Annotated in this window: 200 protein-coding genes and 2 pseudogenes (2 of these 202 running past the window's edge); 94 read left to right on the top strand and 108 right to left on the bottom strand. The window is 67.9% G+C overall.

Annotated features, from left to right (window positions below; all coding sequences use genetic code 11):
- Nucleotides 1–179 carry the 5' end (the start) of a DUF4129 domain-containing protein gene (locus tag VYJ16_RS17780; RefSeq protein ID WP_336351654.1) on the bottom strand. The gene continues 958 nt to the left of window position 1, outside the view, so 179 of the gene's 1137 nt are visible here — the first part of the coding sequence; it begins with the start codon at nt 177–179; the stop codon falls past the left edge of the window.
- 131 nt (nt 180–310) lie between these two features.
- On the opposite strand from VYJ16_RS17780, the gene VYJ16_RS17775 reads away from it, so the two are divergent.
- Both VYJ16_RS17775 and VYJ16_RS17770 read left to right on the top strand, forming a co-directional pair.
- Nucleotides 311–1363: a M48 family metalloprotease gene (locus tag VYJ16_RS17775; protein WP_336351653.1), complete on the top strand. Its 1053-nt coding sequence runs from the start codon at nt 311–313 to the stop codon at nt 1361–1363.
- Nucleotides 1364–1438: 75 nt separating this feature from the next.
- The gene (locus VYJ16_RS17770) at nt 1439–3148 is read left to right on the top strand and encodes a M61 metallopeptidase family protein (protein WP_336351652.1); all 1710 of its coding nucleotides are present in this window, start codon (nt 1439–1441) and stop codon (nt 3146–3148) included.
- Nucleotides 3149–3326: 178 nt separating this feature from the next.
- Here the strand turns inward: VYJ16_RS17770 and VYJ16_RS17765 are convergent, their stop codons facing one another.
- Nucleotides 3327–4112, bottom strand: a complete 786-nt coding sequence (locus tag VYJ16_RS17765; RefSeq protein ID WP_336351651.1) for an SDR family NAD(P)-dependent oxidoreductase — start codon at nt 4110–4112, stop codon at nt 3327–3329.
- 525 nt (nt 4113–4637) lie between these two features.
- Between VYJ16_RS17765 and VYJ16_RS17760 the strand changes: the two genes are divergently transcribed.
- Complete coding sequence (locus VYJ16_RS17760; protein ID WP_379762722.1) at nt 4638–5126, top strand: NUDIX hydrolase; 489 nt, start codon at nt 4638–4640, stop codon at nt 5124–5126.
- A 64-nt stretch (nt 5127–5190) separates the two neighbouring features.
- Here the strand turns inward: VYJ16_RS17760 and VYJ16_RS17755 are convergent, their stop codons facing one another.
- The 7 genes from VYJ16_RS17755 to VYJ16_RS17725 form a co-directional block, all read right to left on the bottom strand.
- The gene (locus tag VYJ16_RS17755) at nt 5191–6027 is read right to left on the bottom strand and encodes an ABC transporter permease subunit (RefSeq protein ID WP_336351649.1); all 837 of its coding nucleotides are present in this window, start codon (nt 6025–6027) and stop codon (nt 5191–5193) included.
- A gap of 72 nt (nt 6028–6099) precedes the next feature.
- Nucleotides 6100–7035 (bottom strand): ABC transporter ATP-binding protein, encoded by a 936-nt coding sequence (locus VYJ16_RS17750; protein WP_336351648.1) that lies wholly within the window; start codon nt 7033–7035, stop codon nt 6100–6102.
- Between the two features lie 216 nt (nt 7036–7251).
- Nucleotides 7252–8142 (bottom strand): ArsR/SmtB family transcription factor, encoded by an 891-nt coding sequence (locus VYJ16_RS17745; protein WP_336351647.1) that lies wholly within the window; start codon nt 8140–8142, stop codon nt 7252–7254.
- Between the two features lie 31 nt (nt 8143–8173).
- Entirely contained in the window at nt 8174–10420 is a 2247-nt protein-coding gene (locus tag VYJ16_RS17740) for an ATP-binding domain-containing protein (RefSeq protein WP_336351646.1), read from the bottom strand.
- 143 nt (nt 10421–10563) lie between these two features.
- A complete protein-coding gene (locus VYJ16_RS17735; protein WP_336351645.1) occupies nt 10564–11520 on the bottom strand; it encodes a phosphotransferase family protein in 957 nt (318 codons plus the stop codon).
- On the bottom strand, nt 11517–12194 hold the full coding sequence (locus tag VYJ16_RS17730; RefSeq protein WP_336351644.1) for an HAD family hydrolase: 678 nt from the start codon (nt 12192–12194) through the stop codon (nt 11517–11519). Before VYJ16_RS17730 ends, VYJ16_RS17735 begins: the two co-directional genes overlap by 4 nt.
- Before the next feature lie 67 nt (nt 12195–12261).
- On the bottom strand, nt 12262–12510 hold the full coding sequence (locus tag VYJ16_RS17725) for a hypothetical protein (RefSeq protein ID WP_336351643.1): 249 nt from the start codon (nt 12508–12510) through the stop codon (nt 12262–12264).
- Nucleotides 12511–12701: 191 nt separating this feature from the next.
- Here VYJ16_RS17725 and VYJ16_RS17720 point away from each other — a divergent pair, with 191 nt between their 5' ends.
- Together VYJ16_RS17720 and VYJ16_RS17715 are read left to right on the top strand one after the other, a co-directional pair.
- Nucleotides 12702–13799, top strand: a complete 1098-nt coding sequence (locus VYJ16_RS17720; protein ID WP_336351642.1) for an A24 family peptidase — start codon at nt 12702–12704, stop codon at nt 13797–13799.
- A 60-nt stretch (nt 13800–13859) separates the two neighbouring features.
- Entirely contained in the window at nt 13860–14564 is a 705-nt protein-coding gene (locus tag VYJ16_RS17715; protein WP_336351641.1) for a 5-formyltetrahydrofolate cyclo-ligase, read from the top strand.
- Nucleotides 14565–14606: 42 nt separating this feature from the next.
- On the opposite strand, the gene VYJ16_RS17710 is transcribed toward VYJ16_RS17715, so the two are convergent.
- Entirely contained in the window at nt 14607–15668 is a 1062-nt protein-coding gene (locus tag VYJ16_RS17710) for a zinc-dependent alcohol dehydrogenase family protein (protein WP_336351640.1), read from the bottom strand.
- A 132-nt stretch (nt 15669–15800) separates the two neighbouring features.
- Between VYJ16_RS17710 and VYJ16_RS17705 the strand changes: the two genes are divergently transcribed.
- The 4 genes from VYJ16_RS17705 to VYJ16_RS17690 all read left to right on the top strand — a co-directional run bounded on the left by VYJ16_RS17705 (nt 15801) and on the right by VYJ16_RS17690 (nt 19789).
- Nucleotides 15801–16463, top strand: coding sequence for an HAD family hydrolase (locus VYJ16_RS17705; RefSeq protein WP_336351639.1), 663 nt, complete (start codon nt 15801–15803; stop codon nt 16461–16463).
- Nucleotides 16464–16626: 163 nt separating this feature from the next.
- Nucleotides 16627–16773, top strand: a complete 147-nt coding sequence (locus tag VYJ16_RS17700) for a hypothetical protein (protein WP_336351638.1) — start codon at nt 16627–16629, stop codon at nt 16771–16773.
- 129 nt (nt 16774–16902) lie between these two features.
- On the top strand, nt 16903–17442 hold the full coding sequence (locus VYJ16_RS17695) for an LUD domain-containing protein (protein ID WP_336351637.1): 540 nt from the start codon (nt 16903–16905) through the stop codon (nt 17440–17442).
- A gap of 160 nt (nt 17443–17602) precedes the next feature.
- Nucleotides 17603–19789, top strand: coding sequence for an LUD domain-containing protein (locus tag VYJ16_RS17690; RefSeq protein ID WP_336351636.1), 2187 nt, complete (start codon nt 17603–17605; stop codon nt 19787–19789).
- A gap of 59 nt (nt 19790–19848) precedes the next feature.
- Here VYJ16_RS17690 and VYJ16_RS17685 read toward each other — a convergent pair whose 3' ends face one another.
- The 5 genes from VYJ16_RS17685 to VYJ16_RS17665 all read right to left on the bottom strand — a co-directional run bounded on the left by VYJ16_RS17685 (nt 19849) and on the right by VYJ16_RS17665 (nt 24667).
- Nucleotides 19849–20556 carry an ABC transporter ATP-binding protein gene (locus VYJ16_RS17685; RefSeq protein ID WP_336351635.1) on the bottom strand — a complete coding sequence of 236 codons (708 nt, stop codon included), beginning with the start codon at nt 20554–20556 and terminating at the stop codon, nt 19849–19851.
- Complete coding sequence (locus VYJ16_RS17680; RefSeq protein WP_336351634.1) at nt 20556–21320, bottom strand: ABC transporter ATP-binding protein; 765 nt, start codon at nt 21318–21320, stop codon at nt 20556–20558. Before VYJ16_RS17680 ends, VYJ16_RS17685 begins: the two co-directional genes overlap by 1 nt.
- A complete protein-coding gene (locus VYJ16_RS17675; RefSeq protein WP_336351633.1) occupies nt 21317–22180 on the bottom strand; it encodes a branched-chain amino acid ABC transporter permease in 864 nt (287 codons plus the stop codon). Before VYJ16_RS17675 ends, VYJ16_RS17680 begins: the two co-directional genes overlap by 4 nt.
- Entirely contained in the window at nt 22180–23151 is a 972-nt protein-coding gene (locus VYJ16_RS17670; protein ID WP_336351632.1) for a branched-chain amino acid ABC transporter permease, read from the bottom strand. The genes VYJ16_RS17675 and VYJ16_RS17670 overlap by 1 nt, the downstream gene beginning before the upstream one ends.
- A 184-nt stretch (nt 23152–23335) precedes the next feature.
- Complete coding sequence (locus tag VYJ16_RS17665; protein WP_336351631.1) at nt 23336–24667, bottom strand: ABC transporter substrate-binding protein; 1332 nt, start codon at nt 24665–24667, stop codon at nt 23336–23338.
- Nucleotides 24668–25146: 479 nt separating this feature from the next.
- Between VYJ16_RS17665 and VYJ16_RS17660 the strand changes: the two genes are divergently transcribed.
- From VYJ16_RS17660 to VYJ16_RS17645, 4 genes are all read left to right on the top strand, one after another.
- The gene (locus tag VYJ16_RS17660) at nt 25147–25698 is read left to right on the top strand and encodes a winged helix-turn-helix domain-containing protein (RefSeq protein WP_336351630.1); all 552 of its coding nucleotides are present in this window, start codon (nt 25147–25149) and stop codon (nt 25696–25698) included.
- A gap of 75 nt (nt 25699–25773) precedes the next feature.
- A complete protein-coding gene (locus VYJ16_RS17655; RefSeq protein WP_336351629.1) occupies nt 25774–27507 on the top strand; it encodes an Nramp family divalent metal transporter in 1734 nt (577 codons plus the stop codon).
- A gap of 1 nt (nt 27508) precedes the next feature.
- A complete protein-coding gene (locus VYJ16_RS17650; protein ID WP_336351628.1) occupies nt 27509–27850 on the top strand; it encodes a hypothetical protein in 342 nt (113 codons plus the stop codon).
- Entirely contained in the window at nt 27847–28338 is a 492-nt protein-coding gene (locus tag VYJ16_RS17645) for a hypothetical protein (RefSeq protein ID WP_336351627.1), read from the top strand. Before VYJ16_RS17650 ends, VYJ16_RS17645 begins: the two co-directional genes overlap by 4 nt.
- A gap of 1 nt (nt 28339) precedes the next feature.
- On the opposite strand, the gene VYJ16_RS17640 is transcribed toward VYJ16_RS17645, so the two are convergent.
- Nucleotides 28340–31357, bottom strand: coding sequence for an FAD-binding and (Fe-S)-binding domain-containing protein (locus tag VYJ16_RS17640; protein ID WP_336351626.1), 3018 nt, complete (start codon nt 31355–31357; stop codon nt 28340–28342).
- Between the two features lie 458 nt (nt 31358–31815).
- On the opposite strand from VYJ16_RS17640, the gene VYJ16_RS17635 reads away from it, so the two are divergent.
- A complete protein-coding gene (locus VYJ16_RS17635; RefSeq protein ID WP_336351625.1) occupies nt 31816–31962 on the top strand; it encodes a hypothetical protein in 147 nt (48 codons plus the stop codon).
- 36 nt (nt 31963–31998) lie between these two features.
- On the opposite strand, the gene hutH is transcribed toward VYJ16_RS17635, so the two are convergent.
- On the bottom strand, nt 31999–33594 hold the full coding sequence (gene hutH / locus VYJ16_RS17630; RefSeq protein WP_336351624.1) for a histidine ammonia-lyase: 1596 nt from the start codon (nt 33592–33594) through the stop codon (nt 31999–32001).
- A 213-nt stretch (nt 33595–33807) separates the two neighbouring features.
- On the opposite strand from hutH, the gene VYJ16_RS17625 reads away from it, so the two are divergent.
- Nucleotides 33808–34365 carry a zinc ribbon domain-containing protein gene (locus VYJ16_RS17625; RefSeq protein ID WP_336351623.1) on the top strand — a complete coding sequence of 186 codons (558 nt, stop codon included), beginning with the start codon at nt 33808–33810 and terminating at the stop codon, nt 34363–34365.
- 5 nt (nt 34366–34370) lie between these two features.
- Here VYJ16_RS17625 and VYJ16_RS17620 read toward each other — a convergent pair whose 3' ends face one another.
- Nucleotides 34371–34667, bottom strand: a complete 297-nt coding sequence (locus VYJ16_RS17620) for a DUF8152 family protein (protein WP_227133177.1) — start codon at nt 34665–34667, stop codon at nt 34371–34373.
- Between the two features lie 123 nt (nt 34668–34790).
- Between VYJ16_RS17620 and VYJ16_RS17615 the strand changes: the two genes are divergently transcribed.
- The 3 genes from VYJ16_RS17615 (at nt 34791) to VYJ16_RS17605 (ending at nt 38350) form a co-directional block, all read left to right on the top strand.
- The gene (locus tag VYJ16_RS17615) at nt 34791–36770 is read left to right on the top strand and encodes a hypothetical protein (RefSeq protein ID WP_336351622.1); all 1980 of its coding nucleotides are present in this window, start codon (nt 34791–34793) and stop codon (nt 36768–36770) included.
- A gap of 45 nt (nt 36771–36815) precedes the next feature.
- On the top strand, nt 36816–37250 hold the full coding sequence (locus tag VYJ16_RS17610; protein ID WP_336351621.1) for an Ig-like domain-containing protein: 435 nt from the start codon (nt 36816–36818) through the stop codon (nt 37248–37250).
- A 101-nt stretch (nt 37251–37351) separates the two neighbouring features.
- A complete protein-coding gene (locus VYJ16_RS17605; protein WP_336351620.1) occupies nt 37352–38350 on the top strand; it encodes an aldo/keto reductase in 999 nt (332 codons plus the stop codon).
- 15 nt (nt 38351–38365) lie between these two features.
- On the opposite strand, the gene VYJ16_RS17600 is transcribed toward VYJ16_RS17605, so the two are convergent.
- From VYJ16_RS17600 to VYJ16_RS17530, 15 genes are all read right to left on the bottom strand, one after another.
- Complete coding sequence (locus VYJ16_RS17600) at nt 38366–38971, bottom strand: class I SAM-dependent methyltransferase (protein ID WP_336351619.1); 606 nt, start codon at nt 38969–38971, stop codon at nt 38366–38368.
- Between the two features lie 121 nt (nt 38972–39092).
- Entirely contained in the window at nt 39093–39797 is a 705-nt protein-coding gene (locus tag VYJ16_RS17595; RefSeq protein WP_336351618.1) for an energy-coupling factor transporter transmembrane component T family protein, read from the bottom strand.
- Nucleotides 39798–39803: 6 nt separating this feature from the next.
- Nucleotides 39804–40502, bottom strand: coding sequence for an energy-coupling factor ABC transporter ATP-binding protein (locus VYJ16_RS17590; protein WP_336351617.1), 699 nt, complete (start codon nt 40500–40502; stop codon nt 39804–39806).
- 28 nt (nt 40503–40530) lie between these two features.
- Nucleotides 40531–41112 (bottom strand): biotin transporter BioY, encoded by a 582-nt coding sequence (locus tag VYJ16_RS17585; RefSeq protein ID WP_336351616.1) that lies wholly within the window; start codon nt 41110–41112, stop codon nt 40531–40533.
- Between the two features lie 146 nt (nt 41113–41258).
- Nucleotides 41259–41732 (bottom strand): Lrp/AsnC family transcriptional regulator, encoded by a 474-nt coding sequence (locus VYJ16_RS17580; RefSeq protein WP_336351615.1) that lies wholly within the window; start codon nt 41730–41732, stop codon nt 41259–41261.
- A complete protein-coding gene (locus VYJ16_RS17575; RefSeq protein ID WP_336351614.1) occupies nt 41729–42148 on the bottom strand; it encodes a DUF7522 family protein in 420 nt (139 codons plus the stop codon). Before VYJ16_RS17575 ends, VYJ16_RS17580 begins: the two co-directional genes overlap by 4 nt.
- A 32-nt stretch (nt 42149–42180) precedes the next feature.
- Nucleotides 42181–43890 (bottom strand): proton-conducting transporter transmembrane domain-containing protein, encoded by a 1710-nt coding sequence (locus VYJ16_RS17570; protein WP_336351613.1) that lies wholly within the window; start codon nt 43888–43890, stop codon nt 42181–42183.
- Entirely contained in the window at nt 43890–45545 is a 1656-nt protein-coding gene (locus VYJ16_RS17565; RefSeq protein ID WP_336351612.1) for a proton-conducting transporter transmembrane domain-containing protein, read from the bottom strand. Before VYJ16_RS17565 ends, VYJ16_RS17570 begins: the two co-directional genes overlap by 1 nt.
- Entirely contained in the window at nt 45542–47038 is a 1497-nt protein-coding gene (locus VYJ16_RS17560) for a proton-conducting transporter transmembrane domain-containing protein (protein WP_336351611.1), read from the bottom strand. Before VYJ16_RS17560 ends, VYJ16_RS17565 begins: the two co-directional genes overlap by 4 nt.
- Nucleotides 47035–47442, bottom strand: coding sequence for a cation:proton antiporter subunit C (locus VYJ16_RS17555; protein ID WP_336351610.1), 408 nt, complete (start codon nt 47440–47442; stop codon nt 47035–47037). Before VYJ16_RS17555 ends, VYJ16_RS17560 begins: the two co-directional genes overlap by 4 nt.
- The gene (locus VYJ16_RS17550) at nt 47435–47989 is read right to left on the bottom strand and encodes an MnhB domain-containing protein (RefSeq protein ID WP_336351609.1); all 555 of its coding nucleotides are present in this window, start codon (nt 47987–47989) and stop codon (nt 47435–47437) included. The genes VYJ16_RS17555 and VYJ16_RS17550 overlap by 8 nt, the downstream gene beginning before the upstream one ends.
- Nucleotides 47986–48576 carry a DUF4040 domain-containing protein gene (locus tag VYJ16_RS17545; protein WP_336351608.1) on the bottom strand — a complete coding sequence of 197 codons (591 nt, stop codon included), beginning with the start codon at nt 48574–48576 and terminating at the stop codon, nt 47986–47988. The genes VYJ16_RS17550 and VYJ16_RS17545 overlap by 4 nt, the downstream gene beginning before the upstream one ends.
- Entirely contained in the window at nt 48573–48956 is a 384-nt protein-coding gene (mnhG, locus tag VYJ16_RS17540) for a monovalent cation/H(+) antiporter subunit G (RefSeq protein WP_336351607.1), read from the bottom strand. The genes VYJ16_RS17545 and mnhG overlap by 4 nt, the downstream gene beginning before the upstream one ends.
- The gene (locus tag VYJ16_RS17535; RefSeq protein ID WP_336351606.1) at nt 48956–49237 is read right to left on the bottom strand and encodes a monovalent cation/H+ antiporter complex subunit F; all 282 of its coding nucleotides are present in this window, start codon (nt 49235–49237) and stop codon (nt 48956–48958) included. Before VYJ16_RS17535 ends, mnhG begins: the two co-directional genes overlap by 1 nt.
- A complete protein-coding gene (locus VYJ16_RS17530) occupies nt 49234–50232 on the bottom strand; it encodes a Na+/H+ antiporter subunit E (protein ID WP_336351605.1) in 999 nt (332 codons plus the stop codon). Before VYJ16_RS17530 ends, VYJ16_RS17535 begins: the two co-directional genes overlap by 4 nt.
- A 153-nt stretch (nt 50233–50385) precedes the next feature.
- Between VYJ16_RS17530 and VYJ16_RS17525 the strand changes: the two genes are divergently transcribed.
- On the top strand, nt 50386–50865 hold the full coding sequence (locus VYJ16_RS17525; protein WP_336351604.1) for an NAD-binding protein: 480 nt from the start codon (nt 50386–50388) through the stop codon (nt 50863–50865).
- Nucleotides 50866–50890: 25 nt separating this feature from the next.
- On the opposite strand, the gene VYJ16_RS17520 is transcribed toward VYJ16_RS17525, so the two are convergent.
- Nucleotides 50891–52216 carry an MFS transporter gene (locus tag VYJ16_RS17520; RefSeq protein WP_336351603.1) on the bottom strand — a complete coding sequence of 442 codons (1326 nt, stop codon included), beginning with the start codon at nt 52214–52216 and terminating at the stop codon, nt 50891–50893.
- Between the two features lie 180 nt (nt 52217–52396).
- On the opposite strand from VYJ16_RS17520, the gene VYJ16_RS17515 reads away from it, so the two are divergent.
- On the top strand, nt 52397–53179 hold the full coding sequence (locus VYJ16_RS17515) for a response regulator (protein ID WP_336351602.1): 783 nt from the start codon (nt 52397–52399) through the stop codon (nt 53177–53179).
- Nucleotides 53180–53242: 63 nt separating this feature from the next.
- Here the strand turns inward: VYJ16_RS17515 and VYJ16_RS17510 are convergent, their stop codons facing one another.
- Nucleotides 53243–54247: a ZIP family metal transporter gene (locus VYJ16_RS17510; protein ID WP_336351601.1), complete on the bottom strand. Its 1005-nt coding sequence runs from the start codon at nt 54245–54247 to the stop codon at nt 53243–53245.
- A gap of 263 nt (nt 54248–54510) precedes the next feature.
- Nucleotides 54511–54807 (bottom strand): hypothetical protein, encoded by a 297-nt coding sequence (locus tag VYJ16_RS17505; RefSeq protein WP_336351600.1) that lies wholly within the window; start codon nt 54805–54807, stop codon nt 54511–54513.
- Between the two features lie 160 nt (nt 54808–54967).
- Here VYJ16_RS17505 and VYJ16_RS17500 point away from each other — a divergent pair, with 160 nt between their 5' ends.
- Nucleotides 54968–56092, top strand: coding sequence for a hypothetical protein (locus tag VYJ16_RS17500; RefSeq protein WP_336351599.1), 1125 nt, complete (start codon nt 54968–54970; stop codon nt 56090–56092).
- Nucleotides 56093–56119: 27 nt separating this feature from the next.
- On the opposite strand, the gene VYJ16_RS17495 is transcribed toward VYJ16_RS17500, so the two are convergent.
- Nucleotides 56120–57763, bottom strand: a complete 1644-nt coding sequence (locus VYJ16_RS17495) for an ArnT family glycosyltransferase (RefSeq protein ID WP_336351598.1) — start codon at nt 57761–57763, stop codon at nt 56120–56122.
- Nucleotides 57760–59145 (bottom strand): arylsulfotransferase (asst), encoded by a 1386-nt coding sequence (locus VYJ16_RS17490; protein ID WP_336351597.1) that lies wholly within the window; start codon nt 59143–59145, stop codon nt 57760–57762. Before VYJ16_RS17490 ends, VYJ16_RS17495 begins: the two co-directional genes overlap by 4 nt.
- A gap of 228 nt (nt 59146–59373) precedes the next feature.
- Here VYJ16_RS17490 and VYJ16_RS17485 point away from each other — a divergent pair, with 228 nt between their 5' ends.
- Together VYJ16_RS17485 and VYJ16_RS17480 are read left to right on the top strand one after the other, a co-directional pair.
- Nucleotides 59374–61173, top strand: a complete 1800-nt coding sequence (locus VYJ16_RS17485; RefSeq protein ID WP_336351596.1) for an ABC transporter substrate-binding protein — start codon at nt 59374–59376, stop codon at nt 61171–61173.
- The gene (locus VYJ16_RS17480; RefSeq protein ID WP_336351595.1) at nt 61173–61985 is read left to right on the top strand and encodes a phosphatase PAP2 family protein; all 813 of its coding nucleotides are present in this window, start codon (nt 61173–61175) and stop codon (nt 61983–61985) included. Before VYJ16_RS17485 ends, VYJ16_RS17480 begins: the two co-directional genes overlap by 1 nt.
- A 154-nt stretch (nt 61986–62139) precedes the next feature.
- On the opposite strand, the gene VYJ16_RS17475 is transcribed toward VYJ16_RS17480, so the two are convergent.
- Together VYJ16_RS17475 and VYJ16_RS17470 are read right to left on the bottom strand one after the other, a co-directional pair.
- On the bottom strand, nt 62140–62901 hold the full coding sequence (locus tag VYJ16_RS17475) for a DNA-directed RNA polymerase subunit epsilon (RefSeq protein ID WP_336351594.1): 762 nt from the start codon (nt 62899–62901) through the stop codon (nt 62140–62142).
- A 178-nt stretch (nt 62902–63079) separates the two neighbouring features.
- Nucleotides 63080–63859 carry a hypothetical protein gene (locus VYJ16_RS17470; RefSeq protein ID WP_336351593.1) on the bottom strand — a complete coding sequence of 260 codons (780 nt, stop codon included), beginning with the start codon at nt 63857–63859 and terminating at the stop codon, nt 63080–63082.
- Nucleotides 63860–64010: 151 nt separating this feature from the next.
- Here VYJ16_RS17470 and VYJ16_RS17465 point away from each other — a divergent pair, with 151 nt between their 5' ends.
- The 3 genes from VYJ16_RS17465 to VYJ16_RS17455 all read left to right on the top strand — a co-directional run bounded on the left by VYJ16_RS17465 (nt 64011) and on the right by VYJ16_RS17455 (nt 69836).
- The gene (locus VYJ16_RS17465; RefSeq protein ID WP_336351592.1) at nt 64011–64352 is read left to right on the top strand and encodes a hypothetical protein; all 342 of its coding nucleotides are present in this window, start codon (nt 64011–64013) and stop codon (nt 64350–64352) included.
- Between the two features lie 103 nt (nt 64353–64455).
- Complete coding sequence (locus VYJ16_RS17460; RefSeq protein WP_336351591.1) at nt 64456–65907, top strand: MATE family efflux transporter; 1452 nt, start codon at nt 64456–64458, stop codon at nt 65905–65907.
- A 398-nt stretch (nt 65908–66305) separates the two neighbouring features.
- The gene (locus VYJ16_RS17455; RefSeq protein WP_336351590.1) at nt 66306–69836 is read left to right on the top strand and encodes a tetratricopeptide repeat protein; all 3531 of its coding nucleotides are present in this window, start codon (nt 66306–66308) and stop codon (nt 69834–69836) included.
- Between the two features lie 53 nt (nt 69837–69889).
- On the opposite strand, the gene VYJ16_RS17450 is transcribed toward VYJ16_RS17455, so the two are convergent.
- The 3 genes from VYJ16_RS17450 to VYJ16_RS17440 all read right to left on the bottom strand — a co-directional run bounded on the left by VYJ16_RS17450 (nt 69890) and on the right by VYJ16_RS17440 (nt 73126).
- Nucleotides 69890–70312: a PaaI family thioesterase gene (locus VYJ16_RS17450; protein ID WP_336351589.1), complete on the bottom strand. Its 423-nt coding sequence runs from the start codon at nt 70310–70312 to the stop codon at nt 69890–69892.
- A gap of 114 nt (nt 70313–70426) precedes the next feature.
- Nucleotides 70427–71359 (bottom strand): formimidoylglutamase, encoded by a 933-nt coding sequence (gene hutG, locus VYJ16_RS17445; protein WP_336351588.1) that lies wholly within the window; start codon nt 71357–71359, stop codon nt 70427–70429.
- A 120-nt stretch (nt 71360–71479) separates the two neighbouring features.
- Entirely contained in the window at nt 71480–73126 is a 1647-nt protein-coding gene (locus tag VYJ16_RS17440; RefSeq protein ID WP_336351587.1) for an outer membrane protein assembly factor BamB family protein, read from the bottom strand.
- Nucleotides 73127–73323: 197 nt separating this feature from the next.
- Between VYJ16_RS17440 and VYJ16_RS17435 the strand changes: the two genes are divergently transcribed.
- The 3 genes from VYJ16_RS17435 to VYJ16_RS17425 all read left to right on the top strand — a co-directional run bounded on the left by VYJ16_RS17435 (nt 73324) and on the right by VYJ16_RS17425 (nt 75213).
- Nucleotides 73324–73863 carry a DUF6735 family protein gene (locus tag VYJ16_RS17435; RefSeq protein WP_336351586.1) on the top strand — a complete coding sequence of 180 codons (540 nt, stop codon included), beginning with the start codon at nt 73324–73326 and terminating at the stop codon, nt 73861–73863.
- A gap of 25 nt (nt 73864–73888) precedes the next feature.
- A complete protein-coding gene (gene nucS, locus VYJ16_RS17430; protein ID WP_336351585.1) occupies nt 73889–74626 on the top strand; it encodes an endonuclease NucS in 738 nt (245 codons plus the stop codon).
- Nucleotides 74627–74748: 122 nt separating this feature from the next.
- Complete coding sequence (locus tag VYJ16_RS17425; protein ID WP_336351584.1) at nt 74749–75213, top strand: cupin domain-containing protein; 465 nt, start codon at nt 74749–74751, stop codon at nt 75211–75213.
- A 24-nt stretch (nt 75214–75237) separates the two neighbouring features.
- Here VYJ16_RS17425 and VYJ16_RS17420 read toward each other — a convergent pair whose 3' ends face one another.
- From VYJ16_RS17420 to VYJ16_RS17405, 4 genes are all read right to left on the bottom strand, one after another.
- Nucleotides 75238–76065: a TrmB family transcriptional regulator gene (locus tag VYJ16_RS17420; protein ID WP_336351583.1), complete on the bottom strand. Its 828-nt coding sequence runs from the start codon at nt 76063–76065 to the stop codon at nt 75238–75240.
- Nucleotides 76066–76208: 143 nt separating this feature from the next.
- The gene (locus VYJ16_RS17415; protein ID WP_336351582.1) at nt 76209–77231 is read right to left on the bottom strand and encodes a transcription initiation factor IIB; all 1023 of its coding nucleotides are present in this window, start codon (nt 77229–77231) and stop codon (nt 76209–76211) included.
- A gap of 295 nt (nt 77232–77526) precedes the next feature.
- Entirely contained in the window at nt 77527–80196 is a 2670-nt protein-coding gene (gene mutS, locus VYJ16_RS17410; protein ID WP_336351581.1) for a DNA mismatch repair protein MutS, read from the bottom strand.
- An 87-nt stretch (nt 80197–80283) separates the two neighbouring features.
- Nucleotides 80284–80859, bottom strand: a complete 576-nt coding sequence (locus VYJ16_RS17405) for an SRPBCC family protein (protein WP_336351580.1) — start codon at nt 80857–80859, stop codon at nt 80284–80286.
- A gap of 140 nt (nt 80860–80999) precedes the next feature.
- On the opposite strand from VYJ16_RS17405, the gene VYJ16_RS17400 reads away from it, so the two are divergent.
- Nucleotides 81000–81404 carry a CBS domain-containing protein gene (locus VYJ16_RS17400; protein ID WP_336351579.1) on the top strand — a complete coding sequence of 135 codons (405 nt, stop codon included), beginning with the start codon at nt 81000–81002 and terminating at the stop codon, nt 81402–81404.
- A 72-nt stretch (nt 81405–81476) separates the two neighbouring features.
- Nucleotides 81477–83012 carry a hypothetical protein gene (locus VYJ16_RS17395; protein ID WP_336351578.1) on the top strand — a complete coding sequence of 512 codons (1536 nt, stop codon included), beginning with the start codon at nt 81477–81479 and terminating at the stop codon, nt 83010–83012.
- An 84-nt stretch (nt 83013–83096) separates the two neighbouring features.
- Here VYJ16_RS17395 and VYJ16_RS17390 read toward each other — a convergent pair whose 3' ends face one another.
- From VYJ16_RS17390 to VYJ16_RS17380, 3 genes are all read right to left on the bottom strand, one after another.
- On the bottom strand, nt 83097–84104 hold the full coding sequence (locus VYJ16_RS17390) for a hypothetical protein (protein ID WP_336351577.1): 1008 nt from the start codon (nt 84102–84104) through the stop codon (nt 83097–83099).
- Complete coding sequence (locus tag VYJ16_RS17385; protein WP_336351576.1) at nt 84104–84337, bottom strand: hypothetical protein; 234 nt, start codon at nt 84335–84337, stop codon at nt 84104–84106. Before VYJ16_RS17385 ends, VYJ16_RS17390 begins: the two co-directional genes overlap by 1 nt.
- Nucleotides 84338–84445: 108 nt before the next feature.
- A complete protein-coding gene (locus VYJ16_RS17380) occupies nt 84446–84730 on the bottom strand; it encodes a DUF7967 family protein (protein ID WP_336351575.1) in 285 nt (94 codons plus the stop codon).
- A gap of 340 nt (nt 84731–85070) precedes the next feature.
- Between VYJ16_RS17380 and VYJ16_RS17375 the strand changes: the two genes are divergently transcribed.
- From VYJ16_RS17375 to VYJ16_RS17360, 4 genes are all read left to right on the top strand, one after another.
- Nucleotides 85071–86270: a sugar phosphate nucleotidyltransferase gene (locus VYJ16_RS17375; RefSeq protein WP_336351574.1), complete on the top strand. Its 1200-nt coding sequence runs from the start codon at nt 85071–85073 to the stop codon at nt 86268–86270.
- A 174-nt stretch (nt 86271–86444) separates the two neighbouring features.
- The gene (locus tag VYJ16_RS17370; protein ID WP_336351573.1) at nt 86445–88808 is read left to right on the top strand and encodes an AAA family ATPase; all 2364 of its coding nucleotides are present in this window, start codon (nt 86445–86447) and stop codon (nt 88806–88808) included.
- 262 nt (nt 88809–89070) lie between these two features.
- The gene (locus VYJ16_RS17365; protein ID WP_336351572.1) at nt 89071–89559 is read left to right on the top strand and encodes an HTH domain-containing protein; all 489 of its coding nucleotides are present in this window, start codon (nt 89071–89073) and stop codon (nt 89557–89559) included.
- A gap of 237 nt (nt 89560–89796) precedes the next feature.
- Nucleotides 89797–90087 (top strand): HalOD1 output domain-containing protein, encoded by a 291-nt coding sequence (locus VYJ16_RS17360; protein WP_336351571.1) that lies wholly within the window; start codon nt 89797–89799, stop codon nt 90085–90087.
- 55 nt (nt 90088–90142) lie between these two features.
- Here VYJ16_RS17360 and VYJ16_RS17355 read toward each other — a convergent pair whose 3' ends face one another.
- Nucleotides 90143–91159: a DHH family phosphoesterase gene (locus VYJ16_RS17355; RefSeq protein ID WP_336351570.1), complete on the bottom strand. Its 1017-nt coding sequence runs from the start codon at nt 91157–91159 to the stop codon at nt 90143–90145.
- Between the two features lie 117 nt (nt 91160–91276).
- On the opposite strand from VYJ16_RS17355, the gene VYJ16_RS17350 reads away from it, so the two are divergent.
- A complete protein-coding gene (locus VYJ16_RS17350) occupies nt 91277–92410 on the top strand; it encodes a site-2 protease family protein (RefSeq protein WP_336351569.1) in 1134 nt (377 codons plus the stop codon).
- Nucleotides 92411–92713: 303 nt separating this feature from the next.
- Here VYJ16_RS17350 and VYJ16_RS17345 read toward each other — a convergent pair whose 3' ends face one another.
- The 3 genes from VYJ16_RS17345 to VYJ16_RS17335 form a co-directional block, all read right to left on the bottom strand.
- Entirely contained in the window at nt 92714–93862 is a 1149-nt protein-coding gene (locus VYJ16_RS17345) for a hypothetical protein (protein WP_336351568.1), read from the bottom strand.
- Nucleotides 93862–94686 carry a hypothetical protein gene (locus VYJ16_RS17340; protein WP_336351567.1) on the bottom strand — a complete coding sequence of 275 codons (825 nt, stop codon included), beginning with the start codon at nt 94684–94686 and terminating at the stop codon, nt 93862–93864. Before VYJ16_RS17340 ends, VYJ16_RS17345 begins: the two co-directional genes overlap by 1 nt.
- Nucleotides 94687–95374: 688 nt before the next feature.
- Nucleotides 95375–96535, bottom strand: coding sequence for an AI-2E family transporter (locus VYJ16_RS17335; RefSeq protein ID WP_336351566.1), 1161 nt, complete (start codon nt 96533–96535; stop codon nt 95375–95377).
- Between the two features lie 127 nt (nt 96536–96662).
- Here VYJ16_RS17335 and VYJ16_RS17330 point away from each other — a divergent pair, with 127 nt between their 5' ends.
- Nucleotides 96663–98993, top strand: a complete 2331-nt coding sequence (locus tag VYJ16_RS17330) for a DEAD/DEAH box helicase (RefSeq protein ID WP_336351665.1) — start codon at nt 96663–96665, stop codon at nt 98991–98993.
- 65 nt (nt 98994–99058) lie between these two features.
- A complete protein-coding gene (locus VYJ16_RS17325) occupies nt 99059–99256 on the top strand; it encodes a hypothetical protein (RefSeq protein ID WP_336351565.1) in 198 nt (65 codons plus the stop codon).
- A gap of 56 nt (nt 99257–99312) precedes the next feature.
- Here VYJ16_RS17325 and VYJ16_RS17320 read toward each other — a convergent pair whose 3' ends face one another.
- Nucleotides 99313–102687: a PKD domain-containing protein gene (locus VYJ16_RS17320; RefSeq protein ID WP_336351564.1), complete on the bottom strand. Its 3375-nt coding sequence runs from the start codon at nt 102685–102687 to the stop codon at nt 99313–99315.
- 251 nt (nt 102688–102938) lie between these two features.
- On the opposite strand from VYJ16_RS17320, the gene VYJ16_RS17315 reads away from it, so the two are divergent.
- From VYJ16_RS17315 to VYJ16_RS17300, 4 genes are all read left to right on the top strand, one after another.
- The gene (locus tag VYJ16_RS17315; protein ID WP_336351563.1) at nt 102939–103712 is read left to right on the top strand and encodes a helix-turn-helix transcriptional regulator; all 774 of its coding nucleotides are present in this window, start codon (nt 102939–102941) and stop codon (nt 103710–103712) included.
- Nucleotides 103713–103793: 81 nt separating this feature from the next.
- Nucleotides 103794–104285, top strand: a complete 492-nt coding sequence (locus VYJ16_RS17310) for a hypothetical protein (RefSeq protein ID WP_336351562.1) — start codon at nt 103794–103796, stop codon at nt 104283–104285.
- A gap of 97 nt (nt 104286–104382) precedes the next feature.
- Complete coding sequence (locus tag VYJ16_RS17305; protein WP_336351561.1) at nt 104383–104676, top strand: DUF211 domain-containing protein; 294 nt, start codon at nt 104383–104385, stop codon at nt 104674–104676.
- A gap of 4 nt (nt 104677–104680) precedes the next feature.
- Nucleotides 104681–105259, top strand: a complete 579-nt coding sequence (locus tag VYJ16_RS17300; RefSeq protein WP_336351560.1) for a VIT1/CCC1 transporter family protein — start codon at nt 104681–104683, stop codon at nt 105257–105259.
- 138 nt (nt 105260–105397) lie between these two features.
- Here the strand turns inward: VYJ16_RS17300 and VYJ16_RS17295 are convergent, their stop codons facing one another.
- From VYJ16_RS17295 to VYJ16_RS17285, 3 genes are all read right to left on the bottom strand, one after another.
- Nucleotides 105398–105595 (bottom strand): hypothetical protein, encoded by a 198-nt coding sequence (locus VYJ16_RS17295; RefSeq protein ID WP_336351559.1) that lies wholly within the window; start codon nt 105593–105595, stop codon nt 105398–105400.
- Nucleotides 105596–105703: 108 nt separating this feature from the next.
- A complete protein-coding gene (locus VYJ16_RS17290) occupies nt 105704–106726 on the bottom strand; it encodes a calcium/sodium antiporter (RefSeq protein ID WP_336351558.1) in 1023 nt (340 codons plus the stop codon).
- A 3-nt stretch (nt 106727–106729) separates the two neighbouring features.
- Nucleotides 106730–107989 carry a tyrosine-type recombinase/integrase gene (locus VYJ16_RS17285; protein WP_336351557.1) on the bottom strand — a complete coding sequence of 420 codons (1260 nt, stop codon included), beginning with the start codon at nt 107987–107989 and terminating at the stop codon, nt 106730–106732.
- A gap of 196 nt (nt 107990–108185) precedes the next feature.
- Here VYJ16_RS17285 and VYJ16_RS17280 point away from each other — a divergent pair, with 196 nt between their 5' ends.
- The 3 genes from VYJ16_RS17280 to VYJ16_RS17270 all read left to right on the top strand — a co-directional run bounded on the left by VYJ16_RS17280 (nt 108186) and on the right by VYJ16_RS17270 (nt 110668).
- Nucleotides 108186–108422 (top strand): hypothetical protein, encoded by a 237-nt coding sequence (locus VYJ16_RS17280; RefSeq protein ID WP_336351556.1) that lies wholly within the window; start codon nt 108186–108188, stop codon nt 108420–108422.
- An 87-nt stretch (nt 108423–108509) separates the two neighbouring features.
- Nucleotides 108510–109520: an NADP-dependent oxidoreductase gene (locus VYJ16_RS17275; protein ID WP_336351555.1), complete on the top strand. Its 1011-nt coding sequence runs from the start codon at nt 108510–108512 to the stop codon at nt 109518–109520.
- A gap of 116 nt (nt 109521–109636) precedes the next feature.
- Nucleotides 109637–110668 carry a histidine kinase N-terminal 7TM domain-containing protein gene (locus VYJ16_RS17270; protein WP_336351554.1) on the top strand — a complete coding sequence of 344 codons (1032 nt, stop codon included), beginning with the start codon at nt 109637–109639 and terminating at the stop codon, nt 110666–110668.
- 57 nt (nt 110669–110725) lie between these two features.
- Here VYJ16_RS17270 and VYJ16_RS17265 read toward each other — a convergent pair whose 3' ends face one another.
- From VYJ16_RS17265 to VYJ16_RS17235, 7 genes and pseudogenes are all read right to left on the bottom strand, one after another.
- The gene (locus VYJ16_RS17265) at nt 110726–111067 is read right to left on the bottom strand and encodes a glutaredoxin family protein (protein ID WP_336351553.1); all 342 of its coding nucleotides are present in this window, start codon (nt 111065–111067) and stop codon (nt 110726–110728) included.
- Nucleotides 111068–111160: 93 nt separating this feature from the next.
- Nucleotides 111161–111406, bottom strand: a complete 246-nt coding sequence (locus VYJ16_RS17260) for a BolA family protein (protein WP_336351552.1) — start codon at nt 111404–111406, stop codon at nt 111161–111163.
- A 504-nt stretch (nt 111407–111910) separates the two neighbouring features.
- Nucleotides 111911–113587: pseudogene (locus VYJ16_RS17255) on the bottom strand (transposase).
- 97 nt (nt 113588–113684) lie between these two features.
- Complete coding sequence (locus VYJ16_RS17250; protein ID WP_227133032.1) at nt 113685–114113, bottom strand: DUF8036 family membrane protein; 429 nt, start codon at nt 114111–114113, stop codon at nt 113685–113687.
- The gene (locus VYJ16_RS17245) at nt 114100–114390 is read right to left on the bottom strand and encodes an ArsR/SmtB family transcription factor (protein WP_227133031.1); all 291 of its coding nucleotides are present in this window, start codon (nt 114388–114390) and stop codon (nt 114100–114102) included. Before VYJ16_RS17245 ends, VYJ16_RS17250 begins: the two co-directional genes overlap by 14 nt.
- A gap of 68 nt (nt 114391–114458) precedes the next feature.
- On the bottom strand, nt 114459–114821 hold the full coding sequence (locus VYJ16_RS17240; RefSeq protein ID WP_227133030.1) for an alpha/beta hydrolase family protein: 363 nt from the start codon (nt 114819–114821) through the stop codon (nt 114459–114461).
- Nucleotides 114822–115886: 1065 nt separating this feature from the next.
- Complete coding sequence (locus VYJ16_RS17235) at nt 115887–116687, bottom strand: TrmB family transcriptional regulator (RefSeq protein WP_379762720.1); 801 nt, start codon at nt 116685–116687, stop codon at nt 115887–115889.
- Nucleotides 116688–117078: 391 nt separating this feature from the next.
- Between VYJ16_RS17235 and VYJ16_RS17230 the strand changes: the two genes are divergently transcribed.
- On the top strand, nt 117079–117885 hold the full coding sequence (locus VYJ16_RS17230) for a TrmB family transcriptional regulator (protein ID WP_336351550.1): 807 nt from the start codon (nt 117079–117081) through the stop codon (nt 117883–117885).
- A gap of 118 nt (nt 117886–118003) precedes the next feature.
- On the opposite strand, the gene VYJ16_RS17225 is transcribed toward VYJ16_RS17230, so the two are convergent.
- On the bottom strand, nt 118004–118333 hold the full coding sequence (locus VYJ16_RS17225) for a hypothetical protein (protein ID WP_336351549.1): 330 nt from the start codon (nt 118331–118333) through the stop codon (nt 118004–118006).
- 484 nt (nt 118334–118817) lie between these two features.
- Here VYJ16_RS17225 and VYJ16_RS17220 point away from each other — a divergent pair, with 484 nt between their 5' ends.
- Nucleotides 118818–119207, top strand: coding sequence for a DUF7344 domain-containing protein (locus VYJ16_RS17220; protein ID WP_336351548.1), 390 nt, complete (start codon nt 118818–118820; stop codon nt 119205–119207).
- 5 nt (nt 119208–119212) lie between these two features.
- The gene (locus tag VYJ16_RS17215) at nt 119213–119932 is read left to right on the top strand and encodes a DICT sensory domain-containing protein (protein ID WP_336351547.1); all 720 of its coding nucleotides are present in this window, start codon (nt 119213–119215) and stop codon (nt 119930–119932) included.
- 54 nt (nt 119933–119986) lie between these two features.
- Here VYJ16_RS17215 and VYJ16_RS17210 read toward each other — a convergent pair whose 3' ends face one another.
- Nucleotides 119987–122449, bottom strand: coding sequence for a DUF2309 domain-containing protein (locus VYJ16_RS17210; protein ID WP_336351546.1), 2463 nt, complete (start codon nt 122447–122449; stop codon nt 119987–119989).
- Entirely contained in the window at nt 122439–123926 is a 1488-nt protein-coding gene (locus VYJ16_RS17205; RefSeq protein WP_336351545.1) for a proton-conducting transporter transmembrane domain-containing protein, read from the bottom strand. Before VYJ16_RS17205 ends, VYJ16_RS17210 begins: the two co-directional genes overlap by 11 nt.
- Nucleotides 123927–124275: 349 nt before the next feature.
- On the opposite strand from VYJ16_RS17205, the gene VYJ16_RS17200 reads away from it, so the two are divergent.
- Nucleotides 124276–125292, top strand: a complete 1017-nt coding sequence (locus VYJ16_RS17200) for an amidohydrolase family protein (protein WP_336351544.1) — start codon at nt 124276–124278, stop codon at nt 125290–125292.
- Between the two features lie 14 nt (nt 125293–125306).
- Here the strand turns inward: VYJ16_RS17200 and VYJ16_RS17195 are convergent, their stop codons facing one another.
- From VYJ16_RS17195 to VYJ16_RS17185, 3 genes are all read right to left on the bottom strand, one after another.
- Nucleotides 125307–125789 carry an Lrp/AsnC family transcriptional regulator gene (locus VYJ16_RS17195; RefSeq protein WP_336351543.1) on the bottom strand — a complete coding sequence of 161 codons (483 nt, stop codon included), beginning with the start codon at nt 125787–125789 and terminating at the stop codon, nt 125307–125309.
- 101 nt (nt 125790–125890) lie between these two features.
- Nucleotides 125891–126862 carry a transcription initiation factor IIB gene (locus tag VYJ16_RS17190; protein WP_336351542.1) on the bottom strand — a complete coding sequence of 324 codons (972 nt, stop codon included), beginning with the start codon at nt 126860–126862 and terminating at the stop codon, nt 125891–125893.
- A 167-nt stretch (nt 126863–127029) separates the two neighbouring features.
- Entirely contained in the window at nt 127030–127533 is a 504-nt protein-coding gene (locus tag VYJ16_RS17185; protein ID WP_336351541.1) for a metal-dependent hydrolase, read from the bottom strand.
- 314 nt (nt 127534–127847) lie between these two features.
- On the opposite strand from VYJ16_RS17185, the gene VYJ16_RS17180 reads away from it, so the two are divergent.
- The 5 genes from VYJ16_RS17180 to VYJ16_RS17160 are packed head-to-tail and all read left to right on the top strand — an operon-like array spanning nt 127848 to nt 134841.
- Nucleotides 127848–128123 (top strand): DUF8044 family membrane protein, encoded by a 276-nt coding sequence (locus VYJ16_RS17180; protein WP_336351540.1) that lies wholly within the window; start codon nt 127848–127850, stop codon nt 128121–128123.
- Nucleotides 128124–129215, top strand: coding sequence for a DUF4350 domain-containing protein (locus tag VYJ16_RS17175; RefSeq protein ID WP_336351539.1), 1092 nt, complete (start codon nt 128124–128126; stop codon nt 129213–129215). It abuts the gene before it with no gap.
- Nucleotides 129212–130180, top strand: a complete 969-nt coding sequence (locus VYJ16_RS17170) for an AAA family ATPase (protein ID WP_336351538.1) — start codon at nt 129212–129214, stop codon at nt 130178–130180. The genes VYJ16_RS17175 and VYJ16_RS17170 overlap by 4 nt, the downstream gene beginning before the upstream one ends.
- Before the next feature lie 9 nt (nt 130181–130189).
- Entirely contained in the window at nt 130190–133159 is a 2970-nt protein-coding gene (locus VYJ16_RS17165) for an FtsX-like permease family protein (protein ID WP_336351537.1), read from the top strand.
- On the top strand, nt 133159–134841 hold the full coding sequence (locus tag VYJ16_RS17160; RefSeq protein WP_336351536.1) for a hypothetical protein: 1683 nt from the start codon (nt 133159–133161) through the stop codon (nt 134839–134841). The genes VYJ16_RS17165 and VYJ16_RS17160 overlap by 1 nt, the downstream gene beginning before the upstream one ends.
- Nucleotides 134842–135080: 239 nt before the next feature.
- On the opposite strand, the gene VYJ16_RS17155 is transcribed toward VYJ16_RS17160, so the two are convergent.
- The 3 genes from VYJ16_RS17155 to VYJ16_RS17145 form a co-directional block, all read right to left on the bottom strand.
- Nucleotides 135081–136325: a glycosyltransferase family 2 protein gene (locus VYJ16_RS17155; protein WP_336351535.1), complete on the bottom strand. Its 1245-nt coding sequence runs from the start codon at nt 136323–136325 to the stop codon at nt 135081–135083.
- 330 nt (nt 136326–136655) lie between these two features.
- A complete protein-coding gene (locus VYJ16_RS17150) occupies nt 136656–137867 on the bottom strand; it encodes a DUF1616 domain-containing protein (RefSeq protein ID WP_336351534.1) in 1212 nt (403 codons plus the stop codon).
- A gap of 93 nt (nt 137868–137960) precedes the next feature.
- Nucleotides 137961–140282 (bottom strand): DUF4129 domain-containing protein, encoded by a 2322-nt coding sequence (locus tag VYJ16_RS17145; RefSeq protein WP_336351533.1) that lies wholly within the window; start codon nt 140280–140282, stop codon nt 137961–137963.
- A 94-nt stretch (nt 140283–140376) separates the two neighbouring features.
- Between VYJ16_RS17145 and VYJ16_RS17140 the strand changes: the two genes are divergently transcribed.
- The 7 genes from VYJ16_RS17140 (at nt 140377) to VYJ16_RS17110 (ending at nt 145202) form a co-directional block, all read left to right on the top strand.
- Nucleotides 140377–141861, top strand: coding sequence for a DUF58 domain-containing protein (locus VYJ16_RS17140; protein WP_336351532.1), 1485 nt, complete (start codon nt 140377–140379; stop codon nt 141859–141861).
- Nucleotides 141858–142313 (top strand): DUF8163 family membrane protein, encoded by a 456-nt coding sequence (locus VYJ16_RS17135; protein WP_336351531.1) that lies wholly within the window; start codon nt 141858–141860, stop codon nt 142311–142313. The genes VYJ16_RS17140 and VYJ16_RS17135 overlap by 4 nt, the downstream gene beginning before the upstream one ends.
- Entirely contained in the window at nt 142310–143179 is an 870-nt protein-coding gene (locus VYJ16_RS17130; RefSeq protein ID WP_336351530.1) for a DUF7982 domain-containing protein, read from the top strand. Before VYJ16_RS17135 ends, VYJ16_RS17130 begins: the two co-directional genes overlap by 4 nt.
- A 244-nt stretch (nt 143180–143423) precedes the next feature.
- A complete protein-coding gene (locus tag VYJ16_RS17125) occupies nt 143424–143723 on the top strand; it encodes a HalOD1 output domain-containing protein (protein ID WP_336351529.1) in 300 nt (99 codons plus the stop codon).
- A 94-nt stretch (nt 143724–143817) separates the two neighbouring features.
- Nucleotides 143818–144207, top strand: a complete 390-nt coding sequence (locus VYJ16_RS17120) for a DUF7344 domain-containing protein (RefSeq protein ID WP_336351528.1) — start codon at nt 143818–143820, stop codon at nt 144205–144207.
- 80 nt (nt 144208–144287) lie between these two features.
- Nucleotides 144288–144437 (top strand): DUF7557 family protein, encoded by a 150-nt coding sequence (locus VYJ16_RS17115; RefSeq protein ID WP_227133084.1) that lies wholly within the window; start codon nt 144288–144290, stop codon nt 144435–144437.
- Between the two features lie 159 nt (nt 144438–144596).
- Nucleotides 144597–145202, top strand: coding sequence for a hypothetical protein (locus VYJ16_RS17110; protein ID WP_336351527.1), 606 nt, complete (start codon nt 144597–144599; stop codon nt 145200–145202).
- 138 nt (nt 145203–145340) lie between these two features.
- Here the strand turns inward: VYJ16_RS17110 and VYJ16_RS17105 are convergent, their stop codons facing one another.
- From VYJ16_RS17105 to VYJ16_RS17095, 3 genes are all read right to left on the bottom strand, one after another.
- A complete protein-coding gene (locus VYJ16_RS17105; RefSeq protein ID WP_336351526.1) occupies nt 145341–145787 on the bottom strand; it encodes a universal stress protein in 447 nt (148 codons plus the stop codon).
- 95 nt (nt 145788–145882) lie between these two features.
- Nucleotides 145883–146314 carry a universal stress protein gene (locus VYJ16_RS17100; protein ID WP_336351525.1) on the bottom strand — a complete coding sequence of 144 codons (432 nt, stop codon included), beginning with the start codon at nt 146312–146314 and terminating at the stop codon, nt 145883–145885.
- 253 nt (nt 146315–146567) lie between these two features.
- Nucleotides 146568–146915: a DUF7344 domain-containing protein gene (locus VYJ16_RS17095; RefSeq protein ID WP_336351524.1), complete on the bottom strand. Its 348-nt coding sequence runs from the start codon at nt 146913–146915 to the stop codon at nt 146568–146570.
- Between the two features lie 224 nt (nt 146916–147139).
- On the opposite strand from VYJ16_RS17095, the gene VYJ16_RS17090 reads away from it, so the two are divergent.
- Nucleotides 147140–150163 carry a bacterio-opsin activator domain-containing protein gene (locus VYJ16_RS17090; RefSeq protein ID WP_336351523.1) on the top strand — a complete coding sequence of 1008 codons (3024 nt, stop codon included), beginning with the start codon at nt 147140–147142 and terminating at the stop codon, nt 150161–150163.
- Between the two features lie 189 nt (nt 150164–150352).
- Nucleotides 150353–150544 carry a hypothetical protein gene (locus tag VYJ16_RS17085; RefSeq protein WP_336351522.1) on the top strand — a complete coding sequence of 64 codons (192 nt, stop codon included), beginning with the start codon at nt 150353–150355 and terminating at the stop codon, nt 150542–150544.
- A gap of 386 nt (nt 150545–150930) precedes the next feature.
- On the opposite strand, the gene VYJ16_RS17080 is transcribed toward VYJ16_RS17085, so the two are convergent.
- Nucleotides 150931–151209 (bottom strand): helix-turn-helix domain-containing protein, encoded by a 279-nt coding sequence (locus VYJ16_RS17080; RefSeq protein WP_227133077.1) that lies wholly within the window; start codon nt 151207–151209, stop codon nt 150931–150933.
- A gap of 61 nt (nt 151210–151270) precedes the next feature.
- On the opposite strand from VYJ16_RS17080, the gene VYJ16_RS17075 reads away from it, so the two are divergent.
- Nucleotides 151271–151450: a DUF7563 family protein gene (locus VYJ16_RS17075; protein WP_227133076.1), complete on the top strand. Its 180-nt coding sequence runs from the start codon at nt 151271–151273 to the stop codon at nt 151448–151450.
- Nucleotides 151451–151489: 39 nt separating this feature from the next.
- On the opposite strand, the gene VYJ16_RS17070 is transcribed toward VYJ16_RS17075, so the two are convergent.
- The 4 genes from VYJ16_RS17070 to VYJ16_RS17055 form a co-directional block, all read right to left on the bottom strand.
- Nucleotides 151490–152041: a DUF7344 domain-containing protein gene (locus VYJ16_RS17070; RefSeq protein WP_418934298.1), complete on the bottom strand. Its 552-nt coding sequence runs from the start codon at nt 152039–152041 to the stop codon at nt 151490–151492.
- 742 nt (nt 152042–152783) lie between these two features.
- Nucleotides 152784–153401 carry a DUF7344 domain-containing protein gene (locus tag VYJ16_RS17065; protein ID WP_336351520.1) on the bottom strand — a complete coding sequence of 206 codons (618 nt, stop codon included), beginning with the start codon at nt 153399–153401 and terminating at the stop codon, nt 152784–152786.
- A 240-nt stretch (nt 153402–153641) separates the two neighbouring features.
- Nucleotides 153642–153956, bottom strand: a complete 315-nt coding sequence (locus tag VYJ16_RS17060) for a HalOD1 output domain-containing protein (protein WP_336351519.1) — start codon at nt 153954–153956, stop codon at nt 153642–153644.
- Between the two features lie 688 nt (nt 153957–154644).
- The gene (locus VYJ16_RS17055; protein ID WP_336351518.1) at nt 154645–155592 is read right to left on the bottom strand and encodes an NAD-dependent epimerase/dehydratase family protein; all 948 of its coding nucleotides are present in this window, start codon (nt 155590–155592) and stop codon (nt 154645–154647) included.
- 477 nt (nt 155593–156069) lie between these two features.
- Here VYJ16_RS17055 and VYJ16_RS17050 point away from each other — a divergent pair, with 477 nt between their 5' ends.
- The 11 genes from VYJ16_RS17050 to VYJ16_RS17000 all read left to right on the top strand — a co-directional run bounded on the left by VYJ16_RS17050 (nt 156070) and on the right by VYJ16_RS17000 (nt 167112).
- The gene (locus VYJ16_RS17050; RefSeq protein ID WP_336351517.1) at nt 156070–156285 is read left to right on the top strand and encodes a hypothetical protein; all 216 of its coding nucleotides are present in this window, start codon (nt 156070–156072) and stop codon (nt 156283–156285) included.
- A 488-nt stretch (nt 156286–156773) separates the two neighbouring features.
- Nucleotides 156774–157436 (top strand): DUF7344 domain-containing protein, encoded by a 663-nt coding sequence (locus VYJ16_RS17045; protein WP_336351516.1) that lies wholly within the window; start codon nt 156774–156776, stop codon nt 157434–157436.
- Nucleotides 157437–157802: 366 nt separating this feature from the next.
- A complete protein-coding gene (locus VYJ16_RS17040; protein WP_336351515.1) occupies nt 157803–158387 on the top strand; it encodes an acyltransferase in 585 nt (194 codons plus the stop codon).
- Nucleotides 158384–159475 carry a DegT/DnrJ/EryC1/StrS family aminotransferase gene (locus VYJ16_RS17035; protein ID WP_336351514.1) on the top strand — a complete coding sequence of 364 codons (1092 nt, stop codon included), beginning with the start codon at nt 158384–158386 and terminating at the stop codon, nt 159473–159475. The genes VYJ16_RS17040 and VYJ16_RS17035 overlap by 4 nt, the downstream gene beginning before the upstream one ends.
- Before the next feature lie 5 nt (nt 159476–159480).
- The gene (locus VYJ16_RS17030) at nt 159481–160071 is read left to right on the top strand and encodes a metal-dependent hydrolase (protein ID WP_336351513.1); all 591 of its coding nucleotides are present in this window, start codon (nt 159481–159483) and stop codon (nt 160069–160071) included.
- Between the two features lie 216 nt (nt 160072–160287).
- The gene (locus VYJ16_RS17025) at nt 160288–161019 is read left to right on the top strand and encodes a polysaccharide deacetylase family protein (RefSeq protein ID WP_336351512.1); all 732 of its coding nucleotides are present in this window, start codon (nt 160288–160290) and stop codon (nt 161017–161019) included.
- Nucleotides 161019–162146 carry a glycosyltransferase family 2 protein gene (locus VYJ16_RS17020; protein ID WP_336351511.1) on the top strand — a complete coding sequence of 376 codons (1128 nt, stop codon included), beginning with the start codon at nt 161019–161021 and terminating at the stop codon, nt 162144–162146. The genes VYJ16_RS17025 and VYJ16_RS17020 overlap by 1 nt, the downstream gene beginning before the upstream one ends.
- Nucleotides 162143–163267, top strand: a complete 1125-nt coding sequence (locus VYJ16_RS17015) for an ATP-grasp domain-containing protein (protein WP_336351510.1) — start codon at nt 162143–162145, stop codon at nt 163265–163267. Before VYJ16_RS17020 ends, VYJ16_RS17015 begins: the two co-directional genes overlap by 4 nt.
- Nucleotides 163268–163301: 34 nt before the next feature.
- A complete protein-coding gene (locus VYJ16_RS17010) occupies nt 163302–163985 on the top strand; it encodes an HAD family hydrolase (protein WP_336351509.1) in 684 nt (227 codons plus the stop codon).
- Nucleotides 163986–164622: 637 nt separating this feature from the next.
- Entirely contained in the window at nt 164623–164985 is a 363-nt protein-coding gene (locus tag VYJ16_RS17005) for an SHOCT domain-containing protein (RefSeq protein ID WP_336351508.1), read from the top strand.
- Nucleotides 164986–165120: 135 nt separating this feature from the next.
- Nucleotides 165121–167112, top strand: coding sequence for a copper-translocating P-type ATPase (locus VYJ16_RS17000; RefSeq protein WP_336351507.1), 1992 nt, complete (start codon nt 165121–165123; stop codon nt 167110–167112).
- A gap of 191 nt (nt 167113–167303) precedes the next feature.
- Here VYJ16_RS17000 and VYJ16_RS16995 read toward each other — a convergent pair whose 3' ends face one another.
- Nucleotides 167304–169352, bottom strand: coding sequence for a VWA domain-containing protein (locus tag VYJ16_RS16995; RefSeq protein WP_336351506.1), 2049 nt, complete (start codon nt 169350–169352; stop codon nt 167304–167306).
- A gap of 430 nt (nt 169353–169782) precedes the next feature.
- Here VYJ16_RS16995 and VYJ16_RS16990 point away from each other — a divergent pair, with 430 nt between their 5' ends.
- Nucleotides 169783–171306 (top strand): lipopolysaccharide biosynthesis protein, encoded by a 1524-nt coding sequence (locus tag VYJ16_RS16990; protein WP_336351505.1) that lies wholly within the window; start codon nt 169783–169785, stop codon nt 171304–171306.
- Nucleotides 171307–171402: 96 nt separating this feature from the next.
- Nucleotides 171403–172497, top strand: a complete 1095-nt coding sequence (locus VYJ16_RS16985; RefSeq protein WP_336351504.1) for a GNAT family N-acetyltransferase — start codon at nt 171403–171405, stop codon at nt 172495–172497.
- 133 nt (nt 172498–172630) lie between these two features.
- Here the strand turns inward: VYJ16_RS16985 and VYJ16_RS16980 are convergent, their stop codons facing one another.
- From VYJ16_RS16980 to VYJ16_RS16970, 3 genes are all read right to left on the bottom strand, one after another.
- Entirely contained in the window at nt 172631–173662 is a 1032-nt protein-coding gene (locus VYJ16_RS16980) for a glycosyltransferase family 2 protein (protein ID WP_336351503.1), read from the bottom strand.
- Nucleotides 173659–175038, bottom strand: a complete 1380-nt coding sequence (locus tag VYJ16_RS16975; protein ID WP_336351502.1) for a right-handed parallel beta-helix repeat-containing protein — start codon at nt 175036–175038, stop codon at nt 173659–173661. The genes VYJ16_RS16980 and VYJ16_RS16975 overlap by 4 nt, the downstream gene beginning before the upstream one ends.
- 385 nt (nt 175039–175423) lie before the next feature.
- A complete protein-coding gene (locus VYJ16_RS16970; RefSeq protein ID WP_336351501.1) occupies nt 175424–177775 on the bottom strand; it encodes a hypothetical protein in 2352 nt (783 codons plus the stop codon).
- Between the two features lie 490 nt (nt 177776–178265).
- On the opposite strand from VYJ16_RS16970, the gene VYJ16_RS16965 reads away from it, so the two are divergent.
- Together VYJ16_RS16965 and VYJ16_RS16960 are read left to right on the top strand one after the other, a co-directional pair.
- Entirely contained in the window at nt 178266–179555 is a 1290-nt protein-coding gene (locus VYJ16_RS16965) for a DegT/DnrJ/EryC1/StrS family aminotransferase (RefSeq protein WP_336351500.1), read from the top strand.
- 88 nt (nt 179556–179643) lie between these two features.
- On the top strand, nt 179644–181071 hold the full coding sequence (locus VYJ16_RS16960; protein WP_336351499.1) for a carboxylate--amine ligase: 1428 nt from the start codon (nt 179644–179646) through the stop codon (nt 181069–181071).
- A gap of 204 nt (nt 181072–181275) precedes the next feature.
- Here VYJ16_RS16960 and VYJ16_RS16955 read toward each other — a convergent pair whose 3' ends face one another.
- Nucleotides 181276–181902: a hypothetical protein gene (locus VYJ16_RS16955; protein WP_336351498.1), complete on the bottom strand. Its 627-nt coding sequence runs from the start codon at nt 181900–181902 to the stop codon at nt 181276–181278.
- Nucleotides 181903–182093: 191 nt separating this feature from the next.
- On the bottom strand, nt 182094–183014 hold the full coding sequence (locus tag VYJ16_RS16950) for a polysaccharide deacetylase family protein (protein WP_336351497.1): 921 nt from the start codon (nt 183012–183014) through the stop codon (nt 182094–182096).
- Nucleotides 183015–183399: 385 nt separating this feature from the next.
- Here VYJ16_RS16950 and VYJ16_RS16945 point away from each other — a divergent pair, with 385 nt between their 5' ends.
- From VYJ16_RS16945 to VYJ16_RS16930, 4 genes are read left to right on the top strand one after another with little or no spacing between them, the layout of a single operon-like run.
- Nucleotides 183400–184377, top strand: coding sequence for a Gfo/Idh/MocA family protein (locus VYJ16_RS16945; protein ID WP_336351496.1), 978 nt, complete (start codon nt 183400–183402; stop codon nt 184375–184377).
- On the top strand, nt 184374–185759 hold the full coding sequence (locus tag VYJ16_RS16940; protein ID WP_336351495.1) for a nucleotide sugar dehydrogenase: 1386 nt from the start codon (nt 184374–184376) through the stop codon (nt 185757–185759). The genes VYJ16_RS16945 and VYJ16_RS16940 overlap by 4 nt, the downstream gene beginning before the upstream one ends.
- Nucleotides 185756–187093, top strand: coding sequence for a DUF354 domain-containing protein (locus VYJ16_RS16935; RefSeq protein WP_336351494.1), 1338 nt, complete (start codon nt 185756–185758; stop codon nt 187091–187093). The genes VYJ16_RS16940 and VYJ16_RS16935 overlap by 4 nt, the downstream gene beginning before the upstream one ends.
- Nucleotides 187086–187334 carry a hypothetical protein gene (locus tag VYJ16_RS16930; protein ID WP_336351493.1) on the top strand — a complete coding sequence of 83 codons (249 nt, stop codon included), beginning with the start codon at nt 187086–187088 and terminating at the stop codon, nt 187332–187334. Before VYJ16_RS16935 ends, VYJ16_RS16930 begins: the two co-directional genes overlap by 8 nt.
- Before the next feature lie 480 nt (nt 187335–187814).
- On the opposite strand, the gene VYJ16_RS16925 is transcribed toward VYJ16_RS16930, so the two are convergent.
- Both VYJ16_RS16925 and VYJ16_RS16920 read right to left on the bottom strand, forming a co-directional pair.
- The gene (locus VYJ16_RS16925; RefSeq protein WP_227133045.1) at nt 187815–188021 is read right to left on the bottom strand and encodes a cold-shock protein; all 207 of its coding nucleotides are present in this window, start codon (nt 188019–188021) and stop codon (nt 187815–187817) included.
- 200 nt (nt 188022–188221) lie between these two features.
- Nucleotides 188222–189529, bottom strand: coding sequence for a sulfatase (locus VYJ16_RS16920; protein ID WP_336351492.1), 1308 nt, complete (start codon nt 189527–189529; stop codon nt 188222–188224).
- A gap of 251 nt (nt 189530–189780) precedes the next feature.
- Between VYJ16_RS16920 and VYJ16_RS16915 the strand changes: the two genes are divergently transcribed.
- The 3 genes from VYJ16_RS16915 to VYJ16_RS16905 all read left to right on the top strand — a co-directional run bounded on the left by VYJ16_RS16915 (nt 189781) and on the right by VYJ16_RS16905 (nt 194067).
- Nucleotides 189781–190833, top strand: a complete 1053-nt coding sequence (locus VYJ16_RS16915) for a glycosyltransferase (RefSeq protein ID WP_336351491.1) — start codon at nt 189781–189783, stop codon at nt 190831–190833.
- 238 nt (nt 190834–191071) lie between these two features.
- Nucleotides 191072–193051 carry a hypothetical protein gene (locus tag VYJ16_RS16910; protein WP_336351490.1) on the top strand — a complete coding sequence of 660 codons (1980 nt, stop codon included), beginning with the start codon at nt 191072–191074 and terminating at the stop codon, nt 193049–193051.
- Complete coding sequence (locus VYJ16_RS16905) at nt 193048–194067, top strand: DUF1616 domain-containing protein (RefSeq protein ID WP_336351489.1); 1020 nt, start codon at nt 193048–193050, stop codon at nt 194065–194067. The genes VYJ16_RS16910 and VYJ16_RS16905 overlap by 4 nt, the downstream gene beginning before the upstream one ends.
- A 140-nt stretch (nt 194068–194207) precedes the next feature.
- On the opposite strand, the gene VYJ16_RS16900 is transcribed toward VYJ16_RS16905, so the two are convergent.
- From VYJ16_RS16900 to VYJ16_RS16880, 5 genes are all read right to left on the bottom strand, one after another.
- Nucleotides 194208–194603: a RidA family protein gene (locus VYJ16_RS16900; protein WP_336351488.1), complete on the bottom strand. Its 396-nt coding sequence runs from the start codon at nt 194601–194603 to the stop codon at nt 194208–194210.
- Nucleotides 194604–194750: 147 nt separating this feature from the next.
- A complete protein-coding gene (locus tag VYJ16_RS16895) occupies nt 194751–196028 on the bottom strand; it encodes an outer membrane protein assembly factor BamB family protein (protein WP_336351487.1) in 1278 nt (425 codons plus the stop codon).
- A gap of 148 nt (nt 196029–196176) precedes the next feature.
- Nucleotides 196177–197988: a glutamine--fructose-6-phosphate transaminase (isomerizing) gene (gene glmS, locus VYJ16_RS16890; protein WP_336351486.1), complete on the bottom strand. Its 1812-nt coding sequence runs from the start codon at nt 197986–197988 to the stop codon at nt 196177–196179.
- 400 nt (nt 197989–198388) lie between these two features.
- The gene (locus VYJ16_RS16885) at nt 198389–198598 is read right to left on the bottom strand and encodes a hypothetical protein (protein ID WP_227133037.1); all 210 of its coding nucleotides are present in this window, start codon (nt 198596–198598) and stop codon (nt 198389–198391) included.
- Between the two features lie 466 nt (nt 198599–199064).
- Nucleotides 199065–199475, bottom strand: coding sequence for a DUF5658 family protein (locus VYJ16_RS16880; RefSeq protein ID WP_336351485.1), 411 nt, complete (start codon nt 199473–199475; stop codon nt 199065–199067).
- Nucleotides 199476–199618: 143 nt separating this feature from the next.
- Between VYJ16_RS16880 and VYJ16_RS16875 the strand changes: the two genes are divergently transcribed.
- A complete protein-coding gene (locus VYJ16_RS16875) occupies nt 199619–201211 on the top strand; it encodes a cobyric acid synthase (RefSeq protein ID WP_336351664.1) in 1593 nt (530 codons plus the stop codon).
- Between the two features lie 112 nt (nt 201212–201323).
- The gene (locus VYJ16_RS16870) at nt 201324–202118 is read left to right on the top strand and encodes a cytochrome b (protein WP_336351484.1); all 795 of its coding nucleotides are present in this window, start codon (nt 201324–201326) and stop codon (nt 202116–202118) included.
- A gap of 38 nt (nt 202119–202156) precedes the next feature.
- Here the strand turns inward: VYJ16_RS16870 and VYJ16_RS16865 are convergent, their stop codons facing one another.
- The 5 genes from VYJ16_RS16865 to VYJ16_RS16845 form a co-directional block, all read right to left on the bottom strand.
- Nucleotides 202157–202684 carry a DUF7970 domain-containing protein gene (locus VYJ16_RS16865; protein ID WP_336351483.1) on the bottom strand — a complete coding sequence of 176 codons (528 nt, stop codon included), beginning with the start codon at nt 202682–202684 and terminating at the stop codon, nt 202157–202159.
- Complete coding sequence (locus VYJ16_RS16860) at nt 202681–203553, bottom strand: ParA family protein (RefSeq protein ID WP_336351482.1); 873 nt, start codon at nt 203551–203553, stop codon at nt 202681–202683. The genes VYJ16_RS16865 and VYJ16_RS16860 overlap by 4 nt, the downstream gene beginning before the upstream one ends.
- A 1022-nt stretch (nt 203554–204575) precedes the next feature.
- The gene (locus VYJ16_RS16855) at nt 204576–204902 is read right to left on the bottom strand and encodes a HalOD1 output domain-containing protein (protein WP_336351481.1); all 327 of its coding nucleotides are present in this window, start codon (nt 204900–204902) and stop codon (nt 204576–204578) included.
- Entirely contained in the window at nt 204892–205359 is a 468-nt protein-coding gene (locus VYJ16_RS16850; protein WP_336351480.1) for a hypothetical protein, read from the bottom strand. The genes VYJ16_RS16855 and VYJ16_RS16850 overlap by 11 nt, the downstream gene beginning before the upstream one ends.
- A gap of 42 nt (nt 205360–205401) precedes the next feature.
- A complete protein-coding gene (locus tag VYJ16_RS16845; RefSeq protein ID WP_336351479.1) occupies nt 205402–205926 on the bottom strand; it encodes a phosphopantetheine adenylyltransferase in 525 nt (174 codons plus the stop codon).
- 179 nt (nt 205927–206105) lie between these two features.
- Between VYJ16_RS16845 and VYJ16_RS16840 the strand changes: the two genes are divergently transcribed.
- Nucleotides 206106–207179 (top strand): sodium:phosphate symporter, encoded by a 1074-nt coding sequence (locus tag VYJ16_RS16840; RefSeq protein WP_336351478.1) that lies wholly within the window; start codon nt 206106–206108, stop codon nt 207177–207179.
- A gap of 87 nt (nt 207180–207266) precedes the next feature.
- Here the strand turns inward: VYJ16_RS16840 and VYJ16_RS16835 are convergent, their stop codons facing one another.
- The 3 genes from VYJ16_RS16835 to VYJ16_RS16825 all read right to left on the bottom strand — a co-directional run bounded on the left by VYJ16_RS16835 (nt 207267) and on the right by VYJ16_RS16825 (nt 212277).
- Nucleotides 207267–210056: a cation-translocating P-type ATPase gene (locus VYJ16_RS16835; protein WP_336351477.1), complete on the bottom strand. Its 2790-nt coding sequence runs from the start codon at nt 210054–210056 to the stop codon at nt 207267–207269.
- 148 nt (nt 210057–210204) lie between these two features.
- The gene (locus tag VYJ16_RS16830) at nt 210205–211422 is read right to left on the bottom strand and encodes a CBS domain-containing protein (RefSeq protein WP_336351476.1); all 1218 of its coding nucleotides are present in this window, start codon (nt 211420–211422) and stop codon (nt 210205–210207) included.
- A 210-nt stretch (nt 211423–211632) separates the two neighbouring features.
- Nucleotides 211633–212277 (bottom strand): phosphoribosyltransferase, encoded by a 645-nt coding sequence (locus VYJ16_RS16825; protein ID WP_336351475.1) that lies wholly within the window; start codon nt 212275–212277, stop codon nt 211633–211635.
- A 230-nt stretch (nt 212278–212507) separates the two neighbouring features.
- Here VYJ16_RS16825 and budC point away from each other — a divergent pair, with 230 nt between their 5' ends.
- The 3 genes and pseudogenes from budC (at nt 212508) to VYJ16_RS16810 (ending at nt 214395) form a co-directional block, all read left to right on the top strand.
- On the top strand, nt 212508–213239 hold the full coding sequence (budC, locus tag VYJ16_RS16820; RefSeq protein WP_336351474.1) for a meso-2,3-butanediol dehydrogenase: 732 nt from the start codon (nt 212508–212510) through the stop codon (nt 213237–213239).
- Between the two features lie 199 nt (nt 213240–213438).
- A pseudogene (locus VYJ16_RS16815) lies at nt 213439–213877 on the top strand (DUF2267 domain-containing protein).
- A 92-nt stretch (nt 213878–213969) separates the two neighbouring features.
- Complete coding sequence (locus VYJ16_RS16810) at nt 213970–214395, top strand: universal stress protein (RefSeq protein WP_336351472.1); 426 nt, start codon at nt 213970–213972, stop codon at nt 214393–214395.
- 57 nt (nt 214396–214452) lie between these two features.
- On the opposite strand, the gene VYJ16_RS16805 is transcribed toward VYJ16_RS16810, so the two are convergent.
- The 5 genes from VYJ16_RS16805 to VYJ16_RS16785 form a co-directional block, all read right to left on the bottom strand.
- Nucleotides 214453–215424: an AAA family ATPase gene (locus tag VYJ16_RS16805; RefSeq protein WP_336351471.1), complete on the bottom strand. Its 972-nt coding sequence runs from the start codon at nt 215422–215424 to the stop codon at nt 214453–214455.
- A 109-nt stretch (nt 215425–215533) separates the two neighbouring features.
- Nucleotides 215534–221464: a S8 family serine peptidase gene (locus VYJ16_RS16800; protein ID WP_336351470.1), complete on the bottom strand. Its 5931-nt coding sequence runs from the start codon at nt 221462–221464 to the stop codon at nt 215534–215536.
- A 194-nt stretch (nt 221465–221658) separates the two neighbouring features.
- The gene (locus tag VYJ16_RS16795; protein ID WP_336351469.1) at nt 221659–227568 is read right to left on the bottom strand and encodes a S8 family serine peptidase; all 5910 of its coding nucleotides are present in this window, start codon (nt 227566–227568) and stop codon (nt 221659–221661) included.
- 199 nt (nt 227569–227767) lie between these two features.
- Nucleotides 227768–228637: a universal stress protein gene (locus VYJ16_RS16790; RefSeq protein WP_336351468.1), complete on the bottom strand. Its 870-nt coding sequence runs from the start codon at nt 228635–228637 to the stop codon at nt 227768–227770.
- Nucleotides 228638–228774: 137 nt separating this feature from the next.
- The gene (locus VYJ16_RS16785) at nt 228775–229584 is read right to left on the bottom strand and encodes a cytochrome b family protein (RefSeq protein ID WP_336351467.1); all 810 of its coding nucleotides are present in this window, start codon (nt 229582–229584) and stop codon (nt 228775–228777) included.
- 205 nt (nt 229585–229789) lie between these two features.
- Here VYJ16_RS16785 and VYJ16_RS16780 point away from each other — a divergent pair, with 205 nt between their 5' ends.
- Nucleotides 229790–230224, top strand: a complete 435-nt coding sequence (locus tag VYJ16_RS16780; protein ID WP_336351466.1) for a hypothetical protein — start codon at nt 229790–229792, stop codon at nt 230222–230224.
- A gap of 62 nt (nt 230225–230286) precedes the next feature.
- On the top strand, nt 230287–230686 hold the 5' end (the start) of the coding sequence (locus VYJ16_RS16775; RefSeq protein ID WP_336351465.1) for a hypothetical protein. Its footprint extends 809 nt past the window's final position; only the first 400 of its 1209 coding nucleotides appear in the window; its start codon is at nt 230287–230289; its stop codon lies off the right edge, out of view.

Here is a 230686-nt window from a genome sequence, read left to right as displayed (position 1 = left end):
GCGGTCCCCTGGTCGCTGGGGCCACCGCCGCCGCCGGAGCCGGGCGCGCTCCCGTTGGCGATGCCGCCGGCGGGCACGGGGTTCGTGCCGAAGCCGGTGGCGGGGAACAGGCTGGCTCCGAGGACGACGGCGAACACGCACGCGATGGCGAGTGCCGCTCGGTACAGGTCGTGGTCCACATCTTGGCCTACACACGAACGGTTAAATATATTACCTTTGATACGTGTTCGGAGGGAACGAAAGCACGGCCGGATGGCGTGTCAGGACGGAAACCCTTTTGGTGCGCAACTTCATTTCCACGACGTACGGCATGGAACGCGACAGGAACCTCATGCGGGACATCCTCCTCACGCTCGCCCTGATACTCGCCATCGACGCCGTCGTCGTCGGCGTGTTCGCACTCCTCGCGTACCCCTGGCTGACGTTCGTCCACGCCCCCATCGCCGCCGTGGTCGGCACGACCGCCGCACCCGTCGCCCGATGGCTCGTCGTCTTCCTCCCCGTCCTCGCACTCTTCGTGTGGGCGCAACTCCGATTCACGCGCCAGGAACTCCTCGCCGACGTCCCGGCCGGCGACGCGACGCGCGACACCCACCCGGACCTCCACGCGCGATTCGTGCGCCTCTGCAAGCAAGCTGACATGCAACCGCCCGACCTCGCGGTCGTCGACAGAGACGTCCCGAACAGTTTCGCCGTCGGCGGCGTCACGAACGCCACCGTCGTCGTCTCCGAAGGCCTCCGAGACGCGCTCTCGGACGACGAACTCGACGCAGTCCTCGCCCACGAACTCGCGCACGTCAAGAACCGCGACGCGACCGTCATGACGCTCGCGAGCTTCCTTCCCGCGCTCGTCAGCGACGACCGCAAGATACTGAACGTCGACGGCGGCGCGAACCTCCTCGTCTGGTTCGTCCTCACGTTCGTCCTCTACCTGCTCGCGTCCCCCTCGCTCCCCGGCGCGCTCTTCTCGGTGTCCTCCGTCGTCGGATTCGTCACGCTCGTCGCCATCAGCGTCCTCGGCGGCGGCATCATCCTCGGCGTCCTCACCGCACCGGTCGTCCTGCTCTCCCGGCGGCTCTCAGAGAGCCGCGAGTTCGTCGCGGACCGCGCCGGCGCCGTCCTCGTCGGCGATCCGAGCGCGCTCGTCACCGCGCTCGAGAAGCTCAGCGACCGCGGGTTCGAACTCCCCGACACGGACGCTCGAACGCACTACACGGGCGTCGACGGCCTCTGCTTCCTTCCCTACGGCCTCGACGACACCGACGCCAGCACGGACGAGGACACGTTCACCGTCGAGACGCGGTCGCATCCGCCGACCCACGAACGCGTCGCGAACCTCCGCGCGCTCGTCGACGAACTCTGAGACCGCGTTCCTGCCGGAACGCCTCGCGGAACACCAGCCAGCATCGTTAACTCGCCCGCCGAGCTAGCCTCGTCCGTGCGAAGCATCCTCGTCCTCCTCGCTGCCCTCCTCGTCGTCCTCCCGGCCGCGAGCGCCACCGGTGGGGCCGCGTCGACACCAGCCTCCGGGGTCACGACGGCGACCGCCGATTCGCTGTCTCGCGTCGACGCCGCGAGCGACCGCGGTGACTCGCTCGCGGCCGCGGGCAACGCCAGCGACGACCCGGTTATCGTCGAACGCATCACGGTGAACCGGACGCCCGACAGAGCCGGGTCCGTCCGCGTCGACGTCGCGTACGACCTCCCCGAGAACGTCGTCTCTTTTACCGTGGAGTCCACCCGCCTCCAGCGTGACGCGGTGTCCCTCGCCGCCGCGACCGGGTTCGACCGTCGATCCGACGGGTCGTTCGCGTGGGACGAACGCACGGCCGCACCGACGCTCTCGTTCACGTACGACGTCGCCGAGACGTACTCGCGGACCGTACTCGGCGTCGAGGGCGACGACTGGGCGTTCGTCTCCCTCCCGAACCCGTACGTCTCCTGGCGGTATCGCGGCACCGCGCCGACGTTCGAGACCGAACGCCGAACCGCCGGCACCGGTCACGCGAGCGGCTCGTACGCGCTCGACGGCGCGGACTCGACGACGTCGCGGACGGTCGGCGACGTGAACCTCACCGTGGTGGTCGCGCCGACCGCACGCCCCGAAGCGACCGCGGACGCGTACGCCGCGCTGTACAGGGTTGGACTCCGCGAACTCGACGCCGGGTTCGAGTACGACGCGAGCGGGCTGTTCGTGCTCCCGACGGCTAGCGTCAGCGACGACGTCGCGCTCGGGACGTCGACGCGCTACAGCTTCTGGGTGCAGGACGAGTACTCGTCGGTCGCCGGCGTCGAGAACACGCCCGCTCACGAGTTCGTTCACACGCGGATGGGGTCGTTCGGGGCCGGGTCCTCGCGCTGGTTGACGGAGGCGACCGCGGAGTACTACGGGCACGTGCTCGCGACGAACACCGGGGCCGGGTCCTGGAGCGAGTTCCGCGACGCGGTGACCGTCGAGCGCGAGGCGTTCCGGGACGCGACGCTCGCGGACGCGTCGACGTGGCGCGACGAACTCGTCCCCTACGAGAAGGGCGCGCTCGTCCTCGCCGCGCTCGACGCCGAGATCGCCGCGCGCACCGGCGGCGTCCGCTCGCTCGAGGACGTCCTCGCGTACCGGTTCAGCGACGACGACCCGTACGGCGACCTGGAGACGTACGAGAACTTCTCGGCGGCGGTGGTCGCGACGACGAACGACGAGTCGATGCGCGAGTGGCTCGACCGGTACGTCGCCGGCGGTGAGACGCCATCGGTTCCGTCGGACCCGGACGCGTTCGTCCTGAACGACTCGATGGATTCCGACGACGACGGCGTGCCGAACGGCGACGAGGTGCGGACGAACCCGTTCGACGCGGACACCGACGACGACGGGTTCGACGACGCTGCGGACCCGTACCCCACCGACGACACGCGTCCGGCGGATACGACGACGTCGACCACGACCGACGGTTCGTCATCCATGGGGGCGGAGACGACGACGGAGTCCTCGACGTCCACGACGCGCGCGCCGACCGCGACGTCGACCGCATCGGGCGACGCCGGCTCCACGACGGAGCAGGGTTCGGTCGTGGATTCGATTCCCGGGTTCGGACCGGCGCTCGCCGGGTTCGCGGTCCTGGCCGTCGCGCTCGCGGTCGCGCGCCGGGAGTGACCGCGGTCCCGAGCCCCGCCCAATCGAGTTCTCCACACCACGACGTCCGCTGTAATCTTGCTCGAAAGCCACTCAGGATACGGTTTCGTCCACCAACGCGACGACGTTCGACCCCACCGTGTCCGGAGTAACCGGCAGTGCTTGCCGACGCACGTGCCGGGACAGCCCCGAGTCGCGTTCAGTACGAGAAGAGGTCCGCACCACCGGTGACGCCGATGACCTGCCCGGTCACGTACCGCGCCTGCTCGCTCGCCAGGTAGCACACGAGCGGCGCGACGTCGTCCTCGCGACCGAGCTCCTTCATCGGCGTCGCCTGCCGGATGCGCTCGAACTGCGGGTTGAACGCCTCCAGTTGCTCGGGTTCCATCTCCGCGAGGTCCTCGATGACGATGTTCGGCGTCAGCACGTTCGACGTCACGCCGTACTTCGCGCCCTCCAACGCCAGCGTCTTCCCGAACCCGATGAGGCCCGACTTCGTCGTCGAGTACGAGATCTGCGCGAAGCTCCCGCGCCACCCCGCGATGCTCGCCATCGTCACGATACGTCCCCACCCGCGCTCCTTCATCCCCGGATACACCGCCTTGGTGACGTTGTACGCACCGGTGAGGTTCAGTTCGACGTCGCGGTCCCAGAGCGCGTCGTCGAAGTCCTCGAGCTTCGCGACCGCGTCCACGAACCCCGCGTTGTTCACGAGGACGTCGATACCGCCGGTCTCCTCCTCGACCGCCTCGATGGTCGCGGCGACGTCCTCGCGGTCCGTGAGGTCGCATTCGACCGCCATCCCCTCGCCGGACGCCTCGGGGTCGTCCGCGATCTCCTCGACGACGCGCTCCGCGCCGTCGCGGTCGACGTCCAGCACGACGACGTCCGCGCCCTCTCGGGCGAGGTGCTTGCAGTCTTCGCTCCCGAGTCGACCCGCACCACCCGTGACGAGGGCGGTCCTGTCGTCCAGTCCGAAGTCCATGCTAGCAGGCCACGAACCCGCCGTTCATAGTTGTTGGCGTCGCGGCACGGAGGTGGACGGGCTCTCGTCGCCGCAACAGGCTGGCGGGCCCGGCCCGTTCCCCTCACGTATCACGAGAGGTGGACGAGGCCGTGTGTGCGAGTGTACTGAACACCGATTCCACGCTCAGTTGAACGCATGTTTCGAGTCACACGCATATGGCAGGCGTACGTGCACTCTATACGCTCCCTACTCGACGGTATGTGGAAGGAATACTAGGAGTAATGGGTGATATGGGCATCAATACTAAGTAAGAGTCCGTGGTCTCCCGTGACATACCTCGGTCCGGTCGACGACGCCCCCGCTCGGACCGCGGCGCTCGAACCGGCCGTCGGGAACCACGACCCGCGACGTCGAGTCGAGGCCCCGACCACGCGCCGCGGACCGACACCACCAGCGACCGCCGACGTTACACGAACCACCCTCATGTCACAGCGCAACCATCCGCTCCCGTCCACCGATGCCGTCTCGCTCGACGACCCACCGCTGGCCGCCTCCACGGTCACGCCGCGACCGACGGTCCCGGCGAGCACACCGACTGTCAACCCCGAGGCGACGACGTCCTCGCGGAAGGTCTGTGCGTACGTGACGCGGAACGACTCCGAGCTCCTCGTCTTCGAGGGCCCCGGTCACGAGGGACTCCAGATACCGAAGGGTACCGTCGAGGGCTCGGAACGGCTCGACAGCGCGCTCCTCAGGGAAGTCCACGAGGAGAGTGGCCTCCACCCTCGTGGAGCGCCCACGCGGCTGGCGAGCGACGTCTGGATGCGCCGGAACCACCCGCCCCGGTACTACGTCCGACACTTCTACCACGTCTCGGTCGACGAACCACGCGACGCGTGGACCCACACCGTCACCGGCACCGGCGAAGAGGCCGGCGTCGAGTTCACGTACTCGTGGGTCCCCATCGACGCCGCGGCCGACTTCGCGCTCGATCTCGACGACTACGTCCCGCTCCTCCGGGATCGCCTCTGAAACGAGCGCCGTCGACCGCTACTCGCACCAGGTCGACGGAGCGGTCAGATTCGATTCCTTCGAGTCATCCGAGGTCGCTCCGCGCGAACGTCGCGTACCCACCGAGGAGCGGGAGTGCCGTCCAGAGCGCGAGCACGACGACGAACACCGCCCAGTGGAGGTACGCCGGGGTCGGGCCGGCGACCGCACCCGCGATTCCGGGGAACGACGGTTCGGTCGCGTGGACGACCGCCTGAACGAGTGCGCTGTAGGCTCCGGACGGACTCAGGCCCTGCAGGAGGACGAACCACCCGGGGACGGTCCCGGCCGGTGCGGCACCTTCGACGACGAGGTGCGCGCCCTGCGGGACGAGGTCCCAGAGGAGTGCGAGCGCGAGGTACGCGCCGATGCCGAGCGTCATCGCTCGCCCGCGCGTCGCGGCCGCCGCGGACACGCCGACCGCGAGCCCGACGAACGCGACGCCGAGCGCGCACGTCAGCACGACGATACCAGCGAACGCGACGACGGGGAGGCCGCCGTACGCGACCGCCGTCGGGACCGCAGCGAGCGCGAACCCCGCGGTGAGGCCGACGACGACGACGGCCGCACGGCCGAGGAACTTCCCGAGGACGACGGTGCCGCGTCGCGGCTCGAGGCCGAGGAGCACGCGGATGCTCCCGGACTCGCGCTCCCCGGCGATGGCGAGGTACGCCGCGACGAGCGCGACCACCGGAACGAGCATCGCGGCGAACTCGGTCGCCGCCCCGAGCCCCGAGAGCACGTTCGCCTCGAACTGCGGGATGGCGAGGGGCACGAGGGACGTGACCGCGACCATCACGGCGACGAGCGCGACGACGGCCCAGACGACGCGTGACTGCACGGCGTCGCGGTACTCGCGTCGCGCGATGACGCGCCAGCTCATGCCGTCACCTCGCGACCGCGGCCCGCCACCTGGTTCATGCTTCCACCTCGCGACCGCGGCCCGCCACCTGGTTCATGCTTCCACCTCGCGTCGCGTCTCTCCGACGTCGCGGTGCGTGTACGCGGCGAAGAGTTCCTCGAGCGACGGGTCGTCGATCCCGATGTCGAGGACGGTGCAGCCGGCGTCGCGGACGCGGTCGACGAACGCCAGTTTCGCCGTCGGTTCGACGCACGTCCCGACGACGGCGTCGTCGGTGACTGTGACGTCGACGAGTCCCGGGACGTCGTCGACGGTCAGGTCGCGTGGCGGGTGGTCGACGGTGACGGTGACCGTCGCGCCCGTCCCGACGGCGTCGCGGAGGCCGTCGATGGTGTCGACGGTGACGAGCCGGCCGTCGTCGAGGATGGCGACGCGGTCGCAGACGGCTTCGACCTGCGAGAGGACGTGACTGGAGAAGAAGACGGTGCCGCCGTCGGCGGCGTGGTCGCGAGCGATGGCTCGGAGGTCCCGGATGCCCTCCGGGTCGAGGCCGCTGGACGGTTCGTCGAGCACGAGGACGTCGGGGTCGCCGACGAGCGCCATCGCGAGTGCGAGCCGCTGGGTCATGCCCTTCGAGTACCCGCCGGCCGTGCGGTCGGCGGCGTCGAGGATGCCGACGCGGTCGAGGAGCGCCTCGGGATCGTCGTCGGCTCCCTTGAGGTCGTTCGCGAACTCGACGTGCTCGCGTCCGGTGAGGCGGTCGTAGAGGCTGTAGCCGTCGGGGAGGATGCCGACGCGGTCGTGGACCTCGGACGCGGAATCCTGGGCGTCGTACCCGAGGACGCTCGCGCTCCCGGCGGTCGGCCGCACGTAGTCCATGAGGACGTCGATGGTCGTGGACTTCCCCGCGCCGTTCGGCCCGAGGAACCCGAACACCTCGCCCTCTCGTACCTGGAAGGAGACGTCGTCGACGGCGTAGACGTCGTCGCCGTAGCGCTTGGTGAGGTTCTGGACGTCGATGGCCGTCATCGTCGTCCCCGACTCCGGGGTCGGTTGTCCTGGCTTGCTGGTGGTCGTTCCATACTGGGACGTGGTCACCGACCGGTGAAATAACTTGTTGAATAAGTGATAACTTGTCGGTCTGATAACTCAAACATTCTTGAGAACCGAACGACACCGCCGACCCACCACGACCACGCCATTCGACGCCGCCACGACACACGACGCAGTCAGCGACGTCACCACCTACTCCGCGCCAGTCGACGCGACGACCGCCACCGACAGGTCAGCATCCATCGACAACGCGAGCGACTCGCCAGCGTACCTGACCGTCACCGACACCGACGGCTCCCCCGACTCCAACCCCGTCACCTCGACGTCCCACGCGTCCAGATACCGACCGATGTCCCAGAACGGAATCGCCGTCGAATCCACGCCGTGACGCCAGTAGAACGCGACCACAGCCGGATGGAACAGCACGTGCGCCGCCACCGGCGCGAACACCCTGTTGTTGCAGCGCTCGCAGTGCGCCACCGCATAGGCATCCGTCCGCCCCCGGGACTCGCGCTCCTCCACCCGGACGGCCGCCACCCCACCGCACTTCGCGCACGTCCCACCGACCGCCACCGCGTACTCGTGTCGAACGCGGCTATCGCAGGCCTCCAGCACCTGTCGCTCGCTCCGCCCGACGACCGCCGCCGGCGGCAGGTCGTACGTCACGATCCGCATCTCGCAATCGACGCACCGTACCGTCAACAACCCATCCTCGTACGTCGCCTCGAACGCCGTCCCCGGACACCCCGGGCACTCCCCGGACAGCGAGAGCGGCTCGAACGTCGGCGTCTCCGTGAACGACCCCGCCAGTACCGCCCGCATCACGTCCTCCCCAGCCCGATTCAGCGCGTACCCCTCCTCGGAGCGCCGCAGGAACACGCCCTCCAGGTGGTCGAGGTGATACGAGAGCTGGGACGTGCTGTCCAGTTCGAGCGCGTCGTATATCTCGGTGAACGAGAGCGTCCGGTCGCCGTCGCGCTCGGCGTCCGCGAACGCCCGCAGCACGGCGACGCGATGCTCGCTCGCGAGCGCCCCGAACGCGTCCGCTGGCTCCACGGGTGACTCGCCGCCGACGTCGGTCATAGCACGCCGTTCACGTCCGTCCGGGAAGTGCCTACTGCTCCACCCACTCGAACTCGTCGAGCGTCGCGTTCTCGCCGGCGTCTCCGTACCGGCCCTCGTCACCGCCAGATGCGTCGTCGCCGAGGTGCCTATCGAGCGCGTCCGGCGTCGGCGCGGGGAACTCGAGCGCCGGGAACGGACCCGTAGCCTGCTCGCGAACGCGCTCGACCTCGTCGAATATCGGGTCGTCGACGCCGGAGAGCGACGCCCACGCCTGCGTTCGCGTGAGTGCGACGAACAGCTCGTTCCGTCGCGTGACGAGGTCCGCACGCCGACCGTCGTCGGCGACGCGGTCGACGCCGGCGACGTGCACGGACGCGGCCTCGTTCCCCTTCGCGCGATTGATGCGCGAGACCGTGACCGCGCCGTCCTCGCGGAACGTGTCCACGTCGCCCTCCCAGACGAGGTTCGCGTCGACGCCGCGGTCCGCGAGCGCGTCCCGGACGCGCTCACCGAACCCGCGCGATTTCCCGAACCCACCGAGCGGCACGACGAGGACGTCCGCCGGCGCCAGGCCCTCCACGTCGACGTCCCGTTCGACGGCGTCGGCGACGTGCTGGACCTCGCCGGCGCGACTGTGCGCTCGCGACAGCGACAGGAACGGCCGCGCGGCCTCGCGGTCCCGGAGCGGATGCGGCGAGTGCTCGTCCGGCCGCACCACCTCCACCGGCTCCCCGTGTCGTCGGAAGTCACCTTTTTCGACCTCGTACCCGAGGGACTCCCAGCCGCGCTGGGTCGTCAACGCCTGCACGGCGCCGTCCTCGCGGAGGAGGCCCATCCCGAGCGCGTGCGCCGTCAACAGCACCGGACGGGGCGTCCGGTACGCCTTCCGCATCACGACGGACTTCCGGACGCCACCCTCGTACTGCCCGCGGAGGTTCACGACCGGGTCGCCGGCGTCGTCGGTCCCGAACACCGTCGTCGGACTCGGTGCTGAAAGCGTCTGCAACGACTGCGCCTCGTCGTACGCCCACACCAGTCGCTTGGGCGGTTTCAGGACCGCGTGACAGAGCCGCAGGAACCCAGGGTCGAAGTCCTGCGCCTCGTCCACGAGTATGGCGTCGTAGCGCTCTTGTGGTTGGCCGTCCTCCAGAACCTCCTCGCAGCAGTTCGCGAGGAGGCCACCGTCGGCGTCCCCGAACGCCGTCTTCGCGTCCGAGAGCGTCCGCGGCGCGACGCCCGCCGCCTGCGCCGCGTCGTAGTACAGGCCGCGACTCGTCTTCCCGCCCCACGCGTGCAGCACCTGGAGCCGCGACCAGTCCACGTCGTCGTCCGCGAAGTACGCGTAGTACCGCTCGACCGCGTCGCGCGCCGCGTCGTAGAGCGCTCGCGTCTGGAACGTCAACACGATCCGCCACTCCGGGTGCCGGGCGTGCATCTGCGCGGCCTTCTGCGCGAGCACGATGGACTTCCCCGACCCAGCGATACCCCGCACCTGCTGCGGGCCGTCCGGAACCTGCAACGCGAACCGCTCCTGGGCCTCGTCCAACCGCTTCAGCCCGGACTCGACCTCGGCGAACAGCTCCGAACGGGTCGGCCCGACCGGTTCGTCGCCGCCTGCGTCACCGGCGTCGTCCGCCGCTGGCGAACCTACGCTCTCGTCGCTCGCGTTCGCGCCCGGGAACCGCTCGCCGCTGATGGGTTGCCCGCCCGAGAGCACGGCTCTCGCGTCCGCGTACTCGCTCGCCGACAGGCGCTCGGTGTCCGGAAGCGCGTCGAAGCGCTCGCGGAGCGCGGCGGGCGTCAACTCGTCGCCGAGGACGACCCGCGGCGCTGCGGGGAGGTCGTCGAACCCGCGCGCCACCCACTCCTCGCGCGTCACGTTCGGGAGGACGACGACGGGGTGCATCGCGACGACGCAGTTCGCTCGCCGGTCCATCAGCGACGGCTCCTTCGTGAAGTGGCTCAGCAACCGGAACCCCTGCTCGCGGACCTGCGTGTACGGCGCCGCAGCGTCCTGACTGGTCCCCGAGAGCGCCCAGCGCTCGCCGTCGATGCGAGCGATCTGCTCGTTCGTGAATCCCTTCACCTCGAGGACCACGAGGCCGTGGTCGCGCGACAACACGAGCACGTCCAGCTCGCGGTCGAACCGTCCGTCGGCCTCGTCGACGACCGGATACCGACGGAACGCCACGCCCTCCGCGTCAGTTCCGAACGCGCCCTTCAGTGACTCCCACACCTCGTCCTCCGCGTCGACGCCAGCGTGCGTCGCCGCCACCCCGGACGCGACGAACTCCATACCCAGACGGAATCGTCCGCGTTCTGATAAACCCTCCGCCTGCACGCGATGTCCGAGGGCGACCGTGCCCACGAGCGTGCCCGTTCGGTCCCGAAGCGGGTGCGTGCCCGTCGGCGGCGAATCGGTGGTCTACTCGCTGTCGGTTACAGGCAGTCGGCGAGCGCCCTTCGGTGGAACGCCACCGCGGCGTCGCGCTCGCGCTCGGGGTACCCGGGGTTGGTGACGGTCCCGCGGGAGTCGACGGCGCTGTCGGCGATGGCGGCGATGCGGTGGGCGGCCCGGACGGTCGGGTACGGACGGATCCGTTCGTAGCCCGCGACGAACGCCTCGCGGAGCGGTTCGGGGTCGGCGACGTACCAGTCCGCGACGAGGTACGACGCCTTCGCCACCGAGAGCGCCGGGGCGGCGGCCAGCGGCGCCTCCCAATCGAGTACGGCGGCGAGGTCGCCGTCGGCGACGAGCGCGTTCCCCGGCCGGAAGTCCCACGGGAACAATCGAGCCGTCGGGGACCGGTCGGTCGCGCGCTCGCCGAGCACGGCGTCGAGTCGGTCGCGGAGGCCGTCGAACTCGGCTGGCAGTCGCCCGACGGCTCGGCGACCGTACGCGACGAACCAGTCGTGCCAGTCCGTCTCCCGGGCTTGGAGCGCGCCGTCCTCGACCGCGAGTTCCCCGTATCCCTCGAAGGAGAACGCCGCGTGGAGCGCGCCGAGGGACGCCCCGAACGCGCCCGCGACCGCTCGCTGGCGCGGTCTCGAGAGGTCGACGAACCGCTCGTGGAGGTCCGCTCCGGGGACGTACGCCGTCACGAGGAACGCGACCCCGTCCGTCTCGCCCGCGGCGAGCACCCGCGGAACGGGGACGTCGGTCCGCTCGCGGATCTCGCCCAGCAGGACCGACTCCGTCTCCAGCCAGCGTGGCTCCGGGCAGACCTGGACCACCACGGGGTCGCGCTCCTCGAACCGGGCGAGCGCCGTCCGCTTGCGGTTCCCGCGACCCAGCGAGTCGACGGTGCGCGGCCGCTCACTCGTCGCCGCCGCGAGCGCCGTTTCGCCGGCACGGCGGAACGCTGCCTCGGGGAACACGTCGTCGAACGCAGTCACGGGTCGCCCTCGAGGACGCCTCGGAGGTCGCCGAGCGCTTCGAGGACGTACTCCGGATCGTACCCGTTCAGGTCCCCGACGTCCGACCGGAGCCAGGCCGCCGCGAGCCCGGCGTTGTGTGCACCGGCGACGTCGTACGACAACGAGTCGCCGACGTACAGCGCCCGCTCGGGCAGGACGTCGAGCGCGTCGAGCGCGCGCTCGAACGGATCCGCGTGGGGCTTGCGCCGCGGGAGGTCGAACGCGTACACGTGCACGTCGAAGCGGTCGGTGATGCCGAGCGCGTCCAACTTCGGTCGCTGGCGGCGCTCCGGGCCGTTCGTCACCAACCCCACCGACCCGTTCGCGCGCGCAGCGGTGAGTGCCGCGTCAGCGCCGTCTGTCAGCGCCACCTGTCGGTCGTCGACGAGGTCCGTCAGGGCGGCGGCGAGCGCGAGCGGGTCGACCTCGGAGCGACCGTGGCGAGCGGCGAGCCTGGCGAACCCGGCACCGACGTAGCCGACCTGGTCGTCGTGGTCCGGTGGGCCGCGAAGCGACGCCCAGAGCTCGTCGGGTTCGCCGAACGGCACGACCCCGGCGTCTTCGAACGCTCCGCGATAGAGCGCGTCGGTGTCCTGCGTGCGCTCGCAGAGCGTTCCGTCGAGGTCGAACAGCACCGCGTCGAACGGCTTCACGACCGTACGTGGGCTGACGCGGACAAAAGTCCCCGCATCGCGGCGGTGCCGGGATGCGTTCGACGGGTCATTCGGCCGCGAACAGGCGCGTGAGGACCTCGTCCCCGAGGAGGACGAACGCCATCCAGCACGCGGCGAACGCCAGCCAGCCGAGCATGAACGTGTTCCCGACGACACCCCGGTAGAATGCGGCGACGGACGCGAACGACCCGACGACGAGCACGACGGCACCCGTCGTGCTGAGGAGCACCGCGATGGCGGTCGCTCGTTCCCGCGGGCTCCCGGACCGGACGAGGTGGAGTAGGTGGCCGAACACGGCTGTGTCTCGCCGTACACTCCCGCCCCCGTCGACTTAAACCGCCGGGTCGGCTCGACGCTCGAAGCCCGCGGGGTCGATTTCGGCTCGGTGCTGAGGGCGCACGAGCTCGCCACGGAACCGACCGCGGGCTCGACGCCCGAGTCGATGCGGAGGTTTTTATCCTTGCTCGCGGTACGACCGCCAGAGACGTGACTTCCGCGTACGCGAACTCCGTCCTCGACCTGCTACGACTCCTCGTCGTCCCCGTCTTCGCGTGGGCCGCCTACACCGACGTTCGCACCCGACGCATCCCGAACAAGGTGTGGCCGCCGCTGTTCCTCGGTGGCCTCGTCCTGTTCGCGCTCACCGTACAGCGCGCGCTCGAACCCGGGGTTCCGTTCGCGTCGAACGCCCTGCCCGCGGCCGTCGTGAGCCTCGGCGTGGTCGCGCCCGTCGCGTACCTCTTCTGGCTGTTCGGCGGGTTCGGCGGCGCGGACGCCAAGGCTCTGCTCGTGCTCTCGCTCCTCTTCCCCATCTACCCCGTCTACGAGGTCGCCGGCGTCGTCCTGCCGCTCCCCGGGAACGAGAACCCCCTGGGAAGTTTCGCGTTCACCATCCTGACGAACACGGTCCTCGCGGGCGTCCTCTACCCGCTCGCGTTGTCCGTGCGGAACGCCGTCAATGGCGAGTTCGCGCTCCCGATGTTCCTCGGGAAGCGCGTGGACGCCGCCAGTGTCGACGACCGGTACGGGACGCTCATGGGCCGCAACGACGGGATGACGGCGGGGAGTCTCGACCTGGACGCACTCCGGATGTACCTGCGCTGGCGAGGGGAATCCCTCGACGCGGTCCGCTCGCGCGCCGACGAGTTGCGCGACCCGGGGACGCTCCCAGCGAACCCGAACGACCCCACCGACGGGAACCTCGACGCTGTCGCTGGCACGGACGACCCCGATGGCGGCGATTCGACGGACGGCGCTGGAACGACCGACGACGAAACCGCCGACACGGCCGAGGCAGACGCTCCGGTTGCCGACGGCGAATCCGCCGCCGAGACGGCGGTGAACGGGACCGACGGCGACGACGCGTTCGAGGACGCCTGGGGGGCCGAGGCGTTCCTCGAGGACATCGACGGCGACGCGTACGGCACCTCGCCCGAGTCGCTACGCGACGGGTTGGACGTGCTCGCGGCGTCCGAGCGGGTCTGGGTGTCTCCGGGCATCCCGTTCGTCGTCCCGATGTTCGTCGGCCTCGTGCTCGCGCTCACCGTCGGCGACCTCGTCACCGCCGGCATCTCGCTGCTCTGACCCGCCGTCGCGCGGTCGCGCACTGCAAGCGTTATGTCGGTTCCCGCCCGCGATGTCGGTATGGACAAGGACGACCTCCGCGAGGCGGTGTGGGACGACCTGGAGGCGTCGGGCGTCGCTCGGTTCCCGTTCCCGCCGCACGGCCGCATCCCGAACTTCGCCGGCGCGGACGCGGCAGGTGACCGGCTCGCGGCGACGGACGCGTGGCGGGACGCCGACGTCGTGAAGGCGAACCCGGACGCCCCGCAGTTGTCGGTCCGTCGACGCGCGCTCCGCGAGGGGAAGACGGTGTACATGGCGGTGCCGCGGCTCGCGACCGAGGAGCCGTTCTACGAGCTCGACCCGGAGCGGCTCGACGCCGAGGACTACGACGCCGCGGCGACGGTGTCGAAGGTCGAGCGGTACGCCGACACCGTCGGCGTGGACGCGCTCGGGCACGTCGACCTCGTGCTCTCCGGGAGCGTCGCCGTCTCAGAGGCGGGCGCTCGCGTGGGTAAGGGCGAGGGGTACAGCGACCTCGAATGGGCGGTGCTGTCGGCGGCCGGCCTCGTCGACGACGCGACGACGGTCGCGACCACCGTCCACGAACGCCAGGTCCGGGAGACGCCACAGCCGGCCGCGCACGACGTCCCAATGGACCTCGTCTGTACGCCCGAGCGCCTCGTCGGGACCGACACCCAGTACGCTCGACCGGTCGGCGTCGACGCGTCGCTCCTCGACGACGACCGCGTCGACGAGATCCCCGTCCTCCAGGAGTACGTCTGACCGCGTTCGGATGCGACCGGCTGGGACGTAACGTCGGCTCGGTCAGAACTCGGTGACGACCTCGATACCGCTCGTCTCGTACTCGGTCATGGCGGCGAGGCGGTCGGAGACGTCCTCGAGCGCGACGCGGTTCGAGACGAGCGCACCCGGGTCGAGTCGGCCCGCGTCCAGCATCCGGAGGAGTTCGTCGTACCGCGTCGGCGGCATCCCGCGCGACCCGTGGAAGGAGACGTCCCAGCGCGTCATCGCGTCGACGGGCAGGGACACCTCGCCGCGTTCCGCCTCGGTCGTGAGTCCGAGCTGGACGTGCTCGCCGCGCGACCGCAGGCAGTCGACGCTGTTCCGGCACGTCTCCGCGCGACCGAGCGCGTCGATGGAGACGTGCGCGCCACCGTCGGTCAGGGCTTCGATAGCGCCCGGGACGTCGTCGGTGTCGCTCGCGTCCACCGTCTCGGTCGCGCCGACGTCGGCGGCGAACGCCAGTGGCGGTTCGCGGACGTCCACGGCGACGACGCCCGCGCCGAGCGCCGACGCCACCTGGACCGCCGCGAGCCCGAGCCCACCGCAGCCGTGGACGGCGACCCAGTCCCCGGCGTCCAGGTCGACGCGATGCGCGAGCGCGTGGAACGCCGTGACGTACCGGCAACCGAGCGCCGCCATCTCCTCGAAGGCGACGTCGTCAGGGAGCGAGACCGCGTTGTAGTCCGCGTGCGGGACGTGCACGGCCTCCGCGAACGCGCCCGGGGCCGCCTCCTCGAATCCGAGCGCGTACCCGTCCTCGCAGACGTTCCCGTGGCCGCTCACGCACTGCGAGCACGACCCGTCGCCGAGGTTGAACGGAACTGCGACGCGGTCCCCGACCGCGAGCGATTCGACGCGCTCGCCGACGTCGGCGACGACGCCGGCCGGTTCGTGCCCGAGCACCTGCCCGATGGGAACCTGGTCGTCCGCCCACTCGCCGTGGCCCATCCACGAGTGCCAGTCGCTCCGGCACACCCCGCACGCCTCGACGTCGACGACGACGCCGTGCGGGTCGGGGTCGGGGCGCGGAATCGACTCGATACGTAACGGTTCGCCGTAGGCTTCGAGAACAGCAGCGCGCATACCGGCCGAACGACCCGCGTCGTGATAGGGGTACGGCTCTCAACGGCCCCGTCGAAACCGGGGTCCCAGTCGACCAGGCGCGTTCCCCGGTGAGCGGAAGGCGTTTCACGTGACGGCGAGAACGCACGACCGATGGAGGCGTGTTGTTTCGACATGGACGGCGTCGTCGTCGACTCGGAACGCCACTGGGTCCCATTGGAGAACGAGCGCATCCTCCCCGACGTGGTCGACGCCCCAGAAGGTGAGGGCCCCGTCGCGAGCGAGATAACGGGGATGAACGTCCGGGACGCGTACGCGTACCTCGACCGCGAGTACGGGACGACCGTCGACGTCGACGGCTTCCTCGCGACCTACGACGACGCGGCCGCGGAGCTGTACGACGAGCGCGTCGCCCTCATGCCCGGATTCCGCTCGCTCGTCGACGACCTCCGCGACGCCGGGGTCGCGGTCGCGCTCGTCTCGTCGTCCCCGCACCGATGGATCGACCGCGTCCTCGACCGGTTCGACGTCCGCGGCGCGTTCGACGCCGTCGTCAGTGCCGACGACGTCGACGGCCCCGGGAAGCCCGCGCCAGACGTCTACGAGGCGGCCGCGGCGCGCCTCGACGTCGACCCGACCGCGTCCGTGGCCGTCGAGGACTCCGCGCACGGGCTCGCTGCCGCTCGAGCGGCCCGGATGACGGCCGTCGCGTACCGGACGACGGCGAACGCCGACTCGACGTTCGACGACGCCGACGTCGTCGCGGACGGCCCCGACGACCTCCGGGCCATCCTCGAAGCACGACGACGTCCGTGACCGTCGACGTCCGACTCCGCCACCGACGCTCGACGCGTCACACGCGACCCTGATCCTGCAAGCCCCGGCCGCGGTAATGGCGTCCATCGGCGCTACTGCATCCGGTTTCCACTTTCATCGTACGTGGTCACTACTTATCCCCAAGCCGTGAGTGAGGTGGCGTATGTTCGACCGCCTCCGCCGAGCGTTCGCGGGCACGACCCCCGAGTCCTCGTTCGTCGAGTGTCGCCGCTGTGGAACGCGACTCGGGAGCGGCGAGGGCGCCTGTGGCTGTTGCGGCTCGACGGACGTCGCGCACTACGACCTCTGAAGCGACGGGCCCAGGCGCGAGTGAGTCCACGCGCTCGCGGTACTCATCAGGGGTGCCAGTCGCTCCGGGGCCCGCAAACGTCGACGACAATATCGCGTGGAGGCGAACCTAATTAGACGGTGACTGTGTATGGCACTCACACGCATGAGCGATGCCTTCGGGGACTTCGTGGACGCGGCCGACGCCGTGGAGGTGGACGTCCACCGCGTCGACGCCGCGGAGTTCCAGGAATACCTGACTGAACTGCTCGAGACGCCTGCCGTCGGCGTCTCGCTCGACGACGCCTTCGACGCGGACGGCGTCGAACTGGCGGAGACGCCGGTCGCGGTCGACCCGACCCCGGCAGCGCTCGAGGCGGCGACGACTGGCGTCACGCCCGCCGCGCTCGGCGTCGCCGACTACGGGTCCGTCGTCCTCCGGACGTCCGCTGCAGGGAGCGAACTCGTGAGCCTGTTCGTGGAGCACCACGTCGCCGTGGTTCGCGCGACCGACATCCAGCCGTCGATGCGCGACGCACTGTCGGCGCTCGACGACGAGTTCGCGGAGACGCGTGGGAGTGCAATCGTCGCCACGGGCCCGAGTGCCACCGCGGACATGGGTGCGCTCGTCCGCGGCGCACACGGCCCACGAGACGTGGACGTCATCGTCGTCGAGGGGGAGTCAGCATGAGCGACGCCAACGTCATCGTCGTCGAGGGGGAGTCAGCATGAGCGACGCCAACGTCCTCGTCGTCGAGGGGGAGTCAGCATGAGCGACGCCAACGTCCTCGTCGTCGAGGGGGAGTCAGCATGAGCGACGCCAACGTCCTCGTCGTCGAGGGGGAGTCAGCATGAGCGACGCCGACGAGATCCGGACGCTCATGCGGACGGAGGGCGCTGCAGTCGCGGAGAACACGCAGGGATTCAACCACGGCCGCTACGAGTCGGTCGCGGACCTCGAGGACTACGAGGGCCTCAAGGAGCGCGCTCGAGCCATCAAGGCCGACGCCATCGACCGGCTCCCGACGCTCATCGAGGAACTGACCGAGAGCGTCGAAGCGAACGGCGGCACCGTGTACGTCGCGGACGACGCCGCTGACGCCAACGAGTACATCCGGACCGTCGTCGACGACCGCGAGGCCGACCGAGTCGTCAAGAGCAAGTCGATGACGAGCGAGGAGATCGAGGTCAACGACGCGCTCGCCGCGGACGACGTCGACGTCGTCGAGACGGACCTCGGCGAGTGGGTGCTCCAGCTCGCCGACGAAGCGCCGTCGCACATCGTCGCGCCCGCCATCCACAAGTCCCGCGACGACATCGCGAGGCTGTTCAACGAGCTGTTCGACCCGGACACGGACCTGGAGACGGCCGCGGAACTCACGCAGTTCGCACGGGAGACGCTCCACGACCAGATCCTGGACGCGGAGGTCGCTATCACGGGCGCGAACTTCCTCACGGCGGACACGGGAACGATGGCGCTCGTCACGAGCGAAGGGAACGCCCGCAAGAGCGTCGCGGCGACGGACACCCACGTCGCAGTCAGTGGCGTCGAGAAAGTCATTCCCTCCGTCGACGACCTCCAGCCGTTCGTCGAACTCATCGGTCGCTCCGGGACCGGCCAGGACATCACGTCGTACGTCTCGCTACTCACCCCACCCGTCGACACGCCAGTCGTCGACTTCGCGGACGACTCCCAGCCGATCTCCGCGTTCGAGAACGACCGCGAGTTCCACCTCGTCCTCATCGACAACGGCCGGCTCGACATGCGCGAGGACGACCAGCTCCGCGAGACGCTGTACTGCATCCGGTGCTCGGCGTGCTCGAACTCGTGTGCGAACTTCCAGAGCGTCGGCGGCCACGCCTTCGGCGGGGAGACGTACTCGGGCGGCATCGCCACCGGGTGGGAAGCCGGCGTCGAAGGGCTCGATACCGCAGCCGAGTTCAACGACCTCTGCACGGGCTGCACGCGCTGCGTCGACGCCTGCCCGGTCGGTATCGACATCCCGTGGATCAACACGGTCGTCCGCGACCGAATCAACCGCGAGGGCGACACCGAACTCGACTGGCTCGTGGACGGACTGATGCCCGACGAGGAGACCGGCGGCACGCCGCTCCAGAAGCGGTTCTTCGGGAACTTCGAGACCGTTGCGAAACTCGCGAGTGCGACCGCCCCGGTCTCGAACTGGCTCGCCGGAACGACGGTCTCGAAACGGCTCGCGTCGCGTACCCTCGGTATCGACGCGCGCCGCGACCTGCCGGCGTTCGAGCGCGAGACCCTCGTCGACTGGGTCGCCGACCGCGACGTCACCGTCGAGAACCCAACAAGGCGCGTCGTCCTCTACCCGGACCTGTACACGAATCACGTGCAGACCGACCGCGGGAAGGCAGCCGTGAGACTCCTCGAAGCGTTAGACGTGGACGTCGTCGTCCCGGACGTCGCCTCCAGCGGCCGCGCCCCGCTCTCGCAGGGCATGATCGCGACGGCCACCGACCACGCCGAACGCGTCGCGCGGGGCCTCGACCCCTACCTCGACGACGGCCGCGACGTGGTCGTCATCGAACCGAGCGACGTCGCGATGTTCCAGCGCGCGTACGACAGACTCCTCGACGAGGACACCGCCGCGCGCCTCGACGCGAACAGCTACGAGGTCCTCGAGTACGTCTACGGCCTCCTGGAGAACGGCGGGGACGCCGCGACGCTGTCGGGCGCGACTATCGACGGCGAGGCGCTCGCGTACCACAGTCACTGCCAGCAGCGCACGCTCCACCTGGAAGCGCACACGGTCGAGGTCCTGGAACGAGCCGGCTACGACGTCACGACGACCGACGTGGAGTGCTGTGGGATGGCCGGGAGCTTCGGGTACAAGGAGGACTACTACGAACTCAGTATGGACGTCGGCGAGCGACTGCGGACGCAACTCGAGAGCGACGCGGTCGCGGAGGCGCCGGTCGTCGCGAGCGGGACGTCCTGTCTGGAGCAGATCGACGCGCTCCTGGAACGCAAACCACGGCATCCGGTCCAGTTGCTCGCACCGTAGGTCGACGAGCATCGCGTCGCCAGAAGAACGGATGGCCGCCTGGCGCAGGAACCCCCGCGTCAGGTCCCGAGGTAGAGTTCCGCGACCTCCTCCGATTCGAGGAGCTCCGCGCCGGTCCCCTGCATGCGGGACTCGCCCATGTCGAGGACGATCCCGCGGTCGGATTCGGCGAGCGCACGCCGCGCGTTCTGCTCGACCATCAGGATCGAGGTTCCCTTGTCGTTGATCTCGGTGATCTTCTCGAACATCTCGTCGACGAGGTCCGGCGCCAGGCCGGCCGACGGCTCGTCGAGTATCAGGAGGTCCGGGTCGAGCATGAGGCCAGCTCCCATCGCGACCATCTGCTGTTGGCCCCCGCTGAGGTTCCCGGCGAGCGTCTCCGTTCGATCCTCGAGTTCGGGGAAGCGCTCGTAGACTTGCGAGACGCGCTCCTCGAAGACGGCCTCGTCGTCGAGCGACCAGGCACCCATGCGGAGGTTCTCCATGACGGTGAGGTTCGGGAAGATGTTGTCGACCTGCGGGACGAAACAGAGGCCGTGGTCGATGGCGTCGTCCGCGGCGACGTCCGTGATGTCCTCGCCCTTGAAGCTGACGTGGCCGTCGCGGACCCGGAGCAGGCCGACGATCGTCTTCAGGAACGTCGACTTCCCCGCGCCGTTCGGGCCGATGATTGTCACCATCTCGCCTTCGGTCATCGAGAGGCTCGCGCCGTTGACGATGATGGCGTCCCCGTACCCGCTCACGAGGTCCTCCGCTTCGAGGAACATCAGACCTCACCTCCGAAGTACGCTTCCAGCAGCTCGTCGTCGTCCTGTACGACCGACGGCGGGCCGCTCGTCAGGACGCGACCCTGGTGCATCCCGATGACCTTGTCGCTGATGTTCATTATCATGTCGACGTCGTGTTCGACGATGAGGAACGTGATGCCGCGGTCGCTGAGGTCGTGGATCTTCTCGATGATGTCGTCGGTGAGGCTCGGATTGACGCCGGCCATCGGTTCGTCGAGCAGGAGGAGGTCCGGTTCGGCCATGAGGACGCGACCGAGCTCGAGGAGCTTGCGCTGACCGCCCGAGAGGTTCCCCGCGTACTCGTCGCGGAGCTCCCAGAGCTCGAGTTCCTTGAGCAGTTCCTCGGCGCGCTCGCCGATCTCGGCTTCGCGGTCGCTCGCGCTCCCGGCGAGTGCGTGGACCACCTTCTCTCCGTCGTGTGACTGTCCACCCAACCGCATGTTCTGGCCGACCTTCATGCCGGTGAGTTCGCGCGTTATCTGGAACGTCCGCACCATCCCGCGTTGTGCGCGTTCCTCCGGCGGTTCGTCGACGACCTCCTCACCGCGGAAGCGCACGGAGCCGTCGTCGGCGTCGTAGAACCCCGTGATGAGGTTGAACGTCGTCGACTTCCCGGCGCCGTTCGGCCCGATGAGGCCAACGACGCTGCCCTTCTCGACCTGGAAGGACGCACCGTCGACCGCGACGAGACCGCCGAAGGTCTTCTGCAGGTCCTCGACGGCGAGCAGCGGTTCGGTGCTCATCGCGTCGCCTCCCCGAACACGCCGTCCGGACGAACGAGCAGGCCGACGACGAGTAACGCCAGCCCGACGAGAGGCTTGTACTCGGTCGGGATCACGATCACGCTGACCTCCTGGAGGAGTCCGATCGCGTACCCGCCGACGACCGCGCCGACGGGGTCACCGATGCCGCCGAGGATGACGGCGGCGAAGATCGGGATGAGCGCGAGGAACCCCATCGTCGGCCGGAGCTGTCCGTCGAGCCCGAGCATCACGCCCGCGAGCCCGGCGATGATGCCGCCGACGAGCCAGACGTACGTGACGAGTCGTTCCGTGTCCACACCGCGGAGTTGCGCCAGGTCCGTGTCGTCGGACGCGGCCCGCATCGCCACCCCGATGTCGGTGCGTCGGAGCAACAGGAACGTCACGCCGAGTGCGACCAGACTCAGGGCGACGATGGCGACCTGGTCGGCGAGTATCTGCACGCCGAAGTACGTCGGTGCCGCCTCGATCGGGACGTCGAAGCGCTTGCTCCCGCTCCCCCAGATGACGCGGATGAGGTTCCGGAGGATGAACGCGAGTCCGATGGAGACGACGAGCAGGACGATCGACGAACGGTCGCGGAAGTGCTGGAAGACGAGTTTGTCCATCGCGACGGCGAGCGGTCCGGTCGCGAACAGGCCGACGACGGCGACGGCGTAGATCGGGAGTTCCGTGCTCGTGTTCAACCCGTACGCGATGAACGCGCCGAGCGCCATGTACTCGCCGTACGCGATGTTGATGAAGTCGAGGATACCGAAGATCAGCGTCAGACCGAGCGCGCCGAGCGCGATGAGGCTCCCGGAGACGAGCCCGAACCAGATGAATTGGGTTATCGCCGCCATCATTCGCCCTCCAGGCTCTGGCCGGCAGCCATGCGTTCTTCGTCACCGAGCAGTCCCTGCGGCCGATAGTAGAGGACGAGGATGAGCGCCGCCCCGATGAGCATCAGTCGGATGAACGGGAGCTCGGCGCTCAGTGGGATGTCGCTCGGCAGGAACCGCGTCACCTGTCGGATTCCGACGATGAAGACCGTGCCGAGGATGGCGCCGACGTAACTGCCTGCGCCGCCGATGATGACCGCCGCCCACACGCTGAACGTGAGCGACGGCAGGAACATCGTCGGCGTGATCGCGAAGAAGAAGTGCGCCCAGAGCGCACCCGCGAGGCCGGCGATACCGGCGCCGAGCCCGAACGACTTCAGTTTGAACAGTGGCGTTCGCTTCCCGAGCGCACGCGGCACGGCTTCGTCCTCGCGGATGGCGTGCAGGACGCGACCGAACGGACTCGCGGAGAGTCGTTCGAAGAACGCGTAACTCCCGCCGACGAGACCGAGGACGAGCACGAGGTAGAACAGGTCGTACCCGGCGACGAAGGCGCCGAGGTCGAGCGGGAACGCCCCGGACGCGGGACGCGGGATGTTCTTGATGCCCTGTGCGCCGCTCGTGAGCCACGACTCGTTCGTGATGAGGAGTCGAACGATCTCCGCGGCGCTCAGGGTCACCATCGCGAGGTAGTCCCCTTCGAGGCGGATGCTCGTCAGCGCGATGACCACGCCGACGACCGCGGCGAGTACGGTCGCCACGACGATGCCAGCGACGATCGGGAGGTCGAACCCGATGGTGCGTTCCGCGAGGAGCCCGTCCGCGGCGGGCGTCGTCAGTATCGTCGTCGTGTACGCACCGACGGCGAAGAACCCCGCGTGCGCGAAGTTCAACAGACCGGTGTCGCCCCAGTGCATGTTCATCCCGATCGCCAGCAGGGCGTAGATGCCGGCGATGATGCCGACGGTAACGAGCAGCGTCGCGTAACTCACGGCGACCCCTCTGGCGGAACGGCCTCTGTCTGTAGCCCCTCTGGTGGAACGGCCTCTGTCTGTAGCCCCTCTGGTGGAACGGCCTCTGTCTGTAGCCCGATGCATCTGTGTCGGAGCGTGTGTCGTAGCATAGTGGATGACGTCGTGGGTCGCGGGGACCGGACGCTGCCGGCTCGATTCGTGTTCAGTCCTGCGCGAGTTCTTCGGCGGAGTACGTCAGCACCTTCTCCCAGGAGCCGTCCTTGGCGCGGAGCGCCGAGAACGGTCCGAGCGGGTCGCCCTCCTCGTCGAAGTTCTGCGGGTTCCCCGCACCGACGTAGTTGATCTCTTCGCCGTTCTCGAGCGCCTTCTTGCCCTCGGCGAACGACGAGACCTTCTTCCCGGGTGCGTTCCCGATGGTGCCGAGCTGATTCGGGACCGCCTCCCGGGTTGCTTCACCTTCTGCGACGAACGCGAGCCCGATGAGGGTCATCGCGTCGTACGCGGACGCGGCGAACGGCCCGGGTTCCTTGTCGTGGACGGCGTTGTGTTTCTCGCGGAACTGGTCGTACGCCGGGCCCGGCGCCGGCGCCTGCCCGACCATGCCCTCCATGACGTCCGCGCCCATCTCCTCGATGAAGTCCGGCGTCAGGACGTCGTTCCCGAGCGTCAACTGGTAGTCCTCCTTCGCACCAGCCTCGACGTAGTTCTTGATGAAGAGACCGGCAACCTCGGTGCCGGCGGTCATGGAGACGACCTCCGCGTCCGTGTCCTGGAGCTTCTGGACTGCACTCCGGTAGGAGCTCGCGCCGGGGTCGAGTGCGACCTCGGTGACGACCTCTCCGCCGAGGAACTTGAAGTGCTCTCCGGACGCCTTCGAGAAGCTCTGCGAGCCCTTGTCGTTCTTGTACGCGAGCGCCATCTTCCGGTACCCGAGTTCCTCGTACGCGAACTTCGCCTGGGCGCGAGCACCGATGCTGTCGGACGGAACCGTCCGCCAGATGTACTCCCCGCCGGTGTCGTTGAGCTGGATCGTGCCCGTCATCGGCGACACGATAGAGAGACCGGCGTTCTGTGCCGGGTCGACGAGACTCGGCATGACCGTACTCGACGGGCCGACCATCGTCACGACGCCCTGGCTGTCGAGCGTCTTGAAGCCGCTGATGGCGGGCTGGGGCTTCGTCTCGCTGTCCTGTTCGACGATCTCGACAGTGTTGTCGAGAACGCCTTCGGTGTTCACGCCGCCCTCCCCTTCGAGTGCGGTCGTGACCGCGCGCCGCGAGTTCGGTCCTATCCAGCCGAGTCCGCCGCTGAACGGCGAGAGGTTCCCGACCTTGATGGCCTGGGAACCGCCGTCGCCGCCGTCGCCACTGCCTTCGTCGCCGCCGTCGCTGCCGTCGCCGCCGCTGCCTGCGTCGGTATCGCTATCGCTGTCACCGGTGCACCCGGCGAGTCCGGCCAAGGCTGCAACGCTTCCGGCCTTGATGTACGTTCGGCGTCCCATGCTACCACGGTCGTCTTCGGCACCTCGTGGCATGACACCAAGGTACAACTGGCATCACTTATAATTTGGGTCAACGATGAATACATTCACTGTGAGTTTAGCTCCTTTCCGTGGCGAAAACTAACGTCTCACGCTGTGCACCGGTTTTATCTGGTCGCACTGTGATTGGGCGAAACACAGCGATGGGTATTCACACGACTGCAGCACCCTGGGGTGGCTGCGCGCGGAGCGTAGGTCGCTCACCGGGGGCTATTCAGCCACGTAGTCCGCCATCACACGCCCACAGTGGGGCTTCTGGGTCATCATGACCGCATCGGTCTCGAACCTGTCGTTCCGTCCCACGACGCGATCTGGGGATTGTACACGAGTGCAAGTGCGGTTCACTCGTGTGCAGGGGTGGGCCTGCACACGTGTGTACGGGGCTGACGTTCGTGGACGACCGAACGAGCGCTCCGAGCTCGCACGAAGGAACGGTGACAAGTCTTATCCCGCTCCCACCGCAGGATTGAGACATGGTGCCGCCGCGAGAGCGGAACGACGATGCCGGAAACTCCGGTCGCGTTCCGCTGGACGCGATTCTCGACGTCTTCCATCAGCGCCACGACCAGGCACGGCCGCTGACGGCGTCCGACATCATGGAGAACGTGAACTGCTCCCGCCGAACCGCACACAACAAACTGAACGAACTCGTGGAGCAGGGCGTCCTCGAGACGCGGAAGGTCGGGTCGCGAAGTCGCGTCTGGTGGAAACCGATGCCGAAGACCGACGACGTCGACCAGGACTCGTCGTCCTCGATCGAAGGACTCGTCGAACAGACCGACCTTCCCGGAACCGGGAAGACCCTGAAGACGCGACAGGAGGCCCTCATCGCGGCGTACGAGTACCTCCAAGAGCACCCGGAGGCGAAGAAGTCGGACTTCCTCCAGGACGTGTTCCCCGAGAACCCAGCAGAGTACCAGACAGCCGAAGGCTGGTGGAACGCCATCCAGCCGGCTCTCGCGGAACTCCCGGGCGTCAACCCTCCCGAAGAACGCGGTCACATCTGGCACTTCCTCGGGGGGTGACCGGAACAGGTTCGATGCATCCTGCCGACGGCCCTCCACCGACGACCCAGCACGCCAACACCGGAGGGGCCGCGCATGTCTGAGGACGACCCCGCGGACCTGGAAGGCACGGTCTACATGTCCGACGAGGAGGGCCGCGAGTACCACGGGTCGTCGTACATGCCGACCGCGTACGACAACCTCGACATCGCTCCCGAGACCGACGAGTTCCCGGATCGAGGCCGCAGCGGCGGGTATCGGTTACTCGACCTGCCGCGAGTCCCGAAGCTCTCGCACGTCCTCGGGCCGAGCGCCATCATGCTCGGTGCCTCGCTCGGCAGCGGCGAGACGCTCTTCTGGCCGGTCCTCATCGCGCAGCACGGCTGGTCGCTGTACTGGGCGTTCTTCGTCGGCGTGCTCCTCCAGTTCTTCATCAACACGGAGATCCAGCGGTGGACGCTCGCCACCGGCGAATCCATCTTCCGTGCGTTCGAGCGCTTGCATACGTTCTGGCCGGCGTTCTTCCTGCTACTTGGATTCATCAGCCTCGGCTGGCCGGGGTGGGCGGCAAGCGCCGCGAAGGTCGGCGCGATCGGCGTCGGGTTCGAAGAGTTACGGTTGTCGATACTGGGCGTCGAACTCGTCGCCTGGCGGCTGTTCGGCATCGCTCTGATGATCCTCATCTGGCTGACCTACCAGCTGACGCCCCTGATGTACAACGTCGTCGAACGCATCCAGATGGTGCTCGTCACCATCGCCTCGCTGGTCGCAGTTGCCCTGTTCGTCGCGCTCGGCTCCGTGAACGAACTCGCGAACGTTCCCGGAGGTATCGCGAGCATCGGCGCTATCCCGCCCGGTGGTGACCTCGCGATATTCCTCGGCGGGCTCGCGTACGCCGGCGCTGGCGGGTACCTCAACCTCTCACAGAGCCTCTGGGTGCGCGAGAAAGGGTACGCGATGGGGCGCTACCAGGGCCGAATCAAGAACCCGGTCGTCGGGGACGAACCCGAACCCGTGCACAAGGACGGGTTCACGTTCCCGCCGACGGTGCGGAACATCCGTCGGTGGCAGGGCTGGTGGCGGCTCGCGCAACTGGAACACCTCCTGACCTTCGTCGTCGGCCTCATCGTCGTCGCGACGATGATGATGGCGATCGCCGCGGAGTACGCGTCGGGCGCCGCGACTGACGGCGTCGTGATGTGGGCCGATACCATCGTCCCGCAGGTCGGTGCCGTCGGTGGCGGCCTCATCTTCACGACGCTGTTCGTCTCGCTCCTCACCACCGAGTACGCCATCGTCGAATCGTTCGTCCGGAACAGCGCCGACGTCGTCTACGAACTGTACGGGCGCTCGGCGGGCTGGAGCCTTCCCCGGATATTCTGGACGCTCCTGACCGTGTTCGTCGCCTGGGGTATCGCGATCCTCGCGTCACCCATCCCGATCGACCAACCGTTCGGACTGCTCGTCGTCGCCGCTGCCATGTCCGGTATCATGATGTGGCCGTACACCGCGCTCGTTCTCGTCCTCAACGTGCGGGAACTCCCCGAGCACACCCAACCGGGGTGGGCGCGGACGATCACGCTCTTGCTGGGGACGGGCTTCTTCGGGTACTTCAGCGTCCTGCTCGTCGGCGAGATCCTCTCCTCGACCGTCGGGCTCCCGGTCTTCCAGACCGACCCGGCCGTGCTCGGGAGCGGGTACGGCGGGCTTCTCCTCTACGGCGTGTTCGGGCTCGTTCAAGCGACGACGGTGTTCCTGTCCATCAGAGCGAAACGCGACAAGCGCGGCACGATCGGTGATGTCGGGCAGGAAGGAGGGTACTTCGACTAGGATGCGCGTGCACGACTCCGCGGAACTGCTGGCTCGGTACCGCCTGTGGGTGTACGTGACCGCGCTCGCGTTCATCCTTGCTCTGCGAGCCGTCGTCGGTCCTTCGACGGCGCGGTCGGTCGTCGTCGCGGTCGTCGTCCTCGGGATGGTCGCGGCGTACACCGCGCACCGGTACAGCGAAGCACCTGACCCGAACCCGAGCGTGCTCATCCTGGCCGGTGCTGGTGTCGGAGTCGTCACCGGGCTTGCACTCGCGCTCACGGGGACTCGGACCGGGCTGTTGTTCGTCGGCGGTGGATTGCTGCTGGTGAACCGCGGCGTGAACGGAGTGGTGACTGGATGACGGGGTCGGAGCACGAGGCGGTCCACGTGCACGTTCACCTGGTGATGGCGGGCGCGTTCCCGCTCCGGATGGCGGACCTGCTCTTCACCGATAGCGAACTGGTGATACCGGAGTACCACTACCTCACGCCGCTGTTCGGGATTGCGCGTCGCGAAACCCATCGGGTCGCCGAGCGCGCCGTCGAACGGTACGCGGACGCCGGCGTCGACGGGCTCGTCGGGATGGCCAAGCGAACGCACCGCATCGAGTACGAGGACGTCGAACGCGTCCGCATCTACGAGGGCGGTGCGTTCGGGCGACCGAAGGTCGCGGTCGACGTCGCCGACGGTCCGGCGTACGCGTACCGCGTGCACGCTCCCATCGACGTCCCGTCGTTCGCGAGCGCAGTGAACTCGCTCGGCGAGCGACGCGGGTTCCGAGTCGACCGTCGTGGCGCACTCGGATTCAGGCCGCTGGAGAGCGTCCTCCGGTTCGTCGCCGACCGGTGATTCAGGGTCTCGCGGCGTCGAGCTTCTCGATCGGATGCGGTGGTTCCTCGCCACCGCGTCCGTCGCGGTCGCCGAGTTGGGTGCGGCAGGACGCCCCCGGGGCCACGACCGTCTCGCCGTCGCTGTCGTCGACCTGCTCGAAGAGGATGTCCGCGATGGCGGTGCTCATCGAGTAGTGCTCGGCCTCGTACCCGAAGCTGCCAGCCATCCCACAGCACCCCGAATCGAGCGGGTCGACCGCGTAGCCCGCTCGACGCAGCACGCCGACCGCGTGGTGGTCCTTCCCCGTGGCCTTCTGGTGACAGTGCCCGTGATAGGTCAGTGACTCCGCGGGGGCGCTCCAGTCGACGGCCTCGTCCAGACGGAACCGGTCGAGGTACTCGAGGACGCCGTACGTGTTCGCGGCGAGCGTCGCCGCGTCCGCGTCGTCGCTCCCGAGGAGGTCGAGGTAGTCCGACTGGAACATCACTGCGTCACTCGGTTCGACGAGGACGACGTCCCAGCCGTCGTCGACGCGCGGCGCGAGCGCGTTCACGTTCTCGCGAGCGGTCTCTCGTGACCGGTCCAGGAAGCCCTTCGAGTGCGCGGGGCGACCGCTGTCGGTCCGGTCCGCGAGCTGAACGTGGACGCCCGCCGCCTCCAGGACTCGCACCGCGGCCTTCCCGACCTCGGGGTGACTGTAGTTCGTGTACGTGTCCGGGAACAGGAGGGCGCGGCGGTCGGCGTCCGCTTCCGGTACCCTGGGGCCGCGGGCGTCGAACCAGTCCGTGAGGCTCTCCCGTTTGAACGTCGGGAGCGACCGCTCGCGAGCGATCCCGATCGTCTTCTCCATGAGGACGCGAGCGCCCGGGACTCGGGACGCGAGGTTCGAGAGTGGCGCGAGTGCGCTCCCGACGCGACTCAGCGCGTCGACGTTCTTGAACGCCTTGTCCCGCAGACTCGACCCGTGTTCCTCGTGATGGGCGTGCGTGACCTCTGCCTTGAGTTTCGCCATGTCCACCTCGCTCGGACAGTCCTTCGCACAGCCCTTGCAGCCGATGCAGAGGTCCATGACCTCCGTGACGAACTCGTCGTCGGTCGGGTCGTCGGGCAGGTCGCCGCTCATCGCCTGCCGGAGCATGTTCGCACGCCCACGGGTCGCCGTGATCTCCTCGTCGGCCGCGCGGAACGTCGGACACATCACGCCACCCGTCGTCTCCTGTGGGCCACGGCACCCGCCGCAGCCGTGACAGAGTTCGACCATGCCCTGCATGCCGTTGTCGTTCTCCCAGGCGAGCGCGGGCTCGAACCCGGCGTCGTACTCGTAGTCGGGCCCCATCCGCACGTGCTCGGTCATCGACACGTCACCGCAGACCTGCCCGGGGTTGAGGATGGACTGCGGGTCGAACGCCGCCTTCAGGTCGCGGAACGTCTCCCAGAGGGACTCGCCGTAGAGCTTCTCGTTCCACTGCGTGCGAGCGCGGCCGTCGCCGTGCTCGCCACTCACCGACCCGCCGTACTTCACGACGAGGTCCGTCACCTCGTCCGCGAGCGTCTCCATCTCCGCGAGGCCCTCGACGGTCTTCGAGTTCACGAGCGGTCGGATGTGGAGGACGCCCGGGCCGGCGTGCGCGTAGAAGGACGCCATCGTGTCGTGTTCCTCGAGGAGGGCCTGGAAGTCGGCGACGTACTCGGGGAGTCGCTCGGGCGGAATCGCGGTGTCCTCGATGAACGCGAGGTGCTTCTCGTCGGTCGTCCGCGACAGGAGGATCGGGAGGCCCGATTTTCTTAGTTTCCAGAACGACTTCCGTCGCGCCTCGTCGTGCGCTTCCAGCGCATCGAACGCCCGGATGGGCGCGTCCGTCCGGAGATGGCCTTCCGACGGGGATGCGACGGTGCTCACGCCGTCGGTTCGGTCCGCGAGCAGGTCCGCGACCGCCTGCTTGCCTTCGTCGTCGGTGTCGGCGTAGAACTCGACGAGGAGGACCGCGCTCGCGCCGTCGGGGACGAGGTCGACGACGTCCGCGAACTCCGCGGTCTCCCGTGCGAGGTCGATGAGGACGTCGTCGAGCACCTCCACGGCCGCAGGGTCGTGCTCGAGGATGTCGGAGACGTCAGCCATCGCCTCGACGAGGTCGTCGTACGCGAGCAGCGCCATCGACTTCGTCTCCGGTATCGGCTCCAGGGACACCTCGGCTTCGGTGACCACCGCGAGCGTGCCCTCGCTGCCAGCGAGCAGTGCGGCGAGGTCGACGGTTCCACGCTCCCGTTCGCGTTCGACGACCCAGTCGAGATTGTAGCCGGAGACGTTCCGCTTGAGGTCCGGATACCGCGCGTCGATCTCGTCCGTCTCCTCCGCGAGGATGCGCTCCACTTCGGCGTAGATGCGTGCCTCGAGGTCGCCGTCGGGGTCCGCGCGAGCGCGGAGGTCCGCCCGCGACACCTCGCCGAACGTCGTCACGGTTCCGTCGGCGAGCACGACTTCGCACTCCTCGACGTACGCGTCGGTCTTCCCGTACTGGAGCGAGTGCGCGCCCGTGGAGTTGTTCCCGATAGCTCCGCCGAGCGCGCTCTTGTCGCCCCACGCCGGGTCCGGTGCGAACTTCAGGCCGTCTGCGGCGAGCGTCGCGTTCAGGTCGCCGAGCGTGATTCCCGGCTGTGCGCGTGCTCGACGGTCCTCCGGGTTCGCATCGACCAGCTCGTCCATGTGACGCGTGAAGTCCAGGACGACCGCTTCGTTGACCGTCTGGCCGGCGAGACTCGTTCCGCCACCGCGGGGTAGCACTGGTATCTCGCGCTCGGCGCAGTACTCGACGACTGCGGCGACGTCGGCGGTGGACGTCGGGAAGACGACGCCGATGGGCGTGACCTCGTAGATGCTCGCGTCGGTCGCGTAGAGCTGGCGTGAGTAGTCGTCGAACCTGACGTCGCCGTCGACGAGCGATTCCAGGTCCGAGACGAGACCTGGGCGGTCGACGCGGTCGCTCCGGTAGTCGTACGCCGATTCGTCGTCGTCGCGTGGGTCTGGCTGGATGGCCATGGTGTGGTGCTGGGGTCGGTCACGTTGCCTCCTCGGACTGGGAGCCGGTCACGTCGCTCCCCGGGACCGGGAGTGTCACACGTTACCGCATTCGTGCGTGTGTAATGGGAAGCGGATGAAAGTTCTTCGGGTTCGGACAGCATCCCCGTCGCCGCTAGCGTGACGAAGTTACTCCCGTGACCCAGTTCGTCGTGGTACCGAACGAAGGTTTCGAAGTCGCGGTTGCACACGACTGCATCTCTTCACGGCGACGCGGGACTGCCAGGGTTGGGCTTTCTGGCGGACGACGCGCCCCGAGTTCGGAGTGGCTTCGAACGAGCACCGATATCGACCTTGCCAGCAATTCAGACGAACCCTCCGTTGGGACCGTAATCGCGTCCATCGGCGCTACTGCATCCGGTTTCCACTTTCACCGTACGTGGTCACTACTTATCCCCAAGCCGTGAGTGAGGTGGCGTATGTTCGACCGCCTCCGCCGAGCGTTCGCGGGCACGACCCCCGAGTCCTCGTTCGTCGAGTGTCGCCGCTGCGGGACCCGTCTCCGCGACGACACCGGCACGTGTGGCTGTTGCGGGTCGACGGACGTCGCGCACTACGACCTCTGAAGCGGTCGTCGGGGACGCGACGAGGGAGCCGGTGACTCAGGCGAGTTCGCCGTCGACGGCATCGCGGACGCTCTCCGCCAGGAGCCCGGCCCGCACCAGCGTGCCGGCGTCGTCCATCTCGGGGGACAACTGGCGGTCCTCGTCCAGCGCGGGCGCGACCTCGCGGACGGCGTCGACGGCGGCGCCGGTGCCGGCGCCGGGCGACAGGTCGTCGTCGACGTACTCCAGGGCCTGCGCGCCACAGAGCAGTTCGACGCCGACGACCGTCGCCGCGTTCTCTACCGCCGTCTGGGCGTGCATCGCCGCGCCGGCGCTCATCGACACGTGGTCCTCCTGCCCGCCGGAGACGGGCGTGTTGTCCGTCGCTGCTCGTCCGAGACTCCGGCATTCGTTCACGAGTGCCGCGCTCGTGTACTGCCCGATCATGTATCCGGATTCGAGGCCGGGGTCGGCGGCGAGGTACGCGGGCAGGTGGTCCTCCTGGAGTTTCGGGTTCAGGAGCCGGTCCGTGCGGCGTTCGCTGATAGCTGCGAGGTCCGTCATCGCGGCGGTGAGGTAGTCGAGGCGGTGCGCGAGCGGCGCGCCGTGGAAGTTCCCACCGGAGAGGACGGCGGCGTGCTCGGTGCCGCTCGCGCGGGGGTCCGTCGCGTCCGCGGCGAACACCAGCGGGTTGTCGGTCGCGCTGTTCAACTCGGTCTCCACGCCCTCGCGGACGTGCGCGACGGCGTCGCGGACCGCGCCGTGGACCTGCGGGAGGCAACGGATGGCGTACGCGTCCTGCACGCGGTCGCAGTTCCGGTGCGATTCGACGATCTCGCTTCCCTCGGTCGCGGCGCGGACGTTCCGCGCACTCGTGGCCTGTCCCTCGTGCGGGCGAACCGACTGGAGGGCGTCGTCGCAGGACGCGGTCGTTCCCATCGTCACCTCGGTCGTCAGCCCGCCGGCGACGTCCGCGGCGGTGAGGATGCGTTCGGCGTCGACGACGGCCATCGCGGCGATACCGACGGTCAGCTGGGTGCCGTTGATGAGCGCGAGGCCCTCCTTCGGCGCGAGCGAGACGGGGTCGACGCCGGCCGCGTCGAGCGCGCTCGCACCGTCCACGCGCTCGCGCTCGCTCGCCGGCCCACCGTCTGGCGGTTCGACGTGCGCCTCGCCCTCCCCGAGGAGGACGAGCGCGAGGTGCGCGAGGGGCGCGAGGTCACCGCTCGCACCGAGACTTCCCCGCGAGCGCACGACCGGGTGAACGCCCTCGTTGAGGAACGCGACGAGGTTCTCGACGACGCGCTCGCGAATCCCCGAGTAGCCCTTCGCGAGGGCGTTCACTCGCGTGACGAGCATCGCCCGAACCTCCTCGCGGGTGCACTCGCGCCCGGCGCCGGCCGCGTGACTCCGGAGGAGGTTCGTCTGGAGCGTCTCGACGTCCTCGCGCGGGATGCGTTCGGTGACGAGGTCGCCGAACCCCGTGTTGAGGCCGTAGACCGCCTCGCCGGAGTCGACGACGTCCTCGACGCGTTCGCGGGACTCGCGGATGCGCTCCCGTGCCGCGTCGGGGAGTGCGACGCGCTCGCCGTCGCGCGCGACGGCGACGACGTCCTCGGGCGCGAGGGTCTCGCCATCGAGTTCGACGGTCACGGCCGGCACCTCGCGTCGTCGGCGACGGGCGTCGCCGGTGGCTGGTATCTCGACATGGTCCGGGAATCGAACGCCCGACGCCTTCGACCTTTCGTCACGAGCACTCCGGGGACCGGACACGAAGCGACGGTGGTGAACGGTTCCGTCCCCTGATGCACGGTCCTCGACGGTGCCACGGGTACTTCTTTCCGCTGACGGCTCCACCTCCCGACCATGACCGACGACGCCCCGACAGCGTACGAGGCGCACTACTGTCCTCGCTGTGGAACCGAGACCGACGAGAAGCACGTCGACGGGCGGCCGCGGTGCTGGTGTCCCGAGTGCGACGTCGTCCACTGGCGGGCCGCCGTCCCCGTCGTCGGCGTCGCCGTCGTCGACCCGGTAGCGGGGAGCGTCCTGGCGTTCAAGCACGACCGCACCGGGAAGTTCGACCTCCCGAGCGGCCACCAGGAACTCCCCGAGGCGGCCGCCGAGACCGCAGCGAGGGAACTCCGCGAGGAGACGAACCTCGCGGTTGACCCGGCCGCTCTCGACCTGTTCGACGTCACCGTCAAGGAGCATCCGCTCGGGCGATACAACTTCTCGACGACGTTCGTCGTCCCCCGGAGCGAGGCGACGGGCGAGGTCGAACCGGAGACCGACGCGGACGTCGTCGAGTGGATGACGCCGAGCGACGCGAGCGCTCGCGAGGACGAGTTCGTCCCGGGAGTCCTCGACGTCATCGACGCCGCCGTCGACGTGGTGGACGCGGCGCGCGACCCCGCCCCGTAACCGCCTCAGGCCGCTTCCTCGAGCGCGCCGTCGAGGCGGTCGAGACAGCGACGGGCGGCCGCGACGTGCTCGTCCGCGTCCGGACTTCCCGTGTCCTCGACCTCCGCGAGGAGGCGTTCGACCTTCGACGCGCGCTCGCGGACCGTCGACGGCGCCAGGTCGTCGGCGTACCGGAGGTCCGCCGCGATGGCCTCGGCTTCGCCGAGCCACCGGCTCTCCTTCGGCGCGACCGGCTGCTCGCCGGTCGCTTCGAGATGGGAGTGCAGCGTCGCGACGAGGTCTGTCACGTCGTCGGTTGGCATACCGGACACACGCACCCTCGGACGTTAACAGTTGTCCCGGTCGTCGTGCACCGGGCGACCGAGAACGGATCACTATTGGTGATTTCCGTTAATTATTAGTACTGGTGATTTCCACTGCTGCGTATGGGTCTTGACGATCCAAGCCGCCGACGATTGCTACAGGTCCTCGCTGCAACCGGTCTCTCCACGACGACGCTGCTCGGGTCCACCGCGGGCGCGAGCCGTGCGTCGAGTACGACCAGCAGCGTCACGATGAACGACCTCGAGTACCAGCTCGACTACGACATCGACCGGTTCGACGGCCAGAACGTCTCGAACTCCGGGAGCGTCCGGTACGAACAGAAGAAGTACGCCGCCGACTCCTCGTTCTTCACGTGGCAATCCGGGACGTGGGTGAACGCCGGCGACGACGCGCGGAAGAGCACGTGGACGGGGAACATCTACGCCCCCGGCGCGAAGCACAGCCGCGTCCTCATCGAGAAAGACTCCACGGAGACCGACCTCTACTTCGCGAACTCGTACGTCTACACCGACGACGAGCAGGACGACGACATGCCACAGGCCGCGTGGGTCGACTACGCGTTCGACGTCGCCTGGAAGGCCATCGACGAGGCGACGCCGTTCTTCGTCCCGCCACGTCCCCCGAGCGTCGGCGAAGACACGAACGAGACCGGGAAGACCACCGGTCCCGACGGCGCCGAGTTCACGTTCTACGACCCGACGCCGACGACATCCGAGGAGCCGTACACGGCGACGCACTCCGCGGACTGGCGGTGGGATGCGAGCGGCGCCGTCGACCCCGGCTGGAACTACACGAACGCGAACCGGAAGGTCGACGTCGGCGAGTGGCTCTGGGACGTCGACGCTGGCTGGACGTTCGGCGCCGAGCGCGAGCACCAGCTCGCGTTGAGCACCGCGTTCTGCATCTACCAGGAGGACGAGACCGTCTGCGAGACAGACACCTGCAGCGGCGACCTCTGCATTCAGAGCACTGACACGACCACCAGCGCCGACGACGACGGCTTCCAGGTGGACGACTGCTGTACGCTCGACACCGTCGACCGACCCATCCCCGTGACCGACGACCACCTCACTGCGGCACGCGATCGCGCCCGAAGCGTCTCGCACATCCCCGGAGATCAGCCGCGGACGCGATTCGAGGTGCAGGCAGCCCGCGGGCTCGCCGAGGGCCCCGAGTTCGACGGGGACTTCCGAGAACTCGTCGCATACCGGAGTGCTGCGGCGCACGCACGCGGCGCCGGTGCACGTCGCGGCGTCCTCGACGGCGTCGTGAACGCGCAGAACGCGTCCCAGCGCGCGAGCCAGCTCGACAACGAGGTCGCGAGCACGCACCGGCAGGTCCGGTACACCGGCGAGCGCCTGGACGCCGTCGCCGCCGAAGCAGGCCAGGTCGAGAAGACGCTGCTGTCCGCGCGAACGTGGGCTGACAGCGCCGACGCGGCGTTCGACGTCGACCACCTCGGCGACGGCGAACGCGTGAAGTACGCAGAGTCCGCCATCGCGTTCGCCGAAGGGAACCTCGACGACGCACGCCGGTACCTCGACGCCACCGACACCGCGAACCCGCAGGCCACGGACCAGAAAGCTGCCCTCCGCGACCTCGCGGACGCCCTCGAGACCGACGTCAGCGACGCCCTCGCGTCGCCGCGGGACGCCGTCGACGACCACGTCCGGTACGCGCTCCGTGAGACGCGCTCCTACCTCGACCGCGCCCGGTCCCGGCGCGACGACGGGTTCCTCGCCGCCGCGGTCGTCGACCTCGTCTTCGCCACGGGGTACGTGCGCGCGGCGAGCGACCTCGCCGAAACCGACTTCGCGACGGTCGACGAGGCGACGTTGGACGTCGAGGCGGAACTCGTCGCGGACCACTACAATCGACGGGCCGCCGACGTTACCGGCGCGCTCGAACGACTCGTGCTTCGACTCGGGAGCCTGGAGTACAACTCTGGCATCGAAGCGCACGGTACCGCGGTGGAGATGGCCGACCCCACCGAGGCGGCCACGGCGCTCCGACACTACGTCGCGACCGAGTCCCTGCTCGACGCCGCGACGAGCGTGTACGAGACGCACGACCTCGCATGACTGAGCCGGGCCGCTCAAACGTCCCCGAGGCGTAGGGGAGGATAGATGAGCCGACGCACTGCATCCCACGAAGCGACGCGTCGCGGCGTGCTCGCGGCCGCAGTCGGCGGACTGGCCGCCATCGCCGGCTGCAACACGCTCTCCAACGGCGACCGCGACGACGACGCGGTCCGCGTCCCCGCTCTCGAGGTCGAGAACCAGGACGACGATGCCCACGACATCGAACTGGCGCTCTCGCGCGAGGACGGCTCGCAAGCGTTCGCGTCCACGGCGTCGGTCGCCGCCGGCGATGCGACGGTCTTCGACGCGCCCGTCGACGGATCAGCCGCGTACACGCTCGTCGTCTCGCTCGACGACGACCGCGTCGAACGCGAACTCGCGGCCTACGTCGAGGGCGACCAGCGCTGCGTCCGTCCGGTGGTCCGGGTCACGGCCGATTCAGCGCTGAAACTGACGGCGCAGACGTACGACGACTGCTGACGCGACCCCCGGCGCTCTCGGCGTGGGACCGACGCCCCAGAAGCCGGAAACGCCCGCGGGCATCGAACGCTTTTAAGCCGCGCCGTGGCGACGGTTCGACCATGGACGTGACAATCGACGACGTCGCACTGGGCTCGACGGGACTGACAGTCAGCGAGCTGCCGTTCGGCACGTGGCGGTTCGGTCGCGAGGCCGCCGACGGCTCCGTGGAGATCGACCGCGACGCCGCGCTCGACCTCCTCGACGCGTACGACGACGCGGGCGGGTACTTCATCGACACCGCCGACGTCTACGGCGGCGGCGACAGCGAGGAGTGGATCGGCGACTGGCTCGCCGACCGCGACCGCGCGGACTACGTCATCGCCTCCAAGATATACTGGCCGACCCGCGACGGCCCGAACGGCCGCGGCCTCAACCGCAAGCACATCCGACGGAGCATCGACGAGATGCTCGACCGCCTCGGCGTCGACGCCATCGACCTCCTCTACGTGCACCGCATCGACGACGACACGCCGGTCCGCGAGTTCATGCGGACGCTGAACGGGCTCGTCGAGGACGGGAAGGTCCACTACCTCGGCGCGAGTTCGTTCAGGCCGGACGCCTGGAAGATCGCGAAGGCGAACGAGATCGCCGAGCAGGAGGGCTGGGAGCCGTTCTCGGTCACGCAACCGCGGTACAACCTCGTCGACCGCGAGATCGAGGCCGGGTACAAGGAGATGTGCGAGTCGTACGGGATGGGTATCGTCCCGTGGAGTCCGCTCGGCCAGGGGTTCCTCACCGGGAAGTACTCGCGCGACGACCGGGACCCCGAGGATACGAAGGCGGGGCTCGGTGAGCGGTTCCGCGAGAACTACCTGACCGAGGAGAACTTCGACGTGCTCGACGAACTCGAGGCGGTCGCCGACGAGGTGGGCGCGACGATAGCGCAGACGGCGCTCGCGTGGCTCCTGCACCGCGACGGCGTCACGGCGCCCATCGTGGGTGCGCGGACCGTCGAACAGCTCGAGGAGAACCTCCGCGCCGCGGAGGTCGAGCTCACGCAAGAGCACGTCGACCGGCTCGCGGACGCGAAGGGCGACCCGTTCTCGCACCTCCGCTAGACCGAGTCCGGGCAGTCAGGCGCGCGTTTCTTTCTCGAAGCGGACGGCGTAGTGGTACGGTGGGAGCTCCACGGTCTCGACCGATTGGAACGCGGCCGCGTCGGTGACGATGCGTTCGGTCGCGTCGGGCGACAGCCGGAGGTCGGTGGGTGGGCCGCGGGCGGCGCCGTGAATGCGGGTGTCCTCGCGCGCGGCGTCGTGCCAGTTCACGACGACGAACTCGCCGTCGGGTGCGAGCGCGTCGTACGCGCTCGTGACGAAGGCGGCGACGTCGTCGACGCCGTGGAACGTGTTCGCGTTCAGGACGACGTCGACGGGTTCCGGGAGGACGTCCGCCATGTCGCGCGCGTCGGCGTGGTACGTCTCGAGGTTCTCGATGCGGTGGAGTGCGGCGAGTTCGTCGAGTTCGTCGAGGAGGGCGCGGTCGAGGTCGACGGCGTGAACGGTGGCGGGGTCGACGACGCGGGCCGCGGGGAGCGCGAAGTAGCCGTTGCCACAGCCGACCTCAGCGAGCGCGTCGCCGCGGTCGATGCCGAGCGCACGGAGCGTCGCGCCGGGGGTCGGCCAGAGTCGCGACCACCAGTCCCAGTCCGGTTGGTTCGTGTTCTGGAAGGGTTCCATGCGGGCCGATACTCGACGCGCACAGAAATGTGTTTTCTACACAAGACCGCTGGGTGGGTGGCGTTCGACGCCCCCACTCTCGACGCTGGCGCCTCGACGAACCCCTGTTCCACGCACAGCCTCACACCGCGAGCGCGACGACGACGAGTGCGAGCGACGCAACCGTCACGACCCAGTCCCCTCGGCCGTACGACAGCGGCGGGAGCGTCGGGTTGTACGCGAAACACCGCGCCTGGAGCGCGACCGCCAGAGCGTCGGCGCGGGCGAACGCGCGGTTCAGGCCACTAGTCGCGACGAGACGCATCCGGTCGCGTAGCGGCCGCTCCGACCCGAGGCGCGCCCGCATCGCGGCGCGCGACCGCCTGACGTCGTCGAGGAGCACCGGGACGAACCGGAACACGAGCGCAACGCCCATCCCGAGGAGTTGCCCGACCCGCCCCGGGACCAGCCACTGGACCGCCGCCCGGGACTGGCGCGTCCGCGTGGTGTGGACGTACGCGGCGCTGACGAGGAGCACGAGGAACACGCGGTACGCCGCGAGCGCCGGGAACCGCGCCGCGGCGACGTCGAACCACGGCGCGCCGAGACGCGCGCCCTCGACGAGCGGCGCCAGCACGAGGAAAGGAAGGACGACGCGCAGGTCGGAGACGACGGCGACCGGGGAGAGTCGAGCGGCAGCGAGAACGCCGAGCGCGAGGGCCGTAAGCGCGCCGAGTCCGCGCGGCGTTGTGTGCGCGAACGCGGCGACCGCGAACGCCACCTGGACCGCGAGCTTCGACCGCGGGTCGAGCGCGTGCAGCACCGAATCACCCGGTTCGTAGCGCATCGACGGTCACCAGGCCGCGACCGCGTGCTCGTCCAGTTCCCCCCGGAGGTCGGTCGGCGACCCCTCGCGGACGACGCGTCCGTCGGCGAGCACGACGACGCGGTCCGCGAGGTCCGCGATCGCGCCGACGTCGTGGGTCACGACGACGACGCTCGTCCCGTCCGCGTGGAGATCCGCGAGGTGCTCGCGGACCGCCTCCCGAGAGGGCGCGTCGAGACTCGCGAACGGCTCGTCGAGGACGAGGTGGTCGGGGGTCATCGCGAGCGCCCCCGCGATGGCGACCCGGGACTGTTCGCCGCCCGAGAGCTCGTCGAGTCGTTCCTCGCCACGACCCGTCATGCCGACCGCGGCGAGCGCGTCCTCGACGCGCGTCGACACCGCCTCCCGCGAGACCCCGAGGTTCTCCGGGCCGAACGCGACGTCCGCGTCGACCGTCGCGGCGACGAACTGGTCGCGGGGGTCCTGGAACACCATCCCGACCGCCGACCGCGCCGCGACGAGGTCCGCCTCGACGGGCGTCCCGTTCACGAGGACCTCGCCCGTGTCGGGTTCGAGGAGCCCGTTGAACTGGCGGACGAGCGTCGTCTTCCCCGCGCCGTTCGCGCCGGCGAGCACGACGAACTCGCCGTCTTCGATCGACAGCGAGACGTCGTCGAGGACGCGGGTGTCGCCGTGCGCGTACGAGACGTCGTCGACGACGATCATGTCGTGCGAGCCCTCTCGCGAATCGGCGTCATTCGACGCGGAGGGCGTCGCTCCGGACGATGCCGACCGCCGCGGCGACCTTCACGGCTTCCGCGGGGAGGAACGCGGCTGCGCCGACCCCGAACGCCTTCCCGAGACCGTACCCGAGGACGACCATCAGGCCGGCGACGCCGAGCGCGTAGATGACGACGGTCCCGGCGACCATCGCGGCGACGAGGCGCCACACGGCGAGGTCCTCGAGCGAGCGCGTCTCGACGCCGCCGTGCGCGAGGAACCCGACGAGCGCGGCCGCGATCGGGTACGACCAGAGGTAGCCCGCGGTCGAGCCGAACAGATGCCCGATGCCGGCCGCCCCGCCGTTGAAGATCGGGGCGCCGAGCGCGCCAGCGACGAGGTAGAGGCCGAGCGACGCGCCACCCCACAGCGGCCCGAGGAGGATGCCGGCGAGGAACACGCCGAGCACCTGAAGGGTCACGTCGACTGGCGACACCGGGTTCGGGAACTTCACGTACGCGAACGCGCCGACGAGCGCGGCCAGCAACGCCGCTCGGGCGAGATTCCCGACGACCTCGCCGGGAACCAGGTCGACGTTCTCGGTCCGTGTACTCATCGCGACCACCCGTTGGCTGCGTCGGAACGACTCATGTTCGCGGAATCTCCGTCAACCCGCAAGAATACTTTGGTTTACGGCGTGCGGTCGGGTGCTCGAACGTCCCGCCAGCCACGCGCCGTCGTCCTGCTCGAATCCCGCGCCTCCTACACGCCGCCGTCCTGTTCGAACCCGTCGTACGGCGTGCCCTCCTCCCGGCGAATCAGTTGCTCGTCGCTCACCGCGAGTCCGAGGTCCGAGAGCTCGCGCGCGATCCGGTTCAGGTCGTCGTTGTCCTCCGCGACCACGCGAACCACCACGTTCCCCTCACCGGTCGCGATCTCGCGGACGCCGACGACACCTGAAACCTCCAGGGCGCCGTCGGTCAGTTCGTCTCGCTCCGGGATGGGCGCGGTACAGATGATCTGTAACTGGAGGTCGAACCCAGCGTTCGCGTAGTCCACGTCCGCGCGGTACGAGTTGATGACGCCTTCGCGCTCGAGGCGGTCGATGCGCTTGCGGACCGTGCTCGGTGACACGCCCATCCGCTCGGCTATCTGGTTCGACGACGACTCCCGGGCGTCCTGCTGGAGGACGAACAGGATGTGTCTGTCGAGGTCGTCGAGTCCGTTTAACGTCACTCTCCACCTCCGTAGAGGACGTCGAGCCACGCGTCGACGTCGTCGGGGAGGGTGACCGGAACGCCCGAGCGGAGTTTCACGACGAACCCGTCCATGTCCGAGAGGTAGACGTGCACGGCCGTCGCCTTCTCGTGCTGGAGGACGAGCGCGCAGGCGTCCCCGAGGTGCGTGTACACCTCCTCGACGTACGCACGATCGAACAACCCCATCGTGCGGTGGATGATGATGTCCAGTTGCCGCGTGGAGAGTTCGGTCTTGAGGTCGTCGCGGATGTACCGCACGTCGTACGTGTACGAGGGCGTGTGGAAGTCCGCGACCCATCGGAGGTCGTCGCCGTGGCGGTCTTCGAGCCACGCGGCGAGCGCGTCGTAGTCGGGGGTCTGCGCATCGAATCTGGAATCTCTGTCGAGCGTCATATGTCTGGTGTTGGTGTGTCGGTGGTGTGTTCTCAGGCGATACCGGCGACGAGGAGCGCGAGCGCGAGCGTCGCGGCGACGACGGCGAGCGTCCGCCCGACGGGGCCGCCGAGGACGTCGCTGGGGTCCTCCGGGTCGACCGCGGCGACGGTCGCTCGCCACGCGCGGTAGACGGTGCGGTCGGCGCGAGCGCCGAGGCCGTCGAGCGCCCGTGCCGTGGTGTTCGCGACGCGGTTCCCGGCGGGGTAGAGGACGCGGTCGACGTCCACCACCGGAAGCCGCGAGATTGGCCCGCGGAGTGCGAGGAATCCGAGGACACCGACCGCGGTAGTGGCGGCGGCCTTCCCGAGTTCGCTCGCAGCGTAGGGCTCGAACCCGGCGGTGTCACCGGGGAGAGCGCCGTAGAGCACGTCGGGGAGCACGCCGAAGGCGACGTTCGGGACGGCGGCGACGGCGAGCACGACCGCCAGCCAGCGCGGCGCCGGGCGGACCGGGAGGTCCTCGGGGGCGTCGCGGACGAACGCGTAGTAACCGAACTTCGCGAACGACAGCACGGTGCCGACGCCGCCGAGCACGAGCGCCCACCAGAGGACGTTCGCGTCCACTGGCAGCCCGGCGAGCTCGGGGCCGGCCGTGTCGACGGCTTTCACGACGAGGCCCTTGCTGACGAACCCGCTGAACCCGGGGACGCCGCTGATGGCGAGCGCCGCGACGAGGAACGCCCCGAACGTCAGGGGCATCCGCCGGCCGAGGCCGCCGAGTCGCTTCAGCGACCCGGTGCCGACGCGGTAGACGATCGCGCCGGCGACCATGAACAGCAGGCCCTTGTAGAGGACGTGCGTCGCGAGGTGCCCGACCGCGCCGGCGGTGCCGACGGCGGTGCCGACGCCGACGGCCGCGACCATGTACCCGACCTGGGAGACGATGTGGTACGAGAGCAGGCGTCGCACGTCGGTCTGGAGGATGGCCTGGTAGACCGCGTACAGCACCATCGCGCCGCCCATCCACGCGACGAGGACGTTCCCGTCGGGCGCGAACAACGCGAGGGCGTACACGGCGACCTTCGTCGTGAACCCGGCGAGGATGACGCTGGAGGCGACGTGCGGGGCGGGGTAGGCGTCGGGCACCCAGTGGTGGACGCCGACGAACCCGAGGTTCACGCCGACGCCGAGGATGGCGAGCGCGGTCGGGAGCCCCGCGGTGAACCCGGCGTCGTACGCGAACGTGCCGGCCGCGGTGTAGTGGAGCGCGACGGCGGCGACGAGGAGCGTCCCGCCGACGAGGTGGTAGAGCGCGTATCGGAACGCCGGTCGAACGGCGCTGCCGCCGTGATGCCAGACGAGCACGGTCGCGGTGACCGCCATGACCTCCCACGCGAGCAGGAGCGTCAGCCAGTCGCCGGCGAGGACGGCGGCGACGCTGGCGCCCATGTACGCGAGCGCGATGGCGTTCGTCCGGGCGTCGGCGTCGGTCGCGTACGCGTACGCGACGCCGAGCGCGGCGACGAACCCGAACACGGCCGCGACGGGGCGCGCGAGCGCGTCGACGCGGAGGAGCGTCTGCTCGAACCCGAGCGGGGCGACGACGAGCGCGCTCCCGTCGGGCGAGGCGAGTATCCACGGGACGGTCGCGAGCGTCGCGAGGACGCCTACGAGGTAGCCGACCTTCCGGGGCGCGACGAACGCGACCAGGGCGGCGACGAGGAACGCGACCCACGGCGGCACCGCGAGCAGGATGTCCATCAGTTGAAAACCTCCGCGACCGCGGTCTCGGCGAGCTCCCAGAACGGGAGCGCGGTCGGCACGACGCCGAGCACGACCGCCATCCCGACCGTGAAGAGGACGGGGACGAGGAGCGCGGGCGACGTCTCCAGGCCCGCGACGGGCGCGAAGCGCCCGGAGACGCCGTCGCGCGCGCTCGCGACGCCGTCGTCGGCCTCAGCGGTGGCGACGGTCTCCTGGCCGCCGTCGGTCGCCGCCGGGACGCTCGTACCCGTGCCGCCACCGTCGTCGCCGCCGTCGGTCGTCGGCTCGTGGTGCGAGGGCGCGAACGGGTGGTCGCCGGCGTCGGTGCCGTCGTCGCGGCCGCCGTAGAACGCCGTGTAGACGACCGGCCAGAAGTACATGAGCTTCAGGAGGCCGGCGGCGAGGAACGCGGCGACGAACCACGGGTTCGCGCTGTCGGCGGCGCCGAGCACGAGGTGGAACTTCGAGACGAACCCGGCGACGAGCGGGAACCCGACGAGGCCCGCGGCCGCGATGGCGAACGCCGTCATCGCGACTGGGAGCCGGCGCCCGACGCCCGCGAGGTCGCTGACGTACTTCTCGCCGGTCTCGACGTACGCGAGCCCGGCGACGAAGAACAGCGTGATCTTCATGAACGCGTGGGCGACGACGTGCAGGAGCGCGCCGAACGCGGCCAGGGGCGTCAGGAGCGCGACGCCGAGGACGATGTACGATAGCTGGCTGATGGTGGAGAACGCCAGCCCGCGCTTGAGGTTGTCCTGGCGGACGCCGACGACGCCCGCGAGTATCATCGTCGCGGCGGCGAAGACGGCGAGCGCGGTCGCCAGGCCGAGGTCGCTCGCGGTCTCGGGCCCGAAGACGTAGAGGACCGCGCGCGTGACGCCGAACGCGCCGCTCTTGACGACGGCGACGGCGTGCAGGAGCCCGGAGACGGGCGTCGGCGCGACCATCGCGGCCGGGAGCCACGCGTGCAGCGGGACGACCGCGGCCTTCACGCCGAACCCGGCGACGAGCAGCGCGAACGCGGCGCGCGCGAGGTTCGGGTCGGCGGTCGCGAGGCCGGCGATGCCGCCGGCGGCGAGCGTGACGGTGCCGGCGAGCGCGCCGACGAGCACGAGCCCGCCGAAGACGAGCACGCCGCCGCCGAGCGTGTACGCGAGGTACCGGCGGCCGGCGGCCTTCGAAGCGGCGTCGCCCGCGTGGACGACGAGCGGGTACGTCGCGAGCGTCAGCAGCTCGTAGAACACGAACAGCGAGAGCAGGTCGGCGGCGAGCGCGACGCCCATCGTGGCCGAGATGGACGCGGCGAACGCGGCGAAGTACCGCGTCTGGTCGCCCTCGTCGAGCCCGCGCATGTAGCCGACGCTGTAGAGGCTCGTGGCGAGCCAGAGCGTGCTCGCCAGCAGCGCGAACAGGAGGCCGGCGGCGTCCGCGCGGAGCGCGAGTTCGACGCCGAGGTACGACCCGAGCGTCGTCACCGGCGTGTCCGGTGACTGCACCATCGCGAGCACGACCGCGAACGTGCCGACGCCGGCGAGCGCCGTCCAGCCTTCGCGGACGTTCGGCCGCGACCCGGACGCGAGTATCAGCGGGATGGCGAGCGCGGGCAGGAGGACCGCGAGCAGCGGCAGCACGCTGGCGACGTCGGTCATAGCCATCCCTCCACGACCGGTGCGAGCCAGTCCGCGAGCGCGCCGGCGCCCACGCCGAGCGCGAGCACGACGACCGCGGCCGCGACGGCGACCGCGAGCGCGGTCGTCGTCCGGGAATCCTCGGCGTCGGAACCGACGACGACGGCGGTGCCGCCGTCGGTCGCGACCGCGTCATCGGCCGGCTCTGGCGCGAGGTACGCGCGCTCGACGAGGCGACCGGCGTACCCGAGGCTGAGGAGGGTGCTCGCGACGACGACCGCCGCGGCGACCCACGCGCCCGCCTCGACGGCACCGAGTGCGAGGTACCACTTCCCGGCGAACCCGACGGTCGGCGGGAGGCCGACGAGGCTCGCCGCGAGGACCGCGACGACGGCCGCGGCCAGCGGCAGGCTGGCGGCGAGGCGCGCGTACTCGGAGACGGTTCGCGCACCGGTCCGCGCTTCGACCGCGACCGCCGCGGCGAACAGGCCGCCCTTCGCGACCGCGTGCCCGACGAGCGCGACGAGCGCGCCCGTCAGCGCGACGGGGTGCGCGAGTGCGATACCGACGGCGAACAGGCCGAACTGGGAGACCGACGAGTACGCGAGCAGCCGCCGGACGTCGGTCGCGCGGAGCGCGAGGACGCCACCGGCGGCGACGCTCACCGCGCCTGCGGCGACCATGAGGGACTGGACCGCGGGGACGGCCGCGAGGAAGTCCGCGGTGAACACGCCGTACGTGATGCGGACGAGCGCGTACCCGGCGACGGTCGACCCGAGCGCGCCGAGCGCCACGGCGACCGCACCGGGTGCGGCCGCGTACGCGTCGGGCTTCCACGCGTGCAGCGGGAAGAGCGCGAGCTTCACGCCGAGACCGACCGCGACGAGCGCGTACGCGGTGACGACGAGCGTCGAGTCGTACCCCGCGGCGGCGAGCGCCGGCGCGAGGTCGGCCATCGAGAGCGTGCCGGTCGCGACGAACGCGTACCCGACGCCGAGCAGGTACAGGGTCGCGCCGACGGTCCCGACGAGGAGGTACTTGAACGCGGCGACCGCGGCGTCGACGCCCCGGCCGCTGGCGACGAGCGCGTACGCGGCGAGCCCGGAGATCTCCAGGAACACGTAGAGGTTGAACACGTCAGCGGTGACTGCGACGCCCGTGAACCCGGCGACGAGCAGGAGCCAGAGGCTCCCCTCGGGGCCGGTCGTGTCGGCGTCGGCGAGCGCGAACGCGGCGACGCCGACGACGGCGACGAGGACGACGACGACCGCGCTGAGTTCGTCGACGGCGAGCCCGATGCCGAACGCGGCCGGGATGTCGCCGACGACGGTCGCGAGCGGGCCGTCGGTCGCGACGACCGCCGCGACGGCGATCGCGAGCGCGACCTGCGCGAGGAGCGCGGCGAGCGTCACCGCTCGCGCGAGGCCGTCGCGGACGCGCGCGACCAACAGCGGGAGGACCGCGGCGAGCAGCGGGAGTGCGACCAGGAGCGCGAGGAGGTCCGCGGGCGTCACCGCGACCCCTCCTCGGCCGTCTCGGCCGCAGCGGACGCGCGTTCGGCGGCGCGGACCTCGCGGATGACGTCCTCGCGGAGCGTCCCGTACTCGCCGTAGATGCGGACGACGAGCGCGAGCGCGACCGCCGTCACCGCGACGCCGACGACGATGGCCGTCAGGATGAGGACGTGCGGGAGCGGGTTCACGTACGGCCCGGGGCCCGTGACCAGTGGTGCCTTCCCGTCGGCGCGGTACGCGCTCGTGACGAAGAACAGGAAGACGCCGGTCTGGAAGATGTTCAGACCGACGACCTTCTTCACGAGGTTGTCGTCGTCGACGAGCACGAACAGCCCGACGCCGACGAGGACCGCGAACACGGCGTGCGCGAACCACGCGCCGACGCCGAACAGCGGGTCAGTCATCGCTCGAACCTCCGGCCCCACTCGAGGGCGCGACGTCCCCGGGTGCCTCCAGGTCCGCTGGGGTCTCCACGTCTGGTTCGCGGTAGCCGTCCGCGATGCGGAGGAAGAGCACGACGATGACGGCCGAGACCGTCGCCCCGATACCGATCTCGATGGCTTCCGTGGCGTACACGGTCGCCTTCGGGATGGGGAGCACGTCCAACTGGAGGAACGCGCCGCCCGACGCGAGACCTGCGAGCGCGACGACGCCGAAGACGATTGGGCCGGCGACGACGAGGGCGACGAGCGCGCGCTCGTCGAGCCACTCCGCGGTCCGGCGGATGCCGAACGCGAACGCGACCGTGATGATCATCGCGCCGCCGACGACGCCGCCCTGGAAGCCGCCGCCGACGCTCGCGGTCCCGTGGAAGAGCGTGAACAGCCCGTACGTGAGGACGAACGGCGCGAACAGGCGCACGGTCGTCGTGACGACGGGGCTGTCCGTGAACTCGATGCGCGTCCGCGTCGTCGCCTCGTCCGCGTCCTCCCGGCGGGGGCGCTCGCTCATGCGAGGGCCTCCCGACCGAGCGCGGCCAGTACGGCGACGGCGGCGGCGAACACGACCGCGATCTCGCCGAACGTGTCGAACCCGCGGTAGACGACGAGCACGGCCGTGACGGCGTTGTCGACGCCGCGGTCCGCGGCGTCGGCGAGGTAGAAGTCACTCACCGGCCCGAACGCGGGCGTGTCCGCCGCACCGACCGGCGGGAGCGCCGGGACCGTCAGCAGGAGGCCGACGGTGACGCCGAGCGCCACCACGACCGACGTGGGCTTGACCGTCTTCGGGTCGACGAGCGTCCGGCCGCCCGCCGGTCGGACGGTCCGACTGATGGCGAGCAGGAAGAGCGCGGTCGTCACGCCGGCGCCGACCGCGGCCTCGGTGAGGGCGACGTCGGGCGCGTGGAACAGCACCCAGAGGATGGCGAGCCCGAGGCTGTACGCCGCGAACACGACCACGGCCGTCAGGACGTCCCGGACGACAGCGGTGAGGACGGCGACGACGACGACGAACGACAGCAGCGCGACGGACACCGCGACCTCGAGCGTCGGCGCGACGACCTGAAGGGTCGGGACGGCGACGTCGAGTGTCGTCATCGCGAGACCCTCGCGTCGCCGTCGTTCCGGTCGTCGTCGCGCGTCCACGGGTCGGTGCCGGCGTCGTACGCGGACCGAACGATGGCGTGTGCCGCGGTCGGCCCCGTGACGAGTACGAGCAGCGCGAGCAAGGCGATCTTGAAGACCTCGCCGGTGGTGCCGACGACGACGCCGGCGGCGGTGAGGCCGAGGAGCGCGCCGAGGGTCTCGCTCTTCGAGGCGGCGTGCGCGCGAGCGTACACGTCCGGGAGCCGGTAGAAGCCGACGACGGCGACGAGCGAGAAGAACGCACTCGCTGCGACGAGCGCCGCGACCGCGATCGCCGTCGGCGTCCACGCGAGCTGGGCGGGGACTGCGACGGGAAGGGCCGCGAGGGACATCAGAGCACCCCGCCGCGTTCGATTGTGAACTTCGCGAGCCCGAGCGAGAGCAGGAAGTTCAGGAGGCCGTACACGATGGCGACCTCGAGGAACCCGGGTTCGTCGAGCGCGGCGCTCAGGAGCGCGATGACGACGACCGCGGTGGTGCCGACGACGTTGACGGCGACGACGCGGTCCGGCGTCGTCGGCCCGCGGACGACGCGCCCGAGGACGAGCACGGCGAGCGCGACGAGCGCCGTCGCGCCGGCGAGCAGCACGCCCGCGACGAGCGGCGACGTCACCGCCGGTCACCTCGCGGGGTCTCGGCCGCCATACGAGCGGTTCCGGGCGTCGTGCGGTACTCGCCGCGGCCGTGGACGACGAAGTCGACGGCGCGCGAGAGCGAGCCCTCCTCGAGGCTGTCCCGAGTGGCTGCGGTGAGCGCGTGCACGACGAGTTCGTCGTCGGTGACGTCGACCGTGAGCGTGCCCGGCGTGAGCGTGATGCTGTTCGCGAGCAGGGCGCGCGCGATGCGGCCCTCGGGCGCCGGAATCCGGACCACGCTCGGTTCGATGGGGAGGCGCGGCGAGAGGACGACCGCGGCCATCGAGAGGTTCGCGCGGACGACCGCCCAGAGGAGGTAGGGAAGGAAGACGAGCGCGCGGAGCACGCGGCCGACGCCGGCGAGCGAGGGTTCGGTCTCGAACGTGACGCGGCCGAGGACGAGCGTGACGACGCCCGCGCTGACCGCGCCGGTCGCCAGGTCGAAGGGCTCGGTCGGGTCGCCGAGCGATAGGTAGAACGCGTACGCGAGGCCGAACGTCGCAACCAGCCGTGCGGTGGTGCTGGTGACCGCGACGGGCGACCGCACGATGCGTCGGTCGACGGGTGCGCGTTCGACGGCGACGCCGGAACGGCCGGCGGCCGCGAGCGCGTCCGCGAGCGTGGCGGCGGTGAACTCGGTGAATCCGGGCATCAGGACGAGGTCGGTGGCGGTCGCTGGGATGGCCTCGACGAGCGCGCGGACGCGGTCGTCGGCGGTCGACCGGCCGACCGGTACGGTTGCGACCTCGACGTCGAGCGAACCGTAGGGGCTGTCTGCGACGAGTTCGGTGATGCGTTCGGCGAGGGTCTCGCCGGTGGCCGACGGGACCGCGTCGCCCGTTCTCCCGACGGGGATGCTGAAACGCACGGTCGTCTCCGTTGCGTCGTCGGCGTCCCGTGCCTCCCGTAGCGCGTACGAGACGACGTCTCTGACGCGGCCGCGGTCGGTGAGTACTGCGACGAGGTCCGTCATGACCGCTCACCGACGCGTCGGTCGGAGGGCGGACCGCATGTAACCGTCTGAAGCCGATACATTGTTTACCAATCTGATAAAGAATGCCCATCATATTTACCGTTCCGGTAAAATCTAGGCAATATTTATGTATTCTGTTCTCCTACGTGGTGTATGGAGTCGCAACTCCCGGGCACGGACCCGCGGCAGTCCGACCGACCCGCAGCACCGGTCGAACCGAACGTCGACGACCGATACCTCGTCGTCGGCGGCGGCCGACGCGGTCGCGCACTCGCCGACAGCCTCGCCAGTCACCACACCGTCGTCCACGTCGACACCGACCCCGACGCCGTCGCAGACGTCGCCAACTACGACGCCGCGCACGTCCCCGACGAGGCAGCGCTCGTCGCACAGGTCGTCGCGCACGCCGCCCCCACCGACCCGCTCGTCGTCCTCGCCCCGACGGACGCCCGAACGCTCCTGCTCGTCCAACGCCTCCGAACGACCGGCGCGTTCGAGCGGATCTACGCGGCGCTGCAGGACCCACGGAACGCAGCCGCGTTCGCGATACCCGACGTCGAGGTCGTCTGTCCGGGCGACGCCATCGCCGCCGCCATCGCCACCGGTCGGACGAACGTCCACCGCGACGACTGACCGCGAGTCCCGCGACTGACCGCGGTCAGTCCGCGGACGGCCGGCCAGCGTCCTCGGCGAGGAACGCCGTCTCGTACACCTGCGAGTACGTCAAGAGGAACGCGAGCGCCGCGAGCACGGCGACGAACGCGAACGGGACCGCGAACCCGAACCGGATGAGGTACCCGGCCGCGAGCGGCCCGAGCGCGACACCGAACCCGAACGCGGTCGTCAGGACCGACAGCGTCGTGCCGGACTGCCCGCGCCGCGCCAGGTCACCGGCGAGCGCGAGCCCCGGCGCGAACACCATCGCGACCGAGATACCCTGGAGGAGTCGGAGGAGTATCATCAGGAGCGCGGCGGCGTTCACGCCGAGAATCGTCGCGGGCAGCACGCTCTGGGCCGCCGGCACGTACCCCTGCGCGAGCACGCTCGGGACGAGGAGCGCGAACCCGGCGACGAGGAACGGCCGCCGCCCGTACCTGTCGCTCGCCCGCCCGATGGGGACCTGGAAGAGGACGTTCGCGATGACGACCGCCGCGAACTGCACGCTGAACAGGAACGGTCCCTGGCCGAGCGCCTGATTAACGACCTCCTGGAGCGTCGCGTAGATCGCGATACCCGTCGCCATGAAGAACGTCCCGACGCCGACGACGAACACGGGGTCGAACAGCTGGTCGCGACCGAAGATAGCCACGGAGAGGTCGTCCGTGGCGGCGGCATCACCGGTCTCCGGGTCGTCGACGAGCCACGACACGAGCGCGAACGAGACGATTGCTCCAGCGACGGCGACCATGAACGCCGCGTCGAACCCCGAGATGGCCGCGCCCGCGATCTGGTACGTGACGACCTCGTTCGACGCGAACCCGCCCGTGATGAGGACGCCAGCGATGATGGGCCCGAACCCGAACCCGATGAGGCGGAACGTGTTGAACACGCCGAAGTTCCCGCCGCGCTGGCTCGCGTCCGTCGAGTACTCGTTCACGAGCGCGATCGTGACCGGTACGGTCAACGCCGCGCCGATGCCCTGGAACGCGCGCAGGCCGACGATACCCCAGTACGAGGACGCGAACGGGTAGAGCGCGCTCGCGACGCCGAACACGACGAGGCCGCCGAGGATGAACACCTTCCGCTTCCCGGAGCGGTCGCTGGCTCGACCCGCGAACTGCTGGAGCGAACTGTTCAGCAGTCCGAACAACGACAGTACGACGCCGATGAGTAACTCGGTCGAGAACCCTTCCAGGCCCGCGAGCGACACCTCGCCGCTCGCGATGTACAGCGGAAGGACGATGACGAGGAAGGAGTTCCCGAGCGAATCCGCGAGTCGCGCCATCGCGAGCGCGAACACGCGATTGTCCGTCCCAAGTACCATCCTGGAGAGCGTTACCCCTGCAGTCGCTTCAAGGACGTGGAATCGCTGTCGCCTTGCCGCCGCCGCTCGCTCGACGACCCAGTTCGCTGATGCGGGCCGACGGGTGAGGGCCGACGGGACGGACTACGTGCCTGGTACCAAAGCACAATCACCTTGCCGCTGGAACGCGATACGGTACCTATGGCACCCCACCGGGTGGTGTGCGTCGACGACGAACCAGCGTTCGCTGACCTGACGGCGACGCAACTGGAGCGTCACGGTGACGTCACCGCCACAGGTTTCACGGACCCGAACGAGGCGCTCACCGAGCTCGAGAACGCCGATTGCGTCGTCAGCGACTACGACATGCCGGGGATGACCGGGCTCGAGTTCCTGGAGACCGTCCGCGAACGCCACCCTGACCTCCCGTTCGTGCTCTTCACGGGGAAGGGGAGCGAGGAGGTGGCGAGCGACGCCATCTCGAAGGGCGTCACGGAGTACCTCCAGAAGTCGACGGACGCCAGCCAGTACGAGGTGCTCGCGAACCGCGTTCTGAACGCCGTCGACAGGTATCACGCCGAGAAGGAACTCGACCGCGAGCGGACGCTCGTCGACCGCATCGTCGAGATGACGCCCGTCGCCATCGTCGTCCACGACCAGGACGGGGACGTGGTGGTGGCGAACCGGCGCGCTCGCGACCTCCTCCGGATGCCGACGGCGTCGCTGCACGTTCGAGCGTACGATACGAGCGACTGGACGCTCTGCGCGCCGGACGGAACGCGCCTGGACGCGGCGGACCTCCCCGTAGCGCGCGTCCTCGAAACCGGCGAGGAACTCAGGGGCGAGCGGTACGTCATCGAGGTCGAGGACGCGCGCGAGGAGATCGTCCTGAACGCCGAACCACTCGTCGGCGACGACGGCACCGTCGAGCGCGTCGTCGTGGTGTTCGCGACGAGCGAGGAGATCGCCACGTACGTCGACTGACCGCGGCGCCACCACCCGCCGAGTTCTCGTCTGCTCTCACCGGGAGCTACGAGTCGCCATCGCTCAGGCGACGTACAGGAGCGGGACCATCACCGTGAACCCACCGAGTAGTCCGCCCGCGAGTTCGCGGTAGCCCTTCCCGTCGAGGTCTTTGCCTGCCTCGAGCGCCTCGGGGACGAACTCGGTGAGGACGAGGTACACCATCGCGCCGGCGGCGAACCCGAACCCGAACGGGAGGAACTCCTCGGCGGCGCGAACGAACAGGAACGCGATGACCGCACCGATGGGTTGTGGGAGACTGGAGAAGATGGCGGCGCCGACCATCCGCCACTCGCTGACGTCCATCGCGCGCAGCGGGATGGAGATCGCGAGCCCCTCGGGGATGTTGTGGATGCTGATCGCGATCGTCATGAATATCGCGAGCACGGGGACGACGAGGCCGAACATCGGGACGCCGCCCTCGAAGCCGAGTTCCGCGAAGGAGACGCCGATGGCGACGCCTTCGGGGAACGAGTGCACGGTGAGCACGCCGAGGATGAGCACGAGCTTCTTCAGGTCGGCCTCCGCGAACGCGGCCGGGTCGAACCCGTGGTCGTGGCCGTCGTGGCCGTGACTGTCGTGGTCGTGACCGTCGTGGCCGTGTTCATCGTGGTCGTGGCCGTCGTGGCCGTGTTCGTCCGCGTCGTGGTCGGTGTGGTGATGGTCGTCGGTGTCGTCGTGGTGGTCGACCTCGGCGACGGGTTCGCCGCCGTCCGGTGCGGGTTCGCTGCCGCCGACGTGGACGCCTTCGAGGACGCGGTTCGCGACGACGACGAGCGCGACGCCCGCGAGGAGGCCGAGGACGAGGAGCCACGGGACGCCGGTTCCCGCGGACGCGGCGAGCCCTTCGTTGACGAGGCCGAAGAGGGACGCGGAGAGCATGATACCGGACGCAACGCCCCAGAGGGCGACGTTCCAGCGGTCGCTGACGTCGTCGAACAGGAAGAACGGGATCGCGCCGAGGCCGGTCGCGATCGCCGTGATCAGTCCGGCGACGAAGACGAACGCTAGTGCGGCGAACTCGACCATATCGAATGTCGGCGCGGCACCTCAATAAGACCTTTCATCTATGTGGTACGTTTTCGGTCGGCCTAGGTGCTAGGCCGACCAAAGACCCCGGTGAGCGACCCGACTGTCAGGCGCGGGACTCCAATCCGGCGTCTCCGTGCACGGGTCGCACACGAACGCCCTCCAGGCCGCCAAGGAGCTCTCGCAGACTGGGGACGGCCTCGAACCCGACGGCTACGAGGTCACCACGTACTGACGTCGCGGAAAACGCTGCAAGGACCGCTCTAGCGCGCGACGACGTCGACGAGTCGTTCGCCAGCGACCACCATCCCGACCGCCTGCGCGTAGTGGATCGCGCCGATGGCGAGCGCCGTCGCCCCGACCCAGAGTACCGCCGGAAGGAGGTCGAAGACGCCGACGGCGGCGAGTGCTTCCCACGCGGCCGGGGCGGCGATCTGGATGGGATACGTGCCGAGGAACGTCGTCCAGTACTGCAGCGACCCGTCGACGGGGCCGGCGCCGGCGACGAACATAACCGCCTGAAGGGCGAGGGCGGCGAAGACGTGGATGCGTCGGACCATACGATCGACAACCACCGTTTGACTGATAAGTCTGTTCCTGTATCTGTCCGTCGAACTGGTATCTATCCGTCGAACTGGACACTCCGGGCGCGTGACGTCCGGCCCGAGTCCATCGTTTCGAGGGACAAATCCCTTGTACCCCGTTGCCGTGTCGTGACGTGTGCGCCGTATTGCCATGCTCGTCCTGGCGTGGTTCGTGGTCGTCGGACTCGTCGCGACCAGCGGCTTCACGGGCGCCACCCCGCCGGCGGCCGAGGAGCCCCCGGACGCTCGCCTCGTCGACCCCATCGGCACGGGCAGTCACCTCTGGCCCTACACCAGCAAGGACACCAGCACCCAGGGACGAACGCTCGCCATCAACGTCGTCGTCATCGGCGACCCAGCGACCGTCAGGCGAGCGCTCGTCGACCGCTCCGACGTCAACTGGACTCGCGCACCACGCGACAAGGAACTCGAGGTCGGCGACGGCGGCACCCCGTGGCAGAACGCCAGCGGCGCGAAGCGCTACACGTACGTCCGCCCGGCCGGCAGCGACGCGGGTCGCTGGGTCGCCTCGTCGTACCAGCTCAGTACCGGTCGCTACCTCGGGAGTCGCGTTCACGTGCGAGCCTACCAGTCCCCGAACGCGAACTGGACGGGCATCCAAGCGCACGAGGAGTACTGGGACTGGTACCGCCTCCGACACACGGTGACGGGCGTCCCCGAGGCCGGACGGTTCGTCGAACGCGACCTCCGCGATGAACCGTTCGTCGACGAGATCGACCGCCAGTACCACGGCCAGGGCGGTGGCGGTGGTCACGGCTGGCTGACGGTCGTCCAGTTCGCGAGCGTCGTCGTCGTCGGGTCCGCGTTCGCGAACGAACGAAACGTCGAACCCGAGGACGTCGCGATGCCGGCCGCAGTCGTCGCGACCGTCGTCGGGGTTCGCGGCGCCGGCCTCCTCATGGAGTCCCACCTCGGTGGCGTCTCACCGAAGGTCATCGCGGGCGTCCTCTACCCGATCCTCGTGTTCGCGCCGGTCGCCGCACTGTTCCTGACGCGAGACCGGCCAGCGACCCGGACCGCGCTCCTCGCAGCCGCCGCGCTCGGGTTCGCTATCCTCCACGACATGAGCACGATCGGCGTCCGCCAGGTCCCCGTACGGCTCGCACTCCACCGCGTCGTCCTCGTCACGTCGTTCGGCGTGCTCGCGTACGCGATCGCGGAGGACGACCGCCGACTGAAGGCGTTCGGTGCGATCTCGTACCTCCTCGTCCTCGTCGCACCGCTCGTCAAGTTCGTGTAGTCACGGGGAACGGCGCACGCTCGCCGGTCACCGAGCGCCGACGTGGTCGACCGGACGCGAGTCGAGAGCGACGTCGGTGTCGGTCTCGACCGCGTGGAAGACGACGACGCCGTCGTTCTCGTACGCACGCTCCCAGTCCGCGGACGCCTCGAACGAGCGATCGAGGACGCCGAACTGCTTCGCTGGATGGCCGCGCACGGTGTACGACCCCTTCGGGACGACGACGTACTCCGGGACGCGAGAGACGTTCGTCGACGCCGCCTCGACGCAGCGAGCGGTCTGACAGCGCGAAGACGTTTCGTACGCCCGGATGTGGTCGTAGAAGAGGTCCGGGTTCCGCCACTCGACCCCCCACGGCCCGACGACGATCGTGCGGTCAGCGAGCAGCGGGAACCACTCCGCGGCGTCACCGAGGACGACGAACGTCGCGTCCTCGTCGGTCTCGCGCTCCGCCCACTCCATCGCTTCGACGGACTCGTCGTCGAGGAACTCGGGCGTCGTCGGGTCGCTCTCGAGCGTCATCTCGTGCGCGAGGTACGCGCCGCCGACCGCGGTCGACAGGACGAGGCAGACAGCGGCGACCGCACCGATGGTCGCGTGCTCGTCGACGCTGAGCGACCGTGCGACGTCCGACGCGACCCCGACGACGTTCGTTCGGTCGACGACGTCCACGACCGTCGCCGCGATCGCGAACGCACCGACTGCGTACGAGAACCGCGGTTGCTTGAACGCCAGTTCGGCGAACGCGAGCCAGAGCGGGACGAAGACTCGACGACGGAACAGGAGGTACGCGCCGGCGGCGAGTGGGACGAGTACGGCCAACGACGCGTACCCGATGATGGCGTTCGCGCCACCGCCGACGCCGCCGTGCGTGCCCGCGGCGGACGTGAACTGGTCGACGCCGAACGTCGCGATCGCCCACGCGATCCAGGGGGACGCGATGACGGCCCCGCCGAGCCCGATGACGAGCCCGCGTCCGAACCCGGCGACGGTCCGGGACTCGGCGAGGTAACAGATGAGAATCGAGCCCGCGGCGAACACGGTGTACGTCGGGTGCGAGAGGACCGTGCACCCGAACGCGACAGTCGCGACCACGACCGGTCGCAGCCGCTCGGTGGTGAACGCGCGGTACGCGGCGGAGATCGCGACGAGCGCGTACAGGAACGCAAACCCGCGGACCACGCCGCCAGCGGAGACGTGCCACTGGAGTACCTGCGGGTTCAGGCTGAGTGCGACCGCGACGGCAGCGCCCGCGGGCCGCGAGTCAGTGAGGTCGCGGCCGAGGACGTACGCGGGGATCGTCGCGAGGACGACCGCGAGCCCGGGGAGGACGCGCGCGATCGTCACCGGTTCAGCGCCGAGTTCGAGGAGGACCGCGACGACGTAGAACTGGAGGGGCGGATAGGAGAACGGGACGCCGTCGCTCGTGTAGTGCTCGACGTTCGTCGGTGGCACGAACCCGTTCGCCGCGATCTGCTCGGCGAACTCGACGTACAGTCCCGCGCCGAACGCGGGGTACGCGTTCGTCGACAGGTAGATGCTGACGGCGACGAGCGCCGGGAGCATCGAGAGCGCGATCCACCCGCGGTCGCGGGACGTGACCGGGGTGACTCGTTCCAGTCGACCGAAGGCGCGCTCCGACCGCACCCGGATCCAGGACGACACGCTCATGAATCACGTCGGAAGGTGACGGGCAGCCGGAGGCCGAGACTGAAGCTCGCCCAGTGGTACTCGAGGACCACCCACGCGGGAACCACGAGGCCGACGAGGACCGCGGCGATAGCGTGCGGCGTCTCCACCCAACGCGGGAAGACGTACGCGATCGCGTTCCGGAGACTCTGCGGGAGCAACGAGCCCCCGCCACTGCCGCCACCAGCCGTTGCGGTGTGGTTCGCGAGGTCGGCGGACGCGGCGCTCGGCCCGCCCGCGCTCTCGTCGCCCGTCCCGAGTCGCTCGGCTTCGTACGGGAACCCGATGGAGGCCGTCCAGACGACCTCGCCCTCGGGGTTCACCTCGAACACGCGGTCACCGTGCGAGTCCGTGATGAGCGTGTTCCCGTTCGGGAGACGGTCGGCGTCCCGCGGCCACGTCATCCGGGCGTCCGACCACGTCCACGAGCGCTTCCACTTGCCGTCCTCTCGCTGGTACTCGACGACGCGACCGTTCTCGGAGTCGGCGACGAGGATCGCTGGGCCGCCCTCCTCCTCGGGGATGAAGTCGGGGTTGTGCTGCTCGTAGAGCGTGCTGTGGTTGCCGTCCGCCCCGAGCGTCCAGTCCTCCATCAAACCGTCCTCGAAACTGATGAAGACGACCTGGTCCTGGTTCCGGAGGTCCGCCATGACGGCCGCCTCGCCGTCCACCTCGACGTACTCGACGTCGTTCAGGTGCGTCCAGTCCTCGGGGTACGGGCCGCCGGATTCGACGTCGAAGTCCGACTGAGCGTCCCACTCCCACGTGACGAGGTCCGTGGTCGTATTCACGACGTACACGCGGTCCTGCGAGATGTCGGCGACGAGCAGTCGGTGCTCGTCGATGCGGTCGACGTCGTGCCAGCGCGTCGAATGTTTTCCTGGAGTGATACGACTGTAGACGGTGGTGCGGTTCCCGGTCGTGAGATTCACCCGGACGACGCCGTTCTCCGTACACGGCCCGTCGCCGTTGCAGGACTCCCGATCGAGGTGGTCAGCATACACGAACTCGACGGTGTTTTTCGTCCCCTTCACGGGGTCGACGTCCCAGTATCGCGTGTGGCGGTTCTCGTAGTAGTAGATGCTGCCGTCCGGCGCGAAGGCGGCGAGTTCCGCCATCGCGCGCGGGGCGTCGTTGTCGTCGCTGACGAAGGCGTTCGAGTCGGTCCCGACGACCGTCACGTCGTCGCGTTCGCCGACGACGGGGGACGTGTTCCCGGAGCGGAACGCCTGTTCGACGGCCGGGTCGCCAGTGACAGCGTCGCTGGTTCGTTGCGCATCCACGTAGCCGACGACGAGGACCCCGGTGGCCAGGAGAACGAGGAGGGCGAAGAGACCGCGAAGCGACTGCCGACGCGTGACCATACGTAGAGCATTCAGGACGCCATCTTGAAACATCCACCTAATCCGACGGAACCGATAATAAATCGCGTGACACGTTACGCGTCCTCTACGTTCGGTTAGGTACCCAAGTGATTTGACGCAGACTCATCTAGACTCAGGTGAATGGACCCGCTACAGTCTCCCCGACCGACCCGACGCCAGGTCCTCGGGGCCACCGCCACCGTCGGTCTGGCGGGCGCGAGCGGCTGCATGCGGCGGCTCAGGTCGATCACCGGCTGGCAGTCGCGGTCGCGGGTATCGCTCGAGATCAAGACCGCGCCCGCAGACAGCGACCCGTACGCCCTCCGCATCGCGCGCCAGCTCGCGTCCTGGTACGACGCGGTCGGGATCGACGCATCGGTCGTCCCCCTCGCCGAGGAGGAACTCTACCGAAAGCTCCTCCTCGACCACGACTTCGACGTGTTCGTCGGCCGACTCACCCCGGGTATCCGGCGACCGGACGACCTCTACGCCCTCCTGCACTCGCAGTACGCGAACGCGCCAGGCTGGCAGAACCCGTTCGGGTACGCGAACCTCGGCGTCGACGAGCGACTGGTCCGCCAGCGACAGACGACCACCACGAGGCGACAGCGGACGGTCGCACGACTCCAGCGCTCGATCGCGCGAACGCAGCCGTTCACGACGCTGGTCGCACCCGACGACGTCCGCGCAGTCAGGACGTCGCGATTCGACGGCTGGACGACGGGGGCGCTCGACGCACCGACCGGCTTCCTCGCGCTCCAGCCAGCCCCAGGCGCGTCGTCGTACGAGACGGAGACGCTCCGCGTCGTCGTCACCGACGACCGCGTGACGGAGAACCTGAATCCGCTCGCGGTCGAGTACCGGCGCGGCGGGTTCGTGATGGACCTCCTCTACGACTCGCTCGGGTACGCGACCGCCGACGGTACCGTCGAGCCGTGGCTCGCGGCGTCGTGGGACGTGACGACGAACGACCCTGCGCCGACGGCGACCGTCACGCTGCGCGAGGACCTGACGTGGCACGACGGCGAGCCGTTGACGGCCGGTGACGTCGCGTTCACGTTCCGGTTCCTCGCCGATACGACGCTCGACGACGGATCCAGTGGCGGGACGTCGACGGGCACGACAACGACGACCGTTCGAACGGACGCGAGTGGCGGGACGACGCCCACGGCCACGACGAACACCGACACTCGTACGCTCCCCGCCCCGCGGTTCCAGGGGCGTGCCGGCCTCGTCCGGGACGCGAGGGTTCTCGACGAACAGACCGTCGAGATGCAGTTCGTGAACTGCGAGCCGCACGTCGCGAAGCACGCGTTCACCGTGCCGCTGCTCCCCGAGCACGTCTGGGTGGAGCGAACCGGGAAGGCGTCGATCAGCGGAATCGAGTTCGGGGCCGCAACCGAGGCGCTCGTCACCGACAACGTCCCACCGGTCGGGAGCGGCGCGTTCGAGTACGCGTCGCACGCGCCACGCGAGTCGCTCGAACTCGAGCGGTTCGACGAGTACTTCCTGGAACGCGATACCGCCCCGAACGTCGGCCGGCATCTCGGGGACGGCCCTGCGTTCGACCGGCTCTCCGTGCAGACGGTCGGGTCCGACTCGACGGCCGTCGAGATGGTCGCGGACGACGAGGCCGACGTGACCGGGACGCCCGTCGGAGCGAGCACCGTCCCACGTATCGGGCGGTCGAACGACCTCGACCTCCTCGTCGCTCCGTCCGACCAACCGTACGTCGTCGGGTACAACGCGGAACGCGAACCGCTCACCAATCCGCGATTCCGGAACACGCTCGCTCGCCTCGTCGACCAGTCGTCCATCGCAAACGACACGTTCACGAGGTACGCCACGCCGGTCGCGAGTCCGCTCGCGGGCACGCGCTGGCTCCCCGACGACCTCGCGTACGACGAAACCCACCCCGTCACGCCGTTCCTGGGCGAGGACGGAGAACTGAACGTCCGGAAGGCCCGTCGCGTCTTCCAGGAGGCCGGCTTCGAGTTCGCGGACGGCCACATGGTGCGTACCGACTGATGACGCTCCTCGAGACCCTCACGTCGATCGGCGTCGTCGTGCTATCGCTGCACTGCGTCGGTGCAGTGACGATAGTCGGCCGTCACCGCCTCCGAGCGTGGCGACCGCGACTCCGCTCAAACCTCGAGCGATCCTGGCGGATCGCTGTCGCGCTCGTCGTCGTCCTCGCGTTGAACAAGGTCGTTCGCGACGTCGGCGTGGAACTGTCGTGGTTGATCGGTGCGAAGATCACGGGCACCATCTACGCGCTCGAGGGCGGTCTCGTCGCGACGATACAGTCGTTCGCGACACCACCGTTGACGACGTACTTCGGATTCATGTACGTGTACGGGTACACGTTCCTGCTGACGTTCCCACTCCTTGCGTACGGCCTGCATCGGGACTGGCGACAGCTGCGGGTTCTCCTGGTCGCGTACGCGCTGAACTACGCCGTCGGGCTCGTGTTCTACGTCGCGTTCGTCGCGTACGGCCCCCGGAACTTCATGCCCGAGCAAGTGCAGTCGCTCCTGTACGTGCAGTGGCCGGACGTCCAGCTCGTGACGAGTCGCGTGAACCGGAACACGAACGTCTTCCCGAGCCTCCACGCGTCGCTGTCGGCGACGGTCGCTCTCGTCGCGTACCGGTTCCGCGAGTCGTACCCGGCCTGGACACCGATCGCGACCGCGTTCGCGGCGTCGATCGCGCTGGCAACGATGTACCTCGGCATCCACTGGTTCACCGACGTCGTCGTCGGGATCGCGCTCGCCGTTGCGAGCGTCGCGGTCGGCACCCGGTTCGTGCCACTCGTGGACGACGCATCGTCGGTACGGTAGAGCGACGTGAACGAGAGCGTCGACCGCGGCGACTGACGCGTCGGCGGAACGCCGAAGGCCTCCAACGAAGCGAGGTGACCGAACGCGGTCGAGGTCACTCATCGGCGAACGAACCCGTAGTCGCGAGTATCGAGGGCCGCCCCTCGGACTACTGTCAGTACTCTCCGGGGTCGGGGTCGTTCGTCGACGTCTCGGCTGGCGGTTGTTTCTCCGAACCGAACGCGGGCATGGCGGGGTCTCGGTACGGCGACCGACCGAGGACGGCGCCCTCGAGGTCCTGTTCGACGAGTTGCTCGCGGAGCGTGCGCTCCATCCGGTTGAGTTTCGTCACGTCGAGGTCGAGACCGTCGAGGAGGTCGCGGAAGTCCGACTCGTCGGACAGCGAGTCGTAGCGGTCGTACAGCGACGCCATCTCGTCGGGGTTCAGGCTGGCGACGAACTCCTGGTCCTGGAGGCCGAGTTGCTTCTCGCGTTCGTCGTCCACGACGTACTTCAGGACGACGAGCGCGACCTTCTCGATGGCGCGCTGACTCCCGAACACGGTGAGGTCGAGGTCCACCATGATCCCCATCGCGCGGTCGCGCTCCCACGGCGTCACGTCGAGCGCCGAGCAGTACGCGTGCGTGATACGGGCTTTCTCGAGGCGATGCATGCGTGCGCTGTGACCGGCCATCGCCGGGTGCTGTTCGTCGTGGAGGCGCCGGAGGTTCTCGCTGACGTCGCCGTGGGGGGAGTCCGGGCGGCCGATGATGGTCGCCGCGGGCGTCGCCACGTCCCACCGCCGGAACCGCTCGTCCTTCACGGCGTCCACGCGCGACAGCGACCCGTCTCCCGGGCCCGCACTCACGTCTCGGCGCTCGAACCCGTCGTCCACGTCCCTCGGGTCGTCGACGGACGCGGCAGACCGCTCGGTCATACGCAGACGCTACGACCCCGCCGGTACTTAAACCGTGGGACGACAGACGGCAGAAAGGACCTCGCGCGACGCCGAAAGACGGCGTCAACCTCCTCACCACGACCCATTGCGACCAGAATGACTTAAAGGATGTACTGGTGGTCGGTCTGCGAGGGAAGACCTCCAGCTCGCCGTCGGGTCAGACGCCACCCGTCGAGATTGAGTGCCCGACGAACCGCGCATCACCCGTCTCGTAGGAGACGAGTTCTATCGACATCCGCACGCCGCCATCTCCGTCGGTCTTCGCCCACTGCACGGGGATCTCGAGTTCGGGCGACAGGCAACCGGTCTCCGCGAGCTCGTCGCCGAAGTAGAACTCGTAGGTCAGGCACTCGACGCCACCGATGGTGTCGCGGCCGGTGACGGTGATGTTCCCGACCGCGTTCTCGAACTCGGCGCCGACCTCGAAGGGAACGTCGTTCTGGACGAAAATCCCGGATGCGTCCTGTGATTGGGCGACGAAGACGACGCCGCCCTCGTTCATGTTCTCGGACAGCACGTCGACGACGCTCTCGGGGTCGTTCGCCGACGCCGCGAACGTGTTCGTCGTGTCGCGAGCGTCGGACGTGTGCGAGATGGTCAACTCGGCGTCGTCGCCGTCGACGACCACGTCGACGACGGTGGTCGCGTTCTCGCCGTACGCGTACGTCCGGTACTCGTAGCGTTCGCTCCGGTCGAACTCGAGCATCGCTATCTCGGGGCGGTCAGCGACCGCCTCGCTTCCGTCGTCGTCGCCAGCACCGCCGCCGTCGCCGTCCGACGAGGCGTCGCCAGTATCGCCGCCCCCGCTGCCGTCACCGGCCGGTGCGTCGTCTCCCGACGGGTCGCTGGTCGTGGCGTCGGCGTCGCCGGCGCCGCCGCTGCAGCCCGCGAGCGCGACCATCGCGACCACACAGAGCAAGAGCAGGGTTCGTGTCATGACCTCGAGACGGTAACTGGTCATATCAACGTTACTGTGAGTCCCTCCTCGGTCGCCCCCTCACCGTCCTCAGAGCGGTCTCACCGCCGAGCTCGAGGGTGGACCGACACGCGTGCGAACGTTTTTCATCGACGGAACCGACGTCGTGGACGTGCCAGTGCTCCGACCCGTCGGCGTCGGCGTTCTCGCCTTCCCCGTCCTCGCCGGCGTGGCGTTGGCGACGTATCCGACCACAGTACTCGTCGTCGGCGTGCCCGTCGGCGTCGTCGTCGGCTTCGCGAGCGACGGGTGGCTGGCCGCCATCCTGAACGGCGTCCTCGCCGGGGTCGCCATCGGCGCACTCTTCTTCACCGCTGGCTACCTCCTCGTGACCAGTCAACCGCGGTTGGCTCCCGGCGCCGGCATCTCCCTGATGCTCATGGCTCTGGTCGCCGTCGCCTTCGTCGTCCAGAGCACGGTCTCCGCGCCGCTTGGAAACGTCCTCAAGCGATGACCGCACGCGACCGCGGACCGTGCGAGCACACCCCGAACGAGCCCTTCTCGCGGCGTTCCGCGAAGGAAACCCCTATGTTTTCGAATCGAAATACTCTCTCGTAGTGGTCCGGTACCAGAATCCAGTCCGCTTGCTGCTGCTCGCCGTCGGCATCCTCCTCGCCCGCCTGGGGTTGGTGCGCCGCGAGCACGTGGTGCGGACGACGGACCTCTCCTGGCCGCGCATCGTCACCGGCCTGGCGCGGATGTCGAAGAACGCCGTCGACGTGGCGATGGTCGGCATCGCGGTCGGCGAGGTCGCCATCGCGGGCGTCGGGTTCGCCGGGCCGTTCTGGGGGATCGCGTTCTCGCTCGGCGGCGGGTTCGCCGCCGGCACCATCGCACTCGTCTCTCAGGGATTCGGCGCGAACGCGCACGACGAGATCGGGCAAGCGATACGGTCGAGCGCCGTCATCGTTCTCGCGCTCACCCTCCCCGTCGCCGCCGTGTTCGCGTCCATCCCCCACGACCTCGTCGCGCTCATCGCGAACGACGAGGCGACCACGCGCGCCGGCGCCGACTACCTCCGCGTCGTCGCGTTCGGCGTCCCGTTCGCCGGCCTGAACCTCGTCGGAAGTCGCGTCTTCATCGGGGCGGACGACGCGTGGACGCCGATGCTCGTCCGCGGCGGCGGCGCCATCGTGAACATCCTCGCGAACGCCGTCTTCATCTTCGTCCTCGACATGGGCGTCACGGGCGCCGCGCTCGGGACGGTTCTCGCGAACGTCCTCGTCACCGCGACGTTCGTCGTCGCACTCCTCGCGGGCCGCATCCCCGGCGTCGGCGACCTCCCCGTCACGGTCGACCCGTTCGGAACCTACCTCCACTGGGACACCATCACGGACGTCTTCGAGATCGGGTTACCCGTCGTCGGTCGGAACTCGGTGTGGACGATAGCGAAGTTCCCGATGCTCGCCATCGTCGCGCTGTTCGGGCCGAGCGTCGTCGCCGCGTACGTCATCGTCCGCCGCATCATGGGCCTCATGAACACGCCCGGGTGGGGGTTCGCGCTCGCCGCGTCCAGCCTCGTCGGCCAGGAGCTCGGCGAGGGCGACGAGGCGGACGCGGAAGCGTACGCGAACGACATCCTCGTGTTCTCGCTCGCGACGTACGCCGTGTTCGCGGTGGTCGTCGCCGCGTTCGCCCAACCCATCGTCGAACTGTTCGTCGGCGCGGACGCGGACCCGAACACGGTCCCGACCGCTGTCGGACTGACGTACGCGGCGTGCGTCGCCGTGCTCGCCCAGAGCGTCAAGGGCACGGCCGCGGGGCCGCTCGACGCGTCGGGCGACACGAACGTCACGTTCTACAGTCAGGCCGTCGGCATGGTCGGGTTCGCCATCCCGCTCGCGTACGTCGGCGCGGTCGTCCCCGCGGTCGGTATCGCCGGCCTCTACCTGTCGTTCCTCGGCGAAGCACTCGTGCCGGCCGTCATCAACTTCTGGCGGTACCGCTCCGGGAAGTGGAAGGCCATCAGTCAGGAGTACAGGCCGGATTCGCCAGTTGCTGACGACTGATAGACGGGTGCACGAGACGGACGGTTCGTCGAGGCGGTGTACGTCGAAGCCCCCCCGGGTCTCCGATGCGAGTCGGTGGCACCGCGACAGACGGCGGTCGAGTCGAGCGGCCCACTGGTTCTATCAACCATTTCAACCCCCAGTGGGCCGCTCAAGCACTCCCTCTTGGATTCTCCGGGACCACTCTCGGAGTCGTCCGGAGTCACTCTTGGGTTCGGAAGCGGGCAACTTCCGTCCCACCCGAACGGAGCCGATGCGGACGGATTTACTCACTGCCTGACGCGGCTTCTCACCGGTCGAGAAGGTACGCACGCTGGCAGGTCCTGGACGGGGAGGGGATCCGCCTAAAGACATTAGTGTAACTGCCTCTTGAGGACTGTATCAAGAGTCGTCATCAGATGCTCGGCCCCGACTCCCTCTCGCTCGTCGTCAAACGCGCGGACTTCATCAGCGCACTCGCCGACCAACCGCTCGAGAAACGCGAGCTGACCGCGGAGCTGGATTACTCGCGAGCCACCGTGAACCGTGCAGTCGGCGAACTGGAGGACGCCGGCCTCGTCAGGGACGCGGCCGCCGGCCACGAACCGACGCTCGCGGCGACGCTCGCCGTCGAGACGTACCACGAGTTCGTCGCCACGGGGACCGACGTGCTCGACGCGAGGTCGCTGCTCGCCGGTCTCGACCACGACGCGGCCGTCGGGCCCGAACTCCTCGAAGCCGCAGACCTGTCCTCGGCCGACGACGCCGGGACGTACGCGAACTTCGAACGCGTCCGCGACTCCATCGACGATGCCGACGCCGTCCAGGTCGTCGTCTCGAGCGAACGTGCGCTCCCGGCGCTCGACCACTGGCAGAACGCGCTCGTCGCCGCGCCGGACGCGACCGTCGTCCTCGACGAGTCGCTCTACGAGTCGGTTCGCCGCGAGCACCGGTCGCTCTCCTGGCTCGCCGAACAGGGCGTCGACGTGCTCGCGGGTGACGCGCCGTCGTTCACGCTGGTTCTGGCCAGGGGCGACGGTGTCGAGGCCGTACACGTGTTGCTGTACGACGAGGACGCTGGCGGGTTCGGACTGGTCCGGAACGACTCGACGGCGGCGATGGAGTGGGCGAACGCACTCGTCGAGTCGGGCCGGGAGACCGCGGAAGCCGTCGGCGAGACGTTCGAGTCGACGTCGACGAGTGACGCGGCGTCGAGACGGCACGGCTGTCGTTCCACGTCACTCCCCCGGGTACTCGAAGCGGAAGGGTTCGTGTCGCTCTCGGAGTCGTACTTCGAGACCCATCGGTCGCGAGACCTGGCGACCGCGCTCCGAACGGGATTGACGCTCGCGGACGTCAGGGACGGACTCGCCATCGAGCGGCGCGTGCCCGACGAGTCCGCGTCGGAGTCGCTCACCGAGTCGCTCCTCGACCGCCTGGACGCGGGCGAGGACGTCGCGGTCGTCGGGCAGCCGGGTGCCGGGAAGAGCACGGTCTGCAAGGCCGTCGCCTGCGAGTGGGAGGACAGCGGACGCGGAACCGTCCTCTACCGGGCGTCCGGGCACCGACAGCCCGTCGAGTCGGTGGCGAGCCTCAGGGGATTCGTGCGCGAACGAACCGAAGACGTCCTCGTCGTCGTCGAGGACGCGGTCCGCCCGGAGGCGAACGCGGTCCTCGAGGTCGCCGCCGAGTACGCGTCCACCGACGACGTCCAGTTCCTCCTCGACGCCCGCGACTCGGACTGGAGCGAGACGCGACTCCTCCCCGTCGACGCGACCGTCCGCGAGTACAAGAACGACGGGGTCGCCGTCACGAGAGTGTCACCGCCGGACGCCGCCGAGTGTACGAGACTCCTCGAACGGTACGAGGCCGCGACCGAGACGACGCTCGACGTGACCGGCGAGGAACTCCTCGACGGCGTCGACGACGCGACGTCCGTGTCCGGCGGGATGTTCCTGCTCGCACACCACATCTGTCTCCGCGCCGACCCGCTCTCGGCGGCCGACGACGTCACGCCGACCCCGCTCGTCGAGGACGTCCAGCAGCGCATCAGGCCACTCCAGCGGGACGCCTCGGACGTCACGATAGCGACGGCGCTCCTGACGCAGTTCCTGACGGTCGCGGAGCTCCCGGTCCACGAGGAGTTCGTCCAGGCCCAGACCGTCGACGCGGACGTCACGACGGACGCCGTGCTGTCCGCACTGACCGAGCGACAGCTCGTCGTCGACGACGCGAGCGGCCTCAGAACGCCGCACAACCAGTGGGCGCACGTGTTCCTGACGGAGGCACTCGAGGTCCTCGTGGACGCACCCGAGCGACTCGGGGACGCGCTCGGGAACGTCCTCGACCTGACGGACGCGGACGCCCGGGCGGCGCTCGACGTCCGTACGCTGAACTCGCCGGTCCTCCAGCGTATCGCGTCGAACCCGACGGCGTGGGCGGACGACCTCGCGGACCAGCTGTTCGCGGCGACCGCGGGCTCGCTAGAGTTGGCGCCGTACTACGGGACGTTCGAGAACCCGACGTTCGACCTTCGCGACGCGTGCTCCGAGTCCACCGTCTTCGAGTGTGGGCACCGGCGCGCCGAACGGCTCTCTGACGCGGGCCACCTCGACGCTGCCGCTGCAGCGTTCCGCTCCGTCCTCGACGCCATCGACGCGCACGACGAGTCGTCGCGGTTCGACCGGCAGCGAGCGAACAGCCTGCTCGTCCTCGGGTCGGTCCTGGGGCGAGAGGGCGACCTCGACGCCTACGAGGACCACGTCGAACGCGCGCTCGAAATCCACCGCGAGAACGACCACGAGCACGGCATCGCTCGCTGTCACCTGGGGCTCAGCCAGATAGCGTTCCGGCGAGGGAACTACGACCGTGCGTCGGAACACGGGAAGACCGGGGCGTCGATGTTCGACGACCTCGGGGACCTGAGACGGAAGGCCAGGTGCCTTGAGTCCATCGCGGTCGACGAGTTCTCCACGGGCGACTACGATTCGGCTGAGACGTACGCGCGACGAGCGCTCGACATCCGGCACGAGGACGGGTCGAACTACGGGCTCACCAGCTGTTACGGGACGCTCGGTCGCATCGCGGAGCGACGCGGACGGCACGAGGACGCGATGACGTACCACCGGCGGTCGCTGACCGCGGCCGAGACCACGGGGAGCGACAAGTGGCGCGTGCAAGCCCTGAGCAACATGGGGAACGTCGCCATGCAGCTGGGACGGCTCGACGAGGCCGAAACGTACTTCGACAGGGCGGCCGGTCGAAACGAGTCCGTCGGCGAACCGAAGTTCGACGCCATCAGGAACGAGACGCTCGCGGAGGTCGCGCGGCGCCGCGGCGACCTCGGTTCGGCCGAGTCCCACGCCGACAGGGCGCTCGAGCAGGCGCGGGCTGCCGGTATCGAGCGCATCGAAGCGACGGTACGCACGCGCTTCGGGCAGCTCGCGTTGGCGCGCGATAACCACGAGACGGCTCGCGAGGAGCTCGCGGCCGCCCTGGAGACGTTCCGCGACCTCGGGGACGACCCCTGGCGGCTGAAGGCACGCATCAATCTCGCTCGCGTGGAACTCGCGGCGGGCGCGCTCGAGGCGGCCGCCGAGCACGCGTCGACGGCCGAGGAGTTGCTGGACGTGGAAGGGAGCGTCGCGCCGAACGCGCTGCTGTCGTGCGTCCGCGGCCGCATCAGCGAGCGACGAGGCGACAGCGAGCGAACGCGGGAGTGCTTCGCCGCCGCGGAATCGCTCGTCGACGAAGTCGTCGACCCGTACGTGCGGGCGGTCATCCATCAGCGAGTGGCGGCGTTCGCGAGGCGCGCCGGCAACGAGTCGAGCGCTATCGAGCACACCCGAACCGCGCTGGACCTCGCCGAGGCGGTCGGTGCCGAGCGAGTCGCGGCCGACGTTCGAGCGACGCTCGAGAGCGACACGTCACCGCCGCCCGCGGAGGACTGACGGCGTCCGCCGCCGGAGGACAAGCCGGGGCCGCCCGTGCAGGACGGACCGATTCAGTCCGAGTCCACGAACGGGTTCTTCCCGTCCACCATGTTGGTCTTGTAGACGCCGCGGGTCTTCGCGATGGTGTTCCCGTCGTCGTCGTGGAGTTCCGCTTCGACGACGCCGGTCTCGCTCCCGTACCGGTCGACGACGGCTTCCCCGTGGACGTCCCCGGTTGCGGGCCGCAGGTAGTCGATGCGGACGTCCAGCGTCGGGCCGGGATTCCCTTCGACGCTCGCCAGCGCGGCGGCCGAGAGCGAGTCGGCGAGCGCGAACGGGACGGCGCCGTGGGCAAGCCGCGTCGACTCGGAGAGCGAGTGATGGTCGTCGAGCTCGATCTTTCCGCGCGCCACGCCGTCCTCGGCGTCGGTGATCTCGATGCCGAGGTGCTGGCCGAACGGGTACCGGTCGTTGAAACGTTCGATGACGTCCATGCCCGAGCCACGCTCATCAGATACTTGAACGTTACCCAGGCTCGACACGACCGGGTCGAGTACTCAGCTTCGGATTGCGACCGGTTCGGCGCTCGCGTTCCTCTCGCGGCCGGGTCAGATACCGTGTCCGGCGAGGAAGTGCGCGACCGTCCGCGCGGCCGCGTCGACCGTTCGCCCTGACTCCTCGAGCGGCGGCGCGGTCTCGACGACCTCGAACCCGGCGACGCGGTCGTCGCTCGCGGCGAGCCGCACCATCCGGAACAGCTCCCGCGCCGTGATACCGCCCGGCGTCGGCGCGCTCGACCCCTGATAGGTCGCGTCGAGGACGTCGATATCGACGCTGACGTACACCTGGTCGACGTCCCCCAGTGCGTCGAGCGCCCGGTCGATGGCGTCGACGTCGTCGTCGCCGACCTCCTCGGCGGTCACGATCTCGTAGTCGTTGTCGCGAACGAAGTCGTGGTAGCCAGTCGACGTCTCGAAGTGTCGGGCGCCGACGACCGCGAGCGCGTCCAGACCGTCGTCGTGCAGCTGGCGGTACGGCGACCCGCTCGTCGGGTCACCGCGGACCTGTCGACAGTCCAGGTGCGCGTCGAAGCTGACGACGCCGAGCGAGTCCGAGTCCGCGCCGACGTCCGCGTCGAGCAAGGGGCTGGCGTTCGCGTACGTCGTCGAATTGTCGCCGCCGAGGAACACGGGCGTCGCGTCGACGTCGTGCACGTCGCGGGTCGTGTCCGCGATCGCGGACTGTACCATCGCCGTCGGGCCCTGCGGGACGCCGACGTCCCCGAGGTCGCCGACGGAATCGACGGGGCCCGCGTCGAAGTGATGCGTCTTCGTGCTCGCGAGCGACCCACGGATCGCGCTCGGCCCCTCGCTCGCGCCCTGTCGCGAGATGACGGCACCGTCGTACGGTACGCCGACGAGTACCGCGTCGAACGCGTCCGCGTCGTCGAGCGTCGTCCCCTCGACGAGGTGCCCGAACTGGTCGTCGACCGGGTCCTCGCTCGTCGGTCGCCACGCCGGCGGGTCCGTGAATACGGCCATAGCTCCCGGTTCGCCCCAATCGCTCTTCAAGGCCTGGCTTTCGGTCGACGACCAAGCAGTCCCAGTCGAACCGGGGTCGTCGACGCACCACTCCGATTCAGTCCCGCCGTCGACGACGCGTCACTCGGTATCGTCCTCGCGTCGCGCACGCCGCAGGGCGACGCCAGCGGCCGCGGCGAGCGCGCTCGCCCCGGCAGCGAGCCCGAACCCGGGCGACCCACCGCTCCCGGACGTCGTCGTCTCGCCCGCGTCCGACTCGTCCTCGGTGGCCGTCGCCGTCGGCGCCACCGTCGACGCCTCCGTCGGTTCCGCCGTCTCCGTGGTCGTCGTCGGCGTCGTCGTCGCCTCCTTCGCCTCGCACACCGGCCCGATCGAGAACGACTCGGTGTCGCCCGTCAACCGCTGCACGTCCTTGTTCGACGTCACGAACAGGTCGCCGTCGACCGCACGCGGCGTCGTCGACGCCCGCCCTCCGATCTCGTACTCGAAGCGCTTCCCGCCGCCCTGCACCGCGAACCCGTACAGCCATCCCTGCTCGTCGACCGCGTACACCGTCCCGTTCGCCACCATCACGGGCATCTCGACCGGCGCGCGCGTATCCGACCGCCACGCCCACTCGCCGGTCTCCACGTCCATCGCCGTCACGTGCCCGCCCTGAGAGCCGACGAACACCCGACAGTCGGCGACCGCCGGCCCGTTCCAGGGCGCGAACTCGAAGTCCTGTTTCCGCCAGACGAGGTTCCGGCCGCTATCCATGTCGTACGCCTCCATCCGGCCGCGCGCCGCGTTCGGGACGAACAGGTACTCCTCGCCGACCGCCGGTGGCGCCGCGCCACCGATGCCGAACCCGAGCGATTGCTTCCACACCTCGTCGCCGTCGTCCGCGTCCAACCCGTAGACGAACGACGGCTCTCCCTCCGGCCCCCACGTACTCACGTACACGACGCCGTCGCGTACCGCCGGACTGCCGTACATCCGAAGCCCGCTCGCGTCGTCGCTCACGTCGAACTCCCACTGACTGAACCCCTCCTCGGGGTCGAGCGCGTAGAACGTATCGTCGTCGCACCCGACGTACACGCTCCCGTCGTGGTACTTCGGCGAGGACCGAACGATGTCGCCAGTCCCCCACTTCCACTGTTCCTTCCCCGTCTCCAGGTCGATGCCGACGACGAACGACGCGTTCCCCGCTGCGAACACGCGCCCCTCGCCGACGGCCGGCGCGGTGTTCATCTCCGGCATCGGCTTCCGCCAGACGTGCTCGCCGGAGTCCTTGTCGATAGCGTGCAGGTAGTTCCGGTCCGACCGCAGCGACCCGTCACCGACGAGGACCTTCCCGTCGGCGATGATCGGTGGCGCGTACTCGACGCGCCCGTTCTTGTACGTTCCACCGTTCACGTGGTCGACGCTGACGTCGAACGACCAGAGTTCCTCGATGGTCCCCGTCGGCGCGGTCGTGTTCCGCGGGAACCGCGTGTTCCGGAGGTCGAACCCGTTCATCAGCCATTCCGTCGGCGTTTCCACACCCTCGTCCGTCGAAGACCGCTGCACGCTCACCGCCCCCGCACGTGCGGTCGCAGTCGCACTCCCGAGACCGAGCGCGCCGACCGCGCCCGACGTCGCCGCGAGCACCGCGCGTCGCGTCGGCTCGGCGCGCTCGACGCCCCCACGGCCGCCCGTAGTCGCTTCGTCGGTCGTTCCGTCCGTCGGTTCCTCGGCGTCAGTCCCCTTCGCGGACTCCCTCGACGCCACCCCGTCGTCCACGGTCATCTCGCTGGACATACCCGTTCGATGCCACCCAGGCAGCGGACACACAAATACGTTACAGCCTCGCGTCGACTGAACGATGGGGACGCGACGGCGGGACCTCGCGTGGACTCCCGACGCCGACCCGACCGACCGTCCGGGCGCGCGTTCAAGTACGAGGACGCGGCCAGGGCCGCCATGCACGCTCGGAGGGACCGATAGTGGGGCATCGAGCGCTCGTCGCGTACGAACGACCGACCGGCGGCTTCACCGTCAGGTATTCGCAGTGGGGGGCGTGCGGCTACCGGTTGCTGGAAGCGATCACCGAATCGACGCCGCTCGGCGGCGTCCGCGGCGACGACGGGCCGTCCCGGGTCAGACCAGGGCCGCTCGGCGTGGCGGACGACCTCGGCGCGCTTGCCGGCGAGTACGTCGACCCCATCGCGCACGAGGCGGTGTTCGTCGTCAGCGACGCGTACTGCGTTCGCGCGTTCGAACCGCTCGCGTTCTGGAGCGACGCGCCGACGGCCGCGTACGGCGGTGCGCTGGTGTCGCTCCGACGGGAACGCGACCCGAGCGTCGACGCCCGGGAGCTGCGAGCGTGGCGGCGTGGCGCGACCGCGACCGGCCGCCCGAGCGCGGACGCGACCGTCGACGACGTCGAGCGAGAGCGAACGCATCGGCGTCTCTACGACGCGCTCGTCGCGGACGTGGACGGGCGACGCGTGGAGCGGATACCGCCGCGGACGCGAGAGGCTTAACCATCGCCCCCGACAACCATCGGCCGTGTCAGACGAGGCCGTCCGGACGCTCCGGAATCCCAGCGCGTCGAGAGCGAAGGCGTTCCTCGAGGACGCCCTCGAAGCGGGACGGTACGTCACGCTCGTCGGCGCGTGCACCGTCGCGTCGACCACCCGGACCAGCCGCGAGCATCCGCGGGCGCGGCGACACGCCACCTGCAAGCCCGACGGAACCGTCCTCGTGCACGGTCCCAGTGGTCATCGGCCACTTCACCCGCAACCCGACGGCGACCGCATCGACGTGGCCGTCGACGGCGACGCGAACGCGCTCGTCCTCACCGCCGGCCCGACCGCGGGCGCCGAACAGTTCGCCGCGACGTTCGACTCGGTCGACCTCGCGACCGCGTTCCACGTCGACGAGCACGCGACCGACGCGCCGAGCGGGACCGAAGCCGACCTCAAGGACCACGTCCTCGAGCACCCGGAACGCGTCGAACCCGGACTCCGGCCGCTCGCGACGGAACGCGACACGCCCGCCGGTCCCGTCGACGTGTACGCCGAAGCCGCCGACGGACAACCGGTGGTGCTCGAACTCAAACGCGACCGAGCGGGACCGGCCGCCGTCTCCCAGCTCGCTCGCTACGTGGACGCGCTCGCGGCCGACCTTCACGGCGACGCCACGCCCCGCGGCATCCTCGTCGCGCCCGGACTCACGCCGCGTGCGAGACGCCTCCTCGACGACCACGACCTGGCCTTCGCCACCGTGGAGCCACCGCGCGAGTGACGAAGCGCGGAACCAGCGGTCGCGACGACGCTCCGGAACCGGAAGGCGATGCGGTCGCCCGGAACCGGAAGGCAGTGCAGTGGACCGGAAACGATTCACGGGAGAGTCCAGTAGCCGACGCCATGGAGCACGTCGACATCGAGGACGTCGAACCGCGGTTCTTCGCCGGCGAGGACGTCGACCGGCGCGCACTCACCGACGCACTGAACGCGACCGACCTCGCGATCAACTACTATCGACTCGAACCCGAGCAATCGCTCTCCGGCGGGATGCACGCGCACATGGACCAGGAAGAGGTTTTCTACGTCGTCGACGGCACGGTGACGTTCCAGACGCCCGACGGCGAACACGCGGTCGGTCCGGACGAAGCCATCCGGTTCGCACCGGGCGAGTACCAGACGAGCGAGAACCAGAGCGACGACGACGCCGTCGTGCTCGCGCTCGGCGCTCCGAAAGGCAGCACGGACGTTCGCGTCCCCATGGAGTGCCGCGAGTGCGGGGACGCCGACTCGCTCCAGTTCGTGATGACGAGCGACGGCCAGCACCTCGAGTGCCCCGAGTGCGGGAACGTCGTCGAGATGGACTGAGAGTCGCGGCCCGGACCGCGCCGGTCAGACGGGCGACGGTTCGCCCGTCGTCTGCGCCTCCCCGCGAACCGCTCGTTCCAGGAGCGGACGAAGCAACCCGACCAACGGCGTGTTCGCGCCGTCCGTCCACACCGCGCGATGCCCCTCGCGGCCCGGCAGCGACCCCGGGTCGTCGCTACTGACGAGGAGCGCGCGCCCGTCCACGAGCAGGACGCTCGAGACCGCCCCCGGTCGGATGGGGAACGACTTCCACCACGTCCACGTCTCCAGTACCGTCGCGTCCGGGACCGCCTCGACCACTCGGTCGCGTATCGGTTCCCCCGGGGAGCCGACCGTCACGGACACCCCGCGTTCGTCCGCCGCGACGAGCGCGGCGAGCAATTCCTCCGAGAGCAGTCCCTCCGCACCGATAGCGACGACGACGGACTCGTCGGCGTCCTCGATCAACGTCACCATCCGTTCGGCGACGTCCGCACCGCCCTCGATCACCCAGACGTCGTCGTCCTCGGACTCGCGCGCCGTCGCGTGCAACTCCGGTAACAGCTCGTTCAACCGATCGAACCGCGTCTCGAACGCTCGCTGGAGCGTCGCGACCGCGGTCTCCGGTCGCACCGCACGATACTTCTTCGGGTTCGCCTCCTGCACGTCCACGAGCCCGCGCTCGGCGAGCGAATCCATGCAGTCGTAGACGCGAGCGCGCGGGACGTCCGCGACCTCGCTCACCTCCTTGGCGGTACCAGTGCCGACGCGCGTCGCCGCCACGAAGCACTTCGCCTCGTACTCCGTGAACCCGAGCGCTTCCAGGAGTTCCTCGGTCTCGGGGACGGCGTCGACGCTACCGTACTCGGTCATGGTGGGCCTCTCGTTCGGTCCATTGCTTTCTCGGTGGTTACAATCGCGTACTGAAAGTCGTTACTCGACGGCCGCCCGCGCCAAGGCCCCCGCCTGAGGGAGTCGGCCCGAGGGGCCGCGACAGCGGAATGTCGCGGGGTCGGTCAGTCGGCGGTCGCGTAGTGCTGGTCGTCCGCAGCACGGAGGAGTTCGCGGTAGCGGCTCCGGATGGTGACGGCGCTGACGTCCGCGACCTCCGCGACCTCCTCCTGCGTGAACTCCTGGTCGAGGAGGCGACTCGCCGCGTAGATGGCGGCCGCGGCGAGCCCGGACGGGCTCTTCCCGCTGTGGACGTGCGCGCGCTTCCCGGCGGACAGGAGGTCGGTGGCGCGACGCTTCAGTTCCTCGCTCGCCCCGAGCTCGGAGCAGAACCGCGGGAGGAAGTCGTCGGGGTTCGTCGGCTCCATCGCGAGTTCGAGTTCGCGGGCGACGTACCGGTACGCGCGAGCGAACTCGCGGCGGTCGACGCGACTCACGGGCTCGAACTCGTCGAGACTCCGCGGGACGTCGCTCTGGCGCGCGGCCGCGTACACGGACGCGGTTGCGACCGCCTCGATGGAGCGCCCGGGGAGGAGGTCCTCCTCGAGCGCGCGCCGGTAGATGACGCCAGCGGTCTCCGCGACGGTGTCGGGCAGGTCCAGCGCCGAGGACATCCGCTCTATCTCGCCGAGCGCTTGCTTGAGGTTGCGGTCCTTCGCGCTCTTCGCACGGAAGCGTTCGTCCCACGTGCGGAGGCGCTGCATCTGCTGGCGTTTGCGCGCCGACAGCTGTCCGCCGTAGGCGTCCTTGTTCTGCCAGTCGATGACCGACGACAGGCCCTTGTCGTGCATGAGGTTCGTCGTGGGGGCGCCGACGCGGGACTTCTCGTTCTTCTCCTGGCTGTCGAACGCGCGCCACTCGGGGCCGCGGTCGACCTCGTTCTCGTCCACGACGAGCCCGCAGTCGCGGCACGCCGTCTCCCCATGAGTCTCGTCGGCCTGGAGCTCGCCACTGCACTCCGGGCAGGTCTCCTCGTCGACGGCCTCGTCGGTGGTCTCGCGGTGGGTTACCTCCTCGTTTCGCCGGGTGGCACCCTCGCGCTCGGTACGACCCCGCTCGGTCAGCGTCGTGAACGTCGTTTCTGTCATCGGTATAGCTCCGGGCGGCCGAGCCCGTTCTGTACCACCACGTAGAACCTCTACTACTATAATAGTATCGCTCGAGTACTACTACAATAGTAACAAGCTCAGTTTGCCATGTGCTGGACTCGTTGCTCCTGATTCCGGCCGAGGTGGGCACTCCGACCGTCCGGAGAGTCGCCCGTCGACTGCCCCGTGTCACCGGTCGGCCGGAGCGTGCATCGCTGCCCCGGTGAGGTGATGCAACTACGACTACAGCGCCATCGGAAAAGTCGCCTGTACCCAACCAGTTCGGTAGACGCGCTCAGTCGTCGAGTTCGCGCTTGAACTCGTCGAGTAACGCAAGCGCCTCCATCGGCGTCGTGTCGGCGACGTTCACCTCGCGAAGCCGCCGCGCCACCGCCTCCGAGCCCGCAGACACCGACGCGAACTCGTCGAGCGTCGCGTGCTCGCCGTCCGACGCCGGCGCCGACCCTTCCACGTCCGGACCGACGGCAGGCACCTCGCCCTCGTCGACGGACTCGCTCGCCGCGAGCAACTCGCGCGACCGTTCCAGGACCGACTCCGGCACGCCTGCCGCCTGCGCCACCTCGACGCCGTACGACGCCGTCGCCGCGCCCCGCGACACGGAGTGGTCGAACCGGACCTCGTCGCTCGTCTCCGTCGCCGCGAAGTGCAGGTTGAACGCGCCCGGAAGGTCGTCCGCGACCGCAGTCAACTCGTGGTGGTGCGTCGCGAACAACGTCACCGCCTGCACCTCGTCGTGGACGTACTCCGTCGCCGCCTGCGCGATAGCGAGCCCGTCCGTCGTACTCGTCCCACGACCCACCTCGTCGAGGAGCACGAGCGACTCGGGCGTCGCCTCCGAGAGGATGTCCGCGAGCTCGGTCATCTCCACCATGAACGTCGACTGGCCGCCCGCGATGTCGTCGCTCGCGCCCACACGCGTGAACACGCGGTCGAACACGCGAAGGTCCGCGGACGCCGCCGGCACGAAACTCCCCGCCTGCGCCATGATACAGATACAGGCTACCTGCCGCATGTACGTCGACTTCCCGCTCATGTTCGGGCCCGTGACGACCGCGAGATACTCCTCGCGGTCGAAGTGCACGTCGTTCGGCACGAACGACTCCTGCGTTCGCTCCACGACCGGATGCCGGCCCGCCTCGACGTCGACCCCCGTCTTCGAGAACTCGGGGCGACAGTAGTCGTAGCGCGCCGCGACGTCCGCGAACGACACAAGGACGTCCAGTCGCGCCACGCGGTCCGCGACCCCCTGCACGCGCTCGGTCTCCTCGCCGACTGACGCCCGAACCTCGCGGAACAGCTCGTACTCGAGGGCGTCCGCGCGCTCGGCCGCCGACAGGATCTCGTCCTCCCGTTCCTTCAACGCCGGCGTGTAGAACCGCTCGGAGTTCTTCAGCGTCTGCCGTCGCTGGTAGTCCTCCGGGACCGAATCGAGGTTCGGGTTCGTCACCTCGATGTAGTACCCGTGCACCTGATTGCGTCCGACCTTCAGCGAGTCGATGCCGGTTCGCTCGCGTTCCCTGGCTTCCAGGTCGTCGATCCACTGCTTGCCGTCGCGCTCGGTCGCCCGCAACTCGTCGAGGGCCGCGTCGTACCCTTCGCGAATGACGCCGCCCTCCGTCACCTCGATTGGTGGTTCCTCGCGGATGGCGCTCCCGACGAGGTCGCGGACGTCTTCGAGCACGTCGAGTCCCTCGCGGACGTCGACGAGGAGGTCGCTCTCGGCGTCGGCGAGCGTCGACTTCAACTCGGGGACGACGTCGAGCGTGTCCTTCAGCGACCGGAGGTCGCGCGCGTTCGCTCGCCCCCGCGACACTCGCGAGATGAGCCGTTCGAGGTCGTAGACGTCCCGGAGCGCGTCGTGGAGGGCTTCGCGCGTGACGACGTCGTGCTTGAGTTCGGCGACGGCGTCGTGCCGGCGCTCGATGTGCTCGCGGTCCAGGAGTGGACGACGCAGCCACTCGGTGAGTCGACGGCGACCGAGCGCGTTCGCGGTCTCGTCGAGGACGCCCGCGAGCGTCGCGCCCTCGACGCCGCGGACGCTCCGGCGCTCGAAGAGTTCGAGGGATTCGAGCGCGGTCGGGTCGAGCACGACGTACTCGCGGGGGTCGTAGTGCGTCAGGTGATTCAGGTACCCGAGGCGCTCGCGTTCGTCCGCCTCGCTCGGGTCTTCGGGTATCTCGCCGGTCGCCGCGGCGCCACCGCCGCGCGTGTACTCCGCGTAGGACAGGAGCGCGCCGCAGGCGCGGACCTCGGCGTCGGTGAGGCCGTACGTATCCGGGTCGCCGAAGTACTCGCGGACGCGCTCCGCGGCGGCGTCGCGCTCGAACGCCGTCTCGTCGTACGGCGACACCATGCAGTCCGCGTCGAACGCGTCCGCCGACACCTCGGGCCCGACGATCGCCTCCGCGGGCCCGAACCGCCCGATCTCGTCCGCGACCGCGGCGGGCGACGTCGGGTTCGTCGCGTAGAAGTCGCCCGTCGACACGTCCAGCACCGCGAGCCCGTACCCGGAGGCGAGCGCGGCGACGAAGTTGTTGTCCGCACCCCCGAGGAGTTCGTCCTCCGTGAGCGTCCCCGGCGTCACCACCCTGGTAACGGCGCGGTCGACGACCCCAGTGGTCTCCTCGGGATCCTGCACCTGGTCCGCGACCGCCACCCGATACCCGGCGTCGAGCAGGCGCTCGATGTAGCTCTCGGCGTTGTCGATGGGGATGCCAGCCATCGCGTACCGGCCCGTGTTGTCCTCGCGCTTCGTCAGCGTCACCTCGCACGTCCGCGAGACCGCGCGCGCCGCATCGCAGAACGCCTCGTAGAAGTCACCGACCTGGAACAAGACGAGCGCGTCGTCGTACCGGTCGGTCAGCTCGAAGTACTGACTCATCATCGGCGTCAACTCCTCGGCTATCTCCGCCATCTCCGCGGGCGGCCCCAGCGCCGATTCCATGCACGCGACTCCGGTACCGGACGGGAAGAACCTCACGGAACCCCGTCAGCAATCCACCGGAAGCGAACCAGGAGAGCGTGTTCACCGTCAGTACACGTCGACGTCGAGCGTGACCCGCCGGCGTTCCCCTTCGAGGTCGGCGATGGCGTGCTCGAAGACCTTCGTGGCCTCTCGACGCACCACCGGTTTCAGTCGGTTGAGGACGTCGTCGACGGACACGAGGGGTGGGAGGCGGGGGAGTCGCGACCGCGAGCGGTCGTACTCGGCGCGGAGCGTCACGCGCGTCGACGTCGCGGCCGCGTCGTCGGGAGCGGGTTCGTCGGTCGTCGCCGCGCCGCCGTCCGTCTCGGAGTCGACGGGGTCGAACTGCCAGTCGCCGCGCGCGTGCAGGCCGTTCGGGGTGCGCCACCCGATGCGGTTCGGTTCGTCGAGGTCGGTGACCTGCGTCGGGAACGTGTAGGAGAGCTTCCACCACGAGAGTTCGATGTCGAACCGCGTGCCGACGCCGCCGTCGCCGCGGCGGCGGACGTCCCTGACGAACTCGCTGTAGTCCGCGTGCCCCTCGAAGTCGAGCACGAACGCGTACGCCGCCGCTGGCGGGACGTCGACCGTCGTGGACACCTCGATGACCGTCACGAGCGGACGCAAGGACGGCGCTGACATGAACCTTACTCGCAACCACGTCGGCACCGCACGCGCGACGGCGTGCCGCCGCCCGGCCTCGCGACGTCGACGGCCGCGACGCCCCGCGACGCCGCGGCGGTTCCGCACGGTTTTTCAGCGGGTACCGAGTAACGTCGGGTATGGACGACGTTTTCGTCGCGCAACTCATGACGTCAGACCCGAAGACCGTCTCGCCGGACACGCTCGTCGAGGACGCCGCGAACATGATGCTCGAAGCGGGCATCGGGAGCGTGCTCGTCGTCGACGACGACGACAGCCTCGAGGGCATCCTCACGACGACCGACTTCGTGAAGATCGTCGCCGAACGCAAGCCGAAGGACCAGACGCCCGTCTCCGAGTACATGAGTACGGACGTCCTGACGACGGACGCGCAGGAACCCATCGAGCAGGTCGCCGACCGCCTCATCGAAGCCGGCATCCATCACCTGCCGGTCGTCGGCGACGACGGCGTCCCGATGGGTATCATCACGACGACGGACCTCGCCGCGTACGTCTCCTCGGTGCGGAACCCGAGTCCGGCCTGAGTTCGGCCGCTGGCTGCAATCGCGTTTTGAACCTACGGAAAGCCCTTACCGACGGGGCTTGACGCGTCGCGTGTGAGACGCCGCGCCCTCCTCGCAGCCCTGGCCACGACCACGGTCGCGGGCTGTGCATCCACGACCGACGACGCGACGACCGACGCGACCACGACCGACGGGACAACCGCTGACGGTACCGTCACGGACGGAGCGTCGTCCGTCGACGGGACGACGACCGACGACGACGGCGGCGGTCCGGAACCACCCGAATCGATGGAGGCGTTCGTCGAGCTCGACGTCGCGCCCGAGACGTGGTGCCTGACGCACCACTGGACGCGGACGGACGACGGCGGGCGGTTCTCCGTCTCGTTCGCGGGGACTGCGACGGCGTCGTCGCCCGCGACCCTGCGCGCGTGGCTCGTGAACGACAGCGACTACGAGCAGCCGTTCGACCTCGCTACGTTCCCCGCGTTCGGGCGCACCGAGAGCGACGTCCCACACGAGCTCGGTCGGCCGCGCGAGCGCCTCGGGTCGAACTGGGAGCGACGCCGGTTCCTGGTGCCGACGACGAACCATCCCGCGTTCGAGGACCCGCCGAGCGTCGAGCGTGCGGACGACGGCCGGTGGACGGCGACGCGGATGGACGACTGGCGCCTGGGCGTCCGGCGACTGGAGCCCGGCGAGTTCGCGTTCGGCGAGTACCACGTCGTCGGGCACCCCGACCGTACGGAGGCGTTCCCACGACGCGGCGTGTACGAGTTCGACGGGCACGACTTCGGGTTCGCGCTCGCGACGTGGGAGACCGGGCGTCCGGGCCGCGTCGAGCCGTCCGCGTTCGAGGGTCGGTCGGTGCCGGCGATGCCCGGGGACGGGACGCCGACGTGGTACCACGAGGCGGACGCGACGACGCCCGTCGTCGTGGAGCCGGACGTCGAGCAGGGACGGCTCCCGGTCCAGGTGCGGTTCGTCGCCGCGAACCGGTCGCGGGAGACCGCCCAGTGCGGGCACTGGAACCTCTTCAAGCTCGACGGCGGCGAGTGGTTCCACGTCGCGCCGCTCTACCACACCGCGGACTGCCGCGCCCTCGCGCCCGGGACCGGGAAGCAGTACGTACTGAACGCGTACCACGGCGAGGCGCTACCGGACCCGGAGTACTACGGGCCGGGCGGGAGCGTCGGCTGGCTCGGCGGCGGCACGTACGGCTTGGTCGCGGGCTACGGGCCTGACGGCGGCGACGGCGCGGCGCTCGTCGAACTCGTCGGCCCGGACCGAACCGTCGTCCCGACGGACGACGCGAGCGCGACCGTCGACGGCGACGTCGTCCGCGTGTCGACGGAGCCGCCGGACGCCGACTTCGAGCGGAGCGAGCGCGTGACCGCCACCCTGGAGCGCGTCGACGCCGCGTCCGACGGCACCCGATACCTCCCCGAGCAGGTGATGCGTCGCTACTATCGCGCCCTCCGGAACACGCTCGCGTTCGTCGACGACGCCGACCGGGTCGTGCTCGACACCACCGACCGGTGGCCCGAGCGCGTCACGGGCTACGAGGCGACCGCTACGACGTTCCGGTTCGAGGGCGACGCGTACGAGTTCACGTGGCAGAAGCAGACGTAGCGGCGGGACGCGAGGTAGCGGTTGGATTCGCCTGGCGACGGCGGTCGCCGGGGTTCGGGGGAAGAAGCGACGTTCGTTCGACGGTCAGGAGCCGACGACGCGCGGACTCCGGCGGGCGTCGCGTCCCTGGACCTCGGTGGCCTGGAGTCGGGTGGTCGCGCGGACGGCGTCCGCGGGGACGAACACGTCCGCGTCGACGGTTCGACTGGCGCCGGGTGCGACGTAGCCGGCGTCGCACGTTCGGCTGGCGACGACCGAGCCGGACGCGTCCCGGAACTCGACGACTGCGACCGCGTCGACTCCTTCGCCCTCGTTCGCGACGACGATTTCGACGCGACCGAGGCCGCCCGCGAGCGCCGCGACGTCGGTCTCCGCGCCGTCGTCGTCGCGGAAGGTCACTCGGTCGACGGTCGCGAGTTCGCGATCCGCGTCGATGTACCTGAAGAGCCGTTCGGAGATGTCCTCGTAGAGCCGGTCGCCCGCTGTGCCGGGTCCGAACAGCGTCCCGATGGGGTTCAGGTCGGCGCGGAGGTCGCTCGCGATGCTCGGCCGGTTCCGCGTGTTCGTCTTCAGGCGTCGGTAGTCCTCGACGAACGGGTCGAACGCCGCCGGAAGGTCGCCGTCGAACATGTCGTCGTACGCGCGGAGTTCGGCGTCGAAGTTCAACAGCGGCGGGAGCGGTTTCGCGGGGCTGGTCGCTGGCACCCACGGTCTGGCGTCGCGAGCCCGCGCACGCCGAGCGTCCGCGGGGGGCGCCGCGACGGGGTCGAAGTACCCGAAGGCGTCGAGGAGGAACGCGAACAGCGCGCTGATGACGGTGACGAACAGGACGCCGGCGGTGAGGAGGTACGCGACGGTCGTCGGGAGCGTCAGCTGGAAGAGCGCGATGAACACGATGCTCACCATGCCGACGACGAGGAGGAACGACCCGAGGTTCGGGTTCGGGCCCGTGAGGAACTCGACGTTCGTCAGGAACCCACCGGTGGGTTCGTCCCGCGATGTCGTCGCGTCTCGGGGCTCGCTCGCATCGTCCGTGGGTTCGTGCTCGGTACCGGTGTCGCGGTCCGCTGTCGTCTCTTCAGGGACGGCCATCAGGCTCTCACCTGGGTCGCGGTCGCGCGTTCGTCGACGGCGCGCCGGAGCACCTGCAGGAGGTGCGATACCCAGAGGCCGGCGGTGAACCCGAACAGCGTCCCGACGGTCGCGATGCGGATGGTCTCTCCGAGCGGGGCGAACGCGGCGAGTATGCAGAGTCCACCGAACAGCATCATGAGCGCGTACTGCGCTCGCGTGTCGCGGTTCGCACGGCGTATCTCGGCTATCATATGTGTATTGATACGTCCCGGGTGGGCTTAAGCACGATACCACCGGTAGCGACCCGATAGGGACGCTTGAACACGGCTGCACGAACGGCCCACGTCGCTCGCGACCGCCTAGAGGACGTCGTCGACGTCGTGTTCGGCCGCCATCCGCGTCGCCTCGCTGCGATACCACTCGACGGTATCGGGGTCGTCCACGTCCCCGAGGTTCCCGGGGTCGGCGGCGACCGAGACCGGCGTCTCCGGCGCGTCGGTGAACGACGTCAGTGCGCGCTCCTTCCGATAGTACCGCTTCCCGTCCGGCGTGGCGTACGTGAGGATGACGAGGTTCAGTTCGTCGTCCGAGTACGTGCGCTCGACGAGCCAGGTGCGGACGGTGTCGGGCTCTGCGGTAGACATGACTCCAACTAGGTGCGCCTGACATTTCAACTCGTCGCGCACCAGCGACGAGTCCACTCACGGCGACAGCGCGGCACGCCAGGCGCCGCGAACCGAGCAGCAGGCGGCTCCTACTCCTCGCCGCAAGCGTCGGCTTTCACCCGCTCCGGGTCGCGCTCGCGGCACCGGCGGCGGCGCGCGTGCAACGGTCGTGAACTGCCCGACGGTCGTGGTCAACCCCTGGAACGCTTGATGCAGGGAATCTGAGGGGTCGGGGAGCACCGACGCGGCCGATACAGTAACTGGTTGGTATGGATTAGTCGACGCATAGCAAAGCCTTCGTAGTCGAAAAGAGGCACCCATGCAGACAGTATTGCTCGCCGCAGGTGACGGGGAACGGCTAGAACCGCTGTCCGCGAGCGTCCCGAAACCGCTTCTCCCCGTCGGCGGCGACCCCCTCCTCGTTCACGTCGCGCGTCGCGCGGTCGCCGCTGGCGCGACGGACCTCGTCGTGGTCGTCCCACCGTACTATCAGCCGTTCGCGAAGGCACTCGGTGACGCCGTGGACGGCGTTCCCGTGACGTACGCCTTCCAGCCGCGACCGATGGGGACCGCGAACGCGCTCGTCGTCGCCCGCAATCACCTCGACGGCGACTTCGTGGTGCTCCCCGGTGACGCGCTCTACGACGACGCGGCACTCGGGTCGCTGTACGCGAACGTTCCGACAGTCGGCGTTCGAGCGCGCGACGAACCCGCGACCGACCCCGTCGTCGTCGGCGACGGCGGCCCGCTCGACGTCGAACGCCTCGCCGACGACGAAAGCGGCGCGTACGTCGACGCCGGTGCGGCGTCGCTTCCCGCGGAAGCGAAGCACTGGACGCGTCCGCCCACGAACGACTCCGGGGAGCGCGACCTCGCCGCGGTCGTCGAACGGACCGCAGCCGGACACGACCTTCGGCCCGTCGTCGTCGACGACCACGTGGACGTGGATTCCCCCGCCGACCTGCTCGCCGCGAACCGACGCGCGTTCGACGAGTGGGCCGAACGGTCGCCCGGACAGACCGTCGACGGCTCCGTCGACGAGATGGCGCGCCTCCACGGCCCAGTGCGCGTCGAACCGGGCGCATCCGTCGCGTACGGCGCCGTCGTCGAAGGACCCGCGATCGTCGCCGCCGGCGCTCGCATCGAAGCCGACGCGTACGTGCGGCCGTACTCGTACGTCGGCCCGAAGGTCGTCGTCGGCCACGGAACGGAGCTATCGTCGTGCATCCTCCTGTCGGGCGCGACCGTCGGGTCGATGTCCACGCTCGTCGACAGCGTCGTCGGTCCGAACGCGGACGTCGGCGCGCGAACGCACGTCGTCAGACCGACGCAGCTCCCCGACGCACTCGACGCCGAAGCGGACGTCGGACCGCGACCGACGCCCAACCCCGACTTCGGTGTCGTCGTCGGAGAGAGCGCGACCCTCGGCGACGACGTCCACGTCGACCCCGGTGTCGTCGTGCCCAGATACGCGACGGTCGACACCGGAACCCGGCTTCGCGCCGCCGACACCCGCTGACGGACGGTCGTTCCCCGCCGTACAGACCGTATACGACTCATTCTCTCGACGCCTACCGTCGAAACAGCCCCACGCTACTCCCACCCGTGGTGTGCTAGGCGGAGTGTAACTAACGGACGAACGAGTGTCCGTTACTAGCGTCGAGCCGGTCTCGAACCGGCCATCACACACACCATGGAACTTACCGTACATCCGCTCCGCGAGGAGAACGTCGGAAACGGACTCGCGGCGGTCGACATCGCCGCGATGTCCAAGCTGGACCTCTTGAGCGGTGAGTTCGTCGAACTCACGAACGGCGACGACTCCATCCTCCGGCGCGTCTGGCCGGGCTACCCCGACGACGAAGGCGCCGGCATCGTCCGCATCGACGCGGCCCTCCGCGAGCAACTCGGCGTCGAGATCGGTGACGTCGTCGACGTCGCAACGACCACGCCCGTCGACGCCGAAGCGCTGCTCGTCGGCGTCGAAGAGCCCTTCGCCAGTCTCACCTCGTTCAAACACTCGCTGCTCGCCGACCTCGAGGGCTCCGTCCTCGCCCCCGGCTGCACGGTCGCAACGACGTTCAAGGGCGCCCCCGACCGGAGCTCGATACCGGTCGCCGTCGCCGCCGCCCGCCCGGACGGCGTCGTGCGCGTCACGCCAGGGACCGACCTGGAGGTGCGGTCGTACGCGCACGCCGGGGAATCGAACCACCCGAGTGCGACGACCGACGCGGAAGACGACGGCGAGAACGCCGACAGCGACGGCGCACCCGGGCACGGGCACGCCGAAGGCGATAGCGCTCGTGAAGCCCGGAGCGACGGCGGGGAAGCGCAAGTACAGCCGCCACAGGACGCGAACGCCGTCACCACGCGTCGACCCGAGACGACGTACGCGGACGTCGGCGGGCTCGACGACGCCCTCGCTCGCGTCCGCGAACTCGTCGAACTGCCGTTCCAGCGCCCGGACCTCTTCGAACAGCTCGGCGTCGACCCGCCCGCCGGCGTCCTCCTCCACGGACCGCCCGGAACGGGGAAGACGCTGCTCGCGCGAGCGGTCGCGAACGAGGTCGACGCGACGTTCGTCTCCCTGCCCGCGGCCGAAGTGATGTCGCGGTACTACGGGGAGAGCGAGGAGTACCTCCGCGACGTCTTCGAGGAGGCCCAGGAGAACGCGCCCGCCATCGTGTTCATCGACGAGGTCGACGCCATCACGCCCGAGCGCTCGGACGCCGCCGGCGACGTCGAACGGCGCGTCGTCGCCCAGCTCCTCACGCTCATGGACGGCCTCGACCAGACCGACCGCGTCGTCGTCATCGCTGCGACGAACCGCGCCGACGCCATCGACCCGGCGCTGCGCCGCGGCGGGCGGTTCGACCGCGAGGTCGAGGTCGGCGTTCCCGACCGCGACGGCCGCGCCGAGATACTCGACGTCCACACGCGCGACGTCCCGCTCGCGGACGACGTCGACGTGGACGCCATCGCCGACCGCACCCATGGGTTCGTCGGCGCGGACCTCGCGAGCGTCGTTCAGGAGGCCGCGATGCGAGCACTCCAGCGCGCGCACAACGACACCACGACCGGGTCGGTCCGCGAAGCCCCCGTCGTCACGGGCGCGGACTTCGAAGCGGCGCTCGAGGACGCCGACCCGTCCGCGCTCCGGGACATGCACGTGGAGATTCCCGCCGTGTCCTGGGACGACGTCGGCGGGCTCGGCGCCGCGAAACGCACGCTCCGCGAAGCCGTCGAATGGCCGTTGAAGTACCCGAACGTCCTCGAGAAAGCGGGCCTCGACACCGGGAGCGGCGTGCTCCTGTACGGTCCGCCGGGGACGGGGAAGACGATGCTCGCGAAGGCCGTCGCGACCGAATCCGAATGCAACCTGCTGTCCATCCAGGGCCCGGAACTCCTCTCGAAGTGGGTCGGTGAATCCGAGTCACGGCTCCGGGAGGTCTTCCAGCGCGCCCGAGACAACGCCCCAGCGGTCGTCCTCTTCGACGAGATAGACGCGATCGCGGGCGAGCGCGGCCAGCAGACGGGGTCCGGCGTCGGCGAGCGCATGGTCGGCCAGTTACTCACCGAACTGGACGGCATCGGCGGCCTCGAGGACGTCCTCGTCGTCGCGACCACGAACCGCCCCGAGCTCATCGACGGCGCGCTCCTGCGGCCCGGACGCCTCGAACGCCAGGTGCACGTCCCCGTCCCGGACGCGAGCGCTCGCCGCGAGATCTTCGAGGTGCAGACCGCGGACGCGCCGCTCTCCGAGGACGTCGACCTGGACGCGTTCGTCGGACGCACCGACGGGTACGTCGGCGCCGACATCGAAGCGATCTGCCGGGAAGCGGCGACGCGAGCGACGCGCGCGTACCTCGAGACCGTCGGCGACGACGTCGACCCCGAGACCGGCCCCGGCCCCATCGTCTCGCACGCGGACTTCGAAGCGGCGTTCGCGGACGTCGACCCGAGCGTGCCGGCGGACGTCCGCGAGCGCTACGAGCACTACGAGACGCGCCACGAACAACCGCCCGTGGACGCGAGCTCGCCCGCAGGCTTCCAGTGACCTGAGCCTGCGATTCAGGTACCGACGCGATAGCGCGCAGATGAAGGGCGTTACCCGTTCGGAAGCCCACGAGTAGTAGCGATTTACCGTCGATAACGGACACCTACCGAGGAACGCGAAACCTCTTGAAAGATTACTCGCGGATACTACGCGTATAACCTTGCCCGTCGCCCGCTTGACTCTCCACAGACGCCGCACGCGGCGCGCGACGACGGGACCGATTCCCGGTGGGGTTCGCGACCCGCGGTGGACTACACGAACCATGGTCATAGAGCACACAGACATTTCGAACGCGGACGACGTCCACGTCGACGTCTTCCACTGCGCGTCGATGCACGGCACACACGAGCAACAACGACACGTCATCGGTCGGCTCGAATCGATCGCCGAGACGGGGAACGTCGACCGCGTGCACCGGCAGGCGTGGGCGCACGAACTCATGCCCGAAGCAGACGACGACTGGTGCGAGGAAGCCCGCGCGACGTACTCGCGGTTCTGGACGTGGGCGCGCGAGCACGACCGCACGCTCGAACCAGCGTTCGGGACGCGAACGGTCTCGTCGATGGTCTCCGACGACAGCTACGAAATCATCACGTTCCCCGTACTGTGCGTCGCGGTGTACGCGGACGGCACCCTCGTCGAGGTGGCGCCTTCGACGGACGTGGAGACAGACACGACGTACACCGTCACGGATTGCATCGACGACCTGGAACGCACCGTGAGCGCGCAACGCGCCCGCGCAAGTACCTGAACGAGGCAGTTCGTGAAGACGACTGCGCCAGTTCGTGACCCCGTCAGGTCGCGACGACGGGGAGTGGATCGATACAGGCCACTCCAACGGCGGTCACGACGCGAGATGACGAGCGACCACAGCCGTCCCCGGCAGAACCGGATATCGAACGACCACTCGCGTTCCCGCAGGACTACGGATATAGATATATCAGTGCAGACCGTATAGGACGGTAACACGACTCTCAGGTATCCTCTAATGACCCAGTACGACGTGACACCAACGTTCGACCCCGACGACGGCCGGTACCACATGGAGTGTGACTGGCATTCGGTCCCAGGTCCCGGCATCGTCGTCGTGGAGGCGGTCGCGAACGTCATGTGCTGTGATGCACTGGACCTCGAACCCTTGCAGAACGCAGTCGACGTCGACGGACTCGAATCCATCCTCACCAGCGCTCACGTCGCCCCGGTCACCATCGAGTTCGAGTACGCGAACGCCAGCGTTCGCCTCGGCCGGGACGGCCACGTCGTCATCGACCCGAAGTAGCCCCAGTGCATCCGGCGCTCCGTCGGTCGTCGACCCGGGGAGCCATCCTTTCGGTTCACCGTTCGTCTTCCTCGTCGACGTTCAACGCCTCGTACAGCCGTGCGGTGACGACGCGCTCGACGATGTCGACGAGCGGCGGGCCGTCGTCGCCGTAGTCAGCGAAGATACCGAGCGGTATCTCGCCACCGGCCATCTCGCTGTGTCCGCCCGCGCTCCCGACGTCCGCGAACGCGGCCGCGAGCACCTCGCCGACGTTCACGCGAGCGTCCGTGGTACGCGCGCTGAGGTGGATGTCGTCGTCGACGATCCCGAACACGATGGCGGTGTCGACGCCTTCGAGCGTCACGAGGTAGTCCGCGGCCTGCGGGAGCGCGTCGCGCTCGCTCGTCCGCCCGACGTGCGAGACGAGCAGCGACCCGCGGACGCTCCGGTTCGCTATCGCGTCGGCGATAGCGTCGACGGTCGCACTACTGATCGAGGGCACGGAGAGGCGATGCAGGAGGTCCTCGTCGATGCGGTCGTGGAGGTAGCCGGCGGCGTCGTACTCCGCGACGGTGACGCCACGCAGGAACCCGAGGGTCTCCCGGCGGATCGCGAACAGGAGCGCGGTGGCGAGGGTCTCGTCCACCTCGACGTCGAGCTCGCGCACGTACCCTGTGAGGATGGTGGCGGTCGCGCCGACGTCCTCGCGGTGGTCGACGAACCGCGCCTGGACGTCGTCGGCCGGATGATGGTCGAGGACGACGTCGACGGAGACGTCTTCGGGGACCTCGTTGTTCGCGCCCGGCTTCGAGTGGTCGACGAACGCGAGCAGGTCACCGGGCTCGCGGTCGCGGACCGCCGCCTCGTCGAACCGCGACAGGTCGATGTCGAGCAAGTTCACGAACGCGCGGTTCTGCTGGTGGCTTATCTCGCCGCTGTAGTAGATGTCGTACTCGTCGATGCCGGCCGCGACGGCGATGCGGCCGAGCGCGAGTGCGCTCGCGAGACAGTCCGGGTCCGGGTTGTTGTGGCAGACGACCGTGAGGGTGTCGCCGTCCGCGAGCAGGTCGAACAGGGCGCGCGCGTCCATACCGGCCAGTCGACGTGGTGACACAAGGACCTAGGGGCGATTCGTGCGCCCGCTCGCCGCTCCGGAGGCGCACCGTCGGGGCGGCTTTTTATACCCGTGGCGGCCATCCGGGCAGCTATGTACAACTACCGGGTGGCCACCGTCTGGGGGATCCCGATCAAGGTGAACATCTCCCTCGTGGTGTTCCTCCCCGTGCTCGCGTGGATCATCGGCGGAACTGGACAGATAGAGCTCTACGCGGGTCTCGTCGAGGTCGTCTCAGGCGTACCGCTGGACGTCGAGACGCTGCAAGCCGGCAACAACGGGTTCGTGCTCGGGGCGCTCGCCGCCATCGGGTTGTTCGCGAGCGTCACGGTCCACGAACTCGGGCACGCCGCGGCCGCGCGCCGGTACGGCATCGAGACGAGCGCCATCACGCTCTGGATCCTCGGCGGGCTCGCGAGCCTCGAACGCCTCCCGAAGGAACCGGGACGAGAACTCGTCATCGCGCTCGCCGGCCCCGCGGCGAGCGTCGTCACGGGCATCGCGTGCTACGCAGCGCTGTTCGTCGTGCCAGCGTCCGCGCCGAGCGTCGTGTTCGTCCTCGGATTCCTCGCAATCACGAACGTCACGCTCACCGTGTTCAACCTCCTGCCGGCGTTCCCGATGGACGGCGGGCGCGTCCTCCGCGCGTTCCTCGCACGGTCTCGTCCGTACGTGGACGCGACGCGAATCGCGGCGCGCGTCGGCGTCATGTTCGCGATCCTCTTCGCACTCGTCGGGCTCTTCGGTGGCGCACCGATGCTCCTCCTGCTCGCGCTGTTCGTGTACAGCGCCGCGAACGGCGAGAGCCGCGTCGTCGCGCTCGAAGGGATGCTCGACGGGTTCCTCGTCAAGGACGTCGTCGACCGCGACCGCCCGACCGTCGACGCCGACGTCACGCTCGACGCGTTCGCGCAGCGCGTCCTCGACGACCGCGTCGACCACCACGTCGTCCGCGACCGGGGCGGCCGCGTCATCGGCCTCGTCGGCCTCGACGCCCTCCGCGAGCACGGTCGCGACACGGGGACGCTCGTCGGCGACGTCGCCACCACCGACCTCCCCACCGTCGACCTCACCACGCCCGCGTTCGACGCCCTCCGCGAGATGGACAAGGTCGAATATGCGTTCGTCACCGACGGCACCGACGTCGTCGGCATCGTCGAACGCGAGGACTTCGCCTCCCTGCTGGAACTCACCGGCCTCAGCCAGCGCGACCGGTTCGCGCAGTGAACGCCGGTCGATACGGTTCCACGAACACGAACACCGGAACCACGCTCGAGATAGCGAGAAACACGTAACCCATTTTACGTCAATCGGTTGAAGAGCGTCAGCAGTTACTGAACACGCGATCTCGTAGCTCCCTAGGCTTCATTCGTGAACACGAGAAGCAGTTAACAACTCTCTATCGTGTTTATATGAGGTCAAACCGGGGAGGGCGGATACGAAATTGGGGGTTCTAACATTGGAGCTGAGCTAAGAAATTTCGAGCTGTTTACCCAAATATCTCAACTTGACGCTAATGATTGGGTTCAGTTAACTGGAATCTGACTCAGAGTCTTCCTCAACGAAGTCAGATAGAGTAGTCCCACCGGTCGCATATTCGCGTTCCAATTGAGTTAGCTTCTGAGATTCATATTCCTCTAGACGAGACTGCAGATCATCTTGCAATTCTGTTTCAGCCATCTTTTCGCGGATTTCATTGATTAACTTTTTTTGATTCTTATGTGCTTTGAAGATCGCCCGGTGGCCGTCCGAAAGGCGATCGCCGCTATTCTCTTCCCTCGAAATTAAATTGTAATCAATCGCCCGGTCCAAGAAGCTCAGGTACAGTGTCTTACGTTCTTCCGGCAGGTAATTGGAAAGCTCCATTTTAAACAGACTCTTCCAGTCAGAATAATTGAAGACATCATTGCCTTGGCGATGGTGCCGGTTAACCAAGGTTAGAATCATATCCTGAATTTTCAGAATGCTGCTGGATGAATAAGTGAAGTCCACATACTCCTGATATTCCACACCGCTTTGAAGCGTATTGGAAATGTATCTTGAAAGTTGATCATCCGAGTGACCATTAAATGGGGCAGTCTTCTCATGCTTGAACATTTGATGATAGATCATACAGTCCGATCCATGAGTTGCTAAACTCCACCCGATGAGGTTAATTCCGAGTTCCTCTACCTTCTGCTGAATTTTATATTCTGGAAGCTGTCTTGACGACATCACGAAGTCCATCTCTGAGGCTTCCCAACCAACCATTCGCTCAAGATAAGATGCTACGTCAAGATCATCAGGGAGATTCTGCTCAATGACTTCTTTTTTCTCTTGATAATTTTTAAGTTTCTTTTCAAGATGGGTAGTAAGTCGCCGCTCACACTCTACAAAAACAAGAACCTCTGAATCTTCAGAGGCGATTAGAATGTCTAAATTGTTCTCTTTTTGATGGAACAGAGGCTCCGTTCTGATAAAGGAATAATCAATATCCTCCCGGTCTTGGAATGCCGAAATAACCACGTTAAAATCATCTGTTTCTTCTCGATCTTCGGATATTATGTTGGAAATCTTATCCAGATACTCTTCTTTTAACTCTCGTTTTAGTTCAGATCTTTTCGTTTCGAGTGAACTATCCAACTCTTCAACAGCTTCCTCAGGTAGACGGTTTCTCCGCTTCTTAAGATTTTCAGTCATTAGTTGGCGAGTTCTTGGACTGAGGCGCTTGGATCAACGTTCTCAACGAGAAAACGATAGAACCGTAGGATGGAGTCAAACCTCGAATTATGTTTCGGAAGGATTGTCAGCTTCTTCCCATCCGTAGTGAGGGACAACATCCCACCGTTTTGTTCATCAATTAGTCTTCCAGTCAATAGTAGACTCCCCCTCTCGGTGTTGATTTCGTATGGGTAGAACTGCCCATCTTCAAGTTCGCTTATGAAGTCTTCTCGATCCTCATACTCCAACGCATTAGACAACTGAATTTCAAGTGATTGCTTATCAATCCTCTCGAGTTCGTCCTCCTTGACTAGATCCAGCTTCGTCGACTGAATCTGCTCGTTCATACGTTTTACCCGCTTCAAGGCAAATTCCTTGACAATGTCGTTGAAGAAGTAGCTAGCGTCACCACCTTTCATAACGAACTCGCCTTCTTCTCCGAATCCAAAATCGGCGAGCGAGGGAATTTCAAACTGTAATTTCTTTGGCGTCACCCCGTATTCCATCCGTGCTTCGTCAAGCGTCTGAGCGGCGTCTTCACCTTTGTACTCTTGACGTCGTTCAAACTCCGGTCTCCGTTCCTTCTGGAAACGCCGTTCACTGCTCAGCTTTTCAGCAATAAATTTTGTAAGCCGACTCCCGTCAACACTGAGAATATCTTCCATGATAGTGTCAATTTTCTCAGGAGGAATCCAAAGATGGTAGACTCCTTCAGTAGACACAATAGCGGGTTTTGCTGTCCGCCTAAAGTCCTCGGAAGAGTTTAGAGTGAATAAAATCGGCGTCTCGGTTTCCTCCTCCATGTACAAATAAAAATAGACCTCAAACTCTTTCCTGTAGCGTGTGTAGGATTGATGGAGCCTGTAGAATTCCCCTTGCTCCGAGACCTCGAAGGAACGTCCGAACAAATCCGCTAGGTCTTCTAAAGAAAGATCTGAGGTAAGACAAATCGCTCGGAAATTGTTCCGATTATCTGAATAGACTCTCTCGGACGCAATATCCAACAGCTCTGGTAGAGTCCTCGCGGCCATTTTCACCGATCGAGTCATTGTATGTACCTCTGGTCCTCTGGCGGAGGAGTCTTATGACTCACGCTTTGTTCGCGACTGTCATAACTATTCGGTGACTCAAAACATGACCGTGATGCAGCGAAATAGGCCACCGTCTGGGTTACACCTTTCACTTTCACTCCGGGTAAGAAAATAGCTCTTTAAGTACCCCCTCGAAGCCCTGTTCGCAGATGGGAATTGAGGTCAACATTGACGACGAGTTGGACCGGTGGCGGTAGTGTTGCCCGAACGGGCATCGATCATGGGAGCCGACGAATAACCACTTCTGGTGTCATTCGTGTGCGCATCGGGTGGGGGTGGATGGTGAGTTCCACCAGCTGCACGATTTCGCTACTGACGAAAAGTGCGGCGCAGGCAGGCAGGTTACCGGGCGAGAACCGTTCGAGCACACTGCCCGGAATTTGTGTGTCCTCTCCAGGCCTCACGACCCAGATGCCGTCTCGTCCGTGTCGACTTCTTCGTCGGTGCCGCCGTCACTGACGGGGTCGGCGTCGTCGCCGAGCTGTGGTTCGTTCGTGTCGGTGTCGTCGGTGGTTCCTGGGTTGGTGTCATCGTCCGGCGCTGGGTCACCCGCTTCGAGCTGGAGGGGCGAGCGTTCCTCGACGCCGTCGGCGACGAGTTCGAAGGTCTCGACGAGGAGACTGAGCGCGAGCGGCCCGGCGATGATGCCGATGGGGCCGACCGTGAACACGCCGCCGACGAACCCGACGAAGTACAGGCTCGCCGGCATTCCCGCGCTGTACTTCGCGAGGCGCGGCCGGAGGACGGCGTCCGGGAGGAACGCGACGAGCGTCAATCCGAGGACGAGAACGAGCACCGCCTGCGGGACGTTCCCGCCAGCGGCCTCCACGCCCGCGAGCGCGACGATAACGACGGACGGCCCGAGCACGGGGACGAACTGGAAGATGCCGGCGATGACCGCGAGCGAGAAGAACGCGCCGTACCCCGCGATGGCGAACACGGGGAGCGCGATGAGGAAGGTCAGGACGCCCGTCGCCGCCTGCACGAAGTACAGGCCGTAGAGCGTCTCGCGGACGCGGTCGTGGTACGCGAGGAGTTCCTCCTGGACCTCGCCGTCGACGGTCCGGAAGACCAGCGACCGCACGCCACCGGGCTTGTAGAGGAGCGCGTACACGAGGAACACGAACAGGAACACCTTCATCGCGAGCACGGGCGCGGCACTGGCGACGCCGACGGCGACCGAGGAGAGCGTTTCGCGGACGACCGGGACGAGCGACTGGAGTTCGACCGTGTACGTGAATCCGCCGAACGCGAGTTCCATGACCTCGGGCGCGTTCCGGAAGAAGTCCAGGATGGGTTTGCGTCGCTGGTAGATGACGAGCAGGACCGGAACGAACAGCCCGAGGACGCCGAAGAACGCGACGACCGTGAGGACGGCGGCAGCGAGTCGCGGCCGGAGGCCGCGGTCGACGAGTTGGCCGCGCCAGGGCTGGAGGACGTACACGAACGTCAGCGCGAAGAACACCGTCCACACGATCTGCCAGAGGACGTACAGGGAGACGATGGAGACGACGAGGAAGACGAGACCGAGCCGATGTCGTCTGTCATCGAGCCAAGACATGTCCGCTCCTACCACGGCAGGCATCTTAGAACGATGGGGTCCCGCTCGGTTCCGCGCCGTCGCTGCACGCGTCGGCACCGAGTGGTTTTCACCGACGGACGCCAAGGCTGGGGTAGTGACAGCGCCGATGGATTCGGTCGTGGAGTGGCTCCGGTCGCGACCGTACTACGACGGGCAGGTGGTGTACGAGCGGACGACGCCCGGTCGAGAGGCGACGTTCGCGGACGTCGACGTCGACCCGCGCGTCGCGAGCGCCCTCCTCGGTGCGGGCATCGAGGACGTCTACGGGCATCAGGCGCGCGCCGTGGAGGCGGTCCGCCGCGGTGACGACGTCGTGCTCGCGACGCCGACGGCGAGCGGGAAGAGCCTCGCGTACACGATCCCGGCGTTCGAGCGCGCGCTGGACGACCGCGCGACGACGCTGTACGTCGCGCCGCAGGTCGCGCTCATCAACGACCAGACCGAGACGATGAGCGACCTCGCGGCCGGCCTGCCCTTCGGGAGCGGCGTGAACGTCGCGCAGTACACCGGGCAGCTCTCGCAGACCGAGAAGCGCGCGGTCCGGGACCGCCAACCGACGGTGCTCGCGACGACGCCGGACATGCTCCACTACGGCATCCTCCCGCACGCCCATCGGCTCTGGCAGTGGTTCTTCGAGCGCCTGGAGACCGTCGTGATAGACGAGGTGCACGCGTACCGCGGCGTGTTCGGGAGTCACGTCGCGCTCGTGATGCGTCGCCTCCAGCGGCTCTGCGACCGGTTCGACGCCGACCCCGAGTTCGTCTGCTGTTCCGCGACCATCGGGAACCCCGTCGAGCACGCCGCGACCGTTGTCGGGCGCGACGAATCCGGGTTCGCTCTCGTCGACGAGGACGAGAGCGCGACCGGGCCGCGACGCTGGCTGCTCTGGAACCCGCCCGAGTACGACGCGGACGACGGCTGGGGCGACGACGGCGGCCGCAGGCGGTCGCCGCACGTGGAAGCCAAGAACCTGTTCTGCGACCTCGTGCAGCGCGACCTCCAGACGGTCGTCTTCACGGGTTCGAGGCAGATCGCCGAACGGTACGCCCAGGAGTGCGCGACCGAACTCCGGAAGCGCGGCGAGACCGACAAGGGAGAGCACGTCGCCGCGTACCAGGCCGCCCTGCGCGACGGGAAGCGCGAGGACATCGAATCGCGCCTGCACGACGGCGACCTCGTCGGCGTGTGGTCGACGAGCGCGCTCGAACTCGGCGTCGACGTCGGCGGCCTGGACGCCGTGATACTCGACGGCTACCCCGGAACGCGCATGTCGACGTTCCAGCGCGCGGGCCGCGCCGGACGCGGCGAGGACCCGGCGCTCGTCTGTCTCGTCGCCGGCGAGGACCAGCTCGACCAGTACGTGATGGGTGACCCCGCGAGTCTGTTCGACGCACCGCCAGAGCGCGCGGTCTCGAACCCGGAGAACGACCAGTTGCTGCCCGCGCACGTCGCGAGCGCCGCACAGGAGAACTGGCTCTCCGAGCGCGACCGCGGATACTTCGGCGAGCCGCTCGACGGTATCGTCAGCGGCCTCGTTCGCGACGGGACGCTCGAACGCCGCGACACCGACCGCGGGACGCGCTGGACCTACTCGGGAGGGGGGAGCCCCCAGCACGAGACGAGCCTCAGGACCGTCGACGACCGCGAGGTCGACCTCGTCGACGAGCGAAGCAACGACGTGTTCGCGACGCTCTCGTTCGCGGACGCCTTGCGGGACGCCCACGAGGGCGCAGTCTACTACCACCAGGGCGAGAAGTACGAGGTCCGCGACCTCGACCTCGACCGGGACGTCGCGGTCTGCAGCCCGACGTGGGCGGACTACTACACGCGAACGCTCCACGAGAAGACCATCGAGGTCCACGAGGACCTCGACGAGACCGCGCCGTTCGCGCGCGAGGACGTCCCCTGTCGGTTCGCCCGCGTTCGGATGCGGAAGCAGATCACGGGCTACGAGCGCAAGGACGCCCAGTCCGGCGAGACACTCGGCGAAGTTCCGCTCGACCTCCCCGAGACGACCCTCGAGACGCGCGCGCTCTACTACACGGTCCCGAGCGACGTCCAGACGACGATCACCCAGGAGTTCGACTTCCCGGGCGCCATCCACGCCGCCGAGCACGCCCAGATATCGATGTTCCCGACCACCGTGCTCTGCGACCGTCGCGACATCGGCGGGTTGTCGACGCCCCTCCACCCGCACACGGGCGCGCCGACGGTGTTCGTCTACGACGGCCACCCCGGCGGCGTCGGCCTGTCGAAGACCGCGTACGACGACGTCCACGCGCTCTCGGCGCGCACGCTCGACATGCTCGACGCGTGCTCGTGCGAGGACGGCTGCCCGGCGTGCGTGCAGAGCCCGCACTGCGGGAACGCGAACGACCCACTGGACAAAGCCGGCGCGATGCACCTGCTCGACGCACTCACCGACGCCGTCCAGTGAGGTTTCCACCGGGAGCGAAGCGAAACCAAGTTGATTTATCAACCATCAGCCAGAAGTCGCCCGGTATGAGCGATTCCCTGGCCCCCGAGCTGTTCCGGTACGGAGTGGGTGTCGGTGGCGCGATCATCGTCGCCGTCGTCGGCACGCTCTTCTTCGAGCCCCCCATCCGGTACCTCCTGTACGGGATAGCCGTCCTCGACGCAGTGGTCACGCCGTACGTCATCGGCAAAGCGATGGAGCAGAACGACACCGCGACCGCCTGACCCATCGCGCCACGGTCGTTCCCGCGTCGACTCGAGCACGGTCGTTCCCGCGTCGCTCAGTTCGTCCGCCGGTGTCGCGCGAGGAGCGCCGCCCCCATCAGCGCGACGAACGCCACGACGACACCGAACCCGGGCGAGCCACCCGACCCGGCCGCGGACTCGCTCGCGGTGTCGACCTGCTCTCGCGTGGACGCCGCACCGTCCTCACCCGACGCCGTCGTCGCGCCGTCACCGCCGCTCGCGGTCGTCGACCCGTCGTCGTCCGACGCGTCGGTGGGCGCGGCCGTCGTCGAGCCGTCCTCGGTCTCGGGCACGCTCGTCTCCGTCGGCGTCGACGGTTCCGCCGTCGTCGTCGTCGACTCCGTCGTCGTCGACTCCGTCGTCGTCGGCTCGGTCGTCGTCGGTTCCGTCGTCGTCTGGGAACCATCCGACCCGTCCGACCCGTCCGACCCACCCGAGTCGCCGTCGCCGCTGACGTCGACGGAGAGCGTCGCGGTATCGGTGTTCCCGGCGGCGTCCGACGCCGTGAACGTGACCGTGAACGTCCCCGTGCTGTCGAACGTACGCGTGGGGGTCGCGCCCGTCGCGTCCGTCTGCCCGTCGCCGTCGAAGTCCCACTCGTAGGACGTCACACCGACGACGTCCATCGACCCGGTCGCGTCGAACGTCACCGAGTCACCGACCGTGATGGAGCGGTCCGACCCGACGCTCGCCGTCGGCGCCGTCGTGTCCGCCACCGTCACCGTCACCGACGCGGTCGCCTCGTTCCCGGCGGCGTCAGCGACCGTGACCGTCGCCGTCTTCGACCCCGTCGACGTCCACGTCTTCGACGGCGTCGCACCGGTCGCGTCCGTCTGCCCGTCACCGTCGAAGTCCCACTCGTAGGACGTCACACCGACGACGTCCGTCGACCCGCTCGCGTCGAAGTTCACGGCATCCCCCGCTTCGACCGTCCGGTCCGACCCGACGTTCGCCGTCGGCGCCGTCGTGTCCTCCACCGTCACCGTCAACGTGTCCGTCGCCGTGTTCCCGGCGGTGTCCGTCACCGTCAGCTCGACCGTGTGCGTGCCCGTCGACAGGAACGTCGTCGACGGCGTCGCACCGGTCGCGTCCGTCTGCCCGTCACCGTCGAAGTCCCACTCGTACGTATCGATCTCCTTGTTGTCGGTCGAACTCGTCCCATCGAAGTCGACGCTGCTGCCCGCTTCGGCGGTCACGTCGCTCCCGGCCTCCGCCGCCGGCGCCGTCGAATCGACCGTGAACGCGGCCGTTCCGCTCGAGTAGTGGACGTCCACGGACGCCTGCACGCCGCCGCCCGGAACGTTCGTGAGCGTCGTCGACCGCGACTGCCCGTTGTACTGTCCCTCGATGGCGCTCCCGGTGACACCCCAGTAATCGAGGAGCGACTGCGGGAGGTACACCTCCGCGAACCCGTAGTTCAGCTGGCCGCTCTCGTTGAAGTGCGGGGCGCTCACGTCGAACTCGATCTTCGGGTTCGCGCCGGAGTCGTTGTACTTCGGCGGCGCGAACGACTGCGCGTCCGTCATGAAGACGATACCGCTCAAGCTGTCGCGTCGTTCCGCGGGGAACGTCGAGAGCGTGTCCGACGCGAACGTCATCGAGACGTTCCGGTGCGTCGTCGCCCGCAGGTTACCAGTCCACTCCTCCGGGTACGGGAAGTAGTAGTCCGTCTCCGAGGGCGTCCCCGTGATGGTTATCGTCCAGTTCCCGTCCTCGTTCTGCGTGCGCGTCCAGTTGACGCTCCGGCCGTTCCCGATGAGCGCCCGCGGCTTCTTGCTCTTCACCTCGACAGTCATCTGGAGTTCCGTGTCCTTCGTCAGTCCAGCGTCCTCCAGCTCGTAGCCGTGACTGTCGTTCTTCACCTGGATCTGGAGGAGGCCGCTCGCGTAGAACGCGTTCAGGCCGATCTTCCCCTCGTCGCCGGGTCCGGAGACGATGCTGACCGAGGAACTGTTCACCATCGGGTCGATGAACAGGAACGAGTCGTTCAGGTACGTGCCACCGGCGTCGTTCCCGGCGGCGTCCTTCGCGACGTCGACCGTCGCGTTGTAGTACCCGTCGCCGTCCGAGAAGCTCTGGTCGGCGCTCAGGGTGTACTCGTAGCCCGAGAACGTCGAACGCTCGTTGAACTGCGACCGGTCGAACGTGTAGACGGCCGTCGTCTGCGGGCCGTCGACCGTCACCGAGAGGTCGCCAGCGTTCGAGCCGAGGGATTCGTTCGAGAGGAACGTCACGCTGAGGTTCCCGTCGAAGTTCTTCGAGACGTCGACGCTCGTGACGTTCGGCGCAGCCGTGTCCGAGCCACCACCGCCGCCACCGCCGCCACCGCCGTTCCCGCTCGCGGTCACCGTGGCAGTGAGGCCACTTCCGCCGCCGTTCGTCCCACCGTTGTTCCCGGCGGCATCTACGGCGTCGCGTACCTCAGTGGTGTACGTCCCAGAGCCGTCCGTGAACTGCTGGCCCACAGAGATCTCGTACGTGTACGGTCCAGTGCCGGACGTGGTGAACTGCGTGCGGTCGAACGCGTACGTGGTGCCGTTCGGACCCGTCACCTCGACGAGGACGTCGGCCGCGTTCGAACCGAGCGTCTCGTTCGAGTCGAACGTGACGTACATGTACCCGCTCGCGTTCTGGAACGTGACGTTCGAGATGCTCGGCGCCGCCGTGTCAGAACTGGCTGCCGTGAGGCCGAACTGGTCGAACGCGAGGGTCATACCCTTGTTCGTGTCGTTGAGCAGGACCGTCATCGACTCGTCGGCGTTGAACGTGCCGCCGGGGATGGTGACCTCGGCGACGCCTTCGGTCGCGTCGAGCGACGCGTTCGCGGCGACGGTCGTGCCCGTGCTGTCTTTGAGGACGACCGCGACGTCGCCAGCAGCAGTCACTTTTCCGGTCGCGTTGTAGGTGACGGAGAGCGTCGTGTCCGTCGTCGGGTCGTGGCTCGTGTCCGCCTGGTTCACCCACGGCGCGTACTTCGTGTCGGTGACGGTTATCGACGCGCTGTCGAAGGTGTTCTTGACCATCTGCCCGGATGACGTGTTGAAGAGGAACGCGTCGGCAGTGAAGTCGGCGTTCTCGCCAGCGGGGATGGTCAGCTCAACCACGCCGCTGCTTCCCGAGAGCGACGCGTTGGAGTCTATCTGGGAGTCTGACCCGTCCAGGAGGATGACTTCCAGGTTCGAGGGGTCGTGACCGCCGACGTCGTACGCGACTTCGACTGTGGAGTCGGTCCCGTTGTAGATCGTTGCGTCGTTGACGAGGACGCCTGGTGACGTGCCGACGTTCCCCGCTTGTGCGGTCCCACCCGAGAGCGTCTCCGCGCCGACGGACCCGCTCGTCACGGACAGCACCATGACGAGGACGCCGAAGAGCGCGGAGAGTTTCCGCTTGCTATCTGCTTCCCCAACCATAGTGAACTGTTGCCACACACTACTTAATTCCTTACGGCCAAACGATAGGTAGACGGCCGAAGGTTGTATATGCTAAAACCCGTCCGCTTGTTTTCGCCGCTTAGAGGACCGAATGCCACTATTTTTAATTCGGGCGATTCGTCCATTCTCTCAGACAACTCTGTTCGATTTATTTATACGAACCCGGCTTGGGACGGTCAGCGACCTGTCGACGAAAGCGCCATGATGCTGGGCGCGAAACCACCGAGACCGTGACCGCCCTCGACGACGCGACGTTCCTCGCCGGAGCACCGGAGCGCTGGCGCGTGCTCGCGGCGCTCAGAGACGCCCCCGCTGCACCCGCCGCGCTCGCCGACACCGTCGACGCCTCCCGTCGAACAGTCCAGCGGCACCTCGCCGCGTTCGACGACCGCGGCTGGGTGGAGAAGCACGACGGCGCGTACCACCTCACCACCACGGGCACGGTCGTCGCTCGAACGCACGCCAACTACCTCTCCGAACTCGACAATATCGAACGACTCGAGTCGGTGTACGCGGCCCTTCCGACTGACGCGGCCGACCTGGACCCCGCGTGGCTCGACGACGCGACCGTCCGAACCGCCACGCGAGAGGACCCCCAGGCGCCAGTCGGGTTCTACGTCGACCGCGTCCGCGCGCTCGACACCGACCGCGTTCGAATGCTCTCGCCCGTCCTCAGTCGACTCTATCACGACGCGCACGCCCGACTCGCGACCGAAGGCGTGCACACCGAACTGGTCCTCCCGACCGGGACCGTCGAGCGAGCGCGCAACGAGAACCCCATCGAGTTCCGTGCCGTCCTCGGCCTCGGCGTCCTCGACCTCTACAGGACGCCCATCGACGTGGACGTCGGCGTGACGCTCGCCGACGACCGCGTCCTCCTCTGCGCGTACGGCGACGACGGCCAGCTCGCCGCCTGCGTCGACTCGACCGACGACCGCGTGCGCGCCTGGGCGACCGACCGCTACGAACGCCACCGCGACCGCGGCGAACGCGTGCGACCCTGACCGACGGAGGCACACCCACGACAGTCGCTGTCGCGAGCGACGGACGATATCGTAAACTCCCGCCCGGTCGTCCGTCGAGGTATGACGGCTCCCTCCAACCACGACGCGCAGGCAGACCGCTCGACGCGGCACGACGACGGCGAGGGAAGCGACTCGAAGCGCGGGTCGCTCGCCCGACTGGCGAGAGCGAGCGCCGGCGTCGCCGCTGTCGCAGGCGTCGGTGGCGCGCTCTACATGCTCGGCGCGTTCGGCCCGGTCAGCTGTTGGACGTCCAGGACCTCGACCAGCGCCGGGACGACGACGGTCTCGCAGGGTTGCACGGCCGGCATCGACTACCTGTTCGGAGCCGGCGGGAACGCACCCGTGCTGTTCTTCTGGTCGGTCGCACTCCTCGCCCTCGTCGGCGTCGGCGCCACGAGCGCGTGGACCGGACGAATCGGTGTGACGTGGGCGGCGACCGTCCTCTGCGGTATCGTGACCGTCATCGGCGTGTTCAGCATCGGCTGGTTCTTCCTCGTCCCGACGGTCGCACTATTGACCGCGGCGCTCGCCCGCACGGTCGCCGCGCGCTGACGAGCAACGACCACCGCGCCCGACGCGTGACCGACTCCCCCAGAATGGATGCCGACCCAAGCCATAGCTTGAAACGGGCCGTGGTCGTACCGCCGTCATGGTCGAACTGAAACGGCTGGTTCTCGACGTCCTCAAGCCCCACGACCCGGACATCCGCGAGTTCGCCGCCGCGGCCGCGCGCTGCGAAGGGGTCGCGGGCGTCAACGCCGTTCTCGTCGAGACCGACCGCGAGGTCCAGAACGTCAAATTCACCGTCGAAGGGCAGGCGATCGCGGACGACGCGGTCGAAGCCGCCATCGACGACCTCGGCGGGACCGTGCACTCGATCGACGAGGTCGTGATGGGCGACGAATTCGTCGAGCAGAGCGAGACGCCACAGGACCCCCGATAGTCGGATGTCACGCAGAAAGCGCCTGCGGGCCGTGCTCGCCGACGAGGGCGTCCGAGCGCTCTCCCGCCGGTACTTCGTCTCGAACGGGTTCGACGGGACGTTGACGAGCGTCGGCGTCGTCGTCGGCGCGTACCTCTCCGGTATCACCGACGGCGCGACCGTGTTCGCGATCGGTGCAGGGGGCGCCGTCGGTCTCGGCACGTCCGGCGTGTGGAGCGTCTGGGAGATAGAGCGCGCGGAGACCAGAGCCGACCGGTTGCGCGTGGAGGCGGCGATGCTTCGAGACCTCGACGACACCGCCATCGCCCGCCGGAACCGGACGGCGCGAGCGGTGAGTGCGACGATGAGCGGTATCGGCCCGATAGTGGGCGTGTTCGTCCCACTCCTCCCGTTCCTGGCTCCCGACGAGACGTTCACCCCTGTCGCCGCGACCGCGCTCGCGGTCGCGCTCGGCGTCTCGCTCCTGTTCACGTTCGGCGCGTACCTCGGGTCGCTCTCCGAGCAATCGTGGGTCGTCGCCGGCGCCCGCATGGGACTGGCAGGCGTCGTCGTCGCCGCACTCAACATCTTGCTCGGCGCGTGATCGGCGTCATCCGTTCGTTCCGGGGGAACGTCGTCGGTGCGGTCGACCGGTGACACCGGAACGTCGGTGCGGTCGATTGCTGACATCGGGACGTCGGTGCGGTCGATTGCTGACATCGGGACGTCGGTGGCGTGGACGTCAGTATCCGAGCTCGTACGCGACGGCGAGCCCCGAGAAGACGACGGTCGACGCGACCGTGAACGAGCTCAGCTCCGGCACGGACAACGGGAGTGCGCCGCCCAGGTACGCGCCGAGGACGCCGAACCAGACGGCGAGACAGAGGACGATCAGTCGCCGCGAGGGCGAGGGCGTTCGCGAACGACACCGGGGTTGCATTCTCGTTCGATTGTCGCTAAGAAACATAAACTAGCCGGTTAGTGACGGATACCGAGGAACAGCGACGGATAGTGCCGTGCCTCGTCGAGCGAGGACTCCCGGCCGTGGTCACGTGAACGAGAAGAGATTCACGACGAACACGGCGTACAGGAGGAGGAGCGCGAACCCGTCGTAGCGCGTGATGACGCGATCCTGGGTGATGAAGAAGTAGAGGAGCGTCGCTACGAGCATCGCGGGGAGCGCGTACGCGCGCAGACTCGTCGAGACCGACAGCGGGCCGAGGAAGCTCGGGACGCCCATCACCCAGAACGCGTTGAAGACGTTCGCGCCGAGGACGTTCCCGACGGCGAGCCCCGGCGTGTCCTGGCGGACTGCGGCCGCACCGACCGCGATCTCGGGGAGGGACGTCCCGATCGCGATCGCGGTGATGGCGACGACCTCGGTCGCGACGCCAGTGGACGCGGCGAGGTCGAGGACGGCTTGCACGAGGAAGTTCGCGCTCGCGATCACGAGCGCGAGCGCCGCGACCGACGTGAGGACGGTTCGTGCGCTGATCGAGACGTCGGCGGCGACAGCGGTCGCGGAATCCGGTTCGGTGGGGTCGGCGGTCGGGTCGACGTCCACGGGCGCGCCGACCTGTCCCTCGAGGACGTCCTCGACGGTCTCCTCGAGCCGGCGGGGTTCCTGAAGCGTGTACGTCACGTAGACGACGAGGCCGGCGAGCGCGAGCGCGCCTTCGTACCACGCGAACGTCCCGTCCCACGTCGTGAACAGGACGAACGCGGCCGAGGCGACGAGGAGCGGGAGGTCGACCCGCACGAGTTCTCGGTCGATCGTGATGCCGCCACCGAGTGCGGCGGCGAGCCCGAGGACGAGGAAGATGTTCGCGACGTTCGACCCGACGACGTTCCCGACCACGATCGCGGATTCGCCAGCGAGGACGCCGAACGTCGACGACGCGAGTTCGGGGAGGGTCGTCCCCGCGGAGACCACGGTCGCGCCGACGACGAACGGCGACACGCCGAGCGCCAGCCCGATGCGTTCGATGGTGCTCGTGAAGACGGCCGACGCGTAGAGGAGGACGGCGAGCGAAACGACGAAGACGACGGCGGTAGCGGCGAAGTCCACCATCGGTCAGTCGTCGGTCCGGCTGTCAGTTCCCGTGTCAGTCCGGCTGTCAGTTCCCGTGTCGGTCCGGCTGTCAGTTCCCTCGCCGGAACGACTGTCAGTTCCCGTGTCGGACTGGCTAGCAGTTCCGGCCCCGTAGAGGACGGCTTCGGCGTCCTCCCGGAGCTGTTCGGCTTGCACTTCGCGGTAGCTCTCGTGCGTGGTCGTCACGCTCTCGTGGCGGAGGACCTCCTGGGCGAGTTCGGCCTTCTCCGAGTACAGTTGGTGGCCGAGGCCGCGTCGCCCGCCGTGGGGTTTGAGGTACTCGCCGTCGACGTGGACGTCCGCGGTCTCGCAGCGACGCTGCATCATCGACCGCGCGCCCTGGAGGGAGATTGCGCGTGGCGTCACGTCCTCGTCGCGCGCGAGCGCGAGCGGGCCGTCGGCGTCGAGACGCTCCTCGATGCGCTCCTCGCGCCAGCCGCGCTCGCCGAGTTCCTCGCGGAGGGTCGCGTATAGCGACGGTCGATGCAGCGAGACGAACACCGGCCAGTCCGGACTCGAGGGGGCGAGCAGCGCACGGAAGCGTTCCAGGCGCTCCAGTGCCGGCGTCATCACCTGCATCGTCTGGTGTTCGCGGGTCTTCCCGAACACGCGGACGACGCCGGCGTCGAAGTCCACGTCACCCCACGTGATGCCGTTCCGGCGTTCGTCGTCGGGGTCGCGGAGGACCTCCGCGCCGCGTGCACCGGAGAGCCCGAGCGTGTAGAACAACGCTCGGTCGCGGTGGGCCTTCAACTGGTCCCACGTCGCGCGCCTCGCACCGTCGGTCCCGGCGGCATCTCCCGCGGCGTCGTTCGCTTCGTCGACGGTCGCGTCCAGCGCCGCGAACATCGCCTCGCGCTCCTCCGGCCACCAGTACTGGCGGTCCGCGTCCCCGGAGTCGGTCGGGAGGTCCTCCGTCGCCCGGAGCGTGTCGGCGGGGTTCTCCGGGATGCGGCCGTCGCGAACGCACCACCCGAGGAACGCGCGGACGACGTCGTAGTACGTGTTCGCGCTGCTCGCCGCCAGGTCGTCGTCGCGCACGCGGTCCGCGAGGTGCTGTGCGTACCGGCGACAGTCCGTCGCCGAGACCGATTCGAGCGTCTCCACGCCGCGCGCTCGCTGGAACGCGACGAACGCGTCGAGCACGAGCTCGTTGTTCCGGCGGTAGTTCCCGGCTTCCAGTCGTCGAACGCGCGCCGCCATCGCGTCCTCCAGTGGCGTCGCCGTCCCGTCGTCGCCCATCGTTACGGGGACCGTCGCCCCCCGACCTCAAGAAACCACCTCTCGTCGGAACCCGCCCCCCGTTCCGTGACGCTTCGCGGACCGTCGACGCTGCACAGTGGCTCCGGACGTGACGCCGAGCGCGAATCGGACGCGCCGAACGCTCACCAATGGAGTGGCAATAGTTATCAAGACACGACCCGTATGCGCTATCGTAATGGCAGATACCAAACGAGGCCGCGAGAAGAAGGGCCTGCGGGACGCGCGCGAAGCCGAACTCCGCGTGCTGAAGGCGGACGTCGATGCACTCCGCGACGACGAGGACGTCGAGTTCTACGACGAGGACGACGTCGACGACGAGGACGTTCTCCCGTACCTCGTCGACGACACGCGCGACGCGTCGACGATCGCCGCAGACCGCACCGGCACGTTCGACCTGCCGCGAGACGAGTGAGTACTGTCACCTGCTGACGACCACGGGGTCCCTCGACGACCTTCCGCGACCCCAATCGCATTACGACACCAGCCCCGAGCGACAGCCGTGACAGACACCAACCGCCAGTTCGTACTCGCGAAGCGACCGACAGGCGTCCCCGACCGCGACACGTTCGAGCTCGTCGAGACCGACGTCCCCGAGCCAGGGCCCGGCGAGGTCGTCGTCGAGACGCGCTACCTCTCCGTCGACCCCTACATGCGCGACCGCATGAACGCCGGGGAATCCTACGCGGAAGCGTGGGACGTCGGCGACCCCCTCCAGGGCGGCGTCGTCGGCGACGTCGCCGCGGAGAACGGAACCGGGTTCGAGGAGGGGGACGTCGTCGTCGGGAACCTCGAATGGGCTGACTACACGGTCGCGAACGCCAGCGCGCTGACACAGGTCGATCCCGACCTCGGCCCCGTCTCCACCGCGCTCGGCGTCCTCGGGATGCCCGGTCGCACCGCGTACTTCGGGACGCGCGAGGTCGCGAACGTCAAACCCGGGGACACGTTCGTCGTCACCGGCGCCGCAGGCGCCGTCGGGAGCGTCGCCGGCCAGATAGCGAAGGAAGCCGGTGCCCGCGTCGTCGGATTCGCCGGCAGCGACGAGAAGGTCGCGTTCCTCGAGGACGACCTCGGGTTCGACGCCGCGATCAACTACAAGGAGACCGACGACTACCGCGCCGCGCTCGACGACGCCGCACCCGGCGGCGTCGACGCGTACTTCGACAACGTCGGCGGCCCCATCACGGACGCCGTCTTCCAGCGACTGAACGTCGACGCGCGCGTCGCCGTCTGCGGCCAGATATCGCTCTACAACGCCACCGAGATACCGACCGGCCCCCGGAAACTCCCCGCGCTCATCGAATCCCGCGCGCAGGTCGAGGGCTTCCTCGTGAACGACTTCCAGGCGCGCTTCGAGCAAGCCACGCGCCAGCTCGCCGAGTGGGTCGGCGACGGCACCATCCAGTACCGCGAGACCGTCACGGAGGGCCTCGAGAACGCACCCGACGCGTTCCTCGGCCTCTTCGAGGGGGACAACATCGGGAAGCAGCTCGTCGCCGTCGACGAATAGGGCTCGGAAGACGCGTCCGGTCGACCCATCCGTCGACCGTCGGCCGACGCCCCGTACTTGAATGAGCGTCCGATTCGGCCACAGTGGTTTTGAGCGAGTAAACAGCATGAACGTCCATGCTCATCCCGACGCTCGCCTACCAGGCCACGCTCGTCGTCGCGATACTCGCGACGATGGGTGCACTCTACGTCGTCCTCGACCGGGCGAGTCGCCCGGGCGGCCGACCACTCCTGCTCCTGCTGGGCGGCTCGCTCGTGTGGCTCGTCGTCACGTTCGTGTACACCGTCTCGTTCAGCTTCGAGGTGGCGCTCATCGCGTCGAAACTCACGTACATCGGTATCGCGTTCGTCCCCATCGGCTGGTTCCTGTTCGCGCTCGAATACACCGGCCGCGACCACTGGATCCGCACTCCGCTCCTCGCCGTCCTCTTCCTCGAAGGGCTCGTCGTGAACGCACTCGTCTGGGTCCGCACCGACCTCATCTGGACGTCCGTCGAACGGACGGGCGCGACCGGCACTGGCTCCGAGATAATCGAGTTCGGCGCGTGGGGCGTCGGGTTCTTCGCGCACGCCGCGTTCGCGTACCTCATCCTGTTCGTCGGCGCCGCCCTCGTTCTCAAAGGCCTGTTCGGTGCGTCGACCGCCCACCGCGGACAGGTCGTCTCGATGCTCGTCGCCGTCGTCTTCCCGACCGTCGGGAACGCGGCGTACCTCGCGCTGAGCGCCGCCGGCATCCTCGCGCTCGACCTCACGCCGATCATGTTCGCGGTGAGCGCGGTCGCCATCGTCGTCGGCGCGTACCGGTACTCGCTCGTCGACGACAGCCCGCTCGCCGCCGAGGTCGGCCTCGGCGAGCGCGAGGACCCGGCGTTCCTCGTCGACGACACGGACACGCTCGTCGCCCTGAACGTCCCGGCAGCCGCCGTCCTCGGCGTCGACGCCGACCAGGCGCCCGGAAGCGACGTCGAGGACGCGTTCGAGGAACAGTCCTCGCTCCAGGACCGCTACGACCGCAACCCGGAAGCCGCCGAAGGCCTGGTCCTCGACGACCCGCTGACGGGAACCGACTACGTCGTGAACGTCGAGCGAGTGGACGCGCCGGGAGCCGCCCACGGCGGCACGCTCTTCGTCCTCGACCCACAGCAGTGACGGCGCTCGCGCTGGCGACCGTCGGACGACGCGACCGGTAGAAGAGACTGGCTGGCGTTACGCGTCGAGCGTCGCCGCGAGGTCACCGTCGTCCTCGAGTTGCTCCAGGACGTCGCTCCCGCCGACGAACTCGCCGTCGACGAACGTCTGCGGGATCGTCTCCCAGCCACTGTGGGACTCGAGTGCCTCGCGGAACTCGTCGAGCGCCGGCAGGACGTCCACGGTCTCGTACTCGTCCCGATGCCGCTGGATGAGCGCGAGCGCCTTCTTCGAGTACCCGCACTGGGGCATCAGCTCGTTGCCCTTCATGAACAGCACCACGTCGTTGTCCGCGATGGCGTCGTCGACGGTCGCTTGCACGTCCTCGGGCGCCAGGTCCGTCTCGGGGTCGAATGGCATACCCGACCCTGGGGCTGCCGGAGGCATATGGCTTGCGTCGCTGGAATCGACGCAAGTAGCTTCGACGGTGGCACTGGTCGCGTTCGACGCTCGTCAGTCCTCGACCTGGTCGGGTGTGCGCGTGGTCAGTTCGATAGCGTGGATGTCCGTCGTCATGTGTTCACCGAGTGCGTCGTACACCATCTCGTGCTGGGCGACCACGGTCTCGCCCTCGAACGCGGGGGAGACGACGGTTGCGGCGAAGTGGTCGTCGTCGTCCGGGCCGCGCGGTCGCGTCACGGTTGCGTTCGCTTCGGGGATACCGGCCTCGATGAGCTCCGCGATGTCGCGTTCGTCCATGCCTGTCGCCTGGGTCGGCGCTCGCATAGACCTTTCCGAACGGCCCGGGGACTGGTCGACGACGTAGAGTTCGACGACGGTCGGTGCTCGGACGAGAATCGTCGTTCATCCGGGCAGAACCCCGATTCTCGGGGTCGTCGCTCGGTCGCGATGCCAGCAGGCGGGCTCGCGAGTCATGCCACTTGTTCTTTCTACACAAAGCGAAAGTGCTCGAGTAACGGGTCGCATCTGCCGTTTTCCGTGCTGTGGACGCCCACAACGCACGCTGAGCACGTTCATAAATGGTATTTCGCTATAGCAAATTTGCTTGAGCGGAAGTTGAGACGACAGTGGGTTTAGCGGGCCTGTGATGCGCGAATTTGACCGATTCGGTCAGCGGAAACTGCTCCAGATCACTCTCCAAGCGGCCATTCTTGCCAAACTTTCAACCATATGGGCAGATTTTTTCAGACGTCCAATAGTGTAGCCACTCAGACGGCGGGCTAACCCAGACAGAGTGTCTCTCTACCCGATTCCAGTTTCCTTCTTCAGCAGCGTCAGCGTGTTGTCCGCTGTAATCACCGGTGAGTGCTCATACTCGCCAGTCAATTCGGCTTGGACGAGGAGATCGACAGTTCGCCAGATCGAGTACAGCAGACACGCAAACGCGAAGTAGAAGAATCGCAGCCCAAAGTTCTTCGACGTTGTCGCCGCCATGAACCGTTTGATCGACCTGTACCCACTCTCGATCTCCCACCTGTAGCCGTACTCCGTAAGGTGTCCGCTCCCCCGATTCGTCATGAACACCGAATACTGCCGGTGATCGTCGTGCTCGGAGTCCTCTTTCCGTCGGTAGGTCAGCGTCGTCTCGTGCCACTCGTTCTTGCCGAGGTGGAGCTTCCGGTCAGTTTCATATCGGCCTTGATCGCGCTGGAGCAATCGCTTGGCCTGGGCTTTCTCGCTGGTCTGCGTCCGCTTCGGAACGACGTAGGAGTGCCCGCGCTGACTAATCATCTCCAGGACGTGCTGGCTATCGAACTCCCGGTCCATCAGTACGTTATCGACGTGAACGAGCTCTTCAGCCGAATTCAGCAAGTCCTCGACGATTTCTAGTCGTGACTCGCCTTTCCGTACCGGGCGGGCATCGAGGACGAGTGGGACAGCGTTCCCGACCAGCTGGACGGTCGCCCACTGATAGGCGTACTCGTCGGTCTGTTCTTTCGTCCCGATGATCTCGTCCTCGTGGCCGGTCCGGTCGCCGGTGAAGGGAGCAGCCTCGGTGATGTCGATAGCGACGATCCCTGCCCGGAAGAACTTCTCCGTCTCTGCGACTTCATCAATGAGTCGTCGAATTGCCTGCCGGTACATCGCTCGAATCTGCTCGATAGAGAGATCACGAATGTGGTCGCGGTGGGCGTGTCCGAGTGGTGTCCGCTCCCGCGTTGACTCGTGGACGAAACTGCGAGCACCCTCGTTTGCAGCCAGCCGCTCGCGCAGTCCGAGATACGTCTGTAGGTCTCAAAAAGCGTGCTCGTGGACCTCACAGCCCTCGCCACGATTGAGCGAGAACGCAGGGAACACGACACGGCTGACGTGCTCGGTGACTCTATCGGCGTTGTCCAGAATGGCTCGGTCGTCTGGAACCGATTCGTCCACGTCATCGCAACGAGCCGGGAGGATCTGCTCTGGTTCGCGGGGGACGGTGACGTCGGCGTTCTGCGCTTTGATGAGAATCGTTCGAGCCGCTTTCTGGACCGTCTCGCGAAGCTCATCGTTGAAGCGCGTGTGCCAACTGCGCCAGAGTGTCGATTGGTCGGGAACGGCACCCAGCCCAAGACATTCACAGAGTTCGAGATGGCTTTCGAGGTACTCGCAGAGTGCGGTCTCGTGCTCCCACCCGTGGAGTTCCTTCAGAACGAATAACCGAAATAGTGTGTCAATCTCGTAGCGAGTTGGTCCCACGTAGCGGTCGTGTACGTTGAACTGAAAATACGCTAGCGGAAGTGAGCAAACGAACTTCTCAACTGACTCGTGGTGGACGTGATCGAACCAAGCTCCTGCGACGGCGCGAATATCCGACTCTAATCCGGCAAGTGAAGCGCGGTCATACAGCGGGTTTGAAGTATAGACTGGCCACTTGATAGTCGGTTGGCGAGCAATTCGACGGAAGACAGTCCGGCGTGACTCACGCGTCACACCCACATCAGGAGATAGCTGGAGAGGCTAAAGAGTCCGTCTAATCGGTGAACGAAATCAGTCTATGAAAGCCAACTCATACCTCTGAAAAATTGATTCGAACTCAGGTCTGGCTCTGATAGAGGAGAACTAGGATGGCAAGTCCGATGAAGAAGTCCGGGAGAAACACGAACGCGCCGATATTTGGGCGAGGGCGGAAGCCGAAGACGTTGTGTACTACTGGATTTGACGTACCCGCGTATAGGAGCAGCGCGAGGCTTAGCACAAGCAGGCTTGCTGTGTACTTGTTCGGAAGATCGCGATAAAGCTGCACGTAGATGACTGCGAGTGCCACCAGTAACACGAGGTTCAGGGTGGTAAAGAAAACCTCCATCCGAATGAGCAGTTCAACCTGGGAGGACAGCGCCCTCGACGGAGGGCCATGGGACGGAACTGATGTGAATAGTGCGACTAAGAGTGCGATACCACTCGCGGCGGTCGCACTCGCTACTGTCGTTCCAAGTGGACCCTTGATCCAGTTACGAATCATCATCAACTCCGGCCTGTTCCGCCACGTCTTCCATGATGTCGAGGTTGTTCATCATTCTGTCTGAGAGGAAGTACATCTGCCCGTAATTGTCACCCTCCGTGGTCACAATATTGCTCTCCTCGAGGACTTCGAGATGGTGCTGCACTGTTTTGTAGTTCAAACCTAGGTCATTCGACAATTGATTGGTGTTTCGTGGCTGGTCGTTGAGTGCGCGGAGGATACGAAGCCGATTTCGGCCTCCACGAGACCCACCAATGAGCCACCAGAGCAACTGCCGCATCTATCGAGTATTCATTTGGTCGGTGCAAATACATTCTGTCTCGGGCCGAACGATACTACGGCCTCAAATCAGTCACTAATCCAGGAGATAATCCGATCAGCGATTTCACCGTTATTGTCGTCTTGCATCATGAGATGTGTATTTCCGGATATCCCTTCGTCCGGAAGGCTAAGCAGCGTCGATGCGGGACTTGTCTCTCCTGCGAGCTCTGCAGTTGTCTGGGTCGCTTCCTTGCGACCAGTCTGCCCACGCTCGTCGACATAATCGCCATACACGCCCATGAACGGTGCATCACCACCCATCTCCGCCACAGTTTGCGGGTCAGTCGGCGCACCGACCGGCTCAACTGCGACGATCCGTTCAACGAGGTCCGGCGCAGCTTGTGCAACTGTGAATCCGGAACTACCGCCCGCTGAGTGAACGAGCAGCACTGCCGGACCAACACGGTTGAGAAGCGCCTCTAGGGCGGCAGTCTCTTGGGGTGGTGCGAACCGACTCCCACCGCCACCTCCGGTAGTCGACCCAGTCTGGGTTCCAGCTGCTGTCTCAGTGGAATCCGCAGGTGTGGAGTTCTGGTCGCCGCCACGTCCACCCGTCTGGCCCCCACTTTGTCTACCGCCACCTCCGCCACCAGTGCTAACGTATGCGGGGAATGACGCAACGAGTTGGTCGACCGACTCAACCGGGTATCGAACGTCCTCGTATGGGTCACCGACTTCAGGTCCGAACCCCCACGTCGGCCATGCTCGATCGATAGACCACCGAGAGAGTGACGCGGAGTCAGAGTTCTGGAGGGCAGCAGTGTCTAAGCCACCTGAATCGACGTTTCGAGGCGGGTTGAATACATACACTGGATGGCCAGCTTCGGCAAAGTACTCCACCCAGCCGCGTCGACCGTCAGGTGTCGTCCGGTAAATGTACGGTGACAATCCGAGGCCAGGCACCATTACGACGGGTGACTTGTCGGTGGCCGTATCGGGCCGTGTATATACGACTTCAGCACGTCCGTCGATGACTGTACTACTGCTTGTGTTTGCGTTGCCGACGTAGAAATTTCCGAACGTCGGAGAGTCGTCATTCTGTTGTTCGGATTGCGGAGAAGTCTCAGGAGAGGTCTGTGTATTGGTGTTCGGTCCGCTGTTGTCTGTTGTGCTATTGCACCCTGCGATAGTCGCAGCAAGTGCGACTCCAGTTGCGCGAAGAAACGCTTTCCGAGAGATGCCCGATGACATACAGATCGTACTGACCGGGGAACTGACTTAGTCGATTGCCGAAATCGGCCACAGGTTAGGCACAAATTCATTCCAGTTCATGCAGAACGCCCGATATTGACAAAGGATGTTAGATTGGGATAATACTGTATCGCCCAGAGCGTATGCATTGAGAGCGCCAGTCTCAACTACTGAGGTTCGCTCCACACCCTACGAACAATCGAACCACAAACCGGCCAATACCCCGTCGAAGAATGATACCGACTGATTCTGCTGTTCGTAGTCTTACGAAGGCGAGTCAGCGTTCCGCAGCCGCCAGGTGAATATCGCTTTCAGCACGACCACGAGACTGTTCGTGTCGCCCGCGCCCCAGATGGCGGTCTCGGCCCGTGGATCGGACGGGCTCGGGTCCGTGCCGTTGACGAGCACGCTCACGAGCGTCTTCGTGCCGTCGACCATCATGAGTCGGCCAGCGGGGGTGTCTGACCAGACCCATAGCGATTCGAACAGCTCGGCACCGGGAATCTCGTCCTGAATTTGGTCTTGGACGTCCGCCGAGACGCCACCGAGGCTGATCGTCACCCCGCGATCTGCGGCGTCACGTAACGCGTCGATGATGTCCTCGGTGAGCAGGTCCTCGACGGTCATATAGACGATCTCGTCGTCCGCCTCATTGATGAACTCTATCACGCGATCGGTGACCGTTGGCTGGCCGTCGACGGTCCAGACCCCACGTTGTTCCACGCTCCGTTGAACGGGTTCGAGCTCGTCCAGCGCTGTCGTCAGGATCGACAGTCGGTGGTCCATCTCCTGTTCGAATTTTCGGACGGTGGTTTCGGCTGAAATCGCCCAGAACTCCTTGGGGGAGGACTGTTGAATGTCGACCAGTCCGAAGTCGTGGAGTTCGTCGATCGCATCGTACACCCGGGTTCGGGGGACGTCCGAGACCCCACTCACGTCTTTTGCCGTGCCTGTCCCGAGACTCACGAGGGCAACGAACGTCCGCGCAGCGTACGCACTGAGGCCGAACTGTTCGAGCTGGTCGATCGCTGTCGAGTGGGGATCGTCAAACGGATCAGTACTCATACTCTGGGGACCTCGGTACGCTTGAAACCCAGCCACGGAAAGTGGCCGGGGCCGGCACGCATCGGGTTGTGGTTGGGACACAAGTTCCGAGCCGCGTGCCGGCTTCAGGATACTGCCCCGACCAGTATATTTCTTTTGTGATTAACTGAGTGAAGATCGAATATTGTCTAAGGTCGGGCGAGAGTCGATTTGTATCCCTCTCCAAAATTTTTGTGATTCTGTGGGTTACAACAGAATTGGGGCAGTGGATAGAGGGCGGTAATAACGGCTGTATCACGGAAGTGGCCCTCTACCACTGGTGAATCGCTTCTTGGAGAGTGACAACGCCTATCCGGCCAGCGGTCGAATGCTCCGAGAACTCCGGGCATCCCCGGGTTACGAGTTGGGACACATGAGCACAGATGAAACGCTAGAAGAAGCAGTTGAGGTACTCCAGCAACTCGGCTTGAAGGAGTACGAGGCGAAGTGTTTCGTCGGGTTGTCGCGCCTCTCGAGCGGAACGGCGAAGCAACTCAGCGAGGTCACTGACGTTCCCCGAACACGGGTCTACGACGCCGTCCGGTTGTTGGAAGCACAGGGACTCGTCGAAGTCCAGCATTCCAGTCCACAGCGGTTTCGGGCAGTGCCGCTCGAAGAGGCCACCGAGACCCTTCGCGACCAGTATGAGGCGCGCGTCGACCGCCTCGCGAACGCCCTCGAACAGGCCGACCCAGTGGACCCGGAGGGCGAAGACCCGGTCCAGGAGGTCTGGTCGATGTCCGGGACGGATGCGATCGCGAACCGGTCGAATCAGCTCATCAGCGACGCAACCGAGGAGGTCGTGTTGGTCCTCGGTGACGACTCGCTGCTGACGGAGCAGTTGATCGACAGTCTGAACGAACTTGGACCTGGGGTTGATCTGTTGATTGGTGCGGTAACTGAATCGCTCGAAGCACGAATTCACGATGCCGTCCCGAAAGCCACGACGTTCCTTTCGGGGTTGGATTGGCTGCGCAGCGGAGAGGGATCTGACGAGAATTTGGCGATCGGACGGCTCCTGCTCGTCGACCGGTCGACGATCCTCGTCAGTACGATCGTTCCCAACACACAGGAGGAACAGGCGGTGTTCGGTGGCGGGTTCCGCAATGGCCTCGTCGTGATTTCGCGCCGGTTGCTGGCGCAGGGCTTGCTCCCGACACGCGATCCACACCCAGAATAGCCGCGTTCGTCGGAGCTGGCGGCGTGATCGTCGTCGGAGTCGTTCACACTCGGCCACGCTGGCACGGTTTAGTGGCCCTGTCCATGCGAGCGAGTGAGTACTGCCGCCCTCGCGACTGTTAGAGCCAGTCGTCGGGTAACTGCTCCCGATTCGTCTCCAGTAGTTCGAGGAGCGGTTTTATTTCCTCAAAGCGTGGGCCTGGAGTCACGGAATAGTGATTCAGGCTAGCGTCGATGAATCCGTGATCGTCGAGTTTCGGAAGGTGAACGTGGTGCATCGACAGGCGGGGGGACTTCTCAGCAGTGGCGTGCTCCAGCTGTTCGACATCGACCGGTAGGTCCCCGTCGGCGTTCGCGTGAAGAAGTGCAAGGAGCAGCCGTCGCCGGTCGATATGACCCAGTGCGTCGAGATGAGAGTCGAAAGACGCCGACGTCACTTCCTTGCTCATAGGAAGTGTGAGGGCATCCCAGTCCCTGAACCCCTCACATTTTTAGGAATAGTCTCTTTTTGATTATCTGCGTGAATTCTTCCCAGAGTGGTTCCCCACCCGTGTAGGACCTGGGCGGTACGAATACGTCGTGGAGGCTGAACCAGACGTATGCGTTGAGACGATCGGTCGAGACTCCGGGGTTTCACCGGTCGAATCGGTCGAGAGTCCGGGGTGCGGAGTCCCTGATTGGGGGATTCGGGGCGAACGAGGGCAGCGGAATCGGTTCGGTGATGTCTGGTCGACGTCGACCAGGAGCGACCACGGGACGATTCCACGGCAGCGCATCAGGACGAACGCGAGCATGCCAGAGCGGTAGAGGGTCGCGGATACCTCAGGGCGTACTTCGAGAGCGGGTCCGTCGGCACTCTGACAGTGTAGCGACCCCTCGAACAACATCCATCATCAAAGACTATGTGGGTTCTCTGCGTAGTCGTAAGGACCGATGCGCGACGACGAACCGGAGAAGCAAGGGCCTGCTGACGCGGGGCCGAGCAGTCCCAACGACCTCTCGCGTGACGACGTCCACCGCGTGCTCGCGTCCACGTGTCGTCGTCGCCTCGTGACGCTGCTCTTCGACGACCGGTCGCGAACCCGCGACGAGCTCGCCACCATCCTCGCCGGGTGGGAGGCGACGGGGAACCGGCCGATGGCAACGGCGACCGACCGGGCTCGTATCGAGGTGGAGCTCCACCACCATCATCTCCCGCTCCTCGACGACCTCGGAGTGGTCTCGTACGACCCGACGAGTGGCCGAGTGGTCCTCGAAGCACTCACCGACGAGACGAAGGCGACCATCGAACGCGAGCGAGACTCGCCGTCGGCCCGGGAGTGATATCCATGTTCGACGCACTCATCGGGCGAGCGCGGACCGCCCGCTCCCAGTTCACGGTGTACGTCGGCGCGGACGACCGCGGTGACGTGGACGTCGCCGAGCGGTTCGCGAACCACGACGTCCACGTCGAGTACCGCACGCTCCCCTCGGGTGGGCCAGCGCCGTTCGTCGTCGTGGAGCGCGACGGCGAGTTCGCGGGCGCGATCGCGCTCGCGGACCTCGCGGACCTCCTCGAACCGCCCGTCGTTCGGCCGGGCGACGCCGACGACGTCTCCGACGGGTACCGCGTGCTGTTCGAGGTCCTCGACGACACGGTGTTCACGGCGATGGCGCGACGCGAGTTGCTCGCGGTGAGTCGCGAGATCGAGGAGCGCGCGTTCCGCATCGGCACGGGCGTCCTCCACGCGGGGTTCCAGTCGATGTCGAGGTATCGCGCCCAGTTCGACGTGTACCGGACGCTCGCGACCGACACCGACCTCGACGTCCACGTCTACGGCGCCGACGACTGGTCGCCCCCCGAGGTTCCGGGAATCGCGTACCACGACTACCCTGTCGTGGACGGCGAGCGCTACTGGGTCATCGCGTTCCTGGGTGGCGACGAGGACTCGACGGCGAACGCGCTGCTCGCGAGACAGGACGGCGACGCGTACGACGGGTTCTGGACCGACGACCCCGACATCGCCAGCGAGGTCGCGAGCGCTCTCGACCCGGCCGCCGGTCGGTGAGCGCGAACTCGAATCCGAGACCGCGGAGCGGAGGCCGCGGTCCGGTTCGAGGTGTCAGTCGTCGGCGGCGGGCGCGACGGTCGGTGCGTCCTCGCGACCGAGCGCGTCCACCGACGCCGCGGTCCACTCCAGCGCCTCGTCGTACTCGAAGAACCCGTGGTCTTGGGTTGGGTCGACGACGGTCAGCGACAGCCAGTCGTTGTCCAGGAGCTGCTGGAGGTCGTCGTGCGCGGCGAGGACGCTCGTGACGCGGTCGAGTGGTGCGTGGACGACCGTCGATAGCCGGAGCGGCTGGTGGTGGGGCCGGTCGGCGGCGGCGAACAGCGACTGGAGCGGCAGCCCGGTCATGAGGTCGCCGCCGTTGCCCTGGTAGACGCCGACGTTCCCGACCGGGTTCTGGGTGACCTTCGACCCGCTGCCGTAGACGGCGTTGTCGACGGTCGAGAAGTAGTACTGGGCGTTGATCCACTGCGTGACGACCATCGGCCCGGTGAGGATGGCTTCGAGGGCGTCGCCGTCGGGGTCGGTCGAGTGGTCGTAGGAGTGCAGGAACGCGCGCCCGTCGAGGTCGACGTCCGCGGTGAGCTCGCGGGGGCCGACGACGAACGCGGCGTTCCCGGCGAGCCCCCACTCGGGGCGGGGCTCCGCCCAGTCCGCCGCGCGGCGTTCGACGTCGCGGACGCCTTCGTCGTCGCGCACGTCCCCGCCGTCCATCGATTCGACGCGTTCTGCGGCTGCGCCCTCGCGCGCCGCGGCGAGGTCCGCGCGGAGCTGTTCGAGGTCCTCGGCGTGACTCTCGGGGACGTGGTCGTCGTAGAGCTCGACCTCGTCGGTCGTGGTGTTGTGTTCGCCGGCGAGGAAGACGGTGTCCTCGGGGACGTCGACTCCGCGCTCGCTCAGCGCCGTCTGCACGTCGGGGTCGTTGCAGATGGCGGCGAGGACGCGCGCGTTCGGGCCGCCGGGGTTGCCGGCGCACGCGCCGCAGTCGAGGCTCGACGCGTACGGGTTGTTCGCGGTCTCGCTCGCGTGCCCCGTGAAGACGACGAGGCGACCGAACGTCTCCCAGCCCATCAGCTCGAAGGCGGTGGCTGCGTACTCGACTTGCTCCTCGGTCGTCAGTCCGACCGGGAGGTCACCGTTGTAGGTGTGCTGGTGGTCGACGACGGGGTCGCAGAACTCGTGGGCGTCCGGGACCGGTTCGTCGAGCGCCTCGAACAGGTTCCGGACGCGCTCGGGGACGAGCGTCCGGGCGGCGAGCGAGACGCCGTATCCGCCGCCGGCGCTCTCGACGTAGCCGTACGCGGTCGCGGCGTTCGCCTCCAGGGTCTCGACGATCTCGTCCGCCGCTTCGCGGATCCCCAGCCAGCGGTCGTGCGTGGCCTGGTCGTCGTCGTCGGTCGGGAACGCCGAGACGTGGTGCTCGGGGTCGAGGATTGGCGGACACGCGTCGACGGCCACGTCCGCGTCGTACCCCTCGTAGCGCATCGGGACCCCGAAGAAGCCCGCGTACCCGTGGGTCTCGTAGTCGCCCTCGGCCTCCAGGTGCCGGCGGATGACCTCGGAGCGCGTGTCGATGCAGAACACGAGTTGCGCGTCGGGCCGCCCGCCGTCCTCGCGGTCGCTCAGGGATTCGCTCGCGGACGCCACCGTATCGACGAGCTCGTCGCGGTACGTCGCTTCCCACGCGCGGAGGAACGCCGCGGCGACGTCGTCGGCGGGCTGGCCTCCCGCGCGCTCGACCGTGGGCTCGATGTCGGCGCCGACGGCGTCGGCGAGTGCCAGACGCGCTGCGAGGTAGCCGGCGAGCGTCATCGGGTGCGTCGACTGCCACTCGCCGCCGTCCGCCCCGCGTTGCTTGACGAAGCTCGTCCACCCGGAGAGCGCCGCGAGTTGCTCCTCGAAGATGGCCTGCCACTGGCTCTCCGGGTACGGGTCGAGGACGGTCGCGATGGCGTCGACGGGCCGCTCGGGGAGGTCGGCGAGGACTCCGTCCGTCGGCACGTCCCCGTCGTGCGGGACGACGTCGCGGAACGCGGCGTAGAATCCGGCGTCGCGGTTCGGCATCGACCAGTGCGCGCTGCCCTCGTCGAGGAACGCCGACAGCCACTTCGAGAGCACGCGGTCGACGCGCTCGCTCTCGGTGTCGGCATCGTCCGGGTCGGTGGTCGCCGCGTCCGCGAGGCGGTCGAGGAGCGCTTCGGGGTCGTCGTCGAGGCCGGCGTCGGCGAGTTCGGCGTCGAGCGTCTCGCGGTCTATCTCGCCGGCAGCGAGCGCCCGCCGGAACGTGTCCGCGCTCGGGTACCCGCGGCCGCCCAGGAGCGAGGCGGCTTGCGCGACCGCGTCGTCGAACGACTGCGTCTCGAACCCCGAGAGGGGGTTGGCGGTCACGAACGAGTGGATCGGCCACGCGTTCCCGACGACGCTCGCCGCGTCGTCGATAGCGGTTTCGATGCGGTCCTCGACGGCGCCCCCGGAGTGGTCCTCGAGGCGCGCTTCGGTGGTGGGGTCAGTACTCATTGTAGTCCTCCGTGGTGGTGAGCAGGGTGTCCGACGACGGTTGGCTGGCGTTCAGGAGGGCGACGTACAGGCGCCGACTGCGTTCGTGGACGCCGGTCTCGATGCCGAGGTAGATGGCGACGAACCCGACGGCGATGACGCCGTGGATGACGGTCAGGTCGGTGGTGACCGTGCCGACGGCCAGCAGCCCCGAGATGGCCTCGTAGACGACGGCGTAGACGGTTATCGCGGGGAGGAAGACGAGCGGGACGGCCGCGTACCGCGCGGTCGTCGGGAGCGAGGTGTGGGCGACGGCGCTGCGGGCGGCGTGGAGCGTCGTGAAGACGACGAAGAACGTGAGGAGGAGGCCGCTGTCGACGGCGGTTCCCTTCCCGGTGAGGGCCGCGAAGACCGCGCCACCGGCGAGGCCAGTGAGGGCGGCGACGACGGCGCCGGGGACGGTCGTGACGCGCCCGATGGTGTGTTCGGTGCGGTCGCTGGGAGTGGTGCGTTCGACCTGTTCGCCGACGCTCAGGAACTGGTAGGCCTTGTAGAAGCCGTGGAGGACGAGGTGCGTGATGGCGGCACCGAAGAAACCGAGGCCGGCCTGCATGAGCATGAAGCCCATCTGGCCGACGGTCGACGACCCGAGCTTGCCCTTGACGTCGGTCTGGACGGACTTGAGGAGCTTGCCGGCGATGGCGCTCGCGCCGCCGACCGCGACGACGGCGAGCATGGCGGTGGCGTCGACGGAGAGCACGGGCGCGAACCGCGTGAGGAGGATGCCGCCGGCGTTGACGAACCCGGCGTGCATGAGCGCCGAGGCGGGCGTGGGAGCGGTCATCGAGGAGAGCAGCCAGCCGTGGAACGGGACGAGGGCGGACTGGATCATCGCGGCGAGTACGAGCGCGCCGACCGCGACCAGCCAGGGAAGCCCCCCGAGCGAGTCGGCTACGGCCCCGATGCCGGAGACGGTGGTCGCGCCGGTCGTCGACCAGAGGGTCGCGAGGGCGACGCCGAGGAGGGCGGTGCTGGCGAGGAAGTACCGGCGTGCGACGCTGGCGGCCGCCTGTGCCTGCGGCCAGCCGTCGACGGTCCCGACGAGTTCGGCCATCAGCAGGCCCATGGCGAGCCAGAGGACGACGAAGAGCGCGACGTGGTCGGCGGCGACGAGCCCGAGCACGACGAGCGTGAACGCGAACACGGTCGCGAAGAACGTCGTCTCGTGAGCGCTCCCGGCCATGTACCGCCGCGAGTAACTGTGGACGATGCCGCTGAAGAACGTCACGACGACCCACATGAGTACGGTGAGGCCGTCGACGGCGACGACGCCCGCGAACTCCCAGGGGCCGCCGAGTCGGACGTGCGCGAGGAGTGCGGCGATGCTCGCGGCGAACAGCGACCAGACGAGCCACGTCAGTGCCACGGCCACGAGCGGCGTGTCAGCCGTCGTGTCCGGGAGCGATCCGACCGTCGTCCGCGAGGTGCGTCCTGACATCGTTCGCTCGAAGCGACCGGTTCGGGCCGTCCGCCCCGCACGCCACGACCAGACCAGTCGTATTCGGCCGATGAGAGAACAGATTAACTAATAAATCTATCTATGTTCCCAAATCGTTCGCAAGAATCGCCCGAAAGAACGTTATGTTTTCGCATGGGTCGTGGTGGCACGCCCCTGACTGTTGCGACGCCCGACGGAGAACACCCCAGAGACGGCCGTTTCGAACGCGCGGAGACAGAACCACGAGTCCACGTTCGACGCATCACTCCCACGAACGGCCACTGGTTACCAGTTCGTTCGATATTCCCGATTCAAAACCCATATCGTGAACAACGCCGCAGTGCGTTGCATGGAGGAACTCACGGGGACCATCCTCGCCGGACGGTCCTTCGAACCCATCCGGGGGCGCGTCGTCGTCGACGACGGCCGCATCGAGGCCGTCGAGGAGACCGCCACGGAATCGACCGACATCGTCCTCCCCGCGTTCGTGAACGCTCACACGCACCTCGGGGACTCCATCGCGAAGGAGGCCGCCGTCTCCCTGTCGCTCGACGACGCCGTCGCACCCCCCGACAGCCTGAAGCACCGACGGTTGGCCGACGCCGACCGCACCGAACTCGTCGACGCGATGACGCGAACGCTCCAGTACATGGCACGGACCGGCACCGTCGCCACGCTCGACTTCCGCGAGAACGGCATCCCGGGGGCGCGCGCACTCCGCGACGCAGCCGACCCCCTCGACGTCGACGCGTTCGTCTTCGGGAGCGACGACACCGCCGTCCTCGACGTCGCCGACGGCTACGGCGCCTCCGGCGCGAACGACGACGACTTCGCCACGGAGCGAGCCACGTGCACGGAGCGCGACGCCCCCTTCGCCATCCACGCCGGCGAACCCGACGCCACCGACATCCATCCCGCACTCGACCTGGAACCCGACCTCCTCGTCCACATGGTCCACGCGCGCGACGACCACCTCGACCGCGTCGCCGAACAGGACGTCCCCATCGCCGTCTGCCCACGCGCGAACGCAGTCCTCGACGTCGGGAGCGCACCGATACGCGACCTCCTCGACCACACCACGGTCGCACTCGGCACCGACAACGTGATGCTCAACCAACCGTCGATGTTCCGCGAGATGGCGTTCACCGCCAAGCAGTTCGACGTCACCGCCCGCGACGTGTTACGGATGGCGACGACCGCCGGCGCCGACATCGCCGGACTCGACTGCGGCGTCGTCGAACCCGGTCGGCGAGCCGCCCTCCTCGTCCTCGACGGCGACTCGCACAACCTCGCCGGCACCGAGGACACCGTCGAAGCCGTCGTCCGCCGCGCCACCGGCCTCGACGTCGAACGCGTCCTCCTCTAGCCCGCCCCGCGCACTCACTCGTCGTCGCGGCCGCCGCCCGTGTCGAACTTCCCGAACGGCGTCGTCTCGTGACTCCGAACCAGCACCTCGTCGGCCACGGTCAACCCCATGTCCAGCAGCTCCTGGGCGACCGGCGTGATGTCGTTGTCCGACTCCCCCACCGCCGTCACCAAGAGGTTCTGCTCGCCCGTCACCAGCTCCTGTACCGACACCACCCCCTCGATCTCGAGTATCTCCGGGATGATCGTCCCGCGCTCGGGGATCGACGCCGTACAGAACAACAGCATCCGCAGCGGATACCCCGACTTCTGGTAGTCGACGCTCGCCTCGTACCCCTTGACGACACCGCTCTCCTCGAGTCGCTGGATTCGCTTGCGGACGGTACTGTCGGACGTCCCGGTTCGCTCCGCGATGTCACCGGACGACATGTTCCGCGCGTCCTCCTGGAGCGCGTGGAGGATCGCGCGATCCACGTCGTCGATGGGCTCGTCAGCCATACCCGTGACTCCGTAGCACTGGTCCTTTACTGTTCGACATTACGCGGACGTGACGACGCCCTCGCAGAGCGTCGGTCACCCCCGGGAGCGGGCTCGAGGGACTAGTGGATGCCCATCGCTTCGATCTGCTCCTGATACCGGTTCCGGATCGTGACCTCCGTGACCTGCGCGACGTCCGCGACCTCGCGCTGTGTCTTCTTCTCGTTACAGAGCAGGCTCGCGGCGTAGATCGCGGCCGCCGCGAACCCGGTCGGGGACTTCCCGGAGAGCAAGCCCTTCTCGGTGGTGACGTCGATGATCTCGTTCGCCTTCATCTTCACCTCCTCGCTCACCTCCAGTTCCGAACAGAACCGCGGCACGTACTCCTTCGGGTCGACCGGCTCCATCTTCAGGCCGAGTTCCTTCGAGACGTACCGGTACGTCCGCCCGATCTCCTTCTGTTCCACGCGAGACACCTCGGCGACCTCTTCGAGACTCCGCGGAATGCCCTCCTGTCGGCACGCCGCGTACAGGCACGCCGTCGCGACGCCCTCGATGGACCGGCCGCGGATGAGGTCCTCGCTGAGCGCGCGCCGGTAGATGACGGAGGCGACCTCTCGCACCGACCGTGGGACGCCGAGCGCGCTCGCCATCCGGTCGACCTCGCTGAGCGCGAACTGCAGGTTGCGTTCGCCCGCGTCCTTCGTCCGGATGCGCTCCTGCCACTTCCGCAAGCGCTGCATCTGGCTGCGTTTCTCCGAGGAGATCGAGCGCCCGTACGCGTCCTTGTCCTTCCAGTCGATCTGCGTCGTCAACCCCTTGTCGTGCATCGTCTGCGTGGTCGGGGCGCCGACGCGGCTCTTGCTCTCTCGTTCGCCGTGATTGAACGCACGCCACTCCGGCCCGCGGTCTATCATGTCTTCCTCCAGAACGAGCCCGCAGTCGTCGCAGACGAGCTCGTCGCCGTCCCCGCTCGTGACGAGCCGTTCGGAGTTGCACTCGGGGCACGTCTCCGTCTCCGACTCGTCGGTTTGTTGCTCGTCCGAACTGGCGACCGATTCCTGTGTTCCACGTTCTCGATTCAGACGAGCCATCGGATTCTGTTGCCGTCTAGCCGTTCGCGACATTTATATGTGTGGGCGCGGCGGCCGTGGCCGACGTCGCTGAAAGTCGGTCCGTGGCGCTGCCCGACGGGCCGCTTGGGTGGGCGAGCGACGGCTCACCAGGGGTATCACCAGGTCAAGACGGGGAATTCGGGCTGTCAGCGACGATGCTGGCGTTCGGTGTGGACGACGAGAACGGCGGCCGTCGCGAACAGTGCGAACCCGAACAGCGTCCACGCGCCGAGTTCGAAGTTCAGGAAGTGACTGACGAACGAGGAGTCGTTCTCGTACGGCGGGAGTTCGAGCAGCGGCCAGACGAGGAAGGTCAGGAACTCCCATTCGAGACCGACGAGGGCGTGAAGCGAGTCCCCGAGGAGGTGACTGGCGTACCCGATGCCGAACACGACGGCGAGCGTCGGCCGGTCGTAGCGACGGCAGACGACCCACGCGAACCCGACGACGACGACGAGCGCGAACACGGAGTGCGCGAGGCTCCGGCCGGACGGGAGGATGGTGAACGTCCACGCGAGCGGTTTGTCGACCAGGTCGGGGAATTGCGTGCCGAGCGCGACGGCCAGCAGGTGTGCGCCGCGAACCTGGTCCGTCGGGACGCTCGCGCGAGCGAGTAGATAGCCGAGACCGAGATGTCCCCAGGGCCACATCGTGACGGGGTATCGGGCCGGGGCGGATAGCTTCGTCGGTATCGACCGTCTGGTTCCCGGGATATTCACGCTTATATTTAATGGCCGATCGGAGTGTAGCGTGTGGTAACGGTAGTTGGGACCATGAGTGAGACAGTTCATTGCACGACGTGCGACGAGGAGGTTGCCGTGGTACAGACGGTTGGCTGGCAGGCGAACGTCTGCGCCCAGTGCGGGAACGAACTCGACGACTGACGGGAACGGGGCGACTGTAGCACGCGCGGTCTGCTGTGGAGACGACACCTTCTTATCACCGCCCGGACGAGTTCCTTGCGATGACGACGCGGCGTCGCCAACGGTTCGTCGCCGGGACGATGGCGTGGGCGCTCGGGAGTGCACTCGTCCTGGCATTGGTGGACGCCCTCGCGTACGAACTGTTCTTCGTGACCACCCTCATCGGGTTCCTCGTGGTCGTGGAACTGACGGCACCGCTGAACGTGACGCCCACGTGGCGGGCGCGGTTGAAGTGGCTCATCGGCCTGGGCCTCGTCGCGTTCGCGTACGTCGTCGTTCGACGCATCCTCGAGATACTGCCGCCGGGGGTCCTCTAGATGCGCGTCGAGCTCCCGCAGTACGTGCTGGCGTTCGTCGTGCTCGTCGCCGTCGCTGGCGTCGTCTACGCCGGGAGCACGTCCACCGCTGCCTTCGGGGGGTACAACCCGGCGTGGGACGGGTCCGAGGACGCACGCGTGCTCGCTGCCGAACACGGTGAGACGACCGTCGTTCGGGACGCCGAGGCGTACGAGTCGCTCTCGTCGAACGCGACCGCGGTGGTGTTGTCGCCGGTGAGCGAGTACGATCAGGCGTCGCTCTCGGCGGTGCGAGCGTTCGTCGAACGCGGCGGGACGCTCGTCGTCGCCGGGGACTTCGGTGGCGGCGCCAACGCGTTGCTCTCCGGCGTCGGTGCCGAGGCGAGGATAGACGGCCGCCTGCTCCGCGACGAGCGACGGTACGGGGCGACCCCCGCGATGCCCCTCGCCACGAACGTCACGAACAGCACGTACACGCGCGGCGTCGACCGCCTCGCGCTCAACTATCCGTCCGTGGTGAACGCGACGGATGACGTGCGGGTGCTCGCGCGGAGTTCGTCGTTCAGCTATCTGGACGTGAACCGGAACGACGCGCTCGACGACGCCGAGACGCTCGGCGCCCGCCCGGTCGTGACGGCCGAGTCCGTCGGTGACGGCACCGTCGTCGTCGTCTCCGACCCGAGCCTGTTCATCAACACGATGCTCGACCGGCAGGACAATCGCGCGTTCGTCGTCGCGCTCGCGGACGACGGCCCGGTGGCGTTCGACTACTCGCACGCGGGCGGCGTCCCGCCGCTCGCCGTCCTCGTGCTCGTCCTCGAGGAGTCCGCGCTCGCGCAACTCGCCGTCGGCGCGGTACTCGTCGCGCTCGCCGCCGCGCTCCTCGAGGGCGTCAGTCCACTCGCCGCGCTCGCCGCCGCGCTCCTCGAGGGCGTCAGTCCACTCGCCGCGCTCGAGGACCGACTCGGCCGGGAGCGTCCGCGGACGCCGCTTCGCGACGACGACGTCCGAGCGTTCATCAGGGACCGCCACCCGGACTGGGACGCCGACCGCGTCGAGCGTCTCGCGCAAAGTATTAACCGTCGGTCGCAGAACGATGAAGGCGAACGATGACCCCGGCCGAGGCGTACGAAGCGCTCCGTGACGAGACCCAGACCGTCCTCATCGGACAGGACGAGCTTATCGAGCAGTTCACCGTCGCGCTCCTGACGCGCGGGCACGTCCTCCTGGAGGGCGTTCCCGGGGTCGCGAAGACGACCGCTGGCCACGCGTTCGCTCGCGCGGTCGGCGTCCAGTACAACCGCATCCAGATGACGCCGGACGTCCTGCCGGCGGACGTTACGGGCACGCACGTCTACCGGGAGGCGACCGGCGAGTTCCAGCTCCAGCGCGGTCCGATATTCGCGAACGTCCTCCTCATCGACGAGATCAATCGCGCGACGCCGAAGACCCAGTCCGCGCTCCTGGAGGCGATGCAGGAGCGTCGCGTCACCATCGAGGGCGAGACGCTCGCGCTCCCGACGCCGTTCATGGTCATCGCGACGCAGAACCCCATCGAGATGGAGGGGACGTTCGAGCTGCCGGAGGCGCAACGCGACCGCTTCCAGTTCAAGCTCGTCGTCGACACGCCGTCCCGGGACGACGAACGCCGGATTCTGGACCGGTTCGACGCGGACGTCACGTTGGACGCCGAGTCCGTCGAGCCGGTGTTGTCGTCGGGTGACGTCGCCGAGTTACGCGAGGTCGTCGCGGCCGTGCACGTCGCGCCGCCGGTGAAGGAGTACATCCTGGACGTGGTGCGGGCGGTCCGCGAGCACGAGCACGTCGACGTCGGTGCGTCACCGCGTGCGGCGTTGACGCTCCTGAACGCGGGGAAGGCGCGTGCGGCGATCCACGGCCGAGAGTACGTGATCCCGGACGACGTGAAGGCGATCGCGTTGCCGACGCTCCGGCATCGGATGGTGCTGAACACCGACGCCGACCTCGGGGGCGTCTCGCCAGAGGACGTCGTCGAGGACGTCCTCGGGTCGGTCGTCCCACCGGAAGGGGCGACGGCCGATTCCGCGGCGTCGGACTGACCGCGCTCGATGTCGTATCGCCGCCAGCTCTGGTTCGAGTTCTCTCGACGCGATCACCTGACGGTGCTGACGGTCGCGGTCGCGGTTGCGTTCTTCACGAGCACGGTCATGGTGGCGGGTGCGGTCGCGGGCCAGACGACGGCTATCGCGGCGGACTTCGGGACGCCGGGCGTCGTCTCCGCGGTCGACGCTGAATCCGAGGGCGTGGAGGACCAGTCGGTCGAGGACGGTGTGTACCTCCCGGCGGTGACTGTCGACGGCGGGCGCGTCGACGGGGGGAGCGCCGACGGCGACCGTCGGATACTGGTCGGGGCGAGTAACGCGAGTGCGGCGTGGGTGCGTGACACCGTCGGCGTGCCGTTACCGGGGCCGCCCCCGCGGGGGGTGTCGGTCGAACGCCCGGGGGAGACGACGTCCGTTATCGTGCCCAGCGGGTCGACGACGCGGTCGGTTCGCGTGGTCGCGAGGGACGGTGGTCGGACGGTCGTTCCCGGGGACTGGTACGTCGGTGGGAGCGACCTGGTTCGCGGTGTCGATTCGACCGACGGCGTTCGGGCGAGCGAGTCGACCGGCGGGTACGTCATCCGGAACGCGTCGACGGTCGCCGCGAACGACGGAACGCCACTCCAGGGCGGACTGGCGTTCTTCGCGGCGGCGACCCGCGGCGTGCGAGCGCTCCTCACCGTGACGTCCCTCGGCGTCGGCATCCTGACCGCCGGTATCGTGTTCAGCGTGACCCGGATGACCGTCCGCGACCACCGGCGGACGATCAAGGTTATCCGCGTCACCGGCGGGAGTCGCCGGCGCGTCCTCGTCGACTTCGCCGTGCGTGCGGGCATCCTCGTCGCCGTCGGGCTCGCGCTCGGGTACGCGTTCGGCGTCATCGGCACGAACGCCGCGGTGAACGTCGCCGTCTTCGCCGGACTGCCGACGTCGCTGACGACGCGCGTCACCGCGGAGATAGCGGCGACGCTACTTCCGGGGTACGTCGTCGTGCTCGCGCTCGGCGTCGTCGCCGGCGCGCTCGCGGCACTCCCGTCGGTGCTCGCGAACCCCGCGCACGTCGACGCCGACCGGGACCGCGAGAGCGCCGACGGCCGGTTCTCGCCGACGGTGCTGTCCTGGCGCGTCCTGTGGCCGGCCGCGAGTGCCCTCACGGTGTTCGTGACGGTCGTGCTCGTCGTCGCCGCGGTCGGGGGAGCGCTCGGCCCGCTGGTCGCGGGCGGCGGTCAGACGCTCTCCGAACCGGGCGCCGTCCACCCGGTCGCGAGTAACGTCCCCACGGCGTACGCGGGCGTCTTCGAGGGGAGCGGCGTCGAGGCGAGTCCGGAGGTGCTCGCGTTCACCGTCCTCGACGGACGGGCGACGCTCGTCAGGGGCGCCGAGTACGACCGATTCGCGGCCGTCAGTGACGCGACGATCGAAGCCGGACGCACGCCGAGTGCGCGTCACGAAGCAGTCGTGGGCGCGGACCTCGCGGCCACGCTCGACCTCGGTGTCGGCGACACCGTCACGCTCGGTGGCAGCACCACGCCGGCGTTCACGAGCGTCGACGTCGTCGGCCGCTACGACGCGCCCGGATACCACGACGACCAGCTCGTCGTCTCCCTCCCCACGAGCCGGCATCTCACGGGGAAGGCCGACGATAGCGTGCACTTCGTTCGGCTCGACGACCGCGTCGACGGCGACGACTCGGTCCGCGTTATCGACGTCACCGTCCCCGAGCGAGTCGCCGTCGGCGACCCCGTGCGCGTCACCGCCAGCGTCCTGAACCCCACGAACGAACCGCAGTCGGTCTCGCTACCCGCTCGCTTCGGGGACGCGACCACGCGCATCGAGGCCGACGTCCCTGCGTCGGAGACGTCGACGCTCGACTGGACGGTGACACCGAACGCGACCGGCGAGCAGCCCGTCGAGGTCGGCGACGTGACTCGAACCGTCTCCGTCGTCCCCCCGAACGCGGTCACAGTCGAGGGCCTCCCGGACCGCGTCCCACCGAACGCCACGCTCACCGTCGTCGTCCGAACGCTTTCGGGAAGTCCGGCGAACGCGACCGTCGCGTTCGACGACCAGACCCGGAAAACCGGCGCCGACGGTCGGACGACCGTAACCTTCGCCACCACCGGGACGAGAACGCTCGTCGTCGAACACGACGGCTACGAGACGACCACGACCGTCGAGGTAGCGGCGAACGCGACGCGGTCGCTCACCTACGACTGGAACGCTCCGGCGTCAGTGACGCCGCTCGCACGACCGACGCCGGCACTCGTCGCCACCAACCCCTGGAACCAGTCCGTGACCGAGACCGTCTCGATCGGCGGGCCAGGCGTCCAGACGACGCGAACCGTCACCGTCCCCGCAGGTGGTCGCGACCGGTACGTCGCCCGACCCGGTCGAATCGCGCCCGGTTCGTACGCGTTCACCGCGACCGTCGACGGCCGCACCGTCGTCTCGCACGCGCTCGCCGTCCGCGGCGACGACCGCCTCGCCGCCGCACTCGCCTCGCGCGCCGGCACCGGAGCCGGGTCGACCGGCATCGGTCGCGCCATCGCGACCGTCTTCGGGAACGTCCAGCTCGTGCTCGCCGTCGTCCTCGGGTTCGCCGCACTCATGTCCGTCGCCGGAACCGCCGCCGCGTTCGCGTACGACGTCCACGCCAAGCACCACGAACTCGGCGTCTACCGGACCGTCGGCGCAAGCCGCACGCAGGTCCTCCGAGTCCTCGTCGGTGACGCAGTCCGCATCGGCACCGTAACCACCGCCGTCGCCGTCGCCGCAAGCGGCCTCGCCGTCGCCGCCCTCGACCACAGCGGGCTCCTCCGACTGTTCGGCGTCGACGTCGCACCCGGACTGGCCCCCGGTCTCCTCGCCATCACCGCCGGGACCGCGCTCGCGCTCGCGCTCGCCGGCACCGTCGTCGCCGCCGTCCCCGTCCTCCGCGCCAACCCGATATCGCTCCTCGAACGAGGTGACCGATGATGAATCGACGACAGGCAGTCCTCGGTATCGCGGCCGCGTTCACCGTCGGTATCGCCCTCCGGACGTGGCCGCTCTGGCACTCGCCGCTCCCGTTCAACCCGGACGGCATCATCTACGCTCGCTTCGTCCACGATACCGTTCGCACCGGCTCCCTCCCGCTCTCGCGGATGCACGTCGACGAACTCGCGTTCACGAGTTTCCTCACCACCATCTCGCACGTCACCGGCCTCGACGCCCTCAGGCACGCTCAACCAGCTATCGCCGTCGTCGGCACAGTCCCAGTACTCCTCGCCGCAGCGTTCGCGGGCCGCATCGCCGCCGGTACCCGTCTCGACGCACTCGGTCGCCGGTACGCGGCCGTCCTCGCAGCGGTAGTCCTCGCCGTCGAAGGCCTCTACCTCCACCGGTCGATGCCGGTGGACGAACAGACTCTCGGGCTCGCGCTCGTCCCACTGGCGCTCCTCGCGGTCGCGTACGCCAGTCGACGTGACGCCCGCTGGTGGTTCGTCGCCCTGCCAACGCTTCTCGTGGTTCCAGCCGTCCACAACCTCGACGCGTTCGTCCTCGCGCTCGCGCTCGTCCTCCTCGCCGTCCTTGCACTCGACTCTGCCGAACTCGGGCGGCTCAGGTCCCTCGGTACACTCGCCATCGGCTTCTTCGCGTACTTCGCGACGTATAACGTCGCCACGCAAACACTCACCGACGCCAGCATCAACCAGCAGGACCGACTGACCACCGTCCCCGGTCTCATCCTTGCGTGGCTCGTCCTGGCCGCCATCGGCCTCCGCTGGTTCACCAGCCGTCGCGACAGCACCAAGCGTACCCTCCTCGCGAGCGTCCTCCTCACCTGGTTCGTCGTCCTCGCGGTCAACGCCCTCGCCCCCATCTTCCCCGGGCTCCCCAGTACGCACCCAACGATACTCTACGGGATCGCGCCGCTCGTCCTCCTCGTCGTCCTCCTCGCCTACGGTCTCCCGGACGTGCTCGACACCACCGAAGGGACGTCGCTCCTCGCCGGACTCGCGGCCGTCGTCGTCCTCGTCGGCATCTCCCTGACAGCCTCCCTCACCGCCGACTACCTGAACACCCTCTACCGCGTCCAGACGTTCTCGCACCTCCCCGTCGTCACGATAGCCGCCGTCGCCGCCGCTCGCATCAGCACTCGAACAGGCCTCCTCGACGACATTCCAGGGTTCGACCGCAGGCGACCGTCGGCGCGTACGGCCGCCGGCGCGCTCGCCGTCGTCGTCGTCCTCGCGAGCGTCGCCAGCATCCCGATAGCCTACGGCGGCCTCGACGTCCTCCCGTACAAGGGCGTCACCACCCCCGCGGAACTCCAGAGCACGGGGTTCGCCGAACGCCACGTCCCGGGTGCGTGGACGAGCGACGACCACCTCACGCGGATGACGCCGTACTACACGAGCGCGGGCGACGGGCGGAGAGGGCCGACGGACGCCTACCTCACGGGAAGTCCACCCCCCGGGTGCCCGATGCTCGTCCAGGCATCGTGGTCGACGACCGGTGCACAACGCTACCCACAGACCGCCGCCGTCGTCCCGCCACCACGACTCGAGGCCACGATGATCACGAGCCACGTCGTCTATCACACCGGAGGGGCGGACCCCATCTCGCTCACGATTGCTCGGTCCGCCGCCGACGACTGCACCAATTCGAGCGTCTGACCGCAGAAACCTCGCTCTCGTCGAGGAACATCGCTGGGAGGTTCTCGCTGACGACTACCCCGTCGATCGCGCCCGACCACTCAGAGAGGGCACCCATCGATCGCGGTCACTGGACAGTAGAGTCGGAGCAGATTCCGCGACCGGTTCGAACACGAACCAAACACTAGCGGGTCGCTTCCAGTCAGGAGAGTCGCTGGTGAGAGTCGAACGGAGGACGCCCGCGAACCGGTACGGGGAGGCTAGTTCCGTTGTGCGAGCGTGCTCAGGAAGAACGCGCTGAACACCGTCTGCATCCCCAGGACGAGGAGCGTGAACGCGCCGATGTTCGCGACGACCGACGGCAGCATCGCGTACCCCTGGGTCAGCCAGACGTAGAGACTGTACGCCGCGTACAGCCCGCCAGTGGCGACCATGAGCGTGCCAATGGTCGCACCGCGCTCGAGACTGACGGCGGTCGTCAACCAGTGCGTGAGCCGGTCGTCCGGCTTCCGGATCGGATCGCTCGCAACCGTCGAGAACACCCCGAAGCTCCCGACCTGATACCCGACCATCGTGAGGAGACTCCCAGCGATCATCGTCCGAACGCCGAACATCGCACCGCCGACCGACGTTCCGGTCGCGGCAAGCCCCATCAAGACGACACCTAGAGCGCCGATGACGAGCCCCGGAATCGAGAACAGGTACCCCGGAGCGTTCACGAGCATGAACCGGACGTGCCGCCACCCGTCCTTGAAGCTCTCCAGGGTCTCCTCCCCCTCGCGCTCGTGGTAGACGATCGGCGTCTCGTCGATCGTGAGGTCACGAGCGCCAGCCTCCATGATCATCTCGCTCGCGAACTCCATCCCGTCGGTCTCGAGGTCCATCTCGTCGTACGCGGCCTTCGAGAACACGCGGAACCCGGAGTGCGCGTCCGACACACCGGCCTCGTAGAAGACGTTCAGGAACTTCGTCAACAGCGGATTCCCGACGTGCTGGTGGAGTGCCGGCATCGCACCGTCCTTGATCTCGCCCTCGAGACGACTCCCCATCACCATGTCCGCGTCGCCGTTCCGGACCGGTTCGAGCAATCGCGGTATCTGCTCGAAGTCGTACGTCGTGTCGGCGTCGCCCATGACGATGTACTCGCCGCGCGTTCGGTCGAACGCGTACCGGTACGCGTACCCGTACCCCTTGCCGTCCGGTTCGACGACGATCGCACCCATCTCGCGAGCGATCTCCGGCGTCCGGTCGCTGGAGGAGTCGCTCACGATAATCTCACCGGTCAATCCAGCCGTCTCAAGGGCGCGTTTCGTTCGTTCGATGCATTCGGCGATCCCTTCCTCCTCGTTCATCGTCGGCATGACGATGGAGAGGACGGGTTCGGTGTCGCTGTCGGCGCCGAGGAGCAACTCCTCCGCACTCTCGTTCTCGTCTATCTCACGCTCGATGCGGCTCTCGTCGTCATGTCTACCGTGTGTGTCAGCCTTCGTGGACGCGTTACTCATCTCTATCTCCCATTCCCTTGGTGGTTCACTCGCGAGGTGTGATCGGTGACGATCCGCAGTCGACGCAGACGTAATCCCCCTGGACCGTCTCGGCGACAGGCGCATTGCACTCAATACATTTCAAGCGCGCGTTCCGCACGCGGCGTGGGTATCTCCCCATCGACTCATACTTCTCGCCCCCATCGAAATAAGTTGTGGCTCGCGTATTTACCGAATTGTTATAATCAAGAACAGTTGCCGGAATCAACCCTGCAGTAGCAGGGCACAAACAGTGCTGTGTCGGGCGTAATGACTGGTACGCAATGAGACACGTCACCGGCTGTGACCCGTTCAGGCGCCGGGCATGCGTCTGAGGTCGCTGTGAACGCTGCTGGTCGTTCGAGTCCAGTCCCCGGGACCGGTTGCTTCCACGGGAACGCTCGTCGTCGCGTTGGTCCCCTCGGTGACGTTCACCCAGAGGTGTAGTTCTCGGTACGCGTTCTCCGCGGTCGGATCCGGTGGGGCGTCGCCCGCGTAGAGGAGGAAGACGACGCGGAGGTCCTCGCCGGTCATCGTCGGGGTGATGGAGACGTTCCGGAGTGCCGTCTCGTTGTCCGCGACTCGCGTCGTGTAGCTGTCGAGCTGTCGCTGTTCGAGGACGGAGACGTTCGTCTCGTTGTCGACGAGTTCGACGCGTTGGAGTGCGACGACCACGGTGTAGTTCTCGGTGCGGCCTTCGTGGTTCCCGACGCCGACGACCACGGGCTTCGATTCGCTCGCGGTGTAGTTCGTCGGGTAGTCGTCGGCGACGAGCGCGCCGGTCTCGTTCTCGGTGAGGACGTAGAACTCGCTGAACTGCTCGCCGTCCTTCGGCACGGCGACGGCGTACCCGACGCTGGCGGCCGCGAGGAGGATGGACGCGACGAGGAGGACGTTCAGTGCCGCGTCGCCTCGGGAGTCGGGGTTCAGGAGTTCGTCTCGTCCGGCTGCGAACCAGGCGGCGTATGGAACCGTGAACCGGTCGTCGACGGGGAGTTCGCGTCGGCGTCGGGCGGCGACGGCGACGGCGGCGAGCGTGAACGCTGCGAGACTCACCATGATGGGGACGAGGCGGATGCCGAACGGCGTGAAGTTCAGGGCGAGGCCGATGAGTGGAACGATCGCGATACTGAGGCCGAACGAGAGCGCGACGCGCTCGATGCCGTCGATGCCGCCGTCCCGGTTCGTCGGGCCGGTCGTCAGTTTCTCGCGGAGACCGCCAGCGTCGTCGTCGGCTTCGTCGTCCGCGCCGGTCGAGTTCGGCCGGTCGGGAGCGTCCGCTTCGGTGGTGGTATCCTCGAGGTCGGGGCCTGCTTCGGGGAAGAGTGCAGCGATGAACGCGTACCCCGGAACGAACAGGACGAACGGGAGGCCGAGGACGACGCGCAGCGGCGTCTCGCGCACCCCCGGGACGAACACGGCGACCACGGTGAGCACGAGGAGTGCGAGGATCGCCGCGAGGTCCGCGGGGAGGGTCCGGACTGGCTTCGGAATCGCCAGCCACCAGTCCGACGTGTCAGCCATCGCCAACGGCTAACGCGACCGCGCCATTAAGTCGTTCGATTACTGGAACCCGGCTGATACGACCGGATCGGGGGACGTCGGCGTCGACGTCGTTCACGTCCCGGTCGCGTCCGTCGTCGGTGTGTCCGCTGTCGAGCCGGCGTCGTTCGCCGAGACCGTGTCCGCAGCCGAGAGGGTGTCCGCGAGCGAGTGCGCGGCGGTTCGGACGGCGGCGGCCTGGTCGTCGTCGACGTCGGTCTCGGCGAACGTGACGCGTTCGTACGCTTCGACGACGGTGCGGAGGTCGTCGTCGAGTTCCGGTGCGTCCGCGACGACCGCGCGGTAGAGCTCCCAGTGAGTCGCAGTCCGCGAGATGTCCAGGTGTCCGCGGAGTGCGTTCCGGAGTGCGTGGTACGTCGATTGGACCTGGCTGTTCGGGTCGCTGTCGGCGAGTTCGTCGAGGCGGTCCTCGAGGGTTCCCGCGGTCGAACTGTCGGGTCGCGCTGGCTTCGGGTCGGTCGCCCATTCGACGTCGGCCTCGGTCGAGGACGTGGACTGTCGTCGCCAGCGGACCGCGACCGCGAGAGCGACGACGACCGCTAGCCCACCGCCGAGGTACGGGCCGACCGCGACGAGTTGCGCGACGATACCCGTCGCGCCCGGTCCCGTCGACGGCCCGCCGTCGCCCGAGCCCCCGGCGGCTTGCAGTTCGATCTGCTGGCTGGCGGAGCTGTCCGCGAGGTTCGTGCCGGTGCCGTCGTAGACGGCGCGCACCGTGACCGTCCCAGTGGTCGCGTCGACGCGCGCCGTCGTCCGGTATCGGCCGTCCGCGTCGGTGCGCGTGACGGCGACGCGCTCGCCGGCGACGCGGACGACGACGCGCTGGTCACCGACTGGGGTTCCGTCGTCCGTGGTGAACGTCCCCGATAGCTGCACGCGGTCGTCGTTCGTCGCGGTGGCGTCGAGCGAGAGGTCGGTACCCGTGGTCTCGACGAGGAGCGTGCTCCGTGAGACGTTCGCGTCGACGGCGCGACCGGTCTCGCCAGCGCGGACGCGAACCGTCACCTCGCCGGGCGAGACGTCGGCCGGGAGTCGAGGCGTCGCGCGATACCGGCCGTCCGCACCGGTCCGGACGGTGGCGAGCGTGCTGCCAGCTACCGTCACGGCCACGGGCACGTCGTCGACCGCGACCCCGTCGACGGTGACGCGGCCGGCGACGGGGACGCGGTCGCCGTATCCCGCGGCCGTCACGTCGTCGACGGTGACTCGTGGCGTCACGCCGACGACGGTCACGTTCACGGACGCGTTCGTCCCGACGTAGAGCGACGTCGGGTCGGGCACGAACGCGACGGGGAGTCGCTGGTCGCCGACGGGGGTCGTCCGCGGCCGATACTCGGTTCGTATCGAGCCGTTCTCGGCGACGCCGACCGTCCGCGTCCGGCCACCGATTCGAAGCCGGACCTCGTCGGGCATCGAGGCGTTCCCGAGAACGCGGAGTTGACCTCGTAGGACGGCCGGTTCGAGGAACGAGATGGTGTCGTCGTCGACGGACACGGTTAGTTCCGTGGCGACGAGTTCCTCGGCCTGGATGGTCGACGCCTCCTCGGTGACGTTCTCCGTCACCGATTCGAACTCCTCGACGGTCGAGGAGAGGTTCTGCCCGGTGAGGTTCCCGAGGCGCGTGTAGGTCTCGTTCAGCCGGCGTTGTGAGCGTCGGAGTTCCTCCGAGAGCGTCGTCAGTTCGCGAGCGAGTTCGCGGGCGCGAGCGTCGTTCCCGTTCGCCTTCGCCTCCTGGTACGCCTCGTAGGTCGCCTCGTACTCCTGGGAAGTGTTCGCGTACGTTCGCTGCGCGGCGCGCGTGGCGTTCAGGGTGTTCGCGGTCCGGTCGTCCGCTCGCGCGTCGGTCTCGCCCGCGACGTCGACGTACTGGCCGAGGAAGCCAGTGTACTCGTCGCCGAGTGCGCGTTTCCCGGCCTCGTACTGGCCTTGCGTGATCTGGACGCTGCTCTCCTGGAGCGAGTTCAGCATGCGCGAACTCAGCCAGCCTTTCACGGCGCCGAGGTCGCCGTTCTCGTCGACGGCGTCGGGGTCCTCGTGCTGGACGGTCGTCCCGTTCGACGATTCGTTGTCGTCGTCCTGGAAACCGTGCTGACGCGCGGCGAGCGACGACGGTTCAGCTGGTGGTTCCGACACCGCGTGCTCGTCGTCGCTCGCGTCGGACGCCAGCGGTGTTCCGGGCGTGCTCCCGCTGACTGCGGTGGGCGTGCTCCCGCTGACTGCGGTGGGCGTGCTCCCGCTGACTGAGCTAGGCGTGCTTGCGGCGACGACGGTCGGTGCCGTAAGGACGAGGACGAGCAGGCAGGTGGCGACGACTCGGCCGCGAGCACGCATCGTGTGGTCGATATCGGCGGGTTCGAGGTAAACCTCTTTCGCCATCGGGAGGTCCGAGACCGCGAGCGGACGCGTCGATGGCGCGGAGAATCGGTTCGAACCCAAAGAGTTCAATGCGGTTCGCTCGTTCGCCTACGGTATGCTTCCGACGCGTCGGTGCTGGGTGACGGGTGGCATCGGCGTGGCGCTCCTCGCGCTGTTCGCGCTCACCGGGTCGGTTCCGTACCTCGTCGGCGCGGTCGGCGTCGGCGCGTTCGTGCTCGCGGACGCCATCGCGTTCGCTGGGCGCGCGAGGCGCGTCGTCGAGGACGTCCAGGTGACGCAGACGCTGTCGCCGACGAGCGTCCTGGAGGGCCGGCCCGTGCAATTGACGACCGAACTCGTCACGAACGCGCCCGTCGACTGCGTCGCCGCGGTGGAGTGCGACGCGCCGCTGGCTGCGACGCACGTGGACGGCCGGACGCGACGGACCGTCGATGCGGGGTCGTCGACGGGCGACGACGAGACGACGGTCAGCGGTGTGACGACGGTTCGCGTGTTCGGGACGTACGAGCTACCGGTTCCTGGACGGTTCGCGTTCGGTGCGCCGACGCTCGAACTCGCGAGCCCGCAGGGGTTGTTCACGGAACGCGTCGCGTGCGGCGACGCCGTCTCCTGTACCGTCGAGCCGAGCACGCCGACCGACGTCGTCGTCGGCGAGAGCGGCACTCGCATCAGTCTCGGCGTCGGCGAGCACGACGCCCTGATCGGTGGGAGCGGGTTCACGCCCGGGGACCTCCGCGAGTACACGGCGAGCGACCCGCAGTCCCGTATCGACTGGAAGACGACGGCGCGACAGGGAGAGCCGTACGTCCGGGATTTCGAGGCCGCCGGGGAACTGGAGACGCTCCTGTTCGTCGACCACCGCGAGTCGACGGCCGTGGGACCGGAGGGCCGTCGAGCGCTCGATTACCTGCGGTCGGTCGCGCTCTCGCTCGTCGACCGTGCGGCAGCCGCTGACGACCCGGTCGGATTGTTCACGCTCGGTGACGACGGCATCACGGGTCGGTTCGCGCCGAGCGCCAACACCACGCAGTATCGGCGCGTGAAGACGGCGTTGTTCGACGTCGATGCGTCCACCGGGACGACGGACGGTCGTCGTAGTCGGGCGCGACGGCCCGTGCAACCGCGACCCGGTGAGGAGACGGCGTTCGACCGGACGTTGGCTGCGTACACCGAGACGGTTCAGGGGTTCGTCGAGCAGGTCACCGAGGACCCGCTGTTCCGGACGGTGGAGACGACGCTCGCTCGAACGCGTGGCGAGCCCTGGGTCGTCCTGTTCACGACCGACGCTCGCCCTGCGGAGGTCCTGGAGACGGTCCGAGGGCTCGGGTCTCGCGTCGCGCACGTCACCGTGTTCGTCGCGCCGACGGTCCTCTTCGAGGAGGACTCGCTGACCGACCTGGACGGTGCGTACGACCGGTACAGCGAGTTCGAGTCGTTCCGTCGCCGGCTCGTCGGCGACGGCGTCGACGCCTACGAGGTCGCACCCGGGGACCGGTTGGACGCCGTTCTCGCCGCGGGGACGGGGAGGAGGACGGATGCGTCGACGGCGCAGAGCGACGTCAGTGGGGGGTCGCGATGACGTCGGTTCGCGAGCGCGTTCGGGTGGCGCCGACGGTCGCGGTCGCGGTGGCGTGCGTCGGCCTCGCGCTCGCTCGACCGGCCGGTATCGCGCTCGCGGTCCTCCTGGCGCTGTCGGTCGCGTTGCCGTGGCCGCTCCCGTTCGCGTTCGGCCAGGTCGCGGCCGCTGTGGCGTTCGACGGCCTGGCGTTCTCGACGCCGTTCGTCCTCGTCCAGGCCGGGTTGTGGCTGGCGCTCGCGCTCGCCGTGGGGACGTCCGCGGGTACTGACGGTCGGTATCCACGAGCAACGGCGCTCGCAGTGGGGGTCGCCGGGACCCTCCTCGTCGCGCTCGTGGCGTGGCCGGCAGGGAGTCCGCTGACGCAGGCGGGCGTCGCTGCGACCGTGATTACGGTGGTTCTTTATGTCGTTCACCGATACGAGCAGGTGACAGTGGGACTGGTAGAACGATGAGCGAGACGGATTCCACAGCCACGTCGTCGCCGGCCGACGACGAGTCCATCGACGCGTCGACAGCTGCGGTGTCGTCGGGGGATGATTCGGTAGCGGACGTCGAGCGGTCGCTCCTGCGGACCGAGAACGAACGTCTGCGCCGGGAGCTCGAACGGACGACGCGGACGACGTACCGACGGACCGCGCTCGCGCTCCTCGCGGTCGGACTGGCGAGCGCCGGACTCGGACTCGTCCTGCCAGCCGGGCGAACCGTCCTCGTCGTCGTTGGCGCGATCGGTATCTTCGGGGGGATCCTCACGTGGTACCTGACGCCCGATACCGTGCTCTCGGCGTCCGTTCCCGAGTCCGTCGTGGACGCGCACTCTCGCACCGTCTCGGACCTCCAGACCGAACTGGGGCTCCGCGAGGACGTCCTCTACGTCCCCGCCCCGGGACAGGTCGCCGAGACCAGGGTGTTCCTGCCGCTCCACGCCGCCTACGAGGTTCCGGACGCGCTCACGGACCTGTTCGTGACCGCCGTCGACGACGCGGACGAACGGACTCGCGGCGTCGCACTGCAGCCGACGGGCGCGCACCTCTATCGGGCGCTCGACGGGTCGCTCGACGGCGACCTCACTCCCGACAGACTGCCGGATGCGGTCCCAGAAGCGCTCGTCGAGCAGTTCGAGCTCGCCGCGAGCGCTCGTGGGGACCGCACCGGGGAGACGTTCACCGTCGAGCTCGACGCACCCGCGATCGACGGTCTCGACCGACCCGACCATCCGGTCGTCTCCTTCGTCGGTGTGGCCACAGCTCGTGCACTCGACCGCCCCGTGACGGTCGAGACGGTCGACGCCGAGGACGGCCGCATCGTCCTCGCCTGGTGACCGGTCATCGCCGTCGGGTCCGCGAATCATTGTAAAGGTGCCCCAACTGTGAGAGGGGTACGCACTCCGATACCGTACGCGCTCCGGGCATTACCGCGGATAGTCGCTGTATACTTATCTTCCGATAGAGCGTCCTCTGACCACTGATGGCGGAGTTCGAGCGGTGACGAGCGAGACGGTCGACTGGGCTCGACTGACGCGGCCCGGGTGTCCGGGTTGCGTGCCGTAGAGAGAGTGCAATACCGTGTTTCATTACACCGACGAAGAGAAGGGCTGGACCGTGGATGCCGTCGACGAGCCGAGTTCGCTGACGGTCGGAACAGAGTGGCGGAAGGTGCCCAGTATGGCGGTGATAGAGACCGTGGCCGTGGCGACCGACCGCTCGCAGCTCGAGCTGCCGCCCCTGCAGGCGTCTATCGAGGTGGACGCGCTCGACGACCTCCTCACGGGCCCCTCGGTGTCCGTCATCTACGTGTCGTTCCGGTACGCCGGGACGACGGTGACGATCGGGAGCGACCGCTCTCTCGTCGTCGACGTCCAGTGAGCCATTGGTCGACCTAACCGCTCGTGTCTCTCCGCGCCGTCGTTCAGTTGAACGACGACACCGATTTATCACCATTGGTTCCGTGTGTCCTCGTATGAGCGGAGAGGACTTCGACGGCAACCGCGCCGGCGGGAGCGGAGAGTGCTCGCCGGTCCCGGGTCTCGATGCTGGGACGCATCGCGCGCTCAGCTCCGCGGTCAGACGCCGCGTCCTCGACCTCGTCCTCGACGACCCACGTGAGTGGTCGCGGGGAGAACTCGCGACAGCACTCGTCGAGTGGGAGCGCAACGCGACGGTCGAGTCCGCGACGCCAGCGAACCGAGACCACCTCCTGATACTGCTCCATCACGACCACCTGCCGCACCTCGACGACGCTGGCTTGCTCTCGTACGATCCCGAGGACGGTATCGTCACCCCTGAACCGATGGACGACGCGGTGAAGCGTGCCGTCCGTCGAGCGACCGGCGACGAGGGCGACGACTGACGCACCTGGTTCGGGGACCACGGCCCGGCTCGACTCAACTTATTTCTCGTCGCCGAGCGTACGTCTTGGTGGACGATACCATGCCCCGAACAATCGAACTCGACGACGAACTGGCAGAACGACTCGACCGCCACCTCGAGGAGGACGAGACCATCCCCGAACTCATCGCCGAACTCGTGTCGATGTACGAGACGGATGGCACGTTCCTCCAGGAAGGCTACAGCGAGTGACGTGCTGCGAAGCGTCGCGCCTCGACGTACCAGGTCGTTCCCGCGTAACTCCGGGCCCATGCAGTCGCCGAACGGCGCTCGCGCCCGGAGTCGCTCGCGACTCTCGGGCCGCGAGATTCAGCGTCCTGGTTGATACGCGCTAGTCGCGTCTAGAAGGACATGAGTCGGAATGCCGACGCCCCCGAGCGGACCGACGGCGACCGCCGCCGTGGAGAGCACGCTTCGCCGACCCGTGGAGGGTCAACGTCCGCGGACAGGGGCGTCTTCCGCCCGGCGTACGGCCCGGTAGATGCCGTACTCGGGTACGTGCTGTTCTACGTCGTTGTCGACCGCGTGACGCCGGCGTTCGTCGACGTCCTGACCGACGCGTCTCTCGGCATCAGTGCAGGGATGGTGACGTTCGGGTTGGCTGCGTTCCTCTGGTTCGTCCTCGCGTTGACCGTCGTCGACCAGGTCGGTCGACAGGTCGCAGCGTTCAGGGGGCGGACGGACGAGAGCGGGCTCTGGGCTCGCATCCCGTCGGAGACGGAAGCGACCGTGGCGTCGCTGGCGGTCGTGATAGGCGGGGCGCTCGCAGCGGCCACGTTCACGGTCGCGATGGCGACGCTCCCCGACGTGGTACGTTCGGTCGCGGCGTTCGACGTGACGGGAGTCGTCGCGCTGGACGTCGTGACGCTCGCGACGTTCTTCGCGTCGTACGCGGCCGCCACCTGGGGCGCCGACAGACTGCTCGTCGGGGGGGTCCGAGTCATCTGGACCGAGTGACGGTCGCGTCGCCTTGAACCGAAGACACGCAGAGAGCCGTCGCGGTGACTACTCGAGTGTGCGCGAGAGCTACGCGCGGTCGATAGAGCAAGTAAGAACGTGAGTGAGTGAGTGAGCGAGCTAGTGAGCGCCCGTCGGTCAGCGAACAACGGTGACCGGGCAGGACGCGCGCTCGACGAGGTTCTTCGCGACGCTCCCGAGGACGCGTTCTGCGCGCTCGCTCTTCCCGGTCGTGCCGACGAAGACGCCGTCAGCGTCCACGTCCGCAGCGTACGAGGCGACCTCGGACGCCGGGTTCCCGTAGAGGAGTTCCGTGTCGACCGAGAGCCCGAGCGCCTCGGCGTCCACCATGGACTCCTCGAGGATGCGCGCGCCGCGGTCCTCGGCGTCGCGGACGGTCGAGACGAGGAGGTCGTCGGCCTCGCTCACGTCCGCGAGTGGTTCGCTCGCAGTGCTCGCGTACACGTCGGGGTCCACGACGTGCACGAGCGTCACGTGGTCGCGGGTTGCGTCGACGAGCGACGCCGCGTATTCGATCGCTCTGTCACCGGCTGCCGACCCGTCGGTCGCGATGAGGAATCGCATACCTGATACAACGTCGGGAGAGGCCATAATGTTGCGCGTGCCTACCAGTCGGTGAGAACGGCCAGCAGTCCACGCGGAAGCCCCGTCGAGCCGGGTCAGGGAGCGCTGTCGACGCGTTCGGTCGCGACGACGACCTCGCAGTCCGCGGCGTCGGCGACGCGGCGGCCGACGCCACCGAGGTGGTTGTCGTGGTCGCCGTGTTCGCCGACGAAGACGAGGTCCGCGCTGACTTCGCGCGCGTACTCGAGGATGACGTCCACGGGAACGCCGTGCTTCACTGCGGTCTCGACGGCGACGCCGCGGTCCTGTGCGGTCTCCGCGACGTCGTCGACGAACCGGTGCCCGCGGTCCTCTGCTTCGATGGTCGACAGCTCGCCGGTACTCAGTCCGGGTTCGGCGTGCACTCGACGGTCGACGACGCAGAGACAGTGGAGGGTGGCGTTGCGCGCGTTCGCTTCTTCGAGTGCGCGGTCGGCGGCGTGCTGCCCGTGCTCGCTCCCGTCGACGGCTAGCAGAACTGTGGACATACCGCCACGTAGGACACTCGCGGACCTAACTGTAACCGACGGTTCGAGTGCACAACGTACCACTACCGCACCGTATTGTTGACCTATCACGATCGCACCGAGTTGTTGACCGATACGTCCGTTCGCTCCTGCGACCGCGTTCGCGACGCTCCGCGGAAGCGCGGAAGTTCGTCGATTTTGCTCCCAGTGGCCTCGTCGACGCGGTTGGTTCCCTCGACGAACCGGCTGGTCGCCGGATGTTCCGAGGCGGCGGTCAGGGCGACAGCGCAGTCGAGTTCCGTACTGGGTCGACGCGGTTCGTCGCCGCGTCGTACTCCACGACACCGGCGTCGTCGAGCCGCGGCAGGTGGTTGTGGTGGAGGACGATCTCGAACTCTCGTCGATGGGCGTCCACGTCGACGGTCGTCGGTGCGGTCGCCAGGACGACCTCGTCGGCGAGTTCCGACAGGTGTATCGGGGTCGTTCTGTCCGCGAGCACCCCGATGACTGCCCGTCGGTCCGAGTCAGAGAGCAGGTAGTGCCGTTCGTCGGGGCCGAGATGTCCGAGGAACGTACCGTTCAGGGCACGGTCACGCGACCATCTGTATGTGTTGTCGGTCATTGTCGTTCAGGCGGGTCGACTCCCCCCATAACCGAGTATTACTACCAGCGTTGCTAAGTCTCGCCTAGAACATTGTAGGGTGTTCGTCGGGCGGTGGTGGGAGAGTGTCGCAAGTTCGTGGTGAGCGTTGCGTACTGGTCGCTGACCAGGTGGTTTCCAGTTGTCCACGGACAGCGGCCTCCGCCGGCGGAGTGTTGAAGTGGGTTCGGGGCGTGACAGGGGGTATGGCGTCCATCACGCCGGCGCTCGCTGAGACGCTCTCGGTCCTCGAGGGGGCTGGGGAACCGCTTTCGACGACCGAGGTCAGTGACGAGCTCGGGGTGGGACGACGAAGCACGTACGACCGACTGGATAGGTTGAGCGATGCCGGGCACGTACGGACGAAGTCAGTCGGGGCAAGCGCCCGAATCTGGTGGACGTCGCGCGCAACGGGGGAGAAGTCGATAGCGACGGGTGTGGACGATACCGCTGCGAGTGCCTCCGCCGGCGATACCGCTGCGAGTGCCTCCGCCGGCGATACGGGGTCGGCGTCGGCCGAGTCGGGGTCGCCGGTTCCCGGTCCGTCGGTCGAAGCGGCGCTGGACGACGCGTCAGTGGGGGTGGTGACGTTCGACCGGGACGGACGCGTCGGGTTCGCGTCCGCGACGTTCCGAGCGCATCTCGGGTTCGAGGACGAGCCGACGCGCGAGCGCCTCGAACGTGTCGCGCTCGTTAGCGAGGGGAACGAACGCGTTCCGGACCCAGTCACAGACGTCTGGACGGAGGTCCGGGACGGACCGCGTCGCGTCCGCGTCGAGGACGAGGGCCGGTGGCTGGCGGTCAGCGTCCGCCCGACCGCGCCGGACAGCCTGGTCGTGACGACCCGGGACGTCACGCGACAGGCCGACTGGGAGTCCGAACTCGCGAACGCGTACGCGGCCGCCGAGGAAGAACTCGCCGCGTTCCGGTCGCGAGCCGTCGACGGGTTCGCGACCGTGGACGCGTCGGGGTACGTCGTGGACGTCGGCGACAGGTTCGCGCGAATCGTCTGCGACGTCGAGGACGAGGAGACCGTGCTCCTCGACCAGCACGTCGACACCGCGTTCGCCGCGACGCCCGACGCGAAGCGCGCTGTGATGGAGTGTCTCGACACCGGAACGGCGGTGAGCGTCGAGGACGCGACCGGGTTCGACGACAGACGGTTCGACCTCGAAGCCGTCCCCATCGACCACGGGGTCGCCGTCCACCTCCGCGACGTCACGGACCGCGTGGTTCGCGAGCGCGAGCTCCGTCGGTACGCGAGCCTCGTCGACGCCCTCGGCGAACCGGTCTACGAGCTCGACGAGTTCGGCGAGTTCACGTTCGTGAACGATGCGGCCGTGGAAGCGTCCGGGTACTCTCGGTCGGAACTCCTCGGGTCGCACGTCTCCATCGGGATGAGTGACGACGCGGTCGCGACCGTCGCCCAGCAGCTCGTCGACGTCCTGGACGCGGACGAACCCAGGCGATTACGCGCCGAGTACGAGGTCCAGCCGAAGGACGGCGAACCGTATCCCGTCGAGAACCGACTCGCGGTGCTCACGGACGACGACGGCCGGATGACCGGGACCGCCGGCGTCGTCCGCGACATCTCCGACCGCTGGGAGCGCGAACGCGAACTCGAGACGTACGAACGCATCGTCGAAACCGTCGAGGACGGCATCTACGTGCTCGACAGCGAGAACCGGTTCACGTTCGTGAACGACGCGTTCGCGTCCCTGGTCGATGCACCCGTGGACGACATCGTCGGTGCGGCGGCCCGAGAGGTGCTCGACGACGCGTTCGTCGAGAAAGCCGAGCGTGCGCTCGCGTCGACCGACGACGGCGACCGGGATGCGGGTCGGTTCCAGGGGACGGTCCGTGCGACGACCGACGAGACGTTCGTCGCCGACGTCCAGGTGTCCGCGTTCGGGTTCGAGGACGGCTGCGGTCGCGTCGGGGTGCTCCGCGACGTCACCGAGCGCGTGAACCGCGAACGGAAGATCGAGAGCCAGCGTGCGCGACTCGAGGCGTTGAACGAGATGAACGCGCTCGTTCGAGACGTCGCGTCCGCGGCCGTCGAGGGGTCGACGCGCGAGGACATCGAGGCGCTCGTCTGCGAGGAGCTCGCCGCTTCGTCGTCGTACTCGTTCGCGTGGATCGGTGGCGTCGAGTCGTACGACGGCACGGTCACGCTCCGGACCGAGGCGGGCGTGGACGGGTACCTGTCCGGGGTGACGATTACGACTGACCCGGCGGACCCGCGGAGTCACGGCCCGGTCGGGCGTGCGTTCCGGGAGCGCGCGGTGCAAGTCGTTCGGGACGCGTCGACCGACGCGCAGTTCGAGCCGTGGCGCGAGCTCGTCGACCGCCACGGGTTCGGGTCCGCGGCAGCGATACCGATCACGTACGAGGACGCGCTCTACGGGGTGTTGAGCGTGCACGCGGACCGCGAGAACGCGTTCACGGGCGAGGAGCGCGCGGTCGTCGAACGGATCGGCGAGTTCGTCGGGCACGCTATCGCTGCGGTGGAGCGCAAGCGCGCGTTGACCAGCGAGGAGGTCGTGGAGCTCGAGTACCGGGTCGAGGGCATCTACGACGAGTTCGCGGTGGACGTCGACCCGGGCGGTCGGATCGCGTTCGAGGAGACGGTTCGAGTGAACGACGACGAACTCCTCGTCTACGGGACGGTGACCGACGATGCGCGGGACGCGCTCGAGGGACTCGTGGACGCGTTCGAGGGGTGGCGGTCGGTGACGATCGTCGACTCGGCGGGCGGCGACGGCGAGTCGCGGTTCGAGTTGCGGACCGGGAACTCGCCGGTGTACATGCAAGCGATGGGGAGCGGTGGGTACATCGAGCGGGCGACGATCGAGGACGGCGAGTCCCGTATCGTCATGCACGTGCCGCCGGAGACGGACGTGCGGGCGGTGACGACCGCGGTCGTCGAGGCGTATCCGGGGGCGGAGCTCGTCTCGAAGCGCCAGTTCTCGCGGCCGATGGAGTCGATGACCGCGTTGCAGCGACAGGTCGAGGAGCTGTTGACCGAACGCCAGCTTGCGGTCCTCGAGGCGGCGTTCTACGGGGGGTTCTTCGAGTGGCCGCGGTCGGTGAGCGGGAAGGAGGTGGCGTCGTCGCTCGGCGTTGCGCCCCCGACGTTCAGCCAGCACATCCGGAAGGCGGAGCGGAAGGTATTCGCACTCCTCCTGGAGAGCGACGGTCGGGTCGACGACGTCGGCGCTCCCGAGTGAGCGCTGCGCCGACGCGATTCGTTTCGTCTGGCCGACAATCTTCCGGCGTCGGTCGTCGCCGGACGGGGTGAGTAGTACGGTCCTTCCGGCTGATCCGGGGCTTGGGATGTTTTCACAGGGAGACCTTACGCTTGCACTTGCTGACGTATGGAACCACTTACTAACGGTGTCGTACGCCAATGGTTACCTATGGTGGAACGACTGACTGAAGACGAGATGCGTCGAATCCAAGCATTCGCTGCGACACCCGCGTACGCGCGCAAGCCCGAGCAGCTCCTCCCGGAAGGCGCCGAACCAGATTCGACGGACGAGGCCGAGGAGAACGAGAAACGTCTCGCGAGCGCGTTCCCGAACGGCGGCCGTCATCGCCGCCCCCGCTGACGCGACTCCCGCTGACTCCCCGGCCTTCTTTCCTCACCCACGTGCCCCCTCTGTGACGTCCATCGACGCCGTATCGAGCGGTCGTTGCCCGTCCCGAAATCCACGCTTCTCGACGAGATAGTTCACCGCGGGCCCCTCGCCGCAGCCCGTCCCACCCCAGGGGCGGAGCGAGAACACCTGTTCAGCGCGTGCGTCCGAATGACGGGCCCATGACCGGGTTCGAGCGGACCGCTGGCGATTGACTGATCGAGAGATGGAATCCCGGAACGCCGGGCTTCGTCGAGCGACTGGCGAGACGTCGTCGCGCACGGAGGGCGTCCTTCGGTCGAGTGACTACTGGACGTGAGACGTCGCCGAGGAAGAGGGACGGGGTCGGTCGCGTACGATCACTCTGCGAGGTTCTGTGACTGCATCTCCTTCCAGATGCGCTCGCCTTTCTCGGTGATCCCGTAGACGCGACCCTTCCGCCGGTTCTCGGGGACGAGGAGCTCGACGAGATCGCGCTCGCCGAGTTCACGGAGTGCACGCGAGACGTGCGTGATCGCGATGTCCTCGTCGTTCGCGATCTGCGAGGGCGTCGCAGGACCCTGATTGAGGCGCCGGAGGACGGTCACGCGGTAGTTCGAGCTGATGACGAACCCGATCGCGTTCCACTCGTCGCTCATCCTACCAACCTCGTAGTGCTCGAATAACAATGCCACAGCACCGAGTGGGTCAAGCTGTACCATGGACGACCTTCGTTCCACTCCGGGACAGCAGGACGGAACGTGCGCGAACTGCGGCCGGCACGTCTCGGCGAGCTACGTGCGGGTCTTCGGCGATAATACCGGGACCCTGCATCGGTGCTCGACGTGCTCGACGGTGAGCGACGTGATGGACGGCCGTGGAAGCGGCCTGGATAGTTAACTGCGCTGTCGACCTGTTTCTGTAACTTCGGTTGATTTTTCATGAGTTGTCCTCGACGGAGGCATCTTCGACGATCGGTCGGCCGCGGTCACGGTCCACGTAGTGCGCCGCCGACAGGACGGCGAACGCGAGGACGACGATGACACCGGCGACCGCTTCGGGCAATACGTCCAGGAGCGGTACGCCCACGGCAACGCCCGCATAGAACGCCGCAGAGACGGCCGCGAGAATCGCGTAGTACCGATGCCAGGGTCGTTCGTCGTCGGACTCGGGCATGTACCGCTCGATCTCGCTCGCTCGGTCCGAGAGCTCGATGAGCCCCGACTCCGAGTCGTACTCGATGAGGTTCGTGGACACGAGCTTCGGAACGTGCGTCTGGTAGACCGAGACGTACACGCGTTTGGATTGCTTGTCGGTGAGTTCCTCGACCGGCGTGTCGTTCTCCCACGCTGCGATCTCGTTCGCGAGATCCATGAGGTCGACCGGGCCGTCGTGCTCGTGGAGGTACGATAGCATGAACCGTCGTCTCGAGTTACTGAGTATCTCGAAGACGGTGTCTTGCGTTAACTCACCTCCTTCGGATTCTGACATCGGTTTTGGATTCACCGGGAGTTGTTCTGCATGCGATTACCTCCTACCACGACGGTTGGACCCTTTGTTAAGTTCCGAATAGTCGAGGTAGGACGCTGGTACTTCAGGGCGGTCGGTACGCACCGCGTCGACGGCCCGGAATCGAGCGCCGTGAGTCCCTCGCCTGCCAGTGGCAGGCTGACCGAACTCCCCCCCGTTCGCGTCGATGTGCGTTTAAGAGCGCGGCTGTTCGGCGTGGGGTGGGTCGTCGAGCGCCCGAACCGGCTCGTGAGCCGATCGTCCACGGTCGATCCGTCCCGGGCGGCGCCGATGGGTGCAGCCGGACGCGGGTGTCGGTATCGTCGTCGGTCACGCACCAGGGGCGGGTCGAGGCCGCCGGTTCTGGCGGGGTCCTGGACGTCGGTCGTCTGTGACTCTCGTCGCGGTATCGCAGCGACGGGGCGAGCCGGTGGCCTCGCGTGTCGTCTCGCCTCGAACCGCCTGACGGCGTTCACTGGCGACCACCACTGGCGTTGTCGAGCTGGTGGCTCGAGGCGGCGTCGTCGGGGTTCGTTCGTCGTGTCGGTGTCTCGTACATGGTTGTCTCTGAGCCACGTCGCGCAACTCTGACGCGGTCGATACCCTGTAGGTGGCGGAGAATGCGTTTAGTTATGCGTCAGTTTGAGTGTAACAGCACGGAATTATTCCGAGTAGAAGACGTGTAACCGTTCGATACGGGCCGTTCAGCGTCTTCGGACGGCGTTCAGGCTACGTGGTCGCGATAGCCGATGACTGCAGCGGCGAGAACGCCACCGAGAAGGACGAAACCGCCGATGGCGATGCCAGTCCCGCCGGCAAGTGCGGCGAAGAGGTACGCGACCACACCAGCCACCGAGAGTATGGCGAACGGCGTCCCGAAGCGAATCGTTTCGTCCTCACTGGATTCAGCTTCGATGTCGAGGTACGGGCGGAGCTGGTCGGCGTTGGGGCCGACCTCGATGGTGCCGCGGTCCTTGTCGAACTCGATGACGCCGGCGTCGGCCATCTTCGGGAGGTGGCACTGGTAGAGCGCGACGTACACGCGCTTTCGTTGCTGCGAGGACAGCGCGTTCACCGGCATGTCGTTCTCGATCGCGGCGACGTGTTCGGCGAGGTCACCGATCCGGATGACGTCGTCGTCGGTGACGGCGAGGTACCCGAGGACTCGTTGCCGGCGTTCGTTCCGGAGGATGTCGAAGACCCGCTCCAGTGGCAGTTCGGCGTCGTCTCCGCCGAGGCCCACCAGCGGTTCGTCGAGTCCCGCTGGAGCGTCGTCCTCACTCGTCCCCCGCCCGCCTGGCTCGACCCCTGAGTCGGTGTTATTGTCGTATGTATCGTTCATGCTCCCCCGCGGTTCGAGTCGGCGAGCGAGGCACCGTATCGGACGTGCTCGCTCTCCCCCGTTGTGCTCGACGGCCCCATACGTCCCCGACGTCGGTGATTAGTTCAGATACTCTCTCGAATTATATAAGATTTTTGTAGCGACCGTGGTAGTACCTCCATATGTCTATTACCCATTTCCAAAGGTATCTGAAGTTACAACGGCTCTGACTTTCGATGGCACGAGACCACAGGACGGGCCTCAGGCGCTTTCGTACTCGGAGTTCGGGGTGACGACGATACGACCGATGTTCGAGACGAACACCTCGCAGTCCTCGAACTCGAAGGAGAGCGAGAGCTCGTGGGCTGGTTCCTGCGCGGAGAACAGTTGTTCGATCGCGTCGCAGTCGACCCATTCCCCGAGCGGTGGTACCTCCGTGACGCTCTGGTCGGTCGCTTCGGCGACGGCGGTCGCCATGCGTGCGGTGATCGACTCCGCCGTCCGCGGGTCGAACTCGACGATCTGTTTGCTCGGTTGCTCGGCGGCGGTGTTCGATTGTAAGTTAGCTTCTGTCATTATTCGTAGTTTTGGACGGCCGTCGACGAGTGCCCCCGCAGCGCCACTGGCCGTCCATTCTTCTCAGATGCCTGCACACCCAGGTATAAATATTCACCGCATCCGAAGTAAAGAAACGTCGATATGGTTTCAACGAGTTTCCCTAGTCTGCGATACGATGTGCTGAATCGGTTCGAATCTGGTATGTTCGCGTCGTGACCTCCCCTACGGTGACCCGTGAACGCCTCGAGGGCCGTCGCCGGTGCGATCGCTGACGACGACTGCCACGTGGAGTGAGCGACAGCGGGAAAACGAAAATACGGGGACTGCTCCCCGTCGAACGTCGAGTGAAACGTCGTCCGTGTGGGGGTGGATGGGGGTCGACTGACTGAGTCCGGGGTGGCAGATGGACGTGGTGGGGGTTCGTCCGTGGAGCGACGTTTCGTCGCCACCCATGAGTCCCTATGCCAGGGCGTACCTTTGTTATATAGCTATTTCGAGAAGCACCAATCGAGTAAGTATTGCAATTTCGACGCCGTGGGACGGATAGGAGCGATGATTCGGGTCGAAGCGATTTCGGTCCGGGCGACCGGTCTATCGAGCAGTTCGGCCGCCACCACGACGACTTCGGGGAAGGCGACTCGAGGTTACTGCAGTGACCAGTCGGTCGAACGACAACAGTAGCAGTCGTTCGAGCGGGCCCGGTCGTTCAATCTGCTGCCAGGGTTCGGCCGACGAGCGACGCGAGTCCGTCGGAGAGCGAGATCGTCGCTTCGAACCCGAGCTCGTCGCGAGCCGTCGTGGTATCGGCGCAACTGTCCTGGATGTCCGCGGGCCGCGGGTCGTCGTGGACGACCGGAACGGATTCCGGCGCCAGGTCGCTGACGAGGCGCGCGAGCTCCACGACACTCGTCGTGGTTCCAGTGCCGACGTTGAACGCGTTGCCGGTCGCCGGCGTCGTTGCGGCGGCCACGAGCGCGCGGACCACGTCGATGACGTGGACGAAGTCACGGGTTTGGCTGCCGTCACCGTGGACGACGAGCGCGTCGCCTGCGCGTGCTCGCGCGATGAACGATGGAACGACGCCATCGCGTTGACCAGGGCCGTAGACGTTGAAGAAGCGGAGTGCGACGGCGTCGCAGTCGTACCAGTCCGCGTACCCGCGGACGTACTGGTCGGCGGCGAGCTTCGAGATGCCGTACGGGCTCCGCGGGGTCGTCGGTTCTGTCTCCGAGATTGGGAGTTGACTGGGGCGGCCGTAGACCGCGGCGCTCGATGCGAGGACGAGGCGTGCATCCTGCGCGGCGGCTCGTTCGAGCAGGTACGCGGTCGCGGTCGTGTTGACGTCCAGGGTCTCCGTCGGTGCGTCGAGCGTCGCTGGAACCGAGGGGATGGCGGCGAGGTGGAAGACGTAGTCGACGGCGTCGGTGAGTTCGTCGACGAGCGCGCGGTCGGTGACGGTGCCGACGGTGAGCGTGGCGTCGTCGTGGACGCTGCGCTCGTTGCCCGTCGAGCAGTCGTCGAGGACGTGGACGTCCGCGTGCGGGGCGAGCAGGTCGACGAGGTGGCTGCCGATGAAGCCGGCGCCGCCGGTAACGAGGATCCGTGCTCCCCGGAGCGGCGAGTCCGCGTCGAGCGTCGGTGTGTCGTGCGTCATTGGGAGTGTGGACGGCGGAATAGTGGTTTGTTATGGGCGTGCTTCTCTCGTCGAAGGGGTGGTTGGTGACGCGGCTGTGATTCCCGACGCCGGTCGTGGTCGTCGCTGACGGGGAGAACGTGGTCCGGGTTCCGTCGCGCGCTTTCGAGCGGTCGACGTCGGGAAGTAACGACCATGTACGACCGCATGGCGATTCCCATAGGAAATTACCATCCGGGTGGCGGTGGCTGCCGTTGGTTCGTGTTTCTTGGTAACACGGCGTTAGGAAGAACCGTCGGCTTCCGACCACCGAACACCACCGAACCACCACGTCGCGCACGCTTCTGGTAACTAACTCGGCAATACTGTTAATGCCAGTAGGACGGTGTTTCCCACCATGCCTGGAAGATGGGTGTTCCAGACGAACCAGAACAGACCGGTTTCTGGGTGGACCGGAACCAAACTGAAACGCGATACTGTCCTCGGTGGTGAGGACGCGTGAACGAATCGGCAACCGAGACCTGGGAACGAGTCTCCTCGAACCCAGATCCCGAAGACGACCTCGGGTACGACCTACAGGCCCTGAGCATCATCACGGTCGGCGACCGCAACGAACAGTGCATGGTCATGCCCAGCGACGCCGACCACCTGGAGAACGACGAGTTCCTCGTCGCCGACCCCGAGCTGGTCTGCGACCTCCACGAGCGCCGCTAGCCAGCGACCGACGATACTTCTGATTACGGCCCAGACGCTACGGGAGTACTTACCAGTAGGCTCAGTAAACCGTCGGTAGGACCATCGAGCCACGATTTTTGCCGACAGGTATGTTACCAATACGGATGGATAGAACCGGTCTAACAAAGACATCATAGCGGGTATAACGCTACTGTCGCGGAACGGAAGCCGCCTACCCGTCGACACTGGAGGGGAATCGACCACGTACCGGGCACAGCAGTCGCCGACGACTGCGCTCGGTATTGGCTGAGACCACCTGCACGATGCCGAGGGTCCCCGCGTTCACGCGCGGTGATCCGTCAACACGTGCGACCGCACCCGCTCTGGCGCCTCGAACTACAGGGGCGTTCGACGAAGTGGGGAGCGGATCCGTCAAACGGAGAGAGACAGACCAATGCAATACAACAAATCGGCCACCATGATAGACGCAGGTTCGACCGGACCTGGGGGGAACGAACGGAGTGCCGATGTCGACTGAATCACAATCGACCAACGTCACCGAGGAGGAGACGTCGGTCACCGAACAGGTGAACGCGAGCGAGCGACTGGAGACCGAGGCGCTCGCCGAGCCCGAGACGGAACTGGAACTCGACCAGGTGTTCGAGATACTGAAGAACCAGCGGCGTCGCTACGTCCTCCAGTACCTGAACGAGGTCGACGATACCGTCTCGATGAGCGACCTCGCGGAGGAGATCGCTGCGCTGGAGAACGGGAAAGAGGTCAGTCAGCTCTCCTCGAGCGAACGCAAGCGCGTGTACGTCGGGCTCTACCAGTGCCACCTCCCGAAGATGGATAGCATGGGCGTCGTCTCGTTCAACAAGCCACGTGGACTCATCGAACGCGGCCCGAACGCGGCGGTGTTCGACGAGTACCTCGAATCCGAGCCCGAGGACGACGGTCCGGCATGGCACCGCATCCACGCGATCACCGCGGGCGCGAGCGCCGTCACGCTCCTCGTCGCGTTGCTCGTGCAGCCGTTCGTCGCCGCACCGCTCGTCGTGCTCGCGGGACTGCTCATCGTCGCCGCGAACGTCGGGTGTTCGGCCGCGCACTACCAGTGGGTGCGAGCGAACGGCGACGAGGACGACGACGGCGTCGGCGTCGCGATCGGCGAGACGTCGTCGGCCTGAATCGGGACCACGAACGTTCGGGCGTCGACCGAGGCGATTTCTGCGAGAGACCGATTGACAATCACTGCATCCTTGTACACGTCCACTGGTCGACGAGTCACGAATCCCGGCTCCCGTCGGCGTTCTTCGTACCGCTATCGGTCCGCGTTCGCGTGCAGGGACCCGACGGGTCCGCCCGGAATCGACTGCGGGGTCGCCCGGCAGTGCGGTCCTGTCGCGCACGAAGGCCGCGCATAACAAAACCGATATCACGACTACCGACTGCCAGAGCGGGGTGGCGTCGGACCCAGCCCCGTGGAGATACATCATGCACGCACGGACAGTACGCAGTACCGGTATCGTCGTCGAACAGCGGGAGGTGTCGCGATGACGGTCGCGGAGCTCGGCGAGAACGTCGTCGTCGAGCCTGGCGCGACCGTCGGCTACGAGTACGCGGAGAACGTCGGCCCGGCCGTCGTCCTCGGGGACGCGAAGATCCGGAAGGGAACGATCGTGTACGCCGACACGGAACTCGGTCGCGGCCTCCAGACGGGACACAACGCGCTCATCCGCGAGCGCTGCATCATCGGCGAGAACGTCCTCGTCGGCACGAACACGGTCCTCGACGGCCTCCTGACCGTCGGGAACGACGTGAGCATCCAGACTGGCGTGTACGTGCCGCCGGAGACGAGCATCGGGGACGACGTGTTCCTCGGGCCGAACGTCGTGATGACGAACGACCCGTACCCGCTCCGGCAGGACGTCCAACTGAAGGGGCCGACCATCGAGGACGGCGTGTCCGTGGGCGCGAACGCGACCATCCTCCCCGGCGTCACCGTCGGGAAGAACGCGTTCGTGGCCGCTGGCGCGGTCGTCACCGAGGACGTCCCGCCGAACACGCTCGCGGTCGGTGTTCCCGCGCAACACCGGCCGCTCCCGAAGGAACTCGCGGCGGAGAACGTCGTGGCATGATCCCGGTTGCGAACCCCGTGTTCGGCGACGCGGAGAAGGAGGCGGTACTCGCGGTGCTGGACTCCGGGATGGTCGCTGACGGTCCCGAGGTCCGGCGGTTCGAGGAGGAGTTCGCGGCGTACTGCGGCGCGAACCACGCGGTCGCGACGTCGAACGGGACGACCGCGCTCGTCGCCGCACTCGTCGGTCTGGGAATCGGTGAGGGCGACGTGGTCGTGACGACGCCGTTCTCGTTCGTCGCGAGCGCGAACGCCATCCGGCTCGTCGGCGCGGAACCGGTGTTCGCGGACGTCGACCCGCGGACGTACAACCTCGACCCCGAGAAGGCGCGTGCCGCGGTCCGCGAGCACGACGCCGACGCCATCCTCGCCGTGCACCTGTACGGGCTTCCCGCTGACGTCGCCGCGCTCCGCGAGATCGCCGACGAGGAGGACGTCCTCCTGCTGGAGGACGCCGCCCAGGCGCACGGTGCGCGCTACGACGGCCAGCACGTCGGGACGTTCGGGGACGCCGCCGCGTTCTCGTTCTACCCGACGAAGAACATGACGACGGGCGAAGGCGGGATGGTCGTCACGAACCGCGAGGACGTCGCCGAGCGCGCGGCGAGCTACGTGAACCACGGTCGCGGCCCCGAGGGCGGGTACTCCCATCGCGACCTCGGGTCGAACCACCGCATGACGAGCATCGGCGCGGCCATCGGGCGCGTCCAACTCGAGCGACTCCCGGAGTGGATCGAGGCGCGACGCGAGAACGCAGCCGCGTTGACCGACGCGCTCTCGTCCGTCCATGGCGTCATGGCGCCCGTGGAACCCGACGGGAGCGAGCACGCGTACCACCAGTACACCGTGCGCTGCACGGACCGGGACGCGGTCGCCGCGCACCTCGAGGACGCGGGCGTCGGCAGCGGCGTGTACTATCCGACGATAATCCCCGAGCTGGAAGCGTACGACGGCTACGACGCGGACGTCCCGGTCGCTCGCGCGGCGAGCGAACAGGTGCTCTCGCTCCCCGTCCACCCCGGCCTCTCACCCGAGGACGTCGACCGGGTGGTGAACGCGCTCCGGTCCGTGGACGTCGAGGCGCGATAGCCCGGATGTGGCCGTGGGAGCACGCCGCCGTCGGCTACGTGTGCTACTCGGCCGCCACCAGACTCCTCGCGGGCGACCCGCCCGAAGGCGACCCCGTGCTCTTCCTCGCCGTCGGCACCCAGTTCCCCGACCTCGTCGACAAACCGCTCTCGTGGGGGCTCGGCGTGTTCCCCACCGGGTACGCCGCCGGTCACTCCGTCCTCGTTCTCCTCGCACTAACAGTTCTCGCGCTCGCCGCCCTCCGCGACGACGGCCGCCAACGGAACGCGGTCCCGTTCCTCGTCGGCGCGTGGACGCACGTCGCCGGCGACGTCGTCTCGCCGCTCAGAGCCGGTGAACCACTCGGCGTCGACCGCGTCCTCTGGCCGGTCGTCGAACGAGAACCGTACCCCGACGATCTCGGCGTCGAACGCGGCCTCGTCTACCTCCGGGAGTACCTCGCCGACCTCGGGACCGCGGACGTCAGCACGGGTCTCGTCCTCGGAATCGCACTCGGGATGGCGTCGGTCGTGCTCTGGCTCGTCGACGGCGCACCGGGCGTTCGAACGGTCGCCACGAGAGTCGAGGCGGTCGCTCGCCAGCTCCGGAGGCGCTGACCCGGATTCGAACGTCGAACTCGGGTACGGTCCCCTTCCTCCACGAGACCGGTCGCGTCGAGAGGTATGCTCGTACTGTCCCGGGCACCCCGCGCGAGTACAAGCCGGTTACCGTTCGCAGCGAGCGCCTGCTGAAGGCGAGAAACCGGCCGCCGGAGCGCCGAACCGAGTATGCGATTCATTACTAATCCCGTCCTGACCCTCCCCGAAGGTAACATGGGAGAAACCTCGAAGCAACTGCAACGAACCGTCGACTTCACGTACGAGTGGTACGGCGAGTTCCTCGACGACGTGAAGGCGGCGGGTTACACCTTCCGGTCGTTCCACGACGACCTGGCGGCGGGCGACGTCGTCCTCAGGCACGACGTGGACCTCTCGGTCGACGACGCGCTGACGATGGCTCGCCTGGAAGCCGACCGGGACGTCACGGCGACCTACTTCGTTCTCCTCTCCTCGGTGCTCTACAACCCGCTCCGGGGGGAGACGCGCGACGCCCTCCGCGAGATACAGTCGCTCGGGCACGAGGTCGCGCTGCACTTCAGCACGCACGAGTACTGGCCCACGGACTCCCCGCCCGCCGACGAGGAGCTCGAGGCGCGCGTCGCCGAGGAACTCGCCATCCTCGAGACGGTCACCGGCGACGACCGCCGGCTCGTCTCCTTCCACAAGCCCCCGCAGTGGACGTTCGCGAGGACCTACGACGGGTTCGCGTCGACGTACGAGGCGCGGTTCTTCGAGGACGTCCAGTACGTTGCGGACTCCCGCCAGCGCTGGCGCGACGACCCGCCAGCGGTCGAGGACTTCGAGGACACCGTCCAGATACTCACGCACCCCGGGCTCTGGAGCGACGCGGACGGGACGTTCGACGAACGCATCGAGCAGGCAGTGACTGCAGCGTGCCAGACCGCGGGACAGACCGCTGGCCGCGAGTTCCTGGGTGGTTGGTGATGTACCGAGACATGACCATCGCCGTCGTCGTCCCGGCGTACAACGAGGAAGGGTTCGTCGGCCGCGTCATCGAGGATCTCCCGGCGTTCGTCGACCGCGCGTACGTCATCGACGACGGGTCGACCGACGACACGTGGGCGGAGATCACGGAGTACGCGGCACGGAAGAACGCCGCGCACGACGGCCGCTACGAGGACCTCGTCGTCCCCATCCAGCACGAGGAGAACCGCGGCGTCGGGGGCGCCATCAAGACCGGGTACCAGCGCGCGCTCGCGGAAGGCGTGGAGGCGACCGCGGTCCTCGGCGGCGACGACCAGATGGATCCCCGCGAACTCGAGAAGTACCTCGACCCCATCGCTGACGGCGTCGCCGGGTACACGAAGGGGAACCGGTTCGTGCGCGCCGGCGACTGGGCGCACATGCCGCGGTTCCGGCTCGTCGGGAACGTCGTCCTCTCGCTCCTGACGAAGGTCGCGAGCGGCTACTGGGGGTCGATGGACTCCCAGAACGGCTACACCGCTATCTCGCTCGACGCCCTGGAGCGCACGGACATCGACGGGATGTACGAGTACTACGGGTACTGTAACAACCTGCTCGCGCGCCTGAACGCCGCCGACGTCGTGGTGGCGGACGTCCGCCGGCAGACCGAGTACGCGTACCAGGACGGCTGGAAGAGCCACATCGACTACAAGGAGTACGTCCCGCGCGTCTCGAAGATGCTCTTCGAGACGTTCCTGTGGCGGATCAACCGCAAGTACCTCGTGAAGAGCTACGACCCGCTCGCGCCGCTGTACGGCGTCGGGATGGCGTCGATGGCCGCGGGCGTCCTCGGGTACCTGAACTCGGTCGTCCGGAAGGACGGCGAGGACGCGGGGTCGTGGTTCCTCGCGACGCTCGTCGGGGCGCTCGCGTTCCTCTACGCGACGCTCCGCGACCTCGAGGACAACGAGGACCTGAACGTCGTCATCGACCCCGAGGCAGACGCGGCCCGCGAACGCGCCGAGGACGGCCTGGCGACCGAATCCCCGCGCGCCGCCGCCGACGGCGGCGAACCGGTGAGCGATGCGGGCGACGGCGACGAGCTAGCTGCCGACGCGAGCGACGACACCGCGGGTGAGACCCGATGACCGGGCGTCGCGACGTCACCGTCCTGATGACCGGCGCGGGCGCACCCGGCGCGTCCGGTATCGTCCGGAGTCTCCGCGCCGCACCCGACCGCGACGTCCGCATCGTCGGCGTGGACGTGAACCCGGACGCGTACGGGTTCGCGCTCGTCGACGAGCACGCCGTCGTCCCGAGAGGCGACGACCCCGAGTACGTCGACCGCATGATCGAACTCGCCGCCGAGGTGGACGCGGACGTCGTCCTCCCGCTCTGCACCGCGGAACTCCAGCCGCTCGCGGAGAACCGCGAGCGCTTCGACGCGACCGTGATGGTGTCCGCGCCCGACCGGCTCGCGGTCGCGAACGACAAGGCCGGCCTCTACGGGTTCCTCGCCGACGAGGGATTCGCGTCCGCGCCCGAGTTCCACCGCACCGAGACGCGCGAGGAGTTCCTCGACGCCGTCGAGGCGCTCGGCTACCCGGACCGGCCGGTGTGCTTCAAGCCGCCTGTCGGGAGCGGGAGTCGCGGGTTCCGCGTCCTCGACGAGGGCGCGAACGACCTGGACGCGTTCCTGAACGAGAAACCGGACGCGGCGACGACGACCCTCGACGACGTCCTCCCCATCCTCGACGCCGGGGACGCGTTCCCCGAGCTCGTCGTGATGGAGTACCTCCCGGGCGAGGAGTACAGCGTCGACGTCCTCGCGACCGGCGACGACGTCCACACCGTCGTCCCGCGCTCGCGAGCCCGCACTCGCGCCGGCATCAGCTTCGAGGGCGTCGTCGAACAGCGCGAGGACCTCATCGAGGAAGCGGCGGGCATCTGTCGCGGCCTCGGCCTGGAGTACAACGTGAACGTCCAGTTCAAGGAGAACCCCGATGGCGTGATGAAGGTCATCGAGATCAACCCGCGCGTCGCCGGCACCATCATCATGTGCGTCGGCGCCGGCGCGAACCTGCCCTACATGGCCGTCCAGCACGCGCTCGGCGAGCACGTGCCCGAACCCGACGTCGCGTGGGGCACCAGGATGGTCCGCTACTGGGACGAGGTGTTCACAGCGCCCGACGGCAGCACGTACCACGTGCATCCCGACGCGTTCGACCGGGAGCGAACCGACCGACTCGACCCCACTCCCAGCCCGTGACCCGAACCGACCGACTCCAGCCCACTCCCAACCCATGACCCAGACCGCCGTCTGCTTCGACCTCGACGACACGCTCTACGATTACCACGAGTACGCCAGGGCCGGCCTCGCGGCCGCCGCCGACCTCGTGCATCGTCGCTCCGGGAAGCGCGTGCACGGCGACCTCCTGTCCGCGTACTTCGACCCGAACGTCGACGCGGGCACGTTCGACGTCCTCCTCGAGTCGTACGACCTCCCGAGCCTCACCGTCGACGACCTCGTCGACGCCTTCCACGACGGCGCACACGCCCCCCTGGACCCGTACCCGGAGACCGAGCGCGTCCTCGACGCGCTCGGCACCGAGCACGCGCTCGGCCTCATCACGGACGGCCGCGGCGGCCAGTCGAAACTCGACCGACTCGGCATCCGCGACCACTTCGATAGCGTCCTCGTCACGCACGACCACGGGCGCTCCAAGCACGAACGCGGCGTCTTCGAGGAGTTCCTCGCCGACCTCGACGTCCACCCCACCAGAGCGACGTACGTCGGCGACGACCCGCGCGTCGACTTCCGCGCCCCCAACGAACTCGGGATGACCACCGTCCGCCTCCGCCGCGGCCGCTACGTCGACCTCGAACCCGAGGACGACGCCGCCGCCCCCGACTACGAGATCGCCACCCTTGACGGCCTCCTGTCGGCCATCCCCACCATGCACGTCGAACGCGGCGTCGTCGAGTAAAGACCGGCTTTCGCCGCCGGTCTCCAATCCATCCAGTCCACCCCGGTCTTGGAAGAGCCTCATTCTCACACGCCAGCGGTCACTGACGAATCGGCGCACGTTCTCAGGCTCCCGAAATCCTCGACGAACGCTGCGAGTACGACGAGCGCGGCGACGATTGTGATAGCGAGCAAGCCGAACTGCCGTCGGTCGTGTCCATCGTCGCGATCGGGTCCCGGTTCACACCGAACCCCGAATATAATCTAGAGAAAGGAGAACACCGTTCAATGCGATTGTGCTTACGATCGCAAGGCTTTCACGGGGTAGAACATTTGGATTTGAGGTCTTTGCCGGGAGTGTCTGCACTGCAACACAGACGGTGTCGGAAGACGCGTCGCGACCGTCCGATTCCGGGTGTTGAGCGGCGGTTCGCATCCACGGGCACGATCGACGAAGTTCGCAAACGCCTAGCTACAAGCACGAAGCGAACCACACTGAGCGTCGAGGGAATGAGTTGCGAGCACTGCGAACAGACCGTCCTGTTCGCACCAGGTGTGATACCCTCTCCGAATCCACTTTCGGTCGCAACCCCTTGCTCGCACCTCACATTGGATTCGTAACCAGAACCGAGGTTAAAGGGGCAGTCGTATTTGACAACATGGACCAACCACTCCAGCAACGATGCGGTGGACGACTCCTCGCAACGGTAGCACTGCTCGTGATGCTCGTAGTCGCTTTCAGCGGGCCAGTAGCCGCACACACTGGCGACGACGGCTTCCACCACCACGACGGATGGATGGGGTCCCACGGCGGGGCCTTCGGGTACCTCTGGATGACCCTCTGGATGGTCGTCCTGATTGGTGTTCCGCTGGGACTCGGGTACCTGTTTCTCACCCGCCGCGACTCCAGCGACGTGAGGACCGACGACGCACTGACCGTCCTCCGGCGTCGCTACGCCAAGGGTGAAATCGACGAGGAAGAGTTCGACGCGCGGCGCCACACCCTGCAGGATGGTGAGTGACCCGTGGCCGACGATCACGCTCATCACGATCCGCATAGCGGCCACGACGAGCGCCACGATGACCACGGCGGCACCCACGGAGACGCGGGGAGTGGCCACGGCGACCACGGCAGCGTGCACACTGGTCACGAACAAATGTTTCGTCGCCGGTTCTTCGTCTCGACGCTGCTCTCCGTCCCAGTTCTCCTCTACAGCGAAACCATCCAGTCGTGGCTCGGCTTCTCCGTCCCCGCGTTCCCCGGTAGCGAATGGCTAAACCCCTTCTTCGCCGTCGTCGTCTTCGCGTACGGTGGCGTCCCGTTCCTCAAGATGGCGGTACCGGAACTGAAAGATAGGGCGCCGGGGATGATGACGCTCATCTCGATGGCGATCAGTGTCGCGTTCATCTACAGTCTGGCAAGCGTCGTCTTCCCCACGTCCTCGGCGTTCTTCTGGGAACTGGTGACGCTCATCGACATCATGCTACTGGGCCACTGGATAGAGATGCGGTCGGTGAGGCGGGCTTCCAGCGCACTTGACGAACTGGCGAAACTCATGCCCGACACCGCGGAGCGCGTCACCGATGACGGCACCGAGACGGTGCCCGTCAGTGACCTCTCAGAGGGAGACGTCCTCCTCGTCCGCCCAGGAGCGAGCGTGCCCGCTGACGGCGTCGTCGAAGAGGGTGACTCGGACGTGAACGAGGCGATGATCACCGGTGAATCCAAACCCGTTTCGAAAGAGCCGGGCGATGACGTCATCGGCGGGACGGTAAACGGCGACGGCAGCCTCCGCGTCCGCATCGACGCAACCGGCGACGAAACGACGCTAGCAGGCATCATGCGACTGGTCGACGAAGCGCAGTCGAGCAAGTCGAGGACGCAGGTGCTCGCCGACCGGGCGGCGGGGTGGCTGTTCTACGTCGCTGTCGGTGCAGCCGTCGTAACTGCTATCGCGTGGACGGTGGCGGTGTCGTTCGACGCAACGGTCATCGAGCGCGTGGTGACGGTGCTGGTCATCGCTTGCCCGCACGCGCTCGGCCTTGCCATCCCGCTGGTGGTCGCCATCAATACCTCGCTTGCGGCGCGCAACGGTATGCTCGTCCGGGACCGCATCGCCATGGAGCAGGCTCGTAACCTCGATGCCATCATCTTCGACAAGACCGGGACGCTCACCGAGGGCGAACACGGTGTCGTCGGCATGAGGACGGTATCTGACGTCAGTCAGGACGATGCGCTCGCGCTCTCGGCGGCCGTCGAGAGCGACTCCGAGCACATGATCGCTCGCGCCATCCGCGAGGAGGCCAGCGAGCGAGGTGTGGACGTCCCGGACGCGAGCGGGTTCGAGGCGATGAAAGGCCGCGGAGTCAGGGGAACTGTGGACGGGCAAGCGGTCTACGTCGGCGGACCGAATCTATTGAATCATATCGATAGTGAGGTGCCCGACGTACTCGCTGATTTCGCTGACGAGGCCGGCGAGAACGCACAGACCGTCGTCTATCTCGTTCGAGACGGCGACCTCGTCGCGGCGTTCGCCATGGCCGACGTCATCCGAGACGAGAGCTACAGCGTCGTCGAGGCCCTGCACGACCTCGACATCGAGGTGGCGATGCTGACCGGCGATTCCGAGGACGTGGCAGCCGCGGTCGCCAACGAGCTGGGCATCGACACCGTCTTTGCGGAGGTATTACCCGAAGACAAGGATACGAAGGTCCAGGAGCTCCAGGACGAGGGGAAACTCGTAGGGATGGTCGGTGACGGCGTCAACGACGCACCCGCGCTGACCCGCGCGGATGTCGGTATCGCCATCGGAAGTGGGACGGACGTGGCCGTCCAGTCGGCCGACGTCATCCTCGTCCAGAACAATCCGATGGACGTGGTACGACTGGTGAAACTGAGCAAGGCCAGCTACCGGAAGATGCAGGAGAACATCGTCTGGGCGGCGGGCTACAACGTCTTTGCACTCCCGCTCGCTGCCGGTGTCCTCGCTCCAATCGGTATCCTACTGTCGCCTGCTGTCGGTGCGCTGTTGATGTCGCTGAGTACGGTCATCGTCGCGATAAACGCGCAACTGTTACGTCGGGTCGACCTCTCCGTACCGAGGGTTGCAGGGGTGCGAGCGTCGGATGCCGCACAGCAGGCTGACTGACGGGGACTAGCCCCTTCTTGGGCACCCAACAGGGAAGTCGCCCTCCCTGACTCCACGCGATTGCGTAGAAACGTGGCGAGGCCTCTCGGTGTTACTCGGGAGAGGGTGGAACCACGTGATTCGACGGCTGCTCGCTGACGGTGATTGACTGGGAAAAGACGAATAGTGCCTACGAAAGGCGGGGAGTCGCGTTAGCGCCGCCGGGAGACGAGGAGTGCGGCGGCGATGAGCGCGACGAGGGCGACGATGATGGAGAACCCGGGCGTGGAGCCGTCTGCGGGGGCGTCATCGTCGTCCCCGGGGTCTGCGGTCGTCGGTTCGGTCGTGGTGGGTTCGCTCGTGGTGGGGGCGGGGTCGACCTGGAGTTGGCCCTGGTCGACGCCTGCGACGGCGAGGTCGTAGGTGCCGGGGTCGTTCGCGACGAACGACATCGGGACCGTGATGGTCTCGCCGGCGGGCACCTCGACGAACTTCGTCTCGACGGTCTGGCCGTCGAGTGAGACGGTCGCGTCGTAGGACTGTGCGCGCGTCCCGTTGTTCGTCACGGTGATGGAGGCGGTGACGAGGTCGCCTTCGGTGACGCTGGTGGCGCCGACGTCGACGCTCCCGACGGAGAGCGCGGGGTCGTCGACGACGAGCGCGAACGTCGACAGCCGACTGGTGCTCGCGACGACGTGCCCGGGGGCACCGTCGACGTTGCGTTGCGTGAGCTGCATCCATTCGCCGCCGTCGGTGTCGTACCGGTAGATCTCGACGTCGTCACCGGACTTCAGGAACTCGAAGGTGACCGACCGGAGGTCGGCGGTCGAGAGCGACGAGGTGACCGAGAGGTACCGGACCGCGCGGGCGTCCGACGCGATAGCGGGCGTACCCTCGGGAGGTGCTTCGATGCGTTCGAGCGTCAGGTCGAACGCGAGGTCGTGCTGGATTTTGACGGCGGTGGGGCGCGAGTCTATCGTGATGGACGTGAGTTCGTTCCCGGTGCCGGCCAGGATCGCGGACGGCGGCAGGTCGATGGTCACGGGAACGCCGGCGTTGGCGTCAGCGACCGTCGCTTGTAACCGGTCGCCGGCGTCGTTCTTGGTGACGTCTATCGACATCGGGTAGGGTTCGCTGACGTGGACGACGTCGACGCGCTGGTTCGAGAGCACCATCTTGTAGTCACCCGCTTGGTCGAAGCGGTGGACGAGCGTGGTGCTCGTCTCCGAGAGGTGACCGACGGTGACGCGCTTCTCGGCGAGCAGTTCGCCGTTCGTCGTCAGGAACAGGTTGTACGTGCCCTCGGCGAGACCCTTGTTGCGGAGCGTGACGTTGAACTCCACGGATTCGCCGACCTCGATCTCGGTGCGGTTCACGGACTGTTCGACGACGTTGATGTTCGGGCCGACCTCGAACTCGTTGTTGCTGTCGCTCCCGGACTTCTCGGGGGCGTTGACAGCCTCGAAGACGTTGGTGGCGACGCGCTCCATCGTCCGATCCGCGTTCGTGTCGATGCTCAGCCAGTCGCCGCCGACGTCGTCCGCGAGCGTCCGGAGTTCGTTGTCGCTGCTGCTGTCGCACGGCGGCGAGTGGACGTCGCACGAGCTGGCGCTCGCGCTCGACGGTGAGACGGAGAGGAACGTGTAGTCCTCGAGCCGGTCGATCGCTTGTTGGCGAGTGGCGGCGTCGCTGTCGTCGTCCTCGTCGGTGATGAGGACGATGACGCGTTCCGCGTCGGACCGGTAGTTCATCTCGGTCGCCTTCAGGATGGCGTCGGACGCGCGTTCGGTGTTCCCGGACGGCGAGAAGATCATCGCGCGCTCGATGGCGTCGAAGTCCGACGTGAACGGTTGTCTCACGGTCGCGGACGAGGTGTACGTGACGAGCCCGAATCGCGCGTCGACGTCGCGTTCGAGGAGCGTCCGCTGGAACGTCTGGAGTTCGTTCGCGAGCTCGTACCGTTCCGTGTTCATGCTGTCGGAGCGGTCCATCACGAACACCACGTCGACCTTCTTCGAGGTGGCTTGCGTTTGCGTGGTGGTGCTCGTGGACGCGACGGTGCTGGTGGTTTCGAGCGCGAGCACGCTGTCGTTCGCGGAGAGCGATTCGTTCGAACCGGCGGCGAACGTGGTCGTTGCCGCGGCGACGGTGGAGGTCGTCACGAGCAAGGCGACGAGAACGACGGCGACGCGTGCGAGCGTCGTGGTTTCCGGGCGTCCGGTTGCGGACGCCCTGATGCTGCGAGTTCGGTCGGGTGACATACGGTTCTACGAGGGAGTCGACGGTACCTTGTAACGGGTAACATACCGGTGTGAACGCGTTCCGAACCCGTCCGTAACAGTAGAGTAGTTGATAGGCGGTGCTGGCTGCCGGTTTCGGCCGGAACGAGGCGGATAGGGAGGGACTGAAGGGGTGGCTAGGCGACCTATAACTATCCCCGAGACAGCGGTTCTGTTCGGTAGAACGCCGTGGCTCGCAGTCGGGCGACCGCGGCAGCTATCAGATGACACAGTCCCGCCGTCACAGACCCATCGGTTCGAGAACCCATCGCTATGGCGCCACCTTCGCTCGTTCGGGGGCGTCCCCTCGCTGTCGTGCACGCTCCGGTTCGGAGACCGGGTGCGTCGGCGTCTGCGAGCGCGTCGCTTCGTGTGATCGCGTCGCACCTGCGCCGGGGAGGACGTCGTAGCGATGGTCGGGTTCGAGAACTTCACCGAGCGACTGCTCTCCATCGTGAGCGCTCGCGTGCTGACGCTCGTCATCACGTTCGTCACCACGCCGATCGTCGTCCGGCTCCTGGACCCCGCGGGGTACGGGAACTACGCGGTGCTGTTGTCGGTGTTCACCATCTGGATCCTCCCGGTGAGTTCGGCGGTGACCGAGGGCGTCCAGAAGTACGTCGGCGAGGACCGCGACGGCGACGCGGCCTGGGGCGCGCGCGTCGTCGGGTTCTACTTCCTCTTCGGGGGTGCGCTCGTCGTGGTGTCGGTCGCGCTCCTGCTCGCGTTCACCGCCCTCGGCGGGGCCGCGTGGCTGTTCGGTGACTCGTTCACGCTGTACTTCTACCTGCTCGCCGCGTTCGTGCTCGTCGCGCAGTTCCGCGCGATCGGCTACCACGCGGTGCTCGGGTTCGGGAACGAGAAGGCGACGGCGACGTTCGACGTCGCGAAGAAGTTCCTGACGATGGCGGTCGGCATCACGCTCGTCGTCACCGCCGGGATGGGGGTCGCGGGGATGCTCGTCGGGCACGTCGTCGCGAACGTCATCATCGCGGTGGCGGCAGCGTTCATCGTCGTCCGGACCGCAGACCTGTCCGCGGTCACGTTCCAGTCGATGCGTGAACTCCCGCTGCGGGAGCTCGTCGCGTTCAATGCCCTGAACGTCGTGCTCGTGTTCCTCGTCTTATCGATGGCGCACGTCGACGTGCTGATGCTGCGGACGTTCGGGTCGCCGGAGTCGACCGGGTTCTACAAGGCGGCGTTGAGTACGAGCGAGTACCTCTGGATCGTCCCGATGGCGCTCCAGACGGTGCTCTTGCATTCGAGTTCGAGCCTGTGGGCGGAGGGCCGGACCGAGGAGTTGTCGCGTATCGCGAGCCGGTTGACGCGCTACACGCTCCTGCTCGTGGTCCTGATGGCGCTCGGGATGGCAGTGCTCGTCGACCGCTTCGTCCCGTTGTACTTCGGTGCGGAGTACGAGGCGTCGATCGTCCCGTTGCTCGTGCTTCTCCCGGGCGTCGTCGGGTTCGCGGCGGCGCGGCCGCTGCAGGCGATCGGGCAGGGGTCGGGGAACCTCCGGACGCTCATCGTCGCGGTCGGTGGCGCCGCCGGCCTGAACTTCGCCCTGAACGCGCTCCTCATCCCGCAGTACGGGATGATGGGGGCGGCGGCGGCGACGAGCGTCGGGTACGGGTCGATGTTCGCGTTCCTCCTGTGGTCCGCGTACCAGCTCGGGTACGACCCGCTCCAGGACGTCCGGCCGGTTCGACTCCTCGCGACGGCGGTCATCTCCGCGCCGGTCGTGTGGGGCGTGAACGAACTCGTAACGAACGACGTGCTCGCGCTCCTCGTCGTCCCGCCGATCGGGTTCGTCGTGTACTTCGTCGCCGCCGTCGGCGTCGGCGCCGTCGGTATCGACGAGGTGCAGTCCATCGCGGACCGCGCACCGAGCCGACTCGCCGCGCCGCTGCGCGCCGCGCTCTCGTGGGTCAGCTGAGACCGACTGTTTCGGTCTCGGACCGGAGCGAAACAGTATCGATTATCGCCGTAATCACGTCATTACCACGGGTGTCTGCGTCGTCGGTCGGGTCGAATGACAGAGATCCGCGCGTTCCGTCGGCGCGACGACCTCGACGCGTTCCTGTCGCTATACGAGCAGGTTTTCGGGCGGGCTCGCGACGCCGCGTGGTTCGACTGGAAGTACGCGTCCGGGCCGACGATGTCCGCACCGACGGTCGTGGTCGCGGTGAGCGACGGGACGGACGGCGCCGCGGCCGGTGACCTCGTCGGTGCACGACCGTTCCTCCCGATGCAGCTCGCGGTCGGCGACCGGCGCGTGATCGCGGTACAGCCGGTGGACGCGATGGTGCACCCGGACGCTCGCCGCCAGGGCGTGTTCACCGCGATGACGGAGTGGGCGCTCGCGGCGTTCGAGACGAGCGAACCCGCGCTGTGCTTCAACTTCCCGAACGAGGCGGCCGCGGCGGGTAATCGACGACTCGGCTGGCGGAAGGTCCAGGAGCGAGCGTCGTTCTATCGGTTCGTCGACCCGGCGCGCGTCGCCGAGTCCGCCGACCTGCGTCCGCTCGCGAAGGCGGCGGCGTCGGCGGTCGCTCCGGCCGTGTCCGGGTACAACGCGATGCGGCGTGCGATGGCGCCGGACGCGGACGCGGTGACGGTGCGTCGGGAACCCTCGGTCCCGGTCGCCGAGCTCGCCGCGCGGTATCGGGCGCGACCGCCGGACGCGATCCACGTGGTTCGAGACGCTGCGTTCTGGGAGCACTGCACGGCGAACCCCGATTGGCGGTACGAGGCGTACCTCGCGGACGACGACGAGAGCGCACTCCTGCTCGGCCGGTCGACGCGACCGGACCGCGCCGTCGCACGAGTGACTGACGTCCTGCCACCGGGCGCGGAGCGTTCGCGGGCGGCGCTCGCCGCGATGCTTCATCGTGCGCTCCAGGACCACGACGACGCGGCGCTGGTCGTCGCACCACCGCTCGCGGGCGCCACCGACCTCCTCGCCGACTTCGGGTTCCTCTGCGACCGCGACCCGCCGCTCAGTTACGTCACAACGCCGACGAACCACTTCGTGCGGACGCTCACGGACGAATGGAGTATCGACGGTGTCGACATCGACGACGCGGAAAACTGGACGCTGACGTTCGTCGAGCGCGACACGACCTGACGGAGTCCTGGTGCGCGAGGCGACCGTCGTGCCGCGAGCCGCGGTGGTCAGTTCGGGAGTAGCAGTTGGCAGTTCGGGAGTAGCGAGAAGGAATACGGACGGGAACAGGAGCCGGGGTCAGGATCGCGGCTCGTCAGTCGAGCTTCGAGCGTGCGTACCCAGCGGGGAGTCGTCCCTCGTCGACGACCTCGATGGCCGAGAGCGGGTACGTCTCGGCGGGCGGTGCGGGGTCGAAGAGGCCGCGGGTCGCGCCGACCGTAGCGAGACTCTTCGTCAGCACGAACTGGACGGCGCCGCGGACGCCGAGTTTCTTCGCGACGATCGCGAACGCGAACGCGGACGCTGCGACCCAGCCGACGACCGCGACCGTGCTGAGTATCGAGAGCACGCCGACCGTGAGCCACGCGAGCAGCGCGAACTTGAACCGCTGGCGCGCGACGAGTTTCGCGAGGACCCTGGGCTTGCGGGCGGCGTACCGGATGGCCTGACCGACGCCGTGATAGTAGCCGGCGCGCCACCGTCGGAACGGCTCCTCGAGCGGGTCGCCGAGCGGGTGAACCGCGGAGACGTCCGGAAGCCGGACGAGCCGGTACCCGGCGGCGGTGAGTCGGTACCCGACGTCGACGTCCTCGTACGACCGCAGGTAGGGCGCGAACCCGCCGACTGCCTCGAGCGCATCGCGCTCGAACAGCATCACGCCCCCGATCTTGTCGACCTCGCGTACCTCCGGGTGCCGGGTCTCGTTCAGGCAGCCTTCCACGCCCGCGACCGCGTGCGTGTCGAGGTACTCCGTCGCGGCGCCGAGCCAGTCCTCGGTGAGTTCCATGTCGCCGTCGACGTGCAGCACGCGGTCGCCGCGGACGACCGCGTCACCGACGTAGCGACCGGCGCCACACGACACCGTGTGTTCCTCGGGGATGCGCAGTATCGTGACCGGGTACTCGCGTGCGATGTCGACCGTGCGGTCCGTCGACGCGGAGTCGACGAGCACGACCTCGAACGGCCCGAGGCCGTCCGCGGCCCTGAAGACCGATTCGAGACACGGACGGATGCGGTCGGCTTCGTTCTTCGCTATCACGACCACCGAGAGTTCGGGGGTCTCGCCGGGCGAGACGAGGTCGTCTGGAATCGCGGTACTGACTGAGTTGGTGGTTTGAGGCGTCATGCTGGGTTGAACGTACCGTCTTGGAGGACGGCGTTGTCGATGTGCCACGAACCGCGTGGCGTGACGATGGTCGTGTTTTGAACGAGGACGTCCGACCGAACGGCGACGATCGGGTTCCGGTCGGTCTCGATGTACGAGTCGACGATACGGCAGCCCTCTGCGTCGGCGAAGTAGATACCGCCGCGGGTGTCCCCTCGCTGTTGGAACGCGCAGTTCCGGAAGACGGTGCCGTCCCGACCGAAGAGGGTGGCGGCGTAGGACCCGGACGCGTCGCCGGTGACGGTGACGTTCTCGAACTCGAGCGGGTCGTAGTCGTCGGCGTCCGGACGGAACGCGTGGATGGCGGGGACCTTGCGCGTGTCGACGTGGACGGCGGTGTTCCGGACGACGCCGCCCTCGTGTGCGCCGTGGGAGACTATCGCGCCGAAGCTCTCCGAGACGCCAGCGCCCATGGTGACCGAGCAGTCCTCGACGAGCTGGCCGCGGCGGTCGCGGAGGCGGATACCGCGCGCGTTCGGCTGGTAGCCGTCCGGGATCGACTCGATGGTGACGTGCACGTCGCGCGCGGTCGACCCGGTCGTCCCGAGTCGCACGTTCGAGATGTTGTTGTTCGTGTACGACCCGCCGACGACGTGCACGGGACCGTTCCCGTTGTTGTCGAGGCCGGGCGTCGAGGCGTAGAGGCCGTTGTCGGTGAACTCGGAGATGTCGCAGTTCTCGAACGTGACCTCGCCGGCGTGCTCGTGGCCGACGTAGATGCCGGTGAGCTGTCGGTCGTCGTCGTGCGACGCCGCGATGTTCTTCACGAGCGCGCTCGCGTCGGGGTTGACGACGTCCAGACGGAAGATCGCGATCTGGCCGTCGCAACTCCCCGAGAAGCGAGCGTTCTGGACCGTGACGTCGCCGTCGGCGATGAATCTGACCTCGCCGCCGGCGCCGTCCGCGGTGAAGTCGACGTCGATGCCGTCGAACAGCACCCCGGAGACGTCCTGGAACCAGAGGTACGGGCGGTCCGTGCAGACGCCGGCGGGCGCGACGAACGTCGCGCGTTCGCTGGACGCGGACGCGATCGCGAAGTCGCTGACGTCCTCGAGCTTCAGTGGGTCGAGGCGGTACGTGCCAGCGGGGAACGACAGGAGCGTGTCCGGTTGCGCGTACATCTCGATGACGTCGTTCACGGGGCGCTTGCCGGTCGGGTCCGCGCCGACGGACTCGGCGTCGATGACGGACCCGTACTCGTCGGCGTGCCTGACGTCGGGTTCGCTGGGTTCGACGTCCGTGGGTTCCTCCGGTGGCTCCCCCTGGGACGGTGCCGCCGTTCCGTTCGAGTCCCCGGGGACGACGCCTGGGTTCCGCTGGTCGTCGTCGGGTGGCATGTCGTAGACTTCGGTTGCGCCGTACCCGAGAAGACCGATGGCACCGACGGCTCCTGCTGCTCTGAGAACGTCTCGACGATTCATTCGGGCCTTCAATCCTGTGCGAGACGCTGGCGGGTCATTGTTATGCATCAGTTAGCCCCCGCTGGTCGAGATGCGGCTATCGGCGACCGTTCGCGTCCGTGACCGCACGAGCCGACCCGGTCGTCGCCGGAGGGAGGGCGTCGTTTCACGGTCCGAGACGCGCTAGCGTCGGTCGTGGAGAGCCGTCGAGTATCGGGGACGTTCACGGACGTAGAGTCGCCATCTTCGCGCTTTGTTATGGCGAACCTACACCGCTTCCGTCACGGGAAATCGACGCCGAAAACGAGGTGGTTGGGGCCGGTCAGTTCGAACGGAAGCCGTCGTACCCGGGGATGATGTCCGAGTACGTCACGCTCGCGCCCTCACCGTAGTAGTTGTCGTAGAACGACATGTTCGTCCAGTCGGAGACGTTCTCCTGGACGATGGTCTGGCCGCCGACGTCCGGGTCGCCGTTCGGGTCCGGCGCGTTGTCGTTGAAGAACCAGTTGTCCGTGATGACGGCCTGGTCCGGGACGTCCCGGATGTCGACCGCGTGGTTCAGGTTCCCGTCCCACTCGCGGTAGACGGTCTCCACGATGTTGTTGTGGATGTCGTAGTCGCCGCCCGCGGGCGAGTGCACGTCGATGTTGTGCATGACCTCCGTCGGCCCGAAGTGGTTGTATCGGAGCGTGTAACTCCCCTCGGCCTCGCTCATCGCGACCGAGTGCCGGTTGTAGTTGAAGTAGTTGTACTCGATGACGGGGTCGGCGTCCTCGACGTGGACGCCGTACCCGAGCCCGTCCTTGTTGTTCTCCACGATGACGTTGTGATGGATGTGGCCGCGCGAGCCGTTCTCGGGGCCGACGCCGTCGTACGTGAACCCGAACACCTTGCAGTTGTCGAGTTCGCCGTCGCCGAACATCTTCACGCCGCTCGTGTCCGACGGCCCACCGGTGTCCGAACCGGGGTGAGCGCCGCGGAGACGGATGCCCGTGAACCGGCCGGTGCCGTGGAGGTAGAACGTGTCGTCGACGTCCTCCTCGGTGTAGAGGAGCGCGCCCGCGGACCCGCTGACGCCGCGGTTCGACGCGAGCGTGACGCCGTCCGGGATGTCGAGACTACTCCAGCCGAGGTCGAGGTTCTCGTCACCGGGGACGAACACGACCTCGCCCGAGCTCGCGGCGGCGAGCGAGTCCTCGAGTTCGGACGCGGTCCGCGCGATGAGGTTCGCGTCGTCGCGCGTCACCGTCCGGCCGTAGCCGTCGCCGCCACCGATGGGTTCGGTGCTCGACGTCGACCCGTCGTCGCTGCCGCCGTCGCTCCCGCCGTCGCTCCCGCCGTCGCTCCCGCCGTCGGCCGGCGGTTCCTCGCCGAGGAGGTCGTACGTCGTCGTGAGCTGGCCGTTCAGGTACAGCGAGAACGTGCCCTCCATCGGACTGAAGTCGAGCGCTTCGCCCTCGTACTCGAGGGTGTCGCCGTAGCCGTTCCCGGTGAGGCCCGTGACCGTCCACGTCCCGTCGCTGTTCTGCGTGACGGAGTCGTTGCTCTCCGCGGAGTTCGTGCCGTTGTCGAGCACTTTCGTTATCTCGCCGGACGTCGTCATCGTGTACTCGACGCTGCCGTCCGTCGGCGTCGTGATCTTCAGCGTCTTCGACGGGACCTCCTGGCCGGTGAGGTCCGGGACGGTGATCTCTTGGCCGTCGAGATAGAGCGTGAAGTCGCCCGTGACGGGCGTGAACTCGACGGCGTCGCCGAGGAACTCGACGGTGTCGCCGTAGCCGTTCCCGGTGAGGCCCGTGACCGTCCACGTCCCGTCGTCGTTCTCCGTGACGGTGTCGTTTTCCTCCGCGGAGTTGTCGCCGTTGTCGAGCACCTTCGTTATCTCACCGGTCGCGGTGAACGTGTACTCGACGCTGCCGTCGCTCGGCGTCGTGATCTCGAGGAGGTGCGGGGTCGGTTCGGTCGTGCTGCCGTCGTCGCTCCCGCCGTCGACGGTGAGTTCGTCGACCGTGACCTCTTCGCCGTTGAGGAACAGCGTGAACGTCCCGGTCTCGGGGAGGAACGAGGAGACGTCGCCGGTGAGGTCGAATGCGTCACCGTAGCCGTTCCCGGTGAGGCCCGTGACCGTCCACGTCCCGTCGTCGTTCTGTGTGATCGAGTCGTTGCTCTCCGCGGAGTTCTTGCCGTTGTCCGTGACCTTCGAGGGTTCGCTCGTGGTCACGAACTCGTACTCGACGCTCCCGTCTGCGGGCGTGACGATCTCGAGCAGGTCGCCGTCGGTCTTCTTCGTCGTGTTGTCGCGATAATCGATGGTTACCTGCACCGAACCGTCCACTTGGAGGCTCGAGAGGGAACCGTTGAAGTCGTACGCGTCACTGTCGCCGGTGACGGTGCCGCTCGCGGAGGCCGCGGCGACCTCGTCGCTGTTCTCGACGCTGTCCTTGGGGGAGATGCCGTCGGTGACGCCGAAACTGTAACTCGCTTCCACGGACGAGTCCGTTCCGGTGAAGGTTATCGTGTTCTTGTACTTGGGGGTTGCTGCGCTTCCACGGATGCTTGCAAGCGTCGTTCCCACCGTCGTGACGCCCGCGAGCTGCATGAGTCGCCGCCTACCGAGTCGTCGGGGGTGTTCGTCGGATTCGGTGCCGTTAACCGCACCATTACGGTCCACCATACCCAGGTATCCACGCCTTACCTACTAAGTCGGTTTTTACGGGTATACCACCGGAATGCGACCGGTACTGACCGCTCGGCGGGATTTGGTTACCAGATGCCAACGGAGATAGCCATTGGGCCGAGTGGGTCGAGAGACGCCAGAAACCCGTTTCTACGCGGAGTAAGAGGTCCTTACCGCCAGTATCGAGGGCTAGAGAAGCCGTGACACGGCCGTCCGCGCGAATCCCGGGGCGCGACGTCTAGCGGGTTGACACGAACCGGACGGGCCGCGGTATGGCCGACCTTCCAGCGAGCAGGACCGCGGCCGCGACCGCCGAACCCGTCGTTAGGACCGCGACCGGCGGCGTCTCTCGCTGACGGACCCGGGTCGATGCAACCAGCAGGCCCGCCACGGGCCAGGGCACGCCAGTCGAGACCGCGACGGAGACGGCGACGACCAGCGGGTACGCGACCCATTACTTAACCCGGAGAGCGGGTTCTATCCGTCGATGCGGACGGACATAGCTCACGACGAACCGTCGAGGGACCACGGCGAGCGGCCCGTCCGCCCGCAACCCGCGAAGCGACCGTTCCACGACCTCCCGGGTGCGCTCACGCGCGTGACCGCGAGCGACGTCGCCGCCGGACTCGCCGCGCACGCGCTCGGACGGGGGCGCACCCAGTTCGTCGACGAGATCCGCGCGTTCCTCGACGCCGACAGCGCCGGGACGTACTCGTCGTACCGGCGGGCCCTCGGCGCGGCGCTCCGCGCGCTCGCCGCGACCGACGCGCGCAAGCGGACGGTCCTCCTGCCCGCGTTCTGCAGTTCGGACTTCGTCGACGCCGTCGACGGCGTCGGCCTGAACGTGCGACGGTACGACGTCGACCCGGAGACGCTCGGTGCGGACGTCGAGTCGCTGCGCGACGCCGTCGACGACGACGTCCTCGCCGTCGTCGCCGTGAACGTCCTCGGCTACGTCTCAGACATGGTCGCGATGCGTTCGATCGCCGACGACGCGGACTGCTTCCTCCTCGAAGCGCTCGGGTACGCCCTCGGCGCGAGCTACGACGACCGGCGACTCGGAACGTACGGGGACGTGAGCGTCCTGAACTTCCAGCAAGGGAAACCCATCCCCGTCGGCGGTGGGATGGCGGTCAGCCGCCACCCCGACGTCGCGTTCACCGACGTCGGCCGGGAGCCGGCGCCACCGAACGTCGCTGCGCTCGCCGGATACGCGCTCGTCCAGGACCCGCGGCGGTACTACGCGTACTCGCGACTCGCCGCGGAGGTCGACAGGAACACCGACGGCCACCACCACGTGACGACGCATCCGGACGCGAAGGACGGCGTCGCGTACGACGCGGACGCCACCTTCCCGACCATGTCGAACTTCCAGTGCGCCGTCGCGCGCCGCGTGTTCGCTCGCAACCGCCAGGAGCGCCGCGAGCGCGCGCGGAACGCCGCAGCGTACGCGACCGCGTTCGCCGACCTTCCACAGGTCCGCGCCATCCGCCCGCTCCCAGGGGTCTCGGACCACCAGTGGGTGCGGTTCGGCCTCCTCGTCGACTCGCACGAACGCCGGAACGAGATCGCGTACACGCTCGACGCACACGGTATCGAGACGTCGCGGCTCTACGACTGGCCGAAGGTCGACGCCGACGCGTTCCCGGGTGCGCGAACGCTCCAGCGACGCATCCTCCCGCTCCCCACGCACCACCTCGTCGACGGCGCGGACCGCGAACGTATCGTCGAACTCGTCGCGCACGTCTGCGAAGCCTACGACGAGAAACTCGACTGACCTGTCGACCCGGCCGACCGCCGCCAAGGACACTCAGCCGCTCGGTAGGACGCTATTTACTACACTCCAGTCTCGCGTTCGTCAGGGTATGCGAAACCAAGTTCGGAGCGGTGGGTCCGTCGTCGTTCCAGCGGTGAACGCGGCGCACGCCGCGACCGTCCTCCGGTCGCTCGGACGACGCGGCGTTCACACCATCGCGATATCGGAGACCGACGACACGCCAGCGTTCTGGTCGCGGTACTGCGACGAACGCGTCCGCGTCCCCGACCCGAAGACCGACGCGGACGGCTATCGAGACGCGCTGCTCGCGCTCGCGCGACGCGACGCCGTCGCGGCGATCGTCCCGATGCGCGAAACCGACCAGTTCGTGCTCTCGAAGTACCGCGACGAGTTCGCGGCGGCGGGCGTCGGGACCGTGTGGCCGACGATGCCCCAGTTGCGCGCGGTCCACGACCGCTTCGAGCTGTTCGCCGCCGCGGAGCGCGCGGGCGTCCCCGTCCCGGAGACGCAGCTCCTCACCGACGTCGAGGACTGGGACCGCGAACGCATCGTGAAAGGTCGGTGGGCGCTGCTCGCGCACGACTACGACGACCGGTTCCCCGTGAACGGGTTCGCGTCGCCAGCGAAGACGATATTCCTGGAGCCCGGCGAGGAGCCGGACGTCGACGCCATCGTCGACGCGATGGGGCACGTCCCGATAGCGCAGGGGTTCGTCGACGGCGTCGAGTACTGCATGCGAGCGCTCTACCACGACGGCCAGCCGGTGGCGACCAGCCAGAAGCGCCTCGTTCGCGGCTACAAGTACTCGCGCGGCCCGAGCATCTACCACGAGGCGGTCGACATCCCGGAACTCGAACGTCTCGGGCTCGCACTCCTGGACGAACTCGACTGGGAGGGCATGGCTTCCGTGGGATTCCTCCGGGATAGCGACGGGACGTTCAAGCTCCTCGAGGTCAACCCGCGGTTCCCGGCGAGCCTCCCGATGGACGTCCACGCGGGCGTCGATTACCCCGGACTGTACTGGGAGCTCTCGACGACCGGCGAGACGTCGACGCCCGTCGATTACCGCCCGGGGACCGCGACCCACCTGCTGCGCGGCGAACTCGTGCACCTGCACAGCGTGCTCACCGAACCGAACCCGCTCGTCGACCGGCCGTCGGCGCTCCGGACTGCCGCGAGCATGGCCGCGTCGTTCGTCACGCACCCGCGCTTCGACCACCTCGACCCGCGCGACCCCGGGCCGTTCCTCCGTGACGTCGTGAACGCCACCAAGTCGGCGACGAAATCGATCCTCGAGAAGGTCACTCGACGAGGGGGCGCGAGGACCGAGACCGGATCAGGACCGAGCGACCGAACGTCCACCGCCGTCTCGAGCGACGACCCTGCGGTGACGCGCTCGACGACCGCTGACAGCGCTACCACCGACCTGGACGACGTAGCGACGGCAGGAACGACGGAGACCACTGAAGAACAAGCCGACCAAACGAACGACGACCCCCGCGCCGCCACCGACTGAAGCCACACCGCCAACCACCACAGTTACGGCTCCAGCCCCGACGCGCCTCCGCCGTCACTCACCGATTTCTCACCGACAACAGTCACCCGCGACCTGGTTCTCACTACCCCAGTCATCGATGACGAACGCTGGGCGAGACGAGGGACGGTACAGCGAAGGAACGAGCGCACGAAGAGAGTGTTCGACGCAGGGGTGGCGTCGCCGTCAGCGACCGCGGCCGTTCCCTCGACCTCGCCCGCGACTAGTTCCCTCGGGGTCGTCCTCCTTGCCGCCGCCGCGTTCCCAGCTGCCGGTGACGATGCTGGCGTCGCACTCGTACGCGGCCTTGTTTACGTCCTCGAGCGCTTCCTCGACGCAGTCCGCGTCGAAGAACGACGGCGCGTCCGAGTTCGTCGCGCAGGCGTGCTCGTTGACCGCCCAGCACGACGGCCTGTCGAATGCTTCGCTCCAGTTCTGCCCCACCGACAGTCGGTTGTACGTGATGACGCCGAGGACCTTCTCGCCATCGTCCACGGCGAGCTTCAGCACCGCGAGGTCGCCGTACTGGCCGGGGACGGTCGTGGCGTTCTCGTGAGTGGCGAGGAGTTCCCGGCACTCGAGCGTGCCGTCATCGTGGCCGACGACGACGTGGACCACGGGCGGGCGCGAGACGGACAGGTCGACCGTCCCGTCCTTCAGGTCGCCCTGGGTCGTTATCACCCAGACCTCGGTGCAGCCCTTGAACTCGATCTGGAGGCCGTTCCAAGCGAGCGCGCTCCCGGAGAACGCGCCGAGTGCGGTCGCGCCGACGATGGAGCCGGCGGTGAGGCCGAGCATTCGACGTCGGTTCATCGATAAGGTTCCATCGTCCGGTGTTTGTTGCATGATGGTCGGTTCTGGGGACGCGGAGTAGACGTATTGTTATGCGATGGGCTTCGGTCGGTGGTCGAGTCCCCTCGATTACTGACCGACGTGATAGGGTGGGCCTACGAGCCGAGAGTAGCCGGGAGGAAGGACGAGTGGGGTGCGAGCCGGAGCGAGAGTCAGGCTATCGTCTGGGTCGGTTCGGACTCGAGGACGCGGTCGGCGACGTCCCGCATCGTCTCGACGACGAGGCCGTCCTCGTCGCGGCGACGGGCGACGTGCGCGACGATCGCTTCCAGGCGGGCGCGGCCGGCGTCGTCGACGACGTTGTTCGGGTGCAGCCAGAGGTGGCAGACGCCGTCGCCGTCGGCGGCGCGGTCGATGGCGTCGGTCGCCTGACGGACGACGGGGTCGGTCCAGACCGACGCGAGCACGTCCCGGGGCGTCCCCTCGAACCCGAACAGGAACAGCGACGGCGGGATGTCGACGAGTCCGTGCTCGTCGACGCGCGGTTCGACGAGCGGCACCCGCCGAGGGTCGAGGACTGCGGCGACTTTTCGTGCGGTGCTTGCGAGCCCGGTCCCGCTGGGAGGCCCTGCGCTCCGATACGACCGGAAGCCGTACTTCGCGAGGCGGTCGCGGTGGTCGACGGCGTTCCGCGGGAACACGAACGATTCGAGCGCGAGCCCCTGGTCGGCGGCGACCGCTATCGCGCGAGCGAGGTCCGCGTCGACGAGTTCCGGCGTGACCTCGGGGTGGTCGAAGGGAACGTGCGCGAACGTGTGCGAGCCGATGTCGTGGTCGACGGCGGCGTTCCGGACGGCGGCGACGAGGTCGGGCGCGAACCGGACGTCGTGACGGGCACCGAGCGCGCCGGTCTCGTGCGCGAACCACCCCGCTGGCGCGTCGAGGTCGGCGTGTCGTGCGTCGCAGTCGTCGAGGAACAGGTGGCCGACGATCGCCCACGTGGCGGGAACGTCGTACTCGTCGAACAGGTCGACGAGCCACGTCCAGGCGTCGCGAGCCGCGTCGATGCGGTCCATCGGCGGGTCGTCGAAGTCCGGGAAGCCCCAGGCGAGTTCCGCGTCGAGCGAGAACACGACCGAGCCCACGTTATCGGGCCCCTCCGGTCGGCTGTCGTGTGGTTGCTCGTGGATACATGGGCGAGTGGAGAGCGCGTGAAGGGTTAGTTACGGTGCGCCTTCGCAACCAGTTACGGGGTCCACGAGCAGACACCGGTCCGTGGACCGGATTCGAGCGACTGCACGGCCGTCAGTACGTGCCTGTCGCTGGCAAGCAGAACATAACAATACGTCTACCAGCGGGAGTTCTCTCCGTGACTTATCGACGCCGAAGAACAGTTCGGAGCCCGCCACCGACCGACGTGCAGGGAGCGTTCACGGTAACAGCGAGTTACCGAGAACGCGAGTGCCGGAGCGACGCCGACGCCGGGCAGTTGGAACGCGCGGGAAGCGAGGGAGAGCGATGAGCGGTCGTCGCGAACGCATCCCCGCAGGCGTCGTCGGCGTGGGGAGCATGGGCCGCCAGCACGCTCGCGTGTACGCGGAACTCCCCGGCGTCGAACTCGTCGGCGTCTACGACGCCAACGAGGCGTGCGCCGAGGAGGTCGCGGACGACTACGAGACCGACGCGATGACGCTCCCCGACTTGCTCGACGCGGCGCGCGTCGTGTCGGTCGCGGTCCCGACCGAGCACCACTACGACGTCGTGAAGACGTGCCTCGAGCACGACGTGCACGTCCTCGTGGAGAAGCCGTTCGTCGAGGAGCGCGAACGCGGCGAGGAGCTCGCGACGCTCGCGCGCCAGCGCGGCCTCGTCCTCCAGGTCGGGTACATCGAGCGGTTCAATCCGGCGACGCGCGTCCTCCAGGACGTCGTCCCTGACCTCGACCTCATCGCGTTCGACGTGCAGCGCCTCGGGCCGCCGATCGACCGCGACATCAAGGACAGCGTCGTCCTCGACCTGATGGTGCACGACCTCGACATCCTCCTGTCGCTCATGGATTGCGACGTCGCGTCCGTCTCGGCGGTCGCGCACGACCCGCAGTACGTCGTCGCACAGCTCGTCTTCGAGGACGGGACGGTCGCGTCGCTCACGGCGAGCCGGCGGACCCGCCAGAAGATACGCGAGCTGTCGGTGACCGCGGAGTCCTGCCGGGTGAACGTCGACTTCATCCGGCAGTCGGTGAACATCCACCGCGAGTCGTTCCCCGAGTACCTGGAGACGAACGGCGACATCCGGTACCGCCACGAGAGCGTCGTCGAGCAGCCGATGGTGGAGAACGGTGAGCCGTTGAAGGCCGAGCTCCAGTCGTTCGTGAACGCCGTCCGCGAAGGCAAGCCAGCGGAGGTGACGCCGGAGGACGCGCTCCGCGTGCAGGCGCTCGCCGAGCGCATCGAAGCGCTGGCGCTCGTGGGACGCAAGGAGGTGACCGCGCGATGACCGGCGAAGGGACGATGCGCGCGGTCGACGCGCCGCGTCGGGCGGCGTACGACCCGTCTGCGTCCGACGCGGAGCTCCGCGAGGCGTTCCTCGCGGGCGAGATCCCCGTCGCCGTCTACGGTCTCGGGAAGATGGGCCTCCCGCTCGCTGCGGTGTACGCCGACGTCTGCGGGAACGTCACGGGCGTCGACGTCGACGAGTCCGTCGTCGAGACCGTCTCGGGCGGCGGCTGTCACGTCGAACGCGAGCCCGGACTCCCGGACCTCGTCGCCGACGTCGTCGACCGCGGCGCGCTCTCGGCGACGAGCGACCCGGTGGCCGCGGCGCGAGCCGCGAGCGTCCACGTCGTCATGGTCCCGACGCTGCTGGACGGTCACGAGCCCGACCTGTCGACGGTCGAAGCGGCGCTCGAGAGCATCGGCGCTGGCCTGTCGCCCGGCGACCTCGTCGTCGTCGAGTGCACGGTCCCGCCGCGCACGACCCGGGACGTCGTCGTTCCGACGCTCGCCCGCATCAGCGGCCTGGAGGTCGGCGAGTTCGGCGCGGCCGCGTGCCCGGAACGCACGTCGAGCGGTCGCGCGCTCGAGGACGTCCGCGGCGCGTACCCGAAGGTCGTCGGTGGCGTCGACGCCGAGAGCACGCGCGTCGCCTCGATCATCTACGGCGAGATCACGAGCAACGACGTCATCGCGACGACCGACGCGGCGACCGCTGAAGCGGTGAAGGTGTTCGAGGGCGTGTACCGCGACGTCAACATCGCGGTCGCGAACCAGCTCGCGCGCTACGCGGAGACCCTGGACGTGGACGTGAACGAAGCCATCGAGGTCGCGAACACGCAACCGTACTGCGACATCCACACGCCCGGGCCGGGCGTCGGCGGGCACTGCATCCCCGTCTACCCGTACTTCCTCGCGGGCGCGTTCCCCGAGGTCGACGCCGGCCTCCTGCACGCCGCCCGCGACGTGAACGATTCGATGCCCGAGCACACGGTCGCGCTCCTCGAAGCGATGCTCGACGCGCACGGCGTCGACGGCGACGCGCCGACGGTCCTCCTGCTCGGGCTCGCGTACCGCGGGAACGTCGCCGAACTCCGATACTCGCCGGGGCCGGTCGTCGCGCGCGAACTCGCCGCCACCGGGGCGCGCGTGCTCGCAGCGGACCCGTTCGTCGACGACTGGACCGAGTTCGAGGGCGTCGAGCGCGTCCCGATGGACCTTCTCGACAGCCAGAACGTGGACGCGGTCGCGGTGCTCGCGGGCCACGACGAGTTCCGCGACCTCGACTGGGCGGCGTTCGACGCACCCGTCATGGACGGTCGCTTCCTCCTCCCGGAGGACGTCGACGCACCAGTGTACACGGTCGGTGGGAGGTGGCCGCGATGACGAGCATCGACGCGGTCACCGTCGACGAGTTCGAGCAGTTCGTCGACGGCGAGCGCGACGCCGAACCGAAGCGCATCCTGTTCAACGTCGGCCACCCGGCGCAGGTCCACCTGTTCCGGAACGCCATCGCGGACCTCGAGGCGATGGGCCACGAGACGCTCGTCGCCTCCCGCCACAAGGAGGTCGCAATCGACCTCCTGGACGCGTACGACATCGAGCACGTCCCGATGACCCACCAGGCGGACTCGTTCCCCGGGCTCGTCTGGGAGATGTTCGTGAACGAGAAGCGGCTCTACCAGCTCGCACGCGAGTTCGAGCCGGACGTCATCGTCAGTCGCCTCGCGCCGCCGCCGGTGCACGTCTCGAAGCTCGTCGGCTGCAAGAACCTCATCGTCTGCGACACGCTACGGGGGTCGATGGCGCTCCGTCGCATCCAGCACGCGATGACGCTGCGCTGGGTGGACCGCATCCTCGTCCCCGACCAGTTCCAGCTCGACATCGACCCCGGGAAGCGCCGGCACCTGCCGTTCCAGGAGCTCGCGTACCTCCACCCGAAGCACTTCACGCCCGACCCGTCGGTCCTGGAGAAGCACGGCATCGACCCCGACGAGCGGTACTTCCTGCTCCGGCTCACGGGCTGGGGCGCGTACCACGACGCCGGCCACAGCGGCCTCTCTCCGGAGGGGATGCGCGAGCTCGTCGAGTTCCTCGAGGACCACGGGACGGTGTATCTCTCCGCGGAGGAGGGCGTCCCGGAGGACCTCCAGCACCTGACGCTGTCGACGCCCCCGGAGGACGTCCATCACGTGATGTACTACGCGGACATGTACCTCGGCGACTCGTGCACGATGTCGGCTGAGGCCGCCATCCTCGGGACGCCCGCCATCCGGACGAACTCCATCGTCGGGACGACCGGCGAGATGATCTACAAGGCCCTGAAGCGGTACGGGCTCCTGCAGTCCATCCGCGACGAACGGAAGGCCATCGAGGCCGCGAAGGACCTCGTCCTCGATCCGCCGGACCGCGCGGAACTCCAGCGGCGCCGCGAGTGGATGCTCGACGAGCAGATGGACGTGAATCGCGTGATGGTCGACGAGATCCTCGCGATAGCGGGGACCTCGCGCGAGGCGAGCCCGCGACCGCTCGAAGCTCGCGACGAGGACGTCGAAGCGGCCGTCGCGACCGTCGGTGTCGACGACGACGTCGACGGTACCGACACCGTCGATGGCGACCCCGACGACGACCTGCGAGCGAACGACGAACCCCACATGGAGGCGACCGACGGCGGCACTGACTTGGTGGACCGCACCGAAACGGAGGGTGACGATGCCTGAGGAACGAACCGAATCCATCTCGGTCGAACTCCCGAAGCACGTCGTCAAAGCGGTCGAATCCCGACTGCCCTACACGCAGTACGAGTCGGTCGACGAGTACGTCGCGGTCGCTATCGAAGCACTCCTCCGCGAGGTCAACGACCCGACCGAGGAGGCGCCCGACGACACGCCCGCGGCCGAGGACGTCGACGTCGACGCCGAAGCCCTCGAAGAGCGATTGAACTCCCTGGGCTACCTCTGAGACGGATATCCGCCGTCCCCCGAGGAACTCGCTCTCGTTCTCCGTCCACCAGCGACCGAACTCGCTCTCGTTCTCCGTTCATCACGCTCTCACAGAAGCTACCGTTCGCGGGCTCGTCCACGGACCGTCAGGAGCGCATTCGAACAGGACGAGCGTCGCGCTGCAGGACGAGCGTCGGACTGCAGGACGAGCGTCGGACTGCAGGACGAGCGTCGCGCTGCAGGACGAGCGTCGGACTGTAGGACGAGCGTCGCGCTGCAGGACGAGCGTCGGACTGCAGGACGAGCGTCGCGCTGCAGGACGAGCGTCGGACTGCAGGACGAGCGTCGCGCTGCAGGACGAGCGTCGGACTGTAGGACGTGCTTCCTGCTGTTCGAGCGAGCGCGCTCGTGCCGTGCGATGACGCCGTCGCTCTGTGGTGGTAGTGCTGTGAGAATGTGGGTCGTCGTCCGTCGCCGCTAGCGACCGACGAGAACTAGTTTACTTGCGGACGAGGTTCGTCGCGCGCGGTCCCTTGGGGGACGATTCGATGTCGAACTCAACTTCCTGACCCTCTTCGAGGTCCGGGCCGCCGACGTCCTCCATGTGGAAGAACACGTCCTCGTCGTCGTCGAGGTCGCCGTCGTCAGTCGAGATGAAACCGTAGCCGCCAGTGTCGTTGAAGAAGTCAACCTTACCGTTTGCCATTGCGAATGTACCCAGCGCCGCTGGAGGGATAACCCTTCCGAGGGTCGGGGTACCACGACCCGTCCACGAGGTTACCGCGTCGCTGTGTTCGCGAACCCGATAGTTGCGGGGGTGAGGGTGCGTCAGAGCGCAGTATCGTGCAGTCCGGAATCTGGACGCTCTCTGCGAGAGAATAGCAGGCGCGTCGTCGTGCGTGCCGGTCAGAAGTCGCCGTTGGCTGCGACGACGCGCGTCCCGGCGTCGAGCCGCGCGGTCTCCGCGACGTGGTCGTCGTACCTGCGGAGGACGCGCTCGAGCCGATGCCGGACCGCCTGGTGGTCGGTGGAGACGTCCGTCGTCTCGTCCGGGTCGGACGCAAGGTCGTAGAGGACGACTCGGTCGTCCGAGCGAACGAGCTTGAAGCGGTCGTCGCGCGCGGCGACGTGCTCCCCGGCTTCGCTCGCGGCGACGACGGGGTCGCCGGAGCGGTCGGGCTCGAACGTGCCCGTGTCCGCGATCTCGGTGAGAACCCGCGGGATCGATGCGAGCGACGTCGGGTCGTCGACGCGTTCGGCGCGGTCGAGCCCGTGCACGAGGTACGGGACGTGCACGTTCTCCTCGTAGAGCTCGCGGTGGTGATGCCCGAAGTTCCCGTGGTCGCCGAACGACTCCCCGTGGTCCGAGTGAACGACCGTGACCGGGTCGGCGTGCGCGAGGTCGCGCTGGAGGGCGTCGAGGAACGCGTCCGCGGCGCGGACGGTGTCGCGATAGCTCCGTTGCGTCGCGCGGATCGCTCGCGGCGGCATCGAGTCCTCGGTGCCGCGCATCGCACCCTGCGAGACCGCGGTACTGTAGTACATCCCGAGCGCCGACTGTTCGACGCGGTGCTCGCGGGTCGTCACGAACGGGAAGTGCGTGTCCATGAGGAACACCCAGAGGAAGAACGGCTCGGGCGCGTCGGCGACCGCCGCGAGCACGTCGTCGTAGAACGACCCCCATTGCGCGAAGAACGACGACCCCGTGAGCATGTCCTTCGCGAGCTCGAACGCCTTCCGGTCGGGGTTCTCGCCGAGGACGCGCGTCGCGACGCGGTCCCGTAACCGCTCGGAGTCCCCGGACGCTTCCGAGAAGTCCACGAAGTGATCGAACCCGCGGTCGAACCCGGAGATCGTGGACGTCCACGGGTTCGGACTGAACCCGATGGTCGTGTACCCGCGGCGCTTGAGGCGCTCGGGGAGCGTCTCGTAGCGCGTGACGTGGTTCTCGATGGCGCCCATGCGTCGCGCCCAGTGCGAGGAGGCGTCGACGGCGTCGAGCGAGTTCGGCGGGCGGTACTCGCCGGTGAACGCGACGGGCATCGACGAGAACGTCTGCGGGCCGGGCGCGATCGCTTGCGTGAACGCGACGCCGTCCGCGGCCATCGCGTCCATCGTCGGCGTGAGCTCTCGGTCGTCGCCGAGGTACCCGCAGTGGTCCGCGCGGAGGCTATCTATCGAGACGAGGACGAGGTTCGGTGGTGACTGTGGCATGAGTTCGTTGCGAGACCCGAGGACTCGGGTTCGTTGCAGTTACTGGGTTCAAGACGTGCCGGTGGCTTTGTTAGGTGGCGGCAACTCCGGGGTGCGCGAGCGTTCGAGGAGCGCTCGGGTCGGCAGGACGACCGTGCCGTCGCCGCGACGGTGCTCTCGTCTGACGTTCTCGACTGAGGCTCGCAGCAGGGAGCGGGTAGGTCGGCCATAACAATCCCTGTACGACTGCTTTATCGACCAACTACACTCTCATGCGCGTACTCACACTCGTGACGAACGACGAAGCCGAGTTCTTCCGGCAGCAGGTCGCGGTCCTCGAAGCCCAGGGCGTCGAGGTCGACGTCCTGCCGGTGCCGGGGAAGCGGGTGACGACGGACCACGCCGACCGGTCCCGTTCCGTGCTCGACTACGTCACGTACTATCCAGCGGTGTTGAAGGCGTCGTTCGGTGATTACGACGTCCTGCACGCGAACTACGGGCTGACGGGGCCCGCGGCGCTCGCGCAACCGAACCTCCCGGTCGTCCTCACGCTCTGGGGGTCGGATATCCTCGGGAAGCCCGCGCCACTCAGTCGGTTCTGCGCGAAGCACGCGGACGCCGTCATCGTGATGACGGACGAGATGGCGGCGGCGACGGGCACGGACTGTCACGTCATCCCGCACGGCATCGACCTGGACGTCTTCAGGCCGTTCTCCGGTGAGGTGGCGCGCGACGTCCTCGGCTGGCGGCAGGACGTCAAGCACGTCCTCTTCCCGTACGCGAAGCAGCGTGCGGTGAAGGATTACCCGCGAGCGGAACGCATCGTCGACGCGGTCCGAGAGCGACTCGTGACGCAACCGCTCGCGGTCGAGGTCGGCGACGGCGTTCGGTCGGTGCGCGCGGACGCGACCGACGGGACCGCGGACTCGACGGGCGACGGTGGACGCGGTGCCGACGGAACCGGCGTCGTCGGTGACGTCGAGCTGCACGCGATACACGGCGTCCCCCACGACCGGATGCCGCTGTACCTGAACGCGGCCGATGCGGTCCTGTTGACCTCGAAGAGCGAAGGGTCGCCGAACGCGATCAAGGAGGCGCTCGCGTGCAACGCACCGGTCGTATCGACGCCGGTCGGGGACGTCCCCGATCTCGTCGACGGCGTCCGGAACGCCGCGGTCGCGAGCACCGACGAGGGCCTCGTCGACGCGCTCGCGACGGTCCTCGAACGCGGCGAGCCCTCCGACGGTCGCCGGAAGATGACAGAACTATCGGCCGAACGGATGGGCGAACGCATCCGAGCGGTCTACGAATCGGTGGCAGAATGAGCGACCGGACGCCCGTAGTCCCGAACGGCTCGAAGCGCCGCTCCGTCATTCCTACCACCGGTATGACGGACATAACGAAGCCTATCTTCACGCAACTGTCTTCGAGAACAGTGTCACCACAACAGTCACACGTCCACGAACACCTCGACCGGGCGACGCGACAGCGTCGCGCTCGTCGAGGCACCCGCATCGATCCGTCGAACGCGTCTTCGACGGCGGTCGGCAGCGAGGCCAAACGATGAGTTACCGGAACGCGTTCGAGAACCGGTTCGAGGACCGCGACGTCGACGTCACGGTCGCGAAACTCGGCCTCGTCGCCGCCGTCCTCCTCCTCGGCCTGCGGTTCTTCGCCGACCAGCCGTTCCTCACCGTCATCCCGGTCGCCATCGGGCTCGCGTGCGGCACGTACCTCGTCACGCACGACCGCGTGATGGACGAGGTCGCGCTCCCGCAGTTCTCCGAGACGGTCGCGGGGTATCTCCCGGCGGTCGTCGTGCTCGCGGTCGCGGCGCTCGTCGCCGCCGTGCGCCTCGTCGGTGAACGCTCCCTGCCCGTCATCTTCCTGACGGGGCTCGTGGGGACGCTCCTGCTCTTCCAGATACTGCTCGTGAAGGCGGAGTCGCTCAGCCCACCGGTCGTGCTCTTCGAGATATTCGTCGCCGCTATCGTGATCCGCACCACCGCGCTGTTCGCGGTGCCCGGGTTCGTCGGCGGCGACATCTGGGTGCACGGCCCCGTCTGGGTCGAGGGCATCGCCGCGACCGGGTCGCTCGAACCGCTCAGTGAGAGCAAGTACCTGCTCGCGCCGCTGTACCACGCGCTCTCGTCGCTCGGTGCGCTCGTCACGGGGTCGCCTCGCGCAGGCATCTACCTGACCGTCGGCCTCGTCGTCCCGCTATCGGCGCTGTTCGTGTACGGTATCGGTGCGATGTTCGTGCCGGCGCGGTGGGCGCTCGTCGCGACCGCCCTGTACGCGTTCGCCGACCAGTTCATCCGCTGGGGCCTCCACGTCATCCCGACGAGTCTCGGACTCGCGTTCTTCATCGCGGTCCTCTACTTCGTCCTGAAGACGTTCTACACGGACGGCGAGGGCTGGGTCGCGGTGGGGGTGTTCGCGTTCAGTCTCGCGATCGTGTTCACGCACCAGGTGTCGACCGCCGTGCTGCTCGTGACGCTCGCGGTCGCGGTCGGCGTCGCCGGCATCCGCGACGCGACGGACGCGTCCGGCTGGCAGCGGAGCACGCTCGTGCTCGGCGCGACGTTCCTCGCGTCGCTGGTCGCGACCGTCGTCTCCTGGACGCTCGCCCCGTGGACTGGCGGCGGCGCTGACACCGCCGGCGAGGGGTTCCTCGTGCGGATGCTCGGCGTCGTCTCGGAGACGTTCGTCGAGGACGCCGGGTTCCTGAACCTCCTGAGCACGAGCGAGCCGGCGGTCCCCGGATCGAGCGGCCCGGAGACCCTCCTCGACACGCTCGTGCCGTACATCGAGCTGTTCGGGTTCGCGCTCCTGCTCGCCGCAGCGGTCGTCGGCGCGCTCGTGATGCTTCGCTGGCGCCAGCGGATGGACGCGACGATCACCGTCCTCGCCGCCGGCGCGCTGATGTTCGTGTTCACGTTCGGATTCAACACGTTCGGCATCACCGTGTTCCTGCCGGGCCGCTGGATCGCGTTCCTGTACGTCCCGCTGTCGCTCGTCGCCGCCGTGGGCCTGTTCCACGTCGTCTCGCACGCGCCGCGCGGGGCGATGGTCGCCATCGTCCTCGTGTTCGCGCTCGGCTACCCGACGTCGATGGTGGTCGCGGAGAAGGCGACGCTCGACGACCCGGTGTTCGACGACCGCTACGCGCGGACGGCGTTCACCGACGCCGAGCTCGCAGCGAGCGACACCATCCCCGGCCTGCTGTCGGCCGGAACGATGGCTGACGTGCAGACCGACCACCCGTACTGGCGGACGTTCCATCCGCTGGAGCCAGCGGAGATGGTGACGCTCACCGTCGACGCTGACGGACCGACCGAGGACGTCCCGATCGTCTATCGGTCGTACCAGGCGACGGGTCCGTCGACGTTCCAGTACGAACTCGGCGAGGAACCGTACCCGAGCACCGACGCCTCGTACACGCAGGCGGAGGTCTGCTCGGACGGCCGGAACTACGTGTACGCGAACGACGAAGTGCTGCTATGCACGGCCCCGAGCGACTCGGAGGTGAGTGACGAATGAGCGACGCCGTCTACTGGCGTTGGTTCACCGACCTCGTGCTCGTCGCGGGCGTCTCCGTGCTCGCGGTGCTCGCGTTCGTCGTCCCGGGCGTCCCGTGGCCCGTAGAGTGGGCGCTCGGGCTCGCCGTGCTCGTGTTCGTTCCCGGGTACGCGGTCGTGTCCGCGGTGTTCCCGGAGCGATCGTCGGTGTTCGACGACGCGGAACCGGCGGCGGCGTCGACGCCGTCGACGGCGGTCGTCGTTGCACTCTCGATCCTCGGGAGCGCGCTCCTGGCCGGAGTCGTCGGCGTGGCGTTCGCGACGCTCGCCACGCTGACGTTCGTCCCGGTCGCTGGCGTTCTCGCCGCGATCACGATCGTCGCGGCGGCGGTGGCGGCGGTGCGTCGTGCATTGCTCGCGCCGTACGTCCGCCGCGCGCCGCTGAGTTCCGGCGCACTCGAGCGAATCTGGAGCGCGCTCCCCGGCTCCCGGAACCAGAACGCGGCGTTCCTCGCAGCGGGGGTCGTGCTCGTCGCGGCCGTCGGCGTGACCGCCGCGTTCCCGCCCGCGAGCGACCCGTTCACGGAGTTCTACGTGCTGAACGAGAACGCCGACGGCGACCTCGTCGCCGAGGACTACCCGAGCGAACTCGTCGCTGGCGACTCGCACACGTTCCACGTCGGCGTCGAGAACCACGAGAACGCGCAGATGCAGTACTCGGTCGTCGTGCTCGCACAGACCGTGGGCGACGACGGCACCGTCACCGAGACCAGACAGCTCGACGCGTTCGAGGTGTCGCTCGCCGCCGGCGAGGACGCCGTGGTCGCGCGCGACGTCGTCCCCGAGCAGCCCGGCGAGAACGTCCGCCTCGTGTTCCTGCTCTACAAGGGCGACGCACCCGCGTCCCCGGGACAGAACTCCGCGGACTTCGCGCTCCAGGTCTGGACCAGCGTCGTCACCGCTGACAACGAAACGGCGACCGAGAGCGCGCGCGTCCAGGGCGCGCCCGCCGCCGTTCGGCCGCTCGTCGCCGCCTGACCACGCCTCGTTCTCCACGCGTTCTCCCGACACGACCCGATTCGCGATAGCGTTCGCCACGCCGGCATCGACCGACGTCCAGTGCCTCCACCATCGGAGGTTTACGTCTCACGTAAACCCCACTGGCTTCCCCGCCGCAGCTACTCCGACGCCCGGACGACCGCTATCGCCTCCATTTCCACGCACATGTCGGGGTCGACGAGCCCCGAGACCTCGACCATCGTCGTCGCCGGCCGGACGTCGTCGAACGCTTCCGAGTGCGCGCGACCGATGGCTTCCCAATCGTCGACGTCCGTGACGAACAGCCGAGTGCGGACGACGTCCGCGAGCGAAGCGTCGAGCTCGGCGAGCGCGCGCTCGACGTTCTCGAGTACCTGGACCGTCTGCGCGTACGGGTCCTCGACACCGACGACCTCGCCGTCCTCGTCCGTCGCCGTCGTCCCAGACACCTCTATCCGGTCCCCGACGCGAACCGCACGCGAGTACCCGACCGCATCCTCCCAGGGCGTTCCAGTCGAGACGCGTTCCCGTTCCATGCCCCGACCACTCGCGGACGACCCAAAGTCGTTCGCCCGAGCGGTCCCCCCGCAGCACGCGGGACCACGGCGCGACGCGTCACGCCACCAGGTACGTTCCCCAGCGCGACGCGTCACGCCACCAGGTACGTTCCCCAGCGCGACGCGTCACGCCACCAGGTACGTTCCCCGGCCCGAGGCGAACGCGTCGTTCCCGACGACGGCGACGACGAGCCCGTCGTCCGCGAGCGCCGGCGCGCTCGCGGTGAGCGACCCGGCGTCGTCGGCGGTCGACGGAATCGATCTCGTCCAGCGTCGCTCGCCGCTCGCCACGTCGATAGCGGCGATAGAGACCGGGGTGCGCGCACCGGATTCGGTGACGTACGCCCTGCGAGGCGTGACTGCTGGGACCGCGCAGGCGTCGGCGGCGACGGGCGTCCGCCAGAGCTCCGCGCCCGTCGCCGGGTCCAGCGCGACGAGCGAGCGCGGGGCGGACGCGGTCGTCGCGACCAGGCGGTCGTCGCCCACGGCCGGCGGCGCAGCGAGGTCGAGCGCTCGCGCCCACTCGCGCGTGCCGTCCAGCGAGAACGCGGTCAGCGTGCCGCTTGCGGAGAGCACGTAGACGCGGTCGGGGCCGACCACGGGCGGCCAACCACTCCGGTCGACGTCCCCTCGCCACTCGACGCTCCCGTCGCGCGCGTCGAGCGCGACGAGCGACGGCGCGTCGTACTCGTGCTTCCGGGTGGCGAACAGGCGGTCGTCGCTCGCCGCGAACGCGTCCACGGTGTACCCGTAGGAGTCGTCGTCGGCGACGTTCTCCACCGCCCAGCGGACGGTCCCGGTCCGGACGTCGAGCCCGTAGAGGTGGTCGCCCGCCTCGAGACAGCAGACGTCGCCGACGAGCGTCGGAAAGGTTCCCGTCTCGAACCGCCAGCATTCCGCGCCGTTCCTGGCGTCGACGGCGACGACCCCGGACTCGCCGGGCAGTATCGCCGCGTCGCCGACCGCTGCGACCGTCGACCCGACCCCGCGTCGAGCCAGCGTCCGAACCCCGCCCGTGGTGACGCCGAGCGTCCCCGTGAACGCCCCCTCGCCGTCGCCGACGACGTCGGACGGGAGCGCCGAGACCAGCGCGAGGACGCCGTGGCTGCCGACCGCGGGCTGCTCGGGGAACTGGCTCCGGCTCGCCGGCGCGAGGCGGTCGACCCTCCCGGTGGCGGTGACGTCGAGGTCCCGGTCGGCGAACGACCGTCGACCGAACCCGCCGCGCGTGGTCGGCCACGGACCCCGGTCGCCGTCGACCGGCGCGTCGCGAGTGTGACGACGGAACCGGGACGGAGAACCAGACAGGCGGTCGAGTGTCTGGCAACCGGCCAGCGAGGAGAGCGAGGCAGCGGCCGCGGCGAGCGCAGCACGCCGCCGGAACGCGGGCGAACTGGAGGGCATCGGTTCCGTGACCGAACGCCATCCGTTTCGGTGTTTCGATGGGTGCGAGGGTGACGTGGAACGATGACGGCCGCGACTACCGGCGTCGGTCGGCGCAGCGTCGCAGAGAAAGGCTCGAAGCGAGGTCGTGAACGCTACGTGACCGCGGTCACTCGACGGTGACGGACTTCGCGAGGTTCCGGGGTTTGTCGATGGGGCGGTCGAGGTCGTCCGCGGCGTGGTACGCGACGAGCTGGAGCTGGACGTTCGCGAGGATGGCGACGAGGTCCGGGTGGGTGGCGGGCACCGTCAGGACCTCGTCGGCGGTGTCGGCGAGCGCGTCGCTCGTGCGCGGGCAGACGCCGACGACCGGGCCGCCGCGGGTCTGGACCTCGCGGACGTTGCTCGCGAGCTTCGCCTCGTTGTTCCCGTTGCAGACCGCGAACACGGGCGTGTGTTCGGTGACGAGCGCAAGCGGGCCGTGCTTGAGTTCGCCCGCCGCGAACCCCTCGGCGTGCTCGTACGTGATCTCCTTGAACTTCAACGCCGCTTCGAGCGCGACGGCGTACGCGCTCCCCCGCCCGATGAAGAAGTGCGAGTCCTCGTGCGCGAACCGGTCAGCTATCTCGGCCGCACGGGACGTGTCGAGCACCGTCTGGACGTGCTCGGGGAGCTCGGCGAGCGCCTCCAGGCGCGCCGCCGAATCCGGGGTCGGCGACCCAGTGACGTCGCGCGTGATGCGTTCGCCGAGGAGGACGAGCGTCGCGACCTGCGACGAGAACGTCTTCGTCGCCGCGACACCGATCTCGGGGCCAGCGCGGATGAACAGGGCGTCGTCGCAGAGGCGCGCGGCGCTCGACCCGACGACGTTCGTCAACGCGAGCGTTCGCGCCCCGCGCTCCTTCGCGATCTCGAGCGCGCCGAGGGTGTCGGCGGTCTCGCCGCTCTGCGTGATACCGACGACGAGCGTGTGCTCGCCGATTGCCGGCGGGTGCGTCGCGTACTCGCTCGCGAGGAACGTCTGCGCGTCCACGTTCCAGTCCGCGAACAAGCTCTCGGCGTACATCCCCGCGTGATAGCTCGTCCCGCACGCGACGAAGTGCACGCGACGAACGTCCGCGAACGACCCGGCCTCGAACTCCTCGAGGACGACGTCGTCGCCGTCCAGGCGACCCTGGATGGTCTGCTGGAGCGACGTCGGCTGCTCGTGGATCTCCTTGAGCATGTAGTGGTCGTACTCGCCTTTCCCGGCGTCCTCGGCCGCCCAGTCGACGGTCTCCACGGGACGGGAGACGTCGAACCCGTCGACGTCCGTGATACGGTAGTCGTCGGCGGTGAGGACCGCGACGTCGCCGTCCTCCAGGTAGACGACGCGGTTCGTGTACTCGAGGAACGCGGGCACGTCGCTCGCGAGGTAGTTCGCGTCGTCGCTGACGCCGAGGACGAGCGGCGACCCGGTGCGGGTCGCGAACACGCTATCGACGTCCTCGTGGATCATCGCGAGCGCGAAGCTGCCTTCGAGTTCGGTGATGGCGGTACGGAACGCGGTCTCGGGGTCGTCGCCGGCGTCGAGGCGTTCCTCGACGAGATGCGGGACGACCTCGGTGTCGGTGTCGCTCCGGAACTCGTGGCCGCGCGCTTCGAGCGCTCGCCGGAGTTCGGTGTGGTTCTCGATGATGCCGTTGTGGACGATCGCGACGCGACCCGAGCAGTCGACGTGCGGGTGCGCGTTCGCGTCCGACGGCTCGCCGTGCGTGCTCCAGCGAGTGTGGCCGATCCCGAGGTCACCCTCGAGGCGGTTCTCAGCGACCGCGGCGCGGAGCGCGGCGACCTGCCCCTCGCGCTTCTGGATCTTGAGGCCGGTGCCGTTCTTCACGGCGATACCGGCCGAGTCGTAGCCGCGGTACTCGAGGTTCTCGAGCGTCGCGACGAGCGACTCGGAGGAGTCCTCGGTCCCGACGCGTGCGGTGATGCCACACATCGGTTCGTTACCTCCCCCGTCCGCCGGCGTGTCGCCGGGCGGACGGACGAGTTGCGAGCGAGCTCGCCGGTTGGTGGCCGAGCGCTCTAATGGAGGACGAGTACGGGGGTTTCGGGGGGTGGAAATCTTTGCTTTGCATTCGTTGTCACGACCTTACTGAATACCAACAGGGAGGGTAGAGACGGGCTTTGTTATGCGTCAGTTGGCGAGGGCAAGGGGAGGTGTCCGGTCGGGTAGTTCAGTTGTACTCGACGGGCGTCGTCACCGCAGCCCCACCCCGTTACCCGCTGGTAGTCACCATTCCCCATGACCGGGTGTTATCAGGTGACTACCACGTGCTCGGAGTAAGGGACCGTGGACTGGCAGAGCGATGACGAGAGGAGCGAGGTCGCCGCGTCGGTCAGCGCCAGTCCGCCAGGTCGACGACGAGCGATTCGTCGGCGACGACGAACGAGTCCTCCTCGAGGATGTCGTCGTCGCTCGGCAAGAAGAGGAGCTGTCCGTACTGTTCCGCGACCACGACCTCGACGTCGAACGGCCGGTAGCCGAGGTCGCGTTCGAGGTCCGGGTCGTCGTCGACGCCCGCCCACGCACGTTCGAGGTCCGTCACGCCACATCCACCCCAGTCACCCACCCCGGGATCATGCTCGCCTCCGTCCTCCACGTGCGTGCCGCAGCCGTTCGAACGGGCCGTTTCTCGTCGGTAACGCCCCCTTACCGCCACCCTGGTGGCGTCGGATGGGGAACGAGACGGTTCGTGACACCATGCACGAGTAGCGATGGACTACATGAATAGACCTTTCCACCACTTTCAGGCCCGTATACGACGGTCGGTTACCACTCGATTACGTGATAGTGACGTTTCGTGACCGGTAATCGGCAACATACCAACGCACCGTTTACCGGGCTGTTACGGCCCGCAGCAGCGGTAAGCTCACCTTATCGGATGGACGGTTCGCGTCATTTCACGTCGTTTCAGTGCGCCGCTCGCCGGTGATTCGCGAGACGGCAGGGCACGCCGAGGTGGAGTGGACTGTCGTCGGCTGGCCGCTGGTGGCGTCGAGCTACGACGCCGGTCACGCGAACAGAGGCGCGTGCTCGATGACGAGGACGACGTTGTTCGTGGCGGCGTACAGTGAGACGAGCGACGGCGTTCCGTACCCGACGAGTCGGACCACGCTCCCGGCGAGCACGGGCCGGTGAGTTCGGTCAGCCAGAACGCGGACGGCGGACTCGGTCACGCCGACGACGACGACGGCGAGGAGGACGGAGATGACGACGACCGACTGGAGGACGCCGTACTCCGCGAACAGCGCTCTCGCGAGTGGATTGCTCTCGACGAGGACGGGCGCGAGCGAGAGCCCGACGACGGTCGACGCCGCATCCAGCGTGGACGTCGTCGCGACGGCGAGGACGCCCTGGAGCGCCGACGGCACCGCTTCCGACCGCCGCGTTGACTCCGGGAGGTCCACGTCGACGTAGGACACGAACCACCATACGGCGCCGAAGACCTTTGTTATCTGAACTGTACCGACGGTACCGTCTCTGTACCGGGGTCGCCGCGTGGAGCGGCAATCTTTTCGACGACGGCGTCGAGTGGTGAGTCGTGACCGAGCAACGGGACGGCTCGATGCGCGAGCGCTGGGACGGTGACGCGACCGATGCGTCGACAGCGGCGACGGTGCTCGTCGCCGGCACCGCGAGCCACGTGGGGAAGAGCACGGTCGTCGCGGGTCTCTGCCGGCTGCTCGCAGATCGTGGCGTCGACGTCGCGCCGTTCAAAGCCCAGAACATGAGCAACAACGCTCGCGTCGCGGTCTCCCCGGACGGCGACTGGGGCGAGGTCGGCGTCAGCCAGCACGTGCAGGCGCGCGCCGCTCGCGTCCCGCCGTCGACCGACCACAATCCCGTCCTCCTCAAACCACGCGGCGATGGCGAGAGCCAGCTCGTCGTCGACGGCGACCCGGTCGGGACGTACGCCGCCGGCGAGTACTACGACGAGCACTGGGAGTTCGTCCGCGACGCAGCAGCCCGAGCGCACGCGCGACTCGCGAGCGAGCACGACGTCGTCGTCGCGGAGGGCGCGGGCAGCATCGCGGAGATCAACCTCCACGACCGCGACCTCGCGAACGTCGAGACCGCGCGGTTCGCGGACGCGCACGTGGTCGTCGTCGGCGACGTGGAACGCGGTGGCGTGTTCGCGAGCCTCTACGGCACGCTCGAACTGATGCCAGAGGACGTCCGCGAGCGCGTCGCCGGCACCGTCGTCTCGAAGTTCCGCGGCGACCAGTCACTCCTCGACCCGGGCGTCGACGAACTCGAAGCCAGAACGGGCGTACCCGTGCTCGGCGTCCTCCCCTACGACGACCCCGGGCTCCCGGAGGAGGACAGCCTCGGGCTACCAGACGAGGACGAGGGAGCCGGGCGACGCGTCGTCGGCGACGACGACGGCGCCGCCGCCGAGCGGACCGTCACGGTCGGCGTCGTCAGGCTCCCGCGCATCTCGAACTTCACCGACTTCGAGCCGTTCGCGCGAACACCGGGCGTTCGCATCACGTACCTCGACCCCGAGCGCGCCGCCGGTCGCGTCGGCGACGTCGACGCGCTCGTCCTCCCCGGCACGAAGAACACCGTCGACGACCTCCACGCGCTCCGCGACGCCGGGTTCGAACGCGCACTCGACGCGTTCGACGGCCCCGTCCTCGGCGTCTGCGGCGGCTACCAGCTCCTCGGCGACCGCATCACGAACGCCGCCGTCGAAGGCACCGGCGACGACGACGTCGTCGACGGCTTCGGCCTCCTCCCCGTCGAGACCGCGTTCTCCACGGACAAGCGCGTCGAAGCCGTCTCCGTCCCCTTCCACGGCGGCGGCTACCTCGACGCCTCGACCGGCAGCGAGGGCAAGCCACCGACGGTCGACGGATACGAGATACACATGGGCGAGACGACCGTCGTCGCCGACGGCGCGGCACCCTCCGTCGACTCCGACCCGCCGCTCGAGCCGACCAGCGTCGCGACCGACCGCGCGGTCGGCACGTACCTCCACGGGCTCTTCGAGAACCGGTGCGTCCGCGACTCGTTCCTCGACGCCGTCTACGCGCACGCCGAGCGAACGCGACCGGACGCCGAGGCTCGCGACACCGACCCGTTCGCCGCCGCCGCCGACCTCGTCTCCGCGCTCGAGGCGCCGTTCGAGGACGCCCGCTGGCACCCTGGTAACTGACCGACACCGAAAGGAACCCATACCTATGCGCGGTGATGTGGCACTTGCTAACAAGGAGTTTGGACTCGAGCGGCGGGACCCGCACCGTCCGCACCCACACTCCGGATCACCGATGAGCCTCCAACGTCCCGACGACACCGACCACCGCGAGTGGCTCCGCGAGAAGCGGCTCACACCCGTCGAACGAGGCTACCTCCTCGTCCTCGTCTACCTCGACCGACGCCTCCGCATCGTCGACTACGTCGAACTGCTCGAGACCCTCTACTACAGGGTCAACATGCAGATGCCCAAGAGCCACACCGAACAGTACAACCTCGACAACAAGTTCTGGTACTGGTACCCGCTCTACGCCCTCGGGTCGTTCTCCGTCATCGCGTACCTCGTCGCCGCGGTATCGGGAGCGCTGCTCGGATTCTACTACGCGCCGGCGACGACCGGCGACCCCTCAGCGGCGTACAACCAGATCGTGTTCATCATGACCGACCTGAACCTCGGGTCCATGCTCCGCTCCGTCCACCGCTGGGCGGCCCAGGTCATGGTCGCCGCGGTGTTCCTGCACATGCTCCGCGTGTACTTCACGGGCGCGTACAAGGAACCCCGCGAACTCAACTGGATCCTCGGCATCGTCCTCATCTCGCTCGTCCTCTGGTTCGGGTACACCGGCTACCTGCTCCCCTGGGACCAGCTCGCGTTCTGGGCCGGCCAGATCGGCGTGGAGTTGTTCCTCTCGGTCCCACTGATCGGCGAGTGGCTCGCCCAGTTGCTCTTCGGTGGCTTCAGTCTCAGTCAGGCCACGCTCCTCCGCATGTACATCATGCACGTCTTCATCATGCCGTTCGTCACCACCACGCTCATCGCCATCCACGTCGGTATCGTCTGGATGCAGGGCATCGCCGAACCACACTGATAGCACGAGAACCCCCTCGTCACGGCCCGCGACCCGGCCTACTTCAGGTACTCGTAGCCCCACTCGCGGAGGACGGCCGCGATGGCTTCCGGGTCCGCGGACGCGACCATCGCCTCGCGGACGTCGAGCTTCTGGAGGTCCTTCTGGCGCATGTCGAGTTCGCCAGCGACCGCTTCGATGATCTCGTCCTCGCGCGTGCTGTACTCCTCGCGGAGGAAGAACTGGTGGACGTTCTCCCGATCCTCCTTGACGCGCGATCGTCGGAGCACCCACGGGATGCCGTCGGCCTCCGCCTTCGTCTGGCCGTCGTCGCGCCCGCGATCGGTAACGTCGGCTTTATCGGCCGTTTCACGACCCGAGTCGTCCGTTCCGGACTGGCCCTCGCCAGAATCGACACCATCCGAATCCGTATAGCGCTCTGTGGTTGATGGATCGGCGTCTTCGGCGGCGTCCGCCGGAACCGCCTCTTCGGCGTCCGACCCCTGGGGGTCAGCCGCCGAATCATCGTCTCCGGACGCCTCCTCGTCGAGGTCCGCGAACGGGTCGTCGCCACTACCTTTCTTCATTCGAACTCACCCTCCACGTGCGCGGCGAGGTCACGATACTGGTCGAGCGTGTCCTTCTCGCGGTCGTACTCTCGACGCAGTCCCTTCTCGCCCTCCTTCCAACCCTCATCGAGCACGCGGAACGCGGTCGCCTGGGACTCCCACATCTCCTGCATGAGACTCGACCGTTCGCCGAACACCGCCGGCACGTCGAACGGCGACGCCTCCAGCTCGGAGAGATGCTCCTTCTGGGTGTTCGTTCCCTTGTACGCGACCGGCACGATACCGAGCACGCCGACGTCGATACCGACCTCGGCTTCCAGTCCCTCGGCGAGGTCGGTGAGCCCGTCGATGGAGAGCGCGCCCTTCCCCGAGAGCTCCACGGGCAGGAGCACGGACCGCGTCGCGAAGATGGCGTTGTACAACGCGTCCCCTTCGGTCGCCTGCGGGTCGCAGATGACGACGTCGTAGTCCTCGGGGACGTCGTTCTCGCGGAGCAGTCGAAGCAGTTGCTCGTTGCGCGGCCACTCGTAGTCGTCGTCGACGTGCATGTCCTCCTCGATCTCCGCGGCCTTCATCATGTTCTGCGTGAGGTTCGCGAGCATGTTGTGCGCGGGGAGAACGTCGACGCCGGCCTCGCCGGTGTCCGTCCGGATGAGGTCGGTGAACTCCCCTTTCGGGCGCCCGATGAGGTGGCGAACGATGTTGTCCGCGCTCCCGTCCGCCCGGTCGTCGGCGACGTCGAAGACGTAACTCAGCGAGCCCTCCTGCGGGTCGAGGTCGATGACGAGGACGCGCTGGCCGCGTTCGGCGTGCGCAGCCGCGAGATTCGCCGCCGTCGTCGTCTTCCCCACCCCACCAGCTTCGCTGTACGTCGTGTACGTGATCATCTGGACTGTACGTACTGACCCATCCGTAATAAAACGCAGTCCATCTACACAATCATCTCACACAAGCAACCCACGTGGTTTGCGTGAACAGCACGACCAAGCAGTCATCGTAGTCATCACCACCAAACAACCACACCAGCCATACATACCAGACATACACACCACGCAGCCACAATTATCAGTGTTACCAATCAAGATTACTGTTCAGTTACACTGTCCAGTGTTACTGCACATGAGTACTGTACAGCGGTCTCATCCAGTTATTCGGTACGGTACTACTGTCCAGGAGGGGCAGCAGGTATCGCCGGTGAGTGCGACTATATGGACCGACTGGTGGGACTGCACAGGGAACCTCGCCAGAACAGACGAATGGAGTGACGAGGTGTGCCTACGGATGATGCGTGCAGTCAGGTCCGACACTGTTGTGACGCGGGAGCTGTACGCGTCGGTCGGTGCAACCGGAGGTACGTGTGGAGGGTAGCCGCGTTGGTGAGTCGGTGGGGGAAGCAACGGGTGAACCGGTACGTGGGTGAGTGTGTGGGCAGGTAGATGGGTAGGTAGCCAGCGGTGGGTAAGTGGGTGGGAAGGAGGGAGGTAAGTGGGTGGGAGGGAGGTGGGTAAGTGGATGTGCAGGGAGGTTTTGTGAGGGGTGTAGGGATACGTCCGGGAACGGTCGGGAGTGAGTTGGTGGTCTCTCGAGCCGTGTGGTGTCGAGCCTGACAGACCGGGTTCGAGGTGGCGAGAGGCTTCGTTGTTCGAGCGGAGTGATCGGCGTTGGGTGCGTGCGGGCGGTGCCTCGATGGGGTCGTCGTCGGGGTAGGTGGTCGCCGCTTCCGTCTGGGCTGGAGCGGCGTGGGTGTGGCAAGATCTGAGTGGGCCCGGGGCGACCGTGGGCAACGCTGCGGGGCGTGGTGGCGTTCGAGACCATCGGCGGGTGGACGCCCACCAACAGACGTCATGAATCAGATAGTGCTATACAGACTGGTGAGGGGCTTGTTAGCAGGACGGGGACTGTCGCCGGGTCAGGAACTGTAGACGAAGATCCAACCGTCGTCGCGGACCGTAATGACGTGTTCGAGGTACTCGAAAGAGACGATTCCTTGCACCAGTCGGTCGACGCCGGACGTCTCCCGGCCGAAGAACGTCCGTTCGACGGCGTCGACGTCCACGGCGTCGTACAGCGGTGGGAGGTCCCAGAAGTCGTCGGTGTCGACCTCGGGGAGCGACGTGACGACGTCCACGACCTTCGTCCCGAGCTCGTCGTCCTGGTCGGGGTCGTAGAGGGTCTGCACGACGAGACGCATGTCGTCGGTATCCCCGAGAGGGCCCGGGGAGTGGTCAATGGGCATCGTCGTCCACCTCCGGGTTGTACTGCTCGTGGACGGATTCGGCGCGGTCGAACGACCTGCCTGACCCCTGGATGTGCGATTCGACGTGCGTCGTGTCCTGACCGGGTTCGAGTGATCGTTCGTCCTTGTCGTACGGCAGGATGCCGAGTGCGCTGAGTTTCGGCACGTGGGAGAGTGCCGCTGCGGCGTCGACGAGGTCGACCGGTTGGTTATAGGCGAGAAGCGAGAGGTACCGGCGTCTGAAGTGATCTAAGCCCTCGAATGTCTCGTCGAGGTTCAAGAAGACGGGGAGCGTCGCACCACCGGAGCCTGTCACGCTCCCTTCGGATGCTACGGCGAGACCACCTTCCGAGAGATTGTCGGTGTCCTCTTCCATGAGTGGTATAGCGGAGAGTCCCGGGAACCAGTAGTGCTTGTGATAACAAGCTTGTCTTGCGAGAGTGATGCCGGAGAGCAAGTCGAGGGAGCGGGAGAGTCCGCCGATCTGGACGCATCGCGTCTACGAGTCGTCGACGAGGCGGCCGTGAACGTCGATCTCGCCGTTCCGGATTCGAGTACTGGAGATCCTGCGTCCGTCCTCGGCGACGACGAACGGCGGTGTGTGTATCTCGAGCGGTCGTTTCCCGTCGGCGATCCGTTGCTTGTTGAGTTCGTACGCGCGACGCTGGGACTTCGATTCGGGCGAGGCGACGAGCGCGTCGACGTCGTCTCGCGTCGCGGCGGGACCGCCGGTGTCCTCGAGTCGCAGTATATCGTAGGAGGCGGTGTAGGCGCCCGCGATGCGTTCCAGTTCGGTGTCGAGCGCGTCGCGTCTCGCGTCGAACGACCCGAGGAGTTCGACGTGGGAAGGGTCGCTCCGCGTTCGTTCGGCGAGCTCGGTCGACGTGAGGCCGACGATGACGTGTCCGTCACCGGAGCCGACGTGACTGGCCGTCTGGAACGCCTCGTGGAGGAGCGCGCGATGCCCGTTGTGGATGGGCGTGAAGGTGCCGCCGAGGACCGTGATTCGTTCGTCGCCGTCCATACGGGATGCAGGCGTTCGATCGCCGTATGCGTAGGGGTTCGCGGGTGGCGTCGGCGTTCCCGGGTGGCGTCAGCGTTCGCGAGTGGCGTCAGCGTTCGCGGGTGGCGTTGGCGTTCGCGGGCGGTGAGCCACGACGGTCCAGGGGGAACGCTTTCGGCGCACGCCGTCGTCTGTCCGGCGTGTTGGACGGACTCGCGTCCTCGTGGCGACAGGTCGCCGGCGTCCCCGTAGTCGTCCTCTCGTTCCTGTTCGCGGTGGGGTTGCTCGGCGCGGGGACCGAGGCGGCGGCGCCGCTGTTGCGCGAGGCGTTCGTCCGGTACGTCGTCGGTGATGCGGGCGCGCTCGGGTTCGGCTGGTTGGGCGCGTACGTGCTGACGAACGGGTCGGTCGTCGCCGCGGTCGCGCTCTCGCTGTCGACCGCGGGCCTCCTCGGTCCGTCGCAGGTGTTCCTGATGGTCGCGGGGACGCGCCTCGGTGGCGCGGCGATCGTCGTGGTCGTCGGGGCGTTGGATTACTTCCAGAAGGAGCGATACAGCCTGCAGCAGTCCGTGAGTCTGGGGTCGCTGACGTTCCTCCTCACGCACTCGGTGTACGTTCCGGCGACGGTCGTCGGGTACGTCGCGCTCCCGGTCGTCCGCGGGGAGTTCGCTCCCGGGACGGGCGCGGTCGACGGCGGGTTCGGTCTCTCGAACCCGTTCTCGCCGATGACGTCCGCGTTCGTGGACGCGGTCGGGCCCGGAGTGGCGGTGGTGGTGGCGGTCGGCGCGCTGTTCGGGAGCCTGACGCTGTTCGACCGGTTGTTGTCGGGCGTGGACGTGGCAACGCTCCGCGAGCTGGTGTTCGATCGCTTCGAGCGGACGTGGGTCTCGTTCGCCATCGGACTCGTCGTGACGAGTGCGACGACGAGCGTGGCGTTCTCGCTCGGCGTCATCGTCCCGCTGTACAACCGCGGGTACGTGAAGCGAGAGGGGTTGCTACCGTACGTGCTCGGTGCGAACGTCGGGACGCTCTTCGATACGCTCGTCGCGGCGTTCGTCCTGGATTCGCCGGTCGCGGTCGTCGTCGTTCTGACGCTGGCGGTGGCCGCGTTGCTCGCCACGCTCGTCGCGCTCCTCGCGATGGAGCGGTACGCCAACGTGGTCGTGGGCGTCGACGACCTGCTGCTCGAGGACCGACGGGTGTTCCTCGCGTTCCTCGCGTCGCTCGCCGTGGCGCCGTTCGTGTTCCTGTCGCTTGGGCTCGCGTTCGGGTGAGCGACGTCGGCGATTCGGACGCTCGTGGAGAGAGACCTCCCGGAGAACGAGGTCGTCGCGGAGAGACACGTGGACGGCCCGGAGGGGTCAGGCGGCGAGCGTGCGTTCGACGAGCGTCTCGGTCGCGACTGCGAGGGCGACGAACGCGATGAATGCACCGCCGATCCACGTCCAATGTTCGAGGGTCGGTGCGATGACGGAGAAGAACTCGCGGAGTGGCGTGTAGAGGACGGCGAGCTGGAGGGCGAGCGAGAGGGCGACTGCGGCGACGAGCCACGGGTTCGAGAGCGGGGAGAGGTCGTAGCGCGAGCGGATGAGGTGGATGCGGACCATCTCGATGGTGACGAGGAGCGTGAACAGGAGCGTCTGTGCGACGACGAGGTCGCGCGTCACGTCGAGCGCGTAGAAGAACAGCGCGAGCCCGGTGACGGTCATGATGGCGCCGATGGTAGCGATCGAGAGGAGCATCCGCCGGTCGATGACGGGGTCGTCCTCGCCCCGTGGGGCCCGGTCCATGATGTCGTCGGCTTTCGGGTCGGTGCCGAGCGCGAGTGCGGGGAACCCGTCGGTGACGAGATTGATCCAGAGGAGCATGACTGGCGTGAGGACGAGCGCTTCGGTGTTCCCGGCGAACAGCGACGGGTAGAGGGCGCTCCCGACGAGGACGCCGACGAAGACGACGAGGACCTCGCCGGCGTTCGCGGACAGCAGGTAGTTCACGAACTTCCGGATGTTGTCGAAGATGCCTCGTCCTTCGGCGATGGCGTCGCGGATGGTCGCGAAGTTGTCGTCCTGGAGGATCATGTCGCTCGCCTCCTTCGTGACGTCGGTGCCGCGTTCGCCCATCGCGATGCCGACGTCGGCGTTCCTGACGCCGGGGGCGTCGTTGACGCCGTCGCCGGTCATCGCGACGCGATGGCCGTTCGCCTGCAGGGCTTCGAGGATGCGGACCTTGTGCTCGGGGGCGACGCGTGCGAACACCTCGACTTCCTCGACGGCGTCCTGGAGTTCCGCGTCGGTCAGCTTCTCGACTTCGGGGCCGGTCATCGCGCCCGTCGGGTCGAACCCGACCTGTGCGCCGATGGCTTTCGCGGTCTCGACGTTGTCGCCGGTCGCCATGACGACGCGGATGCCGGCGTCGCGACAGTCGGCGACGGCCTGCGGGACCTCGTCGCGCGGCGGGTCGAGCATCCCCTGGAGGCCGAGGAACACCATGTCGTCCTCGAGCGCGTCCTCGTCGGCGTCCGGGTCGGTGACGCGTTTGCGCGCGAACCCGATGACGCGGAGGGCGTCGCTCGCGAACGATTCGGTGCGTTCGAGGACGCGGTCGCGGTCGGCGTCGGTGAGCGCGCGTTCCTCGCCGTCGACGAGCACGCGGTCGCAGCGGTCGAGGACGGTCCCGGGCGCGCCCTTCATGTACGCGGTGTAGGCGTCGTCGCCGTCTCCGGCCCGGGAGTCGGTGGCCTCGACGGTGTCGGCGGCTCCGACCCGGGAGTCGGTGGCCTCGACGACGACGGTCATGCGTTTGCGGTCCGAGGAGAACGGAACCTCGCGGACGCGTTCGGCGGCCTGCTCGACGCCGGCTTTGCGCGCGGAGACGAGGAGTGCGACCTCGGTCGGGTCGCCGAAGTACTCGCGGTCCTCGGTGTCGGGCGCCGGTTCGGCGTTGTTGCAGAGCGCGCCACACCGCAGGACGGGTTCGAGCATCGCGGGGTCGACGGCTTCGCCGTCGCGCTGGAACTCGCCGTCGGTCTCGAGACCGGCGCCGGTGACGTCGAAGACGTCGTCGCCGAACGCGACCCGCTGCACGGTCATCTGGCTCTCGGTGAGCGTCCCGGTCTTGTCCGTGAGGATGGTGTCGATGCTCCCGAGGCTCTCGACGACGGGGAGCCGGCGGACGAGCGCGTTCCGCTCGACCATCTTCTGCGAGCCGAGCGCGAGCGTGAGCGTGACGACCGCGGGGAGGCCTTCGGGGACGGCGGCGACGGCGAGCGTGATGGCGGTCAGGAGGATGCTGATGGCGTCGGTCGCCGTGAACAGGAACTGGACGAGAACGACGAGCGAGATGAGCCCAATCACGCCGATACCGATGCGCCGCCCGAGTTCGTCGACCTCGCCCTGGAACGGCGTGTCGCCGTCCTCGGCCGCCTGCATCTGCGTCGCGATGGCGCCGACCTCGGTGTCCATGCCGGTGCCGACGACGACCGCGCGCGCCCGACCCTTCACCGCGTTCGTGTTCATGTACACCATGTTCCGTCGTTCGGCGAGCGGCGTCCCGTCGTCGACGGGGGCCGCGTCCTTCTCGACGTTCGCACTCTCGCCCGTCAGGGCGGCTTCGGCGGTCTCGAGGTTCGTGACGTCGACGAGTCGCGCGTCCGCGGGGACGGCGTCGCCCTGTTCGAGGACGACGACGTCGCCGGGGACGACCGCGGTGGCGTCGATCTCGCGTTTCTCGCCGTCCCGGAGGACGGTCGCCGCGGGCGAGGAGAGTTCGCGGAGTCGCTGCATCGAGCGTTCGGCGCGGTAGTCCTGCACGAACCCGAAGACGCCGTTCGCGAAGAGGATGACGAGGATGAGCGCGGCGTCGACGACGTTCGCGTCCTCGCCGGGGAGGAGGCCGACGGCGAGCGAGAGCACCGCGGCGAGGACGAGGAGGTAGATGAGGACGTCCTGGAACTGCGAGACGAATATCTCGAACGGCGAAACGTCGTTCTCGCCGCGGATCGCGTTCGGGCCGTACTCCTCGAGCCGGCGGTCGGCCTCTTCGCTCGACAACCCGTCGGCGCTCGCGTCCAGTTCGTCGAGGACGCCCTCGACGGGGCGAGCGTGCCACGCCGTCGGCGCGCCCGACCGTTCGACGGGCGTCGCCGAACTCATCTGTCGGCGTTCCACGCCACGGGCGGTCGACTCCTCCTGTCGCGTTCGAGACCGCGAGCCGAGACGGGTGCGAGCGCGTTCATGGTAACGTCCTCGAACGCCTCGCTCTTAGAGGTACGTCCTGGATTCCGCCAAGGAGTGGCTTTCCTCACTCCTCGAGCATCCACCCGAAGCGCTTCTCCCAGAACTCCTCGCTCGGCGGTTTCTTCGACCGACCGTACGTCTTGTCGTCCCGGATCTGTCGTTCGAGGACGTCCCGGGCCTCGTTCAGCGCGTGGGTGGCGCCGTAGCCTTCGCCGGACGCGATGAACAGCCCGTCGTCGGTGTAGAGGCGGATGCGCGCGAGCAACAACGGCGTCCCGCGGTGGGTCTCGTCGTGCTCGTGCAGGTGGATCTTCGCGTCGAGGACGCTCGTGCCGCCGTCCATCGCGTCGAACTTGTCGATCATCGCGACGACGTCGTCGTACTGGACGTCGTCGAGGAGGTCGGTGCCGTACACCTGAACCGCGCGAGAGCCGCCGGCCTCCCACGTGAGCGCGTCCAGGACGTCCGTCTTCGTGACGATACCGTACGGGTCGCCGTTCTCCGTGACGACGAGCGACGACCCGTCCACGTCGAACATCTCCGCGACGGCGACGTCGAGCGTCTCGTCCGGGTGGATGGTCCTGACGGGGGACACCATCACGTCGCGGACCGGGAGGTCGAGGACGCGAGCGCGCTCGCCGTCGCGAGCGCCGAACCCGCCGCCTCTGGACCGACCGGCGCTCACCGCTATCTGGCCACCGGTCGCGTCGGTGCCGCCGGCGTTCCCGCCCTGACTACGGGTCTCCGCGCGCGTCGTCACGTCGACGACGTCGTAGAGACTCAGGATGCCGACCGCGTCGTCGCCGTCGACGACCGGGAGGTGCGTGAACCCGTGCTCGCGGAGGACGGAAAGCGCCCGTCCGAACGTGGCGTCGGGGCCGACCGTGACCATGTCACTGGTCGCAGCCTCCCGAACGGTCGCGGCGTCGAGGAACGGTTCGACGGCGTCCAGGACGTCGTCGACGGTGACGACGCCCGCGAGGTCGTCGCCCTCGAAGACCGGGAGGAGTCGCGAGTCCGCGTCGATCATGAGGCGGGCGACCTTCCGGACGTCCTCGTCCGGCGCGAGCCGGGGGACGTGCCAGACGAGCGACCCGACCTTCTCGTCGGGCGGGTGATGCGAACTCGCGAGCTGGCGTCGGGTGACGACGCCCTCGAAGGCGTCGTCGCGGACGACGACGCCCTTCACTGCGGGGTCCTCGAATACCCCGACGAGCCGGGAAACCTCGTCGTCGGGTGCAAGTTCTACGAAGTCGGTTGAGATGATGTCAGCGATGTCCATGGGCTTTTGTCCGTTACCGCGGGCGTTCGTGAACGATACCTCGGTCCGCGTGACCACACCTAGCGGTAGGGGCGAGACGTACAAGAAATCGCTCGTCGTTCCCGCGCTGTGAGAGCGTGCGAAGGTCGTCGGTGGGGCCGACGGAACCCTCCTGACTGGCGGGGTTCGACGCGAGACCCGTCGGGTGACGCCACCCCCGCCGTGGACTCGTCAGTCGTGGTCGTCGAGGTACGCGAGCGCTTCCTCGTCCGAGACCTGCGTGAAGCGCTCGTAGAACTGGCCGACGCCCTGGAAGTGGCGTGGTTCCGCGAGGCAGACGACGTCGTCGGCGTGCTCGCGGAGAGCGCTCGCGGTGTCGGGTGGAGCGACGGGGACCGCGAGGACGACGTGGGCGGCGTCGCCGTTCCGGAGTTGCTGGAGGCACGCGCGGACCGTGGACCCGGTGGCGACGCCGTCGTCGACGAGGACGACGCGCTTCCCGGCGACGTCCGGTTCGAGGTCGCCCGCGCGGTACCGTCGCGCCTTCTCGCGGGCGGCGTCGACCTGCCGGTCGCGTTCGCGCTCGAAGTACGCCTCGTCGACGCGACCGTCCCGGAACGCCGCCTCGTTCCGCCAGACGCTCCCGTCGCTCGCGACCGCGCCGATGGCGTACTCGGGGTTCCCGGGCGCGCCGAGTTTCTTCGCGACGACGACGTCGAGCGGCGCGTCGAGCGCGTCCGCGACGGCGCGACCGAGCGGGAGCCCGCCGCGCGGAATCGCGAGGACGAGGTCCGCCTCGACGCCGCGGTCGCGGAGTGCCGCGGCGAGCCGTTCGCCGGCGTCGGTTCGGTCGCGGAATGGAGGAATCCCGTCCATACGCGTCACTTCGGTAGACGATACCTTGGAACATGGGGTCGGCCTCTACGGGGACCACCGTCGGGTTCCGGACACGACCAGCACAACCCACGACCAGCACAACCTTCGAGGCGTCGGGCACGCGCTGGGGGAGACGATGGACTGCGGCCATGACGGCACGAGTCAAGTCCTGCGAGTATCGGGGCAGTCACTATGCCGCCACCGACCGTATACTCGCGTGGAGAGACCCCATGCAACTCGAAGGGAAGACGGCGATCGTCACCGGCGGTTCGTCAGGTATCGGATACGCGATCGCGTCGGCGTACGTCGACGAAGGCGCGAACGTCGTCGTCGCGAACCGGAACGTGGACGACGGGGAGGCCGCAGCGAACGAACTCGGGTGTACGTTCGTTCGGACGGACGTCAGCGACTACGAGCAGGTCTCCGCGCTCGTTGACGTGACCGTGGAGGAGTTCGGCGCGCTCGACGTGATCGTGAACAACGCGGGCGTCGGGAGCGAGTCGTCCGTCGGCGACATGACGCTCGAGGAGTGGCATCGCGTCGTCGACGTCGACCTGAGCGGCGTGATGTACGGGACCAAGGCGGCGCTCCCGCACCTCCTGGAGTCCGAGGGGTTCGTCGTCAACGTGGCGTCCATCTACGGGCTCGTCGGCGGGCGAGGCGCGGCGGCGTACTCCGCGGCCAAGGGCGGCGTGGTGAACTTCACGCAGCAGGTCGCGGTCGACTACGCCGAGGCCGGCCTGAACGTGAACAGCATCTGTCCGGGGTTCGTGGAGACGCCGATGACGTCGGAACTCCTCGAGTCCGACAGGTTCTACGAGATACTGCTCGACGAGACCCCGATGAATCGACCGGCACAACCCGAGGAGATCGCGCCGCTCGCAGTGTTCCTCGCATCGGAGGGCGCGACGTACGTCACGGGAGCGAACATCCCCGTCGACGGCGGGTGGACCGCACACTGACGGGAAGCGTCGACTCCTGGTCGCAACGACGCCACCAGTCGGTCGGCGAGTCGCATTACCTCGGAACAGCCGCTATGTGGCGCGCGGTCGAACGTCGACAGACGTCGCCGCCCAGCGCTGGCGGCCCGTGAACGTTCCAGTCGAGCGGTCGTCGCCCGTGGCGCGCCGGAGCCGGACCGACCGACATTCAGTGATATCCATGAACTTCGACGAATTCACCGGCGAAGTACAGCATCGACTCGAGCTTCCGGGGACCGGCGAGACGGTTCGCGCGATACGCGCGACGCTCATCGACGCTCGGTGCTCGCATCCCGAAGGACGCCGCCGAGGACCTCGCGGCGTCCCTCCCGATGGAGATAGACTGGTATCTCGCGGGCGCACCCGAGGAGCACGGCCAGCGGTTCGACTGGTCGACGTTCGTCGCGCGCGTCGCCGAGATAGAGCGCGGCGACGGGACGGACGCGGCGTACCACGCCCGACTGATCGTCGACCTCGTCCACGACCTCGTGCCCGAATCCGACTTCCAGCAGCTCCGCGACCAGCTCCCCGAGAGCGAGGACGACGAGAACTGGCGGGAGCTGTTCGAGGTCGTCGACGGCGGCGGCTGGCACGAGACCAGCGGCGCCGAAGCGACGTGACGACCGACGGTTACCGACCAGTCACCGACGCGTGATTCTCGGCGCGCGGAATCCAGCGGCCGAGTTATCCAACGGCCTGTCGTAGTGGACCTATGAGTACCATACTCCTTGCGACCGACGGGAGCGAGTACGCTCGCGAAGCGGCGACGGAAGCGATCGAGCTCGCGGCCGCGGGCGGACACGACCTCCACGTCCTCTGCGTGGTCGACGAGCGGAAGTTCGACGAACCGGCGCTGAGTTCCGGCGAGCTCGCGACGATCTACGCGGAGGATCACGCCGACGTCAGCGTCCGCGAGGTCATGCGGATGGCGGACGCGAGCGACGTCGCGGTCGACGGCGACACGCGACGTGGCACGCCACACGAGGTCATCCTCGAGTACGCCGACGAGGTGGATGCAACGGTCGTCGTCGTCGGCGAGCACGGCGACCACGACGAGCACTTCTCGGGCGTCGGTCGGACCGTCGACGAGCTGTCGGAGCGCGAGGTCCGCGTCGTCAAGGCGTCGCCCGCGGAGTGACCGTCGCCAGCCGAGCGGTCGTCGCCCCGCGAGCGCCGCCAGGGAACGTCCGGCGCGTCAGCGGCCGGTGACGTTCGGGACGTCGACGCTCTGGAGCGCGCTGTCGACGACGTCGGCCTTCGTGACGCCCTGGATGTTCGCCTCGGGCGTGAGGACGATGCGGTGGCGCATCACGGGATCGGCGACGAACTTCACGTCGTCCGGCGTGACGTAGTCCCGGCCGGCGATGACGGCGCGAGCGCGCGCCGCCTCGAAGAACCGCTGGATGCCGCGCGGCGACACGCCGATCTCGGCGCGGTCGTCGACGCGAGTGGCGCGCGCGACGTCGACGAGGTACTCGCGGACGTTCCCCTCGACGTGCACGCGCTCGGGGACTTCCTGGAGCGCGCGGACCTGTGACTTGTCGACCGCCGCGTCGATCGTCGGCATCTGCGTGAAGCGGTTCGCGCGCCGGTCGATGAGTTCGAGCTCGCCGTCGCGGTCGGGGTACCCCATCGCGGTCTTGATCACGAACCGGTCGCGTTGCGCTTCCGGCAGCTCGAACGTCCCCTCCTGCTCGACGGGGTTCTGGGTCGCGATGACGAAGAACGGGTCCGGGAGCTCCCGTGTCTCCCCGTCGACGCTCACCTGCTTCTCGTCCATCGCCTCCAGGAGCGCCGCCTGGGTCTTCGGCGGTGCGCGATTGATCTCGTCGGCGAGGACGACGTTCGCGAATATCGGCCCTTCGTTGAACTGGAACTCCTGGGTGTGCTCGTTGTAGACGTGCGACCCGGTGATGTCGCTCGGGAGGAGGTCCGGCGTGAACTGCACGCGATTGAACGACAGCCCGAGCGCGTGCGCGGTCCCTTGCGCGGTGAGCGTCTTCCCGGTTCCCGGGACGTCCTCGAGGAGGACGTGCCCGCGAGCGAGCACCCCCGTGAGGACGGTTTCGAGGAACGCACGGTCCGTGATGACGGCCGCTGCGATTCGGTCGATGACGTCACCGGCGTACGCGGCCGCGTCGGGGACCGACATGTCGTCCGTTGGCATCGTGTACGTATCGGCGGTAGTCGCGTTAAAACGCTTTGGCGAGGACCGACCGCGTCCGACGCGTCGTCTCCGCGAATCCACGGAAGCGCGGAAGCGGGTTCGGCGCGGGCTAGTCGCGAGAACGCGCGATTGCAGCGGTACCCGCGAGGAGTGCAACGAGCGCGAGCAGGACGCCGAATCCGGGCGTGGAGCCGCTTCCGGAGCCGTCACTGCTGGTGCCGTCATCCGCCGTGCCCGTGCTCGGAGTTGACTCGTCCGTCGATGCGGCCGCGGTCGTGCTCGGATCCTCGCCCGCAGCCGTCGTGGTCGAGGGCTGCGTCGTCGTGGTGTCCTCACCGTCGCCGCCATCGCCATCATCGCCGCCGTCGCCGCCGTCGTCGGCGCCACTCACCGACACGAACCCGGCGCGCCGGCCGTCGACGGACACCCGGAACGTCCCGGTCTCCTCGAACGTGTGCGTCATCGTCACCGTCCGCTCGGAACCGCCCGTGATGGTCACGGACTTCTCGGAGACCTCGGTACCGGAGACCGAGAGCGTCACGGCTTCGGTCTTCGTCGCCGTGTGCTCGTTCTCGTACGTCGCCGTGACGGTCACGGATTCGCCGACCGCGACGTCGGAGGCGGAGACGGTCGCGCTCTTCAGGACGACGCGCGGGTCGTCCCCGCCGGCGCCGCCACCACCGCCACCACCGCCGCCACCGCCGCCGCCACTGGCGTTCTGGACGACGACCTCGCGAGCGGTGACGTCCTCGTTCCCGGACGCGTCCGTGACCGTCAGGAGGACCGAGTAGTTCCCGGCGGACTCGAACCGATGCGTCGGTGCCGCCCCGGTCGCGTCGGGCTGACCGTCGCCGTCGAAGTCCCACTCGTAGGAGTCGATGCGGTGATTGTCCGACGTATCCGTCGCGTCGAACGCGAACGCATCACCGGGCGCCCCCGACGTGCTGTTCACGTCGAAATCAGCCGACGGAAGCGTCTCGTCGACGACCGTGAGCGTCGCGTTCGCCGTCGCCGCGTTCCCGGACGGGTCGACCGCCCGAATCGAGAGCGTCCGCGTCCCCACCCACGTCGCGTTCACGACCGGGTTCGAGACGTTCGCCTCGTACGCGCCGTCACCGTCGAGGTCGTACTCGACGGTCGCGACCTCGTGCACGTCCTCGTACGTGAGCGTGCCCGGCGACACCGTCTCGCCGTACTCGACGGTATCGTTCTCGAACCCGAGCGAGACGTTCGGCGCCTGCGTATCGGTCACGTTCACTTCGACGTGCTCGACGTCCACGTTCCCGTGGGCGTCCTCGACGACGAGATAGTAGTTGGGGTCGCCCGGCGAGTCGAACGTCACGTTGACGACCTGCCCGACCGCGCCGTCGTGGTCAGCAGTCTCAGGGTCGGTATTCACCGGGTCCTCCGGGTGGTTCCCCGGGTACCACGTGTACGACTCGATGACCGTGTTGTCGGTGGACCCGGAGGCATTCAGGACGACGGTCTCGCCGACCTCGTACGCCCCCTCGGTACCCGTGACGGACGCGTTCGGGGGGATCGTGTCGTTCACCATCACGGTCTGCGTGACGGTGCCGACGTTCCCGGCGTCGTCGACGACCGCGAGCGTGACGGTCGTCTCGCCGTACGTCTCGAAGACGTGCGTCGTCGTCGCGGTCGTCGAATTCGCCTCGAAGACGCCGTCGTCGTCGACGTCCCAGCGGTACTCGCTGATGGCTACGTTGTCGGTGGTGTTCGATGCGTCGAGGGTCGCGGACCGGTTCGCGTTCAGGACGCCCTGCGGCGAGAACGTCGCCGCGGGCGGGAGGTCGTCACCGACCTCGACGGTCCGGTTCGCGGTCGCTCGGTTCCCGGCCGTGTCGACGACCGTGACCGAGACGTTCTCCGGGCCGAACTCGTCGAAGACGACCGTGACGGTCGCGTTCGTCGTGTTCACCGTGGTCCCGTCCTCGAACGACCACGCGTAGTGGTCGATAGCGCCGTTGTCCGTGCTCGGCCCCGCCGAGAGCGTGTCGTTCGCGGACACGTTCACGATACCGGGGTCCGCGATGGCGGCGGTCGGCGCCGCGTCGTCGACGACCGCGAACTCGCTCGCGGTCGCCGTGTCCGCGTTCTCCTGTCGGTCCACCACGGTGACCGACGGGGTCACGTTCCCGGCGTGGAGGTACGTGTGCGTGTACGTCGAGTCGTTCGTGACGGCTTCGAACGCGCCATCGGCGTCGGCGTCCCAGCGGTACTCGACGACGCCAGTGTTATCTGTCGAGTTCCCGGCGGCGAGTTCGACGGGCGTCCCGTTGACCGTGATGGGACTCGTCGCGTTCGTCGTCACGTCCGCGACCGGTGCCACGGTGTCGACCACGTGCACGGTCCGGGTCACAGTCGCGGACTGTCCGGCGGTGTCGGTCGCGGTCAGCGACACCGTGTACGCGCCATACGAGTCGAACGTGACGTTCGTCGACGGCCCGCTCGCGGTCTCGCCGTTCACCGCCCACTCGTAGGCGTCGATACCGAAGTTGTCGGTGCTGTTCGTCGCGAGCAGCTCGACGGACTCGTCCTTCGGGAGGCGGTCGACCGAGTAGCTCCCGTTCACGGACACCCGCGGCGTCGGCGGCAGGTCGGTGACGCGCACGCCGTCGAACGACGTCGTCCGCATCTCGTATCCGAGCGTGTTCCGCGCGAACACCGCGACGTCGACCGAACCCTCGTAGGGACCGACGTTCGTCGTGGCGCGGTACCGGTCGGTGCCGGGCACGCGCTCGGCGTCGAGCGCCGTCCACTTCCCGCCGCCGTCCCACGAGGGAACGGTCGTCGCGTTCGCCGTGCTGACGAGGACGACGACCTCGCTGACGGTCGAACTACCGGGGTCGGTGACGGTCGCTTCGACCGTGAGGTTCCCGTTCGACGCGTAACTCGTCGCGTTCGTGCTCGGGACGTCAACGTCTCGGACCTGCGGCGGCGTGGCGTCGCCGTCGTCGTGGAGTCGCCCCGTGACGTTCGTGACGACCCGGGTCGAGACGTTCTGGTGTCCCTTCTCGGCGGTCATGTAGAACCGGAACGAGTCGTCATCCTCGTACTCGCAGCCGACGTTGACGTTCCCGTACGGTTCGTCGAAGCACTTCTCGCCGTCGACGTAGATGCGGATGCGTTCCTCGCCGAGACTACTGTAACGGTTGAGCAGCGGGTCCTCGTTCGACTGCGCGAGGAGTTTCACGATGAACGAATCCTCGTCGATGTGATCGAACCCGTAGAACCCCGTGTGTGGGTGGTCGAGCGGCCGGAGCATGACGTTCCGTATCTCGTCGAGGTCGGGGCGGTCGTAGAACTGCGTGGTGGTCGCCCACTTCGCGTCACCCTCGCCGCCGTCCCAGATGCTCATGCCGGCGTCCACGAAGGAGTCCGAGTAGTAGATGGTCTGGTGAACGCGATCACCGACCTCCCCACCGGCTCGCATCGCGCCGAACGTGTCGTTCTCGAACCGCGGTTCGAAGTACGCGATGAGCGGTTCACCTGGCTTGGTTCGCGTGTACGTCGCGTTGACGGAGTCGAGGTCGTCGCGGTCGACGGTGATGGTCCGCGGACCCGTGACGTCCTGGATGCGGTACGCGAGCGAGTAGAACCGGGGTGCATCGAACGTCTCTTCGGTGGCCGCGGTCTCGTTCGCGGGCACGAACGCGCCGCGGACCTCGACCGTCGACGCGCCCTCGGTCGCGACGTAGACCGTCCGGTTCTCGGTCCAGTAATCTTTCTCCGATATCTCGCGGTCCCACCCGCCAGCGTCGAACTTCAGCCAGAACTGCATGGTTTCGTTGACGAGTGGGCCGGTCTCGTTCTCGACGTCTGACGCGTCGAGCCGAACGGGGTCGGCGGTCCGCTCGTCGAAGTTCACGGTTAGATTGCTGCGCCCTATCTGTACCGTTCGCGTCATCATGATGGGCGTGTACTGCGCGCTCTCCAGGCTCCCCATCGTCGTCACGCGGTACTCTCCGGGGTTGACGACGTCGAACGTGTACGTGTCGTTCCGCATGTAGTCGTCGACGAACGGCTCGTGCTGTTCGGTCTCGTTGTAGTGGACGACGAGTTCGTCGTAGCCGTGGTCGCCCTCGGCACCTCGCGGCGTCTTGTCGACGGTGACGGTCGTCGTTCGCGCGAACCCGAAGACGGCCGTGATGTCGCCGTCGTCGAAGTTCACGCGACCGCCGTAGACGCCGAGCGGGACGGACGCGTTCACGGTGATTGCGACGGTCGTCGATTCACCAGGGTCGAGCGTGAGCGTGGAGACGTTCGTGGACGCTGCGACCGGCGTGCCGTCGAGGCCGGTCGCGTTCGTCGACACGTTCAGCGTGACGGCGTCGTCGCTCGGGTTGGTGACCGCGACGACCTTCGTGTGGTTCCCGCCGGACTGGAGCGTCCCGAAGTCGACGACGGGGTCCGAGACGACCGCGTCGGGGTCGACGGCGTCGGTGGCGTTCACGCGTCCCGCGCCCTGGTCGTAGGGCGTCTCGGCGTCGATGGGGTCGGCGGTCGAGGTGACTGCCGCTTTGAGTCGCTGGGGCCCCCAGTCGGGGTGTTCGTCCTTGACGAGCGCGACGACGCCGGAGACGACGGGCGCTGCCATGCTGGTCCCGCTCTTGGTGACGTAGTCGTCGGTGTTCCCGGCCTGGGAGGACGCGGTACTGACGACGTCGCTCCCGGGTGCGACGACGTCGGGTTTCAGGAAGTAGCCTCTCGGCGTGGGGCCGCGCGAGGAGAACGAAGAGAGGTCACCGTTCTTGTCGGTGGAGCCGACGGTGATGGCGTCCTCGGCGATACCCGGCGACCCGATGGTGTACCGGTCGTAGTCGTTGCCGGCGGAGATGACGACCGCGGTGCCGTTCGAGACGGCGTACTCGACGGCGGCCGTATACGGGTCGTTGGAGCGGACCTCGGTGGCGTCGCCGCCGAGGCTCATGCTGATGACGTCGGCGTCGCGGTCGGCGGCCCACTGCATCGCCTTGATGATGTCGGAGGTGTAGCCGCGACCGTCGGCGCCGAGGACGCGGCCGTTGAGGAGGGTGGCGTTCGGCGCGATTCCGGTGTAGGCGCCGTTGCTGGCGTCGCCGTCACCGGCGACGATGCCGGCGACGTGCGTGCCGTGCCCCTGCAGGTCCGCGGTGGTGTTCTCGTCCGTGAAGTCCTTCTCGGCGACGACCTGGTCGATGTCGGGGTGCGTGGCGTCGATACCCGTGTCGAGCACGGCGACGGTGACGCCGCTCCCGTTCACGTCGTAGTCACTGCGTGCGCTCTCGGCGTTCACGATGCTCGCCGCGTCGTCCAACTGGACCTGGTACTGGACGTCGAGGTGGACGGATTCGACGCGGTCGGTCGCCCGGAGTGCCGCGGCGGCGTCACTGGCGGCGCCCTTCTGGATGCGGCCGGCCTGCGCGCCGATGCTCTCGAGGGTCTGGTCGACGGACATCGCGCCGACGGTGCTCGCGACGCCGACGCCAGCGTCGTCGCCCGTGGCCTGCCGGCCGGTCGCGGCTTCGACGATGACGGGAAGCGCGTCGGTTTCGGCGTCGGTGAGGTTCTGCGAGATGAGGAGGTCGACGTTGAACAGCTGGCGGTCGAACGTCGAGAAGTCGGTCGAGGCCGGGTAGACGTACGTGCCGCTCCCGGTTCGGAGCGTCCGCATGTCGGTCTCGGCGTCGACGTAGTACTCGCGCGTCCCGTTACGCTCGGTGACGTGGACGGTCTGGCCGGTGACGAGCGTGACCTCGTAGCGCTCGGTGACCGATCCGTTCGGTCCCGCTGGGTCGTCCGGCGTGGGCGTCGGTGCGCGGTCCGTGAGCGCTCGCGGGTGCACGGACGGTTTGCGCTCCACAGTGGCGCTCGGACCGAGGCTGTCGACGGTGTTCGCAGCGGGCGGCCGGTCGTCGTCGGTGAGGCCGCTGCCTGCCGTCGGTTGGGTGACGGGCTGGGCGGCGGCGAACGGTGCGATTGTCCCGGTGACCGCGAGCGCGGTCACGAGGACGACGAGGAGTCGTCGTGGCGTCGAGTCCATCAGTAATGTCAAGCCCCCAATTGGCCAGAAAGTAAGTATGCATACATAAAACGGTTTCGTTCAGGGGTTAAAATTTGGATATTAATAGCGGGCGGGTCATCGGCGGAAGAGACCCCCCTCAGAGGCTCGATATCGAGAACCCAGTTCCTGCTTCGGTACCGACGGGGAGTGCGTGGTCGCGTCGAGCGGTCGCGTCAGTCCCGTCGGTGCGCTACAGCAGCGAGCGACGCGAGGACCGCGAGGACGACGGAGACAACGCCAAACCCGGGCGTGGGGCCGCTTCCGGACCCGTCGGCTGCGGTCGTCGTGCTCGCGGTGGGATCGTCCGTCGATGCGACCGTGGTCGTGGTCGATACCGCGTCCGTCGTGGTCGGTGACTGCGTCGTGGTGGTTCCACCGTCACCGCCGTCCCCACCGTCACCACCGTCACCGCCGTCCCCACCGTCGTCAGCGCCGCTCACCGACACGAACCCGGCGCGTCGGCCGTCGACCGACACCCGGAACGTCCCGGTCTCCTCGAACGTGTACGTCATCGTCACCGTGCGCTCCGAGCGCCCGGTGATGGACACCGACTTCTCCGCGACCTCGCTCCCGGACACCGTCAGCGTCACCGCCTCCGTCTTCGTCGCCGTGTGCTCGTTCTCGTACGTCGCCGTGACGGTCACGGATTCGCCGACCGCGACGTCGGACGAGGAGACCGTGGCACTCTTCAGGACGACGCGCGGGTCGTCCCCACCAGCGCCGCCGCCACCGCCACCGCCACCACCGCCACCGCCGCTCTTCGCGGAGACGTTGACGGAGACGGTCGCAGTGTTCTCGTTCCCAGCAGGATCGATTGCCGTCATCTCGACGTCGTACTCGCCCGCCGACTCGAACGCGTGCGACACCGCCATCCCGGTGTCGTCGACGGTACCGTCACCGTCGAAGTCCCACTCCACCGTCTCGACCGCGTCGTTGTCCGTCGACGACGACGCGTCGAACGAGATCGCCTGGCCGACCGTCGGCGTCGCGTTCGAGACGGAGACCGCGGGCGTCGGCGGCGTCTCGTCGACGACCGTGAGCGTCGCCGTGTCCTCGGCATGGTTGCCCGCCGGGTCGACCGCAATCACCGATATCGTGCGGTCACCGTACCACGTCGCGTCGATCGACGGCATGTCCCACGTGGCGCCGTACCACCGCTGGTAGGAACCGTCCGCGTCGTAGTCGTACAGCAGGTAGTCGACCTCGTCGTTGTCGGTCGCGTTCACCGTCGCGAACTCGACGGTCGCACCGTGCTCGACCTCGGTCCGGTTCAGCGTCACGTTCAACGTCGGCGGTTCGGGGTCTTCGACGTCGAAGTAGACGAACTCGTACTCGGCGTTCCCGTGCACGTCCTCGACGACGAGGTACGCGTAATCCTGACCGTAGTCGGTGAACCGCATCGTCGCGTTCCGGCCGTCGTACTGCGTGCCGTTGGGGTGATACCACGTGTACGACTCGACGCGCGTATTGTCGGTCGCGGTCGACGTGAAGCGAATCGGTTCCCCGGGGAGGACCTCGGTCCGGTTCGCGGACGCGGACACGACGGGTTCCTGGTCGTCCACGACGGGATACGACTGTTCGACGCTCTCGGCGTTCCCGCGCTCGTCGACGACGGTCAGGTTCACCGTCGCCGTCTCGATGGTGTCGAACGTCCACTCGAGCGTGTCGTCTGTGGTGTTCACCTCGGCGACGCCGTCGTCGTCGACGTCCCAGCGGTACTCGGCGATGCCGTAGTTGTCCGTCGAGTCGGACGCGTACAGCCGCTCGGTCGTGTTCACCGTCAGCTCGTCGTCGTAGTGCCCGATGTCGAACGCGGCCGTCGGCGGGATCTCGTCGGTGACGTTCACGTCGACGGACGCCGTCGACGCGTTCCCGGCGGTGTCGTAGACGGTGACCGTGACGGTGCGGTTCCCGAGCGAGTCGTACGTCTTCGTCACCGTCGGCGACCCGGTGGTGCGGTTGTCGTCGTCGTCGAGCGTCCACTCGTAGCGGTCGATCGCGCCGTCGTCGCTGCTGGCGCTCGCGTTCAGTTCGAGCGGACGCGAGACGTTCACCGACGTCCGGTTCGCGGCGACGTTCGCGGTCGGTGGCGTCCGGTCGCTGACGGTGACGGTCGCGGCGGTCGCCGTGTCCACGTTCTCCCCGTGGTCGACGACGTACACCGTCGGGTCGTGCGTGCCCGCGACGAGGAACGTGTGCTCGTAGGTCGGCGTCTGCGTGATGGCGTCGATGCTCTCGTCGTCGTTGACGTCCCAGTGGTACGCGGTGACGCCGACGTCGTCGGTGGACGCGCTCGCGTCGAACCGTATCGTCGTCCCGTTCACGGTCAGGTCCGTGGAGCCGTTCCGCGACACCGCCGCGGTCGGCGGTTCCGTGTCGACGACCGTGACCGTCCGTTCGACGGTCGTCGTCTGGCTCGCGTTGTCGGTCACGGAGAGCGTCACGGTCGTCTCGCCGACCGACGTGAACGTCGCGTTCGCGGTCGGGCCGCTGTCGGTGCGACCCTGGACGTCCCACTCGTAGCTCGCGATGTCGAAGTTGTCGGTGGAGTTCAGTGCACTGAACTGGATCGGGTCGTCGTAGGGGACGGCGAGCCCGGGGCCTTTCGCGGTCCGGTTCGCGTCCACCTGGACGCGCGGCGGGAGGTCGGCGAGGTGCGCGGCGTCGAACGTCGTGACGCGCGTCTCGTACCCGACGGTGTTCCGGGCGAACACGGCGACGTCGAGCGTCCCGGTCGCGGTCCCGAGCGACGCGTCGCCCTCGTACCAGTACTGGGTCCCGGAGACGCGCTCGACGTCGAGCGCCGTCCAGTTCCCGCCGCCGTTCCACGACGGCGGCCCGGTCGTGTCGCCGGTCGCGACGAAGATACGGACCTCCTCGACGGCGCTCGTGTCGAACTCGGTGACTGCGGCGCGGACGGTGAGGTTCCCGTTCGGCGCGGTGTTCGTCGCGTTCATTCCGACGAGGTCGACGTCAGCGACGTCGGGCGCGGTCCCGTCGCCGTTCTCGACGTAGGTCGCGGAGACGTTCGTGACGGTGCGCGTCGACAGCTTCGTCGCGTCGTTCCGGCCGACCATCCGGATGCCGTAGTCGTCGCCGTCACTGATGGAGACGTACTCGTCGACGAACCCGGACGTGGTCTCGTCGTGGACGACCTGGCCGTCGACGGTCACCGTGTACTGGTCCTCGGTGTCGTCGGTGTACGCGGTCCGAGTGCCCTCGCGCGCGCTCTGGGCGGTGAGCGAGATGGACATCCCGTACCCGGCGGTGCTGACGAGCGGGTCGCCGATGAACGGATGCGCGAGCGGGTCGCGGTCGACCGTCTGCCCAGCCTTCAACGGCGTCCAGACGTCCTCGTTCCGCTCGACGTCCCACCCGAGGAAGGGGCCGCCGAGGGAGAGTTTCCCCTTCTCGAACGACGACGTGTAGTAGATGGTCTGGTGCGTTCGGTCGCCGACGTTCCCCCCGAAGTAGTCGCTGAGGAGGTAGTCGGAGCCGGCTTCGGTCCGTAGGTGTGCGACGACCAGCTGTCCGGGCTTCGTTCGGCGGTACGTGACGTCCATCGCCCCGAGCGTGGCGTCGTCGACGACGACGGTGTCGTTCTCCGTGACGTCCTCGACGATGCCACCGACCGCGTACCAGGCGGGGACGTCGAGGTCGCTCGCGGTGTACCGCGTCTCGTCGACGGGCGCGAGCGCCGCCATCAGGGAGACGTCGGGCGCGCTGACGTTGGAGACGTACGCTCGCCGCGAGGCGTTCCCGACCGAGGACCGTCCGAGCGTGAAGTCGGAGCCGACGGTCGGTACGCGGTACCTGGCGGAGACGCTCTCGGCGTGGAGCGGCCCAGTGCGGTTCGTGACGTCGGAGACGTCCATCGTGACGGGGACGGCGTCGCTCTCGTTGAGGACGACGACGGTGTTCGCGTCCGTGACGTTCACCGTCTTCGTGAGGAAGACGGCCGTCCCGTTCGCGGTCTCGCCGTCGGTCGCGACCAGGTACTCGCCCGGCTCCGCGATACCGTACGACAGCGCCGCGCTGGAACTACCGTTGAACTCGTCGACTTCGAACGTCCCGCCGGACCGTGATTCGTTGTACTGCAGGACGACGGTGTCGTTGTCGACGGAACCACCGGCGAGCGCTTCCTTCCGGATGGTGAGGTTCGCGACGCGGACGTACCCGAAGACGGCGGTGTACTCGCCGTCGTCGAAGCTGACGCGACCGGCGTACGTCCCGATGGGGACGGCGCCGTCGACGGTGACGTTGACGTGCGCGGACTCGCCGGCGTCGAGCGTGAGCGTGGAGACGTTCGTCCACGCGGGCACGGGCGAGTCGCTGAGGTTCGTCGCGCTCGTCGAGAGGTTCAGCGTCACGGAGTCGTTCTGGACGTTCGTGACGGTGATGGTCTTCGAGTGGTTCCCGGCGGTGCCGATGGTCCCGAAGTCGACGACAGGTTCGGAGACGACGACGCCGGGATCGACGGCGTCGGTGGCGTTCACGCGCCCGGCGCCCTCGTCGTACGGCGTCTCGGCGTCGATGGGGTCGGCGGTCGAGGTGACTGCCGCTTTGAGTCGCTGGGGCCCCCAGTCGGGGTGTTCGTCCTTGACGAGCGCGACGACGCCCGCGACGACGGGCGTCGCCATGCTCGTCCCGCTCTTCGTGACGTAGTCGTCCGTGTAGCCCGCCTCAGTGGACGCCGCGCTGACGACGTTGCTCCCGGGGGCGACGAGCGTCGGCTTGAGGTACTCGCCCTGCGGGGTGGGGCCGCGCGAGGAGAACGAAGAGAGGTCGCCAGTCTTGTCGGTGGAGCCGACGGTGATGGCGTCCTCGGCGATACCCGGTGACCCGATGGTGTAGCGGCTGCCGCTGTTCCCGGCGGCGATGACGACCGCGGCGCCGTTCGAGACCGCGTACTCGACGGCGGCCGTGTACGGGTCGTTCTCGCGGACCACGGAGGCGCGGCCACCGAGGCTCATGCTGATGACGTCGGCGTCGTTGTCCGCGGCCCACTCCATCCCGGCGATGATACCGGACGTCGAGCCGTACCCGTACTCGCCGAGGACGCGGCCGTTGAGGAGGGTGGCGTTCGGCGCGATACCCGTGTACGTGCCGTTGCTGGCGTTCCCGTTCCCGGCGACGATGCCGGCGACGTGCGTGCCGTGCCCCTGCAGGTCGGCCGTGGTGCCTTCGCCGGTGAAGTCCTTCGCATCGGCGACCTGGTCGATGTCGGGGTGCGTGGCGTCGATACCCGTGTCGAGGACGGCGATGGTCACGCCGCTCCCGTTCACGTCGTAGTCACCGCGTGCGCTCTCGGCGTTCACGATGCTCGCCGCGTCGTCCATCTGGACGCGGTACTTCACGTCCAGGTGGACGGACTCGACGCGCGGGCTGCGACGGAGCTGTCGCGTCGCCCGCCGAGCGTCTGCCTTCGCGACGACACCGGCCTGCGCGCCGATGGTCTCGAGCGTCTCCGTCGCCTGGATCGCGGCGACGTCGCTCGCGACGCTGATACCGGCTTCCTGGCCGACCGGTTGCCGGCCGCGCGTCGACTCGACGATCACCGGAATCGAGTCGGCCTCGGCGTCGGTGAGGTTCTGCGAGATGAGGAGGTCGACGTTGAACAGCTGGCGGTCGAACGTCGAGAAGTCCACGGACGTCGGGTAGACGTACGTTCCACGGTCGGTACGGAGCGTCCGCATGTCGACTGGCGCGTCCGTGACGTACTGGCGCGTCCCGTTACGCTCGGTGACGCGGACGGTCTGGCCGGTGACGAGCGTCACGCTCGTCGCGTTCGTGCCGTTCGTCGCGTTCCCCTCGCCCGGGGTCGCGAGCGTCGGGGTCGGCGTCGGTGCGCTGTCGGTGAGCGCGGTCGGCGCGTCGGTTCCGCCGCTGGAACCGGGGCCGTTCGCGTCTGTCGTGTCGTCGATGCCGGTTCGCTGGTCGGTGGCCAGCGTCCCGTCGGCGTCGTCGACACCAGCCGAGGGTGCCCCCGGTGCCGCGACGACCGACGGTGCGATCATGCCAGTGACTGCGAGGAGTGCGACGAGAACGACCCCGCAGCGTCGTAGTGAGGAAGACCAGGCCATTGTCGGAAAGGTAATCGAGCTAACGATATTAACCCACAATTAAAATTGTTTCGTTGTATTGAACCGGGAATTAGTCAGACGGTGGGAGACCACGGCGAACGACGGAATCGAGTGCGGAGAACGAAGCGTAGACCGGCTTCAGGTGCGCTGACGACCGACGCCGCGAGCCGAAACCGTGAACAGACGCCGGAACCCGCCGTCAGTCGTCGCCGCGGACGGTGAGGACGGGAACGGGCGCGGACCGCACCGTCTTCTCCGCGACGCTCCCGAGGAGGACGCGATTCATGCCGGTCCGGCCGGTGGTCCCCATCACGACGGCGTCGACGGCGTGGTCGTCGACGTAGGACGCGATAGCGTCCGCGGGGACGCCCTCGAGGACCTCGGTTCGGACGTCCGATATCCCGCGTTCGGTGGCGTCGCTCTCGACGTCGCGCACGAGGTCCTGGGCGTCGACGCGAGCGCGCTCCGTGACGAGTTGCGCGCGGACGTCCGGCCCGAGACCGCCGGTGTCGACGACCGAGAGCACGTCGACGCCCGCGTCGAGCGTGGCGGCCAGCGAGAGCGCGTGCTCGCTCGCGCGACGCGACGCCGCACTCCCGTCGACCGGAACGAGCAGGCGGTCGTAGGGGAACGCGAGCTCCTCGTCGTCGACGGTTCGCGCGGTCAGAACGGGTGCTGGCGACAGCCGGACGACCTTCTCGGTGACGCTCCCGAGGAGATACCGCTTGATGCCCGTTCGGGCGTGCGTCGGCATCGCGACGAGGTCGTGCTCGTAGCGCTCGGCGTAATCGACGATGGTTCGCGCGGGCGTCCCCTGGACGACGTCCGTGTGCGGGTCGAGACCGAGGGATTCGAGGACGCCTTCGGCGTCCGCGAGCGCTTGCTCGCCTTCCGTCTCGAGCGCGTCGACGACGTCGCCGTCGACGAGCGTGACGCTGTCGCGGTTCGTGTCCGCGACCGCGAGCAACGTCACCTCGGCGTCGAGCGCGGTCGCGAGCTCGCCGACGTGGTAGAGGAATCGCGTGTCGCTTGTCTCCGCGGTCACCGGCAGGAGGACGTTCTGATACATACGTGGCACTTCGACCGCACGCCCGAAAGGCCTTACTACGATTCCGCCACAGGAACCGACGTCCGGCCGAACTCGGGTGGTCGCAGCCGGCCGACAGCCCGCCTACTTCGGTGGTTGCAGTCGGCCGACGAACCGTCTCACTTCGGTGGCCGCAGTCGGTAGTACCGGCGGTTCAGGTCGTACATGTAGCCCTCCTGCATCGACCGGAGGACGGCGTACGCGATGACGCCGGCGATCGGTGGGAGGAGGAACGAGAGGTCGAGGAGGAGCTGCGGGTCGACGAGTCCGCTGACGATGTTCTTCAGGGAGTAGACGCTGATGGTGAACGCGAACGTCACGCCGGCGACGCCGACGGCCGCCCAGAACGGTTGTTCGACGGGGCGGCGAGCGCTCCCCTTGTTGAGGAACGGGACGATGGTGATGGCGCCGACGACGACGAGGTTCGCGACCACGCCGTACGTGCGGTCGGCCATCAGTTTCGCGCCCTCCGCGGCGGTCTCCCCGCCGAGGATGGAGAGTTCGGGGTTCAGCGGGCCGAGCTTCAGGAGGCCGAACGACCAGTAGAGGTACCAGTCCGGCAGGATGACCGCTGGCGTCTTGTTGCCGTTCGCGGGCGGCCCGATGTGCGGCGGGAGCGTCGCGGCGAGGAACAGTATCATCCCGACGAAGAAGCTCGTCAGGGCGAGGTTCCTGATGGTCTCGTGGGGCCACGCGGGGAACCCGAGTACGTCGCGTTCGACGTAGTCGGACTCCTGGCGGAGGTCCTGGTCCTCGCGTCTGGCGCGCTCGAAGTACTCGTACGTGAGTCGGGAGAGTCCCTGCGTTCGCGTCTTCCGTTCGGTCCACGTCGGCGTCTCGCCGTCGGGCGCGACGACGCCGGTGCCGTCGGCCCTGACCGCGTGGTCGTCGCTCTGGTCGGCGTCGTCGCTGTCGTCGGTGGCTGTCATGGTGGAGGGCGGCACGCGAAACTGGGGGATTCGATAGGAAAGGTGGCGGTGACCGATTGCAGTTCACCTCATTCAGGCCGACCTTTCATGAGGGCGGACTGTTCAGTTCGAGAACTGGGTCTGGCGCGCGTCGGCGCGCCAAGTGGGAGGCTGCAGTTCGGTGACGAGCAGGAAGCACTTATGCGTCGCGCCACGGGTAGGAGGCGTGCGGCGACGTTCAGTTCTGCGAGCGACGGCGACGGCGGGCGTCCTCGGGGTCGCTGGCTGTGCGGCGATGAGCGGTGAGGACGACGCGACGCCGGTGACGGTCCAGGCGGTCGACGTCCTGAACCGCCGGTCTGCGGCCGCGACGGCGGAGTTCGTCGCCGATCGCGGCGAAGAGGTCGCGGTTCGTCGCACCGTCGAACTCGCGGGCTCGGAGAACGCGTCGCGGCCGCCGGGCGTCGAGATAGCGGCGTTCGCGGACGACCCGGGAGTCTACCGGTTCCGGCTCGACGTCCGCGACGGCGAGACGCTCAAGACGACGCCGAGCGGGCTCAACGTGACCGCTGACGGCGCTGACTGCGTCCGCGTCGTGTTCGTGCTGAACCTCGACGACCGGTTGACCGCGTACGCCCGGTCGCCCTGCGCGAGCGAGTAAGTTCGACTGGGTCGGGCGTTCCAGGCACCAGCGATTTGGGGATGGTGGTCGAAGCGGGGACGATGACTGTGGCGCTGGTGTCGCGGTGGGCGCGCCGGTACGTCGCGGTGGCGGTCGTCGCGCTGGTCGCGGCGCACGCCGCGATGCTCGCGAGCGCGCCGTCACGAGCGGTGGTGACGCTCGCGCTCTACGGGTTCGTGCTCCACGTGGTGTTCGGGAAGGCGTACTCGCTGGTGCCGACGTACTTCGACCGCGACCTCGCCGCGCCGCGAGCGATGGTCGTCCAGCTTCCGCTGACGGCGGTCGGCGTGGCGGGGATGGTAGCGGCCGCGTCGCTCGATGCGGTGCCTCGCGTCGTCGGCACGGCCGGTGCGCTCGCGTGGACCGGCGGCGTGGCGGTGTTCGTCGCGGCGATCGCGTGGACGGTTCGCTCGAATCCGACGGGCGTCGAGACCGCGACCG

Origin of the sequence: Halorubellus litoreus, from assembly GCF_037081675.1 — an archaeon.
GTDB lineage: Archaea > Halobacteriota > Halobacteria > Halobacteriales > Natrialbaceae > Halorubellus > Halorubellus litoreus.
Note: the sequence above shows the minus strand (reverse complement) of the source record. Positions and strands in the feature narration are given on the sequence as shown.

Coding starts and splice junctions, on each gene's coding strand:
- VYJ16_RS17775 (WP_336351653.1), top strand. CDS start 311: ATGGAACGCGACAGGAACCTCATGCGGGACATCCTCCTCACGCTCGCC.
- VYJ16_RS17765 (WP_336351651.1), bottom strand. CDS start 4,112: ATGGACTTCGGACTGGACGACAGGACCGCCCTCGTCACGGGTGGTGCG.
- VYJ16_RS17755 (WP_336351649.1), bottom strand. CDS start 6,027: ATGAGCTGGCGCGTCATCGCGCGACGCGAGTACCGCGACGCCGTGCAG.
- VYJ16_RS17750 (WP_336351648.1), bottom strand. CDS start 7,035: ATGACGGCCATCGACGTCCAGAACCTCACCAAGCGCTACGGCGACGAC.
- VYJ16_RS17745 (WP_336351647.1), bottom strand. CDS start 8,142: ATGACCGACGTCGGCGGCGAGTCACCCGTGGAGCCAGCGGACGCGTTC.
- VYJ16_RS17740 (WP_336351646.1), bottom strand. CDS start 10,420: ATGGAGTTCGTCGCGTCCGGGGTGGCGGCGACGCACGCTGGCGTCGAC.
- VYJ16_RS17715 (WP_336351641.1), top strand. CDS start 13,860: ATGGACAAGGACGACCTCCGCGAGGCGGTGTGGGACGACCTGGAGGCG.
- VYJ16_RS17710 (WP_336351640.1), bottom strand. CDS start 15,668: ATGCGCGCTGCTGTTCTCGAAGCCTACGGCGAACCGTTACGTATCGAG.
- VYJ16_RS17705 (WP_336351639.1), top strand. CDS start 15,801: ATGGAGGCGTGTTGTTTCGACATGGACGGCGTCGTCGTCGACTCGGAA.
- VYJ16_RS17700 (WP_336351638.1), top strand. CDS start 16,627: ATGTTCGACCGCCTCCGCCGAGCGTTCGCGGGCACGACCCCCGAGTCC.
- VYJ16_RS17695 (WP_336351637.1), top strand. CDS start 16,903: ATGGCACTCACACGCATGAGCGATGCCTTCGGGGACTTCGTGGACGCG.
- VYJ16_RS17690 (WP_336351636.1), top strand. CDS start 17,603: ATGAGCGACGCCGACGAGATCCGGACGCTCATGCGGACGGAGGGCGCT.
- VYJ16_RS17685 (WP_336351635.1), bottom strand. CDS start 20,556: ATGTTCCTCGAAGCGGAGGACCTCGTGAGCGGGTACGGGGACGCCATC.
- VYJ16_RS17680 (WP_336351634.1), bottom strand. CDS start 21,320: ATGAGCACCGAACCGCTGCTCGCCGTCGAGGACCTGCAGAAGACCTTC.
- VYJ16_RS17675 (WP_336351633.1), bottom strand. CDS start 22,180: ATGGCGGCGATAACCCAATTCATCTGGTTCGGGCTCGTCTCCGGGAGC.
- VYJ16_RS17665 (WP_336351631.1), bottom strand. CDS start 24,667: ATGCCACGAGGTGCCGAAGACGACCGTGGTAGCATGGGACGCCGAACG.
- VYJ16_RS17660 (WP_336351630.1), top strand. CDS start 25,147: ATGGTGCCGCCGCGAGAGCGGAACGACGATGCCGGAAACTCCGGTCGC.
- VYJ16_RS17655 (WP_336351629.1), top strand. CDS start 25,774: ATGTCTGAGGACGACCCCGCGGACCTGGAAGGCACGGTCTACATGTCC.
- VYJ16_RS17650 (WP_336351628.1), top strand. CDS start 27,509: ATGCGCGTGCACGACTCCGCGGAACTGCTGGCTCGGTACCGCCTGTGG.
- VYJ16_RS17645 (WP_336351627.1), top strand. CDS start 27,847: ATGACGGGGTCGGAGCACGAGGCGGTCCACGTGCACGTTCACCTGGTG.
- VYJ16_RS17640 (WP_336351626.1), bottom strand. CDS start 31,357: ATGGCCATCCAGCCAGACCCACGCGACGACGACGAATCGGCGTACGAC.
- VYJ16_RS17635 (WP_336351625.1), top strand. CDS start 31,816: ATGTTCGACCGCCTCCGCCGAGCGTTCGCGGGCACGACCCCCGAGTCC.
- VYJ16_RS17625 (WP_336351623.1), top strand. CDS start 33,808: ATGACCGACGACGCCCCGACAGCGTACGAGGCGCACTACTGTCCTCGC.
- VYJ16_RS17620 (WP_227133177.1), bottom strand. CDS start 34,667: ATGCCAACCGACGACGTGACAGACCTCGTCGCGACGCTGCACTCCCAT.
- VYJ16_RS17615 (WP_336351622.1), top strand. CDS start 34,791: ATGGGTCTTGACGATCCAAGCCGCCGACGATTGCTACAGGTCCTCGCT.
- VYJ16_RS17610 (WP_336351621.1), top strand. CDS start 36,816: ATGAGCCGACGCACTGCATCCCACGAAGCGACGCGTCGCGGCGTGCTC.
- VYJ16_RS17605 (WP_336351620.1), top strand. CDS start 37,352: ATGGACGTGACAATCGACGACGTCGCACTGGGCTCGACGGGACTGACA.
- VYJ16_RS17600 (WP_336351619.1), bottom strand. CDS start 38,971: ATGGAACCCTTCCAGAACACGAACCAACCGGACTGGGACTGGTGGTCG.
- VYJ16_RS17595 (WP_336351618.1), bottom strand. CDS start 39,797: ATGCGCTACGAACCGGGTGATTCGGTGCTGCACGCGCTCGACCCGCGG.
- VYJ16_RS17590 (WP_336351617.1), bottom strand. CDS start 40,502: ATGATCGTCGTCGACGACGTCTCGTACGCGCACGGCGACACCCGCGTC.
- VYJ16_RS17585 (WP_336351616.1), bottom strand. CDS start 41,112: ATGAGTACACGGACCGAGAACGTCGACCTGGTTCCCGGCGAGGTCGTC.
- VYJ16_RS17575 (WP_336351614.1), bottom strand. CDS start 42,148: ATGACGCTCGACAGAGATTCCAGATTCGATGCGCAGACCCCCGACTAC.
- VYJ16_RS17570 (WP_336351613.1), bottom strand. CDS start 43,890: ATGGACATCCTGCTCGCGGTGCCGCCGTGGGTCGCGTTCCTCGTCGCC.
- VYJ16_RS17565 (WP_336351612.1), bottom strand. CDS start 45,545: ATGACCGACGTCGCCAGCGTGCTGCCGCTGCTCGCGGTCCTCCTGCCC.
- VYJ16_RS17555 (WP_336351610.1), bottom strand. CDS start 47,442: ATGACTGACCCGCTGTTCGGCGTCGGCGCGTGGTTCGCGCACGCCGTG.
- VYJ16_RS17550 (WP_336351609.1), bottom strand. CDS start 47,989: ATGAGCGAGCGCCCCCGCCGGGAGGACGCGGACGAGGCGACGACGCGG.
- VYJ16_RS17545 (WP_336351608.1), bottom strand. CDS start 48,576: ATGACGACACTCGACGTCGCCGTCCCGACCCTTCAGGTCGTCGCGCCG.
- mnhG (WP_336351607.1), bottom strand. CDS start 48,956: ATGTCCCTCGCGGCCCTTCCCGTCGCAGTCCCCGCCCAGCTCGCGTGG.
- VYJ16_RS17530 (WP_336351605.1), bottom strand. CDS start 50,232: ATGACGGACCTCGTCGCAGTACTCACCGACCGCGGCCGCGTCAGAGAC.
- VYJ16_RS17525 (WP_336351604.1), top strand. CDS start 50,386: ATGGAGTCGCAACTCCCGGGCACGGACCCGCGGCAGTCCGACCGACCC.
- VYJ16_RS17520 (WP_336351603.1), bottom strand. CDS start 52,216: ATGGTACTTGGGACGGACAATCGCGTGTTCGCGCTCGCGATGGCGCGA.
- VYJ16_RS17515 (WP_336351602.1), top strand. CDS start 52,397: ATGGCACCCCACCGGGTGGTGTGCGTCGACGACGAACCAGCGTTCGCT.
- VYJ16_RS17510 (WP_336351601.1), bottom strand. CDS start 54,247: ATGGTCGAGTTCGCCGCACTAGCGTTCGTCTTCGTCGCCGGACTGATC.
- VYJ16_RS17505 (WP_336351600.1), bottom strand. CDS start 54,807: ATGGTCCGACGCATCCACGTCTTCGCCGCCCTCGCCCTTCAGGCGGTT.
- VYJ16_RS17495 (WP_336351598.1), bottom strand. CDS start 57,763: ATGAGCGTGTCGTCCTGGATCCGGGTGCGGTCGGAGCGCGCCTTCGGT.
- VYJ16_RS17490 (WP_336351597.1), bottom strand. CDS start 59,145: ATGGTCACGCGTCGGCAGTCGCTTCGCGGTCTCTTCGCCCTCCTCGTT.
- VYJ16_RS17485 (WP_336351596.1), top strand. CDS start 59,374: ATGCGGCGGCTCAGGTCGATCACCGGCTGGCAGTCGCGGTCGCGGGTA.
- VYJ16_RS17480 (WP_336351595.1), top strand. CDS start 61,173: ATGACGCTCCTCGAGACCCTCACGTCGATCGGCGTCGTCGTGCTATCG.
- VYJ16_RS17475 (WP_336351594.1), bottom strand. CDS start 62,901: ATGACCGAGCGGTCTGCCGCGTCCGTCGACGACCCGAGGGACGTGGAC.
- VYJ16_RS17470 (WP_336351593.1), bottom strand. CDS start 63,859: ATGACACGAACCCTGCTCTTGCTCTGTGTGGTCGCGATGGTCGCGCTC.
- VYJ16_RS17455 (WP_336351590.1), top strand. CDS start 66,306: ATGCTCGGCCCCGACTCCCTCTCGCTCGTCGTCAAACGCGCGGACTTC.
- VYJ16_RS17450 (WP_336351589.1), bottom strand. CDS start 70,312: ATGGACGTCATCGAACGTTTCAACGACCGGTACCCGTTCGGCCAGCAC.
- hutG (WP_336351588.1), bottom strand. CDS start 71,359: ATGGCCGTATTCACGGACCCGCCGGCGTGGCGACCGACGAGCGAGGAC.
- VYJ16_RS17440 (WP_336351587.1), bottom strand. CDS start 73,126: ATGACCGTGGACGACGGGGTGGCGTCGAGGGAGTCCGCGAAGGGGACT.
- VYJ16_RS17425 (WP_336351584.1), top strand. CDS start 74,749: ATGGAGCACGTCGACATCGAGGACGTCGAACCGCGGTTCTTCGCCGGC.
- VYJ16_RS17420 (WP_336351583.1), bottom strand. CDS start 76,065: ATGACCGAGTACGGTAGCGTCGACGCCGTCCCCGAGACCGAGGAACTC.
- VYJ16_RS17415 (WP_336351582.1), bottom strand. CDS start 77,231: ATGACAGAAACGACGTTCACGACGCTGACCGAGCGGGGTCGTACCGAG.
- mutS (WP_336351581.1), bottom strand. CDS start 80,196: ATGGAATCGGCGCTGGGGCCGCCCGCGGAGATGGCGGAGATAGCCGAG.
- VYJ16_RS17405 (WP_336351580.1), bottom strand. CDS start 80,859: ATGTCAGCGCCGTCCTTGCGTCCGCTCGTGACGGTCATCGAGGTGTCC.
- VYJ16_RS17400 (WP_336351579.1), top strand. CDS start 81,000: ATGGACGACGTTTTCGTCGCGCAACTCATGACGTCAGACCCGAAGACC.
- VYJ16_RS17390 (WP_336351577.1), bottom strand. CDS start 84,104: ATGGCCGTCCCTGAAGAGACGACAGCGGACCGCGACACCGGTACCGAG.
- VYJ16_RS17385 (WP_336351576.1), bottom strand. CDS start 84,337: ATGATAGCCGAGATACGCCGTGCGAACCGCGACACGCGAGCGCAGTAC.
- VYJ16_RS17380 (WP_336351575.1), bottom strand. CDS start 84,730: ATGTCTACCGCAGAGCCCGACACCGTCCGCACCTGGCTCGTCGAGCGC.
- VYJ16_RS17375 (WP_336351574.1), top strand. CDS start 85,071: ATGCAGACAGTATTGCTCGCCGCAGGTGACGGGGAACGGCTAGAACCG.
- VYJ16_RS17370 (WP_336351573.1), top strand. CDS start 86,445: ATGGAACTTACCGTACATCCGCTCCGCGAGGAGAACGTCGGAAACGGA.
- VYJ16_RS17365 (WP_336351572.1), top strand. CDS start 89,071: ATGGTCATAGAGCACACAGACATTTCGAACGCGGACGACGTCCACGTC.
- VYJ16_RS17360 (WP_336351571.1), top strand. CDS start 89,797: ATGACCCAGTACGACGTGACACCAACGTTCGACCCCGACGACGGCCGG.
- VYJ16_RS17355 (WP_336351570.1), bottom strand. CDS start 91,159: ATGGACGCGCGCGCCCTGTTCGACCTGCTCGCGGACGGCGACACCCTC.
- VYJ16_RS17350 (WP_336351569.1), top strand. CDS start 91,277: ATGTACAACTACCGGGTGGCCACCGTCTGGGGGATCCCGATCAAGGTG.
- VYJ16_RS17345 (WP_336351568.1), bottom strand. CDS start 93,862: ATGACTGAAAATCTTAAGAAGCGGAGAAACCGTCTACCTGAGGAAGCT.
- VYJ16_RS17340 (WP_336351567.1), bottom strand. CDS start 94,686: ATGGAGGAGGAAACCGAGACGCCGATTTTATTCACTCTAAACTCTTCC.
- VYJ16_RS17335 (WP_336351566.1), bottom strand. CDS start 96,535: ATGTCTTGGCTCGATGACAGACGACATCGGCTCGGTCTCGTCTTCCTC.
- VYJ16_RS17330 (WP_336351665.1), top strand. CDS start 96,663: ATGGATTCGGTCGTGGAGTGGCTCCGGTCGCGACCGTACTACGACGGG.
- VYJ16_RS17325 (WP_336351565.1), top strand. CDS start 99,059: ATGAGCGATTCCCTGGCCCCCGAGCTGTTCCGGTACGGAGTGGGTGTC.
- VYJ16_RS17320 (WP_336351564.1), bottom strand. CDS start 102,687: ATGGTTGGGGAAGCAGATAGCAAGCGGAAACTCTCCGCGCTCTTCGGC.
- VYJ16_RS17310 (WP_336351562.1), top strand. CDS start 103,794: ATGACGGCTCCCTCCAACCACGACGCGCAGGCAGACCGCTCGACGCGG.
- VYJ16_RS17305 (WP_336351561.1), top strand. CDS start 104,383: ATGGTCGAACTGAAACGGCTGGTTCTCGACGTCCTCAAGCCCCACGAC.
- VYJ16_RS17300 (WP_336351560.1), top strand. CDS start 104,681: ATGTCACGCAGAAAGCGCCTGCGGGCCGTGCTCGCCGACGAGGGCGTC.
- VYJ16_RS17295 (WP_336351559.1), bottom strand. CDS start 105,595: ATGCAACCCCGGTGTCGTTCGCGAACGCCCTCGCCCTCGCGGCGACTG.
- VYJ16_RS17290 (WP_336351558.1), bottom strand. CDS start 106,726: ATGGTGGACTTCGCCGCTACCGCCGTCGTCTTCGTCGTTTCGCTCGCC.
- VYJ16_RS17285 (WP_336351557.1), bottom strand. CDS start 107,989: ATGGGCGACGACGGGACGGCGACGCCACTGGAGGACGCGATGGCGGCG.
- VYJ16_RS17280 (WP_336351556.1), top strand. CDS start 108,186: ATGGCAGATACCAAACGAGGCCGCGAGAAGAAGGGCCTGCGGGACGCG.
- VYJ16_RS17270 (WP_336351554.1), top strand. CDS start 109,637: ATGCTCATCCCGACGCTCGCCTACCAGGCCACGCTCGTCGTCGCGATA.
- VYJ16_RS17265 (WP_336351553.1), bottom strand. CDS start 111,067: ATGCCATTCGACCCCGAGACGGACCTGGCGCCCGAGGACGTGCAAGCG.
- VYJ16_RS17260 (WP_336351552.1), bottom strand. CDS start 111,406: ATGGACGAACGCGACATCGCGGAGCTCATCGAGGCCGGTATCCCCGAA.
- VYJ16_RS17250 (WP_227133032.1), bottom strand. CDS start 114,113: ATGATGATTCGTAACTGGATCAAGGGTCCACTTGGAACGACAGTAGCG.
- VYJ16_RS17245 (WP_227133031.1), bottom strand. CDS start 114,390: ATGCGGCAGTTGCTCTGGTGGCTCATTGGTGGGTCTCGTGGAGGCCGA.
- VYJ16_RS17235 (WP_379762720.1), bottom strand. CDS start 116,687: ATGAGTACTGATCCGTTTGACGATCCCCACTCGACAGCGATCGACCAG.
- VYJ16_RS17230 (WP_336351550.1), top strand. CDS start 117,079: ATGAGCACAGATGAAACGCTAGAAGAAGCAGTTGAGGTACTCCAGCAA.
- VYJ16_RS17225 (WP_336351549.1), bottom strand. CDS start 118,333: ATGAGCAAGGAAGTGACGTCGGCGTCTTTCGACTCTCATCTCGACGCA.
- VYJ16_RS17220 (WP_336351548.1), top strand. CDS start 118,818: ATGCGCGACGACGAACCGGAGAAGCAAGGGCCTGCTGACGCGGGGCCG.
- VYJ16_RS17215 (WP_336351547.1), top strand. CDS start 119,213: ATGTTCGACGCACTCATCGGGCGAGCGCGGACCGCCCGCTCCCAGTTC.
- VYJ16_RS17210 (WP_336351546.1), bottom strand. CDS start 122,449: ATGAGTACTGACCCCACCACCGAAGCGCGCCTCGAGGACCACTCCGGG.
- VYJ16_RS17205 (WP_336351545.1), bottom strand. CDS start 123,926: ATGTCAGGACGCACCTCGCGGACGACGGTCGGATCGCTCCCGGACACG.
- VYJ16_RS17200 (WP_336351544.1), top strand. CDS start 124,276: ATGGAGGAACTCACGGGGACCATCCTCGCCGGACGGTCCTTCGAACCC.
- VYJ16_RS17195 (WP_336351543.1), bottom strand. CDS start 125,789: ATGGCTGACGAGCCCATCGACGACGTGGATCGCGCGATCCTCCACGCG.
- VYJ16_RS17190 (WP_336351542.1), bottom strand. CDS start 126,862: ATGGCTCGTCTGAATCGAGAACGTGGAACACAGGAATCGGTCGCCAGT.
- VYJ16_RS17185 (WP_336351541.1), bottom strand. CDS start 127,533: ATGTGGCCCTGGGGACATCTCGGTCTCGGCTATCTACTCGCTCGCGCG.
- VYJ16_RS17180 (WP_336351540.1), top strand. CDS start 127,848: ATGACGACGCGGCGTCGCCAACGGTTCGTCGCCGGGACGATGGCGTGG.
- VYJ16_RS17175 (WP_336351539.1), top strand. CDS start 128,124: ATGCGCGTCGAGCTCCCGCAGTACGTGCTGGCGTTCGTCGTGCTCGTC.
- VYJ16_RS17170 (WP_336351538.1), top strand. CDS start 129,212: ATGACCCCGGCCGAGGCGTACGAAGCGCTCCGTGACGAGACCCAGACC.
- VYJ16_RS17165 (WP_336351537.1), top strand. CDS start 130,190: ATGTCGTATCGCCGCCAGCTCTGGTTCGAGTTCTCTCGACGCGATCAC.
- VYJ16_RS17160 (WP_336351536.1), top strand. CDS start 133,159: ATGAATCGACGACAGGCAGTCCTCGGTATCGCGGCCGCGTTCACCGTC.
- VYJ16_RS17155 (WP_336351535.1), bottom strand. CDS start 136,325: ATGAGTAACGCGTCCACGAAGGCTGACACACACGGTAGACATGACGAC.
- VYJ16_RS17150 (WP_336351534.1), bottom strand. CDS start 137,867: ATGGCTGACACGTCGGACTGGTGGCTGGCGATTCCGAAGCCAGTCCGG.
- VYJ16_RS17145 (WP_336351533.1), bottom strand. CDS start 140,282: ATGGCGAAAGAGGTTTACCTCGAACCCGCCGATATCGACCACACGATG.
- VYJ16_RS17140 (WP_336351532.1), top strand. CDS start 140,377: ATGCTTCCGACGCGTCGGTGCTGGGTGACGGGTGGCATCGGCGTGGCG.
- VYJ16_RS17135 (WP_336351531.1), top strand. CDS start 141,858: ATGACGTCGGTTCGCGAGCGCGTTCGGGTGGCGCCGACGGTCGCGGTC.
- VYJ16_RS17130 (WP_336351530.1), top strand. CDS start 142,310: ATGAGCGAGACGGATTCCACAGCCACGTCGTCGCCGGCCGACGACGAG.
- VYJ16_RS17120 (WP_336351528.1), top strand. CDS start 143,818: ATGAGCGGAGAGGACTTCGACGGCAACCGCGCCGGCGGGAGCGGAGAG.
- VYJ16_RS17115 (WP_227133084.1), top strand. CDS start 144,288: ATGCCCCGAACAATCGAACTCGACGACGAACTGGCAGAACGACTCGAC.
- VYJ16_RS17110 (WP_336351527.1), top strand. CDS start 144,597: ATGAGTCGGAATGCCGACGCCCCCGAGCGGACCGACGGCGACCGCCGC.
- VYJ16_RS17105 (WP_336351526.1), bottom strand. CDS start 145,787: ATGCGATTCCTCATCGCGACCGACGGGTCGGCAGCCGGTGACAGAGCG.
- VYJ16_RS17100 (WP_336351525.1), bottom strand. CDS start 146,314: ATGTCCACAGTTCTGCTAGCCGTCGACGGGAGCGAGCACGGGCAGCAC.
- VYJ16_RS17095 (WP_336351524.1), bottom strand. CDS start 146,915: ATGACCGACAACACATACAGATGGTCGCGTGACCGTGCCCTGAACGGT.
- VYJ16_RS17090 (WP_336351523.1), top strand. CDS start 147,140: ATGGCGTCCATCACGCCGGCGCTCGCTGAGACGCTCTCGGTCCTCGAG.
- VYJ16_RS17085 (WP_336351522.1), top strand. CDS start 150,353: ATGGTGGAACGACTGACTGAAGACGAGATGCGTCGAATCCAAGCATTC.
- VYJ16_RS17080 (WP_227133077.1), bottom strand. CDS start 151,209: ATGAGCGACGAGTGGAACGCGATCGGGTTCGTCATCAGCTCGAACTAC.
- VYJ16_RS17075 (WP_227133076.1), top strand. CDS start 151,271: ATGGACGACCTTCGTTCCACTCCGGGACAGCAGGACGGAACGTGCGCG.
- VYJ16_RS17070 (WP_418934298.1), bottom strand. CDS start 152,041: ATGTCAGAATCCGAAGGAGGTGAGTTAACGCAAGACACCGTCTTCGAG.
- VYJ16_RS17065 (WP_336351520.1), bottom strand. CDS start 153,401: ATGAACGATACATACGACAATAACACCGACTCAGGGGTCGAGCCAGGC.
- VYJ16_RS17060 (WP_336351519.1), bottom strand. CDS start 153,956: ATGACAGAAGCTAACTTACAATCGAACACCGCCGCCGAGCAACCGAGC.
- VYJ16_RS17055 (WP_336351518.1), bottom strand. CDS start 155,592: ATGACGCACGACACACCGACGCTCGACGCGGACTCGCCGCTCCGGGGA.
- VYJ16_RS17045 (WP_336351516.1), top strand. CDS start 156,774: ATGTCGACTGAATCACAATCGACCAACGTCACCGAGGAGGAGACGTCG.
- VYJ16_RS17040 (WP_336351515.1), top strand. CDS start 157,803: ATGACGGTCGCGGAGCTCGGCGAGAACGTCGTCGTCGAGCCTGGCGCG.
- VYJ16_RS17035 (WP_336351514.1), top strand. CDS start 158,384: ATGATCCCGGTTGCGAACCCCGTGTTCGGCGACGCGGAGAAGGAGGCG.
- VYJ16_RS17030 (WP_336351513.1), top strand. CDS start 159,481: ATGTGGCCGTGGGAGCACGCCGCCGTCGGCTACGTGTGCTACTCGGCC.
- VYJ16_RS17025 (WP_336351512.1), top strand. CDS start 160,288: ATGGGAGAAACCTCGAAGCAACTGCAACGAACCGTCGACTTCACGTAC.
- VYJ16_RS17020 (WP_336351511.1), top strand. CDS start 161,019: ATGTACCGAGACATGACCATCGCCGTCGTCGTCCCGGCGTACAACGAG.
- VYJ16_RS17015 (WP_336351510.1), top strand. CDS start 162,143: ATGACCGGGCGTCGCGACGTCACCGTCCTGATGACCGGCGCGGGCGCA.
- VYJ16_RS17010 (WP_336351509.1), top strand. CDS start 163,302: ATGACCCAGACCGCCGTCTGCTTCGACCTCGACGACACGCTCTACGAT.
- VYJ16_RS17005 (WP_336351508.1), top strand. CDS start 164,623: ATGGACCAACCACTCCAGCAACGATGCGGTGGACGACTCCTCGCAACG.
- VYJ16_RS17000 (WP_336351507.1), top strand. CDS start 165,121: ATGTTTCGTCGCCGGTTCTTCGTCTCGACGCTGCTCTCCGTCCCAGTT.
- VYJ16_RS16995 (WP_336351506.1), bottom strand. CDS start 169,352: ATGTCACCCGACCGAACTCGCAGCATCAGGGCGTCCGCAACCGGACGC.
- VYJ16_RS16990 (WP_336351505.1), top strand. CDS start 169,783: ATGGTCGGGTTCGAGAACTTCACCGAGCGACTGCTCTCCATCGTGAGC.
- VYJ16_RS16985 (WP_336351504.1), top strand. CDS start 171,403: ATGACAGAGATCCGCGCGTTCCGTCGGCGCGACGACCTCGACGCGTTC.
- VYJ16_RS16980 (WP_336351503.1), bottom strand. CDS start 173,662: ATGACGCCTCAAACCACCAACTCAGTCAGTACCGCGATTCCAGACGAC.
- VYJ16_RS16975 (WP_336351502.1), bottom strand. CDS start 175,038: ATGCCACCCGACGACGACCAGCGGAACCCAGGCGTCGTCCCCGGGGAC.
- VYJ16_RS16970 (WP_336351501.1), bottom strand. CDS start 177,775: ATGGTGGACCGTAATGGTGCGGTTAACGGCACCGAATCCGACGAACAC.
- VYJ16_RS16965 (WP_336351500.1), top strand. CDS start 178,266: ATGCGGACGGACATAGCTCACGACGAACCGTCGAGGGACCACGGCGAG.
- VYJ16_RS16960 (WP_336351499.1), top strand. CDS start 179,644: ATGCGAAACCAAGTTCGGAGCGGTGGGTCCGTCGTCGTTCCAGCGGTG.
- VYJ16_RS16955 (WP_336351498.1), bottom strand. CDS start 181,902: ATGAACCGACGTCGAATGCTCGGCCTCACCGCCGGCTCCATCGTCGGC.
- VYJ16_RS16945 (WP_336351496.1), top strand. CDS start 183,400: ATGAGCGGTCGTCGCGAACGCATCCCCGCAGGCGTCGTCGGCGTGGGG.
- VYJ16_RS16940 (WP_336351495.1), top strand. CDS start 184,374: ATGACCGGCGAAGGGACGATGCGCGCGGTCGACGCGCCGCGTCGGGCG.
- VYJ16_RS16935 (WP_336351494.1), top strand. CDS start 185,756: ATGACGAGCATCGACGCGGTCACCGTCGACGAGTTCGAGCAGTTCGTC.
- VYJ16_RS16930 (WP_336351493.1), top strand. CDS start 187,086: ATGCCTGAGGAACGAACCGAATCCATCTCGGTCGAACTCCCGAAGCAC.
- VYJ16_RS16925 (WP_227133045.1), bottom strand. CDS start 188,021: ATGGCAAACGGTAAGGTTGACTTCTTCAACGACACTGGCGGCTACGGT.
- VYJ16_RS16920 (WP_336351492.1), bottom strand. CDS start 189,529: ATGCCACAGTCACCACCGAACCTCGTCCTCGTCTCGATAGATAGCCTC.
- VYJ16_RS16915 (WP_336351491.1), top strand. CDS start 189,781: ATGCGCGTACTCACACTCGTGACGAACGACGAAGCCGAGTTCTTCCGG.
- VYJ16_RS16910 (WP_336351490.1), top strand. CDS start 191,072: ATGAGTTACCGGAACGCGTTCGAGAACCGGTTCGAGGACCGCGACGTC.
- VYJ16_RS16905 (WP_336351489.1), top strand. CDS start 193,048: ATGAGCGACGCCGTCTACTGGCGTTGGTTCACCGACCTCGTGCTCGTC.
- VYJ16_RS16900 (WP_336351488.1), bottom strand. CDS start 194,603: ATGGAACGGGAACGCGTCTCGACTGGAACGCCCTGGGAGGATGCGGTC.
- VYJ16_RS16895 (WP_336351487.1), bottom strand. CDS start 196,028: ATGCCCTCCAGTTCGCCCGCGTTCCGGCGGCGTGCTGCGCTCGCCGCG.
- glmS (WP_336351486.1), bottom strand. CDS start 197,988: ATGTGTGGCATCACCGCACGCGTCGGGACCGAGGACTCCTCCGAGTCG.
- VYJ16_RS16875 (WP_336351664.1), top strand. CDS start 199,619: ATGCGCGAGCGCTGGGACGGTGACGCGACCGATGCGTCGACAGCGGCG.
- VYJ16_RS16870 (WP_336351484.1), top strand. CDS start 201,324: ATGAGCCTCCAACGTCCCGACGACACCGACCACCGCGAGTGGCTCCGC.
- VYJ16_RS16865 (WP_336351483.1), bottom strand. CDS start 202,684: ATGAAGAAAGGTAGTGGCGACGACCCGTTCGCGGACCTCGACGAGGAG.
- VYJ16_RS16860 (WP_336351482.1), bottom strand. CDS start 203,553: ATGATCACGTACACGACGTACAGCGAAGCTGGTGGGGTGGGGAAGACG.
- VYJ16_RS16855 (WP_336351481.1), bottom strand. CDS start 204,902: ATGCCCATTGACCACTCCCCGGGCCCTCTCGGGGATACCGACGACATG.
- VYJ16_RS16845 (WP_336351479.1), bottom strand. CDS start 205,926: ATGGACGGCGACGAACGAATCACGGTCCTCGGCGGCACCTTCACGCCC.
- VYJ16_RS16835 (WP_336351477.1), bottom strand. CDS start 210,056: ATGAGTTCGGCGACGCCCGTCGAACGGTCGGGCGCGCCGACGGCGTGG.
- VYJ16_RS16830 (WP_336351476.1), bottom strand. CDS start 211,422: ATGGACATCGCTGACATCATCTCAACCGACTTCGTAGAACTTGCACCC.
- VYJ16_RS16825 (WP_336351475.1), bottom strand. CDS start 212,277: ATGGACGGGATTCCTCCATTCCGCGACCGAACCGACGCCGGCGAACGG.
- budC (WP_336351474.1), top strand. CDS start 212,508: ATGCAACTCGAAGGGAAGACGGCGATCGTCACCGGCGGTTCGTCAGGT.
- VYJ16_RS16810 (WP_336351472.1), top strand. CDS start 213,970: ATGAGTACCATACTCCTTGCGACCGACGGGAGCGAGTACGCTCGCGAA.
- VYJ16_RS16805 (WP_336351471.1), bottom strand. CDS start 215,424: ATGCCAACGGACGACATGTCGGTCCCCGACGCGGCCGCGTACGCCGGT.
- VYJ16_RS16800 (WP_336351470.1), bottom strand. CDS start 221,464: ATGGACTCGACGCCACGACGACTCCTCGTCGTCCTCGTGACCGCGCTC.
- VYJ16_RS16795 (WP_336351469.1), bottom strand. CDS start 227,568: ATGGCCTGGTCTTCCTCACTACGACGCTGCGGGGTCGTTCTCGTCGCA.
- VYJ16_RS16790 (WP_336351468.1), bottom strand. CDS start 228,637: ATGTATCAGAACGTCCTCCTGCCGGTGACCGCGGAGACAAGCGACACG.
- VYJ16_RS16785 (WP_336351467.1), bottom strand. CDS start 229,584: ATGACAGCCACCGACGACAGCGACGACGCCGACCAGAGCGACGACCAC.